At 69.6% G+C, this 228,823-nt stretch carries 208 protein-coding genes and 3 tRNA genes (2 of these 211 running past the window's edge); 100 read left to right on the top strand and 111 right to left on the bottom strand.

Annotation, left to right across the window (positions count from 1 at the left end; translation table 11 throughout):
• The 5 genes from HDA39_RS34385 to HDA39_RS34365 form a co-directional block, all read right to left on the bottom strand.
• Positions 1–157, bottom strand: the start of a protein-coding gene (locus tag HDA39_RS34385; RefSeq protein WP_184802361.1) for a type IV secretory system conjugative DNA transfer family protein. The gene continues 2,126 nt to the left of window position 1, outside the view; 157 of the gene's 2,283 nt are visible here — the first part of the coding sequence; it begins with the start codon at positions 155–157; its stop codon lies off the left edge, out of view.
• Positions 157–849: a hypothetical protein gene (locus HDA39_RS34380; RefSeq protein ID WP_184802359.1), complete on the bottom strand. Its 693-nt coding sequence runs from the start codon at positions 847–849 to the stop codon at positions 157–159. The genes HDA39_RS34385 and HDA39_RS34380 overlap by 1 nt, the downstream gene beginning before the upstream one ends.
• Complete coding sequence (locus HDA39_RS34375; RefSeq protein ID WP_184802357.1) at positions 846–1,361, bottom strand: Pycsar system effector family protein; 516 nt, start codon at positions 1,359–1,361, stop codon at positions 846–848. The genes HDA39_RS34380 and HDA39_RS34375 overlap by 4 nt, the downstream gene beginning before the upstream one ends.
• Positions 1,358–1,759 carry a hypothetical protein gene (locus tag HDA39_RS34370; protein WP_184802355.1) on the bottom strand — a complete coding sequence of 134 codons (402 nt, stop codon included), beginning with the start codon at positions 1,757–1,759 and terminating at the stop codon, positions 1,358–1,360. Before HDA39_RS34370 ends, HDA39_RS34375 begins: the two co-directional genes overlap by 4 nt.
• A gap of 119 nt (positions 1,760–1,878) precedes the next feature.
• Positions 1,879–2,112: a helix-turn-helix domain-containing protein gene (locus HDA39_RS34365; protein ID WP_184802353.1), complete on the bottom strand. Its 234-nt coding sequence runs from the start codon at positions 2,110–2,112 to the stop codon at positions 1,879–1,881.
• A 115-nt stretch (positions 2,113–2,227) separates the two neighbouring features.
• Here HDA39_RS34365 and HDA39_RS34360 point away from each other — a divergent pair, with 115 nt between their 5' ends.
• From HDA39_RS34360 to HDA39_RS34345, 4 genes are all read left to right on the top strand, one after another.
• Positions 2,228–2,557: a GntR family transcriptional regulator gene (locus HDA39_RS34360; RefSeq protein ID WP_184802351.1), complete on the top strand. Its 330-nt coding sequence runs from the start codon at positions 2,228–2,230 to the stop codon at positions 2,555–2,557.
• Positions 2,558–2,673: 116 nt separating this feature from the next.
• On the top strand, positions 2,674–3,900 hold the full coding sequence (locus HDA39_RS34355) for a helix-turn-helix domain-containing protein (RefSeq protein ID WP_184802349.1): 1,227 nt from the start codon (positions 2,674–2,676) through the stop codon (positions 3,898–3,900).
• Positions 3,897–4,454 carry a flavoprotein gene (locus HDA39_RS34350; protein WP_184802348.1) on the top strand — a complete coding sequence of 186 codons (558 nt, stop codon included), beginning with the start codon at positions 3,897–3,899 and terminating at the stop codon, positions 4,452–4,454. The genes HDA39_RS34355 and HDA39_RS34350 overlap by 4 nt, the downstream gene beginning before the upstream one ends.
• Positions 4,455–4,709: 255 nt before the next feature.
• On the top strand, positions 4,710–5,417 hold the full coding sequence (locus tag HDA39_RS34345) for a hypothetical protein (protein ID WP_184802346.1): 708 nt from the start codon (positions 4,710–4,712) through the stop codon (positions 5,415–5,417).
• Positions 5,418–5,626: 209 nt separating this feature from the next.
• Here the strand turns inward: HDA39_RS34345 and HDA39_RS34340 are convergent, their stop codons facing one another.
• The 3 genes from HDA39_RS34340 to HDA39_RS34330 form a co-directional block, all read right to left on the bottom strand.
• A complete protein-coding gene (locus HDA39_RS34340) occupies positions 5,627–6,151 on the bottom strand; it encodes a hypothetical protein (protein WP_184807061.1) in 525 nt (174 codons plus the stop codon).
• A 704-nt stretch (positions 6,152–6,855) separates the two neighbouring features.
• Positions 6,856–7,254: a cupin domain-containing protein gene (locus HDA39_RS34335; protein WP_184802344.1), complete on the bottom strand. Its 399-nt coding sequence runs from the start codon at positions 7,252–7,254 to the stop codon at positions 6,856–6,858.
• Positions 7,255–7,333: 79 nt separating this feature from the next.
• The gene (locus HDA39_RS34330) at positions 7,334–8,077 is read right to left on the bottom strand and encodes an SDR family oxidoreductase (RefSeq protein WP_184802342.1); all 744 of its coding nucleotides are present in this window, start codon (positions 8,075–8,077) and stop codon (positions 7,334–7,336) included.
• Between the two features lie 111 nt (positions 8,078–8,188).
• Between HDA39_RS34330 and HDA39_RS34325 the strand changes: the two genes are divergently transcribed.
• The 5 genes from HDA39_RS34325 (at position 8,189) to HDA39_RS34305 (ending at position 12,061) form a co-directional block, all read left to right on the top strand.
• Positions 8,189–8,785, top strand: coding sequence for a TetR family transcriptional regulator (locus HDA39_RS34325; protein ID WP_184802340.1), 597 nt, complete (start codon positions 8,189–8,191; stop codon positions 8,783–8,785).
• Between the two features lie 99 nt (positions 8,786–8,884).
• Entirely contained in the window at positions 8,885–9,043 is a 159-nt protein-coding gene (locus HDA39_RS34320; RefSeq protein WP_184802338.1) for a hypothetical protein, read from the top strand.
• A gap of 28 nt (positions 9,044–9,071) precedes the next feature.
• A complete protein-coding gene (locus tag HDA39_RS43935; RefSeq protein ID WP_184802336.1) occupies positions 9,072–10,100 on the top strand; it encodes an ArsR family transcriptional regulator in 1,029 nt (342 codons plus the stop codon).
• A 111-nt stretch (positions 10,101–10,211) separates the two neighbouring features.
• Positions 10,212–11,408 (top strand): histidine kinase, encoded by a 1,197-nt coding sequence (locus HDA39_RS34310; protein WP_184802334.1) that lies wholly within the window; start codon positions 10,212–10,214, stop codon positions 11,406–11,408.
• Entirely contained in the window at positions 11,405–12,061 is a 657-nt protein-coding gene (locus HDA39_RS34305) for a response regulator transcription factor (RefSeq protein WP_184802332.1), read from the top strand. The genes HDA39_RS34310 and HDA39_RS34305 overlap by 4 nt, the downstream gene beginning before the upstream one ends.
• Here HDA39_RS34305 and HDA39_RS34300 read toward each other — a convergent pair.
• On the bottom strand, positions 12,058–13,209 hold the full coding sequence (locus HDA39_RS34300) for an FAD-dependent monooxygenase (RefSeq protein ID WP_184802330.1): 1,152 nt from the start codon (positions 13,207–13,209) through the stop codon (positions 12,058–12,060). The two genes, HDA39_RS34305 and HDA39_RS34300, sit on opposite strands and share 4 nt — an antisense overlap.
• Positions 13,206–14,588, bottom strand: coding sequence for an MFS transporter (locus tag HDA39_RS34295; protein WP_184802328.1), 1,383 nt, complete (start codon positions 14,586–14,588; stop codon positions 13,206–13,208). Before HDA39_RS34295 ends, HDA39_RS34300 begins: the two co-directional genes overlap by 4 nt.
• A gap of 375 nt (positions 14,589–14,963) precedes the next feature.
• On the opposite strand from HDA39_RS34295, the gene abc-f reads away from it, so the two are divergent.
• Genes abc-f through HDA39_RS34275 form a run of 4 tightly spaced genes read left to right on the top strand, consistent with a single transcriptional unit; the run spans position 14,964 to position 19,234 of the window.
• Complete coding sequence (gene abc-f, locus HDA39_RS34290; protein WP_184802326.1) at positions 14,964–16,586, top strand: ribosomal protection-like ABC-F family protein; 1,623 nt, start codon at positions 14,964–14,966, stop codon at positions 16,584–16,586.
• A gap of 40 nt (positions 16,587–16,626) precedes the next feature.
• Positions 16,627–17,460 (top strand): hypothetical protein, encoded by an 834-nt coding sequence (locus HDA39_RS34285; RefSeq protein WP_184802324.1) that lies wholly within the window; start codon positions 16,627–16,629, stop codon positions 17,458–17,460.
• Positions 17,461–17,474: 14 nt separating this feature from the next.
• Positions 17,475–18,386, top strand: a complete 912-nt coding sequence (locus HDA39_RS34280; protein WP_337926017.1) for an ABC transporter ATP-binding protein — start codon at positions 17,475–17,477, stop codon at positions 18,384–18,386.
• Positions 18,383–19,234 carry an ABC transporter permease gene (locus HDA39_RS34275; protein WP_184802322.1) on the top strand — a complete coding sequence of 284 codons (852 nt, stop codon included), beginning with the start codon at positions 18,383–18,385 and terminating at the stop codon, positions 19,232–19,234. Before HDA39_RS34280 ends, HDA39_RS34275 begins: the two co-directional genes overlap by 4 nt.
• 39 nt (positions 19,235–19,273) lie before the next feature.
• Here HDA39_RS34275 and HDA39_RS34270 read toward each other — a convergent pair whose 3' ends face one another.
• Complete coding sequence (locus tag HDA39_RS34270) at positions 19,274–21,112, bottom strand: ricin-type beta-trefoil lectin domain protein (RefSeq protein ID WP_184802320.1); 1,839 nt, start codon at positions 21,110–21,112, stop codon at positions 19,274–19,276.
• 152 nt (positions 21,113–21,264) lie between these two features.
• Here HDA39_RS34270 and HDA39_RS34265 point away from each other — a divergent pair, with 152 nt between their 5' ends.
• Positions 21,265–22,308: a LacI family DNA-binding transcriptional regulator gene (locus HDA39_RS34265; RefSeq protein WP_238356216.1), complete on the top strand. Its 1,044-nt coding sequence runs from the start codon at positions 21,265–21,267 to the stop codon at positions 22,306–22,308.
• Between the two features lie 59 nt (positions 22,309–22,367).
• Positions 22,368–22,904: a DinB family protein gene (locus HDA39_RS34260; protein WP_184802318.1), complete on the top strand. Its 537-nt coding sequence runs from the start codon at positions 22,368–22,370 to the stop codon at positions 22,902–22,904.
• Here HDA39_RS34260 and HDA39_RS34255 read toward each other — a convergent pair.
• Positions 22,871–23,269: a VOC family protein gene (locus HDA39_RS34255; RefSeq protein WP_184802316.1), complete on the bottom strand. Its 399-nt coding sequence runs from the start codon at positions 23,267–23,269 to the stop codon at positions 22,871–22,873. The two genes, HDA39_RS34260 and HDA39_RS34255, sit on opposite strands and share 34 nt — an antisense overlap.
• Positions 23,270–23,742: 473 nt before the next feature.
• Here HDA39_RS34255 and HDA39_RS34250 point away from each other — a divergent pair, with 473 nt between their 5' ends.
• The 3 genes from HDA39_RS34250 to HDA39_RS34240 are packed head-to-tail and all read left to right on the top strand — an operon-like array spanning position 23,743 to position 26,611.
• Entirely contained in the window at positions 23,743–24,837 is a 1,095-nt protein-coding gene (locus tag HDA39_RS34250) for a ThiF family adenylyltransferase (protein WP_184802314.1), read from the top strand.
• A complete protein-coding gene (locus HDA39_RS34245) occupies positions 24,834–26,048 on the top strand; it encodes a PqqD family protein (protein ID WP_184802312.1) in 1,215 nt (404 codons plus the stop codon). Before HDA39_RS34250 ends, HDA39_RS34245 begins: the two co-directional genes overlap by 4 nt.
• Entirely contained in the window at positions 26,045–26,611 is a 567-nt protein-coding gene (locus HDA39_RS34240; protein WP_184802310.1) for a DUF3105 domain-containing protein, read from the top strand. The genes HDA39_RS34245 and HDA39_RS34240 overlap by 4 nt, the downstream gene beginning before the upstream one ends.
• Here the strand turns inward: HDA39_RS34240 and HDA39_RS34235 are convergent.
• From HDA39_RS34235 to HDA39_RS34225, 3 genes are read right to left on the bottom strand one after another with little or no spacing between them, the layout of a single operon-like run.
• Positions 26,601–26,852, bottom strand: a complete 252-nt coding sequence (locus tag HDA39_RS34235; RefSeq protein WP_202893206.1) for a VOC family protein — start codon at positions 26,850–26,852, stop codon at positions 26,601–26,603. The two genes, HDA39_RS34240 and HDA39_RS34235, sit on opposite strands and share 11 nt — an antisense overlap.
• A gap of 17 nt (positions 26,853–26,869) precedes the next feature.
• Positions 26,870–27,565: an SDR family oxidoreductase gene (locus HDA39_RS34230; RefSeq protein WP_184802308.1), complete on the bottom strand. Its 696-nt coding sequence runs from the start codon at positions 27,563–27,565 to the stop codon at positions 26,870–26,872.
• 1 nt (position 27,566) lies between these two features.
• Positions 27,567–28,406 carry a DUF427 domain-containing protein gene (locus HDA39_RS34225; protein WP_184802306.1) on the bottom strand — a complete coding sequence of 280 codons (840 nt, stop codon included), beginning with the start codon at positions 28,404–28,406 and terminating at the stop codon, positions 27,567–27,569.
• A 55-nt stretch (positions 28,407–28,461) separates the two neighbouring features.
• Here HDA39_RS34225 and HDA39_RS34220 point away from each other — a divergent pair, with 55 nt between their 5' ends.
• The 4 genes from HDA39_RS34220 to HDA39_RS34205 are packed head-to-tail and all read left to right on the top strand — an operon-like array spanning position 28,462 to position 32,057.
• Positions 28,462–29,049: a CGNR zinc finger domain-containing protein gene (locus tag HDA39_RS34220; protein WP_202893205.1), complete on the top strand. Its 588-nt coding sequence runs from the start codon at positions 28,462–28,464 to the stop codon at positions 29,047–29,049.
• The gene (locus HDA39_RS34215; protein ID WP_337926016.1) at positions 29,046–29,876 is read left to right on the top strand and encodes a pyridoxamine 5'-phosphate oxidase family protein; all 831 of its coding nucleotides are present in this window, start codon (positions 29,046–29,048) and stop codon (positions 29,874–29,876) included. Before HDA39_RS34220 ends, HDA39_RS34215 begins: the two co-directional genes overlap by 4 nt.
• Positions 29,876–31,540 carry an MOSC and FAD-binding oxidoreductase domain-containing protein gene (locus HDA39_RS34210; protein WP_184802302.1) on the top strand — a complete coding sequence of 555 codons (1,665 nt, stop codon included), beginning with the start codon at positions 29,876–29,878 and terminating at the stop codon, positions 31,538–31,540. Before HDA39_RS34215 ends, HDA39_RS34210 begins: the two co-directional genes overlap by 1 nt.
• A 7-nt stretch (positions 31,541–31,547) precedes the next feature.
• Positions 31,548–32,057: a tetratricopeptide repeat protein gene (locus tag HDA39_RS34205; RefSeq protein WP_238357177.1), complete on the top strand. Its 510-nt coding sequence runs from the start codon at positions 31,548–31,550 to the stop codon at positions 32,055–32,057.
• Here the strand turns inward: HDA39_RS34205 and HDA39_RS34200 are convergent.
• From HDA39_RS34200 to nhaA, 3 genes are all read right to left on the bottom strand, one after another.
• Positions 32,049–32,633 (bottom strand): dihydrofolate reductase family protein, encoded by a 585-nt coding sequence (locus HDA39_RS34200; RefSeq protein ID WP_184802299.1) that lies wholly within the window; start codon positions 32,631–32,633, stop codon positions 32,049–32,051. The genes HDA39_RS34205 and HDA39_RS34200 overlap by 9 nt on opposite strands.
• A 51-nt stretch (positions 32,634–32,684) precedes the next feature.
• The gene (locus tag HDA39_RS34195) at positions 32,685–33,140 is read right to left on the bottom strand and encodes a rhodanese-like domain-containing protein (protein WP_184802297.1); all 456 of its coding nucleotides are present in this window, start codon (positions 33,138–33,140) and stop codon (positions 32,685–32,687) included.
• Between the two features lie 78 nt (positions 33,141–33,218).
• The gene (gene nhaA, locus HDA39_RS34190) at positions 33,219–35,114 is read right to left on the bottom strand and encodes a Na+/H+ antiporter NhaA (protein ID WP_184802295.1); all 1,896 of its coding nucleotides are present in this window, start codon (positions 35,112–35,114) and stop codon (positions 33,219–33,221) included.
• A 135-nt stretch (positions 35,115–35,249) separates the two neighbouring features.
• Between nhaA and HDA39_RS34185 the strand changes: the two genes are divergently transcribed.
• Positions 35,250–35,720 carry a nuclear transport factor 2 family protein gene (locus HDA39_RS34185; RefSeq protein ID WP_184802292.1) on the top strand — a complete coding sequence of 157 codons (471 nt, stop codon included), beginning with the start codon at positions 35,250–35,252 and terminating at the stop codon, positions 35,718–35,720.
• A 25-nt stretch (positions 35,721–35,745) separates the two neighbouring features.
• On the opposite strand, the gene HDA39_RS34180 is transcribed toward HDA39_RS34185, so the two are convergent.
• Positions 35,746–36,960, bottom strand: coding sequence for an FAD-dependent oxidoreductase (locus HDA39_RS34180; RefSeq protein ID WP_184802290.1), 1,215 nt, complete (start codon positions 36,958–36,960; stop codon positions 35,746–35,748).
• A 32-nt stretch (positions 36,961–36,992) separates the two neighbouring features.
• On the opposite strand from HDA39_RS34180, the gene HDA39_RS34175 reads away from it, so the two are divergent.
• The 4 genes from HDA39_RS34175 to HDA39_RS41965 all read left to right on the top strand — a co-directional run bounded on the left by HDA39_RS34175 (position 36,993) and on the right by HDA39_RS41965 (position 40,682).
• Positions 36,993–37,835 carry a WYL domain-containing protein gene (locus HDA39_RS34175; RefSeq protein WP_202893204.1) on the top strand — a complete coding sequence of 281 codons (843 nt, stop codon included), beginning with the start codon at positions 36,993–36,995 and terminating at the stop codon, positions 37,833–37,835.
• A gap of 141 nt (positions 37,836–37,976) precedes the next feature.
• Positions 37,977–38,681, top strand: coding sequence for a GAF and ANTAR domain-containing protein (locus HDA39_RS34170; RefSeq protein ID WP_184802288.1), 705 nt, complete (start codon positions 37,977–37,979; stop codon positions 38,679–38,681).
• Between the two features lie 225 nt (positions 38,682–38,906).
• The gene (locus HDA39_RS34165) at positions 38,907–39,998 is read left to right on the top strand and encodes an ROK family transcriptional regulator (protein ID WP_238356215.1); all 1,092 of its coding nucleotides are present in this window, start codon (positions 38,907–38,909) and stop codon (positions 39,996–39,998) included.
• A 42-nt stretch (positions 39,999–40,040) separates the two neighbouring features.
• Positions 40,041–40,682 carry a GNAT family N-acetyltransferase gene (locus HDA39_RS41965; protein ID WP_202893203.1) on the top strand — a complete coding sequence of 214 codons (642 nt, stop codon included), beginning with the start codon at positions 40,041–40,043 and terminating at the stop codon, positions 40,680–40,682.
• Here the strand turns inward: HDA39_RS41965 and HDA39_RS43930 are convergent.
• Positions 40,669–41,214, bottom strand: a complete 546-nt coding sequence (locus tag HDA39_RS43930) for a CGNR zinc finger domain-containing protein (protein WP_184802285.1) — start codon at positions 41,212–41,214, stop codon at positions 40,669–40,671. The genes HDA39_RS41965 and HDA39_RS43930 overlap by 14 nt on opposite strands.
• A 183-nt stretch (positions 41,215–41,397) precedes the next feature.
• Here HDA39_RS43930 and alr point away from each other — a divergent pair, with 183 nt between their 5' ends.
• The 12 genes from alr to HDA39_RS34100 all read left to right on the top strand — a co-directional run bounded on the left by alr (position 41,398) and on the right by HDA39_RS34100 (position 54,029).
• The gene (gene alr, locus HDA39_RS34150) at positions 41,398–42,519 is read left to right on the top strand and encodes an alanine racemase (protein WP_184802283.1); all 1,122 of its coding nucleotides are present in this window, start codon (positions 41,398–41,400) and stop codon (positions 42,517–42,519) included.
• The gene (locus HDA39_RS41960; RefSeq protein WP_202893202.1) at positions 42,516–43,493 is read left to right on the top strand and encodes a D-alanine--D-alanine ligase; all 978 of its coding nucleotides are present in this window, start codon (positions 42,516–42,518) and stop codon (positions 43,491–43,493) included. Before alr ends, HDA39_RS41960 begins: the two co-directional genes overlap by 4 nt.
• The gene (locus HDA39_RS41955; RefSeq protein ID WP_337926015.1) at positions 43,474–44,100 is read left to right on the top strand and encodes a M15 family metallopeptidase; all 627 of its coding nucleotides are present in this window, start codon (positions 43,474–43,476) and stop codon (positions 44,098–44,100) included. Before HDA39_RS41960 ends, HDA39_RS41955 begins: the two co-directional genes overlap by 20 nt.
• Positions 44,101–44,171: 71 nt before the next feature.
• Positions 44,172–44,831, top strand: a complete 660-nt coding sequence (locus tag HDA39_RS34140) for a metal-dependent transcriptional regulator (protein ID WP_184802281.1) — start codon at positions 44,172–44,174, stop codon at positions 44,829–44,831.
• Complete coding sequence (locus HDA39_RS34135; protein ID WP_184802279.1) at positions 44,828–45,862, top strand: multicopper oxidase domain-containing protein; 1,035 nt, start codon at positions 44,828–44,830, stop codon at positions 45,860–45,862. Before HDA39_RS34140 ends, HDA39_RS34135 begins: the two co-directional genes overlap by 4 nt.
• Positions 45,859–47,043 (top strand): ZIP family metal transporter, encoded by a 1,185-nt coding sequence (locus tag HDA39_RS34130; protein WP_184802277.1) that lies wholly within the window; start codon positions 45,859–45,861, stop codon positions 47,041–47,043. Before HDA39_RS34135 ends, HDA39_RS34130 begins: the two co-directional genes overlap by 4 nt.
• Positions 47,044–47,141: 98 nt before the next feature.
• Positions 47,142–47,636, top strand: a complete 495-nt coding sequence (locus HDA39_RS34125; RefSeq protein ID WP_238356214.1) for an NADH-quinone oxidoreductase subunit NuoE family protein — start codon at positions 47,142–47,144, stop codon at positions 47,634–47,636.
• Complete coding sequence (locus tag HDA39_RS34120; RefSeq protein ID WP_184802275.1) at positions 47,633–49,168, top strand: formate dehydrogenase beta subunit; 1,536 nt, start codon at positions 47,633–47,635, stop codon at positions 49,166–49,168. Before HDA39_RS34125 ends, HDA39_RS34120 begins: the two co-directional genes overlap by 4 nt.
• Entirely contained in the window at positions 49,165–51,975 is a 2,811-nt protein-coding gene (gene fdhF / locus HDA39_RS34115) for a formate dehydrogenase subunit alpha (RefSeq protein ID WP_184802273.1), read from the top strand. Before HDA39_RS34120 ends, fdhF begins: the two co-directional genes overlap by 4 nt.
• Entirely contained in the window at positions 51,975–52,196 is a 222-nt protein-coding gene (locus tag HDA39_RS34110) for a formate dehydrogenase subunit delta (protein ID WP_184802271.1), read from the top strand. The genes fdhF and HDA39_RS34110 overlap by 1 nt, the downstream gene beginning before the upstream one ends.
• Positions 52,196–53,392, top strand: a complete 1,197-nt coding sequence (locus tag HDA39_RS34105) for a molybdopterin-binding protein (RefSeq protein WP_184802269.1) — start codon at positions 52,196–52,198, stop codon at positions 53,390–53,392. Before HDA39_RS34110 ends, HDA39_RS34105 begins: the two co-directional genes overlap by 1 nt.
• A gap of 199 nt (positions 53,393–53,591) precedes the next feature.
• Positions 53,592–54,029 (top strand): MerR family transcriptional regulator, encoded by a 438-nt coding sequence (locus HDA39_RS34100; protein ID WP_184802267.1) that lies wholly within the window; start codon positions 53,592–53,594, stop codon positions 54,027–54,029.
• A 44-nt stretch (positions 54,030–54,073) separates the two neighbouring features.
• On the opposite strand, the gene HDA39_RS34095 is transcribed toward HDA39_RS34100, so the two are convergent.
• Positions 54,074–55,111 carry an aminotransferase class V-fold PLP-dependent enzyme gene (locus HDA39_RS34095; protein WP_184802265.1) on the bottom strand — a complete coding sequence of 346 codons (1,038 nt, stop codon included), beginning with the start codon at positions 55,109–55,111 and terminating at the stop codon, positions 54,074–54,076.
• A 107-nt stretch (positions 55,112–55,218) separates the two neighbouring features.
• Here HDA39_RS34095 and HDA39_RS34090 point away from each other — a divergent pair, with 107 nt between their 5' ends.
• Complete coding sequence (locus HDA39_RS34090) at positions 55,219–56,268, top strand: aldo/keto reductase (RefSeq protein ID WP_184802263.1); 1,050 nt, start codon at positions 55,219–55,221, stop codon at positions 56,266–56,268.
• Positions 56,269–56,275: 7 nt separating this feature from the next.
• On the opposite strand, the gene HDA39_RS34085 is transcribed toward HDA39_RS34090, so the two are convergent.
• Positions 56,276–56,716: a MarR family winged helix-turn-helix transcriptional regulator gene (locus tag HDA39_RS34085; RefSeq protein WP_184802261.1), complete on the bottom strand. Its 441-nt coding sequence runs from the start codon at positions 56,714–56,716 to the stop codon at positions 56,276–56,278.
• Positions 56,717–56,776: 60 nt separating this feature from the next.
• Between HDA39_RS34085 and HDA39_RS34080 the strand changes: the two genes are divergently transcribed.
• From HDA39_RS34080 to arfA, 8 genes are all read left to right on the top strand, one after another.
• On the top strand, positions 56,777–57,172 hold the full coding sequence (locus HDA39_RS34080) for a VOC family protein (RefSeq protein WP_184802259.1): 396 nt from the start codon (positions 56,777–56,779) through the stop codon (positions 57,170–57,172).
• 94 nt (positions 57,173–57,266) lie between these two features.
• A complete protein-coding gene (locus HDA39_RS34075) occupies positions 57,267–57,533 on the top strand; it encodes a hypothetical protein (RefSeq protein ID WP_184802257.1) in 267 nt (88 codons plus the stop codon).
• A gap of 74 nt (positions 57,534–57,607) precedes the next feature.
• Positions 57,608–58,603, top strand: a complete 996-nt coding sequence (locus HDA39_RS34070; RefSeq protein WP_184806811.1) for a LacI family DNA-binding transcriptional regulator — start codon at positions 57,608–57,610, stop codon at positions 58,601–58,603.
• Between the two features lie 554 nt (positions 58,604–59,157).
• Complete coding sequence (locus tag HDA39_RS34065) at positions 59,158–60,450, top strand: extracellular solute-binding protein (RefSeq protein WP_202893201.1); 1,293 nt, start codon at positions 59,158–59,160, stop codon at positions 60,448–60,450.
• A gap of 12 nt (positions 60,451–60,462) precedes the next feature.
• Complete coding sequence (locus HDA39_RS34060; RefSeq protein WP_184802255.1) at positions 60,463–61,404, top strand: carbohydrate ABC transporter permease; 942 nt, start codon at positions 60,463–60,465, stop codon at positions 61,402–61,404.
• The gene (locus HDA39_RS34055; protein ID WP_184802254.1) at positions 61,401–62,225 is read left to right on the top strand and encodes a carbohydrate ABC transporter permease; all 825 of its coding nucleotides are present in this window, start codon (positions 61,401–61,403) and stop codon (positions 62,223–62,225) included. Before HDA39_RS34060 ends, HDA39_RS34055 begins: the two co-directional genes overlap by 4 nt.
• Positions 62,222–63,235, top strand: a complete 1,014-nt coding sequence (locus tag HDA39_RS34050; protein ID WP_184802252.1) for an arabinan endo-1,5-alpha-L-arabinosidase — start codon at positions 62,222–62,224, stop codon at positions 63,233–63,235. The genes HDA39_RS34055 and HDA39_RS34050 overlap by 4 nt, the downstream gene beginning before the upstream one ends.
• A gap of 47 nt (positions 63,236–63,282) precedes the next feature.
• Entirely contained in the window at positions 63,283–64,782 is a 1,500-nt protein-coding gene (gene arfA / locus HDA39_RS34045; protein ID WP_184802250.1) for an arabinosylfuranosidase ArfA, read from the top strand.
• A gap of 20 nt (positions 64,783–64,802) precedes the next feature.
• Here arfA and HDA39_RS34040 read toward each other — a convergent pair whose 3' ends face one another.
• The 4 genes from HDA39_RS34040 to HDA39_RS34025 form a co-directional block, all read right to left on the bottom strand.
• Entirely contained in the window at positions 64,803–65,183 is a 381-nt protein-coding gene (locus HDA39_RS34040) for a hypothetical protein (RefSeq protein WP_184802248.1), read from the bottom strand.
• A gap of 35 nt (positions 65,184–65,218) precedes the next feature.
• The gene (locus HDA39_RS34035) at positions 65,219–65,791 is read right to left on the bottom strand and encodes a hypothetical protein (protein ID WP_184802246.1); all 573 of its coding nucleotides are present in this window, start codon (positions 65,789–65,791) and stop codon (positions 65,219–65,221) included.
• A gap of 233 nt (positions 65,792–66,024) precedes the next feature.
• Complete coding sequence (locus HDA39_RS34030; RefSeq protein ID WP_184802244.1) at positions 66,025–66,483, bottom strand: GNAT family N-acetyltransferase; 459 nt, start codon at positions 66,481–66,483, stop codon at positions 66,025–66,027.
• A gap of 25 nt (positions 66,484–66,508) precedes the next feature.
• On the bottom strand, positions 66,509–67,225 hold the full coding sequence (locus tag HDA39_RS34025) for an SIP domain-containing protein (RefSeq protein ID WP_184802242.1): 717 nt from the start codon (positions 67,223–67,225) through the stop codon (positions 66,509–66,511).
• A gap of 78 nt (positions 67,226–67,303) precedes the next feature.
• Here HDA39_RS34025 and HDA39_RS34020 point away from each other — a divergent pair, with 78 nt between their 5' ends.
• Positions 67,304–69,346: a penicillin acylase family protein gene (locus tag HDA39_RS34020; protein WP_202893200.1), complete on the top strand. Its 2,043-nt coding sequence runs from the start codon at positions 67,304–67,306 to the stop codon at positions 69,344–69,346.
• On the opposite strand, the gene HDA39_RS34015 is transcribed toward HDA39_RS34020, so the two are convergent.
• Positions 69,328–69,885, bottom strand: coding sequence for a hypothetical protein (locus HDA39_RS34015; RefSeq protein WP_238356213.1), 558 nt, complete (start codon positions 69,883–69,885; stop codon positions 69,328–69,330). The genes HDA39_RS34020 and HDA39_RS34015 overlap by 19 nt on opposite strands.
• Before the next feature lie 88 nt (positions 69,886–69,973).
• On the opposite strand from HDA39_RS34015, the gene HDA39_RS34010 reads away from it, so the two are divergent.
• The gene (locus HDA39_RS34010; protein WP_184802237.1) at positions 69,974–70,750 is read left to right on the top strand and encodes a hypothetical protein; all 777 of its coding nucleotides are present in this window, start codon (positions 69,974–69,976) and stop codon (positions 70,748–70,750) included.
• Here the strand turns inward: HDA39_RS34010 and HDA39_RS34005 are convergent.
• From HDA39_RS34005 to HDA39_RS33995, 3 genes are read right to left on the bottom strand one after another with little or no spacing between them, the layout of a single operon-like run.
• Positions 70,744–91,950 carry a WXG100-like domain-containing protein gene (locus HDA39_RS34005; protein ID WP_184802235.1) on the bottom strand — a complete coding sequence of 7,069 codons (21,207 nt, stop codon included), beginning with the start codon at positions 91,948–91,950 and terminating at the stop codon, positions 70,744–70,746. The two genes, HDA39_RS34010 and HDA39_RS34005, sit on opposite strands and share 7 nt — an antisense overlap.
• A gap of 37 nt (positions 91,951–91,987) precedes the next feature.
• Complete coding sequence (locus HDA39_RS34000) at positions 91,988–92,341, bottom strand: hypothetical protein (RefSeq protein WP_184802233.1); 354 nt, start codon at positions 92,339–92,341, stop codon at positions 91,988–91,990.
• Positions 92,338–92,724 (bottom strand): YbaB/EbfC family nucleoid-associated protein, encoded by a 387-nt coding sequence (locus HDA39_RS33995; protein WP_184802231.1) that lies wholly within the window; start codon positions 92,722–92,724, stop codon positions 92,338–92,340. Before HDA39_RS33995 ends, HDA39_RS34000 begins: the two co-directional genes overlap by 4 nt.
• A 119-nt stretch (positions 92,725–92,843) precedes the next feature.
• Here HDA39_RS33995 and mycP point away from each other — a divergent pair, with 119 nt between their 5' ends.
• Positions 92,844–94,130, top strand: coding sequence for a type VII secretion-associated serine protease mycosin (gene mycP, locus HDA39_RS33990; protein ID WP_337926013.1), 1,287 nt, complete (start codon positions 92,844–92,846; stop codon positions 94,128–94,130).
• 141 nt (positions 94,131–94,271) lie between these two features.
• Here the strand turns inward: mycP and HDA39_RS33985 are convergent, their stop codons facing one another.
• Together HDA39_RS33985 and HDA39_RS33980 are read right to left on the bottom strand one after the other, a co-directional pair.
• Positions 94,272–94,568 carry a hypothetical protein gene (locus tag HDA39_RS33985; RefSeq protein WP_184802229.1) on the bottom strand — a complete coding sequence of 99 codons (297 nt, stop codon included), beginning with the start codon at positions 94,566–94,568 and terminating at the stop codon, positions 94,272–94,274.
• A gap of 32 nt (positions 94,569–94,600) precedes the next feature.
• Entirely contained in the window at positions 94,601–94,912 is a 312-nt protein-coding gene (locus tag HDA39_RS33980) for a hypothetical protein (protein ID WP_184802227.1), read from the bottom strand.
• Positions 94,913–95,066: 154 nt separating this feature from the next.
• On the opposite strand from HDA39_RS33980, the gene eccCa reads away from it, so the two are divergent.
• The 3 genes from eccCa to HDA39_RS33965 are packed head-to-tail and all read left to right on the top strand — an operon-like array spanning position 95,067 to position 101,271.
• On the top strand, positions 95,067–99,032 hold the full coding sequence (gene eccCa, locus HDA39_RS33975) for a type VII secretion protein EccCa (protein WP_184802225.1): 3,966 nt from the start codon (positions 95,067–95,069) through the stop codon (positions 99,030–99,032).
• Between the two features lie 55 nt (positions 99,033–99,087).
• Positions 99,088–99,459 (top strand): hypothetical protein, encoded by a 372-nt coding sequence (locus HDA39_RS33970; protein WP_184802223.1) that lies wholly within the window; start codon positions 99,088–99,090, stop codon positions 99,457–99,459.
• A gap of 9 nt (positions 99,460–99,468) precedes the next feature.
• Entirely contained in the window at positions 99,469–101,271 is a 1,803-nt protein-coding gene (locus HDA39_RS33965; RefSeq protein ID WP_184802221.1) for a hypothetical protein, read from the top strand.
• Between the two features lie 69 nt (positions 101,272–101,340).
• On the opposite strand, the gene eccB is transcribed toward HDA39_RS33965, so the two are convergent.
• Complete coding sequence (gene eccB / locus HDA39_RS33960; protein WP_184802219.1) at positions 101,341–102,765, bottom strand: type VII secretion protein EccB; 1,425 nt, start codon at positions 102,763–102,765, stop codon at positions 101,341–101,343.
• Between the two features lies 1 nt (position 102,766).
• A complete protein-coding gene (gene eccD / locus HDA39_RS33955) occupies positions 102,767–104,149 on the bottom strand; it encodes a type VII secretion integral membrane protein EccD (protein WP_184802217.1) in 1,383 nt (460 codons plus the stop codon).
• 154 nt (positions 104,150–104,303) lie between these two features.
• Here eccD and HDA39_RS33950 point away from each other — a divergent pair, with 154 nt between their 5' ends.
• Genes HDA39_RS33950 through HDA39_RS33940 form a run of 3 tightly spaced genes read left to right on the top strand, consistent with a single transcriptional unit; the run spans position 104,304 to position 106,856 of the window.
• Positions 104,304–104,918, top strand: coding sequence for a hypothetical protein (locus HDA39_RS33950; protein ID WP_184802215.1), 615 nt, complete (start codon positions 104,304–104,306; stop codon positions 104,916–104,918).
• The gene (locus HDA39_RS33945; protein ID WP_184802213.1) at positions 104,918–105,481 is read left to right on the top strand and encodes a hypothetical protein; all 564 of its coding nucleotides are present in this window, start codon (positions 104,918–104,920) and stop codon (positions 105,479–105,481) included. Before HDA39_RS33950 ends, HDA39_RS33945 begins: the two co-directional genes overlap by 1 nt.
• A 13-nt stretch (positions 105,482–105,494) precedes the next feature.
• Complete coding sequence (locus HDA39_RS33940) at positions 105,495–106,856, top strand: serine/threonine protein kinase (protein ID WP_184802211.1); 1,362 nt, start codon at positions 105,495–105,497, stop codon at positions 106,854–106,856.
• Here HDA39_RS33940 and HDA39_RS33935 read toward each other — a convergent pair.
• The 7 genes from HDA39_RS33935 to HDA39_RS33905 all read right to left on the bottom strand — a co-directional run bounded on the left by HDA39_RS33935 (position 106,810) and on the right by HDA39_RS33905 (position 117,754).
• Positions 106,810–108,972: a transglutaminaseTgpA domain-containing protein gene (locus tag HDA39_RS33935; RefSeq protein ID WP_202893199.1), complete on the bottom strand. Its 2,163-nt coding sequence runs from the start codon at positions 108,970–108,972 to the stop codon at positions 106,810–106,812. The two genes, HDA39_RS33940 and HDA39_RS33935, sit on opposite strands and share 47 nt — an antisense overlap.
• Positions 108,969–110,078, bottom strand: coding sequence for a DUF58 domain-containing protein (locus HDA39_RS33930; RefSeq protein ID WP_337926012.1), 1,110 nt, complete (start codon positions 110,076–110,078; stop codon positions 108,969–108,971). The genes HDA39_RS33935 and HDA39_RS33930 overlap by 4 nt, the downstream gene beginning before the upstream one ends.
• 26 nt (positions 110,079–110,104) lie before the next feature.
• Positions 110,105–112,351: a fibronectin type III domain-containing protein gene (locus HDA39_RS33925; RefSeq protein WP_184802207.1), complete on the bottom strand. Its 2,247-nt coding sequence runs from the start codon at positions 112,349–112,351 to the stop codon at positions 110,105–110,107.
• Positions 112,352–112,396: 45 nt separating this feature from the next.
• Positions 112,397–113,359: an AAA family ATPase gene (locus tag HDA39_RS33920; protein ID WP_184802205.1), complete on the bottom strand. Its 963-nt coding sequence runs from the start codon at positions 113,357–113,359 to the stop codon at positions 112,397–112,399.
• Positions 113,359–115,692: a fibronectin type III domain-containing protein gene (locus HDA39_RS43925; protein WP_184802203.1), complete on the bottom strand. Its 2,334-nt coding sequence runs from the start codon at positions 115,690–115,692 to the stop codon at positions 113,359–113,361. The genes HDA39_RS33920 and HDA39_RS43925 overlap by 1 nt, the downstream gene beginning before the upstream one ends.
• A gap of 131 nt (positions 115,693–115,823) precedes the next feature.
• Positions 115,824–117,083 (bottom strand): sensor histidine kinase, encoded by a 1,260-nt coding sequence (locus HDA39_RS33910; RefSeq protein WP_184802200.1) that lies wholly within the window; start codon positions 117,081–117,083, stop codon positions 115,824–115,826.
• Entirely contained in the window at positions 117,083–117,754 is a 672-nt protein-coding gene (locus HDA39_RS33905; protein WP_184802198.1) for a winged helix-turn-helix domain-containing protein, read from the bottom strand. Before HDA39_RS33905 ends, HDA39_RS33910 begins: the two co-directional genes overlap by 1 nt.
• 53 nt (positions 117,755–117,807) lie before the next feature.
• On the opposite strand from HDA39_RS33905, the gene HDA39_RS33900 reads away from it, so the two are divergent.
• The 4 genes from HDA39_RS33900 to HDA39_RS33885 are packed head-to-tail and all read left to right on the top strand — an operon-like array spanning position 117,808 to position 123,057.
• Positions 117,808–119,475: an AfsR/SARP family transcriptional regulator gene (locus HDA39_RS33900; RefSeq protein WP_184802196.1), complete on the top strand. Its 1,668-nt coding sequence runs from the start codon at positions 117,808–117,810 to the stop codon at positions 119,473–119,475.
• A complete protein-coding gene (locus HDA39_RS33895) occupies positions 119,472–120,746 on the top strand; it encodes a hypothetical protein (RefSeq protein WP_184802193.1) in 1,275 nt (424 codons plus the stop codon). The genes HDA39_RS33900 and HDA39_RS33895 overlap by 4 nt, the downstream gene beginning before the upstream one ends.
• Positions 120,743–121,390, top strand: a complete 648-nt coding sequence (locus HDA39_RS33890; RefSeq protein ID WP_184802191.1) for a helix-turn-helix transcriptional regulator — start codon at positions 120,743–120,745, stop codon at positions 121,388–121,390. Before HDA39_RS33895 ends, HDA39_RS33890 begins: the two co-directional genes overlap by 4 nt.
• The gene (locus tag HDA39_RS33885) at positions 121,390–123,057 is read left to right on the top strand and encodes a right-handed parallel beta-helix repeat-containing protein (RefSeq protein WP_184802189.1); all 1,668 of its coding nucleotides are present in this window, start codon (positions 121,390–121,392) and stop codon (positions 123,055–123,057) included. Before HDA39_RS33890 ends, HDA39_RS33885 begins: the two co-directional genes overlap by 1 nt.
• A 33-nt stretch (positions 123,058–123,090) precedes the next feature.
• Here the strand turns inward: HDA39_RS33885 and HDA39_RS33880 are convergent, their stop codons facing one another.
• The 8 genes from HDA39_RS33880 to HDA39_RS33845 form a co-directional block, all read right to left on the bottom strand.
• On the bottom strand, positions 123,091–123,279 hold the full coding sequence (locus HDA39_RS33880) for a hypothetical protein (RefSeq protein ID WP_184802187.1): 189 nt from the start codon (positions 123,277–123,279) through the stop codon (positions 123,091–123,093).
• Positions 123,280–123,404: 125 nt separating this feature from the next.
• A complete protein-coding gene (treZ, locus tag HDA39_RS33875; RefSeq protein ID WP_184802185.1) occupies positions 123,405–125,123 on the bottom strand; it encodes a malto-oligosyltrehalose trehalohydrolase in 1,719 nt (572 codons plus the stop codon).
• 4 nt (positions 125,124–125,127) lie between these two features.
• Entirely contained in the window at positions 125,128–127,545 is a 2,418-nt protein-coding gene (treY, locus tag HDA39_RS33870) for a malto-oligosyltrehalose synthase (protein ID WP_184802183.1), read from the bottom strand.
• On the bottom strand, positions 127,542–129,659 hold the full coding sequence (gene glgX / locus HDA39_RS33865) for a glycogen debranching protein GlgX (protein ID WP_184802181.1): 2,118 nt from the start codon (positions 129,657–129,659) through the stop codon (positions 127,542–127,544). The genes treY and glgX overlap by 4 nt, the downstream gene beginning before the upstream one ends.
• Positions 129,660–129,718: 59 nt before the next feature.
• On the bottom strand, positions 129,719–131,728 hold the full coding sequence (locus tag HDA39_RS33860) for a glycoside hydrolase domain-containing protein (RefSeq protein WP_184802179.1): 2,010 nt from the start codon (positions 131,726–131,728) through the stop codon (positions 129,719–129,721).
• A gap of 91 nt (positions 131,729–131,819) precedes the next feature.
• Complete coding sequence (locus tag HDA39_RS33855; protein WP_184802177.1) at positions 131,820–133,493, bottom strand: alpha-amylase family glycosyl hydrolase; 1,674 nt, start codon at positions 133,491–133,493, stop codon at positions 131,820–131,822.
• A complete protein-coding gene (locus tag HDA39_RS33850; protein ID WP_184802175.1) occupies positions 133,490–134,458 on the bottom strand; it encodes a TIGR03885 family FMN-dependent LLM class oxidoreductase in 969 nt (322 codons plus the stop codon). The genes HDA39_RS33855 and HDA39_RS33850 overlap by 4 nt, the downstream gene beginning before the upstream one ends.
• Before the next feature lie 47 nt (positions 134,459–134,505).
• A complete protein-coding gene (locus HDA39_RS33845; RefSeq protein ID WP_184802173.1) occupies positions 134,506–135,222 on the bottom strand; it encodes a GAF and ANTAR domain-containing protein in 717 nt (238 codons plus the stop codon).
• 185 nt (positions 135,223–135,407) lie between these two features.
• Between HDA39_RS33845 and HDA39_RS33840 the strand changes: the two genes are divergently transcribed.
• Complete coding sequence (locus HDA39_RS33840; protein WP_184802171.1) at positions 135,408–136,211, top strand: S1 family peptidase; 804 nt, start codon at positions 135,408–135,410, stop codon at positions 136,209–136,211.
• Positions 136,212–136,255: 44 nt separating this feature from the next.
• Here the strand turns inward: HDA39_RS33840 and aceB are convergent, their stop codons facing one another.
• Genes aceB through HDA39_RS33810 form a run of 6 tightly spaced genes read right to left on the bottom strand, consistent with a single transcriptional unit; the run spans position 136,256 to position 144,401 of the window.
• A complete protein-coding gene (aceB, locus tag HDA39_RS33835; protein ID WP_184802169.1) occupies positions 136,256–137,827 on the bottom strand; it encodes a malate synthase A in 1,572 nt (523 codons plus the stop codon).
• A gap of 10 nt (positions 137,828–137,837) precedes the next feature.
• Positions 137,838–139,895, bottom strand: a complete 2,058-nt coding sequence (locus tag HDA39_RS33830; RefSeq protein ID WP_184802167.1) for an alpha-amylase family protein — start codon at positions 139,893–139,895, stop codon at positions 137,838–137,840.
• Positions 139,892–141,358, bottom strand: a complete 1,467-nt coding sequence (locus HDA39_RS33825) for an alpha-amylase family protein (RefSeq protein ID WP_184802165.1) — start codon at positions 141,356–141,358, stop codon at positions 139,892–139,894. Before HDA39_RS33825 ends, HDA39_RS33830 begins: the two co-directional genes overlap by 4 nt.
• Entirely contained in the window at positions 141,355–142,170 is an 816-nt protein-coding gene (locus tag HDA39_RS33820) for a carbohydrate ABC transporter permease (protein WP_184802163.1), read from the bottom strand. Before HDA39_RS33820 ends, HDA39_RS33825 begins: the two co-directional genes overlap by 4 nt.
• Complete coding sequence (locus tag HDA39_RS33815; protein WP_184802161.1) at positions 142,167–143,096, bottom strand: carbohydrate ABC transporter permease; 930 nt, start codon at positions 143,094–143,096, stop codon at positions 142,167–142,169. Before HDA39_RS33815 ends, HDA39_RS33820 begins: the two co-directional genes overlap by 4 nt.
• A 6-nt stretch (positions 143,097–143,102) precedes the next feature.
• Positions 143,103–144,401: an extracellular solute-binding protein gene (locus tag HDA39_RS33810; protein ID WP_184802159.1), complete on the bottom strand. Its 1,299-nt coding sequence runs from the start codon at positions 144,399–144,401 to the stop codon at positions 143,103–143,105.
• Between the two features lie 130 nt (positions 144,402–144,531).
• On the opposite strand from HDA39_RS33810, the gene HDA39_RS33805 reads away from it, so the two are divergent.
• Entirely contained in the window at positions 144,532–145,539 is a 1,008-nt protein-coding gene (locus HDA39_RS33805) for a substrate-binding domain-containing protein (protein WP_184802157.1), read from the top strand.
• Here the strand turns inward: HDA39_RS33805 and HDA39_RS33800 are convergent.
• Both HDA39_RS33800 and HDA39_RS33795 read right to left on the bottom strand, forming a co-directional pair.
• Positions 145,536–146,396 (bottom strand): TIGR03619 family F420-dependent LLM class oxidoreductase, encoded by an 861-nt coding sequence (locus HDA39_RS33800; RefSeq protein ID WP_184802155.1) that lies wholly within the window; start codon positions 146,394–146,396, stop codon positions 145,536–145,538. The two genes, HDA39_RS33805 and HDA39_RS33800, sit on opposite strands and share 4 nt — an antisense overlap.
• The gene (locus tag HDA39_RS33795) at positions 146,393–146,956 is read right to left on the bottom strand and encodes a TetR family transcriptional regulator C-terminal domain-containing protein (protein ID WP_184802152.1); all 564 of its coding nucleotides are present in this window, start codon (positions 146,954–146,956) and stop codon (positions 146,393–146,395) included. Before HDA39_RS33795 ends, HDA39_RS33800 begins: the two co-directional genes overlap by 4 nt.
• 70 nt (positions 146,957–147,026) lie before the next feature.
• Here HDA39_RS33795 and HDA39_RS33790 point away from each other — a divergent pair, with 70 nt between their 5' ends.
• Entirely contained in the window at positions 147,027–148,070 is a 1,044-nt protein-coding gene (locus HDA39_RS33790; RefSeq protein ID WP_184802150.1) for a glycosyltransferase family 2 protein, read from the top strand.
• The gene (locus tag HDA39_RS33785; protein WP_184806804.1) at positions 148,054–149,262 is read left to right on the top strand and encodes a hypothetical protein; all 1,209 of its coding nucleotides are present in this window, start codon (positions 148,054–148,056) and stop codon (positions 149,260–149,262) included. Before HDA39_RS33790 ends, HDA39_RS33785 begins: the two co-directional genes overlap by 17 nt.
• On the opposite strand, the gene HDA39_RS33780 is transcribed toward HDA39_RS33785, so the two are convergent.
• Positions 149,231–149,809, bottom strand: coding sequence for a TIGR03086 family metal-binding protein (locus HDA39_RS33780; RefSeq protein WP_184802148.1), 579 nt, complete (start codon positions 149,807–149,809; stop codon positions 149,231–149,233). The genes HDA39_RS33785 and HDA39_RS33780 overlap by 32 nt on opposite strands.
• A 530-nt stretch (positions 149,810–150,339) precedes the next feature.
• Between HDA39_RS33780 and HDA39_RS33775 the strand changes: the two genes are divergently transcribed.
• The 3 genes from HDA39_RS33775 (at position 150,340) to HDA39_RS33765 (ending at position 154,331) form a co-directional block, all read left to right on the top strand.
• Complete coding sequence (locus HDA39_RS33775; protein ID WP_184802146.1) at positions 150,340–151,305, top strand: aldo/keto reductase; 966 nt, start codon at positions 150,340–150,342, stop codon at positions 151,303–151,305.
• Between the two features lie 9 nt (positions 151,306–151,314).
• On the top strand, positions 151,315–151,656 hold the full coding sequence (locus HDA39_RS33770; protein ID WP_184802145.1) for a YciI family protein: 342 nt from the start codon (positions 151,315–151,317) through the stop codon (positions 151,654–151,656).
• Between the two features lie 1,250 nt (positions 151,657–152,906).
• Positions 152,907–154,331 carry a glycerophosphodiester phosphodiesterase family protein gene (locus tag HDA39_RS33765; RefSeq protein ID WP_184802143.1) on the top strand — a complete coding sequence of 475 codons (1,425 nt, stop codon included), beginning with the start codon at positions 152,907–152,909 and terminating at the stop codon, positions 154,329–154,331.
• On the opposite strand, the gene HDA39_RS33760 is transcribed toward HDA39_RS33765, so the two are convergent.
• From HDA39_RS33760 to HDA39_RS33710, 11 genes are all read right to left on the bottom strand, one after another.
• Positions 154,315–154,602, bottom strand: coding sequence for a hypothetical protein (locus HDA39_RS33760; protein WP_184802141.1), 288 nt, complete (start codon positions 154,600–154,602; stop codon positions 154,315–154,317). The two genes, HDA39_RS33765 and HDA39_RS33760, sit on opposite strands and share 17 nt — an antisense overlap.
• Positions 154,603–154,612: 10 nt before the next feature.
• Positions 154,613–155,758: a VWA domain-containing protein gene (locus tag HDA39_RS33755; RefSeq protein WP_184802139.1), complete on the bottom strand. Its 1,146-nt coding sequence runs from the start codon at positions 155,756–155,758 to the stop codon at positions 154,613–154,615.
• A complete protein-coding gene (locus HDA39_RS33750) occupies positions 155,758–157,926 on the bottom strand; it encodes a DUF5682 family protein (RefSeq protein WP_184802137.1) in 2,169 nt (722 codons plus the stop codon). Before HDA39_RS33750 ends, HDA39_RS33755 begins: the two co-directional genes overlap by 1 nt.
• The gene (locus HDA39_RS33745) at positions 157,926–159,008 is read right to left on the bottom strand and encodes an ATP-binding protein (RefSeq protein WP_184802136.1); all 1,083 of its coding nucleotides are present in this window, start codon (positions 159,006–159,008) and stop codon (positions 157,926–157,928) included. Before HDA39_RS33745 ends, HDA39_RS33750 begins: the two co-directional genes overlap by 1 nt.
• Positions 159,005–160,396: a DUF5691 domain-containing protein gene (locus HDA39_RS33740; RefSeq protein WP_184802134.1), complete on the bottom strand. Its 1,392-nt coding sequence runs from the start codon at positions 160,394–160,396 to the stop codon at positions 159,005–159,007. The genes HDA39_RS33745 and HDA39_RS33740 overlap by 4 nt, the downstream gene beginning before the upstream one ends.
• Before the next feature lie 28 nt (positions 160,397–160,424).
• On the bottom strand, positions 160,425–161,732 hold the full coding sequence (locus HDA39_RS33735) for an SWIM zinc finger family protein (RefSeq protein ID WP_184802132.1): 1,308 nt from the start codon (positions 161,730–161,732) through the stop codon (positions 160,425–160,427).
• A 58-nt stretch (positions 161,733–161,790) separates the two neighbouring features.
• The gene (locus tag HDA39_RS41950; protein WP_238356211.1) at positions 161,791–164,280 is read right to left on the bottom strand and encodes an MDR family MFS transporter; all 2,490 of its coding nucleotides are present in this window, start codon (positions 164,278–164,280) and stop codon (positions 161,791–161,793) included.
• A 272-nt stretch (positions 164,281–164,552) separates the two neighbouring features.
• The gene (locus HDA39_RS33725; protein ID WP_184802130.1) at positions 164,553–164,759 is read right to left on the bottom strand and encodes a DUF3072 domain-containing protein; all 207 of its coding nucleotides are present in this window, start codon (positions 164,757–164,759) and stop codon (positions 164,553–164,555) included.
• A gap of 226 nt (positions 164,760–164,985) precedes the next feature.
• On the bottom strand, positions 164,986–165,879 hold the full coding sequence (locus HDA39_RS33720; protein ID WP_184802128.1) for an SDR family oxidoreductase: 894 nt from the start codon (positions 165,877–165,879) through the stop codon (positions 164,986–164,988).
• 36 nt (positions 165,880–165,915) lie between these two features.
• Positions 165,916–166,656: an SDR family oxidoreductase gene (locus tag HDA39_RS33715; protein ID WP_184802126.1), complete on the bottom strand. Its 741-nt coding sequence runs from the start codon at positions 166,654–166,656 to the stop codon at positions 165,916–165,918.
• 111 nt (positions 166,657–166,767) lie between these two features.
• Positions 166,768–167,703, bottom strand: coding sequence for a LysR substrate-binding domain-containing protein (locus tag HDA39_RS33710; RefSeq protein ID WP_184802124.1), 936 nt, complete (start codon positions 167,701–167,703; stop codon positions 166,768–166,770).
• 58 nt (positions 167,704–167,761) lie between these two features.
• Between HDA39_RS33710 and HDA39_RS33705 the strand changes: the two genes are divergently transcribed.
• A complete protein-coding gene (locus HDA39_RS33705; protein WP_184802123.1) occupies positions 167,762–168,844 on the top strand; it encodes a serine hydrolase domain-containing protein in 1,083 nt (360 codons plus the stop codon).
• On the opposite strand, the gene HDA39_RS33700 is transcribed toward HDA39_RS33705, so the two are convergent.
• Together HDA39_RS33700 and HDA39_RS33695 are read right to left on the bottom strand one after the other, a co-directional pair.
• Positions 168,845–169,018 (bottom strand): hypothetical protein, encoded by a 174-nt coding sequence (locus tag HDA39_RS33700; RefSeq protein WP_238356210.1) that lies wholly within the window; start codon positions 169,016–169,018, stop codon positions 168,845–168,847.
• Between the two features lie 272 nt (positions 169,019–169,290).
• Entirely contained in the window at positions 169,291–169,662 is a 372-nt protein-coding gene (locus HDA39_RS33695; protein ID WP_184802121.1) for a glyoxalase superfamily protein, read from the bottom strand.
• 133 nt (positions 169,663–169,795) lie between these two features.
• Between HDA39_RS33695 and HDA39_RS33690 the strand changes: the two genes are divergently transcribed.
• From HDA39_RS33690 to HDA39_RS33680, 3 genes are read left to right on the top strand one after another with little or no spacing between them, the layout of a single operon-like run.
• A complete protein-coding gene (locus HDA39_RS33690) occupies positions 169,796–170,239 on the top strand; it encodes a phage holin family protein (protein WP_184802120.1) in 444 nt (147 codons plus the stop codon).
• Positions 170,236–170,679 carry a DUF3618 domain-containing protein gene (locus HDA39_RS33685; protein WP_184802119.1) on the top strand — a complete coding sequence of 148 codons (444 nt, stop codon included), beginning with the start codon at positions 170,236–170,238 and terminating at the stop codon, positions 170,677–170,679. The genes HDA39_RS33690 and HDA39_RS33685 overlap by 4 nt, the downstream gene beginning before the upstream one ends.
• Positions 170,676–170,951, top strand: a complete 276-nt coding sequence (locus HDA39_RS33680) for a DUF4235 domain-containing protein (protein ID WP_184802118.1) — start codon at positions 170,676–170,678, stop codon at positions 170,949–170,951. Before HDA39_RS33685 ends, HDA39_RS33680 begins: the two co-directional genes overlap by 4 nt.
• Positions 170,952–171,140: 189 nt before the next feature.
• Here HDA39_RS33680 and HDA39_RS33675 read toward each other — a convergent pair whose 3' ends face one another.
• Entirely contained in the window at positions 171,141–171,881 is a 741-nt protein-coding gene (locus HDA39_RS33675; RefSeq protein WP_184802117.1) for a class I SAM-dependent methyltransferase, read from the bottom strand.
• A 92-nt stretch (positions 171,882–171,973) separates the two neighbouring features.
• Between HDA39_RS33675 and HDA39_RS33670 the strand changes: the two genes are divergently transcribed.
• The 3 genes from HDA39_RS33670 to HDA39_RS33660 all read left to right on the top strand — a co-directional run bounded on the left by HDA39_RS33670 (position 171,974) and on the right by HDA39_RS33660 (position 174,413).
• Positions 171,974–172,846, top strand: coding sequence for a LysR family transcriptional regulator (locus tag HDA39_RS33670; RefSeq protein WP_184802116.1), 873 nt, complete (start codon positions 171,974–171,976; stop codon positions 172,844–172,846).
• A gap of 155 nt (positions 172,847–173,001) precedes the next feature.
• On the top strand, positions 173,002–173,826 hold the full coding sequence (locus tag HDA39_RS33665) for a SigB/SigF/SigG family RNA polymerase sigma factor (RefSeq protein ID WP_184802115.1): 825 nt from the start codon (positions 173,002–173,004) through the stop codon (positions 173,824–173,826).
• Between the two features lie 77 nt (positions 173,827–173,903).
• The gene (locus tag HDA39_RS33660; protein WP_184802113.1) at positions 173,904–174,413 is read left to right on the top strand and encodes a DNA polymerase ligase N-terminal domain-containing protein; all 510 of its coding nucleotides are present in this window, start codon (positions 173,904–173,906) and stop codon (positions 174,411–174,413) included.
• Here the strand turns inward: HDA39_RS33660 and HDA39_RS33655 are convergent, their stop codons facing one another.
• Complete coding sequence (locus tag HDA39_RS33655) at positions 174,414–175,058, bottom strand: nitroreductase family protein (RefSeq protein WP_337926011.1); 645 nt, start codon at positions 175,056–175,058, stop codon at positions 174,414–174,416.
• A 38-nt stretch (positions 175,059–175,096) separates the two neighbouring features.
• On the opposite strand from HDA39_RS33655, the gene HDA39_RS33650 reads away from it, so the two are divergent.
• Positions 175,097–175,717, top strand: a complete 621-nt coding sequence (locus HDA39_RS33650; RefSeq protein ID WP_184802111.1) for an L-threonylcarbamoyladenylate synthase — start codon at positions 175,097–175,099, stop codon at positions 175,715–175,717.
• 3 nt (positions 175,718–175,720) lie between these two features.
• On the opposite strand, the gene HDA39_RS43510 is transcribed toward HDA39_RS33650, so the two are convergent.
• From HDA39_RS43510 to HDA39_RS33640, 3 genes are all read right to left on the bottom strand, one after another.
• The gene (locus HDA39_RS43510; RefSeq protein WP_273482641.1) at positions 175,721–175,846 is read right to left on the bottom strand and encodes a hypothetical protein; all 126 of its coding nucleotides are present in this window, start codon (positions 175,844–175,846) and stop codon (positions 175,721–175,723) included.
• A gap of 90 nt (positions 175,847–175,936) precedes the next feature.
• Positions 175,937–176,566, bottom strand: coding sequence for a class F sortase (locus HDA39_RS33645; RefSeq protein ID WP_238356209.1), 630 nt, complete (start codon positions 176,564–176,566; stop codon positions 175,937–175,939).
• 8 nt (positions 176,567–176,574) lie between these two features.
• On the bottom strand, positions 176,575–177,360 hold the full coding sequence (locus HDA39_RS33640; RefSeq protein WP_337926010.1) for a DUF4397 domain-containing protein: 786 nt from the start codon (positions 177,358–177,360) through the stop codon (positions 176,575–176,577).
• A gap of 243 nt (positions 177,361–177,603) precedes the next feature.
• On the opposite strand from HDA39_RS33640, the gene HDA39_RS33635 reads away from it, so the two are divergent.
• Entirely contained in the window at positions 177,604–178,314 is a 711-nt protein-coding gene (locus tag HDA39_RS33635) for a hypothetical protein (protein WP_184802107.1), read from the top strand.
• Positions 178,315–178,337: 23 nt separating this feature from the next.
• Positions 178,338–179,837, top strand: coding sequence for an MFS transporter (locus HDA39_RS33630; protein WP_184802105.1), 1,500 nt, complete (start codon positions 178,338–178,340; stop codon positions 179,835–179,837).
• On the opposite strand, the gene HDA39_RS33625 is transcribed toward HDA39_RS33630, so the two are convergent.
• Positions 179,824–181,821, bottom strand: a complete 1,998-nt coding sequence (locus HDA39_RS33625) for a neutral/alkaline ceramidase (RefSeq protein ID WP_184802103.1) — start codon at positions 181,819–181,821, stop codon at positions 179,824–179,826. The two genes, HDA39_RS33630 and HDA39_RS33625, sit on opposite strands and share 14 nt — an antisense overlap.
• 114 nt (positions 181,822–181,935) lie before the next feature.
• Here HDA39_RS33625 and HDA39_RS33620 point away from each other — a divergent pair, with 114 nt between their 5' ends.
• On the top strand, positions 181,936–182,751 hold the full coding sequence (locus HDA39_RS33620; protein WP_184802101.1) for a CPBP family glutamic-type intramembrane protease: 816 nt from the start codon (positions 181,936–181,938) through the stop codon (positions 182,749–182,751).
• Here HDA39_RS33620 and HDA39_RS33615 read toward each other — a convergent pair.
• From HDA39_RS33615 to HDA39_RS42740, 3 genes are read right to left on the bottom strand one after another with little or no spacing between them, the layout of a single operon-like run.
• Complete coding sequence (locus tag HDA39_RS33615; protein WP_184802099.1) at positions 182,693–183,427, bottom strand: DNA alkylation repair protein; 735 nt, start codon at positions 183,425–183,427, stop codon at positions 182,693–182,695. The two genes, HDA39_RS33620 and HDA39_RS33615, sit on opposite strands and share 59 nt — an antisense overlap.
• Positions 183,427–184,167 carry an SDR family oxidoreductase gene (locus HDA39_RS33610; protein ID WP_184802098.1) on the bottom strand — a complete coding sequence of 247 codons (741 nt, stop codon included), beginning with the start codon at positions 184,165–184,167 and terminating at the stop codon, positions 183,427–183,429. The genes HDA39_RS33615 and HDA39_RS33610 overlap by 1 nt, the downstream gene beginning before the upstream one ends.
• Positions 184,167–184,805 (bottom strand): DUF305 domain-containing protein, encoded by a 639-nt coding sequence (locus HDA39_RS42740; RefSeq protein ID WP_184802096.1) that lies wholly within the window; start codon positions 184,803–184,805, stop codon positions 184,167–184,169. Before HDA39_RS42740 ends, HDA39_RS33610 begins: the two co-directional genes overlap by 1 nt.
• Positions 184,806–184,900: 95 nt before the next feature.
• Between HDA39_RS42740 and HDA39_RS33600 the strand changes: the two genes are divergently transcribed.
• The 7 genes from HDA39_RS33600 to HDA39_RS33570 all read left to right on the top strand — a co-directional run bounded on the left by HDA39_RS33600 (position 184,901) and on the right by HDA39_RS33570 (position 192,435).
• Complete coding sequence (locus HDA39_RS33600) at positions 184,901–186,274, top strand: LVIVD repeat-containing protein (protein WP_184802094.1); 1,374 nt, start codon at positions 184,901–184,903, stop codon at positions 186,272–186,274.
• A 143-nt stretch (positions 186,275–186,417) separates the two neighbouring features.
• The gene (locus HDA39_RS33595; protein WP_184802092.1) at positions 186,418–186,807 is read left to right on the top strand and encodes an anti-sigma factor antagonist; all 390 of its coding nucleotides are present in this window, start codon (positions 186,418–186,420) and stop codon (positions 186,805–186,807) included.
• Between the two features lie 58 nt (positions 186,808–186,865).
• The gene (locus HDA39_RS33590) at positions 186,866–187,870 is read left to right on the top strand and encodes a chemotaxis protein CheB (protein WP_184802090.1); all 1,005 of its coding nucleotides are present in this window, start codon (positions 186,866–186,868) and stop codon (positions 187,868–187,870) included.
• Positions 187,857–188,657, top strand: coding sequence for an ATP-binding protein (locus HDA39_RS33585; protein WP_184802089.1), 801 nt, complete (start codon positions 187,857–187,859; stop codon positions 188,655–188,657). The genes HDA39_RS33590 and HDA39_RS33585 overlap by 14 nt, the downstream gene beginning before the upstream one ends.
• Before the next feature lie 9 nt (positions 188,658–188,666).
• The gene (locus tag HDA39_RS33580) at positions 188,667–190,508 is read left to right on the top strand and encodes a CheR family methyltransferase (RefSeq protein WP_184802087.1); all 1,842 of its coding nucleotides are present in this window, start codon (positions 188,667–188,669) and stop codon (positions 190,506–190,508) included.
• Between the two features lie 48 nt (positions 190,509–190,556).
• A complete protein-coding gene (locus HDA39_RS33575; RefSeq protein WP_337926009.1) occupies positions 190,557–191,558 on the top strand; it encodes a LacI family DNA-binding transcriptional regulator in 1,002 nt (333 codons plus the stop codon).
• Between the two features lie 145 nt (positions 191,559–191,703).
• The gene (locus HDA39_RS33570; protein WP_184802083.1) at positions 191,704–192,435 is read left to right on the top strand and encodes a polyprenol monophosphomannose synthase; all 732 of its coding nucleotides are present in this window, start codon (positions 191,704–191,706) and stop codon (positions 192,433–192,435) included.
• Positions 192,436–192,489: 54 nt separating this feature from the next.
• On the opposite strand, the gene HDA39_RS33565 is transcribed toward HDA39_RS33570, so the two are convergent.
• A complete protein-coding gene (locus tag HDA39_RS33565) occupies positions 192,490–192,831 on the bottom strand; it encodes a metallopeptidase family protein (RefSeq protein ID WP_202894334.1) in 342 nt (113 codons plus the stop codon).
• A 181-nt stretch (positions 192,832–193,012) separates the two neighbouring features.
• Between HDA39_RS33565 and HDA39_RS33560 the strand changes: the two genes are divergently transcribed.
• The 4 genes from HDA39_RS33560 (at position 193,013) to HDA39_RS33545 (ending at position 194,767) form a co-directional block, all read left to right on the top strand.
• A complete protein-coding gene (locus HDA39_RS33560; RefSeq protein WP_184802081.1) occupies positions 193,013–194,236 on the top strand; it encodes a neutral zinc metallopeptidase in 1,224 nt (407 codons plus the stop codon).
• A gap of 202 nt (positions 194,237–194,438) precedes the next feature.
• A tRNA-Glu gene (locus tag HDA39_RS33555) sits at positions 194,439–194,511 on the top strand.
• A gap of 59 nt (positions 194,512–194,570) precedes the next feature.
• Positions 194,571–194,647: transfer RNA gene (locus tag HDA39_RS33550), tRNA-Asp, on the top strand.
• A 47-nt stretch (positions 194,648–194,694) separates the two neighbouring features.
• Positions 194,695–194,767 (top strand) — tRNA-Phe (locus tag HDA39_RS33545).
• A 78-nt stretch (positions 194,768–194,845) separates the two neighbouring features.
• On the opposite strand, the gene HDA39_RS33540 is transcribed toward HDA39_RS33545, so the two are convergent.
• From HDA39_RS33540 to HDA39_RS33430, 23 genes are all read right to left on the bottom strand, one after another.
• Positions 194,846–196,081 carry a site-specific integrase gene (locus tag HDA39_RS33540; protein WP_337926008.1) on the bottom strand — a complete coding sequence of 412 codons (1,236 nt, stop codon included), beginning with the start codon at positions 196,079–196,081 and terminating at the stop codon, positions 194,846–194,848.
• Positions 196,078–196,284 carry a helix-turn-helix domain-containing protein gene (locus tag HDA39_RS33535; protein ID WP_184802080.1) on the bottom strand — a complete coding sequence of 69 codons (207 nt, stop codon included), beginning with the start codon at positions 196,282–196,284 and terminating at the stop codon, positions 196,078–196,080. The genes HDA39_RS33540 and HDA39_RS33535 overlap by 4 nt, the downstream gene beginning before the upstream one ends.
• A 146-nt stretch (positions 196,285–196,430) precedes the next feature.
• The gene (locus HDA39_RS33530) at positions 196,431–197,435 is read right to left on the bottom strand and encodes an AAA family ATPase (protein ID WP_202893198.1); all 1,005 of its coding nucleotides are present in this window, start codon (positions 197,433–197,435) and stop codon (positions 196,431–196,433) included.
• On the bottom strand, positions 197,432–198,331 hold the full coding sequence (locus HDA39_RS33525) for a DNA adenine methylase (protein WP_184802078.1): 900 nt from the start codon (positions 198,329–198,331) through the stop codon (positions 197,432–197,434). Before HDA39_RS33525 ends, HDA39_RS33530 begins: the two co-directional genes overlap by 4 nt.
• A complete protein-coding gene (locus HDA39_RS33520) occupies positions 198,274–199,176 on the bottom strand; it encodes an adenine nucleotide alpha hydrolase family protein (protein WP_184802075.1) in 903 nt (300 codons plus the stop codon). The genes HDA39_RS33525 and HDA39_RS33520 overlap by 58 nt, the downstream gene beginning before the upstream one ends.
• Entirely contained in the window at positions 199,176–199,964 is a 789-nt protein-coding gene (locus HDA39_RS33515) for a deazapurine DNA modification protein DpdA family protein (protein ID WP_184802073.1), read from the bottom strand. The genes HDA39_RS33520 and HDA39_RS33515 overlap by 1 nt, the downstream gene beginning before the upstream one ends.
• On the bottom strand, positions 199,964–200,869 hold the full coding sequence (locus HDA39_RS33510) for a bifunctional DNA primase/polymerase (RefSeq protein WP_184802070.1): 906 nt from the start codon (positions 200,867–200,869) through the stop codon (positions 199,964–199,966). Before HDA39_RS33510 ends, HDA39_RS33515 begins: the two co-directional genes overlap by 1 nt.
• Before the next feature lie 91 nt (positions 200,870–200,960).
• Entirely contained in the window at positions 200,961–201,455 is a 495-nt protein-coding gene (locus tag HDA39_RS33505; RefSeq protein ID WP_184802068.1) for a single-stranded DNA-binding protein, read from the bottom strand.
• Between the two features lie 5 nt (positions 201,456–201,460).
• Positions 201,461–201,811, bottom strand: coding sequence for a hypothetical protein (locus HDA39_RS33500; RefSeq protein WP_238356207.1), 351 nt, complete (start codon positions 201,809–201,811; stop codon positions 201,461–201,463).
• Positions 201,808–201,975, bottom strand: a complete 168-nt coding sequence (locus HDA39_RS33495; protein ID WP_184802066.1) for a hypothetical protein — start codon at positions 201,973–201,975, stop codon at positions 201,808–201,810. Before HDA39_RS33495 ends, HDA39_RS33500 begins: the two co-directional genes overlap by 4 nt.
• Before the next feature lie 26 nt (positions 201,976–202,001).
• Positions 202,002–202,274 (bottom strand): hypothetical protein, encoded by a 273-nt coding sequence (locus tag HDA39_RS33490; RefSeq protein WP_202893197.1) that lies wholly within the window; start codon positions 202,272–202,274, stop codon positions 202,002–202,004.
• On the bottom strand, positions 202,271–203,407 hold the full coding sequence (locus tag HDA39_RS33485) for a hypothetical protein (RefSeq protein WP_184802064.1): 1,137 nt from the start codon (positions 203,405–203,407) through the stop codon (positions 202,271–202,273). Before HDA39_RS33485 ends, HDA39_RS33490 begins: the two co-directional genes overlap by 4 nt.
• 284 nt (positions 203,408–203,691) lie before the next feature.
• On the bottom strand, positions 203,692–206,004 hold the full coding sequence (locus tag HDA39_RS33480) for a P-loop NTPase family protein (RefSeq protein WP_184802062.1): 2,313 nt from the start codon (positions 206,002–206,004) through the stop codon (positions 203,692–203,694).
• Positions 206,004–207,008, bottom strand: coding sequence for a hypothetical protein (locus tag HDA39_RS42735; protein ID WP_337926006.1), 1,005 nt, complete (start codon positions 207,006–207,008; stop codon positions 206,004–206,006). The genes HDA39_RS33480 and HDA39_RS42735 overlap by 1 nt, the downstream gene beginning before the upstream one ends.
• Positions 207,005–207,439 carry a hypothetical protein gene (locus tag HDA39_RS33470; RefSeq protein WP_184802060.1) on the bottom strand — a complete coding sequence of 145 codons (435 nt, stop codon included), beginning with the start codon at positions 207,437–207,439 and terminating at the stop codon, positions 207,005–207,007. The genes HDA39_RS42735 and HDA39_RS33470 overlap by 4 nt, the downstream gene beginning before the upstream one ends.
• Positions 207,439–207,678, bottom strand: a complete 240-nt coding sequence (locus tag HDA39_RS33465; RefSeq protein ID WP_184802058.1) for a hypothetical protein — start codon at positions 207,676–207,678, stop codon at positions 207,439–207,441. The genes HDA39_RS33470 and HDA39_RS33465 overlap by 1 nt, the downstream gene beginning before the upstream one ends.
• A 24-nt stretch (positions 207,679–207,702) precedes the next feature.
• Positions 207,703–207,885, bottom strand: a complete 183-nt coding sequence (locus tag HDA39_RS33460; RefSeq protein ID WP_184802056.1) for a hypothetical protein — start codon at positions 207,883–207,885, stop codon at positions 207,703–207,705.
• A 26-nt stretch (positions 207,886–207,911) separates the two neighbouring features.
• Positions 207,912–208,385 carry a hypothetical protein gene (locus tag HDA39_RS33455; RefSeq protein WP_184802054.1) on the bottom strand — a complete coding sequence of 158 codons (474 nt, stop codon included), beginning with the start codon at positions 208,383–208,385 and terminating at the stop codon, positions 207,912–207,914.
• On the bottom strand, positions 208,382–208,735 hold the full coding sequence (locus HDA39_RS33450; RefSeq protein ID WP_184802053.1) for a hypothetical protein: 354 nt from the start codon (positions 208,733–208,735) through the stop codon (positions 208,382–208,384). The genes HDA39_RS33455 and HDA39_RS33450 overlap by 4 nt, the downstream gene beginning before the upstream one ends.
• Positions 208,732–209,019 (bottom strand): hypothetical protein, encoded by a 288-nt coding sequence (locus HDA39_RS33445; protein WP_184802051.1) that lies wholly within the window; start codon positions 209,017–209,019, stop codon positions 208,732–208,734. Before HDA39_RS33445 ends, HDA39_RS33450 begins: the two co-directional genes overlap by 4 nt.
• Positions 209,016–209,378 carry a hypothetical protein gene (locus HDA39_RS33440; protein WP_184802049.1) on the bottom strand — a complete coding sequence of 121 codons (363 nt, stop codon included), beginning with the start codon at positions 209,376–209,378 and terminating at the stop codon, positions 209,016–209,018. Before HDA39_RS33440 ends, HDA39_RS33445 begins: the two co-directional genes overlap by 4 nt.
• On the bottom strand, positions 209,378–209,758 hold the full coding sequence (locus HDA39_RS33435; RefSeq protein ID WP_184802047.1) for a hypothetical protein: 381 nt from the start codon (positions 209,756–209,758) through the stop codon (positions 209,378–209,380). The genes HDA39_RS33440 and HDA39_RS33435 overlap by 1 nt, the downstream gene beginning before the upstream one ends.
• Positions 209,755–209,976 (bottom strand): hypothetical protein, encoded by a 222-nt coding sequence (locus HDA39_RS33430; protein ID WP_184802045.1) that lies wholly within the window; start codon positions 209,974–209,976, stop codon positions 209,755–209,757. The genes HDA39_RS33435 and HDA39_RS33430 overlap by 4 nt, the downstream gene beginning before the upstream one ends.
• A 132-nt stretch (positions 209,977–210,108) precedes the next feature.
• Between HDA39_RS33430 and HDA39_RS33425 the strand changes: the two genes are divergently transcribed.
• Positions 210,109–210,459, top strand: a complete 351-nt coding sequence (locus HDA39_RS33425; RefSeq protein ID WP_184802043.1) for a GntR family transcriptional regulator — start codon at positions 210,109–210,111, stop codon at positions 210,457–210,459.
• A gap of 47 nt (positions 210,460–210,506) precedes the next feature.
• Positions 210,507–212,063, top strand: coding sequence for a hypothetical protein (locus HDA39_RS33420; protein WP_184802041.1), 1,557 nt, complete (start codon positions 210,507–210,509; stop codon positions 212,061–212,063).
• A gap of 1,834 nt (positions 212,064–213,897) precedes the next feature.
• On the opposite strand, the gene HDA39_RS33415 is transcribed toward HDA39_RS33420, so the two are convergent.
• Together HDA39_RS33415 and HDA39_RS33410 are read right to left on the bottom strand one after the other, a co-directional pair.
• Positions 213,898–214,545, bottom strand: coding sequence for a response regulator (locus HDA39_RS33415; protein ID WP_184802039.1), 648 nt, complete (start codon positions 214,543–214,545; stop codon positions 213,898–213,900).
• Positions 214,546–214,570: 25 nt separating this feature from the next.
• A complete protein-coding gene (locus tag HDA39_RS33410; RefSeq protein ID WP_184802037.1) occupies positions 214,571–215,704 on the bottom strand; it encodes a sensor histidine kinase in 1,134 nt (377 codons plus the stop codon).
• 155 nt (positions 215,705–215,859) lie between these two features.
• On the opposite strand from HDA39_RS33410, the gene HDA39_RS33405 reads away from it, so the two are divergent.
• Entirely contained in the window at positions 215,860–217,983 is a 2,124-nt protein-coding gene (locus tag HDA39_RS33405; RefSeq protein ID WP_184802035.1) for an MMPL family transporter, read from the top strand.
• A gap of 79 nt (positions 217,984–218,062) precedes the next feature.
• Here HDA39_RS33405 and HDA39_RS33400 read toward each other — a convergent pair whose 3' ends face one another.
• Entirely contained in the window at positions 218,063–219,511 is a 1,449-nt protein-coding gene (locus HDA39_RS33400) for a hypothetical protein (RefSeq protein WP_184802033.1), read from the bottom strand.
• A 131-nt stretch (positions 219,512–219,642) separates the two neighbouring features.
• Here HDA39_RS33400 and HDA39_RS42730 point away from each other — a divergent pair, with 131 nt between their 5' ends.
• Complete coding sequence (locus HDA39_RS42730; RefSeq protein WP_202893195.1) at positions 219,643–220,761, top strand: esterase-like activity of phytase family protein; 1,119 nt, start codon at positions 219,643–219,645, stop codon at positions 220,759–220,761.
• The gene (locus HDA39_RS43505) at positions 220,643–221,278 is read left to right on the top strand and encodes an esterase-like activity of phytase family protein (RefSeq protein WP_337926005.1); all 636 of its coding nucleotides are present in this window, start codon (positions 220,643–220,645) and stop codon (positions 221,276–221,278) included. The genes HDA39_RS42730 and HDA39_RS43505 overlap by 119 nt, the downstream gene beginning before the upstream one ends.
• A 42-nt stretch (positions 221,279–221,320) precedes the next feature.
• Here the strand turns inward: HDA39_RS43505 and HDA39_RS33390 are convergent, their stop codons facing one another.
• Complete coding sequence (locus tag HDA39_RS33390; RefSeq protein WP_184802031.1) at positions 221,321–221,629, bottom strand: hypothetical protein; 309 nt, start codon at positions 221,627–221,629, stop codon at positions 221,321–221,323.
• A gap of 484 nt (positions 221,630–222,113) precedes the next feature.
• On the opposite strand from HDA39_RS33390, the gene HDA39_RS33385 reads away from it, so the two are divergent.
• From HDA39_RS33385 to HDA39_RS33370, 4 genes are all read left to right on the top strand, one after another.
• Entirely contained in the window at positions 222,114–223,211 is a 1,098-nt protein-coding gene (locus HDA39_RS33385) for a hypothetical protein (RefSeq protein ID WP_184802029.1), read from the top strand.
• An 89-nt stretch (positions 223,212–223,300) separates the two neighbouring features.
• Positions 223,301–223,807: a GNAT family N-acetyltransferase gene (locus HDA39_RS33380; RefSeq protein ID WP_184802027.1), complete on the top strand. Its 507-nt coding sequence runs from the start codon at positions 223,301–223,303 to the stop codon at positions 223,805–223,807.
• 230 nt (positions 223,808–224,037) lie between these two features.
• Entirely contained in the window at positions 224,038–225,003 is a 966-nt protein-coding gene (locus HDA39_RS33375; RefSeq protein WP_184802025.1) for an XRE family transcriptional regulator, read from the top strand.
• On the top strand, positions 225,000–226,211 hold the full coding sequence (locus tag HDA39_RS33370) for a hypothetical protein (RefSeq protein WP_184802023.1): 1,212 nt from the start codon (positions 225,000–225,002) through the stop codon (positions 226,209–226,211). Before HDA39_RS33375 ends, HDA39_RS33370 begins: the two co-directional genes overlap by 4 nt.
• Here the strand turns inward: HDA39_RS33370 and HDA39_RS33365 are convergent.
• A complete protein-coding gene (locus HDA39_RS33365; protein WP_184802021.1) occupies positions 226,127–226,627 on the bottom strand; it encodes a GNAT family N-acetyltransferase in 501 nt (166 codons plus the stop codon). The two genes, HDA39_RS33370 and HDA39_RS33365, sit on opposite strands and share 85 nt — an antisense overlap.
• Positions 226,628–226,912: 285 nt before the next feature.
• On the bottom strand, positions 226,913–227,071 hold the full coding sequence (locus tag HDA39_RS33360; RefSeq protein WP_184802019.1) for a hypothetical protein: 159 nt from the start codon (positions 227,069–227,071) through the stop codon (positions 226,913–226,915).
• Between the two features lie 256 nt (positions 227,072–227,327).
• Here HDA39_RS33360 and HDA39_RS33355 point away from each other — a divergent pair, with 256 nt between their 5' ends.
• On the top strand, positions 227,328–228,221 hold the full coding sequence (locus HDA39_RS33355; protein ID WP_184802017.1) for a hypothetical protein: 894 nt from the start codon (positions 227,328–227,330) through the stop codon (positions 228,219–228,221).
• Positions 228,222–228,277: 56 nt separating this feature from the next.
• On the opposite strand, the gene HDA39_RS33350 is transcribed toward HDA39_RS33355, so the two are convergent.
• Positions 228,278–228,823 carry the 3' portion of a carbon-nitrogen hydrolase family protein gene (locus HDA39_RS33350; RefSeq protein WP_184802015.1) on the bottom strand. The gene runs 312 nt beyond the window's last position, so 546 of the gene's 858 nt are visible here — the last part of the coding sequence; the start codon falls outside the window, past its right edge; its stop codon occupies positions 228,278–228,280.

The raw sequence follows: 228,823 nt of genomic DNA, 5'->3' as shown, positions 1-228,823 counted from the left end.
CGACCGCGCCGGTCACCGCAGCCCAGTAACCGACCTCGGTCAGGCCCGGCCAGCGGTCCCACCACACCGCCGCGACGCCACCGGCCAGCAGGCCGGCCATCGCGGTCGCGAACCGCGGCACGATCGCACCCTCGGTCCTCGTCGGTCGCCGCATCATCACTGCACCTCCTGGGTTTCGTCGTCGTTGGTGGTGGTTGCTGTCGGCAACGCCGCGAGCGGGGACCTGCGGCCCGGCGCGGTGGCGCGTACCGCGGCCCAGTCGATGCCTGCGTCGGCCAGCAGCGCGTCCAGGTCAACGACCCGGAACAGCGCGACCAAAGGCGCGGCGGACCGGCTGCGGCGATACGACCCGTACACGCGGCGAACCGCGCCCACCCGGCCCGCGCGGACCAGGTGGCCGAAGTCCGAGCGCCGGATCCGCAGGTGCTCGGCTGCCTCGTCCGCGGTCACACAGCGCCCGGCCGCGGCCGCGTCATCGAGCACCGCCCGGTCGCTGAACCGCTCGACCTCGCCGCCGTCGAACAGCGGGTTGGCCCGGTAGAAGTTCACGACCGGCAACACACCGCGCCGGGCCAGTTCGAACACCGCGTCAGGGGTCACCTCGCAGCCGAACCGCTCGGCCAGCACCCGCGCCGCCCGCGCCGCTCCCATGTCCGGCAGCGAACCGACCTCGGCGCCGAGCTGGCCGGCGCGTGCCGCGAACGTCTCGACCAAACCGGCCGACCAGCGGCTACCCAGATCCGGAGCCGGAATCAGCCCGTGCCGGACCGCGCGGGCGACCTGAAAGTCCCACCAGCCCAAGTGCCGCGCCAGCTGCACCGGCCCGAACGAGCCCCGCCGCGCCGTCATCGCGCACCACCGATGAGAACACCGGCCACCGCGAACACGACACCCAGCACCGCCGCGACGAACGACAGCCGCAGCCACTGGTGCTTGGTCCACGCGATGTCAGCCAGCCGCTTGGCCTGGTGCACCACAGCCACCAGCGGGTCAGCGACCTTCTCGTGCGGGTACGCCTGCGCGATGTGGTTGTCAACGAGCTGCTCGACCGAGCGGACCCGGACCGCGCCGAAGTACAGGAACTCCCCCGGCACCAACTTGTCGGCCGGACGGTGCAGCCGCGGCACCACGACCAGCAGCGCCGAAGCCAACGCCACGGCCAGCGCGACCAGCGCCAGGCCGAACAGCACCCGTGCGGCCAGCGGCGAACCACCCGACTGCGACACCAGCGTCAGCACCACCGCCGCGAGCGCCGTCTCGACGGCCGCCACAAACCCGGCCTTCGTGTCCGCCCGGTCAACAGCCGACTGGGCCGAGTCGTGCATCCGCCACGCCAGCTCCATCACCGTGAACCCGTTCATCGCGACTCACCCGCCGCAACACCCTCGGCCGGCTGCACGTTCCCGCGGTACGACATGTGCGCGGCGAACGCCGCGTCCGCCTCCTGGGTCACTGCCATCGCCGTCACCCGGACCGAACCAAAGTTCTTCATCGCCGCGTAGTGGCCACGCGACACGTTCATGTCCGCGACCACACCCAGCGCCTCGGCGACAAGGTCAACCGTGACGGCCTCGTCCTCAAACGACTCCGCGTTCGGGTAGACCCCGGCCGTCACGAACGGCAGGGGAAGCTCCGGGTGGTCGGCCACGAACGCGGCCAGCTCGAACAGCCCCCGGATCAGCTCAGCGCGCTCGCGCGGAACCTCCAACATCCCGAACCGAGGCACCCACTCCGTGCCGTCCTGAACTGCGTCAGTCATGCTGTAGACCTCTCGAACTCGTACCTGAGTGATGGGAGAACCGGCCCTGTTCTGGTTGGCGCCTGTGCGGGGCCGGTCCTGTGTTTCCTTGGCGCCCGGACGCTGCCGGGCCGGACTGATCACGGCGCGTTTCCGCAGAAGTCCGCCGCCGAGACGACCCGGCCCGTGCTCAGGGCCGCGTCGGTCATGCGGTCCAGCACCTTGGCCGGGATAAACAGCCGCCGGCCGATGCGCACCGCCGGAAACTGCCCAGCGGCGATCACCCGGTAGAGCGTCATCTCGGCGATCCCGAGTCGATCGGCCATCTCTGCCACGTTCAGCCAGTCCCGCTGGACCTCTTGGGTCTCGTTCATTCGTGCTCTCCTTCGTTAGTTAACTAGTCTTGACTAGACTAGACTAGTCTGCAAATCCTCGCAATGGTTCGGGGTAGTCATGGCTAGCTGAGCTAGACCGGACTACCGTTCAGTTATGAAGTTGGACGACAACTCCCCCGCGGCCACCTACGTCAAGGTTGCTGACGCAATCCGAGAGGCGATCGCCACAGGAGAACTTGAGCCTGGGCAACAGCTTCCGGCCGGCCCGAAGCTGGCGAAGGACTTCGGCGTAGCCGTCATGACGGTGCGGCGTGCGATCGAAGGCCTGCGCGCTGAGGGAGTACTCAAATCGACGCACGGCGTCGGCGTCTTCGTCGCCGCCGGCACCACCGATGAAAGCGAGGTCGACGGCCTGCGACGCGAGGTAGCGGAACTCAGGTCCCGCGTGGAGCATCTTGAAGCGCTCGTCACGCAAGCCGAGTGACCGGCAGCAGATCGAGTGGCTATTGGTTCCATGCGAACTAGTGGATACCCGGGTCAACAACTCGACCCGGACAAACTGTCCGGGTCCTCTCGCGCGCACTGAGTATCGTTGTAGCCATGCGAGGCGCTAGCGATCATCTGAGCATCGGTGAGCGGGTAGCTTTCTACCGTGCCCGACGCGGACTGACGCAGGCTGTGCTCGCGAACCTCGTCGGCCGCTCCGAGGACTGGCTCAGCAAGATTGAGCGTGGCGAGCGGGAGGTCCGTCGACTCGATGTCCTGACCGAACTCGCCGCTGCGCTTCGGGTCGAGCTCGCGGATCTGCTCGGCCAGCCGGTCCTCCTTGAGGATGATCACGAGCACGACGACGTACCGGCAATTCGTGACGCGCTGATGGCTCCGGCCCGCCTGTCGCGCGTGCTGTTCGGAGTTGAGGACGACGGCGCAAGACTGCCAGATGTCCGGCAGGTGTGGCGCCTCACTGAGGGCGCCTGGGATCACTACCAAAGGGGCGACGTCGGCCGAACGGTCCAGTTGCTTCCGCGACTGATCCAGGCAGCGCAGTCGATCGAGACACGTTCAGCCGATGGCCTCGACGGCTGGGCAGTCTCCTCGAGAATCCATCACTTGGCAACGACGACGCTGACCAAGATCGGCGAGTCTGACCTGTCCTGGATTGCCGCCGAACGCGCCATGAAAGCAGCGGACCAGGCGGACGATCCATTGGTCCTCGCGTCCGCAGCTCGTGCCGGCACCCACGCGTTGCTCGCGGTTGGTCGGTACGACGATGCGATACAGCTCGGTCAGACTGCGCGGGACTGGCTGTCGCGACAGCTCCGCCAACTGGATCCGGCAGCGCTGAGCGTCCAGGGGATGCTCGACCTGCGCATGGCGACCGCGGCGTCTCGGCGGAACGATCGAGCAACTACTACGCAACTCCTCGCGAGCGCGAGAGCCGCAGCGGAGCAGCTGGGCGTCGATGCGAACCACTGGCAGACGTCATTCGGACCTACGAATGTCGCTCTGCACGAGCTGTCCGCCGCGCTCGACCTCGGCGACATCAGCTACGTCACAGAGCATGGTCCACAGATCGATTCGTCGCCGCTACCAACCGTGCGCCAGGTCGCTCACCAGATCGACCTAGCCCGAGCGTTCAGCTACGCCGGCCAGGACGCTAACGCGGTCAGCTCGCTACTGACTGCGGAGAGAAAGTCACCACAGCTGATACACCACAACCCCGTGGTTCGCGAGATCGTTCGAACCATCCACCGCCGCACGCCGGCCTCGAACCATCGCCACTCCCCCGTCCGCGAGCTTGCCGAACGCTGCCGGGCGATTCAGTGAGCAGCCCGACGCTGGGCCTGGTCTGCGCTGCTGCGGGCGGTATCGAGCAGGTCCGCGAACGACTAATCGAGCCGATGCTCGCAGACGGCTGGAGCATCGCGGTCACGCTGACCCCCACCGCGGCAACGTGGCTTGCCGCAACAGACGAGATCGCGAAGATTGAAGCCGCTACCGGTTTCCCGGTCCGAAGCACTCCCCGCCTGCCCGACGAAGCGAGCCCGCACCCGACAGTCGACTGCTACGCCGCGGTTCCCGCAACAGCGAATCTGGTAGCGAAGCTCGCTCTCGGGATCGCCGACAACCAGGCACTTACTCAGCTCTGCGAGGCCATCGGTGGACGTCGTCCGCCAGTAATAGTGTTTCCCCGCGTAAACGCCGCCCATGCCGCGCAGCCCGCTTGGGATCACCACCTCGATGCACTCAGGAGCTCGGGCGTCGGCCTTGTCTACGGCGAGCAAGTTTGGCCTCTACACAGCCCACGCAGCGCACCTGGCAAAGAATTGCCTTGGGCAGCGATCCGCGAGGCTATCGAGTCCTCCATCGCCTGGCGCTAAGCGCGTGGCGTCGAAGGATGTAGATTTTCAGCAACTTGGAATGCCGCGCTGTCTCGTCAAGAGCGCAGCGAAGGCGGTCCATGGGGACCCATCTTTCGGGCCCCACAGCGGCCTGGAACCAGCCTTGGTCCGCGCCTGTCCACCCGGCCGTTAGCACAACTGCTCCCATGATCAGCTCAGTCGCCAGGGCTACGGCCACCTTGGTCCGGCCTGAATTCAAATGAATTGGCCGTCGTGAAGCCCTAACCTCGTGACGTGACCACCGACGATCCCGACGGCCCGCCCGTCGTCACAAGACAGCTCCAACTGGAGCTGGAGGGTATCGATCCGCTCACCGACGAGCAACGTGTTGAAGCATGGCTACGCGAGCAGGGCACGTGGTCCGCCGACGCACGAGCTGCCGCTCTGTATTTGCGGGACCGTCGCAGCCGGCGAACACGTGCGACTCGATGGGAACAGCTGCAGGCCATTCAGGCTCCATTTGAGAGTGAGTGGGGCTGGCTCACACCTGGAGGTGAGGAGTGTATTTGGCTCTACCATGAGGCGGAGAGGAGCTACGTCGACGGCCTTCATTTGGCCTCGCTGCTATGCGCTCACGCAGCCTGCGAACGAGTTCTCGCCGGCTGCCTGCTTTCCTATGAACAGGAACTGCCCAAAGGGTGGAGGTTCTGGGGCCTCGGGCCACTGGTCAAAGAAGCATTCCTGCGCAAGTTGATTGACTCGCCACTCCGCGACAGCCTTGCAGAGATCAACGAAATCAGAAAAGTCTCCGCGCACTTCAAGCCGCCGCTGGAAGCCAACTCAGTCTCCTCACGCGCGTACCATCACATGCAGGCCACGCCTGACCTCAACGCCGAGGAGGCAATAGACCAGGTCGCTCAGGGCGACGCGCTGATGGCCTTCAGAGCTGCCACCGAGCTAATGCGTGGCGATCAAGGGTTTGCGCGGGTGCGCCTCTACTAGGCAGTGAACCCCGCTCACCACACCTGCCCGTCTTCCTGATAGCCGCCTCCCCAGGGCAGGGCGTCGTGGGGTCAAGAGTCGGCTTGCCGATCCCAGAGGAACGCCGCAGGCGCTCTTGATGCACGGCGGTCTGACCGGACGATCGAGCGGCCAGGGAACGAGGCCAATCCGCCAGCCTGGACCTCGCCTCTCGGCAGGATCTGGCCGAGTCAGCCCTTGGGGCGGGCGTGCTTGCAGAGTTCGCGCTGGCTGTATCCGCCCGGCACTCCGCGTCCGGCTGCGGACCAGAACAGGCGCGCTTCTCCCAGGTGACCGCCGAGCGTATGCCACGCCAGTCCGGGACGCTCGTCGCGCAGCGCCGACAGACCGGCGCTGGCGATGCCCATTCGCTGATAGCGCGGGATTGTGTAGGGCTCTTCAACCCAGCCGAGTCCACATCGGCCGCACACTCGATAGTCGACGGCAAACACGAACTCGCCCTCACGGGTCGCAGGATCCGCCAGGTTGGCTGCACGCTGACGCCAGCCGGTTCGGACGGTGATGGTGTCCTGCCACGGAGTGGGCAGTCGAGGGATCTCGGGCCAGCCCGAATGCCGTCCGAGCCGGCCACGGCTGATCCAATGCAGAAGGTCACGTACCGGATGGCGCCCGGACACGCGGCCGACGTCGGCCTTCGAGGACAAGAGCTGCCGTACGGCCTCCCCGTCAGGGGCGCTCTCAGATGTCGGCTCCATCCCTCAAAGCTAGCCGTCGTCAAGGACATTTAGGAGCTACGCCAGGCCTGCACCACGTTGGGTCGCCAAGGGCGCCGTGGGATCAATCGTGGTGCGAAGTGGAGTCAAACCAGGTCGATTGGTGGGGGTCAGAGCCGTTCTAGACGCGGCTTCCGACGCCTGGCGGGGCTGGTTGATAAGCGGTCATTGCCCCTTTTAATCCGCGGGTTGTCGGTTCGAGTCCGACGGGGCCTACCAGCACCGCCCAGGTTAAAAGGACACCGCCTTCGGCGGCGGCAGTACAACCGGCGCCTTCGGCGCGGGCGCCTACTGCGGTCTTGCGATGAGCACCGCTGGCGGCGCGCGGGTCGGCTTACTGAAGCCTCCGTAGTCTGTCGCAACTGCACCGATCGGCTTCCTAGTGGCGTCAATCAGCTGCTCGACAGGCACTTCGCCGAGGTCGACCCGGAGTACAACACCACGACGGATACCTCGGCTACGCAACAGAAGCACATCCTCCCCCTCTTGGGAGAGCAGAAGGTCGTGTCGCTTGACGCTGGCGTCATGGACTCGTTCTATGCCGAGCTGCAGCGCGAGCGACCAATCGCGAGCTGATGACTCAGCTCACCATGCGGTAGCGGCGTCGAAGGTCGTGGCAGCTGCTCGTCGTCGCTTGCCGGTCTCGAAGTGGGCTGATCACAAGGGAGGCTTTGAGAAGTGGTGGTTCATGCGGGGCCGCGACCATATTCGTCGTCGCTCACGGTCTCCCAGAATTCGACGGACCTGCCGTCCTCTTCCTGGACAGCGACACAGGTCATCTCTTCGTGAGGGGTAGCGCCTTCCCAGTGGCGCTGTCCGGGTGCGAACCAGATGAAGTCGCCCGCGTGGACCTCGGCGATGTCTTCGCCCTCGGCTTGGACCCATCCGGTGCCGTCGGTAACGACGATGGTCTGACCGAGTGGGTTGACCTTCCACGGGGTGCGCGCGCCGGGGTGGAACGTCACGCTGGCGCCGGCGAGACGGCTGGGTGCTGCTCGTCGGAAGTATCCGCCGATGCCGACGGTGCCGACAAAGGTGCTCTCTGGTGGCCGGCTCGTCGAAGATCCTTTGCGGTAAAGCTTCATGGTTGCTCCATTCGGTGGTGGTGGAGAGCTACCTGTGCGTGCATCTCGGTCGTGCCTGCCATTGATGAACCAACGCCGGTCAGAGCTGGGATTCGCCTCCGTCCACGACGAGTTCGGCGCCGGTGGTGAAGGTGGCGTCGAACGCCAGGAACGCGACTGCCTTGGCGATCTCGTCCGGCCGGCCCAATCGCAGCATGGGGTTGCTCGCGGTCATTTGCGCGCGGGCCAGGTCAGCGGCGTCCGCGGTCATCGACCGCTCCAGGACGCCGGTATCGATCGAGCCAGGACTGATCGCATTGACGCGGATCTTCCGCGGCAGCAGCTCTCGGGCAAAGCTACGAGTCATCGAGCGCAGTGCCGCCTTGGCGGCTGCGTAGGCACTGAGCGCGGGAGCACCCAAGACGTTCGTCACCGACGTCGTGAGCACCACCGCGCCGCCCTCGCGCAGCAGAGGGGCGAGCTTCTGAACGGTGAAGTACGGCCCTTTGGCATTCATGGTGAACAACTCGTCGTAGAGCGCCTCCGGCATCGATTCGAACGCCTCGAACCGGGCGACGCCGGCGTTGACGAACAGAGCGTCGATCACGCCGAAATCGGCCTGGACGCGCTCGGCCAACTCGCCGATGGCCGGAAGCGAGGTCGCGTCGCTGACCATCGTCAGCACCCGTCCACCCAGTTGGTGACGGGCGGCATCAAGAGTGGCTTCGGTGCGACCGGTGATCAGAACCCGTGCGCCCCGGTCGACCAGCAGTTGCGCGGTGGCCAATCCCATCCCGCTACTGCCGCCGGTGATCACGACGCTTTTTCCGCTGTACATGTTCATGGTGGTTTCGCTTCCCCGTTCGTCGCGAACGTCCCAGCATCAAGCTAGGTTGTTTCAGAGACTGAAGCTATCATGTTATTGCAGTGACTGAAACAACGAGGATGTGATCATGTGCCACGAAGCGGCTTGGCGGCGCGACAGCGACTCCTGCAGGCAGCCCTGGACCTCTTTCAGGAGCATGGCTTCGACCGGACGACGACAGCTCAGATCGCCCGGCGCGCCGGAGTCACTGAGCGGACGTTCTTCCATCACTTCCCCGACAAACGCGAGGTGCTCTTCGGAGGACAGGAGCATCTGCGTGACCTTCTTCGCTCGGCGGTACGGGACGCGCCTGGTGAACTGTCTCCACTTGATGTCCTACTGAAAGCCTTCCAGTCCCTTCACGAAGTGATGGAAGACAGTCGCTCCTACCTGCAACAGCGACAGCAGCTCATTGCCGCCACACCTGCCCTGCGCGAGCGCGAAGTAGCGAAACTCGCCTACCTCGCAGATGAGTTGACCGAAGCCCTGCAAGAGCATGCGATCCCCCACCAGCCGGCGGCGCTGGCAGGCCACACCGCCGCAGCAGCCTTCAACATCGCCGCTTCCGCCTGGCTCGCCGATCCGACCGAACCACTGAACGCGCGACTGGCGAGCGCGTTCGAGGACCTCCGATTCATCTGCACAGAACAGAGATCAAAGGACAGTGAGCGGCCGGCGAATCGGTGACGCCGTCGTACCCGACAATCGCCCGCAACTCCCGGCCGCCCACGCCACGAATCAACGTCGGCCAAGGCCAGTACCTGGCCAATCCTTGTCGGCGGCACCGTGCGCGGGACGTGGACGCTGGATTCCGCGACGGTCACGGTCGCGCTCTTCGAGCGGCTGTTCCGTACGGCGTACGACGCGGTCAGGGCCGAGGCGCAGCACCGCCTGCTGGACTTCGCTGCCCCCGAGCTGGACGATCATGAGGTGGTCATGACTTGACTCATGGTGCGACCGCTGGGGGACTGTGGTGCAGATCAGCCTGGAGATCGACGACCTGACGAATGTCCGGTTGGTGCCGCCCGGGCCCGTGCTCGAGACGGTGTGGGCCGGGCGGACGTTGCGGCCGCATGCGCCGTACGACGCGCAGCGGTGGCAGGTGCAGTGGCGGCAGGGAGTCGCGCCGCGGGTCGCGCGGAACGGGCCGGTGCGGCGGTTGCTCGAGGTCGTGTCGCCGCGGTACGAGATCGTGGATCTGTGTCTGCCGTCGGTCGGGGCCGGGGATCTCGACGACGGGCTGGAGCGCCTCAAGCAGCTCGGGCCGGCGTACTACCGGCTCGAGCTGGGGATGAACGCCGCTGTCAGGCATCTGCCGCGGCACGTGCCGCGGTGGACCGAACGGCTGGCGGAGAAGGATCCGCGGCCGCGCGACGAACTCGTCGACGGCGTACGCCGGTTGCACGAGCTCGGGCTGCGGGACGGCGCTGCCGCGGCGGGTGCGGACGCCGCGCAACGGTTCATCGCGGATCGCACGAAGGACCTGGCCGCCGGTGGACTCAGCCGGATGCTCGACAACCTGCATCCCTGGATCCGTTGGCACGCGCCCGTCCTCACCATCGACGTCCCCGGCGATCCGCCGGTCCACGCGCCGCGGCCCGCGGGCGGGCGCGGGCTCGTCCTCGCGCCGTCGATCTTCGCCACCGGGGTGCAGTACTACTTCGACGGGGCGCAGCGGCTGCCGAGTCTGCTGGTGTTCCCGATCGATCCCTGGACGCCGTACGACCGGCCCGCGCGCCCGAAGCTGGACCAGTTGCTCGGCCGCAAGCGGGCCGCGATGCTCATCGTGCTCGCGAGCGCGGACATGTGTACGTCGGACCTCGCGCGCAGCTGCGGAATCTCCGCGAGCGCGGCCAGCGAGCACGCCCGGGTACTGCGCGAGGCCGGCCTCGTCACCACCGACCGCAGCCGGCGGGCGATGCACAGCATCACCCCCGCCGGCACGACCCTGCTCGGCGACAACGCCCACGCCCAGCTGCCCACTCAGGCCTCAGGCGCCTAAGGCGTGCCTCCAGTTCCTCGCCGTAGCGGGCAGGTGCCGCACCAAGTCCCGCGCACCGTCGGAGCCACGCCCTAGCCCACCACCCCACACGACGCCCGTAGTCTGAGCTGTGTGCTGCTGACCGGGGAGAGCGAGCATCGGCGTACCGCTCTGACCTGGCGGGACGGCATAGTCACGGCGACCGGCTTCGTGCTTTGCCTGCTGGGTGGCGTAGTGCGGGTCGACAACTCGGTCGCGTGGCCGCCGGTGACTGCTTACCTCATCGCCCTGCTGTCCTGCGCCGGATTGCCAATGCGGCATCAAAGGCCGCTCGCCGTCCTCGTCGTCACGACCGTGGGCGGGCTGTTGGTGCCGCCGTTAGGGCTTCTGCTCAACCCGCTCATCGTGGCGCCCGCAGTGATTGCCGCCTACGCCTACTCGCTCGCCACCCTGAGCGAACGGCGCGCCGCGGGTGTGGTGTCGCTGGCCTCCGCGGCCCTACTTGTTGCCTCCACGCCCTTGTCCGGCGGCATTTCGTGGCAGGACGCGAGCCGGATGGGAGCCGTCGCCGCGTTCCCGCTGGTGGCCGGCGTACTGGGTCGGTCGGTGCGGAACCGGCGGGCCTACCTGGCGGCTGTGGAGGAGCGGGCCCAGCGGGCCGAGGAGAGTCGGGACAGTGAAGCGCGGCAGCGCGTCGCCGAGGAGCGGGTGCGGATCGCGCGGGAGCTGCACGACCTCGTGGCGCATCAGATCACCCTCGCCAACGCGCAGGCCACGGTCGCCGATCACCTGTTCGACACCCGGCCGGAGCAGACGCGCAAGAGTCTGAAGGAGCTGGTCGAGACCACCAATCACGCTCTCGACGAGCTGCGGGCGACGGTCGGGCTGTTGCGTCAGACCGGTGACACGGCCGCGGCCGTCGAGCCGGCGCCGGGCTTGTCGCGGCTGCCGGCCTTGCTCGATTCCTTCCGTACGGCGGGTCTCGAGGTGTCGGTGCAGCACGAGGGCACGGCCAGGTCGTTGCCACCGGGCCTCGACCTCACGGCGTACCGCATAGTCCAGGAGGCCCTGACCAACGTGACGAAGCACGCCGGTGCCGCGAGCGCCCAGGTGCTCTTTGCCTGGCAGGGCGATCGCGTGACGATCACCGTCGCCGACAACGGATCACCCCGTACGACGCCCGCCCGCGAACCCGGCTACGGTCTGATCGGCATGCGGGAGCGCGCCACCGCGGTCGGCGGACGCCTCTCCGCGGGCGAGCGGCCGGAAGGCGGCTTCCTCGTCACCGCCGATCTCCCCCTCCCGTCCGCCAAGGAGCCCAAGCCATGACGCTCCGAGTCCTGCTCGCCGACGACCAGGCCCTGCTGCGCGACGCGTTCCGGATCCTGCTCGACAGCGCCGACGACATCGCCGTGGTCGGTGAGGCCGCCGACGGCCGCGAGGCGGTCCGCCTCACCCGGGAACTACGCCCGGACGTGGTGATCATGGACATCCGGATGCCGGAGCTGGACGGCCTCGCGGCCACGGCGGAGATCTGCGCGGACCCTGACCTGAGCGCCAGCCGCATCCTCGTCCTCACCACCTACGAGACCGACGAGTACGTCGCCCAAGCGCTGCGCGCGGGAGCCGGTGGCTTCATCGGCAAGGGCATCGGCGCCGAGGACCTGCTGGACGCCGTACGGACGATCGCCGCCGGCGACACGCTGCTGTCCCCCGCCGCGACCCGCTCCCTGGTCGCCAATTTCCTGGCCACGCCGGACGACGCCCCGCCGCAGCTCCCCGAACTCGACGTCCTCACCCCGCGCGAACGCGAGATGGTCGGCCTGGTCGCGACCGGCCTGTCCAACCAGGAGATCGCCGAGCGGACGTTCCTCAGCCCGTTCACCGTCCGCGCCCACGTACAGCGGGCGATGACGAAGCTGGAGGCCCGCGACCGCGCCCAGCTCGTCGTCATCGCCTACCAGACAGGCCTGGTCCCCTAAGGCAGCGTCAGAGCCGAGTGAGCCGGACGCGGCGGCGGGGGCGGCAGAGTGACCAGGTCGCGCAGCATCGCGTTGCGCCGTTCCAGAGCAGGCACCGTCGTCGGGAACAGCGTCGCCGCACCGCTGTCGACCAGTGCCTGGTTCGCGTCCACGAACCCCCGAAGACCGCGCTCGTACGCCGCAAACGCCGCGCCGTGATCCTGTTGCGTAGCCAGAGCATGAGCGAGCACATACGCCCCCACCAACGCGAGGCTCGAGCCCTGCCCGGTCAGGAACGACGGCGCATACGCCGCGTCGCCGACGAGCGCGACCCGGCCGCTCGACCAGCGCGGCATGCGGATCTGACCGGCCGTATCGACGAACAGGTCGTCCGCGTCGCGCAGCGCGTCGACCATGGCAGGCACCTCCCATCCCGCGTCGGCGAAGGCCTTCGCGACCAGGTCCCGCAGCGCCTCGGGACCGCGGATCGGCGCCTCTGGCTGGTGGAAGTTCAGGAAGGCGTGCAGCTCGTCGTCGTCCCCGACCGCGTAGAGCGCCGCGGCCCGCCCTGGCGTGTTCCACATCAGGAGTTCGTGGGAGAGCCCGAAGGTGTTCGGCATCGTGAAGATGGCGAAGGCGTAGCCGAGGTACCGGTGGAACTGCTGCTCGGGCCCGAACACCGACTCCCGCGTCCGGGAATGCATGCCGTCGGCACCTATCACGAGGTCGAACGTACGCCGATGCCCGCTGTGGAAGGCGATGTCGACCCCTTGGCCGGTCTGGTCGAGCGTGTCGATGGAGTCGCCGAACAGGAACTCCACGTCGTCGCGCACGATGGCGTAGAGCGCCGCCGCGAGATCTCCACGCCGTACTTCGAGGTCGTCGACGCTGCCGGTCACCGCGCTCGGGGTGACCGAAACGAGTTCGCTGCCGTCGGCGTCGAGGAACGTACTGCGCCGCGTGTCGAGGTGCGCGGCCCGCAGTCGCGGCAGGATGCCCATCCGCCGGACCACCTCGATCGCCGTACCGCGGATGTCGATCGGGTAGCCGCCGTCGCGAAGTGAGTCGGCCTTCTCCACCACGGTGACCGCGAACCCGGCCCGGTGCAGCCAGTACGCGAGCGCGGGCCCGGCGATGCTGGCCCCGGAGATCAGAACCTTGCGCGTCATACCCGAGTTCCCTTCTTCGTGAGACGGACGACGATCAAGGACAGGGCGGCGACGGCGCCGGCGACGACGAACCCGGTGACGTAGGCCGACTCGGTCGGTCGATCACCCCCGGCGGCGAGGATCGCGCCGCCGAGCTGGGAGCCCAGGGCTACGCCGATCACGCGCGTCACCACGAGCAGACTCGTGGCGATGCCGGTGTCCTTCGCGTCGACGGTCGTGGCCGTGCCGGCCAGCAGGGCCGTCGTACCGATGCCCGCGGCGAACGCGATCAGTACCTTCGCGACGACCAACTGCCAGGCCTCGGTGTGCCACGAGGCCAGGGCGAACATCGTGGCCGCCGTGACGACGGTGCCCACCACGATCACGGCCCGCGGACCGAACCGCCGGGCCGCGATCCCGCCGACCGAGTCGCTGAGCGCGCCGGCGATGGCGCCGGGCATCAGGAAGAGACCGATGTCGGTGGTGCTGGCGCCGAAGCCGTAGCCGTCGGCCTCGGCCGCGAACAACTGCGGGAGCATCAGGAGGACCATCCCGAGGCTGATCGTGATGACGAGGGTGAGCACGCACGCGTTCCACATCGCGGGCTTGGCCAGCATCCGCAGATCGACCATCGGCGCGACGGCCCGGCGTTCGACGAGGACCCAGCAGGTCGCGAGGGCGGCCACGACGAGCCCGATGCCGGCGATCGCGAGCGGCGGGAGGCCGGCGTTCGTCACCGTCACGAGCCCGAGCATCAGCGCGAGCAACGTGGCGCTCAGCAGTACGACGCCGGGCCAGTCGATCCTGTGGTCCGGCTGGGCCGGCGGGTCCTGCGGCATCAGCCGGGTGACGACCGCCGTCATCGCGATGATCGCGAACGTCGGCAGCGCGAACATCCAGTGCCAGGACAGGCTTTCCGCGATCGGCCCGGCCACCAGCGTTCCGACCATGCCGCCGCCCGTGAACAGCGCGACGACCAGCCCGATCGCGGCCTGGGTCTGTCCGGTCGAGAGGTGCTTGCGCACCAGGATGAACGACAGCGGCAGCGCACCGACCATCACGCCCTGCAGGACCTGGCCGAGCAGCAGCACCGGCAGGTTCGGCGCGACGCTCGCCAGCAGACCGCCGGCCGAGACGACGGTCATCAGCCAGATCAGCACCCGCCGTCCGCCGTACCGGTCGCCGAGCTTGCCCGCGATGGGAGCGACGACCGCGCCGGTGACGAGCAAGGCGTTGGCGACCAGTGCTCCTTCGGCGGGACTCACCCCCAGCTCGCGTTGCAGCAGCGGAACCGCTGGTTCGACCACCGATTGCAGGGCGCCGAGCGCGAGCGCCAAGACGCCCAGGGCACCGATCGACTGCCGCCCGATGCGCGGCGGTGCGGTGAGTAGTGTCGCCACTTGTGGATCACTCCAGAGACCGTCGGGAACGCGTGGGAATCACGCGTCTCCAAGACTTCCGCCCGGCGCCCGGCCACACATCGCCGTCCGCAACCGTTCTCCCCTGGTGCGCCCGGACCAGGGGACGACGCGTCCTGGTGCGTACGCACTACGAGGCCGGACGATAAATGGGGCGCGGCCGAGTCGCCGCGTCGGCTACCGTTTCCGGTATGCACTACTACTACTTCGTCTGATCCCTTCGGGGAGTCGCGGGCTGTCGGCTGTCTTGCCGCGCCCGGGCGGTGTTCGTGGTGCCCTCTTCGTGCGCTGAACCACGCCGCGTCGCGACTCCTCTCTCGGTGTTCATCTGTCGTTGCGACCGAGAAGTGAGATCTGATGAGAGAGACCAGCAATTTCCAAGCCGTGCTCGCCGATGTCGTCCGGGCTCCGGGTGGGCGGACGGTGCTCGACGGGATCAGCCAGTCCGTCGCGCTCGGCGAGCGGATCGGCGTGATCGGCGAGAACGGGTCCGGCAAGTCGACCCTGGTGCGGGTGCTGGCCGGCGTCGACCGGCCGGACAGCGGTCAGGTCCGGATGCAGGTGCCCGGCGGGGTCGGCTACCTGCCGCAGACTCCGGACCTGCCGCCGGGCGACACGGTTCAGGACGCGGTCGACCACGCCCTGGCCGAGCTGCGCGAGCTGGAAGCGAATATGCGGTCCGTCGAGGACGAGCTGGCGGCGACGCCTGCCGACCTCGACGACACCCTGAACCGGTACGGCGAACTGATGGAGGCCTTCGAGGCCCGCGACGGCTACGCCGCCGACGCGCGGGTCGAAGCGGCCCTGCACGGCCTGGGCCTCGCCGCCATCAATCGTGACCGCCTGCTCGGATCCCTGTCCGGCGGCGAACAGTGCCGACTCGGTCTGGCCTGCATCCTGGCCGCCTCGCCGCAACTGCTCCTACTCGACGAACCGACCAACCACCTCGACGCCTCCGCGCTCGAGTGGCTGGAGGAGCGGCTGCGCAACCACCCCGGCAGCCTCGTCGTCGTCTCCCACGACCGGGTCTTCCTCGAGCGGGTGACCACCGCGCTCTGGGAGGTCGACGCCGAGCAGCACACCGTCGTACGGCATGGGAACGGTTACGCCGGCTACCTGCAGGCGCGCCAGACCGCGCGGCTGCGGTGGGAGCAGGACTACGACGAGTGGCTGCAGGAGATGGCCCGGCAGAAGGACCTGGCCCGGAAGGCCGCAACGACACTGGCCTCGGGGCCGCGGCCCGACGCGGAGGCGGCCGGGCGGCACCAACGCAGCGTGGAGAAGCAGATCTCCGCGCGCGTGCGGCAGGCCAAGGAGCGCGTGCGCCGGCTTGAGGACAACCCGGTCCCGAAGCCGCCGGCTCCGATGCGGTTCGTGGTGAAACCCCAGGGCGGCAGCGTCAAGGGGACGCTCGCCGATCTCCACCAGGTCAAGGTCGACGGCCGCCTCGACGTGCGCAGCCTGGAGATCAAGACCGGTGATCGCCTGCACATCGTCGGCCCGAACGGCGCCGGCAAGAGCACGCTGCTGCGCGTCCTGGCCGGGGATCTCGCGCCCGACCAAGGCGACGTACGCCGACCGGCCCGGATCGGATGGCTCCCGCAACAGACGGAAATCACCAAGCCCGAAGACTCGCTGCTCAAGGCCTACGCCCGAGGTCTCCCCGGTACGCCGGACGAACACCGCGGCGCGCTCCTCGGCCTCGGTCTGTTCCGTCATCACGACCTCCACACCCCGGTCGGCAAGCTGTCGACCGGCCAGCTGCGGCGCCTCGATCTCGCCCGGTTGCTCCACCGCCCGGTCGACCTGATGCTGCTGGACGAACCGACCAACCACCTGTCCCCGGCGCTGGTCGAGGACCTGGAGAACGCGCTGTCCGCCTACCGGGGAGCGCTGATCGTCGTCTCGCACGACCGGATGCTCGCCCGCCGCTTCCAGGGCCGGACGCTGGAACTGCGGGACGGGCAGCTGGCCGCGTAGATCTATTGACATTCGATCGATAGTGAGCGATCTTCAATGCATGGAGACGCTGCCCCGGAGATTGACGACCCTTGTGACGCGGCCGGCGGCCGCCGTACTGGCTGTGGCTGTGGTGATGGCCGGAGCCGGTACGGCGGCCGCGAAGGACTGGCTGCCGATCTTCCAGACCGAGAAGGTCGCGCCGGTGAACCTGAGCGCGGCCGACCTGGTCGCACTGCCGGACCTGCGCGCGTACGGCGACGTCAAGGTGACGGGCGCGGGCGGCGTCCGCGAGGTGAAGGACGCGACTGCCGCAGGGGAGCAGTCGGGTCTGGACGTGCCGGAGGTGAGCAAGCTGCCGAGCGGGGTGACCGGCGAGCCGTCGTACCAGGTGGGCGGGAAGGTGAGCGTGACCTTCACCTACTCGGCGGCGAAAGCATCCGCGGCGCTCGGGAAGAAGTTGCCTCAGGCACCAGCTGGGCTGGACGGTCAGCCGATCCGCCTCGACGCGGGGCCGGGCGTCGGGCAGGTGTGGAAGTCGGCGAGCGGCATGCCGGCCCTGCTGGTCGGTCGCGCGGTCGCGCCGACGGCGCATTCGTCGGGGATCGACTTCGCGACTGCGCGGGACTACCTTCTGTCGTTGCCGGGGATCCCCGCCGATGTCGCGTCGAAGCTCAAGGCCTTCAGCGCGGACGGGTCGACCTTGCCGTTGCCGATCCCGGCCGACCAGGTGACCAGTTCGTCGGCGAAGGTGAACGGGCACGAGGCAACGGTTCTGACCACACGCGACAAGGCGATCGCGGCCGTCGTGTGGGTCTCCGACGGTGTGGTCACCGCGGTGGCCGGCTCGCTGTCCAAGGCTGAGGTTCTAGACGTCGCACGGAGCCTGCGCTGAGCGCCACCGTCGCCGTGGGCAACGATCTCGCGGCGCAGTGCTCCGGGTTGCGGAAGCGGTACGGCAAACGCACGGCCGTCGAAGACGTCTCGCTGGAGGTCGCGCGCGGTGAGATCGTCGGGCTGCTCGGCCCGAACGGCGCCGGCAAGACCACCGTGATCAAGATGCTGCTCGGCCTGGTCCAGCCGGATGCGGGCCAAGCGCAACTGCTCGGCCGCCCGGCTCACGAGCCGGCGGCCCGGGAACGCGTCGGCTACCTGCCGGAGCTCTTCCGCTTCCAGCCCTGGTTGAGTGCCGCCGAAGTGCTGACCCTGCACGTCAAGCTCGCGCGCGCCGACGTGTCCAAGGCCGACCAGCAGAAGTGCCTCGAACTCGTGGGCCTGGGGCAACGATCCGGTGACCGCGTCGGCGGCTTCTCCAAGGGCATGCAGCAAAGGCTCGGGCTCGCGGTCGCCCTGGTCGCCCGGCCGGAGTTCGTGATCCTCGACGAACCGACCAGCGCGCTCGACCCGCTCGGCCGCGCCGACGTCCGTGACATCGTGCTCGAACTGAAGTCGCGCGACGTCGCCGTACTGCTGAACTCGCACCTGATCGGCGAGGTCGAACGGGTCTGCGACCGCGTGGTCATCCTCGACCACGGCACCGTCGCCGCGGCAGGCTCGCTCGCCGAGCTGCTCGGCCAGCGCGAGCTGCGTCTCCACCTGACCGGCGTCACGGCCGAGGCGACGCAGAGGCTGGCCGAAACGACTGTCCTCGACCGCTCCGGCGACTGGATCACCGTCGCTCTCCCGGCCGACGACGACGCCACCGTGCCGACGCTGGTCAGCGACCTGGCGCGCCTGGGCGTCAAGATCCACGCCGTCGAACCGGGCCGCATCACCCTGGAAGAACGGCTCCTCGGCATCCTGCGCAAGGCGGACCAATGACCACAGTCCTCACGATCACCGCCCTGACCCTGCGCGAGGCCTCGCGCCGCCGGGTACTCCTTGCCCTCGGCATCCTCACGGTACTGCTGCTGGCGTTGTCCGGCTGGGGGTTCTCCCGCCTGGCCGCGGAGTCCGGCGGCAATCTCACCTCCGGCGAGGCGCGGCTGACGGCGTCGATCCTGCTCAACCTGGTGATGTTCGGCTTCAGTCTGATCGCCGCGCTGGGCACCGCGTTCCTCACCGGTCCCACGCTGGCCGGCGAGACCGAGTCCGGCATCGCGCTGACCGTTCTCGCCCGACCAGTACGGCGATCCGCCTTTCTCCTCGGCAAGTGGCTCGGACTGGTGGCCTTCGGCAGCGGTTTCGTCGTACTGGCGGGTCTGGCGCAGTGCCTCGTCGTCCTGGTCACGACCGGCTACTGGCCGCCCAACCCCGCCGGCGCGCTGGCGCTCCTCGCCGCTCAGACGACGGTCCTGCTGACGCTGGCGATGCTCCTGTCCACCGCCATCTCCCCGATGGCCTCCGGAGTAGTTGCCGTAGGCCTCTTCGGTACGACGTGGGTCGCGGGCGTGGTCGGTGGCATCGGCGCCTCGCTCGGCAACGACTCGATCGCCCGGATCGGCACGCTGTCCCGCATCTTCCTTCCCACCGACGGCCTCTGGCGCGGGGCGATGCACGCCTTCCAGGACCCGTCGGCCCTGGGCGAGTTCACCGCCGACGAGGGCGCCAACGCCTTCCCGTTCCTCGGCGCCGCTTCGCTGTCGCCGGCCTACCTCGCGTGGGTCGTGCTCTGGGTCGCGATGCTCTGGGGACTCGCCGCGCTGTCCTTCAGTCGCAAGGACCTGTAACGCGGCGGTCCCAGGTGGGGCCGCCGCGTCGTACCGGGGTCAGGCCGGGGTCGTCCAGCGTTGGTTGGCGGCGCCGGTGCAGGTCCAGAGTTGGAGGCGGGTGCCGTCGGCGCTGCTGGCGTTGCGGACGTCGAGGCATTTGCCGCTGCCGACGTTGACCAGCGTGCCGTTCGAGACCGTCCAGCGTTGGTTGGGACCGCCGAAGCAGTCCCAGAGTTGGATCGCGGTGCCGTCGGCCGTGCCGTTGCCGGTGACGTCGAGGCACTTGCCGAGGCCGCGGATCGTGCCGTCGCTGCCGACGGTCCAGCGCTGGTTGGGGCCGGAGGTGCAGGTCCACAGCTGGGGCTGGTTCCCGTTGACGGTCGAGCCGTCGGTGACATCGAGGCACTTACCGCCCAGGCCGGTGATCGCGCCGGTGCCGCCGGTGGGCGGGTTACCGCCGCCCGAGCCCGGCCAGGTGAAGGTCGCCATGGCGCCGCCCGGCAGCTGGTAGCCGAACGTCTGGCCACCGAACGACACCTGGAAGTTCTGGGTGCCGCCACTGTTGATCGCCACCAGGGCGATGGTGCCGTCGGGGTTGCGGAAGGCAACGTTCTGGATCCCGCCCTCGCCGTACCCGGTGGACTCGATCCGGACCGCGCCCGGGCGGACGAACTTGCTCAGGTGTCCCAGCACGTAGTACTCGGCGTTGTAGGCCACAGTGTTGCCGTCGACGGTCGCGACTCCCGTGCAGTTGCCGCAGCTGCCGATGACGGGTCCGTTGGCGTTGTTCAGGGCCATGTTCCAGGTGGTGACGGTGCGGGCCCAGTTCCGGGTCGCTCCGATCGCGAGGTTGATGCCCTGCCAGCGCAGCGAGTCGCGGAAGGTGGCGGCATCGTCGCTCGACTTCGTCCCGGAGCACTCGGTGAAGAAGATCTCCTTGTTCGGCTGGGCGTTGTGGACCGTGGACTGGCCCGACGGGCTGCCGCCGTAGCAGTGCCACGCCGATCCGACGACGTTGTTCCCGGCGCTGTTGTTGACCGTCTGCGCGTACGACGTGTCGTCCCAGTTGTGGTCGTACCCGAGCAGCCGCGCGTCGAGCCCGGCCGCGCGCAGCTTCGGGACCAGGTTGTTGATGATGGTGCTCTGCTGGCCCGCGCTCATCAGCATGCCGGGGTAGCCGGGCGGGGAGAACTTCGGTTCGTTCTGGACGCTCAGGTAGTCGATCGGGACACCGGCCGCCTGGTAGGCCTGGGTGAACTTGGTCAGGTAGTCGGCGTACACCCCGACCTGGTTGTCACTCAGCGAGCCGCCGATCAGGTTGTTGTTGGTCTTCATCCAGGCCGGGGCGCTCCACGGCGAGGCCATCACCGAGATCTCCGGGTTCAGCGAGAGCGCCTGCTTGACCAGCGGCAGGATGTACGACTGGTCGTGCGCGATCGAGAAGCGCGACAGGCTGGGATCGGCGGCGCCGTCGTTGTAGGTGTAGAAGCTGCGGGAGAAGTCGCTGGCACCGATCGGCTGGCGCAGGAAGCTCAGGCCGATCCCGTTGCCGCGGTCGAACAACGCGTTCATCACCTCGTTGCGCCGCGGCGAGTTGAAGATGTTCCAGGCGGCCGCGTCGGTGAACGAGGCACCGAAACCGACCATCGACTGGTACGTCGTGTTCGGGTTGACCGAGATCGTCGGGCCGCTGCCACCGCCCGATCCGAAGCTCACGTCGGCCTGGCGGCCGAGCTGGCTCGAGCGGTTGGCGGTGGTGAGCCAGACGGCGACGTTCGGCGCGGCCGAGGCGGTCTGGACCGGGACCGTCAGGCCGGCGGCCGTCACCGTGACAGCGGCGGCCAGGACGATACCGCGACGGCGTCGAGGGACTCGCGATTTCCAGGATGAAAACATGACTCTTCCTCCGGGGGCGGGCGGGTAGCCGCTGCGAGGACCCACAGCGGCCTGAGGTGTCATGGACTGCGGAACTGAAACATGCTGCAAATTCTGTTCCATCATGAAACAACAGTCGATCGATCGCGTCAACAGTCCGTTAGACTGCGCCGATGAGTGGGCCGCGGGGGCGTCAGGACGCGGCGATGGTCGACCGGCAGCCCCGAGCGACGCTGCGCGACATCGCCGCGGAGACCGGAGTGTCGATCGCCACCGTCTCGCGCGTGCTGAACGACCGCGTCAACGTCGCCCCGAGGACCAGGGATCTCGTCCTGCAGGCCGTCGCGCGACACAACGCGGCCGGCGACGAACCCGCGGAGAGCCCCGGCGCCGTCTACGTCCGCTGCCCGTACCTGCTGACCGACTACTTCGGCCTGATCGTGTCGTCGATCGCGGAGACCCTCGCGCTGCACGGACGCCGCCTGGTGCTCGACGCCGGCGAGTCCGGCCAGGACAACGACGTACTCAGCGGCCTGCCCGGCCAGGACGACGTCGACGGCGCGATCCTCATCCTTCCGCCGGAGTCGTCGCGCGACCTGGTGGCCCTGTCGCGCGCGGGCTTCCCCTTCGTCGTCGTCGATCCCCGCCAGCCACTCCCGCCGGACATCGCGGCAGTCTCCGCCGCGCACGCCTCCGGCGCACATACCGTCGTCGCCCACCTGACCGCCCTGGGCCACCGCGACATCGCCGTGATCGCCGGTCCCGAGGAGTGGCTGGCGACCGACGCCCGGATGGTCGGCCACCGGGCCGCCCTGGCCGCCGCCGAAACCCTCCTGCCGCCGGACCGGGTCCGCTACGTCCACCCCACCATCGAGGACGGCCGCCAGGCCGCCGGCGAACTGCTCGACCAGCGGCCCCGCCCGACCGCGATCGTCTGCTTCAACGACAAAGTTGCCGTAGGCACCTACCACGCCGCCCGCGACCGCGGGCTGACGATCCCCGGCGACCTGTCGGTCACCGGCTTCGACGACATCGACCTCAGCGGCGCCATCGACCCACCCCTCACCACGGTCCGCCAGCCCCTCCAGGAAATGGGCCGAATCGCCGTCACCCAACTGATGCGCGTCCTGAACGGCCACCGCCCCGAGGCCCTCCACCTCGAGCTCGCCACCCAACTGGTCGTCCGCGGCTCCACCGCGGAACCGTCAACGCGCTAGCCCCGTCCTCCGTAACAAAGCGTTTGATCGAACCGCGGCCCCGCCGGGAGACTGCTCCGATGGATTTCGACTGGAACACGGAGATTCGCAAGCAGGTCGAGACGCACTGGACCGCGCAACTGCGTCCCCGGCTGGCCGGGCTCACCGACGACGAGTACTTCTGGGAGCCGGCCCCCGACGCCTGGAACCTACGCGCCGACGGCGAGCGGTTCGTGGCCGACTTCGCCGTGCCGCCGCCTGAGCCGGCGCCCGTCACGACCATCTCCTGGCGGATCGGGCATCTGGTCGTGGTGCTGCTCGGCATGCGCGCGATGCCGCAGTTCGGCGGGGAGCCGGTCGACTTCACGACCTTCCCGTACGCCGGTACGGCGGCCGAAGCGCTCACGCAACTGGACGACGCCTACGCCGCCTGGATGGACGGCGTACGACGCCTCGGCGTCGACGGCCTGACCGAGGACACCGCGACCGAAGGCTGGCCGGTGGTCGCGATCGTGCTGCACGTCCAGCGCGAGCTGCTCCACCACGGGGCCGAGATCGCGCTCCTGCGCGACCTCTACCGGGCTCAGTCCCCGAGCTCCTCGAACAGCGTCAGCTGAATCCCGCCGGGCGTTTCGAGGCGGGCGTTCAGCGAGTTCCACGGCGTACGGGTCGGGGCCGCGATCAACGACGCGCCGGCCTCGGTCAGCGTGCGCGTGGTGCCGGTCGCGTCGGTGACCTGGAGGGCGACCCGGAACTGCCCGGCGACCCGGCGGCCGACCTCGACGCGGTCGATGTAGTCGGCGTGGTTCGGGTCGGTGATCTCCAGGGTCGCCTTGCCCGCCTCGAGGATCGTGACGCTGCCGTCCTCGGACGTGTACGCCTCTCGTTCGGCCAGGCCCAGTACGTCGCGGTAGAACCCCACCGCCTCGGCGTAGTCGGGCGCGGTGACCACCAGCCGCAGTTCCATCACTTCGTCGCTCATACCGCATTCTCACCCCGGAAAGGGCGACCGGACGCGAAATTCACCACCCCGGACCTTGCGCTGGGCAATCACCTGCGGACACCGCTCACGGACGGGAGGACCGGGTGCGCGGAACGTCCCCGATCCCTTGACAGCAAAGGATTACCCGCAAGCGGGCATTTGAACGGTCGCATTGATGCGTTCGCTTGACAACGCTGCGTGAGAACCGGGCCTTGTGCGGCAGGGAAATGCGGTGCTCTCATGACGACGGCACACCGCCACTGCCAATGGGAGGAACGCATCATGGAGAAGAAGACCGACAAGCCCGAGCCGCGCAAGATCATGGTCCGGAAGCTGGAGAAGCTCGAGACCACCGCGATGATCATCGCGGACCCGGGCTGCCGCAACGAGCTCTGCGGCTAGTTCAGCCGGCGGCGGGGCGCGGGCTCATCACCCGTGCCCCGCCGCGCCCGGTCCTGGGGAGGGGGAGGCACGTGGAACGACCGAAGATCAAGGGGATCCACAAGCCGGTCCGGCTGACGCCGACGCTGGTGAACATCGGGGGACGCCAAGTCGGCATCGGGGCCGAGATCGACGACGAGGACGGCGCCCTGTGGACGTTGCTCGGGCTGATGGACGGGACCCGTGACCGCACCGGGATCGTCGCCGAGCTGGTCGAGCGCACGACGCTGACCGCCGACGAGGCGGCCGACATGCTGGAGACGATCATCGCGGCCGGGTACGTCGAGGACGCGGCCGCGCCACCGCCGCCGGAGCTCGGCCCGGACGAGCTGGACCGCTACGACCGCGCCTTCAACTACTACGCCTGGGTCGACCTGACCCCGCGTCCTTCCCGGTACGCCGTACAGGCCCAGCTCAAGCGCAGCCGCGTCGTCGTGCTGGGCCTCGGTGGTACCGGATCCGCCGTCGCGTCGTCTCTTGTAGCGGCGGGTGTCGGATCCGTGCACTGCGTCGACTTCGACGTCGTCGAGGCCGGGAACCTCACCCGCCAACTGCTCTACACCGAGGACGATCTCGGCAGGCCGAAGGTCCCGACCGCCGTCACCCGCCTCGGCGCGATCAACGCGCACGTCGAGGTCACCGGCGAGGAGACCCGCGTCGGGAGCACCGACGACGTCGCCCGGCTGATGCGCGACCGCGACCTGCTGGTGCTCTGCGCCGACCAGCCGATGGACAAGATCCGCGACTGGACCAACGAGGCCGCGCTGCGCACCAACACCCCCTGGATGATCGCCCAGTACGCCGGTCCGATGGCCGTCGTCGGCCTCTTCGTCCCCGGCCGGACCTGCTGCCAAGCCTGCCTGCCAAGCGTCAAGGACCGTCTCGTCGACAAGCACGGCGAAGAGCCCGAAGAGCTGTTCCCGTTCCAGGGCCACGCCGTGATCGCCCCGACCGCGAACCTGACCGGCCACCTCGCCGCGCTCGACGCGATCTACCACCTCGGCGGCATCCCGCCGAGCACGCTGGGCCGGATGTTCCACCTCAGCCTGACCGACCTGACCTACCACTACGCCGTGCGCCCGACGCCCGGCGAGAAGTGCGGGACCTGCGGCTGGGTCGGCCAGTGAGCGAGGACGTGACCACGCGGCCCGCGGGGATCGCGAACGACAGCCGGCTCACGGTCGACCACCTGGTCGTCCGGCGCGAGGACGAGGACGAGTACGTCGTCGGCGATCCGGCCACCGGCACGTTCGTCGTCGTACCGGAAGTCGGCGCGCGACTCGTCGAGCTGTTCGCCCAGGGCCGGACCGTCGCCGAGGCCGGCGAGGAGGTCGAACGCGAGACCGGCGAACCGATCGACGCGCTCGACTTCGCCGAGGTGCTGCTGGACGCCGGCATCGTCACGACCGAGCCTCGGAGCTCCGCCAAGCACTGGTCCGTGTCCCGCATCCAGGCGCGGATAGTCCGCCCACTCTTCACGCCGTTCGCCTGGGTCCTGTACGCCGGGTGCCTGGTCGCCGCGCTGGTGATGTTCGTCGTCGAGCCGTCGCTGCGGCCGACGTACGAGGACACGTTCATCTTCCCCGACATCGTGCTCAGCCTGCTGGTGACCAACCTGGTCGTCGTCGTCCTGACGATCGTGCACGAGATGTGGCACGCGTTCGCCGGGGCAGCCGTCGGGGTCCCGTCGCGGCTGCGCGTCGAGCGCCGCGGGATCTTCCCCGTCCTGGAGACGGACCTCACCGGCCTGTGGGCGTTGCCGCCCGCGAAACGGTACGGGCCTTTTCTGGCGGGGATGGCGATCGACAGCGTGATCCTGTTCGCCGCCGTTGCGCCGCGGTACGCCTGGTCGCGCGGCTGGATCGACCTGCCGCCCGGCCTGATTCGGCTGCTCGCGATGGTCGTGCTCAGCCAGATCGCCAAGCTGGCGTTCCAGACGCTCGCCTACCTGCGGACCGACATGTACTTGGTGATGGCAACGGCCACGGGCTGCGGCAACCTGCACCAGGTCACGCGGCTCTCGCTGAAGAAGCTGATCCGGCGGCTCAAGCCCGAGGAGCAGGTGATCCTCAGGGACGCCAGCCCGAAGGATTTGCGCGTCGCCCGCTGGTACCGGCTGCTCTACCTGACCGGCTTCTCCTGGATGTTGTGGTTCGCGTGGCACTTCTTGTTGCCGAGCGCAAAGGTCACCTTCGGCTGGGCGTTCGGCGTACTGGTCGGTGCGCCGTTCGCGAGCCTCTACTGGTGGGAGGGCGTCGTGCTGCTGCTGTTCACCTCGGTCAACGTGTTCCTCCCGCTCTGGGTCGTCGTACGCAACCGGCGGCAGGCCGCCCGATGAAGCGCAAGTACGGCGTCGTGGTCGGCATCCTGGTCACCACGCTGTCGGTCCTCACGATGTCGAGCTTCGCGTTCGGCGTCCTGCTCGGCCAGTTCGGCGACAAGCAGGCCCTGCCGTGCAACGAGGTCCCCGGTACGCCGCAACCCTTCGAGGGCAACCGCCACATCGCCTACCAAGGCGCTCCCCACGACCCCTACAAGACCCTGCCCCCGACCTCCGGCCCGCACTCGCCGCGTGTTGTCATCCCCGGCATCTACCGTTCGCCGATCGCGCCCGAACTCCAGGTCCACATCCTCGAGCACGGCCACGTCCTGCTCCAGTACGCCGACGACGTCTCGCCCGCCGACGTCGAACGCTTGGAGTCCATCGGCCGCCGCTACCCGCGCGACGTGGTCGTTGCCCCGTACCCCGAGATCGGCCACGGCATCGCCCTCACCGGCTGGCAACGCCTGCAGCTCCTGGACTCCTTCGACCCGGCCAAGGTGGAGGCCTTCGCCACCAAGGTCCCCACCCGCTACAACCACCAGTGGCGCGACGGAGCCACTGACTGCGTCAGCGAGTAGGGCGCCACGGGAGGTGCTGGAGGGTCCAGGTGTTGCCGTCGGGGTCGGCGAAGTAGGCGAACTGGACGCCGCGGACGTCCTCGACTGGCTCAACGTCGATGCCGTTGGCAATCAACCGGTTGCGTTCGGCCTCGATGTCGGCCACGACCAGGTGGAGGCCGCGCAACGACCCGGGCTCCATGTCGAGCTTGGGGGATTCGAACTGGAGGTAGCCGGGAGTGACCGGCGGATCGGTGGGCATGGCTGTTCTCCTGAGAGCTAGACGAGGGCTTCGCCGCCGTCGACCGGGAGGGTGTGGCCGGTGACGAAGGTGTTGGTAAGGGCGAACAGGACCGCGGCGGCGATGTCGTCGGCGGTGCCGATGCGGCCCGCGGGGCTCGTGCCCTCTCGACTCGCGAACAGGGCGGCCTTCTTCTCGGTGCCGAGGCCGTCGTACGCGCCGGTGTCGATGGTGCCGGGTGAGATCGCGGTGACGCGGATCGGCGCGAGCTCGACGGCGAGCGAGCGGACGACGACGTCGACCGCGCCGTTCGTGGCGCCGACCGCGAGCATGCCGGGCATCGGCTTCTGCGCGGACTGGCCGGAGAAGAAGACGAACGACCCGTCGGCCGGCATCAGCGGTGCGAAGTGCTTGGCGAGCAGGATCGGGCCGGTCACCTTCGTGGCGAAGGACAACGCGATCGTCTCCGGCTGCAGGTCGGCGAGCGCCCCACGAGCGCGAGCCGACGCGGTCGAGACCACGTGGTCGACCGTGCCGAGCGACGCGGCCAGCGCGGCGATCGAGGACTCGTCGGTCAGATCGACCTGGGCTCGTTCGACGGAATCGATGCTGCCGTCCAACGTGCGGCCGGCGAGGATCACCTCAGCCCCTGCGGCGACCAACGCCTGAACAGTCGCAAGAGCGATGCCGCTCGGGCGGCCGATCACGAGAACTGTGCGGGTCTGAAGAGTCATCTCAGTGCTTCCCATCGGTGATGTCGCGGTCGATACCGTGCGGACGAACCTGCTGGCCGGGCTCGAGGTGCAACTGGACGCCGTCCAGGAAGACCTCGACCTTGTCGGCCTCGAACGAGACGAGATCGCGGACCCGGCCGACCTCGTCGTACGCGTCCTCGTACGACCACGCGGCGCGCTCGGCGCCCTCGATGTCGTAGTAGGAAGCCATGCCCTTGTACGGGCAGAACGTCTGTCCTTCGACCGCCTTCAGCACGCCGTCCACGATGTCCTCGCGCGCCACGTACCAGCGCGGCGCGAAGCCCGACTCGTACAGCACGACCGGACGATCCGTCGTCGCGACGACGTGGTCGCCGACGCGCACCTCCAGCCGGCGTGACGTGTTCCGGATGTCGATCCGGTGGTACTGGTCCGCCGCGTGCCCGAGGATCCGCTCGTCCTCCTCGTAGAACGCATCCATCGCCCGCCACGCGAACGCGACCCGGCCGGTCAGTTCGTCGGCGTACGCCGGGAGGTCGACGTGCTGCCACGCGGCGCGGTCGGTCGTGCCGACCGTGTACCACGTGGTCGTGCCCAGATCGCGATGCTGCGTCTGGCGCGGAGCCTCGGTCAGCACCTCGGCGTCGACGTCCGCGAGTGGGAAGTAGGCGACCGGGTAGCGGCCGGGCTCGTGCAGCAGGATCACGTTCTCGCTGTCGGCGATCCACTCACCGGCGAACTGAACGCGCATCCGGCGGCGCAGGCGTTCGGCGTACAGGAGTCGTTCGGGGAGTGGTTCGGGGGTGAGGAAGCGGCCGACCGCGCCGCCGCCGAGCGGGCCTTGTTGCCAGGACAGTCCCATCAGAAGTTCCTTCCTAATGTTGAAATTTAGAGATAAGTATTAGTACGATGGTCGCATGAACACAAGGCCTAATGTCAACGAGCTGCTGGAAGCAGGCTTCGGCATGGGTGGCGAGCGACTGGCCGCTCTGGATCTGGTCGACACGGAGATGCTCGTGCCGGACCCGGCGATCGACCTGCTGGCGCCCGACGGGCAGTTCGGCAAGTGGTGGACGATGCAGGCCGGTCGCCTTCCCGAAGGCCCGGTCCCGGACGCCGCGGCGACCCGGCGGGTCCGGGCGGCGGTGCGCGAGGTGCTCGACGCGCACCTGACCGGCCGGCAACCGCGGGCGACCGCGATCGAGGACCTGAACGCGGCGTCGGCCTCGGCGCCGCAGAGTGTTCGGCTGGGCGCGGACGGGCAGCTCGAGGTGCGCTTCCACCCGGAGTACGGCGGCAACGCCAAGCTGGCGTCGATCGCCCGCGAGACGATCGAGTTGCTGGCCGACGCCGAGCAGTTGGCCCTCCTGCGCCGCTGCGCGAACCCCGAATGCTCGATGTTGTTCCTCGCGGAGCACAAGCGCCGCCAGTGGTGCGTCGGATCGATCTGCGGCAACCGCACCCGCGTCGCGCGGCACTACGAGAAGACCAGGAAGCAGTCGTGAAGACCATCGGCTTCCACGACGGTGAACTGGCCGTCCAGCGCAAGGCCGGAGTCGAGTACGACGCGTCCCGCCTGGAAGGCATGCTGCGTCCGCCTCTGCTCGACGGCGGCGCGGCGAAGTTCCTGGCCCAGCGCGAGTTCGCCGTGATCACCGCGCGCGACACCGACGGACGCCTGTGGACCTCGCCGCTGCACGGGCCGAGAGGCTTCCTCGACGCGAGCGGTACGGCGCTGACCGTGCACGCGGCGCCGCCTGCCGGCGACCCGCTGCACCTGATGCCGGCCGACCAGTCCGCCGGGCTGATCGTGATCGAGTTCGCGATCCGCCGCCGCTTCCGCGTGAACGGCACGCTGACCGTCAGTACGGCGGACACGCTGGAGCTGACCGCCGACCAGGCCTACGGCAACTGCCCGCAGTACATCCATCCCAGGCCGTTGCCGCCAGCAACTGTTGCCCCGGCGATCCAGGTCGCGGACGGTCTGCTCGGGCGCGAGCTGATCGAGCGGTCCGACACCTTCTTCCTCGGGACGACGCACGCCGAGCGCGGCGCCGACAGCTCACACAAGGGCGGCACGGTGCACCTGGACGGCGACGAGTTGTGGTGGGCCGACCAGCCGGGCAACAACATGTTCAACAGCCTCGGCAACCTGGCGATCGACCCGACGGCGTCGCTGCTCTTCGTCGACTTCGCGACCGGGGCCTCGCTGCACCTGTCCGGGACGGCATCGATCGACTGGGACGCCCCCACCGAGACCGGTCGCGCCGTTCGCTTCGTGACGGACAGGTCGGTGCTGACCGGGTCCGTCGTGACCGCTGGAGGATCGTGATGGCAACGCTCGTCTCACTCAACGTGGGGATGCCGAAGAACGTCGAGTGGCAGGGCAAGACCGTCTGGACCGGTGTCTGGAAGTCGGCCGTCGAGGGCCCGCGGATGGTCCGCCGGCTGAACGTCGACGGCGACGGCCAGGGCGATCTCGGCGGCCACGGCGGCGAGATCCGCGCCGTACTGGCCTACCAGGTCGACTCGTACCGGCACTGGCAGGAGCACTTCGGCCGCGACGACTTCGCGTACGGCGCCTTCGGGGAGAACTTCACCGTCGACGGGCTGCCCGACCACGAGGTCTGCATCGGCGACCGGTACCGGATCGGCACGGCGGAGTTCGAGGTCACGCAGCCGCGCGTCACGTGCTACCGCGTGGGGATGCGGATGGGCGAGCCCGAGCTCCCGTCGTTGCTGGTCGGGCATCGCCGGCCGGGCTTCTACCTGCGCGTGATCACCGAGGGCATGGTCGAGGCCGGCGACGAGATCGTCCGGACACGGGTCGGCCCCGAGGCCCTGACGGTCGCGGACGTCGATGGCCTGCTGTACCTGCCGAACCGCGACGAGGAGAAGCTCCGCGCGACACTGCGGATCCCGGCGCTGAGCCCCGGCTGGCAGCAGTCCTTCCGCGAACTGGTGGACAAGACCGACGAAGCGAGCGGCGAGGCGGCTGCGGACGGTGTGGCCCGACCTGGCTGGACCGGCTTCCGCCCGCTCGAGGTCCAACAAGTAGTGCGCGAAAATCAGTCTGTCGTCTCCGTCCTGCTCAGCGGCGACAACCTCCCGCCGTACCAAGCCGGCCAGTACCTGACCGTCCGAGTCCCAGGCCCGGCCGTGCGGAGCTACTCGTTGTCCTCAGCACCCGGCGGTACGGCGTACCGCATCAGCGTGAAACGCGACGGCCTCGCCAGCAGCTACATCCACGAGCAACTGACCGCGGGAATGACGCTCGACGTGGCGGCGCCGCGCGGCGACTTCGTGCTCGAGGACGACGACGGCCCGGTTCTGCTGGTCTCCGGCGGCATCGGGATCACCCCGGTGCTGGCGATGCTGCACACCCTCGCGACTGACGGGAAGGCCCGCCCGGTCTGGTGGATCCACGTGACCCGCGACCCCGCGTTCACCAGCGAGGTCGACGGCCTGCTGGACGCGCTCCCCGAGATGCACCGGTACGTCTACACCCACGGCCGCCCGACGCCCGACGAGCTGCGCGCGCTCGGCATACCGAAGGACGCGACGGCGTACATCTGCGGTCCGGCCGCGTTCATGGACGACCTCCGCGAACTCCTCGCCGACTCGGGCATCGCGCCCGACCACATCCACACCGAGCTGTTCGGCACGCTGCCGCCGATCAACCCGGGCCTGATCGGACAGACCGTCGTACCGCCACACGCTCCCGCCGGCGAGCCAGGGACCGGCCCGCTGATCACCTTCGCCCGCAGCGGGTTGTCGGTGCCCTGGTCCGAGCAGTACGGCTCGCTGCTGGAGCTGGCCGAGGCGTGCGACGTACCGGCACGCTGGTCGTGCCGGACCGGCGTCTGCCACACCTGCGTGACCGATCTGGTCGCAGGCGACGTCGCCTACTCCCCCGACCCGCTGGAGCCGGCAGCCCCCGGCCAGGTGCTCCCGTGCTGTGCCCGACCGGCCGACGACGTGGTGATCGACCTGTAGGGGCATGATGGTTGCCGTGAGTAAAGAGCTGACGCCGGAGCTGGCGGCGACCATCGAGCAAGCGTTCGCACGGCGGAACCGGGCGAACATGGCACCGACGATCGCGTTCTTCGAGGACCTGCTGCGCGAGCACCCGAACAACCCGTACGTGCTGTACGAGGTCGGCGGGTCGTACGACACCGACGGCCAGGAGGAGCGCGCGATCGTGTACTACGAACGCGCGCTGCCCGGCCTGACCGGCGACACCTTACGCCGCTGCCTGCTGCAGTACGGCAGCACCCTGCGCAACCTCGGCCGGTTCGACGAGTCGCTGGAGGTCTTCACCAAGGCCTGCCAGGAGTTCCCGGAGTCGGACTCGCTGCGGGTCTTCAAGGCCCTCACGCTCCACGCGGCCGGCCGCAAGGACAAGGCGCTCGCCTCGCTCCTGCTGGTGATCGCCGACCGCGTCGACACCGCGGAGATCAAGCGGTACGAGGCCGCCATCCGCGGCAATGCGGACTATCTGTCCTCACACTGACCGGTAGTGCAGCCCGACCGCGCCGTGCTCGAGCGCGGTCGTCTCGGCCAGCGCCCAGCGCGACTCCGGCAGTCCTTCGCCGAACAGCCGCAGCCCCCCACCGACCATCGCCGGCACGATCGCGAACCGGAGGTCGTCGACCAGGTCGGCGGCCAGCAGCTGCTGGATGATGCTGACGCTGTTGACGATCATGATGTCGCCACCGTCCTGGGCCTTCAGCTCGCGGACCGTGCCCTCCAGGTCGTCGGAGATCCGCGAGTTGTTCCACTCCGCCTTCTCCAGCGTCCGTGAGAAGGCGATCTTCTCCACGTCGTTCAGCCACCGGCCGATGGCCCGGGTCCGTTCGTCGGTCTGCGGATCGGCGGTGATCCCGGGCCAGACACTGTGGAAGCCGACGTAGTTCGTCCGCCCGAGCAGGGCCGTGGTGGCCCCACGCCAGACCGACTCGAAGTAGGCCAGCGTCTGCGGTTTCATCGCGTGCTCGTACAGCCAGGAATCGTGCTGGGGACCGTTCGGCCCACTGGTGTACCCGTCCAGGGAGACACTCGTCCAGGCGACCACTCTGCGTTGTGTCATATTCTCTGTCATACCGGGTACGTCGGAACCACGCCAGCGTTCTCGACACGGTCAGCAGGCGCAGGCGACTCCGCGCGGTGCGACCAAGGGGTCGACCGCCTGGCGGCTGGTTCCCTGAGCGGTTTCCACCGGCAGTCCCTCGCGGGTCCAGTACTCGAAGCCGCCGAGCATCTCCTTCACCGGGTGCCCGAGCTTCGCGAACTCCAGCGCGGCCCTGGTCGCGCCGTTGCAGCCGGGCCCCCAGCAGTACGTGACGACAGGCATGCCGGCCGGTACGACGGCCGCCGCGTGGTCCTGGATCTCCCGCGTGGGCAGGTGAATCGCGCCGGGTACGTGGCCCTGGTCCCAGCTCTCCTGGCTGCGGGTGTCGATCAGCATCCAGCCGCTAACCCCGGCGCCGATGTCGGTGGCGACGTCGGAGCAGTCGGTCTCGAAGGCGAGCCGGGCGGCGAAGTGCTGGACGGCGGCCGGCGACGGCGCCGGCGGGATCTGGAGGACTGCTGACATGGTGACTCCTTCACGAGATGGAGTCACCAGCGTGGCGGACCGGCGTACGGGGTCGAAAGTGGCAGAAACGACGCCGTACTACGAATTCCTGCCATTGCGGGCGGCGACCATTGCCCGGGCGCGGGCGGTCTTGATCGCCTTGGTCAGCGTCTCGATGTCGTACGCGCCGTAGTGCCGCTGCCCGTTGATGAAGAACGTCGGGGTGCCGGACACGCCGCTCAGGTCGGCGGTCTCGACGTCCCGCGCGACCCGTCCGGCCGCGACGTGGCGCTTGACCTCGTCGTGGAGGCGGTCGTCGTCCAGGCCGAGCTGCTGGGCGTAGCTCATCAGGTCGGCCGGCTGGAGCTTGTCCTGGTTGGCCAGCAACAGGTCGTGCATCTCCCAGAACTTGCCCTGCGCCGCGGCCGCCTCGGCGACCTCGGCCGCGATCTGCGCGCGCGGATGGACGTCGGTCAGCGGCAGGTGCCGCCAGACGTAGCGCAGGTCGTTGTCCTTCACCAATTCCCGGACCACGGTCTCCGCGAGCCCGCAGTACGGGCACTCGAAGTCGCCGTACTCGACCAGCGTCACCGACGCGTCCTCCGGGCCACGGACGTGGTCGCAGTGCTGGTCGACGGCGTCGACGAGGTCGATCAGCTGCTCGGCGTCACCCAGCAGCGCGGCCGCCTTCTTCGGCGGGGAGAGCAGCTTCGCCAGCCGGAACACCGTCCAGGTCACCACCGAGGCGATCACCAGCGTGGACAGCAGGCCGACCTTCGCCTCGGCCAGCGCGTCGCCCTCGAACGCGATCGTTGCGATCAGCAACGACACGGTGAACCCGATGCCGGCGATCGTGCCGCTGCCGAGCACGCCGACCCAGCCGACCAGCGGCCTGACCCGGCCCTTGGTGAAGCGGGCCAAGGCCCACGAGCTGACCGTGACCGCGATCGGCTTGCCGAAGGTGTACCCGAAGATGATGCCGAGCGTGATCGGCGAGGTGTAGGCCTGGGCCAGGAAGTCCAGGTCGATGCTGATGCCCGCGTTGGCCAGGCCGAACAGCGGGACGATCAGGTAACTGGTCCACGGGTGGTAGAAGTGCTGGAGCCGGTCGTTCGGCGACAGCGTCGAGGTCAGCCCGAGGGTCGCGCTGCGCGCCAGCTCCGGCGTCGGCTGCTCGCGGAACAACCGGAACAGGCCGCTGGCTTGCTCCAGGTCGTCACGACCGGGCGAGTACGCCGGCGCGGTCAGCCCGATCGCGAGACCTGCGACCACCGGATCGACCCCTGAGGTCAGCAGCGCCGCCCAGGTGAGGATGCCGAGAATCACGTAGTACGACGGGTTCCGGACGCCGGCCAGCGACAGCGCGAAGATGACGCCGAAGGCAACAATTGCCGCCAGCAACGGCATCATCGCGATGTTCTCGCTGTAGACGACCGCGATCACCAGCAGCGCGATCAGGTCGTCGACCACGAAGACGGTCAGCAGGAACACCCGGACCCGGTCCGGTACGCCGCGCCCGACGAGCGCCAGCAGCCCGAGCGCGAGCGCGGTGTCGGTGGACATCGCGACACCCCAGCCGTGCGCGCCCTCACCGCCGGCGTTGAAGGCGACGAAGACCAGGACCGGCAGGAGCATCCCCGCGACGCCGGCGACGACCGGCAGCACGAACCGGCTCCGCTCGCGCAGGTCGCCGAGGTCGAACTCGCGCCGCGCCTCCAGCCCGACGACGAGGAAGAACAGCGTCATCAGCCCGCTGTTGATCCACTCGCGCAGGTCGAGGCTGAGCTCCTCCTCGCCGAGCTTCAGCGAGAAGTCGGTGTGCCAGAAGCTCGTGTACGAGTCGGGCATCAGGTTCGCCCAGAGCAGCGCGAGCACGATCGCCGCCGCGAGCACGCCGGAGCTGCCCGCCTCGGTCCGCAGGAACGACCGCATCGGCGCCGCGACCCCGCGGGTCCAGCCCGAGCGCCCGGTCAGCCGTGAGGTGAAATCGGACATCAGTCCCCCTGCCCGGGCGACCGTCGTACGGCGTTGGACTCCACGAAGGTCAGCATCGCATCCGGAACCACGGCGGGCGAACTAGGCTGTATACAGTACTCCGGAGGGTGTCCGTCGATCCGAGGAGAGTTCGCGATGACCGATCGTCCGCCACTGCCGCCGTTCACGGAGGCGACCGCGATCCAGAAGGTGCGCGCCGCCGAGAACGGCTGGAACGGCCGCGACCCGGAGGCGGTCTCGCTGGCCTACAGCGAGGACACCACCTGGCGGAACCGCGACACCTTCGTCACCGGTCGCGCCGAGGTGGTCGCGTTCCTGGCCCAGAAGTGGGAGCGCGAGCTGGACTACCGGCTGATCAAGGAGCTGTGGTCCTACACCGCGGACCGGATCGCCGTGCGGTTCGTGTACGAGTGCCGCGACGCCGCGGGCCAGTGGTACCGCTCGCACGGCAACGAGAACTGGGAGTTCGACGAGCACGGCCTGATGCGGGTCCGCAAGGCCAGCATCAACGACCAGCTGATCACCGAGGCCGACCGGCTCTTCCACTGGGACGCCCCCGGCCCACGCCCCGACGACCACCCGGGATTGACCGAGCTGGGCTTGTAGCTCTTCCCCCCGCGCGCTCCCCGCGTCAGCGGCGAAGCCTGGTCGCCGCAGCCAGCAAGGGAGTGACCGCGCTGGTCGCGGCCGCGCCGAGAGGGGTGTCGGTCGCCAAGATGAGACGAACGGTCTTCATGGCCAGGGTGAGTACTTCGGCACCGCGCTCGCGCAGACCGCTCTCGTACGCCGCGACGGCGTCGAGAAGGTTGTCGCCGGCGAGCTGCTGGACGAGGTCGGCGGCGTCCCGGATGGCCGTGCCCGCGCCCATCCCGGCGGTCGGCGGAGTGGCATGAACGGCGTCGCCCAGCGCGGTGATCCGGCCGGCCCGCCAGGGCGCCAGGTCCGCGGCCCGGGTGGAGGCGGCGTTGAACCGGAAGGCCGCCACGCTCGCCGGATCGGACCGGGCGATCACCTCCAGCGTCTGCTCCGACCAGTGGTGCTCGCGGAAGCGACCGGCCAGCGCGGTCTGCAGTTCGCGACCGCGAAGATCCCGCAGCGCAGCGGTCCGGCTGGACTCGGGGAACATGGCACCCCAGATGTACGTCGGTCCGGTGGTGACCGACATCCGCAGCTCGGGTTCGTTCAGGACGGCGAACCCGACCGGGTCTAGGTAGCCGACGTACAGCGCGGCACCGTGTGGTCCGACGCCCATCGACGACCGCAGCCCGAGCCGCTCCTGCTCGCCTGCGCTCAGGTCGGCGCGCCGGGTTCGCCCGCAGAAGCCGATGAGCCCGGCCGGCTGGTTGGTCCGCGCGCCGGCCAGCTCTTGGGCGACGACCGAGTGGGCCCCGTCAGCACCGACGATCAGGTCCGCCGAGTCCGACGTACCGTCGGCGAACCGGACCCGAACACCATCCTTGTCGAGACCGGCGACGGTGTGGCCAAGACGCAGATCGGCACCAACAGCCTCGGCCAGCAGCAGCCGCAACGTGATTCGATCGACGTCGAGACTCACGCTGTCGCGCAACTCCGGCCCGTAGCCGATCACCCGGCCGCGGCGGTCCCACAACGTGTCCCGCTCCCGCCTGCACAGCGCTGAGGCCGACGCGCGCAACCGGCGCATGACCTCGGGCCCGACCAGACCGGACAGTGCCGTCTGGGCCTGCTCGTCGAGCGTGATCTGATACCCACCCGTCGCCGCCGCGTCGGTGTCCCGGTCGTACACCACCACCTCGTGCCCGGCCCGACGCAAGCCGGCGCCCAGGGCCAGCCCACCGATTCCTCCACCCACCACAATGATTCGCATACCCCGACGGTGCCATCGCCTGTGGCCACCGAGTGGCCACTACTCCAGTCAGGCTGTCCCAAAGGGCGACACCGGACGGCGGCTACCTGCTGGGGACCGGGCACACTCTGCCGCCGCTGCTGTTCGATCACGAGCAAGCGCTGGCGGTCGCGGTCGCCCTGCAAACTGCGCCGAGTACGACGTACGGACTGCAGGACGACACCGCACGGGCGCTCGCCACCGTCACCCAGGCGATGCCGCTGACTCTGCGCGCGGCGATGGAGTCCCTGCGACTGACCCGCCTGCAGAACTACTGGGAGTTCCCCGCGCCACCGATCGACTCGGCCGCTCTCAGCGTGATCGGCACCGCCGTCCGCTTCCGCCACCTCCTGCTCGCGGAGTTCCTCCACCCGGACGGCACCCGCCCGGACTTCGCTCCGGTCCACCGCCTCGAACCGCACCACCTCGTCGTCTGGGCCGGCCGCTGGTACGTCGTCGCGTACGACCTCACCGTGAGCCGCTGGCGCGTTCACCGCATCGACCGCCTGCACCCGCGCCCCACCACCACGCCGTTCGGCCCGCGCGTTCTCCCGGGCGAAGACCTCACCGAGTTCGTCACCAGCAGCCATGACCGCGGCGACCACGCGGCTGACTGGCCCTGCACGGGGTACGCCGTACTCGCCCTGCCCGCGCAGGTCGTCGCACGCTGGGCGCCGGGCGGCTCGGTCGTCGACCACCTCGGTCCTGAGCGTTGCCGGCTGACCCTCGGCGCCTGGTCCTGGGCGGGCGTCGCCGGAATCCTCGCCACTTTCGACACCCCGCTGACCGAGGTCGAGCCCGCCGCCCTCCGCACGGCGTGCCACGACCTCGCCCAGCGCTATCTGTCCATCAGCTGACGATGCTCTGGCACCTCCGAACCCGCACGAATACTTGACGTGGAACCAGCTACCGGTTCCACGGGTTCTGCCTGCATGATGTGCACTGAGGAACACTCCAGCCTCGGGGTGCCCTGACGATGACTCATGTCTGGAGCCCGGATGGCCGAGTTCGACCCCGCCGTGCCGACGTCGGCCGACGCGTTCGCCCGGCTGGCGATCGAGCTGCACGACGCGCCCGGGGTCGAGGAGACGATCGACGCGGTCGTCCAGTTCGCGCTGCAGGCCCTGAACTGCACGTACGCCGGGATCGCGCTGCACCGGCGGGGTTCCCGGCCGGAGATCGCGGCGGTCACCGATCCGGTGGTCGCCGAGGTGTACGACCTGCAGATCGACGACGAGGACGGCCCGCTGGTCACCGCGTTGCGTGAGCACACGAACGTGCTGATCCGCGACACGACCACCGACACCCGCTGGCCCCGGTGGGCCGCCAAGGTCGCCCAGCTCGGCGTCCGCTCGGTGCTCGACGTTCCCCTCACCACCGGCGGCGGCAGCTCGGCGTCGGTCGGCGTACTGGGTCTCTACAGCCCTCGGCCCGACGCCTTCGGCCCCGACGACGAGGCGATCGCCCAGATCCTCGCCCGGCACGCCTCCATCGCCGTCGCCACCGCCCGGCACGAGGAGACGATGGCGCAGGCGGTCGACGCCCGCAAACTCGTCGGCCAGGCGATGGGCATCCTGATGGAACGCTTCGACGTCGACGGCGACCGGGCCTTCGCCATCCTCAAGCGCTACTCGCAGGACACCAACACCAAACTCCGCGACGTCGCCCAGCAGCTGATCGACACCCGCAAACTCCCCCACTAGCCAGGACGCCGGGCAGGCCGCCCGCGGTGGGGGCCCTCGCTTGGCTCGCCCGCCCGGGTGAGCGGCAGCTTGCCCCGGAACCTTCGCTTCGCTCGGCTGCTGGATGCTGGTCCGGTCGTCCGTGGTGGGGATTGCGTATTCTGCGTCGCAAGTGGAAATCGGCGGACGGGGAGTTCGGTGGCGGGTGGGTGGCAGCCGTTGGCGGGGCCGGCGCACCGGGTCGCGTTGGAGATCTTGCTGGACGGGCCGTTGTCGCGGGCGGAGTTGTCGCGGCGGGTGGGGTTGTCGCCGGGGAGTCTGACGCGGATCACCAAGCCGATGCTCGAGTCGGGGCTGCTGGTCGAGGTAGCAGGCGGGCCAACGGATCCGCGGGTGGGGCGCCCTTCGCAGCCGCTGGACATCGTGCCGTCGGCCCATCACTTCGTGGGGATCAAGCTGACCGGCGACCAGGCGGTCGGCGTACTGACGACCCTGCGGGCCGAGGTGATCGCCTCGGCCGAGCTACCGTTGCCTGATCACGGTCCGACGGCCGTCGCGGCGACGGTGGCCGAGCTGACCAAGACGCTGGCCGCGCACCGGGACGGCGAGCTGAGCGGCCTCGGGATCTCGCTCGGCGGACAGGTCGTCGGCAAGAGCAAGGTCCGTTCCGGCTCCTTCCTCAACTGGTACGACGTACCGCTCGGCCAACTGATGAGCGCGCACACCGACGTCCCCGTGGTCGTCGCCAACGACCTCACCGCGTTGACCGAGGCGACACACTGGTTCGGCGCGGGCCGCGGCGCGGCGCGGTTCAGCCTGATCACCATCGGCGCCGGCATCGGCTACGGCCTGGTCGTGCACGGCAAGATCGTCGACAGCCCGGAGTCCAGCCTCGGGCTGATCGGCCATCACCCACTGCTCCCCGACGGCCCCCGCTGCGAACGTGGCCACATCGGCTGCGCCACCACCCTGCTCACCACCGAGGCCGTCGTCACCCAGGTCGGCGAAGCACTCGGCCACGAGGTCACGTACGACGAGTGCCTGGACCTCGCGATCAAAGGCGACCCCGCCGCCCGCCACGTCGTCGACCGCGCCGGTTTCGCCCTCGGCCGCCTGGTCGCGACCGCCGCCAACTTCACCCTGCCCGACCGCGTCGTGCTCGGCGGCGAGGGCGTGCGGCTGGTCGACGTCGCCCACGACGCGCTGCTCGAAGGCCTGCACCTCGACCGGCACCCGGAGTCGGTCGATCCCCCGATCGTGCTGCTCGACGCCAGCTTCGACGAGTGGGCCCGCGGCGCCGCCGTGATCGCCATCCAGACCTTCGTCCTCGGCAGCTGAAACCCTGGCCGTAACTGACTACACCGTGATAGACAGTTACCCATGGATGATCTGCTCCGCCGCTGGCAGTACGGCTGGGGACTGTGCCGCGGCCTGCCGCCGGCCCTCGACCGCCGCATCGCGCTCGACGTCACCCTCGGCCTCCCCCATCGCGACCGCGAACTCTTCGCCCTCCCCGGTACGACGCCCGCCCCGCTGATCGCCGAGGTCCTGCACGCACCGCGCCCGACCTGGCTCACCGTCACCACGCACCAGGCCGACGAAGCAGCCACCGAACTCCGCTCCGCCGGCCTCGAACTCTTCGACGAACGCAAACTGCTGATGACGATCGACCTCCGCCAGCACCCGATGCCGACCACACAGCACCAGGTGCTGACCACGACGGAGGGGCCGCTGGAGCGGGTCTGCGTCCCCGCCTGGCGCGACAGCGCCGACGGCGAGGAAGCCGCGCGCGGCATGATGGCCGTCGTCGGCGACGACGACGCGGTGATGCACGACATCCACACCAGCCCGGCGTACCGACGCCAGGGCCTCGGCACCGTGGTGATGGGCACCCTCGCCCGACGAGCCCTCGACCGCGGCGCGAGCACCGGCCTCCTGATGGCCACCGTCGAAGGCGCCGCCCTCTACCGCCAGCTGGGATGGGTGCCTCAGGCAACGATGCTAACGGCTAAGGCTGCCTAGCGCGATGGGCGGCGACCTTCGTCCTGTTCTGGCACGCCGTCGAGCAGAACCGCTGCGTCCTGCTCCGCGTCGTGTCCAGGAACAGGGTGTCGCACCGGTCCGCCCCACACTCGCGCAACCGGGACACGCGGCTCCCGACCACCATGGCGACAGCCGTCGCGAACTCGGCCAGCCACCCGGTCGCGGCTGACACTCCCGGGCCGGCGAAGTGCAGGTGCCACAGCTCGTGGTCGTCGAGCACCATCCGGGGCACAGCACGCGTGCTCTCGAGCAACGCGTTCACGCCCTCGGCGGCGGCATCCACGTCGCCGTCGACGAGCAGCCGCAGTACGCCGTACAGGTCGCGCCCGCCGGCCGCGAAGACCGGGAGGTCGATCTCCGGGACCAAACGAGTGGTCAGCCGAAGTGAAGCCTCGACTCCGGCCGCGTCTCCCGGCGGCCGCACCCGGCCCTGGGCGAACTCGCCGCCGAAGGTGTTCGCCAGCGCGACCGCGGCGGTGAGCGAGTCGCGCAGGTGATCGGTGGCCTCCACCTGACAACCCTAGCGGCGCGATCAACGACCAAGGACCGATGACACCGGCCGAACGGCCATCCTTCTCGTCCTTTGGGATGGCTCGGTTTGGTCTGGTGTGCTACCAGGGTCGTAGTCCGGAAGGTGGCAACCTCCGACTTCGATCCGATGTGCTGCTCGTTGCCAGAAACAACAATGATCGTCATGAACCTGGTCCAGAGCCCGGCCCGTGCCTGTTTCGGTCTGGCGGAGGCGACGATCGACCTCGGCGCGGTCAAGGCGAACGTCGGTCACTACCGAAGAGAGCTGCGGTCCGGCACCGAGATCATGGCCGTCGTGAAGGCGAACGGCTTCGGCCACGGCGCCGTCCAGATCGCCAAGGCTGCCGTCGAGGCCGGCGCGACCTGGCTCGGGGTCGCCCGGGCCGACGAGGCGCTGGAGCTGCGCGCGGCCGGCCTGACCGTACCGATCCTCGCCTGGCTGTACGACGCGACCGAGCTGATGTGGTTGTCCGACGTCGATGTGAGCGTGGCGACCGTCGCCGAGCTGCAGCAGGTGGTGTCCGCGCCCAGCGTGCACCACGTACACCTCAAGCTGGACACCGGTCTGCACCGAGGAGGCAGTACGCCGGACCAGTGGATCGAGCTGACCCGCGCGGCCGCGCACTACGAGGCGCTCGGCGCGGTGAAGGTCCGGGGCGTCTGGTCGCACCTGTCACACGGGGACGAGCCCGACGCGACGCACAGCCGTCGTCAGCTCGAGCTCCTGCGCGCCGGGATCGCCCTGGCCCGGCGCGCGGGACTCGACCCGTCCGTCGTCCACCTGGCGAACTCCGCGGGGGCGCTCACGCTCGACGCCCCGGACTGCAACCTGGTCCGGATCGGCGCCGGGCTGTACGGGATCGACGAGCTGAACAGCGGTCTCCGGCCGGCCATGCGGCTCAGCACCAAGGTGGCGCAGGTTCGCCGGATCCGAGCAGGAGAAGGCGTCTCGTACAACCACGACTACGTCACGCCGACGGACACGACCATCGTTCTTGTTCCTTTGGGGTACGCCGATGGCATTCCCAGGACGGCAACCACCGCACAGGTTCTGATCCGTGGCGTGCGGATGCCGATCCGTGGGCGGATCGCGATGGACCAGTTCGTGGTCGACGCCGGGGACCTCCCGGTCGAGCCCGGGGAGCCCGTCATCGTCTTCGGCCCCGGCGACCAGGGCGAGCCGACCGCTGCCGAGTGGGCGCAGTGGGCCGGAACCATTCCGCACGAGATCTACACCGGCCTCGGGTCCCGGGTGCCGCGTCGTTACGAGGAGGCAACCCGGTGAAGGTCGCAGTGATCATGGGCGGCGCGAGCCCCGAGCACGAGGTGTCGCTGGCCAGCGGCGCGGGGGTCGCCGCGGCGGCCGCCGAGCTCGGGCACACGGTCATCGAGCTGGTGATCGAGCCCGACGGCAGCTGGCGCGACGGGCAGCACGAGGCGATCGCGCTGCTCCAGGACGCCGACGTCGCCGTACCGGCCCTGCACGGCGAAGGCGGCGAGGACGGCGTCATCCAGGGATTCCTCCAGCAACTGAAGGTCCCGTACGTCGGCAGCGGCGTCGCGGCGAGCGCGGTCGGCCTGGACAAGCACCTCACCAAAACGATCCTCAAAGCCCACGGTCTGCCCGTGAGCCCCGGCATCACGCTCAGCGGCGCCGACCTCGACGACCCCGAGGCCGCGCACCAGCAGCTGAAGGCGGCCGGGATCGACTTCCCCGTCTTCGTGAAGCCGAACAACGGTGGTTCCAGCTACGGAGTCACCCGCGTCACCGACGCGGCCGCGCTGACCGAGGCGGTCGCCGCGGCGGCCGTGGTCGACGGCGCCCAGGTCCTGGTCGAGCAGGAGATGCGCGGCCGCGAGATCGACCTGGCCGTGATGCAGTTCCCCGACGGCCGGGTCGACGCCGGGCCGGCGCTGGAGATCCACAGCGACCCGGACCAGCCGTTCTTCACGACTCTGGCCAAGTACTCCAAGTGCGCCGGCGAGCAGTTCGTCGTACCGGCTCCGCTGGACGCCGAGCTGGCCGCGACCTTGCGCCGTACGGCGATCGAGGTGTTCGAGACGCTCGGCTGCGCGGGACTCGCCCGGGTCGACTTCTTCGTCCCGGCCGGCGGCGGCCCGGTGGTGAACGAGATCAACACCTTCCCCGGTTTCACCCCCGCGTCGCAGTTCCCGCGGATGTGGGCGGCCGCCGGGATGACCTACGCCGACGTCGTGCAGAACCTGCTGGAGACCGCGCGTGCCCGTACTGCTGAGTGACGCGCGGATCACCCGGATCCCGGTGATCGAGAGCGGCGAACCGCTGGTCGACCTCTACAGCCGGGGCGTGTCCGCGCGCGACCGCGTGCTCGTCCGGGAGGGACTCGCGGACCGGCTCGCGATCGCGGACAGCTTCCTCCCGACCGGCGTCCGCCTGTACGTCGTCGAAGGCCTGCGGGAACTGACGATCCAGCAGGAGATCTACGACGGCTACCGCGCCGAGCTCGTCGAGCTCAACCCGGGGATTACCGACGCCGAGGCGCACGTGCTGGCCAGCCGGTTCGTCTCACCGGTCGAGGTCGCACCGCACGTCGCCGGTGCCGCGGTCGACCTGACGCTGGTCGGCGAGCACGGCCCGTTCGACCTGGGGACGCCGATCGACGCGACGCCCGAGCAGTCGAGCGGCGCGTGCTTCTTCGACGCGGCCAACATCAGCCGGGAGGCCCGGACCAATCGCGCGCTGCTGGCCGACGTACTGACCGCGGCGGGTCTGGTGAACTACCCGACCGAGTGGTGGCACTGGTCCTTCGGGGACCGCTACTGGGCTTTCGCCGAGCAGCGGACGCACGCGATCTACGGATCACAGTCCTGCCTGAGCCAGCTATAGACTCCAGCGTTAGCCTTGTCTAATCTCAGGGTGTGACAGCTCAACGCGAGAAGCGGCCCGATGACTGCTGCATGCCACGGACGGCGGCGGTCGAGGACTACCTGCGGGTGATCTTCAAGCTCGAAGGCCGTGGAGCCCCGGTCACGACCTCCGGCCTGGCCGCCCAGCTGGAGGTGGCACCGCCGACGGTGTCCGCGATGCTGAAGAGGCTGGAGTCCGGCGGCCTGGTGGTCCGTACGCCGGGCCACCGCGCCCGGCTGACGCGGCACGGCGAGCAGCACGCCGTCGAGGTGACCCGGCGGCACCGGCTGGTCGAAACGTTCCTGGCCCAGGTGCTCGGTCTGTCCTGGGACGAGGTGCATGCCGAGGCCGACGCCCTCGAGCACGCGATCAGCCAACGGATCGAGGACCGGATCGACGCGGTCCTCGGCCATCCGGAGCGTGATCCGCACGGTGACCCGATTCCGCCGCGGTCCGGTCCGCACGTCGAGCGGTGGAACTCTCCGCTGACCGACATCCCGCCGAACCACACGTTCCGGGTCGAGCGCGTGGCCGACGACGACAGCGAGGCGCTGCGCTTCCTGGCCGAACGAGGAATCCGGCCGGGCGTCGTCCTCGAGGTGCTGTCGCGGGAGCCCTTCGGCGGTCCGCTGTGGGTGGAGGTCGCCGGCGACCGTCATCCGCTCGGGCCGGTGCTGACCGACGCCGTGCACGGCGAGGTCGTCCGATGAGTCCCCCGTCCCGGCGCCGCTTGCTGCTCGGCGGGGCCGGCGTCGCGCTCGGCGCGATCCCGGCCCGGCGGCTGACCGAGGGTCCGGCGGCGCCGGACCACGGGGCGCACGCCGATCACGGTCAGGCGATGCCGCACGGCGGCGGAGTCAACGGCCCGGTCTTCCGTGGCGTGGTCGACCACGCCGCGAACGGGTTCGACCCCAGCGAGATCCTGCGGGACTTCGACTACGGCAAGGTGTCGGCGCTGCCCGGCGGCCAGGTCCTGCGCGAGTGGGAGATCGTCGCCTCCGACCGCGAGATCGAGGTCGCGCCCGGAGTCCGCTTCCCGGCCTGGACGTTCAACGGCCGGGTGCCCGGCCCGACCCTGCGGTGCCGGGCCGGCGACCGGCTCAAGGTCCGGTTCGTGAACGCCTCCGCCCACCCGCACACGATGCACTTCCACGGCATCCACCCGGCCGAGATGGACGGCGTGCCCGGGATCGGCCGCGGCGTGATCGAGCCCGGCGGCGACTTCGTCTACGAGTTCGACGCCGAACCGTTCGGCGTACACCTGTACCACTGCCACGTCGGGCCGCTGGCCGAGCACATCGCGCGCGGGATGTACGGGATGTTCGTCGTCGATCCGCCGCAGCCCCGGCCCAAGGCCGACGAGCTGGTGATGCTGATGCACGGCTACAACACCACCTTCGATGCCGAAGGCAACCAGCTGTACGCCGTCAACGGCATCCCGTTCCACTACATGCACACCCCCGTCCGGGTCCGTCGCGGCGAGCTGGTCCGGATCTACCTGGGCAACATGCTGGAGTACGACCCGATCAACAGCTTCCACCTGCACGCGAACTTCTTCGACTACTACCCGACCGGCACCCGGCTGGAGCCGAGCGAGTACACCGACACCGTGGTCCAGGCGCAGGGGCAGCGGGGGATCTGCGAGCTGAGGTTCCCGCACCTGGGCAAGTACATGTTCCACGCCCACAAGACCGAGTTCGCCGACCTCGGCTGGATGGGATTCTTCGAGGTGGTCGAGTGAGTACGACGCGCTCCCTCCGGCTGCCGACCTGGTTGCTGGCCTGCGCCTCCTTCGCGGGAATCGTCGTGGTGCTCGGGCTGCTCCTGCTGCTGGCCAGCCAGAGCCTGCCCGAACGCACCGGTCCACCGGCCGAGCAGCTCGCAATCGAGCGGACCGTGCTGTCGCCCAGCACCATCGAGCTGACCGTCCGCAACACCGGCGCCGATCCGGTCCGGATCGGGCAGATCTTCGTCAACGACGCGTACGTCGCCTTCACCGGAGCCACCGAACCGCTGCCCCGGTTGTCGAGCCAGACCCTGCGGATCGACTACCCGTGGCAGGAAGGCCAGCCCTACCTGGTCTCGATGCTCACCTCGACCGGCGCCGTGATCGAGCACGAGATCGGCGCGGCCGTGGAGACCCCACCGGCCGGAGGCGGCGTCCTGGCGCTGATGGCTCTGCTCGGCACGTACGTCGGCATCATTCCGGTGGTGCTCGGGATGGCGCTCCTGCCCGTTCTGCGGCGCAGCGGACCGACGGTCGTCCGGATCCTGCTCGCGCTGACCGTCGGCCTGCTCGCGTTCCTGGCCGTCGACGCCGCGCTGGAGGGGCTCGAGCTGGCCGCGGAGTCCGGTGGCGCGTTCGGCGGCTCGCTGCTCGTCTTCCTCGGCGCCGGCCTGGCGTTCCTGGCCCTCACCGCCGTCGGCGGGCTGCAGCGGCGCCGGTCCGCAGCGGCCGATCCGGACCGGCCCAACGGTGGCCGCCTGGCGCTGATGGTTGCCGTCGGCATCGGCCTGCACAACCTCGGCGAAGGCCTGGCGATCGGATCGGCGTACGCCGTGGGCGAGCTCGCGCTCGGCGCCGCACTGGTGGTGGGTTTCGCGCTGCACAACACCACCGAGGGGCTCGCCGTCGTGGCGCCGCTGGCCCAGCAACGGCCGTCGGTCGGCCGGCTGGCCGGGCTCGGGCTGGTGGCCGGCGGACCGGCGATCCTGGGCGCGGTGGTCGGCGTCGCCGTCGACAACGCGGGGATCTCCGCCCTACTGTTCGGTGTCGGCGTCGGCGCGATCGTGCAGGTGATCGTCCAGCTCGCCCCCGCGCTGCGCAACCAGGCCGGCAAGATCCTCGACCCGGCCGGCGTCGCCGGACTGACCGCCGGTGTGGTGATCATGTACGTCACCGGGCTGGTGGTCACCGCCTAGGCGGGCGGCCGTGCATACTGGATATTGATAGTCGCGGCCTATCAGGTCATAGCCAGCATTGCTTTGACCGCAGGCGTCGCGACCGGGACCGTTGGTGTATGACGATGCCAGTCACGGATTCCGTCCCCGCGCCCGATCCCGGGCGTCCGCACCGCGTCCGCGAGATCGCGACCGAGCGCCGCAGACTGCGGGGCGCGCTGATGCCGATCCTGCATGCCGTGCAGGAGGAGTTCGGCTGGGTCAGCCAGACCGACGTACCGGTGATCGCCGACGTGCTCAACCTGTCGGTCGCCGAGGTGCACGGCGTCGTCACCTTCTACCGCGACTTCCGGCGCGAGCCCGGCGGACGGACCACCGTGCGGATCTGCCAGGCCGAGGCCTGCCGGTCCGTCGGCGGTGTCGAGCTGGCCGACCACGCCAAGCGCACCACCGGGCTCGGCTTCGGTGAGACGACGTACGACGGCCGCCTGACCGTCGACGAGGTGTTCTGCCTCGGCAACTGCGCGCTCGGCCCCGCCGTACAGGTCGGTGACAAGGTCCACGGCCGGGTCACCGCGGCCCGCCTCGACGCGATCCTGGGGGAGGCACGATGACGAAGGTTTTCGTACCGCGTGACATGGCGGCGAGGTCGGTCGGTGCCGACGAGGTCGCCGAGCGGATCACCGCGGCCGCCCGGACGGCGAACGCCGAGGTCGAGATCGTCCGCAACGGTTCGCGCGGCATGCTCTGGCTGGAACCGATGATCGAGGTGGAGACCTCCGAAGGACGCGTCGGCTACGGCCCGGTCGCTCCCGAGGACATCGACGGTCTGGTGGCCGCCGGGATGCTGACGGGTGGCGCCCGGAGCGAAGGCGCGTACCTCGGACTGGTCGAGGAACTGCCGTGGATGAAGCGGCAGCAGCGGCTGACCTTCGCGCGCGTGGGCGTCGTCGACCCGCGCTCGGTCGACGACTACACCGCCGCCGAAGGCTTCGCCGGTCTGAAGAAGGCCCTGACGATGACGCCGGCCGAGATCGTCGAAGAGGTGGTCGACTCGGGTCTGCGCGGCCGTGGCGGCGCCGGGTTCCCGACCGGGATCAAGTGGCGCACGGTGCTCGGCGCCGAGTCCGGCCTCAAGTTCGTCTGCTGCAACGCCGACGAGGGCGACTCCGGCACGTTCGCCGACCGGATGCTGATCGAGGGCGACCCGTTCGTGCTGATCGAGGGCATGACGATCGCCGCGTACGCCGTGGGCGCGACCGAGGGCTACGTGTACCTGCGCTCGGAGTACCCCGACGCCGTCGAGGCGCTGAACGCGGCGATCGTGACGTGCCGCGACAACGGCTGGCTCGGCGAGAACATCCTCGGCTCGGGGCTCACCTTCGACCTGCAGGTCCGGGTCGGCGCGGGCGCGTACATCTGCGGCGAGGAGACCTCGATGCTGGAGAGCCTCGAGGGCAAGCGCGGGATGGTCCGGGCCAAGCCCCCGATCCCTGCCCTGGAAGGGCTTTTCGGCCAGCCGACCGTGGTCAACAACGTGTTGTCGCTGGCAACGATCCCGACGATCCTGGCGAACGGCGCGGCGGCGTACGCGGCGTACGGCGTCGGCCGGTCGCTCGGGACCAGCGTGTTCCAGCTCGGGGGGAACGTGGCCCGCGGCGGCGTCGTCGAGACCGCGTTCGGGATCACCCTCGGCGAGCTGGTCAACGACCTCGGCGGCGGCAGCGCCTCCGGCCGGCCGGTCCGCGCCGTCCAGGTCGGTGGGCCACTGGGGGCCTACCTCCCGGTCGGTCAGTTCGACCTGCCGATGGACTACGAGGCGTTCGCCGCCGCCGGTGCGATGGTCGGCCACGGCGGCATCGTGGTGTTCGACGAGTCGGTGGACATGGCCGCGATGGCCCGGTTCGCGTTCGAGTTCTGCGCGGAGGAGTCGTGCGGCAAGTGCACGCCCTGCCGGGTCGGCGCGGTCCGTGGCGTGGAGACCATCGACCGGATCGTCGCCGGCGACGACCGGCGCAAGAACCTCGTCGTACTGGACGACCTGTGTGACCTGATGACCGACGGTTCGCTGTGCGCGATGGGCGGACTCACTCCACTGCCGGTACGCAGTGCTGTCCGCCACTTCGGAGAGGACTTCCACGCATGACCCTGCTCAAGGAACCCGACTTCGGTACGCCGGCCCGCAAGGGCGAGGCGACCGTCGAGCTGACCGTCGACGGCATCGCCGTCACCGTCCCACCCGGTACGTCGGTGATGCGCGCCGCCAAGCAGGCCGGCGTCGACATCCCGAAGCTGTGCGCCACCGACAACCTGGAGGCGTTCGGCTCCTGCCGGCTGTGTGTCGTCGAGATCGACGGCGCCCGCGGTACGCCGGCCTCCTGCACGACGCCGGTCGGACCGGGCATGGTGGTCCGGACCCAGAACGAGAAGCTCGGCAAGCTGCGCCGCGGCGTGATGGAGCTGTACATCTCCGACCACCCACTCGACTGCCTGACCTGCTCGGCCAACGGCGACTGCGAGCTGCAGGACATGGCCGGCGTGACCGGCCTGCGTGAGGTCCGGTACGGCTCGGGTGTGGACGCCGGTGCGAACCACATGGACCTGCCGACCGACACCTCCAACCCGTACTTCGACTTCGAGGCGTCCAAGTGCATCGCGTGCTCGCGCTGCGTTCGCGCCTGTGACGAGGTGCAGGGCACGATCGCGCTGACCATCGAGGGCCGCGGTTTCGACTCCAAGGTCGCGGCCGGCGCCGGCGTCTCCTTCATGGAGTCCGACTGCGTCTCCTGCGGTGCCTGCGTGCAGGCCTGCCCGACCGCGACGCTGCAGGAGAAGTCGGTGATCGAGCTCGGCATGCCGACCCGCTCGGTGATCACCACCTGCGCGTACTGCGGGGTCGGCTGCTCGTTCAAGGCCGAGCTGCGCGGCGACGAGCTGGTCCGGATGGTCCCGTACAAGGACGGCGGCGCCAACGAGGGCCACTCCTGCGTGAAGGGCCGGTTCGCCTTCGGGTACGCCAACCATCCGGACCGGGTGATGGAGCCGATGGTCCGCGACTCGATCGAGGACGAGTGGCGCAAGGTCTCCTGGGAGGAGGCGATCGGCTTCACCGCGCGCCGGCTGCGCGAGATCCAGGCCGAGTACGGACAGGGCTCGATCGGCGGCATCACCTCGTCGCGGACCACGAACGAAGAGGTGTACGTCGTCCAGAAGATGGTCCGCGCGGTCTTCGGCAACAACAACGTCGACACCTGCGCGCGGGTCTGCCACTCGCCCACCGGGTACGGACTGAAGCAGACCTTCGGCGAGTCGGCCGGGACCCAGGACTTCAAGTCCGTCGACGACGCCGACGTGATCCTGGTGATCGGCGCGAACCCGACCGACGCCCACCCGGTGTTCGGCTCCCGGATGAAGAAGCGGCTGCGCCAGGGCGCCGAGCTGATCGTGGTCGACCCGCGCCGTACCGACCTGGTCCGCTCGCCGCACATCGAGGCCGCCCACCACCTGGCGCTCGCGCCGGGTACCAACGTCGCGATCGTGAACGCGATCGGGCACGTGGTCGTGACCGAGGGCCTGGTCGACCGCGCGTTCGTCGACGCCCGGTGCGAGGGCTTCGAGGAGTGGGAGACGTTCATCGCCGGGCCGGAGCACAGTCCGGAGGCGGTCGAGGAGATCACCGGCGTACCGGCGACCGAGGTCCGCGCCGCGGCGCGGCTGTACGCGACCGGTGGCAACGGCGCGATCTACTACGGCCTCGGCGTCACCGAGCACAGCCAGGGCTCCACGACCGTGATGGCGATGGCGAACCTGGCGATGGCGACCGGCAACATCGGCCGGTCCGGCGTCGGCGTGAACCCGCTGCGCGGCCAGAACAACGTGCAGGGCTCCTGCGACATGGGCTCGTTCCCGCACGAGCTGCCGGGCTACCGGCACGTCTCCGACGACGGCGCTCGCGACGTCTACGAGCAGCTCTGGGGTACGCCGTTGCTGAACGAGCCGGGCCTGCGGATCCCGAACATGTTCGACTCCGCGATCGACGGGTCGTTCAAGGCGCTGTTCGTGCAGGGCGAGGACATCGCGCAGTCCGACCCGAACACGGCGCACGTGTTCGCGGCGCTCGGCGCGCTCGACCTGCTCGTCGTACAGGATCTGTTCGTCAACGAGACGGCGAAGTTCGCGCACGTGCTGCTGCCGGGCACGTCGTTCCTGGAGAAGGACGGCACGTTCACCAACGCCGAGCGGCGGATCAACCGGGTCCGCCCGGTGATGGCGCCGCAGACCGGCAAGCAGGAGTGGGAGATCATCTGCGAGCTGTCGCAGGCGATGGGCTACCCGATGCACTACGACTCGTCCAGCCAGATCATGGACGAGATCGCGCTCACCACCCCGACCTTCATGGGCGTCTCGTTCGACCGGCTGGACGAGGCCGGGTCGATCCAGTGGCCGTGCAACCTCGAACACCCGGACGGTACGCCGGTGATGCACGAGGAGGAGTTCACGCGGGGCAAGGGGCGGTTCATGGAGACTATGTACGTGCCCACCACCGAGCGGTCGACGCGCAAGTACCCGCTGATCCTGACCACGGGGCGGATCCTGTCGCAGTACAACGTGGGTGCGCAGACCCGTCGTACGGCGAACGTCGTGTGGCACCCCGAGGACATCCTCGAGCTGCACCCGCACGACGCGGAGGTCCGGGGCATCTCCGACGGCGACACGGTGTCGCTGGCCAGCCGGGTCGGCCGGACCACGCTGCGCGCGAAGCTGTCGGAGCGGATCCCGGTCGGGGTCTGCTACACGACGTTCCACCACCCGGTGACGGGCGCGAACGTGATCACCACCGACAACTCCGACTGGGCGACGAACTGCCCGGAGTACAAGGTGACCGCGGTCCAGGTCGATCTGGTCGTCGAGCCGTCCACGGCTGCTCGCGAGACTGTTGCGGTGGGCCACTGATGAGCGCGACCACACTGCCGCCGCACGTCAGGCTGGCCAACGAGATCGCGCGTCAGTTCGCGCACAAGCCGGCCGACGTCGCGGCGACGTCGATCGCCACGCATATTAAGGCGGTGTGGGACCCACGGATGAAGGCAGCGCTGGTCTCGCACCTCGATGCGGGCGGTGCGGACCTGGACCCGGTCGCGGCCCTGGCTGCCCAGCAACTGAAGGCCCAGTAGTGCCGAGACCCGACCACCGGCACGCGGCGGCGGCGCTTCCCTGGGACGTCGCCCGAGACCTGGCCCACGCGGCAGCCGCCGCTTTGGTGCCGAGGTCGCTGCCGCTGTCCGCGGCCGACGGTACGACGCTCGCAACGCCCTTGGTGGCGCCCGCTGCCGTGCCCCCGGTCGACCGCTCGGCAATGGACGGCTACGCCGTCGCCGGTGAGGGCCCTTGGCAAGTACTCGGCACGATCCTGGCCGGCTCCTTGGACCTGCCGAACCTGGCTCCAGGGGAGGCCTACGCCATCGTCACCGGGGCATCCGTTCCGACCGGGACGACTGGCGTGTTGCAGGACGAACTAGCTGTTCGTACTGGAGCTGAAGTTCTGGGAAATGTTGTTCCTGGCCAGCATATTCGGCGGGCTGGTGAGGAGTGTGTTGCGGGCGAGGTCTTGCTCCCCGCCGGTGTTCGGGTCGATCCTTCGGTGCTGGGGTTGGCTGCTGCGCTCGGGCTCGATCGGCTGACGGTGATCCCTCAGCCTCGGGTGGCGGCGTTCGTCACCGGTGACGAGCTGGTCCAGCGCGGAGCCTCCGGGCCCGGTCGGGTGCGGGATGCGATCGGCCCGATGCTGCCCGGGCTGATCGAGCGTGCGGGCGCGACCTGTACGGCGGTCACGCAGCTTCCGGACTCGCGATCGGCGTTGATCGACGCACTGGCCAAGTGCGACGCCGACGTGATCCTGGTGTCGGGATCCTCGGCCTCCGGACCAGCGGATCACCTGCGAGCAGGCTTGACCGCACTAGGCGCCGAACTGGTGATCGACGGCGTCGCCTGCCGGCCCGGGCATCCGCAGGCACTGGCCCGCTTCGACGACGGGCGACTGGTGATCGGCCTGCCAGGGAACCCGTTCGCCGCGCTCACCGCGTTCCTCACCCTCGGCGTCGCCGCGCTGCACCGGATGCGCGGCCTCCCGCTCCCGACGTTGCCCGTGGCCCCTATCCCCGGCGGACTCGCCGGCCACCCGACCAGCACCCGCCTCGTCCCCGTCCGCGTCACCCCCGAAGGCGCCGTACCGGTCGGCCACGCCGGCTCCGCCATGCTCCGCGGCGCCGCCGCCGCCGACGCCCTCGCCATCATCGAACCCGGCCCCACCACCGCGATCACCGCCCGCCTCCTCTCACTGGACCCCGGCGCCACCCACTGGCCGTACTAGTGCTCCAACCGCTCCCCGCGCGACTTTGAGCACCGCTCAGCCACCCCCGCGCGACTTTGAGCATCATTCAGTCAAACATCGCGCGGTACGACGACCGGACGGTGCACAAAGTGGTGCTTTGACGAGCGAGGGCGCGCGCGGTGCCCCATCGCGGACAATTCGCCTGCCGCCGCCCCTTCGGCGCGGTTACGCTGACGGCATGAACGACGGGCTGAGCATCGGGCAGGTGGCGGAGCGGACCGGGTTGAGCGTGCACGCGCTGCGCTTCTACGAGCGCGAAGGCATCCTCGCCGAGCCGGTACGCCGGGAGTCGAACGGCCGCCGGATCTACAGCGAGGACGACGTCGACTGGCTGGAGATGTGCATCCGGTTCCGCTCGTCAGGCATGCCGCTGGACACCATCCGCCGCTACACCGACCTGGTCCGCCAGGGCCCCGGCAACGAGTCGGAGCGCCTGGCCCTCCTGCAGAGCCACCAGCAACACGTCGAGGACCAGCTCGCCGCGCTCACTGCCTGCCACGAGGCGATCACCCACAAGGTCGGGATCTACCAGCAACACCTCACCCAAGGCACCGCCGACTGCCTGTGGACCGTCCCGGTCCCCACCGAGGACTCCCCCCTCGCCGCCAACCAGTAACCGCCGCCCCCAAGTAGTCACCACCGCCAGGTCCGGCTGTCAGCTCACGCGAGCGCGTCGAGAGCCAGCCGCACGTCGGCCCGCGTCGAGTACACATGGAACGACGCCCGCAACCGACCATCCCGCACAGCCGCGCGAATGCCCGCGCGCTTGAACGCCTCATCAGCCCCCGGCACATCAGCGCTGACAATCGCAGAATCCCCCGGCGGCAACCCAAGCCCAGCCCGGAACTCGTTGGCCAGCGCGAGATTGTGCGCGTGGATCTTCTCGACCCCGATCTCCTCCAGCAACTCCAGCGCCGGCGCCGCTCCCACGAAGCAGAACCACGCCGGCGACTGGTCGAAGCGACGAGCATCAGGGGCCAACGCCATCTTCGTCCCGTAGTAGGAGCCGTGAACGTCCTCAGCGGCGTACCAGTTGGCATGCAACGGCCGGCACCGCTCCTGAAGCTCCGGCGACAGGTAACCGAACGTCGCACCCCGCGGCGCCATCAACCACTTGTAGCTGTGGGCAACCAACGCGTCCACCCCGGTGACCTCGATCGGCAACCACCCGGCCGCCTGGCTCGCGTCCAGCACCACCAGGGCGCCAATCTGCTTGCTCGCAGCAATCACCGCGGGAAGGTCGAGCACCTCACCGGTCGACGACTGGACGAGGCTGACGGCAACGACGTCGACACCCGGCGTGATCGCCGCGACCAGTTCCCCGGTCGGCACCCCGACCACCTCGACCCCGCGATCGGTATGCACCTGCCACGGGAACACGTTCGAGGTGAACTCGACCGAGTCCGTCAGCACCTTCGCGCCGTCCGGCAGCGCGCTCGCGATCGGCGAGACCGCGGCCGAGACCGTACTCCCGACGAACACGTCCGCCGCGGACGCGCCGATCAGACGGGCGAACGACTCCCGCGCCCGCGTCGTCGAGCCGTCCCACGGCTCCCAACTCGTGGCCCCGACGTGCCAGTCCGCGAGCGCCGCCTGCAACGCGTCCCAGGCGGGGCGCGGCGGCAGTCCGTACGAGGCTGTGTTCAGCCAGCCGGGCTGCGGTTCCCAGAGGTGAGCGAAGTCGGCGACATCGGTCATGCGTACTCCCATGCTCGTTGCGGACGGTCAGCCCGGGAGGTGGGTTGACCTAGAGCGCGGTCTAGATCCTAGGTTCTGGACACACCCACTGTTGAGGAGTTCGCCGTATGCGATACCGCACTCTTGGCGCGACCGGCATCGAGGTCAGCGTGCACTGCCTGGGCACGATGATGTTCGGCGCGGTCGGCAATCCCGACCACGACGACAGCGCCCGGATCATCCATGCCGCCCTGGACCAGGGCATCAACTTCGTCGACACCGCGGACATGTACTCGTCCGGTGAGTCCGAGGAGATCGTCGGCAAGGCGCTGAAGGGGCGCCGCGACGACGTCGTACTGGCGACGAAGGTGCACTTCCCGATGGGCGACGGCCCGAACCGCGGCGGCAACTCGCGGCGCTGGATCACCCACGAGGTCGAGCAGAGCCTGCGCCGGCTCGGCACCGACTGGATCGACCTGTACCAGGTCCACCGGCCGGACCACCGTACGGACATCGAGGAGACCTTGTCGGTCCTGACCGACCTGGTCCGCGCCGGCAAGATCCGCGCGTTCGGCTGCTCGACGTTTCCCGCCGAGGACATCGTCGAGGCGTACCACGTGGCCGAACGCCGCGGTCTCGGCAAGTTCCGCACCGAGCAGCCGCCGTACTCGCTGATCGCCCGCGGCATCGAACGCTCCCTGCTCCCCACCGCGCAGCGCCTCACCATGGGCGTCCTCACCTGGAGTCCGCTCGCCTCGGGGTTCCTCTCCGGCAAGATCCGCAAGAACCAGCCCGTCGACCTCTCCGTCGGCCGAGCCGCTCTCACGCCGTTCCGCTTCGATCCCACGATCCCGGGCAACGCCGCCAAGTTCGACGCGCTGGAGCAGTTGATCGAGGTCGCCGACGGTATCGGCCGCACTCTCCCCGAACTCGCCCTGGCGTTCGCCGTCACCCACCCCGCGGTCACCTCCGTCATCACCGGCCCCCGCACGATGGCCCACCTCGAAGGCACGCTGAAGGCCGCCGACCTGACCCTCGACGACAAGACCCTGGACCGGATCGACGAGATCGTCCCGCCGGGCACCGACCTCTACCCGGCCGACGGCGCCTGGCAGCCGGTAGCTCTCACCGAGCCTTCCGCCCGCCGCCGCCCCCTGCAGGACCGCTCCGCCAGCTGACCGGTCCTCATGACCTACTGACAGACCTCAGGCCCGCGTGCACCTTGGCGGCCAGTTTGAGGAGCTGGGCCCGTTCGGTCGCGGTCAGTGGCGACAGGGTCGAGTTCTCGACCTTCTGTACGACGTTCCGGGCGGTCGTGAAGGTTCGGCGGCCGAGGCCGGTCAGGGCGATGCGGTACCGGCGGCGGTCGTCCGGGTCGCGCTCGCGGGAGACCAGTTCGTCCTCGAGCAGCTCGTCCATCAGGCGGACCATGTCGCTCGGGTCGAGTCCCAGCCCGCCGGCCAGCGTGCTCTGGGCCGACGGGCCCTGGTCGGCCAGTTCGGCGAGGGCCGCGAACTGCCACAGCGTGATGCCGGGGCGGACGGCCAGACGCTCCGCGATCTCGCGCCGGCCGGCCACACCCACCTTGTGCAGCACGAACGTGGTCATCCCCAGCAGCGTCTCCATGGCAGTCCATTGTAGGGTCGAACCAATCGTTGGTACTTCCCCACTAATTCGGAGGACTTGATGGACGCGCTCTACCCCCGGTTGCTGGTCGACGACTTCGCCGCGACGGTCGAGTTCTACCGCGGCGCACTCGAGGAACTGTTCGGAATTCAACCAGTAAAGGTGATTCCGGAGGCGACGTACGCGAACTGGGACCTCGGCGGCGAGGCCGCGCTGGTGCTGTTCGGCCGGGCCGGGCTCGCCGCCGCACTCGGACTCGACGCAGAAGCTCCGCCGTCGACGAGCACGATGCTGGTGCTCAAGGTCGATGACGTGGACGCGGCGGCGCAGGTGGTCGAGAAGCACGGCGCGACGCCCGTGGCCGAAGCGCAGGATCGTCCCCAGTGGGGACCGAATCTGCGGACCGCCCATCTGCGCGCACCCGACGGCACCTTGCTGGAACTGCAGTCTTACTGAGCGTGTTTCTTCGGCCCGGCACTTTTAGCGCGCCGCCAACGGGGCACCAGAGGGAAAGACAACGTAGGACAACGGAAAGAAGAAGTTGAGTCCGATGGCACTGCCGCAGTCGATCCGCAACGCCGGGGAGCCCTGGACGACCCAGGACCTGAGCAAGCTCGAGGAACTGGCCGCCGACAACTTCCCACCCTGCGTGATCGGCCTGCGGCTCGGCCGCCCCGAGGACGCGATCGTCGATCAGGCGCTACGGATCGGTGTGCGGCTGACTCCACTCAACCGCCCGCCGTACGGCGTCCTGCCGTCGGCCGGGCGAAGGGCCTACGCCCTGGACCTCGGCAGCCCGGACGAAAAGCCGAGCTGAGTTCTCGGCGCGTGGACTACCGTGTTCGGACCAGTACCGGGCGGACGCGGAGGGGACTACCTGTGGCAGTGACCATGCGGGACGTGGCGCAGCATGCGGGAGTGTCGCCGAAGACGGTGTCGAACGTGATGAGCGGCTATCCCTTCATCCGCGACGAAACGCGGCAGCGGGTGCTCGCGTCGATCGATGCGCTCGGCTACCAACTCAACATCTCCGCCCGCAACCTCAAGTCCGGTCGTACCGGCATCATCGGGCTCGCCGTCCCGGAGCTGAGCCTGCCGTACTTCGCCGAGCTGGCCGACGCCGTGATCACCGCGGCCGAGGAGCACGGACTGACGGTGATGATCGAGCAGACCGGCGCGATCCGCGAACGCGAACTCGCCGCGCTCGCACGTCCGCGCGGGCATCTGGTCGACGGGCTGCTGTTCAGCCCGCTCGGCCTCGGGCCGGACGACGTCGAGCATCTGCACACGTCGACGCCGATGGTGCTGCTCGGCGAGCGGATCTTCCACGGTCCGGTCGACCACGTGATGATCGACAACGTCGCCGGCACCCGCGCCGCGACCGAGCACCTGCTCGAGCTGGGACGCCGGCGGATCGCCGTGATCGGTACGCATCCCGGCGAGCTGGTCGGTACGGCGGCCATCCGGTACGACGCGTTCGCGGCCACGCTGGCGGACGCCGGGGTCGAGCCGATCGAGCAGCTCGCGATGCCGGCCGGGCCGTGGCACCGCGCGACCGGGGCCGAGGCGATGGAGGCGCTGATCGCCTCGGAGGCGAGGTTCGACGCCGTACTCGCGTTGAACGACACGCTCGCGCTCGGGGCATTGCGCGCGCTGGCCAAGCACGGCGTCAGGGTTCCTGACGACGTGGCCGTCGCTGGGTTCGACGACATCGACGAGGCGCAGTACAGCACGCCGAGCCTCACGACAGTCGACCCCGGCCGCGCACAGATCGCCGCGACCGCGGTGGAGATCCTGGTCGGCCGAATGAACGGCGACGACACCGCCCACCGCGAGATCGTCGCCCAGTACGCACTACACATCCGCGAGTCAACCGCCGGGCCCTGACCCCACCCAGGCCCTGACCCCCTGGCCCCTTACCCACCCGGGCACAGACCGTCCGGGCACGGACCGTCCGGGCACGGAGCGTCCGGGCACAAACTCGCCAGCACTAACCCGCCCGCGCGCCAACCGCCCCCGGGCGCTCCACCAGCCACGAGTCCACATCCGGTCACCGACCGCCCGAGGTCTTGACGCCTCCCGCACCCCCGGGCATCATCCTCTACACCGATGTATTACATCGGTGTAAAAGCGTGCTCCACCGCCCACGGGAGGACACGAAGATGCCATCGCACGAGCCACGCCCAGCCCAGCCGGCGGGCCCACCGCTCCCGCGCACTCCGCTCCGCCCGCCCTCCCCGAACGGAGGGAAGAGGTTCGCCGACCAGGCGCAACCGGCATCCGCCTTGGCGTCGCCGGGTGAGACGGGAGCGCGAGCAGGCGCCAGCCGGTCCGAGCCCCTGTCCGCCTCGGTGTCGCCGGGTGGGACGGGAGCGCGGGCCGGTGCGCTCGAGGTGCTGGGGGTCGTCGAGGGGCGCGCTGTCGGCTGGTCGGTGCCGGGCTTGTCGACACCATCACCGCGGGTCTCTCGGCGGCACCTGCTGGTCGGCGCGCTCGGACTCGCCGGGGCGACCGCTCTCGCCGGGTGCGGGTCCTTCGGGCGTGACGCCAGGGTTCGTGAGTGGAATCTGTTCGGCGGTGGCGACGGTGCGCGGCTGCTCCAGATCCACGACAAGTTCGTTGCCGAGCACAACGATATCGCGTTCGAGGCGCACACGCTGGCCTGGGGACCGCCGTTCTACACCAAGCTCGCGATGTCCGCCGCCGGTGGCCGCGCGCCCGAGGTTGCGACCCTTCATCTGTCCCGGCTGAAGGGTTTCAGCCCGAGCACGATGCTCGACCCGATCCCCGTCGACCTGCTCGCCAAGGCCGGGATCACCGAGCAGGACTTCCTCCCCGAGACCTGGCGTAAGTGCCACGTCGACGGCCGGCTGTACGCCGTACCGCTCGATCAGCACCCGTTCGTTCTCTACTACAACACCGACATCTGCGAGAAGGCCGGACTGCTCGGTCCCGACGGCCGGATCAAGCCGGTCAAGGGCGTCGACGCGTTCTTCGAGATGCTCAGAGCGGTCAAGGACGTCACCGGCAAGTTCGCCGCCTCGGTCGAGACGACGAACCCGTGGCGGATCTGGTGGACGCTCTACGGCCAGCTCGGCGGCGCGTTCTTCGACGAGTCCGGCCAGGAGTTCGTCCTGGACGACAACAAAGCGCTCGAAGCCCTGCAGCTGATGGCGAAACTCTCCGCTGACGGCCTGACGCCGAAGTCGTCCGACTACCCCGCCCTGGTCGCCCAGTTCACCAACGGTGACGCCGGGCTGAGCTTCAACGGCGAGTGGGAGGTGACGACGTACCAGACCGCGAAACTCCCGTTCAGCATGGCGCCGTTCCCGGTCGTGTACGACGTCCCGAAGTTCGCCGGCGACGCGCACACCTTCGTGATGCCGCACCAGGCGGCCCGAAGCGACGAGGACACCGCGGCGACGGTCGAGTACATCGCCTGGATGCTGAAGAACAGCGCCGACTGGGCCGCCGGCGGCCACATCCCGGCGTACCAGCCGGTCGTCGAGAGTCGTGAGTACCTGGAGCTGAAGCCGCAGGCCGAGTACCGCTCGGTCGCGCCGGACGTGCTGTTCGACCCGGACGCGTGGTTCAGCGGTTCGGGCGCGCAGCTGCAGAACGAAGCGGGGGCCGCCTTCGCGGGGGTGTTCTCGGGCCGGACGACGCCGCGGCAGGCGCTCGACCAGTTCAAGGCCGCCACCCGGAAGCTGCTCGACACCCCGTCCCCGGTCTGACAGGAGCGCATCATGGCCGTGCAGACACCCGCCCGCCCCCGGACGAAGCCCTCAACCCACGAGCCGCCGAGGAGCGGTCCACCCTGGACCGAGCGCTGGGGCGGCCTGTTCTTCGTCGCGCCGTTCGGGCTGTTCTTCCTGTTCTTCCTGCTCTGGCCGACACTCGCCGGGCTCTGGAACAGCTTCTTCAACACCAGCCTGGCCGGAGTGAAGCAGGAGTTCCTCGGCCTGGCCAACTGGCGTGAGCTGTTCGGCGACCCGGCGGTCTGGGACTCGCTGAAGAACACGCTCGTCTTCACCGCGATGAGTACGCCGCCGCTCGTACTGATCGCCTTGGTGATGGCGCTGCTGGCCAACCGGCGCGGCGTCTTCGGCTGGTTCCTGCGGTTCGCGTACTTCGCGCCGTTCGTCCTGCCGGCCACGGTCATCACGCTGATCTGGGTGTGGATCTACCAGCCCGGCTTCGGCCTGGTGAACGGCCTGCTGACGGCCGGCGGGTTCGCCGAGATCGACTGGCTGAACGCGGAGAACCGGGCCATGCTCGCGGTGGTGATCACGACGGTCTGGTGGACCGTCGGGTTCAACTTCCTGCTCTATCTGGCCGCCCTGCAGGGCATCCCGGCGCAGGTCTACGAGGCGGCCTCGATCGACGGCGCGAACGGGCGGCAGACGCTGTTCCGGATCACGCTGCCGCTGCTCGGGCGCACCACCGGGCTGATCGTCGTGCTGCAGCTGGTGGCGTCGCTGAAGATCTTCGACCAGATCTACCTGATGACCGACGGCGGCCCGAACTACGCCACCCGGCCGATCATCCAGTACATCTACGAGAGCGGCTTCACCAGCTACCGGATCGGCTACGCCTCGGCGGTGTCGTACCTGTTCTTCGCGATCATCGTGATCGTGTCCGTGGCCCAGTTCAAGCTGTTCGGCGGCCGGAAGGAGGCGCGCCGATGAAGCGCCTCAGCTTCCCGAAGGTCGCGATCGCGGTCGGCGCCGCGCTGCTCGCCGTCCTCTGGCTGGTTCCGTTGCTGTGGGCCCTCGACACGTCACTCAAACCCGAGCAGGAGACCACCCGTACGCCGATCAGCTGGTTGCCGTCGGCGCCTACTTCCGCGGCGTACCAGAGTGTGCTCGAGCAGGGCTCGATCCTGCGCTGGTTCGTGAACAGCACGATCGTCGCGGTGCTGGTGACCGCGCTGACGCTGCTGGTGTCCGTGCTGGCGGCGTACGGGTTCTCGCGAACCACGTTCCCCGGCCGGAAGGTGATGTTCGGCGTCGTGATCGCCGGGATCCTGGTGCCGCCGCAGGTGCTGATCGTGCCACTGTTCCAGGAGATGTCGAGCCTGCGGCTGGTCGACACCTACTGGGGCATGGTGCTGCCACAGGTGGTCGCGCCGGTGATGGTGTTCGTGCTGAAGAAGTTCTTCGACGGCGTCTCCCGCGACTACGAGGACGCCGCCCGGGTGGACGGCGCGACCCGCTGGCGGATCGTCTGGGGCGTGATGGTGCCGATGTCGCGGCCGATTCTCGTTGCCGTCGGCATCTTCACCTTCATCGGGGCCTGGAACAACTTCCTCTGGCCGTTCATCGTGACCACCGACCCGTCGATGATGACGATCCCGGTCGGACTCGCCAACGTGCAGGGCTCGTACGGCCTGCGCTACGCCCAGATCATGGCCTCGGCCGTGCTCGGCGGGCTGCCGCTGCTGATCGTCTACGCGCTCTTCCAGCGGCACGTCATTCGTGGTGTCGGCGATGCGGGGGTGAAGGGATGAGACGACTGTGCGCCCTGCTGTGCGCTCTCACGCTGGCTGTCCCGGGAGCCGTTCCGGCGGCCGCCCGGACCGAGGCCGGCGCGTCCGTCGTTTCGAGCGGGTCCGACGTGCCGGTGCTGTCCGGCGACCTGCGGACCCATGATCCGGCGCTGATCAGGGACGGGTCGCAGTGGTACGTCTTCTCGACCGGGGATCCCGCCGTCGCCGGTGGCAGCGTCCAGCTCCGCCGGTCGTCCGACGGCCGGCACTGGACGAGCGCCGGGACGGTGTTCGGCGCGATCCCGGACTGGATCCGCGCGGAGGTCCCGGGCGTGGAGAACCTGTGGGCCCCCGAGGTGATCGAGCACGACGGCACCTTCTACCTCTACTACTCGGCGTCCGCCTTCGGCTCCAACCGCTCGCTGATCGCCCTGGCCACCAACACCACGCTCGACCCTGGCGATCCGGGGTACCGGTGGGTCGACCGCGGAGTCGTCCATCGCTCGGCGCCGTCCGACGACTACAACGCCATCGATCCCGGCGTGGTGGTCGACGGCAACGGAGTGCCCTGGATGGCGTTCGGTTCGTTCTGGAGCGGCATCCGGATGATCCGCCTGCAGTGGCCGTCCGGACTCGGCGTTCCCGGTCAGGGCGCACCCCTGCGGCTCGCCGACCGCCGAACGCCGCCGAACGCGGTCGAGGCGCCGTACGTCGTACGACGAGGCGGCTGGTACTACCTGTTCGTCTCGTTCGACCTGTGTTGCCGCGGCGCGGAGAGCACGTACAAGATCGCGGTCGGCCGCTCCCGCAGCGTCACCGGCCCGTATGCCGACCAGCTCGGAAAGCCGATGCTGGAAGGTGGCGGGACGATCCTGCTGTCCGGCTCCGGCACCATGGCCGGTCCGGGCGGTCAGTCGGTCAACGGCGACTGGCTGGCCCACCACTACTACGACACCCAGGCCGATGGTGACTTCCGTCTCGGCCTGCGGTCGATCCGCTGGGATTCCGACGGCTGGCCACACGTCACCTGACCGACGGCTTCCCAGACAGCGTAAACCCACGACAGGAGACGTACTTCATGACCACCGCTTCACTGGTCCTCGATCCCGCTTTCACCGTGGCCCCGGTCAACCGCCGGACGTTCGGCACGTTCGTCGAGCACATGGGCCGCTGCGTCTACACCGGCATCTACGAGCCCGGCCACGCGACCGCCGACGAGGACGGCTTCCGCAAGGACGTCCTGGAGCTCACCCGCGAGCTCGGCGTCTCCCTGGTCCGCTACCCGGGCGGCAACTTCGTCTCCGGCTACCGCTGGGAGGACGGCGTCGGGCCGCAGGCCGACCGGCCGCGCCGGCTGGAGCTGGCCTGGCACAGCATCGAGACCAACCAGTTCGGCCTGGACGAGTTCGTCCGCTGGTGCGCGAAGGCCGGGGTCGAGCCGATGATGGCGATCAACCTGGGCACGCGGGGCGTCCAGGAAGCGCTCGACCTGCAGGAGTACACCAACCACCCGGCCGGTACCGCGCTGTCGGACCTGCGCGCCGAGCACGGCGCGGCATCGCCGTACGGGATCAAGCTGTGGTGCCTGGGCAACGAGCTCGACGGGCCGTGGCAGATCGGGCACAAGACCGGCACGGAGTACGGAAGGCTCGCGAACGAGACCGCCCGGGCGCTGCGGATGGTCGAGCCCGATCTCGAGCTGGTGGCCTGCGGTTCGTCCAGCTCCGGGATGCCGACCTTCGGAACCTGGGAGCGGGAGGTCCTGCAGGAGTGCTACGAGGTGGTCGACCACATCTCGTGCCACGCGTACTACGGCGACGACAAGGACGACCCGGCGTCGTTCCTGGCCTCCGCCGTCGACATGGACCGCTTCATCGACTCGGTGGTTGCGAGCGCCGACCACGTCGGGGCCGAGCTGAAGAGCAGCAAGCGGATCGACATCTCCTTCGACGAGTGGAACGTCTGGTACGGCGAGCGGTCCCGGCGCACCGACGGCGACGGCGACGCGTGGGAGGTGGCACCGCGGCGGATCGAGGACGAGTACAACCTCACCGATGCCGTTGTCGTCGGCAACCTGCTGATCTCACTGCTGCGGCACAGCGACCGGGTCGCGGTCGCTTGCCTGGCGCAACTGGCGAACGTGATCGCCCCGATCATGACCGAGCCCGACGGCCCGGCCTGGCGCCAGCCGACCTTCCACCCGTTCGCGATCACCTCCCGGCTGGCCGCCGGTCAGGTGCTGCAGGTCAACACCACCTCGCCGACCGTGCCGACGGAGAAGTTCGGTGACGTGGCGGCGGTCGACGCGGTCGCGACGTACGACGACGGCAAGCTCGCGGTCTTCCTGGTCAACCGCTCACTCGACCAGACGATCGAGGTCACGGTCGACGTCAGCCGGACCGGTGTGACGACGGTCGAGGAGGCCCTGACGCTCGCCGACGACGACCGCCTGGCCGTCAACACCGCGGCTCAGCCGGACCGGGTGGTTCCGCAGGCCAACGACAACGTCCGACTGAACGACGGCAAGCTGACGATCAGCCTACCGCCGATCTCCTGGACAGCCCTCGCCCTGAACTAACCCACGGCGCGACAGGACGGCTAACTTGCCTTGAGTTCCTCGACGACTGAGTCGGCGATCTCGTCGGCCGAGCCTGCTGCGTGGACAACCTGAACCCCGACCTCGTCCGCCACTCCGGCGATTCCTGGGCTGACTCCCTGGGTTGTCAGCAGCACGGGGTGCACGTCGACTCCGGCATCACGACCGATCGTTGCCGCCGCGTGATCCACTTTGGCGAGCGTCGCAAAATGCACCGACCCGTCACCGAGCTTGATATTAATCACGTATTTACGCTGATTCGGCGCGGTGACGATCAGGTCATTCCCCGCCGGATTTGTGGCACTTCCAGTCTCGACCTCCCATTGAATACCTCGAAACGCGTTGACTAGCGCCGAGATCACGAGGGACAGTTCGATCGGCATGATGACACCTCTACTTCCATCGTCCACCAACTCCATCAGCCCCAGATCAACTTTCCGCCCTTGCTAGCCGTCGAAGCCAGCACCAAGGCGACCACAGCGCCGATCACACCGGTCACCGCGCCGGCGACGAAACGAAACTGCTGATCAGCCGCGAAGGTGAAGAGGCCGACCACCGTGTAGACAACGACGGCGATCCCGATACAGATCGGACTCAGGTTCTCCCGACGCTTCAGCTCCAACGAGAAACAGGTCATCCGGCCCGCGGTGAAGTAGTTTCCATTGTCGTTGAGTTTCAGCGAAACCAATTTCGGAGAGGACCTACGCAAAGCACGCGTCACGCCCTTCCAGATGGACTCGCAGACGTCGAAGACATTGCCATGGGTTGGCTCGACGTAGATCTGAAGTTCCTCATCCTGCGCAGACACGCACATCAACCGATACTGGGGAGTGGCGGTCGCATAGAGCACCGCATTCTCCCAATCGCCATCCGAAAAAAGTGCACTCTCCTTGATTGCCTCCCGATTCTCGTCACGAAACTTCGACCTGAGAAACCCCTTCAGCTCTTCGGCCCCCAGCTCCTCATGGCTTATGACAAACTCCGCGTGCATCCCCCCGCCCTTCATTTCATCGTGGGAAAAGTATGCGCACCGCATCGAGTGCCGACAAGGGCTGAGACCCAGTCGAAAAGATTTTGGTATGATAAAGAAAGATCTTTCGAGACATAAACAAAAGATCAATAAAACTGCGGAACTCAGGGCGCCGGACAGTAAATCTTCCGGCAAATCCGATCTTCAGCCGCAATAACCACACTCGCGAACCTGAATTGATCGTTTGAATTCCATCAGAGCACCCGTTCCCGGCGGAAGCGGGTGATGCTGATGCCTGGGCCGACTTCCACCAGTTCCGACTCGTGGTAGCCGCGGCCCAGGTACAGCTTGATCGCCGGGGCGTTCGCCGTACCGGTGGAGACCAGCGAGAGGCCGCGGGGCTCCAGGTCGTCGAGGGCGTCGAGCAGGGCGCTCGCGTGTCCCTGGCGGGCGTACGCCGGGTCGACGACCAGGCGGGTGATGTCGACGGTCTCGGGGTCGGGGAACTCGTAGGCGACGGCAGCGACCAGGACGTCGTCGGTGAAGCAGCCGAGCCAGTGCTCGGTCGACGTCATCAGGCCGGCCAGGTCCTCCTGCAGCGGCGGGATCCCGTCGAAGCCGATCAGGGCGGCCTCGACGGCGTACGCGCGGTGCTGGACTTCGAGCAGGCGTGGAGCTAACCCGGGGTCGGCCGGGTCGATCGGACGGATCACCCGTCCACGCTAACCCGGCAGCGTGTCAGGCGCGCCAGTACCCGAGTGCCTTCACCCGGTGCCGCGGGATCTTGAGCTCCTTCAGCAGGTACGCCGTGAGCGCGCGCGTGGTGACGGTGTCGCAGGCGACCCAGACGAACGTCTCGGCCGGGTCGTCGACCAGCGCGGGCAGGTTGGCCTTGACGTCGGCGACCAGCGCTCCGGCCGTACGCCGTACCGGTCGCACCTCGTGCACCGAGGGGTCGAGGCGCATCGGCAACTCCTCGTCGGAGTCGTGCTGGGTCTCGAACCAGATCGTCGCGGGCAGCTTCCGCGCGACGCCGAGCAGCGAGTTGATCGCGGGCAGCGAGGCCGGATCGCCGATCACCAGCAGCCGCGGCGGCAACGGCTCCGGGACGTCGAAGTCCGTGCCCTGCAAGGTCGCGTCGATGGTGTCGCCGGGCTGGGCCTTCAGCGACCAGTCGGCAGCGCAGCCGTCGTGCAGCGCGAACTCCAGGCTGAAAGTCCCTGCCTCGACGTCCGGATCGACCAGCGTGTAGGCCCGCTGGTGCGGCTTGCCGGCCTTGTCGAACCAGAGCCGGACCCACATCGTCGGGTGCGCGCCGACCGCGGCGAGCAGCCCGCCGTCGGTGCAGTGCACCCGCCGGTACCGCTCGGCGACCTGCTCGGCCCCAGTCACGGTGAACACGAAGTCCTTGCCCTTGAACAGCTTGAGGACGACGCCCTCCCAGCCATGCCTCACGCCGGCCTCCTGGTCACAATGGACAGTGCGGCCGAGAACCGATCGCACTAGTTAGTGCAGCCTAACCTAACCAAAGGGATGTGCGTGAAGGTCTACCGGGACCACTGGGGAGTGCCACACCTCCGGGCCGACGATCCGCTGTCCCTGGTCCGGTTGCAGGGCCGGAACGTGGCCACCGATCGCGCCTGGCAGATCGAGACGCAGCGCCGTAAGTCCCTCGGTACCACGGCGGCCTTCCTCGGTCCGGACGCCGTTGCCTGGGACACCTTCGCCCGCCAGGCCCGTCTGGCCGACACGGCCGAGCGGTGCTTCCGGGCGCTCGACGACGACACTCGGGCCTGGATCGGGGCGTACGTCGCCGGCGTCAACGAGGCCCTTCCGGCCGGCGCCGCGCGGGCTCCGGAGTTCGCGAAGACCGGGCTGACCCTGAAGGAGTGGGAGCCGTGGACGCCGCTCGGGATCTGGATCGCCGCGCACATCCTGTTCGCCGGCTTCCCGTCCAAGCTGTGGCGTGAGCAGGTCGCGCTGCACCTCGGCGACGACGCGATGGGGGTCTTCACCTCCGAGGGACCTCATACGTCGGGCAGCAACGGCTGGATGGTCCCGGGCGCTCTGACCGCGACCGGTACGGCGCTGATCGCGGGCGACCCGCACCGGTACGTCGAGAGCCCGGGCGTCTATCAGCAGATCCGGCTCGCCTGCCCGTCGTACGACGTGCTGGGCCTGGCCGTGCCGGGCGTCCCCGGGATCGCGCACTTCGGCCACACCGGCGATGTCGCCTGGGCGATCACCAACGCGGCCGCCGACTACCAGGACCTGTACGAGGAGCAGCTCCGGCGTACGACGGACGGCGTGGAAGCGCTCGGCCCGGACGGCTGGGAAGCCGCCACGGTGCACACCGAGTCGGTCGAGATCGCCGGACGGGACGCCATCGCGGTCGAGGTGATCGAGACGGCGCGCGGGCCGGTGGTGATCGGCGGCCCGGACTTCGCCCGCGGGGTCAGCCTGCGGTACCCGCCGCGCGTGACCGGGCGGCTCGGGTTCGAGGTGCTGCCGTTGTTGCTTCAGGCAACGGATGTGGCGGCGGTCGACGAGGCTCTCGAGGGCTGGGTCGAGCCGGTCAACGTCGTGCTCGCGGCGGACACGGCCGGCGGACTGCTGCACCGGACGGCCGGGCTCGTTCCGCGGCGGGACGCGGAGAACCAGTTGCGTGTCGTACCGGCGTGGGAGCGCAAGCACGAGTGGGACGGCTGGATTCCGATGCCTCGGGCAACGGTCGACGGGGTGGCGGTGATGGCCAACGCCCGGGACCTGGCCGCGCCGCTCGGGGTCGAGTTCGCCGCGCCGCACCGGTTCCGGCGGATCCGCGAGCTGCTCACCGCGCGGGACGGGTGGACGGTCGAGGACATGCCGACGATCCACACGGACACCTGGCTGGGGTCGGCGGGCAGCATCATCGACCCGTTGCGCGACCTGGCCGAGCTGTCGCCCGAGGCCGTCGAGCTGTGCGATCGCTTGCTGCGGTGGGACCGCCGGATGGACGCGACCAGTACGACGGCCTCCAGCTACGCGGCGATCCGGAAGGCGCTGAGCCGCCGGATCACCGCCCACCCGGCGGTCGCCGCGCTGGACGACGTCGACGCCACCGAGATGTTCCTGCCGTACCTCGATCTGCTGACGCACGTGTCGTTCGCGCTGGAGAACCTGCTCGCCAGTGACCTGGCGATCGACTTCGCCGCGTTGCTCCGGGAGTCGCTGGAGGAGGTCGCCGCGAGGACGCCGCGCGGACCGTGGGGTGATACCCACCAATTGTCACCGGTGCAGGTGATCCGCGGGCCGCTGTTCACCCGCGACGAGCCGCCGATCGATCTCGGGCTGTCCGGCGATCACCACTGCGTCTGGTCCACGTCGAGCGTGCCGGGAACGACCGACCTGACCGTGCGGGCTTCCGCCGCGCGGTACGCGTGGGATCTCCGCGACCGGACGAAGAGCGGGTGGAGCGTGCCGCTGGGCGCGTCCGGCGTACTGGGTGATCAGCACCATCACGACCAGCTACCCCTGTGGTTGCGCGGGGAGCTGGCTCCGATCGTGACGGACTGGGATCAGCTGACGCCGGAGTAGGTGTCGAGTACGACCTGCAGCCGGTCGCGGCGGAAGCGGCCGGGCTGTTCGTCGTACACCTGACGGCCGGCACCGGACCAGAACAGCTCCGGTGGCACCGCCGGCGCACCGGGCGGAACGAACTTCAGCACCTCGGCCACCGCCGCCGCCGCGAACCGCGCGGATTCGTCGGCCGCCCGCGGGTCGTCGGTCGGGACCGCCGACATCAACTGGTCGGCCAGATCCAGCCACTGGCCGGGGTCGATCAGTTCCGACGGTTCGGCGCCGCCGAAGTTCGGGGTGCCGCCCGCGTGCTCCCGCGCCGGCAGGCGGAACAGGTACTCACGCTCGGCCGCACAGCCCTGACAGGTGCCGTCGTACGCCGAAACCAGCTCACCGTCGACCTGCGCGATCCCGTGCCGCCAGTCGACCTCGACCGACCCGCACTGTCCGCACGGTGTCAGGTCGAGATAGACGTACGCCTCGTCCCGGGTCCGGGCCGGCGGAAGGACCATGATCGACTCCTCGTCTCCCTGGGCGGCAACAGTGGTCGGTCCCATTGTCGGCCCTGATCCTGCAGGTCACGGCCCGGTGACCTGAACCGGACGTGCAGCACCTGAACGGCACGAATGGCCTAGCGTTCATCTCATGTGGCAACCCGAGTTCCTGCAGGTCACCACCGTGTCGGCCCGGCAACACGGCCTGATCACCGCCGCGCAGGCCGACCGACTCGGCGTACAGCTGAGCCCTCTCGCCGGAGACGGGCTGCTCACACTGCTGGACTGGGACGTCTACCACGTGGCCGGTACGCCGCAGGATGCGACCCGTGACTACCTGCGGGCCGCCTGGCTCGCTCTCGTACCGGACCAGTTCGCCTGGGAACGCGCTCAGGACGCGGTGGTGTCGCACACCAGCGCCGCTCGGCTGCTCGGACTCTGTGCGGCCACGGCTCCGGTGATCACCTTCACCGCCGAGCAGTCCCGAGCGATGCCGCGAGCGACCCGGCTCTCGCTGGGTACGTTCGATCCCGACGAGGTGGTGGTCCTGGAGGGTTTACCGGTGACCTCAGCGCTGCGGACCGTTCTGGACCTGGTCGCAGCGGGAACCGACGCGGGCGAGCTCCGGCAGATCCTGAGCACCGCGGTCCGGACGGACCGGATCGACCTGACGGTCCTGTACCGACAGTTGGCGCCGGCCGCCGAGCGGTTCGGACTTCCAGCAGACGGGCCGTCGTTCGTCGGCGAGTTCCTGGAGGCGTTGGACGGCGAACTGTCGCCCCGAAACCAGCGAGCACTGGCCACGCTGGCGCTGCCCAGCGAGGTGGAACGAGTCACCACCGCCCTCCAAGCGGCCTTGGAGGGCGTCGACCAAGAGATTCTGGCCGGCCTGGCCGCCGAAGTGGTCTACCGGTCCCGAGCTCACTGAGCTGATCGGCCGGCGCTCCGGCGATCCAGCTCAGCCACGCTCGTCCGAAGCCGGTCGCCGTTCTGTCGCAGCTCCTCCTCGTCATCGTCGTCGTCCTCCAGATCGGTGACCCGGTTGGTGAGCACCTGCGGCGGCGCCTGGAACAGCGCCCAGGGGTCGCTCACCAGGACTCCGTTCCCGCCAGGAGACGGCACGTCCTCCCACGGCAGCCGGGGACGGCGGTGCCCACGCGCCTCGATCGCGTCGGCGAGTCCGATCAGGTCTTCGCGCAGCCGCTCGGCCTCGGCCCGAGATTCGTGGCCTGACGCATCGATGACCTCCGACCACTGCCGGACGAGCAGGCGGAACTCGTTGCGCTGCGCGGCGACGCATGCGTCCTCGCCCTGAACGCTCTGATCGGGCAACCACCGGACCGGCCTCGTGGGCTCGCGGCCGTGCTCCTGGAGGGCGTGACTGAGCTCGTGGACCCAGGCCCGTGGCAGCTGGCCAAGAGGCAGCGCCGGATCGATCGACACCACGTGCGGATCCTCCGCCGTACCGGTTCGCAACGTCGTCGCCGCAACCCAGCCGCGGCCGGGAGCGTGGCATTCCAACCGGAAGTACTGAGTTTCTTCGGACAGAGTGCTCTCGACCTGGATCAGCGCCTGCTCAGGTACGACGGTCAGGTCACCGACGAAGCCGCCGAAGTCCGTGAGGTCCACGCGGGCCAGCGCGTCGAGTGCTTCCTGCTCCGTCCACGCGCTGTCAGACCCGTCGGCGACGAACCGCGTGCCCCGGACCTCCGGCGCGTGCACCTCCTCCTCTGTCCCGGCCCGATCGGTCGCGTTCGGATCAACCACGGGATCGGCCAGAACGCGTCGACCGCCGGCTGCCTGGATCGAGACCGTACCGCCCACTGTTTCCCGGACCGCCTCGGACAAGGCGCGGGCAGCGTCGGACCAGGTGTAGGACCGCAGCAAGTCGCGCAACTGCTCCGCCGCCGCCTGACGACTCTCGTAATCGGCCCGGAGGTTCTCGATGGCATCGGCCCACAACGCCACCCGGGCGGGCTGGTCGCCGGCGAGTCCCTGGTCTCCGACCACCGCGGCCTGCCCCAGCCCGGCCGGGATCCGCTCGCTGCCGGTGAGGAACTGCGCGACGCCGCTCTCCTCGTTCACGAGCACCGGAAGGCCGTGGGCGGCGGCCTCGGTCGCGACCAGGCCGAAACCCTCGATCCTCGACGGCATCACCATCGCGTGCGCCCACCGGAAGTCGTTCAGCAGGTCGGCCTGGTCCGTGCTGTACCCCTCGACCCGGACGATGTCCGGCGCACCGAGCAGCTCGTCGGCCTCGTTCTGCCGCCACGCAACCTCGTCAGGCGTGACACCGCGGACGCGGAGCGAGACCGGTACGCCGCGGAGGTGCAGGTCGCGGACGACGGCGAGCAGGTCGTCGTACCCCTTGACCGGATCGCCGACCCGGCCGGTGAACAGCAGGTTCAGCCGCACGGCCGGATCCGGACGAGGCCCGGCGGCGTCGCCCATCGCCGTGATCCCCGGGATCAGCTCGTGGAAGCCCGCCTGCGACCCGCTGGAGGCCAGGTCCTGCCCCAGGTCGGTCAGCAGCGGCCCGACGCCGACCACCAGGTCGGCGGCACGGATCACCTCGGCCTCGTGCTCGGTGTACTCGGCGCCGCGTTGTGGATCGCCCTGCACGTCGGCGTACCGCTGGGCAGGCATGTGCAGGACGTGCACCAACCGGGCCTGCGGGTACCAGCGCTCGCGGACGTACATCGCCGCTGGGCCCGAGAACCGCGCGTGCCCGATCACCACGTCGAACGCGTCCGACTGGATCGGCGGCAGCCCGGGAACCTGGTCCGGCCAGCCGAACCGCGCCAGCTCCAGCAGGCGAACCCGGGCTGATCCCTGGCCTGGGTCCGGCCGAACGACGGTGGCCGAGCCGTGCGCCGCGTCGCCCTCGACGGTCAGCAGGGTGACCTCGGTGTCGCCCAGCTCGGACAGCGCGGTGGTCAGCTCCGCACTCGCCACCGGCAGCCCACCCAATCCGGTACTGCGTCCGCTGGCGTGCGCGACCACGAGGATGCGTTGCGGCCGGGCGCCCTCGACGACCACCGGCTGCACTCCGGTCCACTGCTTGATGTCCGGATTCCAGGTCCCGGTTGCGGGCTGGTTGCTGAGCAGCGGAGTGAGGAACGCCTCCACGATCGGCAGTGCCTCGTCCAGCGTCGACAGACCCAGCCCAGGCGTGTTCGCGGCGTGCGTCGCGAAGCCGTCGTGCCAGGCGGGATTCGGTAGGACGAACCGGCCGGGAACGACCAGCGGCTCTCCCTGGGCACGCCGGTTCGCGAACTCCTGACCGAGCATCGCCTGGACGTCGGCCGCGTCCCAGCTGAGCCGGGTGACGAGGAGGGTGAGATCGACCAGGTCCTGGACCCGGTACGGCAGGTCGCCGCTGCGGCAGACCGGCTGGCCGAGCTGCCCGATCACACAGTCCGCGCACCGGTTCAGCTCGGTGCGGTAGCCGTGGACGAAGATTCCCGCGACCTTGTGCGCCAAGGTGTCCGCGAGGGAGATCACCTGCAGGACAGGCGATTCGCCGATCGTCGGAGTCGGCATGAGGTGCGACGGGAACGGGAGGGACTCCGGCGCCGCGACCCACATCGGCCGGCCGTTGGGCGGTAGCAGGTCGACGCTGACCACCCCGACCAACTGGTCGCCGACGAAAGCCTGGTGCGTGAGGCGAACCCCGGCGCCGTCCAGCAGCCGGCTCCGGCCGTCGGGGACCGGCTCGAACCGCAGATGGTCGCCCAGGTCGGTCGCCAGCGCGGCCTGGTACCGCTCGACCATCTGCTCGGGTGAGGAGCCCGTCCTGTCGACCAGATCGATGTCACTGCTCGATCGGGCTCCGTCGAAGCGCGCCAGCAGCGTCTGACCACCCTTCAGCATCCAGCCGTCGGAACTGTGCAGGAAGATCCGTGCCAGAGCGCGCTGGAGCGCGAACTGCAGGTACTCGTGGTCCATCGCGGTACCGCGTCGTACGGCCTGTTCGCGGACCCGCTCACGCAGCGCGGCCTGGAACGCGGTGACCACCTGATGCTCGACCACCACCGGGTCGATGCGGTCGGCTCGACCTGCCCCGATCACCTGGTCGAGGACCGTGCCGATCTGCTCGACCTCGGCCGGCTCCAGGCGGAAGACGGACTGCTCGGCCACGAGTTGCCGCCGGATCGCCGGATCGCCGAGCAGGTCCCGCAGTACCCCTGTGACGGCCACAGCCCGGGTCGGCTCGCCTGCGGCAAAGGCCTCGGCCAGTCGGGCCTCGACATCCGGCGTCAGCGCATGCTGCGACCGCAGCAGAGCGTACGGGTGGGTGGTCGACGTCCCGTCCGACAACGGATCGAGGCCGAATCCGGGTTCCAGGACACCGAGCAGCGCCAGCCGTACGGCGTTCCACTTGGTCCCCACCTGTCGCTGAGTGGTTGCCTCGGTCAACAGCCAGCGAGCGGCCTGCTCGGCGTAGTACCGGCTCGTCTGCCAGTCCTCCGGTCCCCAGACGCGTACACCGTCCGAGTCCGACGGGCTGCTGCCGAGACGCTGGGCCCAGGTGGCGATCTCGCCGGTTCGCACCAATGCATCGATCCGCGCGGGGACCAGGCTGAGCATCGCGTAGTCGAAGGCGGTCTCGCCGACTCCGGTCCCGGTGTCGCTCCAGACGCCGGTGCCGAACAGCACCCGCTGCACCGTGGTCATCGGTGGCGGCAACGGGTCGGAGGACGTCTGGAACGTTCGCACTGCCCGGCCGTCGCGATCGAACACCACGTCGCCGCTCTCGTCCCGGACCACCTGGTCCCGGCCGTACAACCAGTTGTCCCAGTACAGCTGCAGCCGGCGGCCGCGGTTGCCGTCGTGCTCACGTGGCTCCAGGTAGACCGTCGGCATCCCGAGCAGAGCCGCGGTCTCCAGCGCACCGGAGAAGACACCCACCTGGACCGCGTCCCGCTCGCTGTGCAGGCGGTGGTAGAACAACGCTTGCTCGGCCAGGCTGAGAGATACACCGTCGGCCTGGTGCCGTGCCTCCCAGAACCTCACCAGGGTCGAGTTGTCGACCCCGTCGAGTACTCCTTCGGCCGCCCACGCGGCGAGCAACTCGGGCCGGCCGGCGAAGAGGTCGTCGCCGACCAGGACCAGTCGCCGTCCGGGCTGCCTGACCCGCAGCAGCTCGATGGTCTGCCGAAGGAACTCGGGCCTGGTGTCTCGCGCCGGACCGAAGGCGAAGTCCTTGAACTGCCCGATCGAGTTGCGCACCCACAGCAGCGTGTACGGCGCGGCGCCGTCCGGCTCGTTGGCCGTGAACAGCCGGTCGACGACGGCGCCGACCCTGGCCTCCCGCGACGCGCGCACGCTTTCCGGGCCACGAATCGCGGCGACCAGGGCCTTCCGGGTCCCCTCCGGATCGGTCCGGAGCCGGGACAGTGTGTGCAGCTGGGCACGCATCCACCGCGTCGTACCGTAGTTCGGATCGCCGTCGGCGTACGCCAGCCGGATCCGCTCCGGGGCGATGCCGTAGTCCTGGATCAGCAGGTTCCGCATCTTGAGCGCGTCCCGCAGGGGCTGGACCTGTAGGTCGATCAGGTCGTCGACCACAGCCTTTTCGTTGCCGTTGGCCACTGCTCTGGATCGCAGGAAGCGCCAGAGCGCCACTGCGTCGGCCTGCGGTCGGCCGACCCCGTCCGGCCGAGCGTCCACGGACGCCAGGTAGGCCTGGCGCGCCTCGTTGCGGAAGGTCGGCACCAGGTGGTCGGACAGGTACGCCAACTCGATGGTCGTCTCCGGGTCGGCGACCAGCGCCACGCTGTGGCTGTAGATCTCGCCGCTCTGGGTGGTGTAGAAGCGCAGGTTCTTGGTGTCCAGGCCCCTGACCTCGCTCGGCCGGTAGCCCGCGGTGGCCAGCAGTTCGGCGCGGACGATCGCCAGCTTCTCCTCGACCGACAGGTCGGTGCGCGCCTTCAACGCCTCGACCTGTGCCTCCAGGCTCGCGGGCCCCGTGACCAAGGTGTCCCAGTGGCGCATCATGCGGTCGGACGTGACCTGGCCGGAAGGTTCGCTCACGCCGGTCGCCTGCAGCCGAGTGCCCGGTACGGCGGATTCCTGGACCGGGACGGCCGAAAGCAGCTCACCGGCGCCGGTGGTCCAGCGTTTGGTCGCGGCGTCCCAGCTGCCCTGCGGCGCCTCGGCGGCGAGCAACGGATCCAGGAACGCGCGGGCCAGCGGGAGAGCGTCCCCGAGATTGCCGAACACCAGGCCGGGAGTCACCGCGAGGAACCGTCCGAAGTACTGGAACCAGGTCGGATTCGGTACGTCGAACCGCTCGGGCAGCGTCACCGGGGCACCGTGCTCCAGCCGGCGCGCGAGTTCTTCCCGCACAGCGGCGTGCAACCGCGCGCCGTCCCAGTCGCTGCGGAGGGCCAGCAACAGGAGATCGACAAGATCCTGCGGGCGGGCGGGGAGGGTGCCGTCCTCGGACGGGCTGATGCTCAGGAGCTTGTGCACCAGCGTTTCGGCCGGCGAAGTCACCCGCACGTCCGGCCGGTCCTCGCGGCCGGGCACGATCTGGTGCGGGAACGCGATCACCTCCGCCGGCCGGCCGGGCAGGCGATCGCTGGAGGTGGTCAGGTTGATGCCGAGGCGGAGCAGCGGTTGGTCGCCGAGTCGTACGACGTACTCCCGGCGTACGCCGTGGTCGAGGTCGGTCGTCACGGCGGGATCCAGGGTGAACACGAGGTGGTCTCCGAGCTCCTGGGCCAGCGCGCGTTCGTGATCGGCGACGGCCGTCGCATGGTCGGCACCGTCCACACGGACCAGGTCGAGGTCGGTGCTGACCCGGGCTCCGTCGAACTGGGCCAGCAGCGCTTGCCCGCCGGTCACCATCCACGCGTCGGGGCTGTCACCGAAGACCCGTGCGATGACCTGCTGCGCGACGTACTGCTGGATCTCGTGCCGCGGCGACGATCCGTCCGCCGCCGCTGCCGTCTCGGCAGCCTCTCGCAACTCGCGGAGAAACCTCTCCGGCGCGGCCGGGTCGGCAGCAGAGGCGGAGTTCTCCCAGGGAAGGATCGGACGGGAGTGGCCGTGGTGATGGATCGCGTCGGCCAGGCCGATCAGATCGAGCTCGAGGGCCTCCTTGGCTCGCGTCGCGTCCGGGTCGCCGTGGTGCGCAGCCTCGGACGCCTCGACCCATTGCCGCTGCAGGAGCAGGACCTCGTTGAGCTGCGCGATGACGCAGGCGTCCTCGGTGTGCTCACCGGGTCCGTTCAGCGTGTGGACCAGGCGGGTCCCGCTGTGCTCCTGCAGGGCGTGGCTGATCTCGTGCACCCAGGCCCGGGCCAGTTGGTCGGCCGCCAGCGTCGGGTCGATGCGCACCAGGTGTGGATTGTCGGGGGTGCCCGCGCGCAGCTCGGTCGCAGCGACTCGACCCTCGGGTACGCCGTACGGCTCGACCTTGAAGTACTGCGGATCCCTGTGCTCGGTGCTGTGTACAACCACCAGATCGTTGTCGGTGACCTGCGGATCGCTGTCGACCAAGCCGCCGAAGTCGTCGGCCTTGGTGCCGGCGACAGCCGCGGCCGCTTCGCGCGCGGTCAGGTCTCCGGCGGGCCTGCCGCCCAAGGCGAACCGGGTCCCCTCGACCGCCGGAGCGTGCACGGTCCGACCACCCGGCTCGCCGGGGTTGTGCTCGCCCCGCAACCACGCCTCGAGATCAACAACCCGCCCGCCCTCCTGGTCTGGTGCGACCTCCGGGCCAGGGGCAACGGTCTCCGGGCCGGGGGTGCTTTCCGGGGTCAGGAACTGTTCCAGTTGCCGGTAGTCGCTCTCGAACATCGTCAGGTAGGCGACACCGCGCGGTGTCTGTTCGAGCTGGGTCTCCTGGCCGGGCCGGATTTCCCCGCTGCGGCGGAGCTGCTGCTCGGCCAGCGTGACGTCGTAGGCCACCTCCACCCGGACGGTGACCACCCGTCCCTTCTCGAACCGGCTGCGTTCCCGCCGTACTCCGCGACCGTCCGTGGTCTGGTCGGCGAGCTGATCCCCCGCGGTCATTCCGCCGCTCACCTCGTTGCCGGAGTCCTCCGCCTTCGCCCCGCCGTCCACCGGCAGCACGCGGCCCGAGGTCACTGTGTGGGTGACCGTGTGCTGGCTGCGGTTGACCTCGCCGATCTCCACGTCGTCGACCGGGTTCCCGATCACCTGAGCACCGACCACCGTCGCGCCAACCTTGACCTCGACGACCCGGGACGTGTAGCCCGGCAGCGGCAACCGCAGGACGGCGAACCCGCCGTCCTGCGCCATTCGGCTGAACGACGCGTTCAGGGTGACCGTCGAGAGCATCACGTCGAGCTCGGCCCGGTGCACCCGCATCCCGGACTGCCCGAGCAGCTCCGTCAGCTGCTCCAGGATCGTGTCGGTCAACTGCTCGCTGGTGGACCCTTCCACGAAGTACGCGTCCGGTACGCCGCGCTCGTTCAGCGAACCCATCGGCTGCCCCGCGGCCGCCTCGACCCCGTCGGACTGCTGCTGCTCGGGCATCATGCGCAGCGGGATGAGCTGGGTGATCTCTCCGTCCAGCGTCGCCGGGGCGAGCGGTGTCAACGGCGACTCCGTCCGCGTGAGCGCGCGGCCGACCCACGTCCGCGACGGGGTCGCGGTGGCCTGCGGCGCCACCTCCAGGGTGAACTTCACGCCGCGCCGCACCCGGTGCTGCCCCTCGAACGTCGCCATCCGTTCCAGGCGGGTCGTCTGTTCCCCGACCGCGGTGGCACTGGAACCGGTCCGATCGGTGCCGACGCTGCCGCTCTGCCCTTCCTGTACGCCGCCGTCGAGGCCGGCCCCGAGTGACCTGCCGCTCGTGACGCCGCGGATCCGTTCGCCGTACAGGTAGCGCTGGACGATGCTGATCGTCTTCTTGGTCACGCCGAGCGAGACCACCTCGTCGGCGAAGGTCGCCCGAATGGTCAGCCTGATCTGCTGCGCGCCGAGTTGTCCAGGTTGCCCGACCGGATAGTCACGGGTGAACCCGCGCCGGCCGAGCATGTCCTCCAGCCGCCCCCACCAGCGCTTGCCCGCCAGGTCGGCCGCGAGGGCCTCGGCCAGAATCGGATCGCTCTCCGGGGTGATGCCGAGCTGTTCGGTCATCAGGGCACGGACCCGGTCGAGCAGGGTCACCTCCTGCCCCTGATCGGTCAGCGAGGCCTGCTCGACCAGGCTCGACCCGAGGTTCTCCCGGTAGTGCTCCGGGAGATCGACCTTGCTGAGCGCCTCCACGCGTTCGGCTCGGTCCAGAACCAGGTCCAGCTGCGCTTCCTTGCTCCGCGGCGTCGGCTTGCCGTGCTGCGGCTGCAGCTTCTCCAGCAACACCCGCGACGTGTGCGATGCCGACAACGACGGAGTCGGTTGACCGGCAGCCGTTGCAGCGGCCAACGCGGCCCGGTACCGCCGGACAAGTCCGGTGGCCAGCCTCCGGTCCAGCTCCAGGCTTCCGTTCAGATAGCGCTCGACGACATCCGCGACCTGGGCGAGCGGCAGCGTCAGCTCGCCGTCGACGTGGAACTGCAGGACGTCGCGCTCGGCCACCTGGAAGACGACCGTCGCGTCGGCCGGCACCGGCTTTCCGTCGGCCGTCACGGTCAGACCGGCCGTCCCCGACAGCAGGTAGTGCCGGCCGACCTCGATGCTCAGACGCTCGACACCGGCGATGGTCTGGTCGGTTCGCGAGGCCGAGGTCGTCCTGCCGGACTCACCGGACATCGTGCCGCCCCGGGCTTCGGCGTTCCCGCCGAGGTTGACCGACGTCTGCCCACCGGTGCTCCGACCGGCGGACAGGCCGTGGCTGGTCAGCGCCAGGTTGATGTCACCGGCCACCGCGTCGGTCACCCCGAGCAGGACGACGTCGCCGATCCGTCCGTTCACGGCGAGGCCACCGCGGGTCGAGACCGGCCCGGCGCCACGGACCACCACGTCGGTGCGATAGGTGCCGCGGGCCCATTCCGGATGGGCCAGCAGGTTGCGCGGATCCAGGAACGCGGCCAGGTGGTGCCGCGCCGTCGGGTCCTGGCCGGCTACTGCCTGCAGCACGCGGTTCAGGTCATGGGTGTCGAGGGCAACCAAGGTGGCGCGGTCGAGCACCTTGTCGCTGACCGGCCCGGAGATGACCTCGGCCGGAGCCACGTCGGTCGACGGCAGCAGATCGGTGTCGACCAGGATCCGTGCCGAGGTTCCCGGAGCGCCGCGATGCAGTACGACGTCCTCGCTGCCGAGCTCGACCACCTCCAGCCGGTGCGGGACCTCGAACGCCGCGACCGGCGACCGGCTCTCGACCAGCGTGACCTGGTTGAGCGTCCCGCCGGTGAACCAGCCCATCACCCGGCCGAGCGCCTGGCGCCCGTACGACACTCCCGACTTGACGGTGACATCGGCCGGACCGTCCTGGCTGTACCCGAGCGGCGACGCCCGCCAGGGCAGGGATTTCGACCAGCCGTCGGTCCGGCTCGCGCTGTCGGACCCGATGTTGAGCGTCACCATCGCTTCGTCGGTCGTGACGCCGACCGCCGACGGCGGCCCGGGGTGGAGATCGATGCGCAGGCTGAGCGTCTGGCCCGGGGTGGTGAGCGTGACCACGATGCCGTTCTGGACGGCGATGTCGTAGCCCGCTTCGAGCCGGTTGACCGACAGCTGCTCGCGCAGCTCCATCAGGTTGAGCAGCTGCGCCCGCGCCAGCTGCGGGTCGTTCGTCATCCGGGCCAGGTCCGGATCGCCCTGGTCGTTCAGCGGCGGCAGGAATCCGCGCTCGGCCAACGGACCGACCAGGTCAGCGAGCGCCTGCTCGCCACCGGTCACTCGCTGGGCGAGTCCAGGACCTGCGCCACTCACCCGGCTCCTGCCGCCGGTGAGCCACGCCGGCAACTCGAGTCGCCGGCCCGGGACATCCACCGCGGTCCGCGGTTCACCCTGCAGAAGGGGCTCGCCGTTCACCAGCACCTTGTTGCCGTCGTTGTCGTGCACGAACGCACTCTCGGCGACCGGCAGACCGTGCCGGTAGGCGTCGCTGGTGCGCAACCGCGTCAGCCCCTCGGTGCGACCGGTCACGGTGCCCTGCGACTCGCCGTCCAGGACCAGCGTCACCTTGTGCTCGAACACCATCCGGTAGCCCTGCGTGGGACCGATGTAACGCTGTACGCCGACGTGGATCCCGACGCCGCCGCCGCTCAACGACTCCGAACGACTGAGCGAACGACCACCGGTCGCCGTCGGACCGAGGTCGACGCTGGTGTCGCCGAGATCAGTCAGCTCCTGCCCGCCGTACCCGACAGTGGCGTTCACCGTCGTACTGGCCGAGAAGGCCTGCTGGCCGCTGGCGTTGCTGAAGCCGACCCGGACCCCTTCCTGCCAGTGTGCCGTGGTCGGTCGGCCGACCAGTTCGACCTCCTCGTACCGGACTTCGGTCCTGACCTGCAAGTGGCCGACCGGGCGACCGTTGGCCTGCAGGGGCTGCAGGACCGACCGCTCGGTGCTCTCCGCCAACCGCGACGGCAGATCCTGGGTGATCGCCGCCTGGATCTGCTCGCGGAGCAACGACGCCTCGTCGCCACGGCCGTTCAGATGGTCGGCGAACTCGGCCAGGACCTCGTCCGACAGGCTCTGCAATCCGTCCAGCGAGGCCAGGACGTTGTTGGGCAGGCGGCCGGACGGCTGCTTGCCGTTGGTGAACGTCGTGGTGGGCGCCAGCACGGTGTAGGCGTGCGACATCCAGGCACGCAGGCGGGAGACGTCCTTGCCCTGGCCCCGGTCGACCTCGAGGGCGGCCACGGTCCAGTCCTGATCGCCGGGCCGACGGGCTTCCAGCTGCCAGCTCGCGCGACCGGCGTACAGCAGGGACTCGCCTCGGTTGTCCTCGACCGAGCCTTCCTGGGCGTACTGCGCGCCGGTCGAGGTGACCGAGCGGCCGCGGCCGGAACTCTGCTCGCCCTTGATCGTGACCAGCTGGCCGATCGCGTTCAGCACCGATCCCTCGCCGAACAGCCGCGTCAGGGTGCCGAGGCCGAAGGAGCCACTGGCCCCGACTCTGCCGTTCTGCGTGATCCCGAACTTGCGCGACGGCTGCCCGAGCAGGCCGACCATCGTCTCCGAGGCCCGGACCGACGGGTCGAGCGTCTCGATCAGCTCGGAAACGCTCAACCGGAACCGCAGTTCCATCGGCCGGGCATGGCCGACCCGCAGGACCGCGCCGTCGCTGGTGACCGCTTGGCCGAACTCCGCGTTGAGGCGGTGCTGCAGCGCGCCGGTGGTGAACCGCTGATCGATCCGGTTGGCCGCCAGGACGGCGTTCACCCGGTCGGTCAGCGCCGACAGGTGCGGCAGCCAGTCCGTTGGCAGCAGGCTCGTCAACGCGATCAACGGCGGTGCCACCTCGGCCAGCCGTTGTTCGTACGCCGTCACCTGGTTCACCAGGTCGGATGCGGTCTGCGCGCGCAGCTCCGGGGTCATCGACCGGGCGTCGGCCAGCAACGATTGGTAGCCTTCGGCAACGGTCTCCAGCTGGAGCCGCGCCTGCTGGTACGCCGCGGCGACCTGCTCGTGCCACTGCCGTACCTCGTCGTTCTTGGCGGCGTCCGTGGCGGCTTGGTGCGCGCGTGCGAACCGGCCCGAGTCGGCAGCCTGCAAGGCCTCGGCAGCCGTCTGCTCGGCCTCGCGGGCCGATTCCGCGGCTTGGTCGGCCGCCGGCTGCTTGGCGGCGATCCGGCGGTCCAGTTCGTCGAGCTGGCGCTGGAGGTCGTGGAGCTGTTCGGTCACGTCGGCGACGAAGCCGTCGACCGGATCGGCCTGCGCCGTGTGCGAGAGCGCGGCGTTCCACGGCAGGACGGGTGGCTGGTGGCGACGCCCGATCGCCTCGACCAGCCCTTCGATGTCGTTGCGCAGTACGGCGATCTCTTCGTCCGTGGACGCCTCGGCGAGTTGACGGGTCAGCAGCCGGAACTCGTTGAACTGCGCGGCGACACAGGCGTCCTCGGTGTGGGCCGACGGCCGGCGGAGCAGACGCTGCAGCCGGGTCCGAGGAGCTGCCTGCTCCTGCAACGTGTGGCTGATCTCGTGAATCCAGGCCCGGGTGAGCTGGTCCTCGGCGAGGCTCGACGGCATCCGGACCAGGTGCGGCTTGGTGAGACTCCCGGCGCGGACCTTGGTCGCGGCGACCCGGCCATCAGGAACGTTGCTCCTGCTGACCCGGAAGTACCTCGGGCCGTCGGCGGTCTGGACGACGACCACACCGGGGGCCACCACTCCGGGCCGGCCCTGGATCAGCCCACCGAAGTCCGCCTCGGTCGCGTCTGTGGCCGCCAGTGCCGCCGTCTCCACCGAGGAGTCGTGCGACCCGTCCGGCCGTCCGTCCGCGACGAACCGCGTCCGCCGCACCTCGGGCGCGTGGACGGTCCGCCCCGACTCGGGATCGGTGCCACGGGTGGTCGGGGTGGTCGGTGCTTCGGGATCGGTAGCGCGGGTGGTCGGGGTGGTCGTCGCTTCCGGATCGGTGCCGCGGGTGGTTGGGGTGGTCGGCGCTTCGGGATCGGCAACGCGGGTGGTCGGGGTGGTGCTCGCTTCGGGATCGGTGCCGGGTGAGAGCGGTGACGGGGCGAGGCGGGCCGCTCGGTCGGCGATGCGCTCGGCGGCTCGGCGGCTGGCGCTGACGTCGAGTGGGTTGACCGGCTGAGCAGTGTCAGCTGCTGTTGCAGGAGGCAACAGTTTCTCCAGCTGGGTCCGCGCGATGGCCCGGGCCGCCTCCTGGTCGTTGCCTTCGTCAAGCACTCGGCGGGCCTCGGCACGGACCTCGTCCAGAGCGGCACGGTCAAGTACGACGTCGCGGCCGTTGGCCTGCGTCGCCCGGTAGCCACCGTCCTGCAACGGAATCGCCCCAGGCAGCAGTTCGGCCACGCTCTCGGCCACCGCCCGCGCGGCGGCCTCTTCCATCGCCGCCTGCACCGGATCCGGAGCCGCTGGTTCGACAGGCGTCGCCTCAGTGGCCGGCTCCGGTGCGCGGTGGCGACCGCCTGGCAGGTCGGACCGATCGTCCAGGCGCGAACGATCGACAGACGGTTGCACCGGTTCATCGACCCGGTGACGCCCCTCATTCTCCTGGGTCACCGTCCGCTCGGCCGACTCGTCCGCGTGGTGACGTCCAGTGGCCTCGTCCGCGTGGTGGCGTCCCGTTGGCTCCTCGGTGCGGTGACGGCCCGGGGTGCTGTCGAATCCGAGCGACGAAATCAGCTCGGCCAGGGTCGCCGGGCCATGGACCTGCGTCCCGGCCGGACCGATCACGTTCGGGTCGGCCACCCGGACGGTGAAGCGGAACGGATCGGCGTCCGGCCCCGGCCGGGCTACTCGGTCGACGGTGACTTCCACCCCGAATCCACGCTCGACCAGAGACGCCAGTCCCTGCTCCACCGTGTCGAGCGCGGCGCGATCCACCGCGGCCTCCGGCCCGAACAGCGATCGCGCGCCGCCGGCCTGCGCGTGATTGAACTCCAGCAGCCCTCGACCGGCCGACTCCGGCCGGTGGTGGCGCCCACCCTCGCCCTGGTTCGGCACGACCGGAGGAACCGACCGCAGCGGGATCACGACCTGCCCGCCGACCCGGTTCAGTCCAGGAGAAACGCTCACGGCGGGCAGTACGAAGCCGTTCGGAACACCGGCCTCCCGCCACAGTCGCGCCACTTCGGCCAGCGCCTGGTCGAAGCGTTCCTGCACCAGCGCGCGAGACTCGTCCGTGCCGTGCAGCGCCTGGTGGTCGACGGCGGCGGCCGCGGCCGTCAGTTGCGCGAGAGCCTTCAGCCGCTCCAGCAGCAACGGTTTGCCGGCCGGTTCGGCGACCAGACGTCGTACCGCCTGCTCGGCGGCGAAACGCGCCTGCTCGGTCGGCCCACCGACCACCCGCCGGCCGGCCACGGGATCGACAGTGTCGAGCCCGGGGAAGACCTTCCGTGATCCGTTGCCGTCGGCAATCGCTTCGTACAACTCGATCGCGAACCGCAGCCTGGCGCGGGCGTCGGACAGCAGGCCGCCTCCGATCCCGCGAGCATCCAACCGGTCGAGCTCCGCGGCCAGGTCGTCGATCCGCCGCAGGGCGCCGACGCGCTCCACCCTGGCATCCAGGTCGTAGCTGGACTCTGGCTGCCCGGGGGGCACGTTGTCCAGCTCCGCCCGGCGTACGGCGGCCCGGACGTGATCGGTGTAGCGCGGATCGTTCTCGGCCGGTACGTCGGCGACCGGCCGCTGTCCGGTCAGCTCGGTGACCCGCTGCGCCTTGGCCGCCAACTGCTCGGCCAGATAGCCGGTGACCGCCTGTTGCTCCAGCAGCCGCGCCCGGTCCACCGCGTGGTCGGCCAGGATCGACTCCAGCTTGGCCTGCAGGTCGATTTCCGACCGCCGGAACAGGTAGCGAGAGACCGGCGTACCGATGATCGCCCCGGCCGCACCGGCCACGGTCAGGACGACACCGAGGTCCGGGAGGTCGAAGATCAGATCGAGCCCGATCGCACTGACCGCGCCTCCGAGAGAGGCGGCCGCCACCTGGATCGCGTACGCGGTCCAGTGCGACTGCCCGCCGGGGCGGGGACCGTCCTGGCGCGCGGTCGGTGCCGGTAGCCCTCGATCCGCGGCCCGGGCGGCCAGATCCGGTGACGCTCCGGTGAACTCCTCCAGTTGCGTGGCCAGTTGCCTGAACGCGACCAGTCGAGGCGCCAGAATCTCGCCCAGCGCCGCCGCCTGGGCAGCCTCCTGCTCGGTCCGCGCCCATTGCTTGCGGGAGTCGTTGGCCGCCTCTTCGCGGTTGATGAAGTACTTGTCCCCCAGCGCACCGGTGACCGAGCCGAACAGGGCAGGGCCGACCGCGTTCAGCAGGACCTCCAGCTGCGCACTCACATGCCGGGCGAGCTCGGTGGGGTCGACGTCCACCGTCTGGTCACCACCACCGACGAACACCCGGCGGGTCGCGGCCGAGACGTTCTCGATGAGCTGCACCGCCAGGGTGATGCTGAACGGCGGAGCACCGGGGATCGTCGGGTTGACCGGGGTCAGCCCCGCCGGCGGCTGGGCCACCTCGGAGACGGCCGGCAGGTGGCCGGTGCGCACGTCCAACGCGGCCAGGATCCGGTCCAGACGGGTCCTCAGTTCGGTGATCTCGGTGATCAGCTGGTTGGCGAACAGTGCGCTGTCCGACAGCCGGATGCGTTCGGTGGCGTCCACCCGGCGGAGCCTGAACTCGAGCTTCTTCATGTCGACCAGCCGCTCGGCCAGCGACTTGGCCAGCGCCGAGGAGGCGATCACCATCGCCGTCGACAGCGCCGGTACGCCGAACAGCGTGAGCGCTCCGGCGACGGCCGCGGTCGCCAGGGTCGGCGTGGTGTAACGGATCAGGTAGTTGCCCCACTTCGTTGCTCGTGGCACCTTGACCCGCTCGGGCCGGACCGCGGCCGGGCCGTCGAGCAGTCCCTGGAGGCCCGGGTAGTCGAACTCGCGCTGGTTCCGGTCGGCGACGTACGCGGGCTTCTTGCCCGGCTGCTTCTGCGCGTCCAGGTACCGCTCGGACAGGGAACCGACCAAGGCGTTGACGATCGTCGGGACCGCGATCCCGACCCCGACCCCGACCAGAGGATTGCCCGTGAACACCGCCGCCGCGGTCCCGAGCACGACGGCCGACCAGCCCGATCCCAGGACCGCCTTGGCCAGGTAGCGCGGTCGGCTGACCCGGTCGTCGGTCAGCGACTGACCACGATCCTTCAACCGGTCGAGGATCGCGCGTTCGTCCTGGGTGAGCAGGGAACGCAGCAGCTCGGCGTTCGGCTGCCCGGTCGCGACTCCCATGGCCAGGGCGAGTTTGTGGATCTCCTCCTGGACCGCCGCTCGCCGGACACGGTCGGCCGCGGGCAGGTGCTGTTCGGTGTGTCCCCATTGGCGGAGTTCGGCGCGGTCGCCGGCGTCCGTGGGTCGCAGTACGGCGTCGATCTCGGGGTTGCTGTCCGGGCGGAACACCGGTGAACCGTCGGCCTCGCCGCGAACGATCGCCGCGGACTCGGCGAGCACTCTGGCCAGGAGCGGAGCGACTTCGTCCTGGGTCAGGCGGTCGGACAGTCGGAGCTCGACGACGGGGACTCTGCCCGGTTGTACGGCGTACTCCAGCTGTACGCCGGGGGTGAGTGGGCCGACTCGTTTGACCAGGCGGAAGGTCTCGCCGGTCTGGGTCTTGATCAGGTAGACGTCGTTGCCTTCGTGCTGTAGCGACACCAGGTCGGCGAGCAGCGGGCCCGAGTCGACGCTCTGGTTGCTTGCGAGGAGTGCGGCGAGTTCCTGCAGCAGCTTGCTGGACTGGGCACCGACCAGGAGCCAGCCGGGAACGAACCGGTCGTTGTGCTGTGGAGGGCGCTCGACGGGATCGACGCGATGCTTGCCAAGAGCATCGATCATGTCCAGGACGGACCGTGCCGGGTAGTCAGTCTTTTCGTCGGTGGCCGGGTGCGTCACGGCGACCGCGACCTCCAGGGCCTTCTGGCCGGTGGTCGCGCCGGGGATCGCGCGCAGTCGAACGGTGAGCTCGTGCCCGCTGCGGATCAGTTCCTGCAGCTGCTGCTCGAGTTGCTGGAACTGTTCGGCATCGACGGTGAGTCCCGGTGGAATCAGCTCCCGGGCACGATCGCGCGCGAAGGCCCAGTCCAGTCCGATCCGTGCGTACGGCGCGGGGGTGTCCCGGCCGATCCGCGGTGGCGCTTCGGGCGGGTGGATCTCGCGCAGCTCGAGGACCACTTCGTCCGGCTTGCCCGGTTGCCCGTAGCTCCACTCGGCCCGGTTCGGTGACTCGTTGGAGGCGACCCGTCCGATGATGGGCTCGGTGACCGGCGCGGCGGCCGCAACGTACGGCACCGCTCGAGGGGTCAGGCCAGGCTGATCAGTACTGTCCCCGCGACGATCGGTGCGGCGTCCGTCCGGTCGATCAGCAGGGTCACCGTTCTGGCCTCCTGGGGTGTTCCGGCGGAAGAGGGGAACTCCAGACCCAGGACCCGGACCGGCTGGTCCGTCCCCTCGATCCGCAGCGTCGTCCCGCTCTGGATCACGCCCGTCAGCAACCGTCCCGGGGCCAGCACCCCGCTCCTGCCCGGGAGGTCGAACGTCGTCTCGACCTCGAACCTGACCGCTGTCATGTGCCCTCAGCCTTTCCAGTGCGGGACGCTCGCTCGCGTACGCTTCGGCTTCCAGATCCTTGAGGATCTCGGAGTTCAGGTCGACACCCGCCCGGAGCTGGTCCACGTGGGTCTTCTCGTGAGCCAGTGTCGCCGCCAGCGTCACCCGATCGGTGAAACTCGCCGGACCGAGCCGGATCTGACGCCCGCCGAGCTCGGCCGGCGTACAGGCGCATGCGCCTTGGTAGTCCAGGTAGCGCAGCTCGTCCTGCTCGGTCACGATGACAACCTCGACCTCGCTGAGGTCGACCCCGGCCGCGGCCGCGACCTCGGCGATGACCTCCTGCGTCAGCGGCAGGCCGTCGTTGGACTCCAGGGCCTCCTGGTTGGTCCGCGGGGTCTCCCGCGAGAACAACTCCGGCCCCTGCGCGGGCGGAACCACCGGATCGGCGACTGCCTCGGATCCCGGGACCACCGGGCCGGAACTGTCCGAGGCGGGACCCTGCGGCGCCGGGCCGACCGACGTCGGGCCTTGCGGGGTGGGACCATCCGGTGCCGGGCTTTGCGGCGCGGCACTGTCCGAGGACGGCCCCTGCGACGCGGCACTGTCCGGAGCCGGACCCTGCGGCGCGGCACTGTCCGGAGCCGGCCCCTGCGGCGCCGGGCCGACCGACGTCGGGCCTTGCGGCGCGGGACCATCCGGGGCCGGGGCCTGTGGTGTTGGGCCCTGTGGTGTTGGGGTTGGTGGTGGGGTGGGAGATTCCGGCGTACTGGGTCCTGAGCGGGGGGTTGCTGTGATGCTCAGGTGGACGGAGTCCGTGGCTTGGCCGGGGGTCGGTAGGCGGCGGGCGGTGATGGTGACCTCGTTGCCTGCGGCAAGCTGGGCCAGCCATTCCTGTTCCAGCTTCGTGTAGCCCTCGGCGTCGATGACCACACCGGGTGGGAACAGGTGAGCCACGCCTCCCGGCCCGAACAGCCGGTGGCCGAGTGCGTTCCCGTCGGCGTCCAGCGGTACGCCCTGCTTGACCGCCCAGGCTCTGCCGGCGGCCTGCTTCTCGTCCTTCAGCCGAGGGTCGGTCTCGCGGACGACGGCGGTGACCGTGTCGACGACGCCTTCGCTGTCGACCGTACGAGTGATCTCGTTGTCGCCGACCCGGTAGTTGCCGGCCTCCTCGTACTCGTGCAGGGTGACGGAAGCCAGGTGCCCGACGTAGAACTGGCCGGTGGCGTTGACGAACGACGCGCCGCTGGACCAGACGACCTGCTCCTGCCCTGACCTGGTGTCGAGGACGGTGTAGGTGACCGTGATCCAGTCGGGGCGTGACTTGCCGGGGGCCGGAACGATCTCGACCTCGACCTCGTAGCCTTCGGCGACCCAGGCCGCCCACTCCTGCTCCAGATTCTCGTAGGCGCCCTCGTTGAACTCCCGATTCTGCGGGAACAGGTTGCGGTAGTCGTTGTTGTGGAAGAAGCGCCAACCCAGGTAGTGGCCACCGTTGTCGCCGTCGAGGCCGTAGTCGTCGACGACCTTCTTGGTCTTGCTGCGGCCCTTTTGGCCCCGGCTCCCGTCGGCGAGATCCTCCCGGATGCGCGCGGTCACCCGCTGCAGGCGGCCGTCCTCGCCGACGGCCCAGTGGGCCTCGTTCCGGCCGGCCTCGACCGACAGCGGGCCTTTGAAGCGACCAGGGCCGTCCGACTCGGCGGGCGCGAACGGAACCGACGAGTCGAACCATGGGTTGCCCTCCGGAGCCGCCTGATCGGACGTGCTGGGTGTGCCGGTCGGAGGCGTTGGCTGATCGGTCGAGGGGCTCGGTGGGCCGGTCGGGTGCTGTGTGCTGCGGGTGTGCAGGGGAGCTTTGGTGGGCGGGGTCACGGAGGGGGCCGGCGTAGGAGCGGCAGCGGCGGCTGCGGGTGCGGCCGCGGCGAGGGCTCCGGCTACGGTGGGAAGGGAGTTGTCGACCTGATCGGTGGTGGTCTGGCTCTCGCCGGCCTCGGGAGCCTGCGGTTGCGCGGGCTGATCCGTCGTGTCCAGGGGCGTGGACTCGGTCAGGTCTTGCTCCGCTGGGTTTGGTGCTGTGGAGTCCTCGTCCGTGGCTGGCCGGTCGGTGCGGTTGGAGTTTGACTGAGTGCCGGCAGGGTTCTGAGTGACGGCAGCATTTTGGGCGCTACCGGGGCTCTGGGTGCCGGCAGGGCTCTGAGTGGTGTGCGATCCGGTCGGTCCTTGGGCGGTGCCGGTGGGCGCTTGGGCGGGGGCAGCCGGTTGGCCTTGCACCGGGGCACCTTGGGGCGCGGCCGTCGCGCCGTTGGGCGAGACGGTGGTAGAGGTCGGCGCGGTGGTAGAGGTCGGCGCAGTGGTAGAGGTCGGCGCGGTGGTGGAGGTCGGCGCGGTGGTGGAGGTCGGGCCGGTGTGGGTGGTGGACGGGTCGACCGCGGAGGACGACGGTGCGTGCGACGGTCCGCCGCCGGAGCCTGCGGCGCCTAGCGGGGGGCGGGCGCCGGACTCGGAGCCGTTGGTGCCGCCAGTGGGGTCCACGCCGTTGTCGCCGGCAACGGGTTGTTGCCCAGGGCCACCATCAGACTGCTGACCGGGTGATCCCTGCCCGGGTGCTTGCTGCCCGGCGCCCGGCTGCTGGCCTCCGGTTTCCTGCCCGGGTGCTTGCTGCTCGGCGCCCGGCTGCTGGCCTCCGGTTTCCTGCCCGTCCGGCTGCTGGCCCCCCACCTGCTGCTCGACGTCGTTCGGTGACTCCTGGCCGGAGGGCGCCTGCTGCTGGCCGGCTCCTGGCTGATTCCCGCCGACGGTGGAGTTCGTGCCTGCTGATGACGGGTTGGAGGGGCTGTCGGTCCCTCCCGTCGGCGAAGGAGTACCTGCCGCCGGCTGCCCAGGCCCTCGGGCCAGCGAGCTATTGCCAGGATCGCCCTGTGGAGTGGCCGGGGTCGGACCGCCCGGACCTCCGCCGTTGCCGATCGGGACAGGGGCACCCGCTTGGCCCGCGCCGACCAGCTGGGGATTCGGCAGGGTGAAGCCGTCTCCGCGGAGCATGTTGCCCGTGGCGATACCACCGTTGACGGAGAGAACCCGTGATGAGGCGAGCACTCCCGCCAGCGGACCTTGAGTGACGAGCGCGTTGCCGTACTCGCTCCAGGTCGGCAGCCGGCCGTCGGCCAGCGCGTGGACGGTCGTTCCGGCCCAGGGTGAGGTGATGCCGTTCACCACGAAGCCGCTGCTCATCTGCTCGACGGTCCGGGTGAGCCCGGGCGGCGCACCCAACCGGTCGGTGAGCCGCCCGGCCGGGAGCGAGGCCACGCGGCCGACCGGCCGGAGCAAGGGAGCCGCACCGGCACCCAGTACGCCGGCCGCGCCGCTGAGCCACATCTGATCCCAGTTGTAGCCCTTCTGGTAGCCGCCCGCGATGCTGAGGGTGTCTCCCAGCAGGGAGATCCCCATCTCTTCGACACCCTCGGCCAGCAGTTCCCCGCCGAGCCTCAAGGCATGCGGAACCGTGGTCATCGTCGTCCGCAGGCCACCGGCGGCGGTCCGGGCGTACCCCATCAGCCGCAGCGCCAGCTGGCTGGCGAACCGGCCCATCAGCAGCCCCGCACCGGGGAAGAAGGCCAAGGCGGCGAACAGGGCCGCGTTGACGACGAGCTCGGCGATGATGGAGTTCCGCAGCGCGGCGACCTGCCCGGCGAAGGTGCGGCACAGGTTCTCCATGTCGCGGTAGGCCTGCACCATGGTCTGGTAGTCGGCCAGCTTGTCGGCGACGTTGCGGTGGTAGATCTGCCCGACGGAGTCCGGCCAGACCGCGGTCAGCGCGTTGTTGGCCGCTCCGGCCTCGGTGATCATGTCGGTCAGCGCCTGCGCGGCCGAACCCCAGTCGTCGGCCATCTGCCGTACGACGGCCTCGTCGGTCGACGGCCAGATGTTCTCGTCGAGGTACGTCCGCAACCACAGCCACAGCTCGGTGGTCGGCTCCGGGATCGCGCCCACGGCTAGGAGTCCCGCTCAGCGCGCGTCGTCACGCCGGTCAGAGATCGCCGACCGCGCGCATCCGCGCCGCGTCGCGTTGGGCGGACTGGACGTACTGGCCGACGATCTGGTTGCCCTGGGCACCGAGCCCGCCGACGGCGCCGCCGGTGGCGTCCGACGCCTGCTGAATCGGCTCCTTCGCCGGGTTGTAGGCATCGCGGAATCCCTTGCTCAGCGTGTCGAAGCCGGTGTTGGCCTCCAGTTCACCGGTCCGGATCGCGGTGCTGAGCACGGTCCAGCGATTGCCGAAGGCGGTTCCGGCCTGCTGCAGCCGGCGCATCGCCGCGCGGGCCTCCGTGGGCAGCATGTCGATGTCGCCGGCGCCACCGAAGTTGATCGGGCCTTCGCTCATGACAGTCCTCCTCGACGAGCCTTCCGCAGTTCGGCGTCCAGTGGTGCGAAGGCCAGGTCCGACGGCTCACTCAGGCCGCCGGGCAGCAGCGACGACAACTGACCGGCCGCCGTCGCCTGCGCCTCGCCGACCGCCTTGTTGATGACGTCCCGGACGGCCTCGGCCAACGCCGTGGCATCCACGGTCCGGTAGATCCTCGGGTCGAGGACGAGCTCCCGCACCTCGCCGTACAGGCCGACGGTGGCCTCGATCAGGCCGTCCGGGGACTGTGCCGTCCCCTCGGTGTCGTTGCTGATCGACCGGTACTCCCGCAACTTGCGGTCGGCTTCCTCCAGTTGGCCGAGCAATGACTGCCCGGCCGTTCGGTCGTCGCGAGACACCATGCCGCCTCCTCGGTCGCTGATCTCCGCCGACTATCCCCGGCCGAGCAGCCCGTGGACGGTGGCTGACCGCTTCCGGCCATCGGCTCCGGGTGGCTCGGGCGTTCGAGGACCATCGAAGGGTGAAGAAGAGGTGGCGCGTTCCGGTCCTGCTGATGTCGGCGATCGCCCTGTCGGCCGGCCCGGCGGTCCTGCCCGCCTCGGCGCAACCACCCCGCGGAGCCTGCAACAACCCCGAACCCGGCCGACCGGCCGAGCGACTGTTGCCCTGGGCCCAGGAAGTGCTGATGCCCCAGCGCGCTTGGCCGTTCAGCACCGGCAGCGGGGTGACCGTCGCCGTGGTGGACTCCGGAGTCGACGCCGACCACCCTCAGCTTCGCCGGTCCGGCAAGGTCCTGCGGGGTCGCGACTTCTACCTGGTCGGCTCGCTGCCCGGGAACTACGACTGTGTCTCCCACGGGACCGGAGTGGCCAGCATCATCGCGGCCGACCGGGTCCCCGGCATCGGCTTCCAGGGCGTTGCCCCCGGCGCCCGGATCCTTCCGGTCCGCGTGAGCGATCGGGAGGTCGGGCAGACCGGACAGGCCCAGCTGATCGACCCGCAGATCCTTGCCCGCGGCATTCGGTACGCCGTCGACCAGGGCGCGCGGGTGATGAACCTGTCGATGGCGGGCGACCAGGACCAGGCGCCGGTCCGGGCGGCGGTCGCGTACGCCGTCGCCAAGGACGTCGTCGTGGTCGCCGCCGTCGGCAACCGCCAGGGCAATGCGCCCGGCGTCCTGCCCTCCTACCCCGCCCAGTACCCAGGAGTGCTCGGGGTGGGTGCGATCGACAACGGCGGCGCCCGGATGTCGGCCTCGCAGTACGGTCCGTACGTCGACCTGATGGCACCGGGAGGTTCGGTGCTGACGGCCACCCGCCAGACCGGTCACGCCTACTCCGACGGCACCAGTTTCGCCGCGCCCTTCGTCGCCGGCAGCGCCGCGCTGGTGAGGGCGGCGTACCCGAAGATGACCGCGGCGCAGGTGATCCAGCGGCTCAAGGCGACCGCCACTCCGGCGCGCGGCGGCGTGGACAGCCTCCAGTACGGCGCCGGCATCGTCGATCCCTACCGCGCGGTGACCGAGGCGATGATCGGTACGGTGGCCCGCGAGCTGGCACCGATGCAGGAGGCGCCGCCGGACCACGAAGCGCTCGCCGTGGCGGCCTGGTGGCGGACGACCGGTTCCGAGGCGCGCTGGATGACCGGCCTGGCGGCCGGCGGCACGGGCGTGATCGTCGTGGTCAGCGCGCTGCTGATCGCCGGGCACCGCCGGCGCTGGACCGCCGGTCGATCGGACATCGTCCGCCGGCGGCAGGACCCGGAGGCCGAACTGCCTCCCGAGCGGCTGTTCGCTCGCGCCGACTGAGACCACCGAAGCCGAGCCGGGCCCGAGGACCAGGAGATTCCCTGTCCCGGGCCCGGCCCCCCGTTCGGCCCGCTCTCCGGCTGGTCGCACACGGAAAGGCCCCGACCGGAACATCCGGCCGAGGCCTTCGCCGTACGGGGACTACAGGCTGGCTGCGATCCCCCGGCAGGTGGCCAGCGTGCTGGCACCGTCCGCGGAGCACTGGCTCCAGGCGGTGGACTGACGCTGCGAGTGGTCCGCGGCCTCCAGGGTTCCGTTCACCTCCTGGTGGGTCACCGAGAAGTGCTGGTCCGACGCGCTGTCCATCCACTCGCTGCTGGCGAGGTTCTGCGCCGCGCGCAACTCGTCCTCGGCCATCATGGTGCGGTCCGTCGAGATGCCCCGCAGGGCCTGCGACGACATGTCCATGCCGCCGAACTGCTGGTAGATCTCCGGCATCGAGAGACTCCTTCCTGTGTGCGGTTCTCCGGTCAGGCGAGCAGCGCGCCGACGCTGTTCGCCGTCTGGACGTTGTTGGAGATGTTGTTGTCGTACTGCGAGCTGATGTTCGAGACACCGGCGGACCGGTTCTCCACCCGCGCGTGGTGCGGACGGACACCGCCCTGCCAGCCGTCACCGACCGCCGCGGCGGCGGTGTAGCCCGGTCCGCGCCACGAGCCGTTCAGGTCCATCGTGGTCGAGGCCGCCCGGGTCGCGTTACCGGTCAGGTCCTGCCCGTACGCGCCGGTCCGGCTGGCGTGCTGGGCCATGCTCTCGGTGAAACCCTGGATGAAGTCGCTCATCCCCTGCTCCTTCCTGGTGGTGGTACGTCTACGCCAACGTAGGGAGCACCGGCCCCGCCCCGGTGCCGACGGCACCTTCCTGCCACCGGGGACCGGCCTCCTACCAGGCGCGTGATGATCGGAGCGGATCGGATCGAACCGGTGGAGGTTGACGATGGCGACAGTGGTGGTCCGCCGCCCGATGCGGCGCCCGGCGCCCGAACTGCCCGGCGGCGAGTTGTTGCTGGAGGCACCACCCGAGGTCCCGGAGCCGGCCGGGCGGCAGTGGGCGCAGATGCTGATGGTGCTGCCGATGGTGGCGATGATGGGCGCGATGATGCTGATGTTCTCCGGCAGCATCGCCAGCAGCCTGCGGTACGTGATCTTCGGGTTGTTCGGCCTGGCGATGATCGGGATGATCGTGCTCTCCGTGTTCTCCCGCGGCAGCGGTGCGGGCAAGGTCGAGATGGGACAGGCCCGGCGGACCTACCTGCGCCATCTGGCCCAGCAGCGGTTGCGCCTCGGCCGCTCGGTCGGCCAGCAGCGCGAGGCCCTGCACTACCTGCATCCCGATCCGGCGTCGCTGTGGGCCGTGGCCGGCAGCTACCGGTTGTGGGAGCGCCGCCGGGACGACGCGGACTTCGGCGTCACCCGGATCGGCATCGGCAAGCAGGGACCGGCGACCACGATCGTCCCGCCGGACACCCAGCCGCTGGAACGGCTCGAGCCCTTGTCGGCCCTGGCCCTGCGCCGGTTCGTTTCGACGTACGCCGCGGTGTCGAACCTGCCGCTGGCGATCGCCGTGACCGGATTCGCGCGGATCTATCTGCCGGGTGACGAGGACCGGTCGCAGTCCATGGCGCGGGCCATGGTCGCGCAACTGGCCTGCCTGCACGCCCCGGACAACCTACGGATCGCGATCTGCACGAGCGCCGACCGCAGGGACGACTGGGACTGGGCCAAGTGGCTGCCGCACGTCCTGCACCCCGAGCGGAACGACGCACTGGGACCGATCCGGTTGATCGCTCCGTCGATCACCGCGCTCGAAGCGATGCTCGACGACCTGCTGACCAACCGCCCCCGGTTCGACCCCGACGCCGCCAGTGCCGTCAGCGGACCGCACCTGGTGGTCATCCTCGACGGTGGGGACGCGGACGGGTCCGATCATCTGCTGGTAGGCCCCGGACTGGAAGGCGTGACGGTCGTCGACCTGACCTTCCCGCCGCCGCGGGCGATCGACACCAGCGCCATCAGTCTCGATCTCGAGGCCGACGGCACCCTGCACGCGGAGACGATGGACGGCGCGGAGCGGATCGGCCAGGCCGACCCCCTGGACCTGGTCACCGCCGAGGGCCTGGCCCGGCAGCTCGCTCCGCTGCGGCTCACCGCCGGTGTGCACGGCGAGCAGCCGCTCAGCGCCGACCTCGGGCTGGCCGAGCTGCTCGAGCTCGGCGACCCGTTCGACTTCGACCCCGAGGACACCTGGCTGCCCCGGCCGAGTCGCGACCGGCTGCGGGTCCGGTTCGGTCTGCGGTCGGACGGGCAGCCGATCGAGCTGGATCTCAAGGAGTCCGCGCAGGAAGGGATGGGGCCGCACGGCCTGCTGATCGGCGCCACCGGTTCGGGCAAGAGCGAGCTGCTGCGCACGCTGGTCCTGGCGCTGGCGATCACCCACCCGCCGAGGTCGCTGAACTTCGCGCTGGTCGACTTCAAGGGCGGCGCGACCTTCACCCGGCTGGACAAGCTGCCGCACACCAGCGCGGTGATCACCAACCTGGCCGAGGAGTTGCACCTGGTCGACCGGATGGCCGACGCCATCAACGGCGAGCTGCTCCGCCGCCAGGAACTTCTACGGGCCGCAGGCAACTTCTCGTCGCTGCGTGACTACGAGAAGGCCCGGGCGGCGGGAGCGCCGCTGGAGGAGGTCCCCACGCTGCTGGTCATCTGTGACGAGTTCAGCGAGCTGCTGACCGCCAGGCCCGACTTCATCGACATGTTCGTGCAGATCGGCCGGGTGGGACGATCGCTCGGCGTACACCTGCTGCTCGCCAGCCAGCGGCTGGAGGAAGGCCGCCTGCGCGGTCTGGAGACGCATCTGTCGTTCCGGATCGGACTGCGGACCTTCTCCGACATCGACAGCCGGACGGTGCTCGGCGTGAACGACGCCTTCCACCTGCCGCGAGCACCGGGTCACGGGTTCCTCCGGGTGGGGACCGAGCAGATGGACCGCTTCCGCTCGGCGTACGTGTCCGGTGTTCACCGGCGTCCGGTGCCTGGCGCGCTGCCGTCGATGGGTGACCGGACCGTAGAACTGCTCGACTACTCCAGCGGCTACGTCGCGCCGGTCGTCGAGGAGGAGCAGGACGAGAAGCAGCCCGACCCGGACGGTGTCTTCGACGAGGCGGTCGGCGAGAGCCTGATGGACGTCTTGGTCGACCGGTTCGAGGGCAAGGGCACTCCGGCGCACCAGATCTGGCTGGCGCCGCTCGACAAGGCGCCCGCGCTCGGCACTGTCCTGCCCACCGGGCCGACGGACTTCCCCATCGGCAGGTTCCAGCCGGGCCGGCTGCAGACCGTCGCCGGCATCGTGGACCGCCCGCTCGAGCAGCGGCGTGACCCGCTGCTGCTCGACCTGTCCGCCGGCGGCGGGCACGTCGCGGTGGCCGGCTCGGTGCAGAGCGGCAAGAGCACCACCCTGGTCACCCTGATCACCGGTCTCGCCCTGACCCACTCACCGCGCGACGTCCAGTTCTACTGCCTCGACTTCGGTGGTGGCGTGCTGACCGGCGTCCGCGACCTGCCGCACGTCGGCTCGGTGGCCGGACGTCAGGACGTCAACGCCGTACGGCGGAGTGTGATCGAGGTGCTCGGCATCGTGGCCGAACGGGAGAAGACCTTCGCCCAGCTCGGCATCGACAGCATGGAGACCTACCGGGAACGCCGCCGACAGGGCGAGCTCGCCGACCATCCGTACGGCGACGTGTTCCTGGTGGTCGACGGGTGGGCGACGATCCGCAACGACTTCGAGGACCTGGAGCAGCTGCTCGCCGACATCGCGACCCGCGGGCTGGCGTACGGCGTGCACCTGATGGTGAGCGTGGCGCGCTGGTTCGACCTGCGGACCAACGTTCGCGACCTGTGCGGCACCAAGCTGGAGCTGCGGATCGGTGACCCCATCGACTCGATGGTGGACCGGCGGGCGGCCGCGCTGGTGCCGGAGCGAGCGCCGGGGCGCGGCATCATGACCGGTCGGCACCAGTTCATCACTGCCGCACCACGCCTGTCCGAGCCGCAGGGCGAGGAGCGCGTGTCGGTCGGCCTGGCCGAACTGGTCCGGACCGTGGCGGAGGCCTGGCCGGGGCAGGCGGCGCCGGAGGTCAGGCTGCTGCCGCCCGACGTACCGTACGAGGCCGGAAACGGAGCGAGCTCGCAGGAGGCCGGGCTGGCGGTCGCCGTGGCCGAGCGCAGTCTCCAGCCGGTGCTCCTCGACCCGAACGCCAACCCGACGTTCATCCTGCTCGGCGACACCGGGTCGGGCAAGACCGGCTTCCTGCGCACGCTGTGCCGGCGGATCTCGGAGACCTACACCCCTGCGGAGGCGTGTGTGCTGGTCATCGATCACCGCCGCAGCATGCTCGGGTCGGTCGAGGGCCCCAACCTGCTGGGCTACGGCACCGGCCACCAGGTCACCGAGAACCTGATCCAGCGGCTGGTCCAGATCCTGGAGGAGCGGCTGCCCGGGCCGGACATCACCCCGCAGCAACTCCGGGACCGCTCCTGGTGGCAGGGGCCGGACGTGTTCGTCCTGATCGACGACTACGACATGGTCGCCACCGGCGACGGGCATCCGTTGATGCCGTTGCTGCCCTACATCCCGCAGGCGGCCGACATCGGGTTGCGGATCTACGCGGCCCGGCGGACCGGCGGCGCGATGCGCGGCCTGTTCGAACCGGTGCTGGCCAAGATCCGCGCGGTCGGGTCGCCCGGGCTGCAGCTGTCCGGCAGCCGCGACGAGGGCATCCTGCTCGGCGGCCTGCGCGCCCAGCCGCTGCCACCCGGCCGGGGCTTCCTGGTCAACCGGCAGGGCGACAGTCAGCTCATCCAGCTGACCCATCCCCCGGCGGACGACCAGGAGCAGTGACGCCGGTTTCGCCGGCACGGTCGCCCGGCCGTGCTACTCACCCCAAGGAGATTCGATGAGCGAAGACAGAATCCATGTCAAGGACACGGCGGCCTTCAACAGATTCACGACCGGGATGGACGCCACCGCCCAGGCGTTCGGGACCAGCGTGGCCGAGGCGGGAGTCCGGTCCACGTACGAGGCGCCGGCCGGCGGGATGGCCGAAGGCGTCGCGTTCCTCGGCAAGGAGCGCCAGGCGCGGGACCAGCTCGCGCAGTTCATGACCAAGACCATGGACGGGATGGTCGGCTACCGGAAGGCGGTCGGAGCCATCGGTGAGCAGTACGACGGCACGATCAACCGTCAGGTCGGGATCATGAACCCGCTCCTCGAGGCGAACAACCAGCCGGTTCCCAACAACCCGGCGTTCGGTCCGAGCGGCGTCTGAGGAGGAGTGATGGCGGACTACCTAGCAGCAGTGAACGCGGCCCAGACCCTCGCAACCGTCAAGCCGGCCGTCCAGAAACTGATCGACACCGCCCTGGCCGAGCGCAGCCTCGCCGGACCGCTGACCACGTCGAAGGACATGTGGAACCAGGCCGGCATCGGGACCATCGACGCCATGGGCAGCATGCGCACGGTCTCCGGCGAACTGCTCGACCAGTGGCTGACCCCGGCGGACTCGGGTCTGTTCCGGTCGGCGGCCGAACGGTCGGCCACCTCACTGGCCGACGCCGCGGGCAAGATGGGCGACGGAGGTTCCACCGCGCGTCCGGGCGGAGCCCCGGCGCAGCACGGCGGTGGGGCGAACCCCAGGTCCGCCGGCGGTGTGGCCAGTCAACTGACGCCGGTGATCGAGTACATCGGCAGGGTCGCGCAACAGGCCGACACGGTCAAGCCACAGGTGGACGGCTACTTCACCGAGATCGACAGCTTCCTGAGTGCGGGCGGAGCACTCACCGCCGAGCAGGAGCAGGAAGCGGTGCGGGGCGTCCAGCAGCTGGTTGCTCCCCTCGGGCAGGACATGAACCTGCTGGCGACCATCTACACCACGACCGGCGATCAGATCGTCAACACCGCCGGCAGCATGAAGTGGGACGGACCGGGAGCCGACAACGGCCTCGGTGGTCCCGGCGGCCCGGCCGCTCCGTCTGCCGCTGGAACGCCGGCAGGGCCTGCAGGTGGTCCGGGCGGCCCGGCGGGTGGACCAGGTGGTCCTGCCGGCGGTCCTGCTGATGCACCTGCCGGTGGACCGGGCGGCCCCGCTGGCGGACCGGGCGGTCCTGCCGGCGGACCAGGTGGCCCCGCTGGTGGACCGGGCGGTCCTGCTGGTGGGCCAGGTGGCCCGGCCGGCGGACCAGGTGGTCCTGCCGGTGGACCGGGTGGTCCGGCCGGTGGTGGGCCTGGTGGCACCGAGCTGTCCAGGCTGTCGCCTGGAGGGGTACCGATGCCTCCCGGCGGCGGTCCGGGGCTCCCGACGCCGCCGCTACCGCCCAACGGTGGGCTGCCGTTGCCGCCCAACGGCGGGCTACCGCTGCCGCCCAACGGCGGGCTACCGTTGGCGCCCATCGGTTCCGGCACCAACGGTTCGGGCTCGCTGAACAACCGGCCTCCCAGGCCGCCGGCCGGCCCGCTGCCGCCGGTGGGCAAGGGCGGTCTGGGGACCATCGGCACCGGTGGTCTCGGCAGCAGCGGAATCAACGGCACCGGCGGAGGTGGCGGGCTCGGCAACCTTCGCGGCGGTGGTGGCGCCGGTGAGCTCGGGCTCGGCAAGGCCGGAGGCGACGTCCGTGGCGATCAGATGATCCCTCGGGCGGGCGAGCAGGCGGTCGCCCCCAACCAGACCGGCGCGGGCCGGGCTCCGGCAGCGCCGGGCTCACCGTTCGGTACGGCGGCAGCCGGTGCCGCGGTGGGTGCGGGCGGCGGGACGCCCCCGATGATGCCGCCGATGGCCGGCGGTGGAGCCGGTGCCGGCGGCAACAGTCGTGGTGGCAAAGCGGGGACCGGCGCGATCCGGCCGGTGAACCGCAAGCGGAAGGGCCAGGACGACGACACGCCGGGCGTGCCGGTCGGGCTGCGCGGTAAGGCGGGCCGGGAGCTGCCCGGTGCGTTCCCGATGATGCCGATGAACAACCGGCGCCGTAAGGACGAGCGCGACAAGCCGGTCGACACCATCGAACTCCTCGACGAGGAGCTGTGGAAGGTCCAGGAGGCCGAAGCGGTCGAGACCAAGAAGCGGATCGGCCGGCTGGCCACCTGAGCCGGTCCCAGGAGCACGAACAACCGGCCCGGACATCATCAGATGTCCGGGCCGGTTTCGTTCTGCGGGTCAGGCGACCGGCTGGATGGCGGCGGCCGGGTCGAGGCCGCTGCCTTGGGGGATGCGGGCGACCAGCTGGGCCGGAATGCGGATCGGTACGACGTCCTGGTAGCCCAAGGCCTCGAGCAGGGCGGGATCGGCCAGCGGATAGGCGCGGCCCAGGTCGGTGACGACCGAGACCGTGCCGGTCCGCGCCTGGTCCGAGGGCATGGCCTCGACGACCGCGGCCGCGCCGGGCTCGACCAGGATGCGATCGGCCAGTGCGGTCCCGAGTTTGCCGCGCTTGACGGTCACGGCGGCGGCGTCGCGGGCCGGCATCGCGGCGTCGATCGACACGGCCGGAACCATCTCGCCGGGCTGGTAGGTGGCGCAGACCGTTCCCTGTCCGTTGCGTGGGGCAACGAATTCGGGCCGGGACCGGGGCGCTTGTCCCGCGTCGGCGCGGGTGGACGGCGACTCGGCGCGGCTCAGCGAGAGCAGGCCGATCGCGATGGCGCTCGGCGCCTTGCCGCCGTACGCCGCGGTGACCGGCCGGTAGGCGCGCTGGATGTCGTACTGCAGCGCGGTGATCGGCCGGAGTTTGTCCTTCAGCGCCACGTAGTGCTGCTTGGCACCGCTGGCCGTCGTCACCACGAACAGTTGGCCGATCCGGGTCCCACCGCGTTCCTGGACCGCGTACGACGCCTGCCCGGTGCCCGGGATCGCGATCGGCGCGATCGGTTCCCCGTCCGGCAGGCCGGCGACGAAGGCGGACCCGACGCGGGCCCACGGCTCCGAACCGAGCGCCAGGCCGACCGTGGTGGTGTCGGACTTCTGGATCCGGTGCCGGTAGCCCTTCCAGATCAGGTACTGGTCGCGGGTCTCCATCACCTCCACCAGCATCGCGGTGTCCAGCATCGCCTGGTCCCGTGCGGGCCGGGACCCGATCATCAGCACCGACTCGCTGGTCGCCGCGCCGCTGGGGTCCAGGGCCGGCTCGGAGCACAGCGTCCAGCCCCCGGTGAGCAGCCGCTTGCGGTCCGGCAGCGCGTCCGGAGCGTCCTCGATCCCGATCAGCGGACCCCGGGGAGCCTTGGCCAGCGAGCGGCGGGAGACCCGGCGGACCTCGCCGTACTTGCCTAGGGCAAGCAAAGCGGAGGTGTAGTTGGTGACGGGATGCAGATGACCGTCGACGTAGACGAACCGGGTCCCGGTCTCCTTCTCCACGACGACCACGTCGCCCTTGGCGTAGGCCTTGCTGCCACCGGGCGACACCATGCCGTAGACCCCGGCCACCACCAGCGCGAGGACCAGGATCGCGGCACTGCCGAAGGCCGCGGCGAGCGGCCGCTTGAACGGCGGCTGCTCGGGGTCGGTCTCCCGGGTGACCAGGGCCGACACCATCCGCTGGACGGAGAACTGGTGGGACTGGAGCTGGTCCTTCCTGGTCGCCATCTCAGCCTCCCCAGCCCCGGACCACGCCGTACAGGCCGAGCACCGCCGCGGCGACCGGGACGAGCGCCAGGATCACCAGGAGCTCGGCGATCTCCGCGTAGCGGCTCAGGTACGGGCTCGGCCGGTGGTTGCTGTAGCGCAGTCCGAAGAAGATCGCCAGCACCGCCATCACCAGGACGGCGGGCATGATCACGGCGACCGGGTCGGTGAGGCGGCGGGTCAATGGGCCCAGGATCAGGCCGGCCGCGCCGATCACGCCCGGGACCAGCAACAGCAGCCGTTGTTTCACGACCGGGTACAGCCGGGTCCGCAGGAACGCCCCGGCGCTGAGCAGGCAGGCGAGGATCGTCGCGGACCGGGTGTCGGCCATCACCAGCAGCACTTCGCAGATCGACAGCACGACCATCAGGCCGACCAGCATTCCGGTCAGCAGGCCGTCGGCCCGGACCACCGCGCCGTACACCTGCTTGCGCGGCGGCAGCGGGTCGTCGCGCACCAGATCCGCGGTGGTGCGCGGCAGGATGGGCATCGGCAGCCGGCCGAGCCGTAGTGCGAGCGACCCGAGCAACGGAGAGAACCCCAGCAGTGCGGCTCCCACGATGGCGGCGACGTCAGGACCGTCCAGGCTGTCGGAGGTGCCTATCCACCCGCCGAGTACTCCCAGTACGCCGACACTGACGGCACCGACGAACAGCACCGCGCCGTCCACGACGCCGAGGTAGCAGGCCGCACCCGCGAGCATCAACGTGGCGCTGCCGGCCAGCAGCTGCGGGGCTCCGATCGCCGGCCAACCGGCCGCGCCGGCCAGCAGCAGCGCCCCACCCACTGCCGCGCAGGGCAGTCCGATGCCGCCGACCATCGCGCCGGCTCCGGAATCGCCGACCACCCGGGCCAGGACGACGGCACCGCCGACGACCAGCAGGGCGGTGATCAGCAACCAGCCCGCCGGCTCCTGCCAGGGTGACCCGAGCCGCAGGATCGCCACCATGACGATCAGCAGTGCGGTCGCCGCGCAGACCAGCCCGGCGATCCTCGTGTGCCAGGGCGACCAGACGGCGCCGAGCCGGCCGGAGCCGGAGGCGACCGCGTCGACCAGGTCGTCGTACTCGAGCTCCGGCCACTCCAGCCGGCGGGGCACCAGGTGCAGGATCTCGCCGTCACGGATCCGGTGCGAACCGAGGCTGCGGCCGAGGGTGAGCTCGGTGCCGTCGGCGCGGCGCAGCACCCAGCCGCCTCCTGGCGCCCCTTCGTCGGCGAGGTGCTCGCCGGCCTTGGACAGGACACCGGGCAGCACCTCGGCCACCGACGACTGCTCGGGCAGCGCGAGATCGAGCCGGCGTTGCGGGGTGGCGATGGTGATGCGGAGAAGTCCGGTGATGTTCATGGCAACCTTCCGTGGTCCGCTTCGCTTCCACTGCACACTGTCGGCGTACGGCGGCCGCGGCGGGCGCTGCTGACCTCTTGCGGCCACTCCCTCCGGGCAGCGGGCCCGGCTGGCTACGGTCAGTCGAACCAGCCGATGCCGGAGGAGGACGCCCGTGGAGCCGTTGCTGATGCCCGTCGGGCACGACGTAGGTGTGCTCCACGACGCCGAGGGCGGCCGGCGCCAGCAGATCCGTGCGGGGACGACCGTGGTCGAGCTGTCCGATCCCGAGTACGTCGTCTGGCTGCTGGCCCACGGCACCGGTGACGAGGACCGCCCGACCCGCTCGTCGGTCGCCGCCGCCGCCGAGCGGCTGGAGCTGAGCGCTGCCGACGCGACCGCGGTCACCGATCAGCTGGTCTCGGTCGGCCTGCTCGCCGAGGTGGACCCCGAGGCCGGGCCTGCCGTCGACTTCGCCCAGCGGCACCAACTGGTACCGCTGCTGATGGGACTCGGTCCGGACCAGGAGCAGAGCAGCCTGCAGACCATCGGCCTGCTCGGGCAGCCGATCGCCCAGGTGTCCGGTGCCGTGTACGACGTGTGGGCGTGGGCGCACCTGACACCGCACCTGTGGATCGCCTGCCAGGACGCGGCCGAGGTGGCCCGCCGGGTCGGCGTGACCGCCTCGGACGAGACCGAGGCCCGCGAGGTGCTCACCGGGATCCTCCGGTCGGTGCACGGACTGCTGTGCGTTCGCGCGGCGTACCTCGACCGGAGAGGCCTGGCCTGATGAGTACGACGATCTTCCCGGTCGGCCACTACACCGGACTGCGCGCGGCCGCGGACGGACCACCGCAGCACTCGGTCCGGATCGGCTGGCAGCAGCACCGGCTGGAGGAGGACGCGTTCGGTACGTGGGTGCTCGCCCACGGTCTGCGGGAGACCGGCAAGGACAAGTGGACCGAGGCCGACGTGCTGGGCCAGGCGGAGCAGGCCGGGATCGCCGGCGCGGCGGGCCACCTCCAGCAGCTGGCCGGTCTGGGACTGGTAGCGAGCCTGGACGACGGCGAGCAGTTCGCGCGAGGCCACCGGATGGGGATCATGTTCGTCGGTCTGGGCAACAGCCCGGAGCGGCTGGACGAGTTCGCCGTCGGTCTGCCCGGGCTGGGTACCGCGGCCGTGCTGGACGCCGGGAGCTACGAGCTGTGGCAGTGGGGATCGATCGCGCCGACCCTCTGGGATGTCTATGAGCTGCGGGCAGCGGTCCCCGGGCGGCCGGTCGACGTCCTCGGAGACCTGCGGTACCTGATCGCGAACGGCTGCGCCTACCTGGATGTCGCTGCGGCGACCTGAGGTAGGTGCGAGGATGACAGCGATGGCCGAGATCCCGCTGGAAGCGCTGGTGCCACGGGCGAACGGTCCGGTGGCCGGCGTCTTCCTGCTCGCCCCGGCCGTCGCCGGTGGCCGCACGATGGTGCTGAAGGTCTACCCGCAGCCGCTCGACCGGCGGACCTACAACGGCGTCGAGGTCGAGCAGGCGAAGCTTGCCGGCCTGCGGTCGTCGCGGTCGATCGTGCTGGTGCAGGGCCTCGACGAGCTGCCGGACGGGCGGACCGGGCTGCGGATGGAGTTCTGCCCGCAGGGCCTGCGGGAGCTGGTCGCCGCTGGGCCGCTGCCGATCGGCGACGTCGTCGTCCTGGGCCAGATCCTCGCGTCGGTGCTGGCCGAGGCGCACGACATCGGGCTGGTGCACGGCGGCGTGACGCCGAGCAACGTGCTGGAGCGGGCCAGTGGGCAGCCCGCGCTGAGCGACTTCGGGCTGGACCTGCGGCTGCGGTTCCCGCGCGACCTGACGGGCGACGCGGCGTACACAGCACCTGAGGTGCTGCGGGACGGCGAGCTGTCCGAGCAGGCGGACGTGTACGGGCTGGGTGCAACGCTCTACCTCGCGCTGGCCGGGCACTCGCCCTTCCCGACCCGTCCGGGTGAGACACCGGACGACGTCGTCCTGCGGGTACTGGGCGAGCCGGTCCCTGCTGTGTCGGGCCGCGATGTGCCGGCCGGGCTGACCACGCTGCTGAGCCGGATGATGGCCAAGGAGCCGGACGATCGGCCGACCGCGGCGGAGGCGGTCCACGAGTTCGAGGCGCTGCTGCTGACCCCGCAGGAGACCGGGGACGACGACCTGGACTTCGACGACTTCCGCGACGAGCTGGCCTCCGCACGTGTGGCGCAGACCCCGCAGGTCGCGACTGTGGCGCTGGCCAGGCCGCCGAAACCCCGACGGGAGAAGGGCTGGCGGCCCTCCAAGGGGTTGCTGATCGGTGCGGGTGTCGCGGCGTCGCTGGCCGCCGTACTGGTGGTCATGCTGCTGCCGAAGGACGCTCCGCAGAGCACGCCGCGTCCGGTGGTGACCCGACCGTCGTCAGGGCCGGCGGCGACGCCGTCGATGACTCCCGCGGTCCGGCTCGAGCTCAAACCACCCAAGGACAACGGCACCTCGGTCCAGCTCGAGTGGACCAGCTCCAAGCCACTCACCTACGCGCTGAACATCGCCGAGCAGGGTGGCAACGACGCCCAGACCACCTACCGCGGCACCGGCACGTCGATGACCGTCCGGGTGAGCCCTGGCCTGATGTACTGCTTCGAGGTCCAGGGCACCGACGGTACGGCGATCTACATCAGCGATCCGCAGCCACTGCGCGGCGCAACCTGTCGCCGCCGCTGAGCCTCCACAGACTCCGGAGCTCCAGCGCTGCCTGCAGCCTGTCCGCCAACGGCCGGGTGCGCAGCCCACGCCGTACTTCCCGTACGCCGGCCCAGGCCTCCCGGCTGACTTCCGGACCGGCCTGACCGCCGGACCACAGCGCCCGGTCGACGCTGTTCGCGACGACGGCCAGTCCGGCCGAGGCGCGCTCGTCGGTGACGTCTCCAGCCGCCAGGGCCAGGTCTCGCACGGTCATGCCCGATGTCACCGCCACGCCGTGCGCCCTTAGCCGGTCACGAGCCTCCGCCCACGCCCCGACCACGGCAGCGTTGCCCGGCCGCCGCTTGCGCCGTACTGCTCGCAGGGTCTTTAGCAGCGGTACGCCGAGCAACCAGAGCAGCAGCAGCGCAACGGACACGACGAAGATGCCGAGCACCGGTACGTCGGGCCGGTCCCAGCCGTCGTTGTCCCGGGACGACTCACTGGGCGGCGCGACTTCCGGGTCCTGGATCTCGTTGACCGGCGGCACCTCGCGGCGCGCCTGGTCCGTCACGTCGGTGTCGCTCCCCGGTACGACGGACTTGCCGGCCGCAGCCTGGCCGGACGGGTCCAGCGGCCACCAGCCGACGCCGTCCACGGCCACCTCGGGCCAGGCCAGCGCGTCGCCGTTGCGCACCGTGTACCAGCCGTCCGCGTCGGCCGTCGTGGGAGCGCGGAAGCCGACCACCAGCCGGGCCGGGATGCCGTTCGCGCGGGCCAGCGCGACGTACCCGGCGGCGAACTGCTCGCTGGTCCCCGGCTCGTCGTCGAGCAGGAACCGGCGCAGCTGCGGCCAGCTGTGCCCGGTCGGCAGCGGATCGGTCGACGCGAGCTTGTACCGCTTGCGCATGTAGCTCTCCAGCGCGAGCGCCGTCGCGAACGTCGCTCGCCGCCCGGCCAGTGCATCGGTGGCCAGGGCCGCCACCTCGTTCGGCACGGCGCCGAGGTCGCCCAGGCCACCAGGGGCGTCGGCGTCGATGCCCGAGGCCAGCAGGAGCTTGGCGTCGACCTTCGGCTTCGACCAGGTCAGCTCGTAGCGGTCCGGCACCTCGCCGGTCAGCAGCGTGCCGCCGATCGGCTCGATCTGCGGCTCGCTCGCGCCGCGGACGGACGACGGCAGCAGCTGGCCGGGCAGCCAGGGCCCACGCAGTTCCTTCACCTCGACCTCGGCCCGCTGCGGCTCCACCTGCACCCGCACCTCGGGTCCGGGCGTCAGCTCAGAGCCCAGCCGGAGGATCGGGTGGTCAGTGGTCCAGTTGGCGCCGTCGAAGTTGTCCAGTGCTACCTGACGCCACCGCCCGACCGGGCTCGGCGCCCGGTAGCGGAACACGACGGTGTCCTTGCTCCGCCGGTCGAGTCGCCCGGCCAACTCGTCCAGCGGGCTGGCCTGCCGCGTCGCGGGGGCAGCAACGCTCTGGGCCTGCTGCAGCGTGTACGGCGTTCGCTCCAACGGGTCGGCAGCGCCGACGGCCAGTGCACCGACTACGGCGACCACCGTCACAACTGCGCCGGCGATCAGCGGCGTCAGGGAACGCCGGGGTTTGCGCGAGGAATCCGGAACCAGCAGCGCGGCGATCACGACGCCGAAGGCCAGAGCGACAAGTACGGCGGTGAATCCGCTCAGCGCGATGTAGGCCTGGGCGATGCCGGCCACCGCCACACCAGGCAGCACGCCGACCAGCGGCGGCGTACGGTCAAGCAGTTCGACGACGAGCAGTGCGGCGAGCAGGACGAGCAGCGGGACGAACACCACGAGGTCAGGGTCGGGCCGGGCGGGCCAGGTCGACTCGAGGGTGAGCTGCCACGCGGTGAGCCCACGGCCGAGTGCGCGGATGGTCTCTGCGGTCGGCAGCCCTGCGAGCGTCGTACTGCGGAGCACTGTCTCGATGGTGGCGAGCAGACCGGCTACGACGACCAGCAGGGGTCGCCAGGTCAGCAGAGTCGGCCGATAGCGGCACAGCTCGGTCACTGCGTAGACGGCCAAGCAGACCACGAGAACAGGCAGCAGCAGCGACCTCAGTCCGAAGACTGGGCCGAAGCAGAGGCCTCCGACGGCGACCGCTGCCAGCGCAGCAGCCGTCCGGCGGCGGGTGCTCACCCGATCACCCCGCTCCACTGCGTCAGCGCCTCAGCCGCGTCGGCTGCGAGGATCACTCGGGCACCGTGGATCGGGGCGACGCCGTGCGCCGGGCCGAGGCCCAGCACGGTCACCGAGCCGTAGCGGACCAGCAGCGGCGCCAGGTCGCTCGCCGTACCGTGGGCGCCGGTCACCACGACGATTGCTCCGCCGCTCGACGCTCCTGTCGTCAGAGCACGCGGCAGAAGCCCCGCGCGCTCGTCGCTCTGCTGGACCATGCACAGCTCGTCCAGGAACTGCCGGGAGGCCAGTGCCCCACCAGGTGCGGCCAGGTCGGTGCCTGCCGAGGTCAGCAGCCGGCAGCGGTGGCCGGCCATCGAGGCCGCGAACAGGATCGACGCGGCTACCTCGACCGCCTCCTCGAACGTTGCCTCGGGCAAAGGTTCGGTGCGGGTGTCGAGCAGCACGGTCAGCCGGGGCTGATCCGGGTCGACGTAGTCGCGGACCATCAGCTGACCGGTCCGCGCGCTGGCCTTCCAGTGCAGGTGCCGGACCTCGTCGCCGACGACGTACGGGCGGACGTCGCGCAGGTCCGCGGAGCCACGCAGCGAGTCGTCGGCCGTGCGGCCGATGTGGTGGTGCCGCGGACGGCCGGCGACCACGGTCCGGGTCGGGTGGCGCTTCGGGTGCACCCAGAGCACAGCGGTCTCGCCGGTCGCCGTGCGGTTCCGGGCCAGGCCGAGCGGGTCGCTGCGTTCCAGGGTCAACGGACCGACCTGGATCCGCCCACGCCGCGAGGTCGGCAACTCGTACCGGTACGTCGCCTCGCTGTCCGGGCCGAGGCGCCGGATCGGCACCTGGCGACGCTCCGGCCCGGCCGAGTCGTGGGCCGCGAAGGAGGGCTGCCAACGGGGGCCGGCGTTGCGGACTCGGAGCGTGGCGAGCGCGGGGCGGCCGCGCTCGACCCGGTCGGGCGAGAGATCGCGGTGCACGGACACCTGCGGGCGGCGGACGGTGAGAATGGTTGCCGCCAGCAACGCTCCGATGCCGATGCCACCGAGGGCCCGGAAGAACGTGTAGCCGGCCAGCTCTCCCAAGCCGTAGGCCAGCAAGGAGGAAATCAGCACGGCAACACCGCGCCCGGTGAGACGCATCATCCGCTCCAGGTGATGCTGTTGGACGTGGTCGTCCTACCGTCGTAGGTCGCGGTGACGACGACCTTCGCGCCGACGTCGTCGTGGTAGAACTTGTTGACCGTGATCGTGCCGTCGGCTCTCGCAGTCAGCGGGTCACCACCATCGTGCAGGTCACCGTAGTTGGTGGTATTACCGTTGAAGAGATAGGTCGCACCAGGCTCCAGGTTGCGAGCCTCGATGTGGATGTAGTGGCAGTACTGCGGTCTGCAGTTGCCGTCCGGGTTCTCTGTGTACGCAGGGCCTTGGCTGATGACGATTGTTCCACCAGGCGCGCCTGCCGTCGCCGAGACAGTGGCCGGTGCACCAACCACTGTCCCCCGGCCGGGGACGGTGGTCACCGCGCGGACCTGGAACGTGTACCGCTTGCCGTTGGTCAGACCGGTCCAGCGGTAGCTGGTCGACGGCGTGCTCTCGGGGTCGCCGTCCAGGGTGATGCCGTAGCCGATCAGCGAACCGCCGTTCAGGTTCGGCCGTCGCCAGGTCAGCGTGATGGCTCCGGACGACCCTGCCGCGCGCAGGGCGACCGGCTGGTCGGCCGGGCCGCCTAGAGTGATGCCGGCGGCCGACACCCCCGGACCGGCGCCGACGCGGTTCCTGGCGCGGACGGTGAACGTGTAGGACTGCCCGTTGGTCAGACCTGGGACCACCACTCGTCGCGCGGACGCTGCCGCGGTCCGGCTGCCACCTGCCCACGACACGACGTACGCCGTGATCGGTGCGCCGTTGGCGGAGGCGGTGGACCAGGTGATCGTCGCCGAGCCGTCGCCTGCCGCGGCGGCGACGTTGCCGGGGGCACCTGGCCGGCCGGCCCTCACCGTCGGCTTCACCGTCGGCTTCGGCGGCGGCGGGGTCGGCTTGCGGGTCGCCGGCGGCTCCGGTGGCTCGGGCGGCTCCGGCGTCTCGGTCTTGCGGGTAGCGGGCGGCTCGACCGGCCGCCGGGTGACCGGTGGTTGCACCGGACGCCGAGTGGTCGGCTGGACCGGCGGGGGCGCCACCGGCTTCTCGATCGTCTTCTGCGGGACCACTGGCCGGACCGGCGGCAGCGTCGGCTTGTCCGGCTTCGGCTTCGGGTCATCGCCCTTGCGCTTGACCGGTCCGGAGGTCTCCACCTCGGTGACGTCACCGTTGTCGTCGACAACCAGGACGTGCTCGCCCGCCAGGCTGTCGACGTACAGGCGGGAGTCGTCGCCCCGGCTCAGACCAGGCCGCTCGCCCGGCTTCACCTTGGCCAGCTTGGACGGCGCCGGGATCGGCCGCCGCCGCTCCTGGCCACCGCGGCTGTCCAGGGTGACCAGGCTCTGGTCGGCGGAGTCCACCAGCGCCAGTGTCTCGCCCGACGAGGCGATCTGGTCGTACCGGCCCGGCTTGAGCTGCTTCACCACCGGCTCGGCGGCCGGCCGGCCGCCGGTCAGCTCGGCGGTGTCGACCAGCTGCAGCGTGTTCTTGGTGACGATGGCGATCCGTCCACCGACGTCGTTGGACGCGACGATCGAGGTCTGCCCCAGGTCGAGCGCGGCCAGCGAGACCGCACGACCGAGCCCGTCGGTGCCGACCGTCTGCATCTGCCGCGCGGTCGTGTCGACGAACACGGCCTGCTCGCCCACCAGGGTCAGCGAGCCGCTGTGCCCGGCCGGAATCCTCGCCGTACAAGCGATCCGGGCGCTGGAGACCGGGAGCTGACAGAGCTGACCAGTGCTCCAGCGGTGCAGCCAGACCGTGCCCTCCGCCGTGACGACCGGCTGGCCGACCGGACCCTCCGTCGAGACCACCATCGGGTTCTCACCGAACCGCTGCACCTGCCCGGCCTGCCGGTAGATCGCGTACGCCGAACCGGCCGCCGTCAGCGTCACCGGCCGTTCCAGGGCAGGCGCCGGGATCGGCTCGGCGACCCGCAGGTCGGACTTGCCGAACCCGATGATCGATCCGTCCGCCAGTACGTAGCCGTCCTTGTCGGTCTCGATCACCTGAGCGCCCGGCCCGGCGCCGGGCACCGGCACCTCCGCCTCGACGCTCTTCGTCCCGCCGTCGATCTTGAACACCTTGCCGAGCGTGCTGTTGTAGACCAGGTGGCCCGACTGCGTGAACCGCATCCCGCTCAGGTCCGCGCCGGCGCCGGTGACCGCGATCGTCGTGACGGCCATGCAGCCCGCGACGACAGCGGCGAGCGCCATGCGTGCTCGCACTTCCGGTCGGACCTTGCGCATGCTCTCTCCCCGTTCGGCTTGCTCGGACTACGGCGGCTCGGTCCTCTAGACCGCGCCCACGCTCGCGGTCGGGGCCGCCGTGGCGGCCAGCACCTCGTCGACGACCGAGGACGGAGGTCGCTGGCTCAGCTCCGCGTCCGGTGTGAGCACCAGGCGGTGGGCCAGCACGGGCTGCGCGACCTGCTTCACGTCGTCCGGTGTGGTGAAGGCCCGGCCGTCGGTCGCGGCGTAGGCGCGGGCCGCGCGGACCAGGGCGATGCTGCCGCGCGGGCTGGCGCCGTACCGGACGGCGGTGTGCTCGCGGGTCGCGGCGACCAGCTTCACGGCGTACGAGCTGATCGCCGGGTCGACGTGCACCGAGCGGACGGCGGCGATCGCGTTGCGCAGGGCCGGTACGTCGATCACCGGGCTGAGCGAGTCCGGGCCGATCCGGCCGGTGTCGCCGAGCACGATCCGGACCTCGGCGTCGTGGTCGGGGTAGCCGATCTCGATCCGCATCAGGAACCGGTCGAGCTGCGCCTCGGGCAGCCGGTAGGTGCCTTCCATCTCGATCGGGTTCTGGGTGCCGACCACCAGGAACGGGTCCGGGACGGCGCGGGTGACCGAGTCGACGGTGACGCGGCGCTCGGCCATCACCTCGAGCAGCGCGGACTGCGTCTTCGGCGTCCCGCGGTTGATCTCGTCGGCGACCACCACGTTGGCGAAGATGCCGCCGGGGTGGAACTCGAACGCCTCGCTGCCCTGGTGGTAGACCATCACGCCGGTGATGTCACCGGGCAGCAGGTCGGGGGTGAACTGGATCCGGTTCCAGGTGGCGTCGATGCTGCGCGCGATGCAGCGGGCCAGCGTGGTCTTGCCCAGCCCGGGCACGTCCTCGATCAGCAGGTGGCCCTCGGCGAACAACGCGGTCAGGGCCAGCCGGACGACCTCGGGCTTGCCGTGGATGACCCGTTGCAGGTTGTCCGCGACCAGCCGGTAGGCCTCACCGGGCGGAATCGTCGCACTCATCAGTTTCTCCACGTGAACTTGTTGGACGTGACCGTTTCTTCACCCGCGGCGGTCGCCACCACCCAGACCTGTTGCCCTGGGGCATCGGTGGCGAAACGGTCGTCGATGGTGATCTCGCCGTTGTCGTCGGTCCGCAGCTGCGCGCCCGGGTTGGACGGCTGCCACTGGGTGGTGAACGGCTGGAAGTCGTACAAGGTGTTGGGTTTCAGGCCCCGGCCGACCACCCGGATGAAGGCGCAGCCGGGCGCTTCGCAGGCTCGCTCGCCGCCGCCGTGGGTGGTGGCGGCACCGCGGGACGCGGTCAGGCGTGGCTGCGTACTGCTGCCGCCACCGACCACGACCGTCCGCACGGCCTGCTTGCCGAGCACGAAGTTGCCTTGGGCATTGGTCGTGGTGGCCCGGACGGTGACCCGGTACGTCGAACCACTGGTCAGTCCGGAGATCGTTGCCCTGGTCGACGTCGTGGAGTCACCCTTGGCCGTGCCGCCGCCGGTCCCGGTCGGGTTGGCCGCGATGTCGTAGCCCTGCAGGGTGTTGCCCTTCAGGTCCGGCCGTGTCCAGCTCAGGGTGAGGCTGCTGCCGGAGGTCGTGACCTGGAAGTTGCCCGGGGCATCAGGAGCTCCACCGGACGGCACCAGCCGCGCCGTACTGCTGCCCGGGCCGGTGCCGACGCGGTTGGTCGCGCGGACGGTGAACGTGTAGCCGGTGCCGTTGGTCAGGCCGGTGACGTTGCGGCTGCGAGCCGTCGGGCCGAGCCGGACGCTGCCGCCGTTCCAGGTCAGCGTGTACGACGTGACGGCGGCGCCATTGGCGGCGGCGGCCTCCCAGCTGACCTGGACCGAGCCGTTGCCCGGCCTGCCGGACACGCTGCGCGGCGCGCCGGGACGGCCCGCCTGCACGGTCGGCTTCGCGGGCGGCTTGACCGGAGTGGTGGGCTTCTCCGGCGGCGGCTTCGGCCGGTCCGTGGTGGGCGGGTCAGTGGGCTCGTCCGGCGTCTCGGGCTGGTCCGGCTTGTCGTCGCCCGGTTTGCTGGTGGGTCTACCGGTCGGACGATCAGTCGGCCGGTCCTGCGGCTTCGGGTCACCGGTCGCAGGCGGCTGGGGTGGCTTCGTCGTGGTCGGGGGCGGCTGGACCGGGCGGTCCGGCGTACTGGGCTTGGCTGTCGGCTTGGCCGGCTGCGGGGTCTTGCGCTGGTCCGGCCGGGCCGAGTTGGTGTCGACCGCGGTCACGTCTCCGGTGTCCTCGACGACCATCACCTGCTCGCCGGAGCGGCTGGCGACGTACAGGCGCGAGTCGCCGCCGCGGTACAGGCCGGTCCTGTCCTCCCGGCCGGCCTTGGAGTCCTTGGACGGCGGCGGAATCTTGCGGGCGGCCCGTTCCTCGCCGTTGCGGTCCAGCGTGACCAGGGTGTCCGTGCTCTCGTCGATCAGCGCCAGGCTGTTGCCGGACGAGACGATCCGCTCGTACTTGCCCTTGCGCAGCTGCTTGTGGACCGGCGGCGCGTCGGCCTTGCCGGTGGTCAGACCGGCCGCGTCGACCAGGTGCAGCAGGCTCTTGTGCGGGTCGACGATGGCCAGCCGGCCGGTGACGTCGTTCGGCGCGACGATCGCGTCCCGCGGCAGGTCGTCGATCGGCAGCGTCATCTTGCGGCCGAGACCGCCGTCGTCCACGGCGTACAGCTCACGGCCCGTGGTGTCCACAAACACGACCTGGTTCGCTCCGACGACAGCCAGCGAACCGGTGTGGCCGCTGGGCAGCTCAGCCGGGCAGGCCAAGCGGTCCGCCTCCAGCGGCAGCAGGCAGAGCTGGCCGCTGTCCTGGCGGTGCACCCACACTGTGCCGTCAGAGGTGACCACCGGAGGACCGAGCGGTACGCCGACCTTGGCGGTCGCCAGCTTCTCACCGAAGCGCACGATCTGGCCGCTCTGCCGGTAGACGGCGAAGGCGGCTCCGCCAGCTTCCAGCACGACGGGCAGCTCGTCGACCGGCGCGGGCAGCGGGTTCGCCACGTCGAGGCTCGACTTGCCGAACGGGTAGGTGCGGCCGCGGGACAGCACGTAGCCGTTCTGGTCGGTCTCGATCACCTGTGTCCCCGGTCCGGCGCCCGGCAGCGGGATCTCCTGGTCGACGTTCTTGGTGGCACCGTTGACGTGGAAGATCTTGCCGACCGTGGAGTTGTAGATGTACCGGCCCGGCTGGGAGAACTTCATCCCCGGCGACGCGTTGCCGGCCCCGGCGACCGCCACTCCGGTCACCGCGACACAGCCCGCCACCACCGCGGCCAGTGCGGCGCGGGACCGCCGGTTCTCGCGTGCGGAGGGCGCGGGACGCACCCGACGGGCACCTCCCGTGACCGTCCGCAACAGTTCGGTGACAGACCTCACAGCGACGAGACTAGGTCATCGCCGGTACAGCGCCCGTCCAGATTCCATCCAGGCCGGCCTATTCGACCCTGATCGAAACATCAGCGCTCGGCGACCGGGAGCCGGAACTCGAAGATCGCGCCGCCCTCGTCGCCGTTGTGCACCTTCAGGTCGCCGCCGTGCGCGAGCGCCACCCACCGGACCACGGACAGCCCGATCCCGGCTCCCGCCGAGCCACTGCCCGCCGCGAACCGCTCGAACAGGTCGTCCCCGATCGCCGGGTCGATCCCCGGGCCCTGGTCGGCCACGGTGATCCGTCCGTCCGCCACGGTGACCGTCACGATCGCCTGGTCGGCGCCCGGCGCCCGGCCGTGCCGCATCGCGTTGTCCAGAAGGTTGCCGATGGCCCGTTGCAGCAGGACCGGGTCGGCGCGCACCATCGTCGGCGCGGTGACCAGCGAGACCCTGGCGGAGTCGGAGGGGGTGTCCTCAACGACTACGGCGACCAGCTGGTCGAGCCAGACCAGCTGCATGCTCAGCTGCTCGACACCTGCCGCCAGCCGGGCCCGGACCAGCAGGCCGTCGATGATGTCGCCCATCCGGCCGGCCAGCCGTACGGTTCGGGGCAGCAGCTCGCCGCGCTGGTGGGGGTCCTGCATCGCCGTCTCGGCCAGGGCGCGGAGCGCTGCTACCGGCGTACGGAGGTCGTGGGCTGTTTCGGCGAGCAGGTTCTCCTGCTGCTCCAGAGCAGCCATGGCAGGCCGGATTGCCCGGCCGGAGACCCAGTAGCCGAGCAGGGCGGCCGCCAGGATCAGGAACGCGCAGACCAGCAGCACGGTGATCACCAGGCGCTGGTGGGCACCCAGCTCGTCCTCGGTGTCGGTCCAGGCCACCACCGCACCGGCGTACTTGCCGCTGGAGTCGCGGAAGGGCTCGACGTCCACGCGGACCTGGTGGCCACTGAGGGCCTTGCGGTCGGCGGACAGGGTCACGCCGTCGCTGACCGCCTTGGTCGCCAGCTCGTCGAGGACCTGGGGATCCATCGCCGTGCAGACCTTCTGGCTGCTGTGCTGGTCGAACCGCGTCGCGCCGCCCGGCACGATGACGAACTCCGGGCAGGTCGAGTTCAGCGGGTCGCGGTTGACCGCGGTGAAGTCGATGCCCCCGCTCTCGTTGACCAGCCGCAGCACCGGGCCGGTGACGACGTCCAGCTGGTTGCTGATGCCGGCCTCGGTGCGCTGCGAGTCGAGCCGCAGGATCAGTGGGGCCAGCACGATCAGGCCGATCGTGTTCATCACCGTGAACACGACGGTGAGCCACCAGCGCAGGCGGCGCAGGCGCTCGGCGGCGGGACCGCGCATCAGAAACCGTCCACGGGGATCAGCCGGTAGCCCTGGCCGCGGACCGCCTCGATCAGGTCCGGCGTGCGCAGCTTGCCGCGCAGCCGCCGGATGGTCGCGTCGACGACGTTCGACATCGGGTCGGCCGCGGAGTCCCAGCAGTGCTCGATCAGCTCCGAGCGGGACACCGTCCGGTCCGGCCGGGTGATCAGGTACTCGAGCACGGCGAACTCCTTGGCGGTCAGGCCGAGCAGCACACCACCCCGCCTGACCTCTCGCCGGCCGGTGTCCATCTCGACGTCGGTGTAACGCAGTACGGGTGTCCGGCCGGTCCCGGCCCGGCGGCACAGGCTGAGCACCCGCGCGGTCAGCTCGGCCACGGCGAACGGTTTGACCAGGTAGTCGTCGCCGCCGTACTCGAAGCCGTCCACCCGGTCGGCCAGCGTGTCCAGGCCGGTCAGGAACAGCACCGGGACCGCCCAGCCCTGTTCCCTGCGGTGGCGAACATAGCCGATCGAGTCCCCGTCCGGCAGCAGCCGGTCGAAGACCACGCAGTCGTAGGCGTTGACGAACAGCGCCTCGTCGGCGGCCGCGATCGTCCCGGCCAGGTCGACCGCCAGCGCCGCCGAGCGCAGCGCCGCCGGGACCGCCACCTGCAGGTCCTCGTTGTCCTCTACCACCAGTACGCGCACTCGGGACCGCCCGTGTCATCGAAATGTCATCGTCCACCCGGATCGTATGTGTCATGAACGGTCACTCAGCGCACACACCGGCCCGGATCGCCTTCCGGGTGCTGGGCCCGCTCGAGGTCGACGGCCCGGACGGAGCCCCGCTGGACGTGTCCGGCGGCAAGCCCGCGACGATGCTCACGCTGCTCCTGCTGCACCGCAACGCGTGGGTCAGCACCGACCAGCTGATCGATGCGGTGTGGGCCGGGCTGGACGCGCCCGCCTCCGCGCAGCGCAACCTGAAGACCTACGTCTGGCAGCTGCGCCGGGCCCTGCCCGACGAGCGCATCGAGAGCCGCCCGGGGGCCTACCGCGTCCGCGTGCTCCCCGGTGAGCTGGACGCGGACGTGGCCGCCGATCTCTCCGACCAGGCGCGTATCGCTCCCGCGACCAAGGCTGTCTCCCTGCTGGAGCAGGCCCTCGGCCTCTGGCGCGGCTGCCCGTACGACGGCCTGACGGGCGACGCGACCTCGGCTGTCGACCGCCTCACCGAGCTCCACCGCTCGCTGCGCGAGGACCTCGCCGACGCGTCGTTGACCCTCGGCCGCTCCACCGAGGCCATCTCGTTGCTGAAGGCCCTCACCGACGAGGACCCGCTCCGCGAGCTCGCCTGGACCCGCCTGATGACCGCCCTCCACCGGACGGGCCGCCGCCACGAGGCCCTGGCGGCGTACCGGCGGGCTCGCACCGTCCTGGTCCGCGACCTGGGCATCGAGCCGGGCGCCGAGCTGACGCGACTCCACCAACAGATCCTCACCGACCAAGAGCAGATGCCGGCAGCAAGTAGTGCACCTGTTCCGTCCGACCTTCCCGTTCGGATCTCTGGGTTCGTCGGACGAGAGCAAGAGCTGGCCGCCGTCCGGGCCGCCGTTTCGCCGGACCGCGTCTGTGTGATCTCCGTCGACGGCATGGCCGGGATCGGCAAGTCCGCCTTCGTCCTGGAGGCAGCCGCCGCCCTTCAGGACGTGGACGCTCAGATCTGGGGCACCGAGCACCCACGTGTCCTGGGCCGGCGCGTGCTGCTGGTCCTGGAGAACGTCGAGGACTCCAACCAGGTCCGCGACCTCATGCCCAACACCCCAGGGTCTGTGGTCCTCGTGACGAGCCGGCGGCGCCTGACCGGGCTCGACCGTGACCTCACCATCACCCTCGAGCCCCTGGCCGACAACGACGCCGTGCGGATCACCGACTGCGAGCAGGCCCTGCGCTGGAGCGCCGGCCACCCGGAAGCCCTTCGCCGCTTCGCCGAGCTGCTGGAAGGCCGTCCCGCGTGGACGGCGGCTCGGCTGGCCAACGGCCTGGATCGCCTGCCGGCACGGCAGCGCGCCCTCGCCGGGCTCCACGACCGGTTCGACGAGACCTACCACTCACTGGCAGAACCAGTCCGCCGGCTCTACCGCCTGCTGAGCCTGACACCTCAGTTCGACGTACGGCGGGCAGGACGGCTGCTCGGCGCCGACCAGCAGGAGGTGGAACCGATGATCGACGAGCTGATCGACCAGCACCTCGTCTCGGAGCCCGCACCGGGCCGCTTCGGCGTGCACCCGGTGGTCCGCGACCACGCGCACCGGCTGCTGCTCGCCACCGAGTCCCCCGACGACCTGCTCGCCGCAGCACAGCGCGCACGGCTCACCGGTCAGGCCGAGCTGGAGCTGGTCTCTCCTGACGACCCGAGGGTCGCATGAGGCCCCCGGCCGCGGCAGCCGCCGCCCCCGAGCAGCAGGTCGCCTACGCGCCGACCGCACCGGCTGTCCCTCAAGCAACCGCGGTCGGTACGCCGCTGGCCCGCGCCGCAGCCGTCCCGCAGCGACCCATGCCCCAGCCGGTCGCTCTGAGGACCTCACTGACAGCGCCAGTAGCAGCCCGCTCCTACCTGGTCGACCAGCCACCCGCGCCGGCACCAGTGGCCGACAAGGTCGAGCTCCCCGAGCGAGCGATCCGCGTCGGCCAGGTGGTCTGCTGGCAGATCGCCCTGCTCGCCGTCGGCGCCGCCACCACCGGCTCCCGCGCGACACTCATCCTCACCAGCGCCGCAGCGCTCACGCTGGTCCTGCTGACCGCCGTCCGCATCCGCGGGCTCTGGCTGTACCGCTGGGCCGCCGTCCTGCTCACCTTCCTGTTCCGCCGCCGCCGGATCGACCTGACCGGCGACACCGCGCTCAACCTCACGAGCGTGTTCCTCGGCCGGACCACGGTGAGCACTCTGACCATCCGCGACCAGCCGTACGGCGTACTGAGCCATCCCGGTGGGGTCCTGCTGGCTCTCCGGGTCGGTGCCGACGCGCAGCACGAACTGCTGCCGCGCCTGGCCACGCTGACCGAGTCGGTCGACGAGCAGCCGGTCGCGGTGTCGATGCAGCTCGTCCTGCACACCGGCATCAAGCAGAACCAGTCGCCGCGGGCCTGGATCGCCGTGGCCGCCCAGCGCACGTCGGCGATCGCCACGGACGAGCAGGTCAACCTGGTCCTCACCAACACCGTCCGGCGCCTGGTCCGCCGCTTCGACCGCGAGCAGGTCGAGAACATGCCGCTGGACGAGGCGGACGTGCTGGCCTCGATCGGGGCGCTGGCCCACGCCAACGCGGGCCGCGGTCAGGTCCGCGAGCGCTGGTCCACCTGGGCCGCCGGACCGGTCCTGCAGGTCGGCGTCCGCCTCACCGGCTACGCGTCCCTGCCGCAGCCGCTCGCGCAGTCCTTGATCGACACCCTGCTCGGTACGGCGACCGGTGCCGCGCAGACCCTCGCCATCACCGTCACGGCTCCGCCCGACGGTCCCGAACCCGCCCAGCACGACGCCGTACTGCGGGTGGCCGCCTCACATCCGGCCACGCTCGACTCGGCGGTCAACGTCCTCACCTCACTGGCTCGCTCCTTCGGAGTGGAGCCGGAACGCCTCGACGGGCGGCACACCACCGGTCTTGCCGCCACGCTACCTCTGGGGGTCGCTCTCTCATGACTGTCACCGTTCTGCACCGTCCCACTGCCTTCCACCAGGTCCCCGCCCAGGACGGCATCGCCGCTCTGCTCGCCGGCGCCCAGGACGAGGTGATCGCGATGAGCAACCTGTCACCGGCCGGACCGGCGTTCGGGCCGCGCGACGTCCGCCCTGGCGTGCGGTACCGGGCCATCTACCCCGACACCGCCCGCACCGCGCCGACGCTGTGCCGGCACCTCGCGGCGATGTCCGTGGCCGGTGTGGCCGTACGGACCGTGCCGCAGGTCCCGCTGAACGGGCTGGTCGTCGACGGGCGGGCCGTCGTACTGCCTGCTGACAACTCCACCGGCAGCGTCGCCGTACTGCGGCTGAGCAGCGCGGTGGCCAGTACGACGGGGCTGTTCGAGCTGGTCTGGCCCAGCGCGGTCCCGCTGACCGACAGCGACGTACCGGGTGACGTCGACCTGGACGAGCGGAACCGGGAGATGCTCCGGCTGCTCGCGCTCGGCGTCACCGACGAGGTCGCGGCCGCCCAGCTCGGCATCTCGGTGCGGACCGTCCGCCGGATGGTCTCGCAGATCATGGGCCGGCTCGGTGCGCGCAGCCGGTTCCAGGCCGGGGTGAAGGCCGCCGACCGCGGCTGGCTGCTGGACCGGGCCAGCTGATGCGCGTCCTGACCGTCGCCGCGGACCGTCCCGGCGCGTACCCGACCATCGGCTCTGCCCTGCTCGAGGCGCCCGACGGAGCCACGGTCGCGATCGCTGCCGGGACGTACGCGGAGACGCTGGAGCTGAGCGGGCGGTCCGTCACCCTGCAGGCCGAGGCCGGCGGCGCCGTCGTACTGGACGGTGCGGGTGCGGACTGGCCGACGCTGCGTGCGGTGGACGGCGAGCTGACCTTGCGCGGCCTGGACATCCGGGCCGGCGACAACCTGGCCGTCTCGGTCGAGCGGACCGCGCTCACGGTCGAGCAGTGCGAGGTGCGCAGCAAGAGCCGGCCGGCGATCAGCGTGCACGCCAGTCCGGCGTTCACCGTCGACCGGTGCACGGTCAGCGGCGCCGAGACCGGGATCGTCGTCGAGGGCGCGAGCGGCCGGATCCTCGACACGACGGTCTCCGACGTCGCCGGTGACGGGATCGTCGTTGCCTTGGGCTCCGATCCGCTGATCCGTGGCTGCACGGTCACCGGGTGCGGGGGCCGCGGGATCTACGTGTACCAGTACAGTCGGCCCGAGCTGACCGACACCGCGGTGTCGCGGACCGGGACCGACGGGATCGGTGTCGCACACGGCAGTACGGCGACGATCCGCCGGGTCACCGTCGAGGACACCCGCGGCCACGGGATCGCCTTCACCCCGGGCTGCGGCGGGACGGTCGAGGGCTGCCGGACCGAGAACACCGGACTGGCCGGGATCCACCTTCCCGAAGGCGCCACGGTCGAGGTGATCGAAAAGGCGTCCGCGCGGCCGACCGAGACCGACGGCCCGCTGGACCAGCTGCTCGGCGACCTGGACGAGATGGTCGGGCTGCCGGGCGTGAAGGCCGAGGTGCACGCGCTGGTCGACGAGATCCAGGTCAACGAGTGGCGGCGCGCGGCCGGGCTGTCGGTCGGCGCGGTCAGCCACCACCTGATCTTCGCCGGGGCTCCCGGTACCGGGAAGACGACCGTCGCACGCCTGTACGGCAAGCTGCTGAAGGCGCTCGGTGTCCTGCCGCACGGTGAGTTCACCGAAGTGTCCCGCCGCGACCTGGTCGGCCAGTACATCGGCCACACCGCGGAGAAGACCGCGACGGTCTTCGAGAAGTCCCTCGGCGGGGTGCTGTTCATCGACGAGGCCTACACGCTGTCCCGCTCGGCGGGCAGCGGCGGCGACTTCGGCCAGGAGGCGATCGACGCGCTGGTGAAGCTGATGGAGGACCACCGCGACGAGATCGCGATCATCGTGGCCGGCTACACGACCGAGATGAACGACTTCCTCGACGCCAACCCCGGCCTGGCCTCCCGGTTCTCCAAGACCATCGAGTTCGAGAACTACTCCGCTCCCGAGCTGCTGCTGATCACCGACCGGATGGTCGCGGCCGGCGACTACCTGCTCGACGCCGACGCCGCCGGCCCGCTCACGGCGTACTACGACCAGATCGCCCACACGCCGAACTTCGGCAACGCCCGCGAAGCCCGCAGGCTGGTCGAGAGCATCCGCAAGGCCCAGTCCCAACGCCTCCGGTCGCTGGGACGCATGCCGACCACCGAAGAGCTGCGCTCACTGCTGGCGGCCGACGTACTGTCCGCCGCGGGGCCGCAGAAGGTGGCTGATCCAGTTCTCCCACGGTGAAGCGCACCCGCGGGCGCGCTTCACCGGCAGAGTTCAGCTCAGGATCTTCTTCTCGTCCCGGGCCTTACGGTCGTGGCTCGCGGCGCGGCGCTCGACCGGTTGGTGCTCGGTGCGTGGTGCCGGGCAGACCGGGCCGCGGCGGATCGGTCCGCCGCCCAGTCGCCTGCTCTTCCACTGCTTCTCGTCGTAGTCGTAGTAGGTGTCGGTCCCTCCAACGCTCACAGCCGTCCTCCCTGTCACCCCCCGGTGACCCCCCTCCTGCTGCCTTCTCAACAGGTGGTGCCCATCCACAGTCCGTCACCAGACCCCTGCGACACAAGGGATTGACGAAACTGTGTTGGTCCTGGTCACACAGCCCAGACCGCCACGGAACGGCCGGAAAGCGTTACCCCGTCAGCGACCAGGTCGGTCGTACCGAACGCCATCACCTCGTACGACGGCCGCCCGTCCACCGGCACGACCTGCTCGGCCTCGGCCAGGTTCACCACCACCCGCAGCGCACCCCGGCTCACCACCAGCCAGTCCTCACCCGACACCACCGAGGCCGACCCGATCCGGTCGTCACGCAGGTCGTCGTTGCGCGCCCGCAGCGCCAGCAGGTCGCGGTACCAGGCCAGCAGCTCCCGGTGCGGCGACTGGTCCACCTCGCCCCAGTCCAGCACCGACGACCGCCAGGTCTCCGGGTCCTGCGGGTCCGGGATCTCCTCGGCGTCCCACCCGAACGCCGCGAACTCGCTGCGCCGCCCGTTCCGGACCGCGTCGGCCAGCTCCGGCTCGTCGTGGTCGGTGAAGAACCGCCACGGCGTCGACGCGCCCCACTCCTCCCCCATGAACAGCATCGGCGTGTACGGCGAAGTGATCACCAGCGCCGCACCGATCGCCAGCTGCCCCGGCGTCAACGCCGGCCGGTCGCCGAGCGCCCGGTTCCCCACTTGGTCGTGGTTGGAGGTGTACGCGAGGAACTCCGAGCCGCGGTGCCGCGCGGGATCTACCGGCCGGCCCCAGTCCTTCCCGCGGAACGACGAGTACGACCCGTCGTGCAGGAACACCTGCGTCAGCGTCTTGGCGAACACCCCGGGCTGCGCGAAGTCCTCGTAGTACCCGGCCCGCTCGCCGGTCAGCAGCGTGTGCAGCGCGTGGTGGAAGTCGTCGCTCCACTGCGCCGTCATCCCCAGCCCGCCGTCGGCCACCGCTGTCACCATGGCCGGGTCGTTCAGGTCCGACTCGGCCACCAGACCCAGCGGCCTGTGCAGCTGCGCCGAGAGCTCAGCCGTCTCCTCCGAGAGCTGGGCGAGCAGGTGTTGCGGGCTGTCGTCCTGCAGAGCGTGGACGGCGTCCAGCCGCAGCGCGTCGAGGTGGAAGTCCCGGAACCACCGCAGCGCGTTGTCGAGGATCCACCGGCGCACTTCGTGCGAGCCCTGGTCGTCCAGGTTGACCGCCGGGCCCCACGGCGTCGTGTGCTTGTCGGTGAAGTACGGCCCGAACGAGCCCAGGTAGTTCCCGGACGGTCCGAGGTGGTTGTAAACGACGTCCAGGCAGACCGCCAGCCCGACCGCGTGGCAGCGGTCGACGAACCGCTGCAGCGCCTCCGGTCCGCCGTACGGCGCGTGGACGGCGTACAGGTCGACGCCGTCGTAGCCCCAGCCGTGCTTGCCCGGGAAGGCGGCCACCGGGAGCAGCGACACGACCTGGACGCCGAGTGCGACCAGGTAGTCGAGGTGGTGAGCGGCGGCCTCCAGCGTGCCCTCGGGAGTGAAGGTCCCGAGGTGCAGCTCGTAGAATACTGCGCCGCGCACGTCCCGGCCGGCCCAGGCCGAGTCGCTCCAGCCGAAGCGGGACGCGTCGAACACCCTGCTGGGCCCGTGCACTCCCTCGGGCTGCCAGGCGCTGCGCGGGTCGGGCATCGGGTCGCTGCCGTCGACGGAGAAGGCGTAGTCGGTCCCGTGCCCGGCGTCGGGCACCTCCAGCGACCACCAGCCGTCATCGGCTCTCTTCATCTCCAAGGACTCACGCAGGACCAGCGAAACAGCAGAGGCCTCAGGTGCCCAGACAGAGAACGTGTGCATGCGGTCAGCCTCTCGCGAGCAGCGCCACCGGAAGCTCAGCCAGCAGCTCGTCGATCCGAGCCGCTCCACTACCCACCGCCCGGCCGGTCAACACGTCCTGCCAGTCGCCGGACGGCAGTACGACGGTCGAGTCGCCCCAGCCACCCAGCCGGTGCAGGGCGACCGGCAGCCGGGTCGCCAGCGTGATCACCGCGTCCCCGCGAGCAAACGCGACCGCATGCCCGTTGGACGTCGGCAGCGGCCGGTAGCTGCCCGCGAAGGCCTCCGCGTTCTGCCGGCGCAGCCGAAGCGCCCGCGACGTGACCAGCAGCTTCTCGTCCGCCAAGCCCTCCGGCGATCCACCGCCGTCCAGCCGGGCCAGCCGCTGGATGCGCTCCTGGTAGTCGACCGGGCGCCGGTTGTCCGGGTCGACCAGCGACAGGTCGACCAGCTCGCTGCCCTGATAGACATCCGGTACGCCGGGCATCGTCAGCTGGACCAGCTTCTGCCCGAGCGTCGCCGCCCGCACGTACGGCGCCTGGGCGTCAGCGAACCGGCGTACAGACTCCAGCAGCTCGGCGTCGCCCAGCACCGCGGTGGCGAAGGCCGCGACGGCCTCCTCGTACTCGCTGTCCGGTGATGTCCAGCTGGTGTGCCGCTTGCCCTCGCGGATCGCCTTCTGCAGGTAGGCCTGCAGCCGGTCCTCGGCGAGCGGCCCGTCGTCCCACGTCCCGAGCAGGGTCTGCCAGACCAGGTACTCCGTGCTGCCGTCGAGCAGGGGCCCGCGGTAGTCCTCGGACTGCATCCGCCACGACCGGACCGCCTCGACCCAAGCAGCAGGCTGCTCGGACAGCACGCCGAGCCGGGCCCGGACGTCCTCGGACCGTTTGGTGTCGTGCGTCGAGAGGGTCGTCATCGTGCGCGGCCAGTGGTCGTTCAGCCGGGCGGCGTACGCGTGGAACTCCTCCGGCGAGACCCCGAAGTGCTCCGGGTCGCCGCCGACCTCGTTCAGCGAGGTGAGCCGGAACCACCGGTAGAACGCGGTGTCCTCGACGCCCTTGGCCATCACCGGCCCACAGGTCTGCTGGAACCGCACGATCAGCTCGTGCCGCGCGTGCTCGTCGATCCGGCTCGCCGTCCCGGCCTCCCGGCCGAGCAGCAGGTCGCGGACCAGGTCGAGCGTCTCCTGCTGCTCCTCGTCCAGATTCCGCCGGGCCAGCTCGGCCACGTGCTCCAGCTCCGCGATCGCCTCGGCGGGCGCCGGCTCACCCGGTACGACGTACGCCCGGTACCGGTCGAAGTTCACCAGCAGCTCGACGACGACCTCGTGGAACGCCCGGCGGGTGTGGTCGCGCAGCCGGACGTCGTCCTGGCAGATCCGGGCCAGCAACTCGACCAGCCGGTGCACCTCGGCGTACTGGCCGTGCTTCACGATCTCCCGCTTGGCCTCCTCGACCACGGGCGCGAAGTCGGCCGGCTCACCGGTCAGGTCGGCGTGGTACGCCGCCAGCGGTGCGGCTCCCGCCGGGTCGACGAAGAGACCGCCGACCCGCAGCAGCGCGTCGTAGCCCGTCGTGCCGGCGCAGGGCCAGTCACTCGGCAGTTCCTCGTCGCCCTCGAGGATCTTCTCCACCACGACCCACGCGCCGCCGGTCCGCTCGGCCAGGCGGCGCAGGTACCCACGGGGGTCGGCCAGACCGTCCGGGTGATCGATCCGGAAGCCGTGCAGCTTGCCCTCGTGCAGCAGCGCGAACAGCAGCTCGTGCGTCGCCTCGAAGACCTCCTGCGTCTCCACCCGGACAGCGGCCAGCGTGTCGACGTCGAAGAAGCGCCGGTAGTTCAGCTCCTCGTCGGCGACCCGCCAGTGGGCCAGCCGGTACCACTGCTCGGTCACCAGCTCGGCGATCGGCAGGTGCTCGGTGCCGGGGCGCAGCGGGTACTCGTGCTCGTAGTACCGCAGGACCGGCTCGTCGCCGCTGCTGTCGACCGACAGCTCGCCGTCCGCCAGCACCTTGCCGATCCGGTTGCCGAGCACCGCCATCAGGAGCGGCTGGTTCCCCGACCCCCAGTCGACGTCGAACCACTCCGCGTACGGCGAACCCGGCCCGTCCCGCAGCACCGACCAGAGCGCCGCGTTGAGCCGGGCCGGCGTCGGTACGGCGACGTGGTTCGGGACGACATCGGCGATCGCACCCATCCGGTGGTCGGCCAGCTTGGCCGTCAGCCGGTCGAACGCGGCCCGCCCACCGGCCGGCTCCGACAGCCTGCTGTGGTCGACCACGTCGTACCCGTGCGTCGACCCCGGCGCCGCCTGCAGGATCGGCGACAGGTACGCGTGCGAGACCCCGAGGTCGCGCAGGTAGTCCACCACCGCCGCGGCGTCGTCGAACCCGAACGCCGCGTTGATCTGCAACCGGTACGTCGACAGCGGGATGGCCGTCATCCGGCCGACTGTCGGGGTCGGGTCAGCACGATCGTGCCGTGGGCCTCGATCCGGATCGTGCTGCCGGCCGGGTGGTCGATCTCCTCGCTGCGGCCGGTCGGCCGGATCGTGTCGACCACCACCGACCAGGCGTCGCCGTACTCCTTGGCGGGCAGCAGGAACTCCTGCGGCTCGTGGTCGCTGTTCAGCAGGATCAGGAACGAGTCGTCCACCACCGGCTCGCCGCGCGGGTCCGGCTCCGAGATGGCGTCACCGTTCAGGAACACGGCCACCGCGCGGGCGTCGTCCCGGCTCCAGTCGCCGTCCTGCATCTCCTGGCCCTCGGGGGTGAACCAGACCAGGTCGCCGAGGCCGTCGATGCCCTGGTCCCCGTGGAAGAAGCGCCGGCGCCGCAGGACCGGGTGCTCGTTGCGCAGCCGGACCAGGCCGCGGGTGAACTCCAGCAGGTCCTCCTGCTCCTCGTCGAGGTCCCAGTTCACCCAGGCCAGCTCGTTGTCCTGGCAGTACACGTTGTTGTTGCCGCTCTGGGTCCGGCCGAGCTCGTCGCCGTGCGCGAGCATCGGGACGCCCTGCGAGATCAGCAGCGTGGTCAGGAAGTTGCGCTGCTGCTTGGCCCGCAGGACCCGCACCTCCCGGTCGTCGCTGGGGCCCTCGGCGCCGCAGTTCCAGGAGCGGTTGTGGCTCTCGCCGTCGTTGCCGCCCTCGCCGTTGGCGTCGTTGTGCTTGTCGTTGTACGACACCAGGTCCCGCAGCGTGAACCCGTCGTGCGCGGTGACGAAGTTGATGCTGGCCAGCGGGCGGCGGCTGTCGTCCTGGTACAGGTCCGAGGAGCCGGTCAGCCGGGAGGCGAACTCGGCCAGCGTGTACCGCTCGCCGCGCCAGAAGTCGCGCACGGTGTCGCGGTACTTGCCGTTCCACTCCGTCCACAGCGGCGGGAAGTTGCCCACCTGGTAGCCGCCGTCGCCGACGTCCCACGGCTCGGCGATCAGCTTCACCTGGCTGACCACCGGGTCCTGCTGGACCAGGTCGAAGAACGCCGACAGCCGGTCCACCTCGTGGAACTGGCGGGCCAGCGTGGCCGCGAGGTCGAAGCGGAAGCCGTCGACGTGCATCTCGGTGACCCAGTAGCGCAGCGAGTCCATGATCAGCTGCAGCACGTGCGGGTGCCGCATCAGCAGGCTGTTCCCGGTACCGGTGGTGTCGTAGTAGTGCGACTTGTCCTGGTCGACCAACCGGTAGTACGCGGCGTTGTCGATGCCCTTGAACGACAGCGTCGGGCCCATCTCGTTGCCCTCGGCGGTGTGGTTGTAGACCACGTCGAGGATCACCTCGATGTCGGCCTCGTGCAGCGCCTGGACCATCGTCTTGAACTCGGTCACCTGCTGACCGCGGGTGCCGTTGGACGAGTAGGCGTTGTGCGGGGCGAAGAAGCCGATCGTGTTGTAGCCCCAGTAGTTCGACAGCCCGCGCTCCTGCAGGTGCCCGTCCTGGGCGAACTGGTGCACCGGCATCAGCTCGACCGCGGTCACCCCGAGCGCCTTGAGGTGCTCGATGATCGCCGGGTGCGCCATCCCGGCGTACGTGCCGCGGATCTCCTCCGGCAGCGCCGGGTGGGTCTTGGTCAGGCCCTTGACGTGCGCCTCGTAGATCACCGTCTCGTGGTACGCGTGGCCCGGCGGCCGGTCGTTGCCCCAGTCGAAGAACGGGTTGGTGACGACCGAGAGCATCGTGTGCTCGCGGTTGTCCATCGTGTTCAGCTCGTCGGGCTTGGCGAACCGGTAGCTGAACAGCGACTCGTCGGCGTCGACCTGTCCGTCGACGGCCTTCGCGTACGGGTCCAGCAACAGCTTCGACGGGTTGCACCGGTGGCCGGCCGACGGGTCGTACGGGCCGTGCACGCGGTAGCCGTAGCGCTGGCCCGGCTGGACCGAGGGCAGGTAGGCGTGCCACACGAACCCGTCCACCTCGGTCAGCTGGACCAGCTGCTCCGACCCGTCGTCGCCGATCAGTGCCAGGTCAACTTGTTCGGCAACCTCCGAGAACAGCGCGAAGTTCGTACCGGAGCCGTCGTACGTGGCTCCGAGGGGATAGGGACGACCAGGCCATTTCTGCACGCGACGACAGTAGCCATCCCTACCCCCAACCGAAGAACGGTGGTGTGTTTTCCTACCGCTCAGCTGACGGCGACCGCCTTGGTGCTACTCACGGTAGTCGCGTGATCCGCGTCGGCCAGCCAGACCACCCGGTAGTACGACGTACCGCGCGCGGCCGGCTTGATGCTGAACCCGTAGTTCCCGGTCGCGTTGAGTTTCGTCGTCGCCACGGTCGGCCACGCCGACCCGGTCAGCCGCTGCAGGTACACCGTCGTACCGGGGTGCTGCGGGCGCAGGTAGCCGTAGACCGGGGTGGTGGCGCCGAGCTTGATGGCCGCCGCCAGGTTGATCGTGATGGTCGGCTTGACCTCGATCGTGGCGTTGCCGCTGCGCGAGCCGAGCAGGTCCGGTGACCCGTTGTAGCCCCACGCGTACACCGTGGAGACGGTCGGCTTCTGCACCGACGACGCCTGGCCGGTGCCGTCGGAGGTGACCCGGCCGGCCTCACGCCAGGTGGCGCTGTTCTTGGCCCGCGCGTAGAGCGACAGCGGTACGCCGGTCAGGGAGGCGCCGGTGTCCTTACGGGTGGCCCGGGTGTAGAGCGTGACCGCGCCGCCGTAGCTGATCGCCGGCGCACTGGCCGCCACCGTCGCCCCGGTACCGATCAGCACGGTGCTGACGCCCGGACCGATCTTGCCGGTGCTGTCCTTGGTCCACGCGCGGAACGCGTAGCTGGTGGCGTTGGCCAGGCCGGTGGCCGTCGTGGACGCGGCGGTGCCGGTGTAGACCGCCGTACCGACGTTCGGCAGCGGCGGCGCGGCGGTGCCCCCGGCGTTGCGCCGCACGATCACCTGGTGGCCGGCCGGAACCGTCCACTTGAGTGCCGCCGTGGAGTAGGCACCGGTCGCGTCGAACCCGGTCGGCGCGGCAGGCGGCGCCGTCAGGTTGACCGCGTTGCTGTCGATCTCGATCTCGGTGCCGCCATGGGTCTCCTTGTGCGGGCCCGCGTACTGGTGCACCCGCTGCCGGTTGGTCCACATCGTCGCCGGGATGTACTTGTCGTCGGTGGTGTTGGTGACGTTGTTCCAGCGGGCGAACCACAGGTTGTCCGGCCGGGTGTACGCCGTGTTGTTGTAGGCGCCGGCCAGATCGACCCCGCCGGAGGCGGCAGCGACGTACGCACCGCCGAAGTAGCCGCGGGTGTTCAGCTCGAGCGTCCAGCCACTCAGGTAGGACAGCACCGACGCCTTGCAGGCAGCGGTGGAGGTGTAGGCCTCCACGTCGCTGTAGATCGCGCTGCGCTGGGCAAAGCCGAGCGCCTGTGCGGCGGTGACGGCGTTGGCCGCTGCTGTGCGGCCCTGGGCCCGTGCGGTCGCCGGGTCGGTCGACATCTTGCTGGCGTACGGCGCACAGGGTGCCTGCAGGCCGACGTCGATCAGCAGGAACTGCCAGCCCTTGGCGGCGTTGTTGGCCACCCAGTCCGGCGTCAGGTTCGGCTGGCCGCACGCGCGACGCTCACCACTGATGTAGACGCCGACAGCCTTGTAGCCCGACGCCGGGTACCGCCAGGCGTCCATCGCCGACTGGCTGGGCGCCGCACAGGTGTCGAACGCGAAGCCGCCCTGCAGGTTGCCCGTAGCAACCACTGACGGAGTGGCGGCGGCACGGGGCTGAGCGAGCCGGGTCGCCTTGGACGTCACCCGGCCGGTGCCGAGCACCTCCCTGGCAGCCTGGTCGCCACCGGAGCTGTAGTACGCCGTCGCGAGCACGCCCGCGTCAGTCACTGCCTCCTGGAGCTCGCCAGGGGTGGAGCGGGCAGTCCTGGTCAGCGGCTCCAGGACGAGGCCCTGGCTCCGGCCGGTCAGATGCGCCGGGCAGTCTGCCTGGGCAGTGCTCTTGCCCAGGTAGACCGCCGGGCGGTCGAAGCGGACGCAGGCTGTCGGGTCCTTGGCCAGGTCGACGACCTGCCAGTCGGCCGGGACAGTCACCTGGTAGCCGCGGTACTCCACGGTCTTGTCCCCCGCGGCCTGCGCGGGCAGGACGCCCGTCGCAAGCACCGCAAAGGGCACAACGATCTTCCACAACCTCACAAAGAACTCCTCACAGGGCAGGCGGCCGCCGTGAGTATTTCAGAGGGACCAGACCAAAAGCATGAGTATTGCTACTTGCTGCACATCACCTTCACAAGAGGTACCGATCACCCGGGTGGACGACCCGCAGCCACCGGCTCCCGTGCGGCTCCAGCTCGAGCTGGACGGTCCCGTCCTCCGCGACCTCCGTCGTACCGGGCTGGAGGAGGTCGACGGCCCGCACCCCGACTCCGGAGCCCGCGACCGCCAGGGTGACGGTGGCGGAGTCGGAGGCGAAGTTGTGGGCGGTGACGACGCAACCACCCTCGTACTCCGAGCGGTGCGCCAGCACGGTCGCCGACTCGTGCTCCAGCACCGTGCAGTCGCCCCAGGACAGCTCCGGCGTCTCCCGGTAGCGCTGGATCAGCAACTTGATCCAGTTGAGCAGGGAGTCCGGGTCGCGGCGCTGGGCGACGACGTTGACGTGCTCCGGGGACAGGTCACCGGTGACGACCTGCCCGGCCAGGTCCGCCGCGTCGGCGGTGGAGAAGCCTCCGTTGACCGAGTCGGTCCACTGCATCGGAGTCCGTACGGCGTTGCGGCCCTCCATGGCCAGGTTCTCGCCCATGCCGATCTCCTCGCCGTAGAACAGCACCGGCGTACCGGGCAGCGAGAAGAGCAGGCTGTAGACCATCCGGAGCCGCGCCGGGTCGTTGTCCAGCATCGGAGGCAGCCGCCGGCGCAGTCCGCGGTCGTAGAGCTGCATGTCCTTGTCCGGACCGAACGCGGCGAACACCTCGGCCCGCTCGTCGTCGGTCAGCTTGTCCAGCGTCAGCTCGTCGTGGTTGCGCACGAACGTGCCCCACTGCGCCTCCTCCGGCGGAGCAGGCCGCTCCCGCAGGGCCTTGACCAGCTCGGCGGGGTCCTGCCGGGCCAACGACAGGTACATCTTCTGCATCCCGATGAAGTCGAAACACATGGTCAACTCGTCGCCGTCCTCGTCCCCGAAGAACTCGCGGGTCTCCTTGTACGGCAGGTTGACCTCGCCGAGCAGCACCGCCTGACCGCTGCGCCGGTTCATGAACGCCCGCAGGTCCCGCAGGTAGTCGTGCGGGTCCGCCAGGCTGTCGGGGTCCGCCGCACCCAAGGTGTCGAGCAGGAACGGTACGGCGTCCACCCGGAACCCGGAGATCCCCAGCTGCAGCCAGAAACCGATCACCCGGATGATCTCCTCCCGCACCTCCGGGTTGGTGATGTCCAGGTCGGGCTGGTGCTTGTAGAACTGGTGCAGGTAGTACTGACCGGCCTGCTCGTCGTACTGCCACAGGCTGGTCTCCTGGTCGGGGAAGACGATGCCCTCGGTCGCGTCCTCCGGCGGCTGGTCCCGCCAGACGTACCAGTCCCGGTACGGCGACTCACGGGACGCGCGAGCGCTCTGGAACCACGGGTGCTGGTCGGAGGTGTGGTTGACGACCAGGTCGGCGATCACCCGCATGCCACGGTCCTGCGCCAGGGTGATCAGCTCGACCAGGTCACCGTGCGTACCGAGCCGCGGGTCGACGTCGTAGAAGTCGGTGATGTCGTAGCCGTCGTCGCGGTCCGGCGTCGGGTAGAACGGCATCAGCCACAGACAGGTGACGCCCAGCTCGGCCAGGTGGTCGATCCGCTGCGACAGGCCGCGGATGTCACCGCGGCCGTCGCCGTCGGTGTCGAAGTAGGTCTCGATGTCCAGGCAGTAGACGACGGCGTTCTTCCACCAGCTGTCGGCGGTCTCGGTCAGCCTCACGGGCGGGTCACCTCCAGCTGCGGCAGCACCTTCGCGCCGAACGTGTCGACGAACTCCGACTGCTCCTGGCCGACGTGGTGCAGGTAGATCGCGTCGAAGCCCAGTTCGGCGTACTGGTTGAGCCACTCCGCGTGGCGGCCCGGGTCGGACGAGACGTGCACGGTCTTGTGCATCGCCTCCGGCGGTACGTGCTCGGCGGCCAGGTCGAACGACTCGGCGGTGTCGGTGTCCCAGCAGAACGGCGGCGGGAACACGTTGGACCGCCACTGGTCGTGGGCGATCGCCAGTGCCTCCTCGTCGGTGGCCGCGTAGCTCAGATGCACCTGCAGGCAGACCTTCCCGCGTCCACCGGCGTCCTTGTACGCCGCGATCAGGCGGCGCAGGGTGTCGTGTTCTGCGTTGACGGTGATGAGGCCGTCGGCCCAGCCGGCGCACCACTTCGCCGTACGTTCTGAAACTGCTGCACCGAGCAGTGCGGGGACTTCGGTCGGGAGGGTCCAGAGCCGGGCCCGGTCGACGGTGACCAGGCCGTCCCGGCTCACCTCGTCGCCCCGCAGCAGCCGACGGATCACGTCGACCGCCTGCTCGAGCCGCTCGGTCCGCTCCTCCTTGCGAGGCCAGCGCTCACCGGTGATGTGCTCGTTGCTGGCCTCGCCGGTGCCCAGCGCGGCCCAGAACCGGTCGGGATACATGGAAGCGAGGGTGCCGATCGCCTGGGCGATGATCGCCGGGTGGTACCGCTGGCCGGGCGCGTTGACCACGCCGAAGGTCAGGTCGGTCGCCTGCAACGCGGCGCCCAGCCAGGACCAGGCGAACCCGGACTCGTTCTGCCGGAGACTCCAAGGACTGAAGTGGTCCGAGCACATCGCCGCGGTGAAGCCGGCTTGCTCTGCCCGCACCACCGCTTGCAGCAGGTCGGCGGGCGGGACCTGTTCGTGCGAGGCGTGAAAGCCGTAGACAGTCATACGTCCCCGTGCCCGCAGTGCACGCCCGCCACACCCGGCGGACCGGTCTACTTCGCTTTGTGGTTGACCGACTCGACCAGGGACACCGCGACCTGGCGGAGTTTCAGGTTGCCGGACTGGGAGAGCCGGACCAGGAAAGCGAACGACCGATCGGCGTCCAGGGAGTAGCGCTCCATCACGATGCCGACGGCCTGGCCGATGACGTTGCGGGTCTCCAGGGCCTCGGACATCGTCGCGTCCTGCTTGGCCCACCCCATCGCCAGCGCGACCTGGCCGGCGAACAGGCTGCCGAGGTGCAGGGAGTCCTGGTCGATGCCGTACGGCGCGGTGGAGTACAGGTTGAGCGCGCCGCGCGCGTGCGGGTCGGCGCGGAACTGGAACGCGAGATGCGCGCCGAGGCCGAGTGCTGCCGCTTTCGGCCCGAAGGCCGGCCAGCGGGAGTCGGTGGCCAGGTCGCCGACCATCACCGCCGGCTCGCCCAGCGCGGCGTCCACACAGGGGCCTTCGCGCAGCTCGTACTGCAGCTCGTCCGCGCGGGTCGCCAGCGGACCGGTCGGCGCGATCGTCTCGATCCGGCCGTCCTTGTGGGTCAGCGAGATGCTCACCTCGACGATCCCGGGCACGGCGTCGGCCGCGCTCTGGGTGATCAGGTGGAGCGTCCTGCCCAGGTCCATCGGAGCCTGCATCGACTCGGCGACGTCCGCCATCGCGTCCGCGACCTGCTGCAACGGCGCAGGATCCGCCTGCAGCGGCACTGCCTCCATCACCGGCCTCCTCCCACGCGGCGCCGAACCCCCCAGCTGTCGGCCTCCCCGCCAGTGTGCCGTACGACGGAAGACTTGGCTGCGCCCGGCGAGTGAGGGTCCGGAGGCCGTCCGGGAAGGACAAGTCACCGACCGCCCCGGTCGCCTAACGCAATCGGGCGTGCACACAGAGTACGTTCGTCCTCATGTTGAAGCGAGCCGCGGCGATTGCCGGCGTACTGGTCCTCACCATCTCGGGGGTCGCGACCGCTGCGACCCACCAGCCCGGGCAGGACCGGACGGACCGAAGTCTGATCGTCGGCGGCACGCTCGCGGCGCTGTCGGAGGCGCCGTGGGCGATCGCGCTGACCAGCACGCGGTCCTCCGACAGCAGCGGCCGCTGGTGCGGCGGCGCGCTGGTCCGGCCGAACAAGGTGCTGACCGCGGCCCACTGCATGACCAAGCCGATCGGGACCTACACCGCCGTCCAGGGCCGCGCCGAGCTGCTCGACACGCGCGGCGGCCGCACCTCCGGGATCAGCAACGTGTGGATCCACCCCGGGTACGACACCAAGCTCAACCGCAACGACTTCGCCGTCCTGACGCTCAGCACGCCGATCACCGGCGTCCCGCTGATCGCCCTGGAGACCAATCCGAAGGCCGACCGCAAGGGCGCCGTCCCGACCGTCTTCGGCTGGGGCGACACCCAGAACACCGGCCCCTCCGACACCTTCCACAAGCTCGCCGTGCCCGACCTCGGCGACGCCACCTGCCTCGGCAACCCCGAGTACGTCGGCAACGGCTACGCCGCCGCGAACAACATCTGTGCCGGCTACCTGAACGGCGGCCGCGACGCCTGCCAGGGCGACTCCGGCGGCCCGCTGGTCCTCAACGGCCGCCTGCTCGGCACTGTCTCCTGGGGCAAGGGCTGCGCCGAGAAGGGCTACCCCGGCGTCTACGCCGAGATCGCCCCGGCCGCGAAGGCGCTCAAGGCCCAGTTCACTCAGTAGAGCCCTGGGTCCGCGGATGGGCGGACCCAGGGCAGGACGCCCGCCTACGGCATCCGCTCGTAGGCGGGCAGGGTGAGGAAGTCGGCGTAGTCGTCGGCGATCGCGACCTCGAGGAAGGTTTCGCGGGCGTCGGCGTACGCCGTGGGGTCGTCGCCCAGCTTGGCGATCTCCTCGTCGGCGAACCGCGTCACCAGGTCGGCCGTGACCGTCGCGCCGGTGTCGAGCACGACGGCATTCTGCCGCCACTGCCAGATCTGCGAGCGCGAGATCTCGGCCGTGGCGGCGTCCTCCATCAGGTTGAAGATGCCGACCGCGCCGGTGCCCTTCAGCCAGGCCGCCAGGTACTGGACGGCGACGCTGATGTTGTTGCGCAGGCCCGCCTCGGTGACCTCGCCGGGAGTCGCGGCGACGTCGAGCAACTGGTCCGCGGTCACGGTGACGTCGGAGCGAAGCTTGCCGAGCTGGTTCGGCGCCGCGCCGAGGACCTGGTCGAAGACCGCGCGGCAGGTGTCGACCATGCCGGGGTGCGCGACCCACGAGCCGTCGAAGCCGTCGCCGGCCTCGCGCGTCTTGTCGGCCTCGACCTTGGCGAACGCCTGCTCGTTGACCGCCGGGTCCTTGCTCGGGATGAACGCCGCCATCCCACCGATCGCGTGCGCTCCACGCTGGTGGCACGTCCGGACCAGGAGCTCGGTGTACGCCCGCATGAACGGCACCGTCATCGTCACGCTGTTGCGGTCCGGCAGCTGGAAGTCGGCGCCACGGGTCCGGTAGGTCTTGATCACGCTGAACATGAAGTCCCAGCGGCCCGCGTTCAGCCCGGCCGAGTGCTCGCGCAGCTCGTACAGAATCTCCTCCATCTCGAACGCCGCCGGGTACGTCTCGATCAGCACCGTGGCCCGGATCGTGCCGCGCGGGATGCCGAGGAACTCCTGTGCCAGCACGAACGCGTCGTTCCACAGCCGCGCCTCGAGGTGCGACTCCAGCTTCGGCAGGTAGAAGTACGGCCCCTGGCCGCGGTCGAGCTGGAGCTGCCCGCACGCGGTCAGGTAGAGCGCGAAGTCGACCAGCGCGCCCGACGTCCGCTCGCCGTCGACCAGCAGGTGCTTCTCCGGCAGGTGCCAGCCGCGCGGCCGGACCACGATCGTCGCGAGCTCGTCGTCCGGCTTCAGCGCGTACGACTTGCCGGCGTCGCTGGTGAAGTCGATGGTGCGGGTGATCGCGTCGAGCAGGTTGAGCTGCCCGCCGATCACGTTCTCCCACAGCGGGGTGTTCGCGTCCTCGTGGTCGGCCAGCCAGACCTTCGCGCCGGAGTTCAGCGCGTTGATCGTCATCTTCTGGTCGGTCGGCCCGGTGATCTCCACCCGCCGGTCGACCAGGCCCGGCGCCGGCTCGGCCACCCGCCAGTCCGGATCGTCCCGTACGGCGGCAGTCTCGGCCAGGAAGCCGAGCGACCCACCGGCCGCGATCTCCTCGACCCGCGTCCGGCGCCGCTCCAGCAGCTCCAGCCGCCGCGGGTTCAGCGCGCGGTGCAGCTGCTCGATCAGCGCGAGCGCCCGCTCGCTCAGGATCTCGTCGTACCGCTCGTGCATCGGTCCCGTGACCTCGACTGCCACCAGCACTCCTCTACTCGACGACCAAGACTTCGTGATCCGTGATGCGTTCCACCTCGACCGTAATCCAGCCGCCCTCCTCGGTCACCGCGACCTCCCCACCACCGACCAGGAACGACGCCCGGCTCCCGCTCGCCCGGACCGACACGGTGAACGGCCCGCTCGGCGTGAACTCCTCCAACCGTCCCCGCCACGCGCCGCCCTGGTCGAGGTTGACCAGGTGCACGACGGTCCGCTCGCCCTGCCGGTAGACCTGGCAGTCCAGCACGCCCGCGCCCTCCACCGTCAACGGAAGCTCCCCGGCGAACCGCCGGACCAGATTCGCCAGCAACCGCCCGTGGTCCGGGTGGTGGTAGCGGGCATAGAGCCGATCCAGATCAGCCGCCAGGTACGCCGTCCGCTCGCCCAGCACCAGCGCCGGTACGTCGGTCGTCGGCTCCGCCATCCACGACTTCTCCGGCGGGTAGATCGGGAACGGCGGCACCAGCGTCAACGCGCCCTCGCCCCGCACGACCTCCAAAGAGCCACCGAACGGGAGCAAGTCGGTCCCGTCGAACCCGTCGGCCACCGAACGATCCTCGATCCGCAGGTAGCTGTGGCTGTCGTAGGTCTCCCAGCTCCCCGACGACCCACCGACCCGCCGCTCCCCGCTGTGCCGTACGCCGAGCAGCTCACCGAGCGCGAAGTCGTCGCGCCGGTCTCCCCACTCGTCGTAGAGACTCGACTCCCCGGTCACGATCAGCCGGCCGCCACCCTCAACGAACCTCACCAACTCAGCACACTGCTGATCCGTCAGCACCCCCAGATTGGGGACGATCAGCACCTCAAAAGAACTTCTGATTTCAGAGGTAGGCAAGTAGGGGATGCGGGCCCGTACCAAAGCATCCACCCACCCGCGGTACGGCAACTGACTCACCGTCTCCGGATCGTCCTTGCCGTGGAAGTCCACACTGCGCTGACTCCACAACAACCCCACGGTCGCCACCGGTTCCCGACCCACCAAGTACTGCTCATTCGAGGCATGCCAACCGAACAACGACTCCGCCGTGTCGTACTGCCGCCGGTCCTCATGCACCGACCCGATGTGGTGCCACCACGGCTGGATCCCACCCGCAAACCCTTCCACCGCCCACATCCGGGCCTCCGGCGCCGGCTTGCTCCCGAGCCGGAACGTCGGCGTCCCCGCGTCGTACATCGCCGTGCTCTCCGGAATCAACGTGTCCCACCCGAGCAACCCGTGCAGCCGCTTCCCGGTATCGGCATTGGCCTGGAACCCCGACTCGTCGTGCCGCCACTGCGAGTCGAGGAAGAAGATCGGCGCCCGCGAGCAGATCGCCACGTCGTCCCGCAACCGCTTGCTCTGAGCAACGACCTCACCCCCGTTCATCCCGATCCACAGACAATCCGGCCCGCCGAACCGCTGCGTCACCTCGTTGTTGAGATCCCACACCGCCAGCCGCCGGTCGTAGCTCCACCGGATCCACCGCCGGTACGCCGTGTCCTCCCAGTCCACAGCTCTCGGGAGGTCCAGCCCCACCAGCTCCTTGAACGAACCAGAGCAGTTGGCGCAGTAGCAGATGTGCTCCCGATCGAGCCCGCTCCAACTGTTGTCCGTGATCCCGTCCGGCGCCGTCCGCTCGATGATCTCCTCGAGCACGCCGGTCAGGAAGTCCCGGTAGTACGGCCCGGTCACGCACGCGACGTACAGCTCGCCCGCCCGATAAGGCTCACCCGACGCATCCACAGCGAACCAGTCCGGATGCGCGTCGTACAGCGGCTGGTGCGCCCGGTTGGAGTCCATCCGGGCCAGCACGGTCAAGCCCTCTTCCCGTGCAGCAGCCGCGATCTCGCCGTACAGGTCGCGCTCGCCGAGGAACTCCGCCCGGTGATGCAGCGGGAACCTGCTCGGGTAGTACGCGACGATGCCGCCCGCGTTGACGATGACACCCTGCACCCTGGTCCGGCGCCACTGGCCGCGCCACCAGTCCGCGTCGTACCGGGCCGGGTCCTTCTCGGTCAGGTTCGTCTGGGCCCAGCGCAGCGTGCGCCGGTACCAGGGTGCGCCGGTCATCCGGCCAGGCTCTTCAGCGCGTCACCGGAGCCGGACAGGTTGTCCAGCACCATCTCGGAGTACTTCCGGCTCAGCACGACACCTTCGGCACCCCCCGCGAAGGCAGCCAGTACGGCGTCCCGCACGCTGTCGCGCGTGCACTGGGTCAGGTCGCCCTCGTTGTCGTCCCAGTTGATCTTGGTGCCGAGATCGCGCGGCGACTCCAGCCCGCGCTGCTTGGCCACCCCGACCGGGATGTCGATGTCGATGCCCGGGTAGATCAGGCTCTGCCCGCCGACGCCGGCGACGGCCCGCTCGGTCTCGCGCCGTACGTAGTCCGCGGTGAAGCCGGCCTGCGGCAGCTTGTCGTACGAGCCCTCGTCGAGCTGCAGCAGCTTCATCATCAACGGGTAGACGTCCTCGGGATCCGCGTCGGCGAACAGCGCGCCGCAGATGCTCTTCACCCAGGTGAAGAACCGCGGCCCGGCGCAGTTGTTGTAGATCACCACCTTGATGAAGTCGGAGAACTTCGCCATCTCGGCGTAGTCCTGGTCCGCCCGGTAGAACGGGCTGAACGAGATGTTGTGGTAGACGTGCCACCCCACCTGGACGGCGGGCGACAACGCCTTCGCGACCCCGTAGATGTCGCGGTACAGCTGGCGCTGGCTCTCGGTCCACAACGTCTGCCAGGCCAGCACTTCCGGGAAGTTCAGCAGGATCCGCCAGAACGTGACGAACGCGCCGTCGGCCGGCCGCTCACCGGCGCCGACCCGCTGGTTCCACTCGACCAGCTCGCGGTAGCCGCGCATCGCCCGGTCCACGTCGATCCCGCGCTCACGCCCGAACTGGCGGCAGTGCGGGCAGAAGCAGCCGACCTCGGCCACGTCGACCGTGCCCTGCATCAGCATGTTCAGCGGACCGGGCCGCTCCGAGCACCACGCGAGGCCGTCGAGCTCGTAGCTCTGCAGGTAGTCCTCGACGAAGCTCAGGTGCCAGTTGCGGTAGTCCGGGTTGTTGAAGCACGGCCGGCGGCCGGGCCGTCCCCACGCGTCGACCTCGAGCACCTTCACGAAGTTCGGGTACGTGCGCAACTGCTTGGCGCCGCCGCTCTCCTCCATCCAGGCGAAGGACTTCATGCCGCGCTCGCGGGCCTTCGGGATCACCTCGCCGAGCAGGTCGAGGTCAGGATGCTCGGGAGCCTGCCCGGCCGAACCGAGCACGGTGTTGCCGTAGTACTGCGGGTGCGTGGTCGCGTAGTTGCCGCCGACCCACCCCAGGTCGTACTCCTGGCCACCGTGGTCCGGGATCGGGTGCCCGGGAATCTGCCGGCCCCCGGTGCCCCGGGTCCAGGTCGGCGTGGCCAGGAAGAGCGCGTTGACCGCGCCCCGGTCGGCCAGGATGTCCAGTGTCTGGTCGACGCCTTCGTCGACGAACGAAACCGCTCCGATCTGCATGGCTACGAGCCGGTCCGGCACGTCGCTCACCCCTTCATTCCTGTCATCGTGATGCCTTGGATGAAATAGCGCTGCGCGAAAAGGAAGACGGCGATCACCGGTACGACGGAGACCGTCGCACCGCACATCAGCAGACTGATCTGGGTGAAGTACTCGCCCTGGAACTGGGCCAGCGCCACCGGCAGGGTCTGCAGGTTCTCGGAGTTGATGTAGATCAACGGCCCGAACAGGTCGTTCCACGACTCGAGGAAGGTGAACACCCCGATCGCGGCCAGGGCCGGTTTGGTCTGCGGCAGCATGATCCGCCAGTAGATGCCGAAGGTGGAGGCGCCGTCGATCTTGCCGGCGTCCTCCAGCTCCTTCGGCACCGTGAGGAAGGACTGCCGCATCAGGAAGGTCGCGAAGACCGGCGTGAGCACCTTCGGCACCCACAGCGGGTACTGGGTGTCCACCCACCCGATGTGCCGGAACACGATGTACTGCGGGATCAGGTACGCGATCCCCGGGATGATCGAAGTGGCCAGCAGCACGATGAACGCGAAGTCCCGCCCGGCGAACCTCAAGCGGGCGAAGGCGTAGCCCGCCATCGACGCGACGATCAGGATGCCGACCACGTTCAGCCCGGCCAGCTTCACGCTGTTCCACAGGAAGACCGGGATCAGCTCGAAGATCTGCCGGTAGTTGTCCCACTGCGCGTCCTTGGGCAGGAACTGCGGCGGCACCGACAGCACCTGCGCCTCCGGCCGCAACGACGCGCTGATCATCCACACCAGCGGCGCCAGGAAGGCCGCCGCGAACAGCGTCATCACGACGTACTGCGAGGTCTTGGTGGCGATTCTCATGTGTAGAACACCCACCTCTTCTGCAACCGCCACTGCAGGAACGTGACGGCGGCGATCACCGCGAACAGGATCCAGGCCATCGCCGAGGCGTAACCGACCTTCCCGAAGCCGAACGCGTTCTGGTAGATGTTGAAGATGTAGACGCTGGTGGAGTGTCCCGGCCCGCCCTTGGTCATCACGTAGATCAGCCCGAAGACCTGGAACGACGTGATGAACTGGGTGATCAGCAGGAACAGGAAGTGTGGCGTGAGCAGCGGCAACGTGATGTAGCGCAACCGCGCCCACGCCCCGGCGCCGTCGATCCGGGCCGACTCGAAGTACTCCTCGGGCAGCCCCTGCAGGCCGGCCAGCAGGATGATCATCGGATAGCCGATGCCCTGCCAGACGCTCACCAGGATCACCGCCGGCATCGCCCAGCTCGAGCTCGACAGCCACTGCGGCCCGGAGATCCCGACCTGGCCGAGCATCCCGTTGATCACGCCGTTGTCGGGCTGGAAGAACCAGAACCAGACGAACCCGATCGCGACCACGTTCGTCACGTACGGCGCGAAGTACGCCGTCCGGAAGAACGCGACGCCCTTGATCGGCCGCGAGCAGAGCAGCGCCAGCACCAGCCCGACCCCGATCGTCAGCGGGATGCTGGCCAGCGTGAAGTAGATCGTGTTCTTGAACGTCTGCACGAACAACGGGTCGTTGCCGAACAGGTCCCGGAAGTTCTGCAGCCCGACGAACTTCGGCGCCGAGATGCCGTTCCAGCTGGTCAGCGACGCGCCCATCGAGACCAGGATCGGGAAGAACTGGAACACCACCACGCCGACCACGATCGGGCTGATGAACAGCCAGCCGACCAGGTTCTGCCGGCGGCGTTCCCGGCGAGCTCCCGCGACCGCGACCGGGCGGCCGCGCGTGAGGGATAACGTTGCCATTGGCAATCAGCCCTTCAGTGCGGTCTCCACTTGCGGCGTGATCTGCTGGAGCACCTCGGCGACCGGCTTCTCGCAGTTGTAGGCCTGGTCGAGCGCGGGCCGGTACAGCTCCCGGGCGCCGAGCGTGTTCTTGGTCTGGTTGGTCGCGGTCAGGTGCTTGGACGCCTCACCGAACAGCCCGATGTGCTCGGGCATCTTGCCCTTCGGCGCGAGCCCGGCCGCCGCCTTGTTGTTGATCGGCGTGAACGAACCGCCCTCGAGCAGGATCCGGCCGCCGTCCTCACTGGCCAGGTACTTCAGCAGGGCCCAGGCCTGGTCGGGGTTCTTGGCCGTCTTGGGGATGCAGAAGACGATCACACTGGACTCGGTCTTCTGCTGCAGGTCGGCCGGTGGCGGCGCGACGTCCCAGGTGAAGTCCTTGATCGTGCTGCGCAGGTAGGGCACCGTCCCGAAGGTCGCGTAGAGCATCGCCAGTTTGCCCTGCGCGAACATCTGCGTCTCGGCGTTGTCCTGCTGCAGCGACGACCACGGCGGCTGCACCTTGTCCTTGCAGGTCAGGTCGGTGGCCCACTGCAAGGCCTCGATCTCCTGGGTCCCGGACAGCGTGAACTTCGTGCCGTCGGTGGAGAAGATCCCGGTCTCGCTGCCGTGGTTGACCGTGAACGTCTGCTCGTACCCGGTGTCCAGGTAGATCAGTCCGCCGTACCGCTGGCCGGGGACGGTGAGCTTCTTGGCCCGGTCGACGAAGTCGTCCCAGTGCCAGCCCTCCGCACTCCACGTCGTCGGCGGCAGCGGTACGCCGGCCTGTTTGAACAGGTCGACGTTGTAGAAGATCAGCCGTGGCTCGTAGCCGACCACCCACGCGGTGTGCGAGCCGTCCGGCTGCTTGGGGAACTCGTACACCTCCTTGGCGAAGTGCGCGGTGTCGAGCCCGTCCTTCTCGATGTACGGGCGCAGGTCCAGCAGCGCGCCCTGCTCGGAGAAGCCGCGGACGAAGTCGTCGTTGATCCGCATGATGTCCGGCGGTGCTCCACCGGCCAGCAGCGTGCGCATCTTGGTGTCGTACTCCTGGGTGACCGCGGGCTGCACCGTGACGGTCGCGCCCGAAGCCTTCTCGTGGGCCCGGATCGCCTGTTCCAACGGCGTGCCCTTGACCTGCTGCCAGTTGAGGAAGGTGAGGCCCTTGCCGCCACCGCCCGCGTCGTTGCTGTTGCCACCGCAGCCGGCCAGCACACCGCCGGCCGCGATTCCGCCCAGCCCCGCCAGGAACCGGCGGCGGCTGAGGTTGGAGGGGATTGTCTGCACCGGAATCTCCCATCCATGAAGGATGAATACGTATACACTGAATACGTATACAGAGCGATCTGGTGTCGGTCAACGGTGAAGGACCACACTCTTCAGTAGGGTTCGGGTCCGACCACGAGGGGAGGCCACGGTGAGTCGACCACCAACCAGCAGGGATCTGGCGCGTCTGGCAGGGGTGTCCCAGGCGACGGTGTCCCGGGTGCTGACCAACAATCCGAAGGTCAATCCGGAGACCAGAGCCCGCGTGCTCCAGGTGCTCAAGGAAGCGAACTACACGCCGAACGCGCTCGCCCGCGCGATGAAGACCGGGCGTACCGACACCATCGGGGTCTTCATGACCCGCGTGACCAGCCCGTTCCACGCCGAACTGCTGGACGAGATCGGCCGCGTGCTCAGCTCGGTCGGGCTGCACATGATCCTGTGGAACATCGAGCACGACCCGGAGGAGTCGGTCAGCCGCGTGCTGCAGCAGCGGCTGGTCGACGGATTCCTGCTGACCTCCGCGACGTACGACTCGACGCTGCACACGATGGCCCTCGAGTCCGGTACGCCGACCGTCCTGCTGCACCGCGGGATCGACGGCCTGGACTGCGACCAGGTCGTCGGCGACAACTGGCAGGGCGCGTACGACGCCGGCCGGTACCTCGCCGAGGCCGGGCACACCGAGATCGGGCTGGTCCGGCTGGAGCACACCGGGAACACGTCACGCGACCGCGAGAACGGCTTCCGGGCCGCGCTCGACGAGGCCGGCGTGAAGATCAAGGCCCGCAACATCGTCACCGTCGGCGTCCCGCACGCCGACGGCCACGCGGCCGCGCAGAAGCTGCTCTCGCAGAAGAAGCCGCCGACCGCGATCTACACGATGACCGACCTGCTCGCCTTCGGCATCCTGGACGGCGCCCGCGCGCTCGGCGTCACGGTCCCCGACGACGTGTGGGTGATCGGCTACGACAACACCGACCTGGCCGCCTGGGAGTCCTTCGACCTGACCTCGGTCGCCCAGCCGATCCACGCCATCGTCGAAACCGGCGTCGACCTGCTCCGCCAACGCATCGTCGACCCCGACCGCCCGACCGAGATCGTCACGCTGCCGTGCCCGCTGGTGGTGAGAGGCTCGACGGCGAACACACCTGCCTAGCTCTGCAACGACGGCAGGACATCCTGAAGAACCTTCGCGTGGTCCTCCGGGTTCTTCAGACCCATCCCCATGGTGTTCACGCTCAGGTGAGTTGCACCGATTTCCCGCCAGGCTTGGGCGAAGGCCGGCCACTCCGCCTCCGGCACGCGGCCGAGCGTCAGGCGGGCCTCGAAGCCGATCGCCGCCGGGTCGCGGCCGGCCTCCACGGCGTACTGGCGAACGCGCTCGACGGCAGCGCGGGCCTCCTCGTCGGGATTGCTCTGCGGCATCCAGCCGTCACCGATCTCGCCCGTACGACGCAACACCGCCTCCGCGGTGCCGCCGAACCAGATCGGGATCTGACGAGCGGGCAGCGGGTTGAGACCGGCCTCCTCGACCTGGTGGTACTTGCCGTCGTACGAGATGACCGGGTCGGCCCAGAGCTTGCGCAGCAGGTCGACCTGCTCCTCGAGCTTGGCGCCGCGCTGTTTGAAGGGGACGCCGAGCGCGTCATACTCGACCTGGTTCCAGCCGATGCCGACGCCGAGCCGGAGCCGGCCGCCGCTGAGCACATCGACCTCGGCCGCTTGCTTCGCCACCAGAGCGGTCTGGCGCTGCGGCAGGATCACGACGCCCGTCACCAGCTCCAGCTCAGTGGTGACCGCCGCGAGATACCCGAACAGCACGAAAACCTCATGAAACAAGGACTTGTCGGTATAACCGCTCCAGCCCGGACGGTTCGCCGGGTCCGCGCCGAGCACGTGGTCGTAGGCCAGCGCGTGCGTGTAGCCGGCCTGCTCGACGGTCTCGGCCCAGGACCGGACCACCGCCGGGTCACTGCCGATCTCGAGCTGGGGAAAGACGGCACCGATCCTCACAGAGCGACTCCTTGCAGTAGTTGGACCATTCCTTGCACCGCTTGGTCGAACGGCTCGTCGTCGTTCGCTGCCCGGGCCAGCACGTACCCACCTTGCAGTACGGCGGCGACGGTCGCCGCCGTCGCCACCGGATCCAGAGTGGCCGGGAACTCTCCGGTTTGCTTGCCCTCGGCAAGGATCTCGGCGAGCCGTTCGCGGATCCGCCGGAAGGTGACCTCGACCGGCGCCCGGAGCGCGGGGTCGGCCATCACGTCCGGGTCGGCGGTGAGCCGGCCGATCCGGCAGCCCTTGAGCACCTCCCGGTCGCGCTGCAGGTAGCGCGCGATCCGCTCGACCGCCGTACCGGGCCCGGACAGCTGCTCCTCGGCGGCCGCGCTCAGCTCGGTCGCCGACCGCTCGATCGCCGCCTTCGCGAGTTCGGCCTTGCCGGTGAAGTGGTGGTACATGCTGCCCTGGCCGGCGTCGGCCGCGGCCTGGATCGCCTTCGGGCTGGTCCCGACGTAGCCCCGCTCCCAGAGCAGCTGCTGCGTACTCCGGATCAACCGTTCGACTGTCTCCACCTTGCTCACTGTACCCAGGGGTACAGGGGCGAATGGCTTGGCGTTCGACGGACCGATAGTCTCGGTCGCCATGAGCACCTCCGTCGCGATCGCCGTGATCACTTTCCGGCGGCCTGAGCAGCTGTTGGACCTGCTGGACAGCCTGCAGGCCCAGGAGCTGCCCGCGGACAGCGACTTCGCCGTACGGATCGTCGTGGTGGACAACGACGCGGCCGGATCGGCCGCGGAAGTGATTGTCGCGTCAACGGGCCCGTACGCCGTCGAGTCCGCGATCGAGCCGGAGCCGGGGATCCCGTTCGCGCGGGAGAAGTCGGTGCAACTGTGCTGGGACGACGACGCGCTGATCTTCGTCGACGACGACGAGGTCGCGCCGGAAGGCTGGCTGGCCACGCTGCTCGGCGCCTGGAAGAGCACCGGCGCGGACGTGGTGACCGGGCCGATCCAGGGCATCCTGCCGCCGGACGCCCCGGCCTGGAACCGGTACAGCGACGTGCACGATTCCACCGGCAAGCACAAGACCGGTGACGTGCTGAACAAGGCGTACACGAACAACACGCTGGTCGCCCAGAAGGTGTACCACCAGGTCACGCCGGCCTTCCACCCGGCGTTCCGGTTCACCGGGTCGAGCGACCTGCACTTCTTCCTGCGCGTGCACCAGGCCGGGTTCCGGATCGTCTGGTGCGAAGAAGCGCGGATCACCGAGGACGTGCCCGCGTCCCGGACGACGCTGCGCTGGCTGGTCCGGCGCGCGTTCCGCTCCGGCAGCGGCGACAGCATCTCCCGGGTGCTGATCCGGCCCGGGGTGGCCAGCACCGGCAAGGCGCTGGCCTATGCTCTGGCGCGCATCGGATCGGCCTTCGGCTACGGCCTGGCCGGTCTGGTGCTGGTACGCAAGACCTATCTGCTGAAGGCCGTTCGCCGGTTCTTCTCGGGCATCGGCAGCCTCGCGGGCATAGTTGGGATCAACCATGACGAGTACCGGGAACGGCACCACACCGACGGTGGCGACGCTGTGCCACGCGATCTGGCAGCTGGAGAGGGAGCTGGATCTGCTGAGCTGGCGGATCCAGGGCGCCCACCCGTGGCCGATCATCCGGATGCGCGTCTTCCATGAGCTGACCAAACGCGGCGGGATCCACGGCGAGCCGCACCCAGTACGCCGTACGCGCTCGGACAAGGCGCGCCTCGTCGGCAAGCACGTCGCCGGTGTGGTCGGGAAGAACCCGTTCCTCGCCTCCGGCGCGTACGACGCGCTGGTGGTGCCGCACCCGCGCAAGCCCGCGGGGATCGAGATCTACACCGACAAGCTGCGCACCGAGCTCGGCTCGTCGGCGCTGGTGCTGGACTCCGGGATCAACGGGACCCCGCTGGCCGGCAGCCGCAACCTGGACTTCTTCACCTCGGCCGCGGGCGCGGTCCGCAGCCGCTCGATCGACGCGCGGACCACGACGATCGCGAACGCGCTCGAGGCGCTGACCGGCGTCAAGGTCCCGATCGGCGCGCTGGTCGCGCGGGAGATCCCGAAGCACCTGCGGCTGCGGACGCTGTACCGCGCGCTGCTGCGGCGGCACCGGATCAAGACCGTGTACTCCGTGGTGCCGTACTTCCACCAGCACATCACCGGCGCGGCCCGCGACCTCGGCGTACCGGTGATCGAGCTGCAGCACGGCGCGATCAGCCCCTTCCATCTCGGCTACAGCTACCCCGGCAGCCCGGTGGTCGCGGACCAGCCGGACGAGCTGTGGTGCTTCGGCTCGTACTGGGAGACCGTCGCCGAACTGCCTGCCGGGATGTCGACGGCCGTGATCGGGGCGCCGTTCCTGCCGGCGGCCGATGCTTCGCTGAAGATCGACGACCAGGTGCTGTTCCTGTCCCAGGGGACGATCGGGCCGGCGCTGCTGGACTTCGCGGTCGAGTTCTCGGCGGCGCGGCCGGAGCTGGACGTGGTGTTCCGGCTGCACCCGAGCGAGCACCTGACGGACTACGCCGTACCGTCCGGGAGTCGCGTGAGACTGTCCGCGGGGTCGGCGGAGTCGACGGTCGAGCTGCAGCGGGCGGCGGCCTACCAGGTGGGTGTGTCGACGACGGCGTTGTTCGAGGGGATGGCGCTGGGTTGTCGTACTGCGGTGGCCGAGTTGCCGGGGCACGAGTACCTGCAGCCCGTTGTGGATCTTGGTGACGCGCTGCTGGCTCCGGATGCGGCGACGCTGGCCGCGCGGCTCGAGGACGCGCCGGTGTGCGCGGACAGTTCGGTGTACTACGCGGCGGACCAGCTCAGCGCCGTACTGAAGGATCCCTCCCGATGAAGCCGAGCAGGCGGTCCTGGAGCGGAGCGTCTTGCGGGACCTCGATCTCGGGGCCGAACACCTCCACGTCGGGACCGAACGCGCCGGGCGTGCGGTAGAGCGTCATCATCTCGGCCGGGACCGACGTCGTACTGCGCCAGAGCCGCTCGACGTCCTCCGGATCGATCGCCTCGTCCTGCCCGGTCGCCCGGGCCAGGTCCCAACCGTGCAGCACCAGGTCGTCGCTGACCACCTGATCGATCTGCGCCTCGGCCGTCATCCTCCCCGCGGGTGTGTCGACCTCCTGCGCCGCGAGCTCGGGGTTGTCGAGCACCTCCTCGACCGCCGCCCGAGCCTGCCGGAACGTCTGCAACGGATCGTCCCCCTCGAACGACCGCCCCACCGGCCCGAGCATGTACCCGTGCATCGCGATGACATGGTCCACCACGTCCCGCGCCGACCACTTCACACACGGCGACTGGTTGCCCCAGTCCCCCACCCGCACCGCCGCAACCTTCGCCTCGAAAGCTCCCGCCCGCCGCCGATACCGCTCCCCGATGTCTCCCATCGGGCCACCTAACCACCTCACCCCCCGAAACTGAACCGCTTGAGCAACCAGCGGTTCCACCCCGCCGAGGGTCATCGACCACCAGCCCCCGACAGATGCGCGGCACCCACAAGCCGCACCCCCACCCACCTCCCAAGTACCAGCCCCCGACAGATGCGCGCACAGACAAGCTGTACCCCCGCCCACCTCCCAAGTACCAGCGCCCGATCGGTGGCCGGCACTTGAAGCAACCCCGCCGGGCACAGCCCTCCGACAGATGCTCCGCACACACAAGCCCCACCCCCACCCACCTCCCAAGTACCAGCCCCCGACCGATGGCCGGCACTTGAAGCAACCCCGCCGGGCACAGCCCTCCGACAGATGCTCCGCACACACAAGCCCCACCCCCACCCACCTCCCAAGTACCAGCCCCCGTTCGGTGGCCGGCACTTGAAGCAACCTCGGGGGAACATTCGGCTCTCGCACCCCTCCCTCCCTCGACCCGCCTACGGGTCGGGAAGTTGTCGGTGGGAGTTCGTAGGCTCCTCGGCATGCGTTCGGTGGAGTTGGGGCGGAGTGGACTGCAGGTCAGCGAGCTGGGGTTGGGGCTTGCGTCGTTGGCGGGGATGTTCGCGGTGGTGCCTGAGGGGGAGGCGGTGGCGACCATCGACCGGGCCTGGGAACTGGGGATCCGGTTCTTCGACACAGCGCCCGTCTACGGATACGGACTCTCTGAGCAGCGCGCCGGGATGGCTCTGCGCGGCCGCCCCCGCGACCAGTACGTGCTGTGTACGAAAGTCGGGCGCCTGCTCGAGCCCGGCGGCCAGGACCTCCAGGAGATCTGGGCCGAACCACCCCCGGGCATCGGCCCGCGCCTGGACTACTCGTACGCCGCGGTGATGCGCTCGTTCGAGGAGAGCCTGCGGCGCATCGGCATCGACCGGATCGACCTCCTGCACATCCACGACCCCGAGCTCGACTTCCGCACCGCCTCGACCGAAGCACTCCGCGCGCTGGTCGAGCTCCGCGACCGCGGCACCATCCGCGCGCTCTCGCTCGGCATCAACCACGCCGACGTCGCCGCCCGCTTCCTCCGCGAGGCGACCACCACGCCCGACTGCGTCCTCATCGCCGGCCGCTACAGCCTGCTCGACCACTCCGCCGCCGACGAACTCCTCCCGCTCGCCCACCAGCTCGGCGTCTCGATCATCGGCGCCGGCGTCTTCCAAGGCGGTCCGCTCGCGGCCGCGCGCCCGTCGGTCGGCTACCCACCGCTCCCACCCGAGGCCGCCGCCCGCCTCGACCAGCTCCGCACGATCAGCGACCAGTACGCCGTACACCTGCCGGCCGCCGCCCTCCAGTTCCCGCTCACCCACCCCGCGATCCCGACGGTCGTCGTCGGCGCCCGCACGCCGCAGGAGATCACCGAGGTCGCCGCGTACCTCGGCCACAGCATCCCCCCGGCGTACTGGCGCGCCCTGGAACAAGCGGGCCTGATCCCGCTACGGTCGGCCTGAGGAGGTGCCATGCGATTCGCGCTGATGCACAAGACCAACCCCGCGCTGGAGGCCGGCCAGGCTCCCGACCCGGACATCCTGATCCGCGCCGACGCGGTCCTCGAGGAGATGCGCCAGGCCGGCGTCCTGCTCACCGCCGAGGGCCTCCTCCCCAGCAAGCACGGCGCCCGCATCACCTTCCCCGACGGCCCACCCCGCGTCCTCGACGGCCCCTTCACCGAAACGAAGGAACTAGTCGCCGGCCTCTCGATCATCCGCGTCGCCTCCCGCGACGAGGCGATCCAATGGGCACTCCGCTTCGCCGAAGTCGACCCCGGCACCGAAATCGACATCCTCCAACTCGCCGACTGACAGCCCGTACGCCGGCCGCCCGTACGCCGGGTGCCCGCCCATGCGGCCAACTCCAGCAAGAAAGCCGGCACGACGGCGCCAGGCCGGCACCCGGCCACCGCGGCCGGCACCAGCAAAAAGCAGCCGGTACGACGGCGCCAAGGCGCCGCCCCTCGGCCGTCCCGGACACCAGATGGTCCACCCGCGGCACATCCCGGTCCTGGCGGCACCCTCGACGTACACCCCGCCGCGCGCGCCGAGGTGCCGACCCTCGGCGGTCGCCAACCCTCCGCTTTCCTTCCCTCCGGCCGCCGCGACCTCAACCCCCACCAACCTCCCCGGCCGCATCCGCACCCACCCCAACCACCGCGGGCAGCACCAGCAAGCCAGCCCGTACCGCGGCGCCGAGGCCGGGCACCCAGCCGCCACGGCCAGCACCAACAAGCCAGCCGGTACGACGGCGCCGAGGCGCCGTCCCTCGGCGGCCGCCAACCCTCCGCTCTCCTTCCCTCCGGCCGCCGCGACCTCAACCCCCACCAACCTCCCCGGCCGCATCCGCACCCACCCGACCACCGCGGCCGGCACCAGCAAGCCAGCCGGTACGGCGACGCGAGGCGCCGAGGCGCCGGCCTTTGGCGATCGTCAGCAGCCGGATCCGGCCGGTCGCCACGCCTTCGGCTCGGGCGGTAGTGCAGAGGAGAAACCGAATGGTTCCTGGCCGCCACCGGCACTCCCCTTCCTTCCCTCCGGCCGCCGCGACCTCAGCCCCACCAACCTCCCCGGCCGCATACGCACCCACCCCAACCACCGCGGGCAGCACCAACAAGCCAGCCCGTACAGCGGCGCCGAGGCCGGGCGCCCAGCCACCGCGGCCGGCACCAGCAATGCAGCCGATACGGCGGCGCCGTGGCGCCGGGCCTCGGCGGTCGGCAACCCTCCGCCTTCCTTCCCTCCGGCCGCCGCGACCTCAGCCTCCACCAACCTCCCCGGCCGCATACCTACCCACCTCGACCACCGCGGCCGGCACCAGCAAGACAGCCGATACGGCGGCGCCGTGGCGCCGGGCCTCGGCGGTCGGCAACCCTCCGCCTTCCTTCCCTCCGGCCGCCGCGACCTCAGCCCCACCAACCTCCCCGGCCGCATACGCACCCACCCCGACCACCGCGTCGTCGTACTGGAGCCACCAGATGAGCCGACCAGGTGGTCCGCCCGCGGCGACAGTTCGTCCCGCGTTCCCGGGGGCGCTACTCGGCAGTGCTTGAGTGCGCCGCATGCGCGCGCACTGGAAGACCATAGCCACCGTCCTCACCACCGCCGCGGCTGTCGCCGCCTCCGCCCTCGCCGTCCCCTGGCTCTCCACCCGCGACGACCAACCAGCCGGCCGGCCCACTGGGATCGCCGAGATCCGGGAGCAGTACCTGGATCCGCGCGGACCGGTGATGGTCGTCGCGCACCGCGGGTACTGGCGGGGCGCGCCGGAGAACTCGCTGGCGGCAGTCGAGCTGGCGATTCGCAAAGGCGCCGAGGTGGTCGAGATCGACGTGCAGCGGACGGCCGACGGGGAACTCGTACTGATGCACGACACGACCGTCGACCGCACCACTGACGGCCGCGGCGCGGTGTCCTCGTTGACGCTCGCGCAGGTCCGCGCGCTCAAGCTGCGCACCGGGCTCGGGGGCGCGCAGGCTCCCGTGACCGAGCACCAGGTGCCGACGCTCGCGGAGGCGCTGCGGGTGGTGAAGGGCCGCGCGCTGATCAACCTCGACAAGGGGTGGGCGTTCCGCGACCAGGAGTACGACCTGCTGACCGCGACCGGCACGCTCGACCACGCGATCTTCAAGTCGTCGGCGCCGGTCGCCGAGGTCGAGCAGTTCCTCGCCCGCGACCCGCGGATCCTCTACAGCCACGTCGTCGACGACGCGAACGCGAGCAGCCTCGGCGCGTTCGCCCGCCGGCTTCCGTCGTACGAGCTGGTGTTCGACCGGCTGACCGACGCGCAGATCCAGCCGGCCGCCGTGGCCGCGGTCGCGAAGGCGAGCCGGATCTGGATCAACACGATGTGGTACGGACTGGCCGCCGGGTCCACCGACGAGAAGTCGCTGATCGACCCGAAACTCGGCTGGGCGGCCGTCGTCGACCGGCACCAGGGCGACATGATCCAGACCGACGACCAGGAGCAACTCATCTCCTGGCTGCACTCCGGCGACCGCAACCACGACCGCAAGACCTGGCCCGAGCTCCCGCGCGACACCGTCCGCGTCCAGGCCGAGGACTACTCGACCGACGGCAAGGGCGTCGGTTACTCCGACCAGGACGACGAGAACCGCGGCGGCGCGATCGCCCGCCCGTACGAGGGCGTCGACGTCTGCGACCAGGCCGGCGCGGTCGCGGTCTGCTGGATCCGGGGCGGCGAGTGGATCAAGTACGCCGTCGACGTACCGCGCACCGGCACCTACGCGATCGCCGCCCGGGTCTCCTCGCCGTACCACCCGGCCGGCCGGATCACCGTTGCCCTCGACAACAAAGAGAGCGCGCCGGCCGATCTCGTCACGACCACCTCGCACAACGCGTTCACGCTCCAGCCGGTGACGACGCAACGCCTCACCAAGGGCCGCCACGAGCTGGTCGTCCGGGTCGACGCCACGGCGTACCAGAACTTCAACCTCGACTACCTGCAGCTCACGCGAAAGGGCTGAGCACACCCTCCTCGGCGACGACCAGCGAGTCGATCGCGGCGAAGAAGGCGGCGATCCCGGGCAGGTTCGGGCCCTTCGCGCTGCTCGCGGCGTAGTCCTCGCTGGTCTCCCACTCGACGATGTCGAGCCACTCGTCGTTCGCGAGCTGCACGAGGCGCGCGGACCGGAAGCCCTTCCGGTCCGCCGCGAAGTCGGCGAGCATCGCCGGGCGGGCGGCCAGCAGGTCGTCACGCCGGGCCGCCTTGAAGCGGGTCAGTTCCACAGCAGTCATGGGAAGCAGTTTAGAGATTCGTGGAAGCCCACTGGTCGAGGTCCTCCTTCCTGATGGCCGCGGCCATCAGGTCGGGAAAGAGATCCGGGGTGCAGGCGAACGTGGGAATCCCCAGGTCGGCGAACGCGGCGGCGTTGTCGGCGTCGTACGACGGAGCGCCGGAGTCGGCCAGCGCGAGGAGAGCGACCACCTGCACACCGGACTCGACCAGCGACCGTGCCCGCCGCATCAGCTCCTCGCGGTTGCCGCCCTCGTACAGGTCACTGATCAGCACGACCACGGTCTCGGCCGGCCGCGCGACGAGCGTCTCGCAGTACGCGAGCGCCCGGTTGATGTCCGTCCCGCCACCCAGCTGCGTCCCGAACAGCACGTCGACCGGATCCTCGAGCTGGTCGGTCAGATCCACGACGGCGGTGTCGAAGACGACCAAACTGGTCCGCAGCGACCGCAACGACCCCAGGACGGCGCCGAACACGCTCGCGTAGACGACCGACTCGGCCATCGAGCCGGACTGGTCGATCGCCAGCACGATGTCGCGCTGGACGCTGTGGTTGCGCCGCGCGTACCCGACCAGCCGGTCCGGGACGATCGTGCCCAGCGCGGGCGAGAAGTGCTTGAGGTTGAGCCGGATCGTCCGGTCCCAGTCGATGTCGGCGTGCCGCGGCCGGCCGGTCCTCCCGGCCCGGTCGAGCGCTCCGGTGACGGCCGCCCGGGTCCGCTCGGCGAGCCGCTTCTCCAGGTCGGCCACCACTCGGCCGACGACCTCGCGCGCGGTCTGCTTGGTCTCCTCGGGCATCACCTCGTTCAGCGCGAGCAGCGTGCTGACCAGGTGGACGTCGGGCTCGACCGCGTTCAGCAGCTCGGGTTCCATCAGCATCCGGGTGATCCCGAGCCGCTCGACCGCGTCGCGTTGCATCACCTGGACGACCGACGAAGGGAAGTACCCGCGGATGTCGCCCAGCCACCGGGCCACCCGGGGCGCCGACGACCCGAGCCCGGACGATCGCTTGGTCCCCGGCTCACCGCGCTCCGCGTCGTACAGGGCCGCCAGCGCCGCATCGACGGACTGGTCCGCCTTCGACAACGAGGTCCCCGTCTCCGGGTCCGCCTCGCTGCCGAGGACCATCCGCCACCGGCGCAGCCGTTCGTCGTCCATCACACCCCCAGCAATCGCGCCACGGTCGGCAGCACCGACGCGGCCAGCTCGGCGTCCAGATCGTCGTCCACGGCAACGACTTGTACGGCGCCGCCCAGCGCCTGCGCGCGCTCGCCGATCGACCGCCGTTCCGGCTTCGCGAACGTCCCGAATGTCCTGCGCAGCAAGGGCAGAACCTCCAGGAACGCCTCGTCCGGAATCCCCGACAACCACCCGTCCACCAGCCCGAGCAACCGCTCGTCGTGCACCAGCAGCAATCCACCGCCGACGAGGAAGCCCTCGACGTACCCAGCAGCTTCGCCGGTGGGCGTTCCCGGCGACAGCGCCCGTCCCAACCGCAGCGCGACCTCGCCCGACTCCACCCGCGACGTGTCGAGCATCAAGCGCGTCAACCGACCACCGATCAACGGCGGCACCGACGCCCGGTCACTCAAACCCTCCAGCGTCCGCAGCCAGAGCTCGCGCGACTCCTCCGAAAGCAACGCCGTCGCATCCTGTACGCCGTCGATCAGCTCCAGCACCGACGCCGCAGCATCCGGATCCAACCCGTGCACTGTCCGCCCCAGGCCGGCGCACACCCGAGCCACCATCCGCTCGGCGACGGCGCCCAGCCCGGCCGTGTCACTTCCCCGTACGTCGCCGTAGCGCGCCGACCGGGCCAAGGCGGGCAACGCGGCCATCAGGTGCCCGACATCCGCGTCCTTCGCCGCACGGGTGTCGACTCCCGCCAGCAAGGCGGGCAGCGCCTCGGCGAGATCCGCCAGCAACGAGCGCTCGAGCGCCGCCGTCACCTCGGCCAGCGTGGACGACTCCGACGCGGCCGCGAGCATGACGGTCGTCGCCGCCCCGACCACCGTCGTACCGTGGGCTCCCGCCGCGACCAGGTCGACCTCGAGCCCCGGATCCCACGCCAGCTTCCACATCTCCCGAAACGTGCCCTGCGCCCGCCGGTCGTCCGAGGTCGGCAACCCCCAGGAGATCCCGAGAATCCGCAACCGGTGCAGCAGATGCGATTTGTCCCGATCGTTCTCCTTGCGCAGATCCAGGTCGATCACCCGCTCGGCCGGGTCCCGCTTGAGCCGCAGCCGCCGAGCCTGCGCCGCGAGATCCGCTGCCACCGGCGCCTGCGGCGTATCGCCCGGCACGGTCCCGAGCAGTTCCCCGACGACCGCTTCCCGCGTCACCAGATCCAGCAGTACGTCGTTCCCGCCACACAGTACGGCGCGCGTCGCCTCGGTCATCTCGCTCAGCCCGGCCAGCGGCCGTTCCCTCAACGCAGCAAGGGTTTCCGCCAGCCGGACCGCCTCGATCACATGCGCGCTCGACACCGGCAAGTCCTCGTCGCGCAGCACCCGGGCGACCTTGGTCAGCCAGCGCGTGGTGATCTGGTCGGGCGCTGTGAACAGGTGGTGGTACCAGCCCGGCGACGTCACGCCGGCGCCATACCCGCTCGCGTTGGCCAGCCGGCTGTGCGTCCACGGCACCCAGGTGCAGGCCACTTTGCGTTTCGGAAGACCCTTCAGGATCCGCGCGTCATGAGTTGCCGGAGGCAACGGCAAGCTCAACGCCGGCACGTGCCACGCACCACAGACCACGGCGATCCGTTCGAAGCCCTCCTTGATCGCCTTGCGCATCGTCTGCCGCATGTACGCCTCGCGCTGCGCCTCCCGGCCGGTCGCCTGCTCGTCGTGGCGCAGCTCGCCCATCGCCTCCGCGATCACCGTGAACGGCTCGGCGCCGTCGCGGCGGTGCTCGATCACGTCGTCCCACCAGCGTTCGGGATCGTCGTACCCACCGGCCGCGGCCAGCGTCGCCAGCGGGTCGATCGACGACCCGCGCTCGCGCTCCGACGACCCGAACATCAGCGCGGCCGGCAGATCGCAGAACCGCACCGGTACGCCGCCGGCCAGCGCGAACCGGATCGCCTGCCACTCCGGGCTGAACACCGCGAACGGCCAGAACGCGGCGCGCGTCGAGTCGTCGACGGCGTACGCCAGGAGCGCGACCGGCGGCACCATCTCCGGGTCTGCGGCCAGCTCGACCACCTTGTCGGCCTCGGGCGGACCCTCGATCAGCACGAGGTCCGGCTGCAGGTCGGCCAGGGCAGCCACCAGCGCCCGGGCCGACCCCGGTCCGTGGTGCCTGATGCCGAACAGGTGGACAGACATCAGCTCAGGTCCCGGCACGCCCGGTAGAAGTCCGACCAGCCGTCGCGCTCGCGGACGACGGTCTCCAGGTACTCCGCCCAGACCACGCGGTCGGCCGAGGGGTCCTTCACCACCGCGCCGAGGATGCCGCCGGCGACGTCGTACGAGCGCAGGACGCCGTCGCCGAAGTGAGCGGCCAACGCGAGACCACCGGTGACCACGCTGATCGCCTCGGCCGTGGAGAGCGTCCCCGACGGGGACTTGACCGCGGTCCGGCCGTCCTCGGTCCGGCCCGAGCGCAGCTCGCGGAACACCGTGACGACGCGGCGGATCTCGTCCAGCGCGCTGTCCTGCGGCGGCAGCTCGAGCGAGGCGCCGAGCTGCGCGACCCGGCGGGAAACGATCTCGACCTCGTCGTCGGCGGAGTCCGGCAGCGGCAGGACGACGGTGTTGAACCGGCGCCGCAACGCGCTCGACAGTTCGTTCACGCCCTTGTCCCGGTCGTTCGCGGTGGCGATCACGTTGAAGCCCTTGCGGGCCTGGATCTCGCCGGCCAGCTCGGGGATCGGCAGCGACTTCTCCGACAGGATCGTGATCAGCGCGTCCTGGACGTCGGACGGCATCCGGGTCAGCTCCTCGATCCGGGCGATCTTCGCCTCGGCCATCGCGCGCTGCACCGGGCTCGGGACCAGCGCGGCCTCGCTCGGGCCCTGGGCGATCAGCTGCGCGTAGTTCCAGCCGTAGCGGATCGCCTCCTCCGCCGTACCGGCCGTGCCCTGGACGAGCAGCGTCGAGTCACCACAGATCGCCGCGGCCAGGTGCTCGCTGACCCACGTCTTCGCCGTACCCGGTACGCCGAGCAGCAGCAGCGCCCGGTCGGTCGCGAGCGTGGCGACGGCGACCTCGATCAGGCGGCGCGGGCCGACGTACTTGGGCGTGATCTCGGTGTCGCCGGCCTGCCCGCCGAGCAGGTAGGTGACCACGGCCGCCGGCGACAGCTGCCAGGCCGGCGGACGCACCCGGTCGTCCGTCGCCACCAGCGCAGCCAGCTCGTCGGCGTACTCGTCCTCGGCGTGCGGCCGCATCACTGCTGTGCTGGTCATGACAACTCCTCGTACATCTCACGACGGAAAATCAGGGTCTCGACGAGCCGCAACCGCCAGGTGTCTTCCTCGCCGGTCGGCTCGCGGGTGATCGGATGGTTCAGGACCTCAGGCGGTACGGCGCGCGCCGCGGTGCTGGCCAGGCGTGCCCAGCTGCGGTGGGTACCGGCCTTGGCGAGCAGGTCGAGCACCAGTACGGCGACCGGCTCCGGCCACGGGACCGGCAGGCCGCCGACCAGCTCGGACAGGTCGATGGTGGTCCGCAGGTGCTCGATCGCCTGGGGTAGCTCGGCTTCCGGGAGGACGCGCAGCAGCTCGCCGGTCCGGCCGTCGGTCGCGGCGTTGCTCAGCAGGAGGGCACGGGCCCAGTCGGCGTTCTGGTCGCGGACTGCCGCTTCGGCCCAGGCTGTTTGGAGCACCTCGGCGGCTACGCCTTCCACTGGTAGCTGCAGGGTGGCCGGGTTTGGCAGAGGAGCCGCGGCGACCAACTGCTTCAGCCAACCGGCCCGGCGACCGAGGCCGGGGTGCGCTTGTGGGTCGATGCCGTCGCGCTCCATCGCTTTGGTGACGCGCTCCGGCAGCGTCACTGCCAGCACGCCCTGCGACTCGATCAAGTACGCCGCCACGCGCTCAGCCATCCGCGCGCCGTACTGCGAGCCTGCGATCCGTGCCAGCAGCTCGGCCGCCAGGCGCCGGACCTCCTTGGCCCGGTCGTCGAGTGCCTGCTCCAGGAACTCCTCGTCGGCCTTGCTCACCTTGACCTTGAGCACCCCGAGAGACTCCAACCGGGTGGCCGCTGTCTCCGTCGGCCAGACCTCGCGCAGCGCCTCCAACGCAGCCGCTGGATCCTTCGCACGCAACCGCCTGAACCACGCTCTCCGCTGGAGCGCGTTGCCGTGAGTCCACAACTGCGGGTCATCGCTGACCGCCTCGTGCAGGAACCGCCACTCCGGATTCAGCTCAGCCAGCCAGGCCGCCCGGCGCCCCGCGGCGGCGATCACCAGCGGCCGGTACTCCGCGCGGCTCTTCGCGTAGTCGGCCAACGCGGGCAGGTGCTCGGGTGGGATCCCCCAACCCTTGGCGTCCGCGATCCGCAACCACTCGCCCAGCGCTGCCGACTGGAATCCCGTCAGCATGGCCGCCAACCGCCGAATCGCGTTGGATCGTGGCAACGGGCGGTCCTCGCCTCGAGCTTCGGTCAGGGGCTCGATCCCCTGCAGGGGAAGGCGTCCCGCGCGTTTGTAGAGCGTCGCCAACGCGGCCGCATCCAGCAGCCCGGCGTCATCGGACAGCTGTTGCTGGATCGCCGGAGGCAGGCCCTCAAACCCCGGCGGCCGCCGATCGGTCCCCAGCAAAGCGGAGGACACCAGGCCGTCCCAGCCCCTCATCTCCCCATCTCCATCCGTCGGACGGCTCTCACACCATCACCGGCCGGTCGGCGTCCCAGGCCGTCATCGGGCGGAAGCCGGCGCGGTTCCACTCGCCGGCGACCGTCACGGGTGCGCCTGCTGAGACGGCCAAAAGCTTCCACGGATCGAAGGTCGGGAGGACCTCCAGCGCGCCGTCGGCATCCACCAGCGCCCACGTCGAACCGTTGCGGGCCGGGCGGACATCCTGGAGGACCAGCGGCCAGCGCTCGTTCCACGGGTCTGCGGTCAGCGACTCCACGTACGCGGCGAGAGCCTGGTGGGTGGACAGGCCTGACGGCTTGGTGCCGGGGAGGCGGGGGGCGGTCTGGGTGAGCAGGGCGCGAAGAGGGAGGGCGCCTGGATAGAAGGACAAGACGGCGGGGACGACCTCACCGGGGCGGGCGGGGAGCGGGTCCAGGCGGCGACCTGCGGGGGCGAAGGCGAGGATGAGGGCGAGGCGGCCAGTCGTTGCCCCGCGCAACCAAAGTCGTCGTACGGTCAACCGGTCGTCGGGCTCCACCACGCGCCCGAGCACCAGCCAGTCGTCCTCGACCTTCTCCCCCTCGGCCTGCACCCGCGCCGTCTCGACCGTCCAGCCGATCCGCGTCTGCACGGTCTCCGCCATCGACGGCGGTAGCTCCGCCAGCCGCCCGTGCGCCGACACCGTCAGGTGGATCAGCGCCAGCTCCTCCAACAGCTCGCCCGGCCACCCGTGCCCGCGCCCGACCACCCCAGCGGCACGCCGTACGGCGCCTGCAACCCCCGGAGCCTGCGCGTCGACCATCCGAGCAGCCAGCCGACTCAGCTCCTCGTACCCCCGCTGCTCGAAGCCGCTGAGCCCCCGCCGTACCTGGTCGTCCAGCCAGCTCTCCAGCTCGGCCATACCCGCCGACACCCGGTCAGCCCGTCGCGACGCGCGCGCCTGAGCCGCCAGCGGGTCGGCGACCTCGCCAGGCTTCTTCTCGGCCCGCTCGGCCGCCTTCTCCGCGCGGCTGCTCCGCTCGGCCAGCCACTTGTCGACCCACTCCGGCTCCTCTGTCGCAGGCAGCCCGCCAGCCGCCCAGAGCAGCATCAACCCCAGCGAGTGCTTGCACGGGAACTTCCGGCTCGGACAGGTGCACTTGAACGCCGGACCGCTCAGGTCAACGGATGTCTGGTACGGCGACTTGCCGCTGCCCTGGCAGTACCCCCACAGCGCGCCCTCCGAGCTACCGGCCTCGGACCACTTCGCCACCCGAGCCTGCGCCTGCCCGGCCTTGGCGGACGCAGGATCAGACGCCAGCGCGAGCACCTGCTCCACATCCCAAGGCCCCACAACACTCCCCGCTCTCGCCTACGTCTCCAACGAGAGCATGCCACCCACCAACGACACCTCAGCCAAAGGCCTCCTGCTCGGACTCGTACCGACTCGGATACCCGTTCTCAGCCCGCTGCCCGTTGAACGGACTGGTGGGCGGGGTGGTGGGCGCGATCGCCGCCGAGGCGACCGGCTGCGCCGGCGCCGGCGCGGTCGCCGGGGCCGGAGCGGTCGCCGACACCGGAACCTGCACCGGGGTGATCGGCTGCGCGGGGGCGGTCGGCGAGGCCGGAGCGGTCGCCTGCACCGGAGCGAACGTCGGTACCGGGGCTTTCGGCTGCGCCGCCTGAGCGACAGGCGAAGCGGTCGGCGCCGTCGCCGAGGCCGACGTTGTCGCTGGGGGCTGGGCGAGCGGCGGGGCGGTTGGCGCGGGCGGTGGGGGTGGGGTGTCCGACAGGCCGTCGCGGACTGCGCTCAGTAGCTGCTGCTCGACTGCTTGCAGGCCGGCGATCCGTTGGCGGATCGCTTGCTCCTCGGTCCGCGCGGCCGACAGGAGCTCGTCGGCCTCGGTCTTTGCCGTCTCGCGCAGGTGGTCAGCGGTCCGCTGGCTCGCGCTGAGGACGCTCAGCTCGTACCGGCGCAGCTCGTCCACCCACGCGCCGTCCTGCGGCTGCCCGTTCAGGACCGGTGCCATCGGGTGCTCGCTGTCGACGGTCGGCAGCGTCCGCTCCAGGTCGGCGATCTGCTGGTCGACCCGCGTGAACAGGTCGGCCACGTTCGTCCGCATCTGGCGGATCACGGTCGCCGCCGCGGCGACCCGCTCGTTGGCCTCCCGCTCCCGCTCGAGCGCGGTCCGCTCGGCCGAGGTGATCACCCCGAGCGCCACCAGCGCGTCCCGCTCCGCGTCGTCAGCCGGCTCCGGGACCACACCTGTCGATGCCGCACCCGGCGCCGCCGCAGCCGCCAGGTCAGCACCCGCACCGGCCCCCGCGTCCGCGCCTTCACCATCCCCGGTCATCGCAACAGTCCGCCGCAGCGGTACCTCGCGGATAAACAGCACTGCCAACAAACTGACCACCCCAGCCGCCGCCGCGATCAGGAAGATTCGTCCGGTCGCGTCGCCGTACGCATGTCGCACCACCTCCGCCAACTGCGGGGGCAGCGAGCCCACATCGAGCACACTCGTCCCAGAGCCATCCTGCAGCGCTCGGCCAGCAGCAGCGCCGTCCGGGCCGAGTGAACGCAGGTTGCTCGCGATCAGTTCGGTCACCCGGCTCGCAAGCACCGCGCCCAGGACCGAGACGCCGACCGCGCCGCCGAGGCTGCGGAAGAACGTGACGGACGCACTGGCCGCGCCGACCTGGCTGACGTCGACCGTGTTCTGTACGGCGAGCACCAGGTTCTGCATCAGCATCCCCATGCCGATGCCCATCGCACCCATCCCCACCGCCAGGTACCAGTACGCCGTCGTGTGGTCGATCGTCCCGAGCACCCCCAGACCACCGATCAGCAGCAGCCCGCCGAGTACGAGGTACCGCTTCCACTTCCCGTACCGCGTGATCATCTGCCCCGCGCCGACCGACCCGAAGAACGAGCCGAGCATCATCGGGATCGTCAGCAGCCCGGACTCGGTCGCGCTGTAGCCGCGCGCGATCTGGAAGTACTGGCCGAGGAACACCGCGCTGCCGAACATCGCGAGCCCGACCGCCAGGCTGGCCACGATCGCGAGGGCGGTGGTCCGCTCCCGGACGACGGACAGCGGGACGAGCGGCTCCTTCGCGCGGGTCTCGACGATCACCGCGAGGAGCGCGAGCACCGCCGTACCGCCGAGGTAGTACGCCGTCTCGCGCGACCACCACGGGAAGTGCGAGCCGGCGAACGAGACCCAGACCAGCGGCAGGCTGGCCGCGCCGCTGATCAGGATCGCGCCGAGGTAGTCCATCCGCACCTTGCGCTTGACCAGCGGGAGGTGCAGGTACCGCTGCAGCACGATCAGGCTGATCACCGCGAGCGGTACGCAGACGTAGAAGCACCAGCGCCAGCCGAGCCAGCTGGTGTCGACGATGACGCCGCCGAGCAGCGGCCCGCTCACCGTGGCGACGGCGACGACGGCCCCCATGTAGCCGGAGTACCGGCCGCGGTCGCGCGGCGGGATCGCGGCGCCGATGATCGCCTGCGCCAGCGCCATCAGGCCGCCCATCGCGAGCCCCTGCAGGACCCGGGCGCCGATCAGGAACGGCACGTTGTGCGCCATCCCGGCCAGCGCCGAGCCGACCACGAACAGCACGATCGCGAGCTGGACGAGCAGCTTCTTGCTCATCAGGTCGGACAGCTTGCCCCAGACCGGCGTCGAGACCGTGGTCGCCAGCAGGCTCGCGGTGATCACCCAGGTGTACTGCGTCTGGCTGCCCTCGAGGTCCGCGATGATCGTCGGCAGCGCGTTGCTGACGATCGTCGAGCTGAGCATCGCGGTGAACAGCGCCGCCAGCAGCCCGACCAGGATCTCGAGGATCTCCCGGTGCGTCAGCTCGGAATCGGCGGCGGGCTTGGCCTCGGTGACAGACATCGGGGTGGATCCGTCCTCACGCAGTCGTTCGGCCGGAGCAGCCGGTCGGGCTGCTCCGGGGCGGAGTACGGCCTCCAGGTCCTCACCCAGGCCTATTTGGTTGCAGTAGGAAACTGTAAGGCAGCTGAGCGTGACAGTGCATGCCGGGTCAGCCACCGGACTGTTCGGCCTGTTCCACGCGTCGGGACCGACGTAACATCCGTTGGCTGTTGAGCGATCAACAGCGGGAAGCTTCGGCGGTGCTGTCAGGGCCCGCCGAAGCTTTCTTCCAGCTAGCTGCCGGCCCCGCGCCCGGTCCGGGCCTGCAACTCGTCGATCAGCTTCGAGGCGTCCGCCTTGCTCAGCCCGTCCGGGACCTGTTCACCGGCCTCCTGCGCGAGCGTGTGCAGGTAGGACTCCTGCGGCCCGGTCATCGGCTCGTCCCCGGTCGTCCAGTCCTCCGGCTCCTTGTCCGGCACGGGATGCACGTCCTGGCTCATCGAATCCTCCTCCGTAGCGTTCTTCGAACACCAGCTCGAATAGCAGGCCTGTACCCCAGCCGTCACGTCCTACACCGAGTAGCCGTACGGCGTTGGCGGTGGTCCTGGGACGCCACCCCTCAGCTACGGCCGCTTGGTCCAAAGCAGCGATCTGACCGGCGACAGCCTCTCGTTCATCCGGCGGGCCAGGACCTGGGCGCGGAAGTCGGACAGGAACGGGCAGGGGTCACGCACTGGTCGGGTGCAGCAGGTCGTCCAGGCCGACGCGGCGCAGGAACTCCGAGCGGACCCGGTCGGCGACCGCGTTGACCACGACGGAGCCGTCGTCGGAGGGGTCGATGTGGACCCGGAACGGCCGGTGGCCCTTCGCGGTGTCGACCACGGTGACGATCGCCTTGGCGACCTCCGCGACGTCCGCCCACTCCGGCTCCAGCTCGCGCAGCTTCTGGCTGACCAGGTCCATCAGCCCGGCGTACCTCGTCTCGTACGCCGCGACGATGTCGATGTCGGCCGGCGTCCCGCTGTGCGCGAAGTGGTTGGTGCCATGGGTGAACGAGCCCGGTACGACGATGGTCGACTCGATCCCGAACCGGGCGACCTCCAGCGCGTAGCTGGCCGCCAGCGCGTCCATGCCCGCCTTCGCAGCGAAGTACGGCGCCAGGTACGGCGGAGTCCCGCCGCGGGTGCTGGAGCTGCCGACCCAGAGCAGCAGACCGTCCTGCTGCTCCCGCAGCTGCGGCAGGGCCGCGCGGTTGAGGCGCTGGGCACCGATCACATTGGTGTCGTACAGACCGGCCAGTTGCTCGGGAGTGAAGGCCTCGGCCGGACCGGTGACCATGTGCCCGGCGTTGTGGACCACGACGTCGAGCTTGCCCTGTTCGGCGAGCACGACCTGGACAGCCTGCCGGGCCGACTCGTCGGAGCTGACGTCCAGCTCGACCGTGCGGAGATCGACGGTGTTGTCCTTGGAGTACTGCGCGGCGGCGGCCCCAGCCGTTGCGTTGCGGCCGGCGACGTCGCGCATTCCGGCGTACACGATGTGGCCGGCGTCGGCCAGAGCGCGGGCGGCGAGGGCGCCGAAACCGCTCGAGGCACCACTGATGAGGATGGTTTTGGACATGGCTGTAGTCCCTTCTGTGCGCGTGGAGGCACCGAGTCAGGCCGCGGATCCACCGTTGGCGTAGATGGTCTGGCCGTTGATCCAGCGACCGGGACCGGCCAGGAAGGCGACCAGTTCCGCGAGGTCCTCGGGCTGTCCTAGGCGCTCGAGCGGCGGCTCGGCGGCGATCCGGTCGATCAGCTCCTGCGGCTTGCCGTCGAGGAACAGCGAGGTCGCGGTCGGGCCGGGGGCGACCGCGTTCACGGTGATGTCACGGCCGCGCAGCTCGCGGGCCAGGATCAGGCTGATCGCGTTGACGGCGCCCTTGGTGGCGGCGTACGCCGAGTAGCCGGGCCGGGCCAGCAGGGTCAGCGAGCTGGAGAAGTTGATGATCGCGCCGCCGTTGCGCAGCCGGCGCGCGGCCTGCTGGTCGACGACGAAGGTGCCGCGGACGTTGACCTTCAGGTGCTCGTCGAGCACGGCCAGGTCGAGGTCCGCCAGCGGCGACAGCTTCATGATGCCGGCCGCGTGCACCACCACGTCGATGCCGCCGAACTCCTTCTCCGCGGCGTCGAACAGGGCGCTGACCGACTGCTCGTCGGACACGTCGGCCTGGACGGCGATCGCCCGGCCACCGGCCAGCTCGACCTCCCTCACGGCTTCCTCGGCCTCGGCCCGGCCACCGCCGTACACGACCACCACGTCGAAGTGGTCCTTGCCCAGGCGGGCCGCGGTCTCGCGGCCGATCCCCCGCGATCCGCCGGTCACGATCGCCACCCGGCTGGTGTTCTCGGTCATCGTCCTGCTCCTTCGAAGTTCTTGGCCTGGTCTTTCGTGGCACCGTCTGCTGACACCAAAAGCTTCGCGCGCCGGATGCATCAAGTCCAACGACTCAACTCGATGAGTGGATCAGTTCTGTTGATCCAGCAGATCGGCGCCGGGCGTCGTACCGGGTGGGAGGTGCAGGTGGGTGACGACCAGCCCGAGCAGCGCCCGGAGCGCGACCGACGGTTTCCGCTTGCGCAGGGTCGCCAGGTAGAGCGACCACTGGAAGTCCTGGCCCTTGACCGGCACCGCGCGGATCGTCTCCTCGTCGGCGATCGCGTAGCCGGGCAGAATGCCCAGACCGACGCCGTGCCGGACGAACTGCACGCCGTTGTCGATGCCCAGCGCCTCGACCACCACCCGCCGCCCGATCCCGGCCGCGTCGAAGATCTGGTCGATCAGCGTCCGGGTGCCGAAGCCGGGCGGGAAGTCCACGAACGCCTCGTCGGCCAGGTCCGCCAGCTCCACCGAACGCCGCCGGGCCAGCCGGTGCCCGGTCGGTACGGCGAGCACCTGCGGCACCTGGAGCAACTCCCAGGCGGTCAGCTCCCGCGGCACACTGCCCGCACCGACGCCCAGAAAGCCGACCTCGATGTCACCGTTGCGCAGCCCGGCGATCACCCCGGCCGATCCTTCGGGCTCCACGCGGAGCTGCAGCTCGACGTTCTGGTGGCGGCGCCGGAACTCGCCCGCCGCGGCCGGCAGGTCGATCAGCCCGAGCCCCGGCAGCAGCCCGACCCGGACCGTGCCACGCATCCCGGCCCCGAGCTCGTCGACGACGTCCCGGGCGCCCTGGACCGCGTCCATCACCGCCAGCGCCTCCGGCAGCAACGCCGTACCGGCCTCGGTCAGAACGACGCGCTGCGCCGACCGCTCGAACAACGTCACCTTCAGGTCGCGCTCCAGCGAGGCGATCGCCGCGCTCACCGCACTCTGTACGACGTGCAGCCGCCGCGCCGCGAGCGTGAAACTCCGCTCGTGCGCCACCGCCACGAAGTACTCCAGCTGCCGAAGCTCCACGCCCAGAGTCTGGCAGCATCCGTGTCGAGAAGGCCGTGACGACTCCGACGGGACGGGTATGAGCAGCTCTCTGCAGCAGACGGTCCAGCGCGCGATCGACGAACTCGTCGCATCCGGCGCGGAGACGGGCCTGCAGGTCGCGGTCCACCGGTACGGCGAACCGGTGGTGGACGCGGTCGCCGGGTTCGCGGACACCGGCCGGCCGATGACCCCGGACACCCCGATCTACAGCGCGTCCACCGGCAAGGGCGTCACCGCGACCCTCGCGAACGTGCTCGTCGCGCGGGGAGTGCTCCGGTACGACGAGCCGATCGCCGAGCTGTGGCCCGAGTTCGCCGCGCACGGGAAGGGCCGGGCGACGCTGCGGCACGTGCTGACGCACTCGGTCGGCGTACCGGCGATTCCGGCGTCGACCACGCTGACGGACCTGACCGACTGGGCGGGGATGACGGCGGCGATCGCGGACAGCGTGCCGTGGTGGGAGCCGGGCACGAAGACGGCGTACCACGCGCAGACGTTCGGTTTCCTGGTCGGCGAGCTCGTACGCCGGGCGACCGGCCGGCCACTCGCGCAGGTGCTGCGGGACGAGCTGACCGGACCGCTCGGAGTCGGCGACGAGGTGTACTTCGGGGTGCCCGCGGACGCGCTCGACCGGGTGGCACGGCTGGACGAACCGGACGGAGTCGACGAGTTCCTGGCTGACCCCGACGAACAGTTGGCGCCGGCGGCGGTGACTCCGCGGGCGGCCTCGATGAACCGCGCCGACGTCCTGGGTGCTGATGTTCCGTCGGCGGCGACCGCTTCGGCGCGCGGGATCGCGACGGTGTACTCCGCACTGCTGGACACCGAACTGATCCCCGCCGAGGTGCGGCGGCAGATCGTCGGCCCGGCGTTCAGCGGGGTCGACGAGGTGTACGGGAATCCCGCGGTCTGGGCGCTGGGCTACGCCTACGGCCGGCTGGGCGCGGCGGCCGAGCAGGCGGCGACGACGTTCGGCATGCCGGGGATGGGTGGCAGCGCCGCCTGGCTGGACCACCGCAGCGGCGTCGCGTTCGCGCTCACCAAGAATCGCTTCGACCCGCGCCAAGCGACAGCGGCGACCGACCTCGGCCAGCTGGTGGCCGCCTGGTCGGGAGCGTAGTTACGGCGTACGGATCTGGTCCTGGTTGACCCAGACGAGGTGGCCGTGGTGGCTGATCAGGATCTCGGGAGCACCGGTGGCCGCCGTACGGCGGGACAGCGCCTCGCCGGCGATCCAGCGGCCGCCGATCCGGACGTGCACGGACTCGGGCCGGGTGGGAGTGACAACAGGCATGGGACCTGACTTCTGAACAGGGGCGGAGACCGGTAGATGACGTCTGGTGGAACGAGGGTGGCGCTGCAGGTCGGGCATGTTCGTCCTCGGGAGGGACCGCAGTCGTCGGCGCTAGGTCACACCGGCTGGCTGCTCAACCAAAGGCCACCCTACAACCGCACCGGGAACCATCCCTAGCGATCATCCGAACTGGTCTTTAAAACAAGGATCTGTAGGAACTCCGGCGAACAATCGGCAGCCGATCACCGGCCGCCGATTGTTTTGGCCAGAAACTATCCCCAGACCGGCAGCTGCTGCAGCGCCCAGGTGTTGCCGTCCGGATCGGCGAAGAACACGAACTTCCCCCACGGGAAGTCCTGGACCTCGCTGACCTCGACGCCCCGCCCGGCCAGTTCGTCCCGGGCGGCCGCCGCGTCGGCGACGACGAGCTGCAGCCCGCGCACCGAGCCCGGCTCGGCCTGGCCCATTCCGGTGCCCAAGGCAATGGAACAGGCCGACCCCGGCGGGGTCAGCTGGACGAAGCGCACCTCGTCGCTGACCTGGTGGTCGTGGTCGGCGACGAAGCCGACCTGCTCGGTGTAGAAGGTCTTCGCCCGGTCCACGTCGCTGACCGGCACCGACACGAGCTCGAGTTTCCAGTCCATCGTGCTTCCCCTCCTCGAAAGTGGTCCCTGACCGGGCAACTTACCGGCCGTGGCGGTCAGCGCCCGGCCGCTTCTGGTTGCCGACCACGGCCTTGGGTACCGGGTCGTCAAGCCGAGATCACGGAGGGCAACCATGACGACGCAGACCCCGGCCGTCCACCCGGACGGTCAACGGACCGGACAGGACGAGCACGTGGGCGCTCTGGTCGCTCAGCTGACCAGCGACGTGAGTCATCTGGTCCGCGACGAGTTGCAGCTGGCCAAGGCCGAGCTCAAGGACAAGGGCAAGGAGGCCGGACTCGGCGTCGGGCTGTTCGGCGGCGCGGGCGCGTTCGCCTTCTACGGTCTGGGCGCGCTGATCGCGACCGCGATCATCGGGCTCTCGTACGCCGTACCGGCCTGGCTCGCGGCGCTGATCGTGACGCTGGTGCTGTTCGCGATCGCCGGTGTCGCCGCCCTGCTGGGCAAGCGGCACGTCAGCCACGCGACGCCGCCGCTGCCGGAGAAGGCCGTTCACGGCGTGCACGACGATCTCGAAGCACTGAAGGGCCACCAGCCGGAAGGGAAGAACGCATGACCACCACGACGCGCCAGACGAAGCCGCGGAAGACCGCCGCCGCCCGGCCCGACGACCTGAGCGAGGTCGAAGCACTCCGGGCCGACCTGGAGATGACTCGCCAGCACTTGGCCGACACCGTGCAGGAGCTGAGTCGCCAGCTGAACGTCCCGCGCCGGATCAAGGACTCCGCGACCAGCGCCGGGCACCGCGCCGTACAGGCTGCCGGGAACGCCAGCCAGCGTGCGAAGGCAACTGCGGGCGACATGGGCGAACGCGCCAAGGCGACCGCGGGCGGCATGGGCGAGCGCGCGAAGCACCTGCCCGAGCAGGCGAAGAACCTTCCGGCCAAGGCGAAGCAGGCTCCGGAGCTCGGCCGCAAGCACCCGAAGGCCGCAGCCGCCGTCGGTGGCGCCGTAGCCCTGGGAGTCGGCGCCTGGATCGTGGGAAGAAGCCGGTGACCACCAAAGCCGTCAAGCTGGCGTACCGCCCGTTCGGCCTGGTCTCCGGCATCGCCGGCGGTCTCGTCGCCGGTGCCATCTTCAAGCAGGTCTGGAAGCGCGTGGCCGACGAGGACGACGCCCCCGACGCCCTGCAGTCGGAGTACCCCTGGCGTCAGCTCCTGCTCGCCGCCGCTCTCCAGGGCGCCCTCTACGCCGTGGTCAAAGCAGTCATCGACCGAGGAGGCGCCAAGGCCTTCGAGCGCTGGACCGGCGAGTGGCCCGGCGACTGATCCAGCTCCGCGAACAGACTGTGGCCCCGCTCGGATGCGAGCGGGGCCACCGTCATTTGTTGCCGGAAGATGAATAGAACAATGCTTTCTGGGCACCAGAAGAGAGCAAGTACTGGTTGCCCAGAGCCCCGGCGTTGAGCAGACAGCGCCGGGGCCGCCACCTCGGTTCGGCGGTCGACCGGTACGACGTCAGGCGCGAACGGCGACGATCAGTGCGTCGTTCCCTCGCCGCCAGACCGCACCGGCCCGTTCGAAGCCGGTCCGCCGGAGCAGGTCGACGTGCCAGCCCTCGCGCTCGAGCAGGTCGCCGTCCCAGTGCGCGAACACCTTCTCCCGCTCCGCCCAGAGCCCCGCGTACGACGGATCGCCGTACGCGCGCTCGTACCACCCGTCGCAGTCCTCCGCATCCGCGAAGGTGGTCCGCAGATGCTCCGCGTGCAACCGGTCCGCCACCGCCCGCAGTACGGGCTCGGCGATCGGCACGTGGTCCGCGTTGGCAAACACCCCGCCCGACCGCAGCACCCGCGCGACCCCGCCGTACACCCCGGCGAGCGCGTCCGGCGGGAACCAGTGCATCGCCGTCGCGGTCACCACCGCGTCGAAACCGGTCGGCAACCCGCGATCCCAGTCCGGTGCGGCCAACTGCCGCTCGACCACCGTCACCCGCTCATCCTGAGCAAACGCATCCCGGGCCAGGTCGAGCAGTACCGGATCGATGTCGACCGCGACCACCTCGGTTTCCGGGAAGCGGTCCAGCACCCGTCGCGTCAGCGACCCCGGCCCGCAGCAGAGGTCGAGGACGCGGCGGGGAGGACCCGCCAGCGCCTCGGCGTACTCGAGGATCATCCGGAACCGAAGCTCACGATCCGGTGCGTGCCCCGCCTGCTGCCGCTCCCAACTGCTCCGCAGTTCCTCACGCTGTGTTGTCATGAGGTTCACGTTCTGCCCTCTAGGCCCTCGACGTCCAAGACGCAAGAGCACTAACGTCACAGCTTCTGGTTATCCCTGCAGGTGAGGAATACATGGACGTCGATCTACGGCTGGTGCGCTACTTCCTGGTGATGGCAGAGGAACTGCACTTCACCGCCGCGGCCCGCCGGTTGTACGTGTCCCAGCCGGCGCTCAGCAATCAGATCCGCCGGCTCGAGAACCAACTAGGAGCGCAGCTGTTCGAGCGGTCCCCGCGCGGTGTCACGCTGACCGCCGCCGGCGACGCTTTCCTGCCCCACGCCCAGAGCGCGCTCGCCGCGATCCGGTCGGGCGTCACGGAGGCCACCGCCGCCGCGGGACGCGACCAGGTCCTGCGGATCGACGTACTGCAGACCGATCTCGTCACGCCCCGCGCGGTTCTGGCCCGGCTGCGCGAACGTCTCCCGTCACTGCGCCTCGAGGTCAGCAGCCGCGGCAGCCGCGAGCAGGAGCAGCGACTGCTCAGCGGCGATCTGGATCTCGCGCTCTGCGGCTCGACGGCTCATCTCGCCGACGGCCTGGTCCAACGGGTGATGCGCCGCGAAGCGCTCGGCATCGCGTTACCGACCGACCACCCGCTCAGCGACGCCGACGCGGTCGCCGTGCGCGAACTGGCCGACGAGGTGCACTACCTTCCGCGCGACGACTTCGCCCCGGAGTGGAACGACTTCGTGCTCGGCTGCTTCCGTACGGCGGGCTTCCAGCCACGCCGCCATCCGGCCAGTACCGACGGGACCAGCTCGGCGCTCGAACTCGTCAAGGCCGGCGAGTGCGTCGCGCTCGGACTGCTCTCGACCCCGGCGCCCGCCGGGGTGGTGGTGAAGCCGCTGGCGGCCGGCGTACCGCCGTACACGTGGACCCTGCGGTGGCGCGACTCCGCGCATCCGCCGACGGCCGCGCTAGGCGTTCTGCGGTCGCTCGACTGAGCGTGTTGCGCCCGTGTCTCGATCCAACGGCTTCGTGTGAGTTCGAGGTCGGATGCATAACTTCGGGATTCATGGGGTAGGAATGACTCACACAGATATTGACCGCGGTCCAGACATGTGCCGCGCCGTGACTCAACGTCGCGAGGTCAAGAATCATGGTTACCGTACTTGCACGCACCACCGTCGACGAGCTGCCGGGCACCGATCCGAAGCAGCGCCGAGATCTGGCCACCAGGGAACTTCTCACCCGCCGGGCCGCAACCACCGACGAGACACTCCAGCGGTCGTTGCTGGAGGAAGCCATCGAGCTGAACCTGGGCATCGCCCACAGCATCGCGAGCCGGTTCCGCGGTCGCGGTGTCGAGGCCGACGACCTGGACCAGGTCGCCTACCTGGGACTGCTGAAGGCGGCTCGTAGCTACCGTCCCGACACGGGGACGCCGTTCCTCGCGTACGCCGTACCGACCATTCGCGGCGAGGTGAAGCGCTACTTCCGCGACTGCTCGTGGACCGTGCGGATCCCCCGCCGGCTGCAGGAGCTGCAGGGGTCGATCGCGAGCGTTCGCCCGCAACTCGTCCAGGACCTGCAGCGCGATCCGACCCTGGAGGAGCTGGCCGAGGCGGTCGGCACCGACGTGGCCGAGATCGAGGCCGCGATCGCCGCCGACGGCTGCTTCTCGGTGCTGTCGCTGGACCGCCCGGTCGACGGCGAGTCGACCGCGAACCTGGCCGACACCATCGCCGACGACGAGGACACCTCGTTCGAGCGCACCGAGGCGGTCGCCGTTCTCGAACCGGTGCTGAACGAGCTCGCCCCGCGTGAGCGCAAGATCCTCGAGCTGCGCTTCATCGAGGGCCACACCCAGGCCGACATCGGCGCCGAGATCGGCGTCAGCCAGATGCAGGTCTCCCGCCTGCTGCGCGGCATTCTCGACAAGCTGCGCGACCAGATCGAGCCGCCGGCCGTCTCGGCCGCCTGAGTACTACTGCTGGGATCCCTCCCCGCGGTGGCCCGCCGTAGAATCGTTCGCGGCGGGCCACACGCGGAGGAGCCTTGATGTCATCGTTGCCTGAGGCACCTGTTTTCGTGGTGCAGCTGCACGATGCGCGGCGCCGCCACTACGACGTACGGCTCGAGGTGGACGGCGTCCTGAAGTCCTGGGCCGTGCCGCTCGGGCCGTCGCTCGACCCGGTCGTGAAGCGGCTGGCGGTCTTCACCACCGACCACGACCTCGAGTACGCGACGTACGAGGGCGTGCACGCCGAGGCCAAGTACGGCAGCGGCGCGGTGATCGTCTGGGACGCCGGCGTCTACACGAACCTCACCCGCGACAAGCAGCGCCGGCTGGTCGAGCCCGGCGCGGCGATCGAGCGCGGGCACCTGAAGTTCCGGCTGAACGGCGTGAAACTCCAAGGAACCTGGGCTTTCACCCGCACGGACCGCGACTGGCTGATGGTGAAGGTCCGCGACGACTCCGCCGACCCGTCACTCGACCTGACCACCACCGAGCCCCGCTCGATCCTCAGCGGCCTCACCATCGAGGAGATGGCCGCTACAGCGCCGTGATCACCAGCTGTCGACGTGGAGGACCTCGTCGAGCGGCTGGCGCGCGGCGGGCTTGAAGTCCGTGCCGATCGTGTACGCCGTGGGGATCAGCACCGTCTGGCGGACGTCCTCGGGAAGCCCGAGCAGCTCCGACACCTCGTCCTCGTACTGCATGTGCAGCGTCGTCCACGCCGTCCCCAGCCCGCGCGCCCGCGCCGCGAGCATGTAGCTCCACGCCGACGGGAGGATCGAACCCCACAGCCCTGCCTGGTTTCCAGCCGGGAGACTCTTCGCCGTCAGGCACGGGATCACCAGCACCGGCACCTGGCCCATCCGCTCGCCCAGGTACGCCACGCTCGACCCGACGCGCTTCTGCACCGGCGCGCGGTCCGGGTCGTCGGCGTACAGGCGTCCGGCCGCACCGGACGACTCCAGGTACTCCGCGACCGCGCGCCGGTAGTACTCACCGATCTGGGCCCGCTTGTCGGCATCGGTGATCACCAGCCAGTGCCACGTCTGCCGGTTGCTGCCCGAGGGCGCCTGCAGCGCGATCTCGATGCACTCGCGGATCAGTTCCATCGGCACCGGCTTGTCCAGGTCCAGCCGCTTGCGCACGGTCCTGGTCGTGGTGAGCAGTTCGTCGGGGGTCAGATCGAGTGTGGTCACCCAGTCAGTTTGTCAGCCGGAGCGCTAGGGTCAGGCCTATGGCGAGGTATTTCGATGTGCATCCGGAGAATCCGCAGAAGCGGGCCATCGGGCAGGTGGTCGACCTGGTGCGCGGCGGTGGGTTGATCGCGTACCCGACGGACTCGTGCTTCGCGCTCGGGTGCGCGCTGGGCAACAAGGACGGGATCGACCGGATCAAGACGATCCGGCAGCTGGACGACCGGCACCACTTCACGCTGGTCTGCCAGGACTTCTCGCAGCTGGGCCAGTTCGTGCACATCAGCAACGCGGTCTTCCGCTCGATCAAGGCGGCCACCCCCGGCAGCTACACGTTCATCCTGCCGGCCACGAAGGAAGTCCCGCGGCGCCTGCTGCACCCGAAGAAGAAGACCGTCGGTGTCCGCATCCCCGACCACGTCGTCGCCCAGGCCCTCGTCGCCGAGCTCGGCGAGCCGCTGCTGTCCAGCACCCTGCTCCTGCCCGACCAGGAGGAGCCGATGACCCAGGGCTGGGAGATCAAGGAAGAGCTCGACAACCAGGTCGACGCGGTCATCGACTCCGGCGAGGCCGGCACCGAACCCACCACGGTGATCGACTTCTCCGAGGACTTCCCCGAGATCGTCCGCATCGGCGCCGGGGACCCCACGCCGTTCGAGTAGGTCCTACAGGTGCGAGGTGATCACGGAGATCGCCAGCGCCAGGCACGCCAGTACGAAGACCAGCAGCCAGCGGGCCCGGCGAGCACTGCGCTCGTCTCCGGGGGCCGGGGGTGCGGTCGGACTTGTCATGTCAACATCATCCACCGGGCCGGAGCGGAGCTGAACACCGGCTCCCCGACTTCAGGGACCACTCCGGGGCGCGGTCAGTGAACTACCTGACTACTTGGCCATCCCCACCGGAACAGCCGTGACCAGCAGGTTCGACTCGTAGCCGCCCCGCGCCGCGTCGTACGCGCCGGTGCACGTGATCAGCGACAGCCGGTGCTCGCCCATTTGATCGAAGGCCCCGCTCCGCGTCGCCAGCGCGTCCTTCGGCACCGACACCACCGAGCTCACCCGGTACGACGCACTGTGCCCGTTTCCGTGCAGCACCACGGTCTCCCCGACCTTGATCCGCAGCAAGCGCGCGAAGTACCCGAGCCCTTCGGTCGCCGAGTCGACGTGCCCGGCCAGTACGACGGCCCCGAACGGATCGCCGGCCTCGGCCCCGCCGTCCCACCACCCGACCCGTCGGACTTCGTCCGGGACCACGAGCCGCCCGCCGACCGTGCTGGCCCGCAGGACAGCGGCCTTCGCGCCCCCCGGCAGCACCACCTCGGCCGGGACGAACCGGATCCGCTGGCTGGCGGCCGGCGTACCGACCCTTGCCGGAGGCACCGATCCGGTCGGCTCGGCGGGCGGCGGCCCCGTGACCGTACCGCCGCCCGCACCGGGACTCGGGACCGCTCCGTCCGACGGTGCGGCGCACCCCTCCAGGGCCACACACAGGATCAGCAGCAGTCCGAGCAAGAACCTCCTCAGCGACGGACCGCCTTCCGGACCGTCACCAGCAAGGCGCACCCGGCCAGCAGCGCCAGCGCGACCAACGGCAGGGACGACGGCTGTTGCTGCATCAGGGCCGCCGCCTGACCACCGGTCCCGGTGTCGACCACGCCGGGCTTGCCCGATCCGCTCTTCGGCAGCCAGACCGTCCCGATCGCCACGTTCATCGTCTTCGAGTTCGGTTCCCCGACGGCGAAGACCCGGGTCAGGTAGCCGGCCTTCACGGTCAGCTCCGCCGGCCCCAGAATGACCGGTCCGGAAGCCCCGGCGGGAACGATCTCGACGGTGTACGTTCCGGCCGGAACGACTACGTCGAGTGATTCTCCGTTCGCCACGTTGGCAAACAGCACCTTCCCGTTCACCCGAATGTCAGCCGGCCCGACCGCGGCCGTGTGCGCGACCCGCAGCGCGGCCTTGTCCTTCGGTACGGCGCTCAGCTTGTTCGGGTAACTGGTGATGACCGGAGTACCGGTCGGCGCGGCCGGCCGGTGGATCACCACGTCCTGATTACTCCCGGCACCGACCGCGACCTGACGGTCGACCAGCGTCTTTCCGTCCGCCACCGCAGTGATCCGGCGCTGCCCGGCCGGGACCGAGAACGGCCCGACCACCTTGGCCGCGGCGACCCCACGCGCCACGACCTTGCCGTCCACCTGGACGTCGACGGACTGCCCGGGGACCCCCTGGACGACGTACAGCATGCCGGCCGGTGCCGCCTCGGCCTGGGTGGCGAGCACCGCCGGGACCGCGGCGACGAGCACCGCGACCGCCAGGGAAACGACCCTCCGACAATGCGGACCGGAAATTCTCGAAATACGTCCGGCCACATTTTCAGGCGTCATGGCAACTGTTCGAAATTGCCTGAACACTTTCCGCTCCCGCATTACCTGCCCCCTCGAAAATTAACCCCTGGGAATGCCGACAAAGCCAATTCCGGCGTATCGTATGCGGAAGTCGATCCGGCCACCAGAGGAAGTGGCCGGGTCCCTTGGGGGCTATCCATCATGTCCGGACGTAGAAAGCTGACCACCGCCCTGCTGATCGTGGGGCTGCTCACAACGACCGCGTGCTCGGCCGAGCTGGCGGGGCCGACTCCACCCAGTCCCGGCCAGCTGCCGGCGGGTGGCGGGGCGGCGCAGGTCCAACCACCACCGGCCAGCGAAGGCCCTGGCCTCACCGCGCCAGGGATCCGGCTCACCGGCGTACCGCGGGGTGACGGCAGTTTCGACGTGACCGAACAGGTCATGTTCCGCACCCCGACCAGCACGATCCAGCTGCAACTGCCGAAGTCGGGTGAGCGGTTGCAGGGTCTGATGGCCCGCACCAAGCCCGAGGTGATCAGTCTGCAGGTCGTGGCCGACGGTGATCTCGTCACAGTGCGCGACACCCAGGTCAAGGCGGCGCGGGACCTGCAACTGGACTCGCCGGCCACCGAGCTGAAGCTGACGTATCGGCTGAGCGGTTCGTCCGCGCGGAGCCTGCCGTCGCGCGCCGGGCGAGCCCTGGCCGCGATCAGCCCGCTCACCGCCGCCACAGACGGCACGCTGCCCACGAACCTCGCCGTGTCGGGCGGTGGCCTGCTGAACGCGATCTGCCCGCTGCTGAAGGAGACGCGGTGCGCCGTGGGTGAGCCGCCGGAGCTGGGGATCCAGCAGGGTCTGCCGGCCGACCGGGCGCTCGCCGTACTGCAGCTGGATCTGCCGATGCAGCCCTGACCGGTCAGCCCTACCCTGTCGGTATGGTCGACGCGCAGGCTGGTTCACCCGATCGGATCGCCTTCGGTACGGCGCGCGCCCGCTGGGTGCTGGCGGCCACGGCCCTCGGTTCAGGGATGGCCTTCCTGGACGGCACGGTGGTCAACGTCGCCCTGCCGGCCATGGGCGAGGACCTGAACGCCGGCATCTCCGGTCTGCAGTGGATCGTCAACGGCTACATGCTGATGCTGGCTTCACTGATCTTGCTGAGCGGTTCGCTCGGCGACCGGCTCGGACGGCGCCGCCTGTTCGTGGTCGGAGTGGTCTGGTTCGCCGTGGCCTCGGCCGTCTGCGCCGCCGCGCCGAACCTCGAGGTGATGATCGCCGGCCGTGTCCTGCAAGGCATCGGCGGCGCACTGCTGACCCCGGGCAGCCTGGCGATCCTGCAGACCAGCTTCCAGCCCAGCGACCGCGCCAAGGCGGTCGGCGCGTGGTCAGGTCTCACGTCGGTCGCCGCGGCGATCGGTCCGTTCGTCGGCGGCGGTCTGGTCGACAGCGGCTCGTGGCGGCTGATCTTCCTGCTCAATCTGCCGATCGCCGCACTCACCGTGGCGGTCACCCTGCGACACATCCCGGAGAGCCGCGACGAGACCACGGCCGGCAAGCTCGACGGCGCTGGTGGTCTGCTGGCCACGCTCGGCCTCGCCGGACTGACCTACGGCCTGATCAGCGCGGGCGACCGAGGCTTCGGCGACGCGATGGTGCTGACGGCCTTGGCCATCGGCGTGGTGAGCCTGGCGGCCTTCGTCGAGGTCGAGCGCCGCAGCTCGCACCCGATGCTCCCACCCGGCATCTTCGCCAACGTCCGCTTCACCGGCGCCAATCTGGTCACCGTCGTCGTGTACGGCGCACTCGGCACCGCCACGTTCCTGCTCGTCGTCTACCTGCAGACCGTGCTCCAGTACGACGCACTGACGGCCGGCGCCGCGCTACTCCCGATGACCCTGCTGATGCTGACCCTCTCCGGGTACGCCGGCAGCCTGTCCGAGCGGATCGGCGCGCGGATCCCGATGACCGTCGGCCCGGTGTTCATGGCCGGCGGGTTCCTGCTGATGCGCCGGATCGAGCCGGGCGTCGAGTACGTCACCGCCGTACTGCCGGGCGTCGTCGTCCTCGGGATCGGCCTGGTCTGCACGGTCGCTCCGCTGACCGCGACCGTGCTCAACTCGGTCGAGGACCACCACGCGGGGATCGCGTCCGGCGTCAACAACGCCGTCGCCCGGTCCGCCCAGCTGATGGCGGTCGCGGCGATCCCGCTGGCGGCGGGGATCACCGGCGACTCCTACCGGGACCCGATGTCGTTCAAGAACAGCTTCATGACCGCGATGGTGATCTCGGCCGTGCTGGCCGTGGCGGGCGCCGTCCTGGCCTGGGTGACGCTCGGCGATCGCACGTCCCGCCGTACGACGCCGGAAGCGGTGACGACCCACCGGCACTGCGCGCTGCAGTCGCCACCGCTGTCGAACAGCCCTACCCGACGGTGAACGTCCGGGACGTGCCGGTGAACGGCGTGATCGTGCCGGTCAGCGCCTTCGCGTCGCCGTGGTGGACGATCCGGTAGGTGCCCGGGGCACCGGCCTTCCAGGTGATCGTCGCCTTGGAGTCCGCGATGCCGCCGCGGGTCCAGCGGTAGGTGGTGTCCCAGTCGCTGTCGTCGGCGACTCGTTGCCACTGGCCACCATTCAGCTTCTGCACCTCCAGGAAGGTCCCGTTGCGGTGCAGGTTGTTCTTAGGATGCCCGGTGACGAAGGTGACCGTGACGGTTTGGTTCACCTGGTACGCCGGCTTGGCGTCAGTGAGCACCTGACCGAACGACTTGAACAGCGGCGGCGTGTCGAGGACGGCGCCGGTCTGGAGGTTCAGCTCGGCGGTGATCGGCCTCGGCGGCCTCGCGCCCAGCGCGACAGGCTGATTCTCCTTGAGCGCCGTGGCGAGCTTCGCGAACTCCTGCTGGTACGCCGGGAGCGTGTACTTGCCGAACAGCGTCGAGCCACCCTCGTACTGCTGCAGCTGGTACTCCTCCGGCGTGGTCACGTACTGGCTGTAGGCGTTGGCGTAACCCTGCACGAGCACGTTCTCGAGCGGGACACCGAGTTCCTGGGCGACCGTCCTCCTGAGCCGGAGGCCGGACACGATCGTCACCTCACCGGGGACGGCGATCAGATGCAGCTGGCCGAGCTTGACGAGCTGGATCGGCACGACGTCCGGCGTCGCTTGCAACTGGCCGGTCGGAACCGCGGGCGCCTTCGGTGACTGGCAGCTGATCAGCCACGGCGGGACGTCGACGTTGAACGGCTTGAGCAGCTCGAAGAACGGATTCGTGACGCCCTCGGGAATGATCGGGATGCCGGGACCGTCCTCGACGCTGCCGGCCAGAGTGGAGACACCGACGACGCCCGGGCAGGTGCGGTGCGGCTGACCGTCCGGCGTGTAGCGCGGGTCGACCTGAACAGCCGACATGTCGACAAATCGCATCCGGGCGTCGATGCTCCCGGCAATGGTTGCCCGCGGCCCGTTGTACGCCTGCTGGGCCGCCGACTGCTGCCGCCGGCCGATGATCTGCTCGTTGGTCAGCGGATCCTCGGTCGGGCCGGAGCCGGGGCGGAGGTTGAGGTTGGGCGACATGTCGCCGGCGTTGGTGTTGGGGAACGCGGCAACGAACCCTGTGCTGTCGTCATCGAGGTAACGGACACCTTTCAGATCGTGCTCCCAGCGGTAGGCGGCGTAGCCCTTGTTGTCCGGGGAGATCAGCGTGTTCTCGTTGGTGATCGAGGTCGGGTGGGTCGCGAACCAGTTGATCGCGCCGATCTCCCGCGCGCCCTGCTGGAACCTGAGCACGGTCACCGCGGGGTCGATCGCCTGCGGGAAGGCCGCTCTGTCGGCTGCCGGGTTCTGGTCGAAGGCCGTGCGCGAGCGGTTGACGCTCGCATCGGTCAGCTCGCTGCGACCGAGGCTGACGGTGCCCGGCCGCAGGTTGTCGTGCGCTTCGACGACCGCTTCGACTATCCCGTCCACGGTCGCGTCGAAGGCCTGCTTCTGGAAACCGAGGATCGAGAGGTTGTACGCGAGGTTGTGCGACTGGCCACCGGGTCCGGAGTGCGTGTGAGTTGCCGATAGCAACAAGTTGCGTTCGCCGTACAGGTCGCCGTACCGCTGCTGCAGCTTGGCCAGCACGGCGTCCCGCTGGGCCTGGAAGATCATCCCGAGATCGGCGTTGACGTAGGCCACTCTTTGCCGGCTCGCCTGATCGACGGCGATGAACGCCCGAGCGCGGAGCCGCTGATGGATCCCGGTCGTGTTCTGCCCGAACTTCGAGTACCCCATCATGCCGTTCTCGGCCGCCGGCCCGGTGACGTCGGAGATCCCGCTCCCCACCAGGTACGGCTCCGCCGCCTGGGCCGGCTGGCTGACCACCAGACCCGCGGCCATGACCGCACCCACCACCACCAGACTCCGCCACCGGGCCATCGGCACTCCCCTCAAAGCTGAGCAACCTTCACCTTTGCCCCGGAGAGTAGGCGATCCCTCGCTCCCTGTGAACCCCTTGGCGTTTTGACACACTCGTGCTGTACGTTCGTACACATGACCTGGATCCGCGCGGCCTACGGCGCCGTGGCCATGGCCTTCGCCCTGGCCGTAGCCACTCTCGTCCCCAACAGCTGGCTCGCCGCCCTCGCCTGCACCCTGATCGCCGTCGCCCTCATCCGCCCGTGGCGCGACCCTCGCCGCCTGACGCTGGCCGGCAACCCCGTCCGCCCGTTCCTGATCGGCGTCGCCGTCACCACCGCCAGCGCCACACTGACCTTCGGCTTGGCCACCCTCGCCGGCTGGCTCACCTGGGGTCCCATCAACCCTCGCCAGGTCGCCACGTTCCTCATCACCAACGCCGTCATCGCCGTACTCTTGGAGGCCTTCCCCGAAGAACTGACCCTCCGAGGCCACACCTACAGCACTCTCCGCACGACCCAACGCCCCTGGCAGGCAGCCGTCATCACCACGGCCTTCTTCCTGGTGACCCCCGCGCTGTCCTCGGTCATCGAGTCCGCCCTGATCCTGGGCGCCCACAAACCCTGGCTGGCCCCACCCGGCGAAGACCCCATCTCCTACCTGGTCCTCCTCGCCGTCTTCGGCTTCACCCTCATCGCCGCCCGCACCGCCACCAACTCCCTCTGGACAGCGATCGGCACCCACCTGACCTTCCTCACCGTCAACCGCCTCACCCTGTACGGCGAAGACCGCTCCGCAGGCTGGTCGATGCACCTGGAGTCCCCCGACGCCATCCTGCTGATCCCGTTGTATTTGCTCTTGGCAACTATCGCGTTCCGGGTGATCCGGCGGCTCACAGGCTCCGGTAGTGCTTGCGGGTCTCGGGTGGGAAGTGCTCGAGCGCGTAGCTGAGCATCGTGCGGGGCATTCTCGCGGCGTACTGGTCGAGGAAGGCGAGCAGTTCGTCGGGAGACACGCGTTTGCCGGCTTCGCGGAGCATCCAGCCCGACGCCTTGTGGATCAGGTCTTCGGGGTCGTCGAGGACCTGCGGGGCGAGCGCGTAGATGTCGGTGCTGTCGCCGGCGCGGATGAAGCGATGCGTCGCGACCAACGCGATCCGGCGGTCCCAGATCAGGGGTGAGCGGATCAGGGTGTGCAGGATGTCGCCGGGGCGGTCGAGCAGGTGGCCGCCGACGATCTCGGCGGCGCTGCAGTCGACCAGGTCCCAGTTGTTGATGTGCTCGGTGTTGCGCAGGTAGAGGTCGAAGATCGCGGCGACCTCCGCCGGGTCCGCGGTCCGGGGTTTCAGCGCGCGGTCGGCGCGGTCGGCGAGCAGGCAGAGGACGGCGAGGCGGTGCTCGTGGACGGGGCTCTGGAGCGCCTCTTCGAGCTCCGGCAGCGGCAGGTCCGCGCGCCCGTAGGGCTTGACGATGCCGCGCAGGGTGGAGAGTTTGACGCCGATCATCAGGTCGCCCTCGCCGTAGCCGCCGGGCTTGACCTGGAAGTAGCGGGACAGGATCGCCGCCGTTCCGGCGTCGGCGGCCGCGTCGATGTCCGCCAGCAGGCCGGCGACGGTCAGGGGCGGCATCAGATCAGCAGGCCGCCGGTGGCACCCAGGTTCTGGCCGGTGAGCCAGCGCGCGTCGGGGCCGGCCAGGAACGCGACGACGTCGGCGACGTCGGCCGGCTCGCCGATCCGGCCGAGCGCGGCCCCCGCGGCCGCGCGCTCGACGGCCTCCGGCGGGTTCCCGCGGAACATGTCGGTGTCGGTCGCGCCGGGCGAGACCACGTTGACGGTGATCCCGCGGCCGCCGAGCTCGCGCGCCGCGACCTTGGTGACCTGCTCGAGCGCGCCCTTGCTGGCGGCGTACAGGGAGATCCGGGGGCCGGGGAGCTTGGTGTTCAGTGTCGACAGCGCGATGATCCGGCCGTTGTCGCGCAGCACCTCGCCGGCGTGCTTGATCGCGAAGTACGGGCCCTTGAGATTGACCGCGAACATCTCGTCGAAGTCGCCGGGCGTGACCTCGGCCATCGGCTTGGCCATCGCCCGTCCCGCGTTGCAGACCAGGATGTCCAGCCCGCCGAGCGGCTCGGCCGCGGCCTCGAAGACGGCCGGCAGCGCATCGAGATCAGCCTGGTCGGCCTGGACGGCGTACGCCTGGCCGCCGGCCTCCTTGACCGCGGCGACCACCTCGTCGGCGGCCTGCCCGGACGACGCGTAGGTGAAGGTGACCGCGGCCCCGTCGGCGGCCAGCCGGCGCACGATCGCGGCGCCGATCCCGCGCGATCCACCCGTGACCAGCGCGGCCTTGCCGTCCAGGACTCCCATCACAACTCCTTCTGCAGCCGGCGCATCGTCGAGATCTCCTTGGTCTGGGTGACGCTGACGTCCTGCGCGAGCTCACCGATCCGCAGGTCGGCGCCCTTCTCGATCGCCGTACCGCTCATCGTCACCGCGCCCTCATGATGCTTGATCATCAAGGTCAGGAAGGCGACGTCGAAGGCCTTGCCGGTGGAGTTCAGCAGCTTGGCCAGCTCGGCCGGCGTGGCCATCCCGGGCATGCCGCTGTGGTCGGAGTGCTCGACGTGCTCCAGCTCGGGCGCCTTCCCGCCGCGCTCGGTGAGCAGCTGCCGCATCGCCTCGATCTCCGGCTTCTGGCCGACCCGGATCCGGTCGGCCAGGGCCTTGACCTGCGGGTTCGCCGCGGCCGTCCGGGCCTTGTCGGCCATCACCAGGGCCTGGCTGTGGTGGATCATCATGTCGCTCAGGAACGTCAGGTCGTCGGGATCGGGCGTGGCCGGCGACGACGGGAGTGTGGCAAGCGTTCGATTCGGACCGCCCGGGGTCCCGGGCACGATGACAGGGACCGTCGAGGTCGGCGCCGGAGCGGCCTCGGGCGGGGCCGAGCTGCACCCCACCAGGGCGAACCCCAGTACGGCGACCAGTGGCGGGGCGAAGTTCCTCACAGCACCTCACTCTTCGTGGCAAATCGCTTCCCCACAGTGTGTATCACGCTTACCCTGAGGCAATCGATCGATTCACGAACAGAAGGGACACCGGCATGCGCCGCCCACGCACGCTCGCCCGTCTCACCTTGGCCACAGCCCTGATCGCCGGCCTGACCGGCCTGGCCGGCGGCGCCTCCGCGGAGGTGCCCGCGCCACCGGAGACCGGCGCGACCAAGAGCGACAACATCACGCACCTGGCCAGCGCCCCGATGACCGGCCCGCTGGCCGGCGGCGTGAACACCGACATCGCGTTCGCCGGCAAGACGGCGTACGTCGGCAACTACTCGGGGTTCGCCATCTACGACATCGCGAACCCGGCCAAGCCGACGCTGGTCAGCCAGGTCTCGTGCCCGGGCAGCCAGAACGACATCAGCGTCTACGACGGCCTGCTGTTCCTGAGCACCGACTCGTCCCGCAGCGACGACTCCTGCCAGAGCGTCGCGCAGTCGCCGACGATCAAGGAGTCGTGGGAGGGGATCAAGATCTTCGACGTGAAGGATCCCCGCAACCCGCGCTACGTCGCGGCCGTGGAGACCAAGTGCGGCTCGCACACCCACACGCTGGTCCCGGACAAGCTGAAGCGCTCGGTCTACGTCTACAACTCGTCGTACTTCCCGAACGCGACGTACCCGGACTGCCAGCCGCCGAACGACCGGATCGACATCGTCAAGGTCCCGCTGCGGCACCCCGAGCAGGCCGCCGTGGTGGCCTCGCCGGTGCTGTTCCCCGACGGCGGGTTCCCGGGCAGCGAGACCGGCTACGAGACCAGCGGCTGCCACGACATCACCGCGTTCCCGGCCAAGAACATCGCGGCCGCCGCGTGCATGGGTGACGGCGTACTGCTGGACATCTCGCGGCCGGAGCGGCCGAAGGTGATCGACCGGGTCCAGGACGCGACGAACTTCTCCTTCTGGCACGGCGCCACCTTCAACGGTGACGGCAGCAAGGTCGTGTTCATGGACGAGCTCGGCGGTGGTGGCGGCGCGGAGTGCAACACCGAGGTCGGGCCGAACAAGGGCGCCACCGCGATCTTCGACATCAAGCACCGCAAGCTGAAGTTCCGCAGCTACTACAAGATCGACCGGCACCAGGCCGCGAACGAGAACTGTGTCTCGCACAACGGCTCGCTGATCCCGGTCAAGGGCCGCGACATCATGGTCCAGGCCTGGTACCAGGGCGGCTTCTCGGTCTGGGACTTCACCGACTCCGCGCACCCGAAGGAGATCGGCTACTTCGACCGCCCGCCGCGCGAGCCGGCGTCGTTCGGTGGCTACTGGTCGGTCTACTACTACAACGGCGCGATCTACGGCACCGAGTCGGTGACCGCGTTCGACGTCTTCAAGATCAAGGACCGGCGCACCGACTCCGCCGAACGGGTGAAGCTGAAGGAGCTGAACGTCCAGACCCAGCCCGCCTTCTGGCGCTGAGCACTTTCATCACGCTCCGGGGTCACTGCCGGTACAACCATTGTGACCCCGGAGCTTTCCGGCATACGGTGACACCCAGGGCTGTCACCCACCACGCCAGGACCGACCGGCGTTTCGCGGGGCTGCCCGGGGGAGAGACCGCCGTGAGCCAGCCCGATTCCCAGGACGGCGAGATGATCAGGACCACGTTCGACGCAGTCACCGAGGAGCTTCGCCCCGGTGTCGTGCTGGTCAAGCTGTCCGGTGAGATCGACATCGCCACCACCGACTTCGCCTCGGAGTCGATCCGGGCGGCGATCGCGCCACCGGCGCGCAGTGTGCTGATCGACGTCTCCGCGGTGACGTTCTGCAGCTCGGCCGGGCTGGGCAACCTGGTCGAGGCCCGCCGGCTGGCGAGCCAGTACGGCATCGAACTGGCACTGGTCGGCGTCGGACGGCCGGTCGACCGGCCGCTGACGATTACCGGTCTGGGCCAGGAGTTCCGGATCTTCGCCTCCGTCGAGGACGCCCAACGCCAAGGTGGCGACGGGTGATGACTGCGCTGGGATGCACGGGCCGCCTGGGGATGAACAGGGCGGCCGGCCACCCACGATGAATCCGCCGGGCACGGTCCGGGACCTGGTGGTCATCGGCGCCTCAGCCGGGGGCGTCGAGGCGTTGCGCAGCCTGGTCTCCGGCCTGCCCGCCGAGCTGCCCGCCGCGGTGCTCGTCGTCCTCCACCTGCCCGCAGGCAGCAGCAGCGTGCTCGGCTCGATCCTCGACGAGGCCGGCCAGCTCCCGGCCGGGGCGGCTCAGCACGGGACGCCGATCACCTCCGGGCATGTGTACGTCGCGCCGCCCGATCACCACCTGCTGGTCGAAGGTGACTGCACCGTCCTGTCCGACGGCCCGACCGAGAGCGGTCACCGGCCGGCCGTCAACGCCCTGTTCCGGTCCGCCGCACTCGCCCGTGGCCCGCTCGTCGCCGGGGTGGTGCTGTCCGGCGTACTGGACGACGGCGCTGCCGGTCTGGCCGCCATCAGGTCAGCCGGCGGTCTGGCGATCGTGCAGGACCCCGACGACGCGGCGTACCGAGGCATGCCGGCCAGCGCCCTGGCCACGGCCGGTGCCGACCACGTGCTGTCCGCTGCCGCGATCGGGGAGCAGCTGGCCGGGCTCCTCGCCGTACCGGTTGAGCTGGCGGTGTCGGACGGACCTGGCGCGATGCTGCGGTACCAGGAGGCACTCGGATCGTTGCCCGAGTCGGTGACTCAGGCCGCCGGGCTGGTCTGTCCGGACTGCGGCCGGCCGCTGTCCGCACCGGCCGGAGGTCACGAGGGATTCCGCTGTCAGACTGGGCACGCCTGGAGTGCGGACGCTCTTCTTGCCACAGCGGACCATCGGATGCAGGCTGCACTGTGGATTGCGCTGCGGACCCTCGACGAGAAGACCGCCCTGGCCCGGCAGCTGGAGGACACGGCTCGAGGCCGGGGCTACGAGGACCGTGCTCAGCGATACGTGGCCTCGGGCCAGGAGACGGACGCGGCCGCTCGGTTGATCCGGGCCCGACTGACCTCGGGTGGTCCCGAGGCGACGAAGGACGGTGACGACGGATGAACAGGCCGAGCGCCTTGCTGATTGGAAACACACCGTCGGCGAGGCGGCGGTGATCCGGCCGACCGGCGTACTGGACGTGGCGACCGGTCCGCAGCTGCGGGCATACCTGCTGAAGGCCGTGGCCGACCAGCCGTCCGCGGTCGTCGTACTGCTCAAGGACCTCTTACCGGCCCGGACGGTCACGCTCAGCCTGTTCGCGGCGGTGGCCCGGCAGGCCGCCGACTGGTCGGGCACACCGCTGATCCTGGTAGTCGGCGACGACCACACTCGCGAGTTCCAGCAGCAAGCGCGGACGATCGCCCGTTTCCTTCCGGTGTACGGCAACCTGTCCACCGCGCTCGCCTCGATCGGCCGGCCGCCGGTCCGGCAGCTGACAAGGTTACGGCTGGCCAACGACCCTCACAGCGGTGGCGTCGCCCGCCGGTTCGTCGCCGCGACCTGCGAGCTGTGGCACTGCGAGGAGGTGGTCGAGGACGCGGTAGCAATCGTGTCCGAGCTGGTCGGCAACGTAGTCCGGCACGCCGGCACCGACGCCGAGCTGCGGCTCGAGCTGCGGCGTGAGGTGCTGACCGTCGCGGTCACCGATTACAGCCCGCTGTACCCGGTCCCCCGGCCACCGAGCACCACCAGGGAGAACGGTCTCGGGCTCGGCATCGTCACGGTGCTGGCGACTGCCTGGGGCGCGACCCCGACCTCGACCGGAGGCAAGGTGGTCTGGGCCACACTGCGGCTGCGTGGACCCGACGCGAAGGCGGCGATCAACAATCGCTGGCGAAACGGGCAGTAGCGTGACCAAGTGACGAATGAGCCAACCGAGCCCGACGACGCCTTCGAGGATCTGCTCGCCTACCTGCGCGAGTCCCGCGGTTTCGACTTCGGCGGCTACAAGCGCAGCAGTCTGTTGCGCCGGATCCAGCACCGGATGAGCCAGGTCGGGATCACCAGCCACCAAGCATACCTCGACCTACTGCAGGTCGACCCGCAGGAGTTCACGGCGCTGTTCAACACGATCCTGATCAACGTCACCAGCTTCTTCCGCGACACCGACGCCTGGGACCGGCTGCGGACCGAGGTGGTACCGGCCCTGCTCGCCGAGCGCAGCCCGGGCGACCCGCTGCGGATCTGGAGCACCGGCTGCTCGACCGGCCAGGAGCCGTACTCGCTGGCCATGCTGCTCGCCGACGAGCTCGGGATCGACAACTACCTCAAGCAGGTGAAGATCTACGCCACCGACGTCGACGACGAGGCGCTCGCCCAGGCGCGGCAGGCGTCGTACGGCGACAGCGATCTGGCTGGCGTCCCGGATGAGCAGCGGGCGGCGTACTTCGAGCAGCGCGGCGACCGGCTCGTGTTCCGTCCCGACCTGCGCCGGACGGTGATCTTCGGCCGCAACGACCTGGTCCAGGACGCGCCGATCTCCCGGGTCGACCTGCTGCTGTGCCGCAACACGCTGATGTACTTCAACGCCGAGACCCAGCAGCGGGTGCTGAACCGTTTCCACTTCGCGCTGGTCCCTCGGGGCGTGCTGTTCCTGGGCCGGGCCGAGATGCTGCTCGGGCGGAGCCGCCTGTTCGAGCCGGTCGACCTGAAACAACGGATCTTCCGTCGGCTGGCCCACCGGTCGACGCCGATCGGGCGCACCGGGTCCGAACCGGCCGAGCCGAGCGGCCTGCCCGACCGGCTCCACGAGCAGGCCTTCGCGGCCAGCCCGATCGCCCAGCTGGTGGTCGGTGTCGACGACAACCTGGTGCTGCTGAGCGACCAGGCCGCGACGCTGTTCGGCCTGTCCCGGCGGGATCTGGGCCGACCGATCCGCGAGCTGGAGGTGTCGTACCAGCCGCTGTCGCTGCGCAGCCATCTCGACCAGGTCGTGGCCGAGCGCAAGCCGATCAGGATCTCCGAGGTCGAGTACAACCGGCCGGGCGGGGTCGCGCACTGGTTCGAGGTGCACCTGAACCCGGTGGTGGACGGCACCGAACTGCTCGGGATCTCGGTGGTGTTCCACGACGTCAGCACCACGCGTGCGCTCCGGCTGGAGGTCGACCGGGTCAACCGCCAACTGGAGACCACGAACGCCGAGCTGCAGTCGACGAACGAGGAGCTCGAGACCACCAACGAGGAACTGCAGTCGACGGTGGAGGAACTGGAGACCACGAACGAGGAGCTCCAGTCCACCAACGAAGAGCTCGAGACGATGAACGAGGAACTGCAGTCGACCAACGACGAGCTGCAGATCATCAACGAGGCGGTCCGCGAGCGCAGTACCGAGCTGAACGACGTGAACGACTTCCTCGAGGCGGTGATGACCGCGTTCACGTCCGGAGTGATCGTCGTCGACACCGAACTGCAGGTCCTGGCCTGGAACGCGGCTGCCCAAGAGCTGTGGGGCGTACGCCGGGACGAGGCCGAAGGTCGGCACCTGCTCAACCTGGACGTCGGGCTGCCGTCGGAGGTGCTCCGGCCGCTGCTGAGGTCAGCGCTCGCACCCGCTGGCACACCGCGCGAGGCACGCATCGACTCGGTCAACCGGCGCGGCCGGTCGATCACCGTCCGCCTGCTCTGCAGCGCCCTGCTGGGCCCCGACGGCGGTCAGCGCGGCGTACTGCTGGTGATGGAGACCGTAGCTCCGGGCAACTGAAGACCCTAGACTCCGCGCATGAATCCACGGGGGCAAGCGCAAGGACCAGTGAAACGGCCAACGGTGCAGGACGTCGCGCGGGAGGCGGGCGTCTCGCCGTCGACGGTGTCGAGGGCCTTGCACACCAGGGGATACGCCTCTCCCGAGGTCCGCGAACGCGTCCAGGCCGCCGCGAACCGGATCGGCTACGTGCTCGACCACAACGCGCGCAACCTGCGCAGCCGGACGTCGACGTCGATCGGCGTCCTGATCTCCGACCTGCGCAATCCCTTCTACGCCGACCTCGCGGCCGGGATCGAGGAGGAGCTGCGCGCGGCCGAGTACCAGATGGTGCTGGTGAACGACAACGGCGACCCGGCCGAGGAGATGCGCGCTGCCGAAACGCTGCTGGCGATGCGGGTCCCGGGCGTGATCGTGACGCCCGTGACCGCGGCCTGCCCGCGCATCCTGCAGGACAACGGCGTCCACGTGGTCTGCGCCGATCGCGAGCTCGGCCGGTCCGGGAGCGACGTCGTCCTGAGCGACAACAAGGCCGGTGCCCGCGAGCTGACCGAGCACCTGATCGGCTTGGGACACACGCGGATCGGGTTCCTGATCGACGAGACGAAGTGGTCGACCGGCGCCGGCCGGCTGGCGGGCTTTCGCGCCGCCCACGCCGATCACGGGCTCGAGGTCGACGAGCAGCTGATCGCCTACACCAGCTTCGACGCGGTCGCGGCGCAGGAGACCACCCGGGAACTGCTGGATTCGCTGGACATGACGGCGATCGTCGCGGCGAACAACGTGCTGGCCCAGGGCGCGCTGGCCGAGATCAAGCGGCGACGGTGGAAGATCCCGCGACGGATCAGCCTGGCGGCGTACGACGATGTGCCGTGGATGTCACTGGTCGCACCGGCGCTCACCACGGTCGACCAGCACACCGTCGAGCTGGGGCGGAACTGCGCACGGTTGCTGCTGGCCCGGATCCGCGGGGAACTGCCGGCCCGGCGCCGGATCGTGCGGGTCGCGCCGCGGCTGATCGTCCGCGGATCGACCGGTCCGGCGGCCTGATCGGGGACCCCGCGCGGGTGGCTTGGCGGGATCAGGCAGACTTTGCTGGTGGTGGTTCCGACATCCACTGCCAGGAACGTCACCTTCAGGGCCCTAGACCGGTTGATGCGATAGCGTCCTGATCCCCGAAGCTAGGAATTTGTCCATGGGCGAGAGCTCCTCCAAGATCATCGTCGTCGTCCCGACCTACAACGAGCGGGAGAACCTGCCGGAGCTGGCGCAGCTGCTGGCGGACCTCGACCTGCCCGGGTTGCAGATGCTGGTCGTCGACGACAACTCCCCCGACGGCACCGGCGACGTCGCCGACGAGCTGGCCAAGGCCGCGCCGGAGCGGGTCGGCGTCCTGCACCGGACCGCCAAGGACGGGCTGGGCCGCGCGTACATCGCCGGCATCACCCGCGCGCTCGACGAGAACGCCGAGATCGTGATCCAGATGGACGCGGACCTGTCCCACCCGGCGTCGGTGCTGCCGACGATGGTGGAGACGCTGCGGACCACGGACGCGGGCCTGGTGATCGGGTCCCGGTACGTGCCCGGCGGATCGGCCGCGGCCGAGTGGGCCTGGCACCGCCGGCTGCTGTCGGCCTGGGCGAACTTCTACGTGAACACGATCCTGCGGCTGCACGTCAAGGACGCCACCGCCGGGTTCAAGGCGTGGAAGGCCGACACCCTGCGGGCGATCGACGTCGGCTCGATCCAGAGCAACGGGTACTCGTTCCAGGTCGAGATGAACACCCGCGCGGTCCGCCGCGGCTTCCGGATCGCCGAGGTGCCGATCCGGTTCGAGGAGCGCACGCACGGCGCGTCGAAGATGAGCCTGAAGGTGCAGCTCGAGTCGGCGCTGATGCCGTGGAAGCTGCTGTTCAAGCGCTCCTGACTTTCTTGGGGGCTGCCGGTACGTCGTACGGCGTACCGGCTTGTGTGCTGCGCTCTATCCGTAGCCGAGCTCGTGCAGGCGCGCGTCGTCGATGCCGAAGTGGTGCGCGATCTCGTGCACGACGGTGATGTTCACCTCGTCGACCACGTCCTCGACGGTCTCGCACATCGCCAGCGTCGGGTTGCGGTAGATGGTGATCCGGTCCGGCAGCACCCCGCCGTACCAGTTGCCCCGCTCGGTCAGCGGGATGCCCTCGTAGATCCCGAGCAGGCCCGGGTCGCTCGGCGGCGCGTCGTCCTCGACGAAGATCGCGACGTTGTCGATCAGGCCGGCCAGCTCGGGCGGCACCTCGTCCAGCGCCTCGGCGACCAGCACCTCGAAATCCGTCCGGCTCATCTCGATCACGGACCCAGCGTAGTGAGGGGTGCCACACGGCGTCGTTCGTCGTGGGGAGCGACAGGTTTCTGCCATGCCGGATTCCGCCAGCTCGACGCCTCGTAACCGGCGTTACGACCTGCGGATACTGACGGCCATCGGTCGCGTCCCGGCGGCCGAGCCAGTCCCCTGGAGATCCGGTATGAGAAAGCGTTTCCTGACCTCGGCGGTGGCTACGGCCGCCGTCCTGGGCGGCTTCACCGCCGTACCCGCCCTTGCTGCTCCTGCTCCTGCCCCTGCCTTCAGCGGGCTGTCCTCGCCGATCGCGGTGGAGCTCGCCGAGAAGCTGCCCGAGATGCGCAAGGCCGCGGCCGCCGTACAGGCTCGGCTCGGCGTGCACGAGAACCCGCTGCGCGAGCGCATCCTCGACGCGATCGACCCGACCGACTACGAGTGCTCGACGGCCACCCCGCCCGTCGTCGCCGCTGTCACGGCCGACTTCGCGAATCTGACTCCCGACCAGGCGCTCGCGTCGGTGTACGTGCTGCTGTTCGACCTGGTGATGCAGGACGCGGTCTACTTCCCGCAGCCGGGCGGCAAGTTCACGTACGGCGCGAAGGGGACGTACACGAAGAAGGCGACCGACACCTTCGGCGGGCTGCGCAAGTTCTGGGACATCAAGTCGAAGGACATCCAGCTCGTGCCCGCGCACGGCCGGATGCTGCTCGACACCGCGCGGGTGACCCGGGTGTTCACCACGCTCTACGGCCAGCCGCTCGACCTGTCGCAGAACACCGCGAACTTCATCAAGACCCAGATCACCAGCACCCCGCTGCTGAAGAACGGCGACCACCCGGCGTACACGTTCAACGCGTACGCGTTCTCCGCCGAGGGCCGGCCGGTGCCCGGCGTCGGGAACGTCGGCGACAAGATCGTGCTGGGCGACGGCGTACTCGACGGGTTCGGGCTGGTCGGGCTCGGTGACGTGACGACGCAGGCGATCCTGGCGCACGAGTTCGGGCACCACATCCAGTACGAGGACGGGCTGTTCGGCACGACCCTGCCGGCGCCGGAGGCGACCCGTCGTACGGAGTTGATGGCGGACTCGTTCAGCGCGTACTTCCTGACCCACGTCCGCGGCGAGCGGATGAACTGGAAGCGCGTCCAGCTGTTCACCGCGATGTTCGCCCAGATCGGCGACTGCGGCTTCGACGCACCCGGGCACCACGGGACACCCAACCAGCGTGTGAAGGCCGCGCTGTGGGGCTACGGCGTCGCCCAGACGGTCTGGCCGCGCTCGCTGGTGCTGCCGTCACGGGTGTTCGCGTGGCTCTTCGAGAAGCACCTGCCGAAGCTCGTCGCACCGGACGCCACTGACACAGCCGTCCTGAACGCCGCCAAGCAAGCCGCAACCACGGTCAGCTGACCCACCCTCTCCCCTCCCTCTCCGGCCAGTCCCCGCCGGAGCCCAGGTTCGGCCCGCCGGCACCCCCGCCCGGTCCCTGCACCCGTCCCCCCGGGCACCTCCCCGGCGGGCCGAACCCCTTGGCAACAACTCGTTTTGGACCTTCGCCAAGACTCCTCTATGCTTACGGCTGTCCCTGGAGCTTCGGCTCCCGCGGGTCCGAGTCCCCATCGTCTAGTGGCCTAGGACGCTGCCCTTTCAAGGCGGTAACGCGGGTTCGAATCCCGTTGGGGATACGGTCGAAAGGCCGATTAATTGAACAGCTTGAAGATGGTGTACCATCGTCGAGCATCCTGGCCCAGTAGCGCAGTTGGTTAGCGTGCCGCCCTGTCACGGCGGAGGTCGCGGGTTCGAGTCCCGTCTGGGTCGCCAGGAGAAGGCGGCGGATGTCCAAACATCCGCCGCCGCCTTTTCTCCCCGGTCAGGTAGCTCAGCTGGTAGAGCGTCCGCCTGAAAAGCGGAAGGTCGGCGGTTCGAGACCGCCCCTGACCACACTTATTTGAGCGTGGATTGACCTCAAGGACAGCCCGAACTACCGACCAACTGCAGCAATAGCTGTAGCAGTGTCCCTCAGTTCAGGTGCTCGCCAAGCTTCCCCAGTGCCTGGCGCATCTCCTCCAGCGATGTGTGCGCGTAGATCGTCATCGTGACGTCCAGGTTCGCGTGACCGACGATTGCCTGGACGATGTGCGGCGGCACACCGAGTCCGAGCAGCAGCGTCACGCAACTGTGTCGTAGGTCGTGCAGCCGGACATCATCGAGGCCGGCGGCGACCCTAAGCGGGTACCAGTTGCGGCGCAGGTTGTCCGGCTCGATCGGCGTACCGATCTCGGTGGTGAACACGTAGCCGGTCTCGACCCACCTTTCTCCGGCCGACTTACGCTCCCGTCCCTGACACTCCCGGTGTTCGCGGAGGTCATCAACACACAGGTCAATCAGCGGCACGGTCCGCCGGGATCGACGGGTCTTCGGGGTGACGGCTCGAAGCTCACCATCCACCCGCTGCAAGGTCTGCCGGACCTCTAGGAACTTGTCGTCCAGGTCGATGTCTTCCCACCGCAGCCCGAGCAGCTCCCCCCGGCGCAGACCTAGGTAAAGCGCCAACGTGTACAGGGCTTTCAGCCGGTTGTTCTCGGTCGCGACACGGAGCTTTCGGGCCTGGTCGACGTTCAGCCCCCGGTTCACCTCGTACGTCGCGCCCCGTACCTGCACGAGCTTGGCGACGTTGCGCTGGACAAGTTCCTCACGCACCGCAGCCTGTAGAGCGTTACGCAGCACCGAGTGGATCTGCTCGATCAGCCGGTCCGATGGCACCTTGTGGCAGCACCTGCCGAGCGCGCAGCACTTCGCCTTCGGCCCCCGGCGTTTGTCGTAACCGTGCAGGCAGCACAGGCAGGTGTTGGCGACGCGCTTCATGAACATGCGGGTGTCGGCCCCGTTGAGCTTGTGGAGCTTCTTGCGACCCAGCACCGGGATGATGTGGACCCGTGCCACGACCTCGTAGCCCTGGTGGGTTTTCGGCTTGCGAGACGGCTTCACGACGTACTCCAGCCAGTGGTGCAAGAACGCCTCCATCGTCCAGTTGGTGGCTTCGGCCGGGATGCCCTGATCGGACTTGGATTGAAGGTTACGGAGCTTTGTGGTGACGATGGCTTCCGTCTTGCCGGTGATGACCTTGCGCCGGCGGGTGCCGTCCGGCATCAGCACGTAGGCGGCACCGACCCACAGGTTGTCGCTGGAGCGCTGGTACACCGAGCCTTGGCCGTTCGCTCTGCGGGTGCGCTTCTTGCGCGGGTTGGTGGTCACGCCGCGGTCTCCTCTTCGAGCAGGGTGATGGCTTCTTCGAGTGCCGAGACACGTACGAGTCGGCGGGCGCCGATTTTGACGGTCCTCAGCTTGTTGGTCCGGATCAGGTCGTAGAGCGTCGAGCGGTGGATACCGAGCCGCTGTGCGGCTTCGTCGGTGGTGATCAGCAGGCGCTCAATCTCGGACGGGGGCTGGTTCGTCATCGGGGTGTTCCTCCGGGTGACTAGCTGGCTGTCGGGGTGCTTGGCCGGGACAGCCGGGACAGGTGCTGGGATGGGGTGTCCCGGCTCGATCGGGGTAAATGCGCAGTTCAGAGCGTTGTCGGGACAGCCGGGACAGCCGGGACAGGTCACGGCGGGGCACCTGTCTCGTGGTCGGGTGGTGCGGCGTAGCGGCCGTCTGCGACGCGGACCAGGTGGCCGCGGTTCTCCATCCGTCCGCAGGTCTTGCGGGTGTTGCCGATGTCCAGGCCGGTGGCGTCGGAGATCTCTTTGGGGCTGGCGCCTTGGTGTGCTCGGACGTAGCGCAGGATGGTTGCGCTGGTCTCGTGGACGGTGTGGTCGAGTGCGGGCCCGTCGAGCAGGGTCCACGCCTGGGTTGTGGGGTCTTGGTGGAGTGCGCGTTTGGTCTCTTCGACGTCGCGCCCAGTGGTGGCCAAGGTGCCGTCTGCTTCGTAGCGTTCGCGTCGCAGAACGTGGACGGTGTCGGCGGCGCCGGCGATGCCGTTGGTGCCGGACAGTTCTTCAAGGAAGTCTTCGGAGCCCATCTTGCGGATGTGGTGCACCAGGACCACGGCAACTTCGTAGCGGTCAGCAATGGTTTTGGCGAGTCCGGTGGCGCGGTAGTCGTCGGCGTAGGCGTTCGATCCGGCGACTTGGCCGCGTACTTTGGCGAACACGTCGATGACGACCATGCGGGCATCGGTGAAGTAGTCCAGCCACCCGGCGATGTCGTCGCTGCCACCGGCTCCCAGCGCCGGGCAGTCGGTGGCCAGGTGCAGCCCGGATGGTGCGGGTGCTCCGTCGAGGACGGTGCGGATGCGGCGTTGGAGTCGTCGCGGGTTGTCTTCCAGGGCGAGGTAGAGCACGGGGCCTGCGTCGCACTGGAGCGACCCGAGCGCCAGACCACCAGCTGCGACGGACAGCGCCCAGCACAACGCGAGCCAGGACTTGCCGACTTTCGGCGCCCCCGCGAGCACCGAGAGTCCTTCGGGCACGATGCCGGGGATCGCCCATGCCGGTTCGGGAAACTCGGTTTCGAGTAGCCGATCGGCGGTCCAGGCGTCGGCGAACGGGTGCAGCATCCGCACGTTATCCTCGCCGCGATAGCCGGGATGGGTGGGGTTGGCAGTCACGCCGATTCCTCCCAGAGGGTGAGTTGGGTACCGAGTGGCCGGTTGGACCACAGGGCCTCGGTGCGGGTGCCGCGGCGGTTGGCTTGGCCGGTGAACGCGGCCAGGTCGAGGCGGTGCCAGCCGTCGTAGAGGTCGTCGTAGAGGGTGCTGGGGTAGCCGGATAGAACCACCGCGGCGCGGCAGCCGCGCAGCGCTTCGGCCAGGTCGCGGTGTTCGGTGTCGGCGCTCATCTCGACGGCGTACTGTCGCGATGAGCGGGTGGTGCCGAGGTAGGGAGGGTCGGCGTAGATGCACACGCCCGCGTGGCGTCCGTAGTCGGCGATCACCTCGAGCGCTGGCCGCGATTCCAGACTGACCTTGCGCAGGCGGTCCAGCGCCGGCGTCATCCGTTCGACGTAGGCGGCCAGGTAATCCGGCATCGATACCGGCGAGCGTCCGGCCGGATTCTGGAAGTGCCGCCATCCGGTCCGCCGGCGGGTGCCACCGCGGCCCTGGGTGAGCTGCACCCACACCCGCCGCGCAACTTCCAGCTCCTCCAGGTCGGCACCGTCTTGGCCGGTGAGGGTGTAGGCGGCCAGGTGCTCAGCGCGGCTGTGCGGGGTCAGGTAGCAGACCCGAGCCAGTTCCTCGCCTCGGTCGCGCAGCACTCGCCAGAACGTCATCAGCGCTCCGTCGAGGTCGTTCACGGTCTCGAACCGCACGGGCGGCTTGGCAAGCAGCACGGCCAGCGACCCAGCGAACGGCTCCACGTAGTGCTGATGGGCAGGCAGCAGGTCCACCAACTGCGCGGCCTTGGTCGTCTTTCCGCCGTAGTAGGCGAACGGTGGTGGTGTCGTCGTCACGCGGCGGCCCTCCCCTGCGTCGGCGTACCGGACCGGCAGCCGTAGGGGCTGCATCCGTCCGGGTCGCCTTCTTCGGCGAGCACGTCGAACAGGTCCACCTGGTCGTCACGTCGTTCGGCGCGGGTGATCCGGTCGATTGGCGCCTGGTCCAGGGGCACTCGTGATGCGTGCAGGTATGCCGTGCCGCGCAGGCTGGAGCCGCGGGCGCCGCCGTTGCGGATCGCGGCGTCGAAGGCGACGGCGTCGACCCACTCGCCGGGGTGGTTGTCGCGCAGGTCGCGCCAGGCCCGGTTGCCGTGGAATGGGCAGCCGATACAGGCCGACTTGACGGTGTCGCCCCACCCGCGCGCGGCGAGCCAGCGTTGGCAGTCTTTGCGGGACATCCCCAAGTCCAGCAGGGGATAGCGGTTGGTCAGGTACTTCACGCGCCGGCGGTCGGAGACGCGACCGATTTCGTCGGTGGAGAATCCGATCCACTGCTCGCACACCCGGCCAGCTGGCACCCGGCGAAAGGCCGGCGGGTTGGCTCCGAGCAGTTCGCGAACCTTGCGGGTGATCGGTGCGAGCTTGTACTCACTCGTGCACTGACGCCGGCCGATTCCGTTGCTGCCATCGGGGTTACGAATGAAGTACGGGACAGAGGCGTAGCGGTGGGCGGGGTCGGTGGCGGCGGCGCGCAGGTTGCCCTTGCTGACCCGGTGCAACTCGATCCCCGCAGCCCTGGCCACGTCAGCGAGCCGGTCAAGTTGGGCATAGACGGCGGCCGGTTCCCATCCGGTGTCGGCGAAGATCGCCACGTCCGGCCGGGGCAGGACGCCTTCGGCGGCAAGCAACAGCAGTGTCGTGGATTGCACGCCGGCACCCAGTGACAGCGCGGTCAGGGTGGGAGCGATGGCCATCAGGCGGCCTCTCGATCGAAGAGGGACAGGGGTTCGTGGGTGGGGATGGAGGCGATCACGTTGTCGCGCCAGGCGAACGCGTACCGGGCGCAGTTCGCGCAGGTGGCATGGGTGCAGCCGGGCAGCGGCTTTTCGTAGCGCGCCGCGATCGACCAGGCCATCGAGTCGGCGGACGCGAGGCGCTGGCCGTAGCGGCGCAAACCGAGAATCTTGATGCCAAACCCGTGGAGGCGGCCGACACCGACCGAGTGGAGAGCGTCCACGATGTCGGCGGCTTCACCGGTTGCCTGCCGGCGGCAGACCGACCCGAGCCCGACCACTCGCGCGGTCGCGAGATCCACACCGGCCGCGGCGTACAGATCCACGCATCGCAGGTAGTCGTCCACCCGCCAGCCCTGCACCACCGGCACGAACGGCAGATCAGGCGCCAGCGCGCGCAAGGTGAGGTAGTTGTGCACGGTTCGCCGCTGATGTTCGCCGATCGACAGCCCGGTCTTCGCGGTGATCCACGGCTCGCACATCCAGTCCTGCGGTGCCGCCCACACCAGCTGGCCAATCTCATCGCGGTAGCGACGAACCGCCGCCACGTACGCAACCGGAGACGGGCCGTGGTCCCAACTGCCATGCGTGTCCAGTTCGGTGAAACCCCCAGAGTCCAACGCCCAACGGCTGGCCGCCCGCGGGAGGCGTCGATACCGACGCAATCGCCTGTCAGACACGAACAGCGGCACCGGCGACCACGCCAGCCAGCCCGGCTCATGTGTGCCGAGGAAGAACTCCACGCCCATCAGGCAGCCACCTTCCGGGGCCGGTTCGCTCCGGCGCGCAGGCCGGACGTGATGGTCTTGTGGGCTTGGGTTTCGCTGTAGGCGCCGTGACCGATCGGGGTGGCGGCGGCGTCCATCAGGGCGGCTCGTACGTCGTCGGCGCTCACCGCGCCGCCAGCGGCCAGCTGACCGAGGTTCTGGGCGGCGATGAACAGCGCCTTGTTCCGGCCGCCCTCCCCGGCGCCGACGACGTGGGCGCATTCGGTGTCGATCGCGCGGCGTACGTAGGCCGCGGCGCGTCCGGCGTGGTCGAGGCTGCGCAGCTGCACCGGCCCGGACCGTGCCGGGGTCGGTGCGGTCGGGGTGAGGCGGGTGGCCAGCCAGGGCGGCAGCGGTCCGGGCTGGGTGTCGTGGACCAGGCCGTAGTGGTTGCCGCCGACAACCGAACCGGCCGCGACGACGTATCCGCCGCCGGAGCGGGTGTCGATCAGCCAGCCGAGTCCGGTGGACCAGCCACCCTCTGTACAGCGCAGCCCGCCCGGTGAGGTGAAGTAGAGGTGGAAGCCGCCGCGTCCGGTCTGGACGGTGAAGGTGCCGGACGGGAACGGCTGCCCGGCGGCGTCGCACAGGTCGGCGAGCACGTCGCAGCCGTCGGTGATCCCCGGCCGTGCCCATGCGGGCGGCGGTGTCTGTCCGGGCTTGGGCTTGTCCAGGTCGATGACGACCAGGCCGGCCGGGCCGCACGCGATCGCTACCCCGTGACCGCGGTGGCCGGGGTGGGACCAGTAGCGCTCGATCCGGTCGGTGTCGGTGGTGGCGTTGGTCTCCCAGTCGCTCATCGCGGGGACCTTCGAGCCGGGGCACAGCGGGAACACCGGCCAGTCACGCCGGGCGGCGTCGAGGGCGGCGGACAGGTTCGCGGTCACGGTTCCTCCAGTCGATGCAGAGTTGGGGGTGGTGGTGTCCGGCGGCCGGGCCGGTCCAGGTGCGCGCGGCCCGGCCACCGGGCTCAGGGGGTCAGAACGGCGGTTCGTCCGCGCCGGGTCCGGCCCACGGGTCGCCGCCGCCCGCGGCCGCGCCGGCGGTGGCCGGTTCGCGGTTGGCGCCTGCCCACGGGTCGTCGGGGTTGCCGCTGGTCTTGGCCGCCCTGGTGGCCTTGGTGACCTTGGCGGTGGCGAAGGTCAGCGACGGGCCGATCTCGTCAACCTCCAGGTCGATCGAGGACCGCTTGTCGCCTTCGGGGGTCTCCCAGTTCGACTGCCGCAACCGCCCGGTCGCGATGACCCGCTGGCCGCGCTGGAGCGATGCGGCGACGTTCTCGGCGACGTGGCGCCAGGCGGTGGCCCGCAGGAACAGGGTGTCGCCGTCCACGTACTCGCCGGACTGCTTGTCGTAGCGGCGCGGGGTCGAGGCGATCGAGAACCGGGCCAGCGCGGCACCGGCCGGGGTGAAGCGCAGTTCGGGGTCGTCGGTCAGGTTGCCGACGATCGTGGTGACGGTTTCGTTGCTCATGACAATCAGTTCCTCTGGTCCGTGTGGCCTGGGGTGAGGTAGTAAATGGGTTTGCCGGTGCGGTGGGCGTGGTCGATCTCGCGGTGGGTCGATTCGCCGATGTAGCCGTTGGGGTTGACGACGTACACCCAGCTGGCCAGGTCGATCTTGGCCAGGTGCAGGGCGTCCAGGCGCTGCTTGTCGTCGTCGGTGATGGGGTCGCCGGAGTGGGCGAACACTCCAGGGGCGAGCACGATGTTTCCGGTCAGGGTGAGTTCTCGGTTCGCGGTGGCGATCTGGTCACGGAAGCGGGTGGACCCGCAGATGGTGACCACCTCCGGCGGGGCGCCCATTCCGGGCAGATCGGTCGTGGTCATCGGTGCCACCAGCGCACCCTGCCGGCGGCCTTCTCGAACCGGCGGCGGGCCTTGACCGCGTCGCGGGTTTCGTTGTTGTCGGAGTAGCGATTCAGGTCTGCCAGCGCGGCGTCGTGCTCCTCGCGCGGGGTGAGTTTCTTCTTGCGGGTCTTGGTGTTCGCCACGGTCGTGGTCCTCTCGGGGGTGGGGGTCAGATGGCGTTGCGTTTGGCGCGTTCGGCGTTGTTCCAGATCCGGCGACCGATCCGCAGCCGCCGGCCTTTGCCGTTGCAGCGGGGGCAGTCGCGCCACGACTTGCCGTTGGGGGCGTGCAGCCTGCCCAGTCCTTTGCAGCGCCCGCAGGCGCGGAACGGCCAGATCCGGCAGGTGAGCAGGTAACCGCCGCCGAACACCGCCACGGCGACGACCAGCACCAGCACGCCGCCCGCGGTGATGAGTGCCACCAGCACGGTCAAGCTGCTCACCGGCGGTCCTGGCCGTCGCTGTCGTGGCTGGCGCGGCGAGCGGCCTGGTCGGCGTGGTAGGCGTCCATCTCGGCTTTGACGGCGGCTGCGTCGCCGGTGAGCCAGCCCGACTGGTCGCGGTCGTGGCGGCACCAGCCGATCGAGCGGTGCAGCCGCATCGGCGAGCACCGGTACAGCTGGACCAGCCGGTGACGGTGCCCAGCGCCACCGGCACGCGGCAGCGCGATCCAGGCCAGCATCGGCGCGGCCTGGTGCGCTGTGTGAGTGGTGTCGGCGCCGGCGATCCGGGCCGGTTCACCAAGGATCAGGTCGGCGTGGTCGGGGTTGGTGATGCGCAGCGCGATCCGGGTCGAGATCCGGGCACGCAGCGCGCCCGGGATCGTGGCGAGGTCGCGTGCGGTGACGGCCAGGACCAGGTGGATGCCGAGGCTGTCGCCGATCCCGGCGAGCCAGAACAGCTGTTCGGCGATCGCAGGCCCGTGCTGTTCGTGGGTGAGCCACCAGGCCACGTTCGCGATGATGACGACGTGGCGGTGCAGGTCCGAGGCTTCGGTGTCGGTGCGGGCCGGATCGATCCCGGCGGCGTGCAGCATTTCCAGCGGTACACCGGCCAGATCTTCCAGCCGGTTCACGATCAAGTCGTGGCCGGCGGCGTCCAGGTCGTTGTTCAGGTCCCGCAGGTGGTCGTCGCGGCGCTGCATCTCGGTCCGCAGCGCTAGCAGGTCGGCCAGTGCCTGTTCGGCGGCGGTGTCGTCGGACAGGCCGTCGGCGATGCCGTAGGCGCGGGTGACGAACCGGTGCGCGACGGTCCGCAGCACGACCCACTCGCCGCTGTCGTCGTAGACGTGCAGCCGCGCGGCCGGGAATTTCGCCGCCCAGACGGCGAACGTGCGGACCGTGGAGGACACACCGGTCTTGCGGTCACCGCTGATCAGCACACCACCCAGCCCCAACGACACCGTCTCGCCGGTGTAGGTGAGGCCAACCGGCAGCGCGGTCGCCGTGAACGGCTGGGCCAGCGCCGGCAGTTCCAGCGGCGACCGGAAGAAGCCTCCTGGCAACGGCGACGGTTGCACAGCGTGATGGTGCGGGCGGTGAATGAGGGCTCGGAGGGTGGTGGCGAGAGTGCGCATGAGCGGGCTCCTGTGGCCCTGTGCGGGCCGTTCGGGGGTCGGGTTAGCACTAGCGGCTGTTCGGGGGGTCAAGGGCGCTCCTGGAGGCTGTTTCGGCCGTTTTTGGCATGGCTTCGCTGACCCGTTAGACCTGGTGTCTTCGCAGGTCACGGGTTACTTTCGGTAGCTAGCGCGGGTGCTAGGTCTAGCGGGGCCAGGTGCTAGGCATTCTGGCGATTCGCTGGCCCCGCTAGGGCCGGTGCGGCGCCAGCCACGGACTGCAGTTGTCGGGGGTTCGGCAGGGCTCAGCCGGTGGCCTCACCACCCTCCGAATCGTCACGCTTCGTGTTCGTGTTGGTGGCGCGGGCCTTGGTCAGGTCGGCGCGCTTGATCCCGCGCCGGTTGGCGTTCTTGCCGTCCGTTCCGGCGGCCCACACCTGGTCGGTCTTGAGCTTGAGCGGCTTGAGCGCGTTGGCCAGGCCGGTGGCATCCCAGCCCTTGTAGACATCCGCGCGCAGTTCTTCGAGCCGGTCACAGATGACCTCGGAATGCACCTGCTCCTCACCGGGCGCCATCACGGCGGCGATGTCGTCCAGCAGCGAGAACTGCGGACCGGCCTTCACGTCCGGGGTCTCGCCGGCGGCGTGGCCGGTGATCGTCCCGGCGGCCTCGCGCAAAGCCCTTGCCCGCTTGACGATCTGCTCTGCCTGCGGGCCGTCGATGTAGTACGACCGGACCGTCTGGTGGGCGTCGGCGTGACCCTTCAGGATGCCGATGCCCTTGTCCTTCAGGGAAAACTCGGTCGCGCGCAGCCCGTTCTTGTAGCTGGACGTGCCCAGGACCATGTCGTTCTCGGTCTGGCCCATCACCCGCAGGCACAGCCGGATCCCGGCATTGGCGCTGACCCCGGTCGGCAGCGAGTCGCTGTCGGGACGCTGGGTGGCCAGGACCAACATGATGCCCAGGGCCGGACCGCGCTTGATGATCGCCAGGCACAGTTCCTCGGCCTCGCCACCGTGGGTCTTGTCGGAGAACAACTCCTGGCACTCATCGATCGCGACCACGATCGGGTACAGCCCCCAGGACCGCTTCGCCGCGATCTCCGGGGTGACCTTGTTCTCCTTGCGCAGGTCCACCGGGAGCCGCTTGAGCGCGTGCGCGCGCGTCTCCAGTTCCGCGTGGACCTCGCGCAGTCCCGCCATGGTCGCGTTCAGGGCGGGATCGTCACCGGGACCGGAGTGGAACCGGTGCGCGACCTGCTCCAGGCTGTCCAGGTCACCGGTGCCCTTGAGTTCGTAGACGTACATCTCCACGGTCGGGTCAAGCGCGGCCGCGAGCAGAACCACCCGCAGCGCGAACGTCTTCCCGAACCGGGGCATCGCACCGATCAGCATGTTGCCGAACATCAGCAGCAGCGTGACCATCCGGCCGCGCTGGTCGGTCGCGAACGCGAACGCCTCGAACATCGAGACCTTGCCCTTGGTGGCCAACGGCCACGGCGTCGCGGGCGACTTGGCCATGTCCTTGTCGCCCACCCACAGCACCAGGCGGCCCTCGTGCTGGTCCGGGTCCGGCTCCGGCCACACACAACCCAGCGGCCGGCGCAGCGCGGACGCGAGTCCCTTGCGCTTGTCCATGATGTCGTTCGCGGTCACGCCGTACGGCAGGTCGATGTCGGCCCGCCAGCCCGGCCCGTCACGGTGGATCGGGTTCGGGAACGTGATCCCCCGCCCGGACTTGACCGCGTTGTTGATCAGCGAGTTGTTCAGTGACCCCAACGCACGGATGACCATGTCGCTGGTGAGTTCCGGGACCTTCCCCGTTACCACGGCGCGACCGATCAGCGGCTTGTCCTCGGTCCCGCCCCGGACCCCGAGCCAGGACGCGGCACCGATCGCGAGCAGGACCGCGACCGGGACCGGAGCGGCGAACACCACCACCGCGAGTCCCGCCAGGACCGGGACCGCCACAGCACCCGAGATCGCCAGTCGCGCCTTCTGCCGATCGGCGGTCTTCTGCGCCAGCTTCATGTGCTCCAGCGCGTCGGCCTTGCGGACCGCCTCCAGGCGCAACGGGCGAGTCTCGGCATCACTGACCCAGCGGGTGTAGTCACGCATCACCCGGACCCCGCCACGCGGCACCCGCACCGCGACCCGGCCCGCGTACAACGGCGTGCGGGCAGCGTGGAACTTCGCCTTGTGCTTGACCATGTCGCCCGCCCACACCACCGCGGCCTTGCGGGTCGTCGCGTCGGTCAGCCACAGCGGCAGCACCTCGCGCCGCTCATCGGTGCGATCCCACGGGAACAGGCCCGGAACCGACCCCGGCACCGGATCCACCCGCAGCACCGCCGCGACCGGCTCACCGTCATCGCTGTCGGGGTCCAGGTCGTAGTCGGCCGGCGCGGCCGACTCGGCCGCCGGGACCTCGCGAGCGATCACGTCCTGCACACGCGGAGCGGCCTGGCTGTCCTGGTTCTCGTTGTCCTGGTCGTCGGTGACGGGGTCGCGGTGCAGCGGGACCACCTCGCCCATCGCCTGCCCCGCGTCGTCGCGGTCATCGGCCTGGTCGCCGCTGTGGTCGTTGTCGTCGTGGTTGTTGCGGCCGATGAAGCGCATCAGGCGGCCTCTCCTTCGATCCGGTCCGTGCTGTCGGTTTCGGGGATGTCGATCGCGTCGGGGGTGTCGGTCGGTGCGGCCGGTGTGATGTCGGCCGCCGGCGCATGGGAATACGGGGCTTCGTACCGCCAGGCCTTGGCCCACCGGCGCCCCAGGGACGCATCGACACCGGCGACCCGGGCCAGCTCCGCGCCGCTGGGCTCACGACCCGCCGCGGTCTCGACAACCCAGTGCGCCTGCGCCTTGTCCTTGCCTGTCGTCTTGCCGCCCCGCTTGGCCGCCGGACGGCGAGCCGGGGCCTTGCGGGCGGGCCGCTTCGGCGTCTCCGGCGTTGCGGTGCCAGCGTCGGCGGTCGCGGTGGCCGCGGAGTCGGACTCGAGTGCAGGGGGCAGTGTGGCGGCGGCCAGCTCGGTGAGCGGCTGCGCTGTGGGATTGGCGTCGGCCGCGGTGCGCTCGGCACGCAGGACGGCTTCGGTGAGCCGCTCGCGCAGTACCGGCGCGGTCTCGGCAGCGCAGAACACCAGCAGCGGCGGGACGGAGTGCAGCACGATCCCGGCCACGTCGCGGTCGATGAACGAGTGCCAGGTGTTCATCACGTACGTCGCGGCGAACGCGAACCGCTTGGTCCGCGTCAGCCAGCCGGTGGCGTCGCTGACCTGGTACCGCGCGGTGATCTGCTCGGCACGAAGGACCGCGATCAGCACCAGCGACACCATCGGGTCCAGCAGCCACGCCGCGATCCACGGCAGCGACCAGGTGACCGCGCCGGCGGCGGCGAACGCCTGCACGTTGACCATCGTGAACGCCAGACCCAGCACGATCCCGACCCACATCAACACGTCCACCTGCGTACGGATCGACTCCACCCGCAGCGCGATCACGTCAGGATGCGTGGACAACGCCCGCACCTGCGACGCCTGCGCAGCGGATTCGCGCAGCCTGTCCACCCCGGACCCGGAGCCGGACGACTTCGCGTTGCCGGGGGCAACCAGTGCCGTGCTCACTGGTCCTCCTCGTCGTCCCAGATCTTGGCGCGCAGCCCGACGCTGATGGTCAGGTGCGGTGCGCCGGGGGCGGGCAGCTTCGTACTCGCGACCAGCTCGGTCGTGTATTCGGCCGTGTGCTGGCGCCACTCGATGCCGAGCGCGTCGGTCCAGGCCATGAACCTGGCGCGGACCTGGTCGGCGGACAGGACCAAGGTGGTGATCTCGCCGTACACCGAGAACTCGCTCACGTACCAGTCCAGCCCGGGCAGATCGTCCTTCGCGGCCCGCTGAAGCAGCTGCTCCAGCAGCCGCGTCGAGCGCAGCAACCGGGTCAGGGTCTCGGTGTTGGATCGGGTGTAGGTGCGGGGCGGGTCCGTGGTCAGCGTGACCTCACGGTCCCAGCGGCTCGGACGGGGATTCCAGATCGTCTTGGTGGACTTGGTGGTCATCAGGCAGCGTCCTTGAAGTCGGTGCGGTCACAGGTCTGGTTGGCGCCGTCGCGGGCCGGGAGGATCGCCATCACCGGCACCGGGGCGCAGGACTCGCAGATCGCGAACACCACGCCGGCCACGTCCATCCGCCGCCGGGTCCGCCGGACCGTGCACGCCTCGCAGCGCCGCTCGGTGCCCTCGGCAACCCGCAGCACCAGGTCTCGCGGTGCGGTGGTGTTGTAGCGGTTGCGGTTCATCAGCGGTCTCCAGGTTCGGGGTGGTCAGCGGGTGCGCTGGTCGAAGCGGCCGTGCGCCTTCTCCCAGGCGCCGTTGCGGTGGCCCTGGCGGGCCAGGCACGACGGGCAGGGCTTGCGGCCCTTGAAGCCGTTGCCGACCACGCCTTTGCCCTTGCAGCGCTTGCATCCGGCGACGTTGTTCGGGTCGGTCTTGGTTCCGAAAAACATGGGTTTCTCCTTTGGCTCGTTGAGGTTCAGGCCGCGTCGGCGGTCGTGGCGCCGGTGGCCCAGTCGTCTTTGAGGTTGGTCGCGGGCCGCTCGTGGCGGACCTCGCTGGGGTGCTTGACGAACCGGCCCGCGACGATCCCGACCACCGGCGGCTTCGTGGCCAGGAACGCCGTGCAGCGCTCGAACACCGGGCACGCGGTCCGGCACAGCTGCGCGGCGCGGAACACGTCTTCGCGCGTCACCCGGCCGATCGTCGTGTCGGCGTCCCAGGTGGCCGGGTCGGTCAGGCACGGCACCGTCACGCCGTCGTCGTAGGCGGCCCGGATCCCCGCGTGCAGGTTCTGCTCAGCCCGCGCCTGGTCGCGGGTGTAGGCCGGTCCCGGCAGGCCGGCGTCGTCCAGCGAACCGAACTCGTGCCGCACGGCGGCCTTGGTCGTCTCGTCATCGAACAGCGATGCGATCGGTACGCCGGTCGCCCAGGTGTAGGGAGTGGTCGTCATGCGGCTTCGCCTCCGGTCAGGTCGAACAGATCCAGATGGTCAGTGGAATCGGCGGTGGCCTGCTCGGCGGCCTTGGTCGCGGCCCGCTTGACCGCGGTCTGGCACCCCGCGCACAGCGCCACCAGGTCCGCGCCGGTGACCGCCTCGCGCAGCGACACCGTCGGGTCGGCCGGAACCACCGCCAGGCAGTGAGCCGAACCGTGCGCGATCCCGCAACGGCCGGCGGTCTTGGCGTGGGTCTTGCCGCACTGGCCGGTGCACTCACACACCCACCCCGCAGCAGCCATCACCGCCTGCCACGTCGCGGCACCGACCAGCGGCGGCCGGAACGGATCGAACGCGCCGCTCATGCCGCGCCACCACCCGGACGAACGAACGCCAGCACCCGTGCACCGGCGGCGATGACCTTCGTGGCGCGGTACGCGGCCAGGTCGATCACCGGCGCGAGCACCGTGACCGGAGCGGGGTGGTTGATGGCCATGTGACCGGCGGCGGCGTTCTGCGCCGCCTCCCAGCTGGTCTCGCGGCTCGTGCACGGCCACACCGCCGGCGAACACAAACACGTCCACTCCCAGCAGCCCGCCGCAGCCTTGCGGACCCGGCACGGCCGGTCGATCCGCAGCCCAATCATCACGACGTCACCGCCTGACGGCCGGTGCCCTTGATCAGCACCGCCGTGGACAGCAGCGCAGATAAGAACCCGCCGATCCCGACCGCCAAACCGACATGGTCGACGTGGGCCGCAACCGACATCGGGACACCGGCAGCGACCGCCAGCGCGGGCAGGTACGGCGCCAGCGGCTCGCCGTCCTCGGCAGCCCACACGAACTGCCACGCCGTCTCGGCGACCTGCAAGGCGGCGATCAGCAGCACCAGGATCCGCAGTACCGACGAGCGTTCTCCCAGGTCGATCCCGGCGACCAGTGCCAGCGCGGCGCCGGCGGTCAGCGCGAACAACACCACGAGCCCTCTCGCGGCCACACGGGCGCCCATCACGCCGCCTTCCGGTCGTCACGAACGACCCGGCACTCCGGGGTGGTCAACACGACCGGAGCCAGCGAGATCCGCGCCGCCCGGCCCTGCCGCACGACCTGCTCGACGGCCTCGCGCAGCACCGGCGTCATGTCGTCCTGCGTCCAGCGCATCCCGTCCCACCGGTCAGCGACCTCGTCCCGGACCAACAGCACCGGGCCGGGCGTCGAACCGAACCGCTCCAAACGGCGCTGCGACTCCAGCCACGCCGCCACGTCCAGGCGGTACCGGCGAGCACCAAACGCGCCCATACGGACCTCCCAGCCACGCTCGCGGTGCGAAGCGTCCGACGCGGCGTACAGCGCGTCGACCACGCGGCCCCAAGCCGCCCGGGCGCTCACCGGCCACCACCGTTGAACAGCGCGGCACCGAGCTTGCCGATCGTCGTCCGCGTCCCGTTGGTGAAGTCCTGCGACGGCTCCGACAACAGACCACCACTGTTCGCGATCGTCACGCCCAACATCAACGCGATCACCGCGACCAGACCGGTCGTGAAGTTCTTCCAACACATCAAGACCAGCGCCGACAACAGCACCAGGCCGAAGATCGCCAGCTCCATCTCCGCTCTCCATCCTCTCCAGACGTGATCTTTACTGACTGAGTCAGTACTCAAAATACTGACTGACTCAGTACTCTCTGTCAACCCATGCGCGGGGTGGGACTTATCTAGCTATCTCGCTACGCTTGGACCATGACCGCCGAGACCAGCGCCAAGTACGACCGGGTGGCCAGCGCCCTGCGGGCCGAGATTCGGGATGGCAAGCACAGCGTCGGAGCACCTCTCCCGCCCATTGCCGAGCTGACCGAACGTTTCGGGATTTCCCACATGACCGCGAAGCAGGCACTGAAGGTCCTGCGCGATGAAGGTTTGATCGCGACGGGACGGGGAGCACCTGCCAAGGTCGTCTCCCCGAAAGGGCAGCCGTCCGTTCAAGATCAACTGAATGATCTTGCGGACCGACTTGCCGCGGTCGAGCGCCGTACTGCGAGCCTCGAATCTCATGTGTCTAAGACAACCGGCGTGGGTCGAGAATCCCCATGACCTGGGCATGCATCGGCAGTGCACCAGCAACGCAACAGGGAGTCGACATGCGGGTGATTGGCACTTGGACGGGCGCGCAAGCTACGGCGCTACAGCACGCACTCCGCCTAACTAATGAGGCCTTTGCGGAGCATCTCGGCGTCGCTGTTCGCACCATCGCCAACTGGCACGCCCGTCCTGCGATGGTGCCGGTTCCAGTGCTGCAACAGGCACTCGATACGGCGCACCGCCAAGCTGACAATGACCAGCAAGCACGATTTGCCCAGTCGTTCGAGGGAGACCGGATCGTTGCCGGGCCGGTGGCCGATCCCGGAGCGCTGGACCACATCGGCCGAGACCTCCATCACGCGATCGACTGGCTAGACGAGTCTGCCGGGCTGCCCGACGGCACGACGGAAGCCTCTGTCCTGTCTCGACTTGGACACCTTGATCAACGAACGATCCGCAGGCTCGATCGCGAGCGCAGCAAGGTAGGTCGGGCGACACTTTCCGATGCCACCGCAGCCCTGTACCAACCAGGGATCGAGAGCGGCACCCACCTCTACCGCGCGGAGACAGGCCTCGGGTGCATCACCACCACGATGCTCGTCCGCGACAGTTGGCTTGGCCAGCCAGTTTCATTGGGTGCCGGGAATGATCGGTTCGAGCTGGACCGATCTCCCGCGGAGCCGATCCGACTTGACGCCTTGGCGCAGGTCGCAGCAGCTAACCGCATGGCGGAGATTGTGGCGACGGGCTCGCGGTTCTTTGATGCCCACCTGTACGCGCTCACAGGCGCAAGATTCGACCATGCTGGAGTCTCTGGATCGTTCAGGCTTGGACGGTTTCGCGACTACGCGCTCACCACTGACCTGATCGCGACAGAGCTGGTCGAGGCCGTAGCCACGGGTCAAGCCGACTGGGACCACTTGCCGCTGCGCTCGCGGTATCTCCCCGACGCCGGCCACGCGTTGGATCTGGCGACCCGGGCGCCTGCCGGCGGCGTCCTGTCACTGTTCGCCGCGGCGCGTCCAGCGAGCCGTAGCGGTCGCCCCGCTGACTATGTGCTGCTAGTGCAGGAGCGCTCCGGCCAGGTCGTCAACGGCAACGGTCAGCTCGCCGTTATCCCAAAGGCGTTCCATCAGCCGCTCGTCAACTTCACGGATGACGCGCACCTGTCGATGACACTCCAGCGGGAGCTTGAGGAGGAACTGTTCGGCCGAGACGATCTCGAACTCGGGGGTCAAGGCGTTGCGGACCCGATCCACCCGAGCCGAATGTCGGAGCCGATGCGCTGGCTGATTGATCGGCCGGAACCGGAGACCTGGCGGATGGAGTGCACCGGGCTTGGCGTCAACATCCTGACCGGAAACTACGAGTTCGCCGCCCTGACGGCCATCCATGATGAACACTGGTGGGACAAATTCGGCGGCCAGGTGATGGCCAACTGGGAGGCCAACCATGTACAGCAGTACTCCACTCGCGACACCTCGGCACTCAGCCACCTGATCCACGATCAACGTTGGGGCAACGAAGGACTGTTCGCTCTGATCCGCGGCCTCCTCCGCCTGTCGCAGCTCGGAGGCGAACGCGTCGCCATCCCCCAAATCTCAGAGGAGACCTGATGCCCGCAGAGTGGCATACCGGCAACGCCAACGACGAAGGCGACCAGCACCGCGGATGGATGCTCGGACATTTCATCGAGCCGTCCGACTCACTCCGAGCCACTGGAGATCTGGAGGTGAAGTGGGGCGTCCACCCGGCTGGCCAGACTCGACCGGAGTGGACAGCCGGCGAGAAGAGGACCACGCTGCTAATCCTCGTCAGTGGCACTTTCCGGCTCGATCTGCCCGGTGAGAGCGTGACACTTCAACGCCAGGGTGACTACGCAGTCTGGGGACCAGGGACCGATCATTCCTGGCACGCGGTGGCGGATGCGGTCGTAGTCACCGTGCGGTGGCCGTCACTCGCATGAAAGCCGGGCACTGGCTGGAGGCCCGTTAGAGGTCGGAAGCGCTTGAGTCTTCTTCATCGATCGGTCGGCCGCCTACACCTGGCCGTGGCCGTCCCTCATGCCATTCAATGATGCGGGTGGGCTTCCAAACGTGAGTCCGCCCGAACGTCTCGTCAGGTGCAGGCATCTGGCCACGCTGGCGATACGAACTGATCGTGCCTACTCGAAGGCCGAGGAAGGCGGCTACGTCACTTGTTGTCCACCAGTCGGCCTGCGGATCAGGTTTTGAGTCAGTCACTCGATCATTCTGTCGGACGCCGACCTACGCCGACGAGCGTGTCGAACTCGTCACCACCGTGTCGAGCTGCAATCGGGAGAATGACGCTTGCTGCCCCCGCGCGGTGTCTGTCCCCTGTCCCGGCTGTCCCGGCTGTCCCGGCAACACTCTGACCTGGGGTTTTACCCCTGGCGAGCCGGGACACCTCCCGACCCGGGCTGTCCCGGCTGTCCCGGCTTGCCTCTCAGGGATGCGCACGACCTGACCGCTGATCCCCCTGTCCCGGGTGCCCATCCCGCCGTAACTCCCCGCAAGGCCGAACACCCGAATCCCCCTATGTTCTAGCCTCCTGCAACCTGGGGCAGTGAGGGGCTGGAACATAGGGGGATTCGGGTGTTCGGTGTAGCTGTCGCTGTAGCAACATCGGCCTCTAGCGACCATCCCTCAGGCCCTCGCAGCACCCGGAGCGGCAGTCACGATCGTGCTCTGTGCTGCGGTCTCGCGACCTGAAAAGCGGAAGGTCGGCGGTTCGAGACCGCCCCTGACCACATCAACCCTCTCCGGCTTCCGGGGAGGGATTTTTCTTTCCCACGCGAGCTACGCAGCCGCCTTCCGTCGCTACGCTCCTCCAGGCGGCCGCTGCGCTCGGCTCCCGCCCACCCTCCGGCTTGGCGCCGGCGGTTTGCTGCCTGCTTGGCGCAGGCGTTGCCCGGCTAGCGCCGGCGTTTGGCGGGCTGACACCCGCGGTGCGCGCTATCGCGCGGCGACCATTCTGTGGCTGGCGTAGGCGCCTAACTATCCGTGGTCACTTCTGGCTACCGCCGATGTGTTCGACAACTCTCACCAGGCCGCGGACCTGGTCGTGCTCAACGGGTCGGCACCTGCAGATCGCTCCGCGCCAAGTCGCCCGGCTCTGCGCTCAACTTGAATCTCCTCGCCTGTAAGTGGTTCCAGGTTGTCGACGCATAGGCAGCACCTGCGGCAGGCACGCGCGATAAGCGCGGAGCGGGCGACAAGCCCGCGTACCCGGCGCCAGCCGGAAGGTCCGGCGATAAGCCGGTACTCCGGCGCTAGCCGGATTTGCCTGCGCAAGCAGGCCGCAGGCCGGCGTTAAGCCGGCAGACTCCGCCGGCGATAAGCCGGAGGGTGGGCGGGAGCGGGCGTAGCGGGCGCCTGGAGGAGCGTAGCGACGGAAGGCGGCTGCGGAGACCGCGTGGGATGAAGGCTCTTAGCGGGGGATGCGGTTGGTTTCGTAGGTCCAGATGGCTAGTTCTACTCGGTTTCGGGCGCCGATTTTGAGCATCAGGCTGGTGAGGTGGGTTTTGACGGTGCTGAGGCTGATGTGGAGGTCGGCGGCTATTTCGGCGTTGGTTCGGCCGGCGGCTGCGGCTAGGAGGACTTCCTCTTCGCGGGTGGTGAGGGGGTCCAGGGGTTGGGGTGGGGTTGTGGGGGCGGCGAAGGCGGCTAGGAGGCGGGCGGTGATTTTGGGGGCTATCAGGGCGTCGCCGTTGGCTGCTGCTTGGAGGGCCTGGACCAGGAGGTCGGGGCCGGCGTCTTTGAGGAGGAAGCCTCGGGCTCCTGCTTTCAGGGCTCCGTAGACGTACTCGTCCAGGTCGAACGTGGTGATCACGACGATCGGGATCGGGTCTTGGACGCCGGGGCCGGCTAGTTCTCGGGTGACGGCTATGCCGTCGAGGCCGGGCATTCTGATGTCGAGGAGGCAGACGTCGGGGCGTTGGCGGCGGGCGAGCTCGACGGCTTCGAGGCCGTCGGCGGCTTGGGCGATGACCTCGATGCCGGGTTGGGCGTCGAGGATCATCGCGAGGCCGGTTCGGACGAGGTCTTGGTCGTCGGCGACGAGGACTCGGATGGTCATCGGGCGGCCGTCGTGCGGGCGCGGCTCATTGGCGGGCCGCCGTACGGGGAAGGACCGCTGTGACGGTCCAGCCGCGGTGCGGGTCGGGGCCGGCAGCCAGCGTGCCGCCCAGCAGCAAAGCGCGTTCGGTCATGCCGGGGAGGCCGTAGCCGGAGGGGTTCATCGTGGTCGGCTCTCCGTCGTCGTGGATGGTCAGGCGCACAGTCTCGCCGTACGACGTGAGGTCGACCTCGATGCGGGTCGCGTGTCGTGCGTGCCGGGTGGCGTTGGTGATCGACTCCTGCGCGATGCGGTAGATCGCGGCGCCGACGGCTGGGCCGAGGTCGTCCAAGGCGCCCGACATCGTGAGCTCGACGCGCGGCTGAGCGTCGGCCAAGACCTGCAGGTCGGCGAGGCCCGGTTGGGGCGCGAGTGCGGCGGTGCCGTCGTCGCGCAGTACGCCGACCATCGTGCGCAGCTCGGCGAGCGTTCGGGCGCCCTCCGACTCGATCACGGCGAGTGCTTCGACGGCTGCCTCCGGACGACCAGCCGCGACGGCCTGGCCGGCCTGGGCGCGGATGACGATGGCCGAGACGTGGTGGGCGACCGTGTCGTGCAGCTCGCGGGCCAGCTGTTCGCGTTCGCGGAGCCGGACTTGGTCGCGCTCGCGGAGCCGGGCGGTCCCCCGGTAACGGACCGCGGCGGCGAGGGTCGCCGGGAACAGCAGGAAGATGCTGCCGAAGATCGCTTCGGCGTACCCGGTGAAGTCGCTCACGATGCCCAGCACCATCGCGACCAGGATGACCGCGAATCCGATTAGGATGTCGCGGCCGGATCCCCAGCGGGCCAAGGCGTACGGCAGCAGGATGATGCAGATCATCGTGTAGAGACCGAACGGCGTGCGATCGCCGATCAGCGCCACGATGTCGACCACGATCACCGTGCCGAACACGGCGCAGACCACCGCCAACGGATGCGTACGACGCCAAAGCATCGCGCAGGCGGTGACCAGGGCGACGGCCACTCCGACCGGCCGCCACACGAGGTCCGAACGGAACACACCCTCGAGAACCGCCGCGATCAGCAGCCCGGCGACCAGTGCCCAATCCCGCCACACCCGCTGAGGCGGTTGTGGCGCGCGCGGCTCGGCCAGCAGCGACCGGAGAGCGGTTCTCACCATGCACACAGCGTAATGACTCCGGGCGCCGCGCGGATCGGCTCAAAGTACGGGACGCGACCCGGCCGATCGGCCGAGGAAAGTCCGGCTCATCGCCCGAGGTGCGGCCGGCCCGCCGGTCACAGGCTTGAGACCAACTCTGGCTGAAGGGATCCATGATGACGTCGAACCTGTACAGGCTGGGCCGGTACGCCGCCCGCCGGCCCTGGGTGGTGATCGGTGCGTGGCTGGTCGTCGCCGCGCTCGTGGTCGCGGCCTCGGGTGCCTTCGGCAAGAAGCTCGAGGAGTCGTTCGGCGCGCCCGGCGTCGACTCGCAGTACGCGACCGATCTGCTGTCGGCCGCGGGAACGGACCAGGCCGGGCTGACCGCGCAGGTCGTCGTCACGCCGTACGACGAACAAGCGACCCTCGCCGGCGCCGAGCAGCAGGCGGCGCTGACGAAGCTCCGCGCGACTGCCGCCGCGTTGCCGCACGTGCTGTCGGCAAGCGATCCCGTGATCTCGCCCGACGGTCGGGTCGGCCTCGTCCGGATTCAGTACCCGGTGCTCGACGAGCTCGAACCGAGCGATCTCGAGCAGCTCAAGACCCTGATCGCCGTGCAGTCCCCGCTCCGGGTCGAGCTGGGCGGCGACCTGTTCTACGCGTTCGAGGAAGCGCAGCCCGGTCTCGCCGAGGCGTTCGGCTTGATCGCCGCGATGGTCGTCCTGCTGGTCGCGTTCGGATCGATCATCGCGATGGGGCTGCCGATCGGGATGGCCCTGTTCGGCCTCGCGCTGGCGATCAGCTCGCTGTCGCTGGTCACCTACCTCGTCGAGCTGCCCAGCTGGGCACCCGTTCTCGGCAGCATGATCGGGCTCGGCGTCGGCATCGACTACGCACTCGTCATCGTCACCCGGCATCGCGAGTTCCTCGCCCGCGGGGTGCCCGTCGACGAAGCGGTCGGGCAGGCGGTCGCGACGGCCGGGCGGGCGGTGGTCTTCGCGGGCGGCACCGTGGTGATCGCGATTCTGGGGCTGGTCGTGGCCGGCGTACCGTTCATGACCGCGGGCGGGATCGCGATCTCGCTGATCGTGCTGACGATGGTGCTCGCCTCGCTGACGCTGCTGCCCGCATTCCTGGGGCTCGCCGGGCACCGGATCAACAGCCTTCGAGTACGACGGGTTCGCAGCTCCCCCGGTTCGGGCTGGCAGCGATGGGCCGGGCACGTGTCGAGGCACGCCGTCGCGTACGCCGTGAGCGCGACCGTCGTGCTGCTCGCACTGGCCGCGCCTGTGCTCGCGCTCCGGGTCGGTACGCCGGACGACGGCGCGCTGCCCGTCCAGCGGACCGAGCGCCGGGCCTACGACCTGGTCGCGGCGGGCTTCGGTGCCGGGAGCAACGGTCCGCTGGTGATCGCGGTCGACGTGTCGCGTGATCCGGGCGTCGTCCAGGCGCTGCACGACGCCGTACGGGCTGATCGCGGGATCGCGTCGGTCGCGCCGCCGGAGGTGAACACGGCGGCGGGCGTCGCGACGCTGATCGCCGTACCGACAACCGGGCCGCAGGACGACGCCACGATGACGACCGTCGAGCGGCTGCGTGGGGAGGTGTTTCCGTCGGTGCTGCGGGACAGTCCGGCGAAGGCTCATGTCGGTGGTCAGACGGCGACGCTGGCCGATGTCGGTGCCAAGGTCAACGATCGGTTGCCGTGGTTCGTCGGTGCGGTGATCCTGCTGTCCGTCGTACTGCTCAGTGTGCTGTTCCGGTCGATCGTCGTACCGTTCAAGGCCGCGCTGATGAACCTGCTCAGCATCGGCGCGTCGTTCGGCGTGATGGTGATGGTCTTCCAGTGGGGCTGGGCCGCGGACCTGATCGGGCTGGAGTCGACGATTCCGATCCTGCCGTTCATCCCGATGTTCATGTTCGCGGTGGTGTTCGGGCTCTCGATGGACTACGAGGTCTTCCTGCTCTCGCGGATCCGCGAGGAGTACGTCCGGACCGGCGACAACACCGCGTCGACGATCCACGGCATCGCGACCACCGGGCGGGTGATCACGTCGGCGGCGCTGATCATGATCGCGGTGTTCGTCAGCTTCTCGCTGGCTGATGACCCGACCGCGAAGATGTTCGGGCTCGGCTTGGCGACGGCGGTGCTGGTCGATGCGACGATCGTGCGGCTGGTTCTCGTACCGGCGTTGATGAAGCTGCTGGGGGATGCGAACTGGTGGATGCCTGCCTGGGCTGTGTCGAAATCGGAGTCCGGTGTTCAGCGCAGGGGCGAGCAGGTCCCCACCTCGAGCTGATCGAGAGCCGGACGTACGACGGGCGGATTCAGAATCTGGTCTACCCGGCCGACACTGCACGGCTGAGAACGGAGCGCGCTCAGGAGAGAAGCTCGCGAAGGCCTGCTGCCACAGCGATCGATAGAAGTTGGTGGCGTCGAAGGCGTGAGGTTTTCAGGAGCTCGGCGAGGCGCTGCTTCTGGGAAGCGGTGGGCTGGAAGTACATCGGTGCTACTGGTTGGGCTCCGAGGACGGACAGGTGCGGGTCTGGATCGTGGTGGAGTTCCAGATCCGCGATGACTGCGTCCCAGCCGCCCAGGCTGCGGTGGATCCACCAGCCGCGCCGGCGGAGGGTGGGATCCTCGGCGGCCTTCAGTACTGCGAGGTCCTGCAGGGACCATAGTCGGGGGTTGCGGATGAGGACCTCGCTCGCGAGGCGGGCGACCCGCGAGTTGGTCGCGGCCGTCAGCTCGAACAGCGTTGGGATGTCGTCAGCGGTGGCGTTGGTTTTGAGCAGGACGAGGCCGACCTTGCGCAGGGCGAGTTCGTGGCTGTGCACGAGGGTGAGGATCTCGTCGCGTGCAACGGAACGGTTGACCTCGACGAGTCCGACGTACGCGCGAGCACGGACGGCCGGGGTCACGTCGGAGCGCGTGATCGCGGCGTACGTCGTGGCCGGATCGCGGCCCAGCTCCTCCCATCGGCGACGCGCCCACAAGCGCACGAGGACGGAGCGGTCCACGAGGAGTCGTTCGACATCGGCCGGGTCGAGCTCGGACGCTGTCAGGCGGACCAGAGCGAGTACGCGGCTGTCGGCGGCGCGTCCGCGCAGGAGCAGTTGCGTGACCAGTTCCGGCGAAGCGTCGTCGACGACGATGCGGTTCAGCAGCCGGCGTACGATCTGGTCTTTCTCGCGCGGAAGGATCTCGGCCACCTCAGCGAGCGGCAGCAGTCCGGCATCCCGGCTGTCCTGGTACGCCGATCGACGCAGGTCGCGGTCGGACGACTCTCGCAGGCGAGCCCACACTTCCGGCTCCCCGTGGATCGCCACCAGCGAACGCAGGTACTCCGGCAGGAGGCCGGCGCCGCGGCCGCGCTTCGCGATCCGGTGCAGCAACGGCACGATCCGGTCGGCCTGGTCGAGCCCGGTTCGGCGACGTACTTCGGCCGCCGCCAGCTCGCGGATCACCGAGACGTGGTCGGTGGCTCGTACCGTCAACGCGCGATCGCCGCTGGGATCTCCTGACGTGATCAGCGCTCGTACGGCGCGCTCGCGAACGAATCCGCTCGAATGCATGGTCGCGACCACCGCGACGACCGGGTGCGGCTGTTCCAGGACCGGCGCGGTCCACTGATCCGGCACTCCCAGCGGCGGCCCGTCGTACCGGAACCGGCGGGCGTAGTAGTCGATGCGCAGCATCTCTCGCGCGGACGCGGCGTCGAGCCAGGACGCGCTCTGGTCCAGGCCGGCCCGATCGCGCAGCCGAGCGGCCTCAGCGGCCTCTTTGAGACGGCGGCGGATCTCCACCGGATTCAGCATGTCGCTCATCTTCGCCGATCAAGCGACGAGACGTCCGGGAATTTCTGTCGTGGGGACTCGCAGTGGTGACGTCAGGGCCGGATGCCGAGGATTCACGAAGCGGTGGTGGAGAGTTCATCGGGGCGAGGAAGTTCGGGGGTATGGACTTTGGACTGGTGATGCGTGGGTGGGGTCGAGTTGGAGTCGCGGCCGGCGTCGGGATCGCCCTGGTGGGTGCGGGGGCGGCGGTCAGTCAGGCCGGTGGGTGGTGGCCGAGGGCGCCGCATGTGTTTCGGGTGGTGGGTGATTCCTTTTCGGGGCACAGCAAGGTGAGTGGGGACGTACTGCGGAATGACTCCGGGGCGACGGCTGTGGTGCGGCATTCGTCACCGGCTCACGGGACGGTGACTTTGGGGGCGGATGGGGGGTTCGTTTACACGCCGAAGCCTGGGTTCAAGGGGACGGACAGTTTTACGTACACGGCGACTGACGCCGTACAGGTGTTCAGGAATAGCGAGGCCGGCGGGGGTGCTTTGGCGCCGTTAGCGAAGGTTGCGGGGCCGGGTGGGAGTACTACGGAGATTTCTGGTGAGGGATTCGGGTCGGCGTTGGCCGCGGTGCCCGGTCGGGCTGGGTACTTCTACGGGCTGACCGATCGGGGGCCGAACGCTGATGCCCCGGATGGGAACAAGTCGGAGATGCTGCTCGACTTTCAGCCGCAGATTGGGAAGTTCAAGCTGGTTGACGGGCGGGCCGAACTGGTCTCGAAGGTTTTGCTGAAGGGGCCTCGGAGTCTGGGCGGGGTGAAGTACAGCGGGCGGCCGCCGCACGACACGAGTGAAGTGATCGACGATGTCGACGCGACGAATGCCAATGGCGGTACGCCGGTTCCGGTGGCCCGGGATGCCTACGGCTACGACTCCGAGGGTTTGGTGGCGTTGCGGGACGGGACGTTCTGGGTTTCGGACGAGTACGGGCCGTACGTGACGCATTTCGATGCCGACGGGTACGAGATCGGGCGGCTGACGCCGTACCGGAACAGCGTGGACAACGCGGCGCACAAGATCGTCGGGTATCTGCCGGCCGAACTCGCGAATCGCGTGAAGAACAAGGGGATGGAAGGGCTGACGGTCACGCCGGACGGCTCGGGATCTTGGGAGCGTGAAGGCGGCTTCGGTGGCGCCGGTGCGGATTGTCGCGATCGATCTGCGGACTTATCGGGCGAAGCAGTACCTGTACCTGTTGGACAACCCGGCGACTACTGGTGCGGCGATCAGTGAGATCACGGCTTTGTCGAACACGCGCTTCTTGCTGGACGAGCGGGACGGTGCCTTCGAGCCGTTCGCGCAGAAGAGCCTGAACGAGATCGACATCGAGGGCGCTACTGATGTCAGCGGGCTGACTGTGGGTGGGAAGTCGCCGGAGGCTCTGGTTGGTGCTTCGGCGACCAACGCCGCGCTGGCGACGCTGACCGCTGCTGGTGTGCAGGTGGCCTTGAAGCAGCCTTTGGTGAATGTCGGTGCGCTGGTGAGTCAACTCGACACGACCGGCAAGTTCTTCGGGCACGACAAGGTGGAGGGCGTTGCGACGACGGATGGCGGGCGAACGCTTTATGTGTCGAACGACAACGACTTCGGGATTGACACGATCGTCGTCGACCCTGACGGGAAATGGACCGTTCACCAGAAGGTGCTGCCGCCGACCGGGCAGACGGACAACGGGGAGATCTTGAAGATCGACACCTCGAAGCTGCCGGCGGTTGTGAAGACGGTGACGGTGACGATCCGCGTTCGCTGATCGGTGTCGGGCCCGCCCACTCTGCGTGGGCGGGCCCTTTGGTCAGGGCCGGAGCTTGCCGAAAACCACTCGGGCCAGCAGAGCGACCAGAACGAATGCGATTAGTCCGGCCAGAGCGACGACCGACACGACGCAGGCCGCGTTGGTGGCCAGGGTCAGCTTGGTCGTCGTCTTCGTGAAGCCTTCGGTCAGCAGAGCGAGACCGGCGAGCATCAGGAAGGCAGCGGCCGCGCAAGCCAAAACGATGACGTGGTGACCGCCGAGCGTTGTCGTGGCCGTGAGCCGCGACGATTGATCGAGCCACGGCCCGAAGGTGTACATCCAGATGACAGCCATCAGGTCAGCTGCCATCAGGGTCCACATGCTGACAGCGGAGTGAGAGGGGCTGGGCGTGGGCCTGCGTTGCAACATGGTCACCACCTCCGAACTTCCACGGAGACAGACGAGAGGACCTTCGAACGCCGGTGGACCAGCGTCGGTACGGCCTTGGACGGTGGCGTCATCTACCGCGAACCACTGCCCTCACTCTGGAGTCAGTGGCTTCTATTCAATTACAGTAGACCTGGGTGTACTTTGCTGCAATACAGATCGTCCGCTTGAACTCAATCGTGACCTGCCGCTACGGTAGGCAGATCAGCATTCACGGAACGTGCCAGTTGCGCCTGCTCGAGAGCTGAACCGGCGCAACGCGCCAGGGTTCTGGCCCTACAGGTGTCTTCGGGTGTAGACAGGTATACGTCCGCCGGACGCGCCTGCACGAAGAGTCGACAACTATCCTGGAGTGATCTTGGCCGCTTCACCAGAGGCCGCACGACTAGCCACGAGGCTTCGCGGCTTGCGTGCTTCGTACGGAGCGAAGCTGACTCAGGCGGATCTGGCGCGCGCCCTCAGCGAGGAGTCCTCGGCGGCCGTCGCCACCATCAGTTCGTGGGAGTCGAAGACCAACCCCAAGCTACCGCCGGTGGAACGACTGCACTCCTACGCCCTGTTCTTCGCACGCACTCCCGGAGCTGACGCTCCCCGTCTTCCCCGCGAGCAGGATCTGACGACTGAAGAACGTGAGCGTTTCGAAGCTCTGTATCAAGAGCTCGTGGGGCTTCGCGACGCGGTGCACGGCGTGGCCGACGGCTCGATCCTGTCCTTCAAGGATGGTCCGGTCACGATCATCTGCCCGGAGGTTCCGGTCCCCAACCGCTCCTCGCTGGCCAAGGAAGAGAATCCCAACTACACGCGGACCTACCGCTACGCGGACCTCGACGCGCTGATCGAACTATGGGGACAGATCCGTTCCGCCAACCCGGACCTGCAGGTGACCCGCCGGCTGGCAGCAGAGGTCGTTCCGCGCGAGATGAAGGGCCATCTGGTCGTGCTCGGCGGCATCGGCTGGAACCAGGTCGCCGACCGGCTACAGCAGCAACTGGGGGATCTCCCGATCCAGCAGGTGGAGGTCCCGGACCTGAAGAACGGCGAAATCTTCAGATTGAGGGGTGCCGACGGTCGTGACTTCCGGCCGGTGTGGAAGGAACTCGAGAACACCAGCGTAGAAGCCGTGGGCACGAAGAAGATTGCGGAAGACCAGACCGAAGACGCTTGGCGCGGCGGCAAACCTCGTGTACTCGTCGAAGACGTCGCGTTCCTCGCGCGGCTGCGTAATCCGTACTCGCCCCACGGCAGTCTCACCATCTGCAGCGGCGTCTACAGCCGAGGGGTCCTGGGAGCGGTCCTTGCTCTGACGGACGGGGACGTCCGCGAACGCAACGAGGCCTTCATCGCCAACCGCTTCCCGAACGGATCGTTCGCGATGCTCATGCGGGTCCCGGTGGTGAACGGTGAGATCGCTGCGCCTGACTTGGATATCTCGGATACCCGTCTCTACGAATGGTCACCGAGCGACGACATCACAGACTCCGCCTCAGACAGCGGAGCAGTCTGACAATTAACAACCTCGACGCGTTCTGAGCGTGCGCTGAAACTGAGAACACCTTTTCCGACGCACGAGGGCGCCCTACAGAAAGGCTTTTGGTGCAGGATCTCGAAGGGCTCACTCGGTCGCGGCCGGATGTCGTCAGCTTGGATACGGACAAGTGGCAGACGCTCAGGGACTTACGGTTGAAAGCGCTGGGCGAGTCCCCTGAATCATTCCTCGGCGATCTCCGGGCCGAGCGAGCGTACGACGAGAAGCACTGGCGCCAAGAGCTTGCTCACAACGTATGGATTGTGGCCACACTCGAGACGAGGCACATCGGTTTGGCAAAGCTCAACCTTCAAACGGACGACGGCATGCACCTCGAAGCATTGTGGGTCGATCCGAACGAGCGCCGGCGAGGTGTCGGCACACAGTTGGTCTCAGCACTCGAAGTCATCGCAGCGAGGAGGGGCACGCGACAGTTGAAGCTCTGGATTTTCACCGAGAACGAATTGGCGCGGCAGTTCTATCGCCACATTGAATATGGAGAGACCACGGTGGTGCAACCCATCAAAACAAACAATCGTGTGCGACATGAGGCCGAGTACCAGAGACACCTATAGTCGAAGATCCCGGACCGCTTTCCACTGATGCTGTCTATTTGATCTTGTATAACCGCGGGCTACTCTGGTCATCCTGAGCGAGCGCTCGACGTCGAAGACAACCGGGAGCGATCTTGGCCCCTACGCCTGAGGCCGTACGACTTGCCACGAGGCTTCGCGGCCTTCGTACGACGCATGAGCCGAAACTGACTCAGGCGGACCTGGCGCACGCCCTGAGCCAGGAGTCCTCGGTGGCCGTCGCGACGATCAGTTCCTGGGAGTCACGGCGGGATCCCAAGCTGCCGCCGGCTGAGCGACTGCACTCCTACGCGCTGTTCTTCTGCTCGGACCGATCGACCACTACCCCGGCATACCTCGTGCCCGAGGACGAACTGACCTCGGATGAGCGAGGTCGATTCCAGGACCTCCACGAGGAGCTCGTCGCACTGCGCGAGGCGGTCCATGGACCGAGCAGTGCCCGCGAATCCTCGAGCAGCGAGCTCTCGACGTGGACCTTCGACAGCGATCCGATCACGATCATCTGCCCCGAGGCACCGCTGGCCGAGCGGCCTCCGATGGCGAACGAGAAGAACCCGAACTACACACGAATGTTCCGGTACGCCGATCTGGACGCCCTGATCGAGCTGTGGGGGCACATTCGCGCATGCAACCCCACCGCGAACGTCGTGCATCGGTTGCCTTCGGAGGTTGTGGCGGACGATCTGTCCGGCCATTTGGTGGTGCTGGGGGGCGTCGGCTGGAACCGGGTCATGAAGCGGATCCTCAAGACTCTGCGCGAGATGCCGGTGTCCCAGGTCGAGGTCGACGATCTGAAAACCGGCGAGATCTTCCGAACCAGCGGGGCTGATCGGCGCGAGTACCGGCCGGTGTGGGACGACGCGTCGGACAGCGGCCGCGAACTGATCGAAGACGTCGCGCTGCTGGCCAGGGTGCGGAATCCTTACAATCACAGCCAAACTCTCACCGTCTGCAACGGCATTCACAGTCGTGGCGTCGTCGGTGCGGTGCTAGCGCTTACCGACATCGCCCTCCGGGAGCGTAACGAAGCCTTCCTGGCCAACCGTTTCCCCGGTGGCGAGTTCGCGTTGCTGCTGCGGGTGCCGGTCCTGAACGGCGACGCACTCTCACCCGATCTCGAGACCGACTCGAACCGGCTCTACGAGTGGTCTCCGACCGACAAGGCGTCCCCCGCATGAGCAACGGCACCAAACATGTGGCGTCGCACGCCTCACTTCTGCGCGATGTGTCGGCCTGTGCTCCGTCGCCGACGAACAGCAGGTTGGATGCGATCGTCGTACCGGCGTCCCGGCCGAATCTGCAACGGCTGATCGACCTGTCCGCGATGTTGTCGGTGCCGCTGGTCGTGTTGTGTAGCCGGCATGCGAAAGCGGAAAGAGTGGCGGAAAGAGTCGAGGCCAGCCTCGGGGCGCGGGCACTCGTCGTCGACATACTCGACGGGTATCAACTGCCCGGGCATCACCCTGAGACTTCCCGCGACGACTTCCGCGAGCTCAGTGCCGATCGTTCCAGCGACCTAAGCGTGAAACGCAACCTCGGCCTGGTCCTGGCCCGGCTGCAGGGCTGGAAGAAGATCCTCTTTGTCGACGACGACATCCATCAGCTCAGTCCACGCGACATCTCGCGCTTCTCCGGTTCTCTGGATCGTCATCCCGTCGCGGCGATGGCCAGCGTCGCCTACCCGGACAACTCGGTCGTGTGTCACGCACGACGGCTCGCGGGGCTTCGGCAGGACGTGTTCGTGAGCGGCGCTGTGCTGGGTGTGAACACGCAGCATCCGGCCGTGTCGTTCTTTCCCGATGTCTACAACGAGGACTGGTTCTTCTTCGCGCAGCAGGCCGCCTCGCGCTCCCTCCCTATGATCGGGAAAGCGCAGCAGGACGAGTACGACCCCTTCGCGGACTCCGGCCGAGCTGCCCGCGAGGAGTTCGGTGACCTGCTCGCCGAAGGCCTCTACGCGTTGTTCAGCGAAACGCCTGGGTGGGATCAACTCAAGGTCGCGGCCGGCAAGCGCCACTGGCGACTCTTCAAAGAAGGCCGGTACGCCATGATCGCGGAGACCTCCCGTCGCTTGTCGGCGGTGGAGGACAGAACGGGGGCAGACCTGTCTTCGGCCCACAAGTCGCTGCTCAGGGCCACGGAACAGCTGGAGCTGATCTCACCTGACCTCTGCGTCGATTTCGTTCACAGCTGGCAGGTCGACAAGGAGAGCTGGCAGGCGATCATGCCAACGCACGGATCTGTCCTCGGCGAACGCGAGGCGATGAACGAACTCGGGCTGACGAACTGGATTTCCTGTGGTTACGGCAATGGCCCGCGGTCGGTGGGGCCGGGGATGAGCTTCAGTCGTTCTTCTGATCGCTCGAAGGAACCGGCCAACGTCTGACGCTCGCCGGTGGTCGCGAAGCCCAGGTGTTCGTAGACGCCGCGCGCCAGATCGCTGCCGTCGAGGACCCAGACGTACCAGTCGCGGACGGCCGGCTCCCGCTCGACAAGTTGCCGGAGCATCGCTCGGAGTACGCCCTTCTCGCGGTGGTCGGGATCGACCCACACCGACTCGATGTGACGTACGTACGGCGGTTGCTCGGGGTCCTGCACCGAACATGCCATCCCTACAGCCTGCCTGCCGATGCGGGCGACCACCCAGGCATTCCGTGTGCAGCGTTCGCGCCAGTAGGCCTCGTCGCCGGCCCTTCCGGCGTCTGCCTTCGAGAGAAAGGCGTCCGGGGACTCCTCGAGAGCGCGCAGCCGGAGGTCCTGCAGGAGTTTCCAGTCGTCGTCGGTCAGCACTTCGACGTCCAAGATCTCCCCTCTCTCGGCGCAGCGGTCCCAGTCTTGGCCATCCGGAACAGACCGGCAATCGCGCGCTGAGTGTCGCCAAGAAGTCACCTTCGGTGGCGGGAGCAGGATGCGGTTCCGGAGCGGTTTCGTGGGTCTTGTGCTAAGCAATGTGATCTCGCAGTGGTGGGGTCCAGTAGAGCCACGGGCCGGTGCATGGGGTGAAGCCTGTGGATCGGTAGAAGTCGGCTACTGAGTTGTTCAGGGCGGAGACGAAGACGACCTTGGCGCCTGCGGATTCCAGCCAGGTCAAGGCTTGGGCCAGGAGGGTTGTGCCGATTCCGTTGCTCGGCTGAGCTCGGTGACGGCCAGTTCTTCCAGTACGCCGTACGGGGCGTGGCCGTAGTTGGTGAAGGTGGCGACTGCTAAGCCGACGACTTCGGTGTGGTGGCTGGCAACGAAGGTCACGGGTGTGCACCAGGTTTTGCGGGCTTGTGGGCGTTCTGGCAGGCTGCGAAGTTCGTTGGAGCGGCGCTGGACATTGGCGGTGAGTGTGGCCGGCTGGAGACGTGGATGGTGGCGGTTGAGGTCCCGGAGGGAGGATGTCCGGGGTGCTGATGAGGGCGGGTGGTCTTCGCTTCGGCATGCGTACGGGGCTGCGGTCGACACGCCGGCGCATTTGCGGGCGTTGACCGCTGGGAGTCCTCACGCACAGGGCGAGGCGTTGTTTCACCTGGATACGGCTGTGCTGCACCAGGGCAACCTCTACTCGGCGACGGCTCCGGCGGCGGTTGTTGTCGGTCAGTTGCTGGGGGACGGTCAGGTCAGCGCTGAAGCACGTGAGGAGCTCATCGAGTTTCTCGGGAACGTTGCCCGTGCCACCGGGGAAGCGGAGAGGTCCGGGTACACCGGCGACTTGCTGGCGCCGCTTCAGGACGCCCTGCGTACGACGTACCCGTTGCTCCTTTCCTTCCTCGACGACGCCGATCCTGCCGTGCGTGACGCTGCTGTCATGGCGGTGGTCGGGTACGTCGAGACGCAGACGCTTGCGGATCAGCGCCCAGCCATCGGCGATCTGCTGATCGGCTGGACCGGTACGCGGTCGGAGGATCGGGCGGTGTGGGTTCGTCTGCTCGGCGAGTTGGGCGGCGACCCCCGGCCGTTCCTCAGCGACACCGACGCGAAGGTGCGGGTTTGCGCCGCGCTCGCTCCGGCCCTTCTGCAGGACGACTCGGCGACGGACATCATCGTCTCCGCCTTGGCTGAGATGGCACCTGCTCCCGTTGTTTATCCGGAGCTGTACGGAATCGCGACGCTGATCGAGGCGGCGCTCGAGCGGGTCGACATCGAGCGCATTGCGGGTCCCGGCGTGACCATCGTGCGTGGCGCGAACAGGATGGGGTTCGGGACGACCTGGGGACCGCTGTTGCTGGCGGCCTTCCGCGTCCCTTACGCACCCACCAGCGGGTTGTCGGCGGTGCAGCGAGACATTCTCGGCGCGCTTGTTGCCAATGCCGGGATCTGGGACTACAGCATGGGCAACTCGGCGATGGTGTTTCGCCAAGCGGGGCTGCCGTTCCAGCGGGAGGCTTGTGCGCGGATCGCCAGTACGAGCTAGCCCTAGGCCGGCGGCGCCGGTCCGGGGTTTGGAGCACCCCGGACCGGCGTACGGGGTTAGGAGGTCACTCGGGTGCGGGCGGCTTGGCGCCAGGCTCGGGATGCGGCGTCGAGGGTGTTGTTCTTGTGGAGGTCGTAGGTGGTGAGGGCGGGGGTGGCGTCCAGGGGGCACTGGGTGGCCCATTGGCCGGAGGAGTTGAGGATGCCGGCTGCGGTTTCGGGGAGGTTGGGGTTGGTGGAGACGGCGAGGCTTAGCCAGTAGTGGTTGATGGCGGCGTTGGCGGGGGCTACTGCGGCTACGGCGTCTTGGCCTTGGCCGAGGCCGGTGGTGGCGTAGGAGAGGAGGACCGCGTCGACGTCTTGGCGGACGTAGTCGATGAAGATTTCGGGGATGTGGGCGTCCATGCCTACCGCGAGGCCGAAGCGGTAGCCGTCGAGTTCGAAGGTGACGGGTTGGGTGCCGGGGGCGTACATGTAGTTGAGCTTGGTGGTGGAGAGGGTGCGTTCGTCGTACCGGGTGACCAACCGGCCCTGGTCGTCGAAGACGTAGAGGGAGTTGTGGGGGCGGGCGTCGGGTTGCTGGTGGAGGGATGCGATTGCGGT

The sequence above is a fragment of the Kribbella italica genome, from assembly GCF_014205135.1.
Lineage (GTDB): Bacteria > Actinomycetota > Actinomycetes > Propionibacteriales > Kribbellaceae > Kribbella > Kribbella italica.
The sequence above is the reverse complement of the archived record's forward strand: the minus strand, read 5'-3'. Positions and strand labels throughout refer to the sequence as shown.

What these genes read in the sequence shown, in the direction of transcription:
- HDA39_RS33420 (WP_184802041.1), top strand. Translation starts at nt 210,507, where the DNA reads ATGCGGGTGATTGGCACTTGGACGGGCGCGCAAGCTACGGCGCTACAG.
- arfA (WP_184802250.1), top strand. Translation starts at nt 63,283, where the DNA reads ATGACCACCGCTTCACTGGTCCTCGATCCCGCTTTCACCGTGGCCCCG.
- treY (WP_184802183.1), bottom strand. Translation starts at nt 127,545, where the DNA reads ATGACGGCCATCCCGCTGTCGACGTACCGGTTGCAGATCAACGCGGCG.
- HDA39_RS34180 (WP_184802290.1), bottom strand. Translation starts at nt 36,960, where the DNA reads ATGCGAATCATTGTGGTGGGTGGAGGAATCGGTGGGCTGGCCCTGGGC.
- HDA39_RS43510 (WP_273482641.1), bottom strand. Translation starts at nt 175,846, where the DNA reads ATGACAAGTCCGACCGCACCCCCGGCCCCCGGAGACGAGCGCAGTGCT.
- HDA39_RS33565 (WP_202894334.1), bottom strand. Translation starts at nt 192,831, where the DNA reads ATGAGCCGGACGGATTTCGAGGTGCTGGTCGCCGAGGCGCTGGACGAG.
- eccCa (WP_184802225.1), top strand. Translation starts at nt 95,067, where the DNA reads ATGGCGACAGTGGTGGTCCGCCGCCCGATGCGGCGCCCGGCGCCCGAA.
- HDA39_RS33425 (WP_184802043.1), top strand. Translation starts at nt 210,109, where the DNA reads ATGACCGCCGAGACCAGCGCCAAGTACGACCGGGTGGCCAGCGCCCTG.
- HDA39_RS33755 (WP_184802139.1), bottom strand. Translation starts at nt 155,758, where the DNA reads ATGGACGACGAACGGCTGCGCCGGTGGCGGATGGTCCTCGGCAGCGAG.
- HDA39_RS34000 (WP_184802233.1), bottom strand. Translation starts at nt 92,341, where the DNA reads ATGAGCGAAGGCCCGATCAACTTCGGTGGCGCCGGCGACATCGACATG.
- HDA39_RS33685 (WP_184802119.1), top strand. Translation starts at nt 170,236, where the DNA reads ATGACCACCACGACGCGCCAGACGAAGCCGCGGAAGACCGCCGCCGCC.
- HDA39_RS33600 (WP_184802094.1), top strand. Translation starts at nt 184,901, where the DNA reads ATGCGCCGCCCACGCACGCTCGCCCGTCTCACCTTGGCCACAGCCCTG.
- HDA39_RS34270 (WP_184802320.1), bottom strand. Translation starts at nt 21,112, where the DNA reads ATGTTTTCATCCTGGAAATCGCGAGTCCCTCGACGCCGTCGCGGTATC.
- HDA39_RS33900 (WP_184802196.1), top strand. Translation starts at nt 117,808, where the DNA reads ATGAACGGTCACTCAGCGCACACACCGGCCCGGATCGCCTTCCGGGTG.
- eccB (WP_184802219.1), bottom strand. Translation starts at nt 102,765, where the DNA reads ATGGCGACCAGGAAGGACCAGCTCCAGTCCCACCAGTTCTCCGTCCAG.
- HDA39_RS34370 (WP_184802355.1), bottom strand. Translation starts at nt 1,759, where the DNA reads ATGACTGACGCAGTTCAGGACGGCACGGAGTGGGTGCCTCGGTTCGGG.
- HDA39_RS33695 (WP_184802121.1), bottom strand. Translation starts at nt 169,662, where the DNA reads ATGGACTGGAAACTCGAGCTCGTGTCGGTGCCGGTCAGCGACGTGGAC.
- HDA39_RS33850 (WP_184802175.1), bottom strand. Translation starts at nt 134,458, where the DNA reads ATGACTGTCTACGGCTTTCACGCCTCGCACGAACAGGTCCCGCCCGCC.
- HDA39_RS34110 (WP_184802271.1), top strand. Translation starts at nt 51,975, where the DNA reads ATGAGCGCGACCACACTGCCGCCGCACGTCAGGCTGGCCAACGAGATC.
- HDA39_RS33405 (WP_184802035.1), top strand. Translation starts at nt 215,860, where the DNA reads ATGACGTCGAACCTGTACAGGCTGGGCCGGTACGCCGCCCGCCGGCCC.
- HDA39_RS33940 (WP_184802211.1), top strand. Translation starts at nt 105,495, where the DNA reads ATGACAGCGATGGCCGAGATCCCGCTGGAAGCGCTGGTGCCACGGGCG.
- HDA39_RS33440 (WP_184802049.1), bottom strand. Translation starts at nt 209,378, where the DNA reads ATGGGCGCCCGTGTGGCCGCGAGAGGGCTCGTGGTGTTGTTCGCGCTG.
- HDA39_RS34210 (WP_184802302.1), top strand. Translation starts at nt 29,876, where the DNA reads ATGGCAACGCTCGTCTCACTCAACGTGGGGATGCCGAAGAACGTCGAG.
- HDA39_RS33830 (WP_184802167.1), bottom strand. Translation starts at nt 139,895, where the DNA reads ATGACCGGCGCACCCTGGTACCGGCGCACGCTGCGCTGGGCCCAGACG.
- HDA39_RS33520 (WP_184802075.1), bottom strand. Translation starts at nt 199,176, where the DNA reads ATGGCCATCGCTCCCACCCTGACCGCGCTGTCACTGGGTGCCGGCGTG.
- HDA39_RS34075 (WP_184802257.1), top strand. Translation starts at nt 57,267, where the DNA reads ATGGCACTGCCGCAGTCGATCCGCAACGCCGGGGAGCCCTGGACGACC.
- HDA39_RS34225 (WP_184802306.1), bottom strand. Translation starts at nt 28,406, where the DNA reads ATGGGACTGTCCTGGCAACAAGGCCCGCTCGGCGGCGGCGCGGTCGGC.
- HDA39_RS34360 (WP_184802351.1), top strand. Translation starts at nt 2,228, where the DNA reads ATGAAGTTGGACGACAACTCCCCCGCGGCCACCTACGTCAAGGTTGCT.
- HDA39_RS42730 (WP_202893195.1), top strand. Translation starts at nt 219,643, where the DNA reads ATGGACTTTGGACTGGTGATGCGTGGGTGGGGTCGAGTTGGAGTCGCG.
- HDA39_RS34050 (WP_184802252.1), top strand. Translation starts at nt 62,222, where the DNA reads ATGAGACGACTGTGCGCCCTGCTGTGCGCTCTCACGCTGGCTGTCCCG.
- HDA39_RS33620 (WP_184802101.1), top strand. Translation starts at nt 181,936, where the DNA reads ATGACCTGGATCCGCGCGGCCTACGGCGCCGTGGCCATGGCCTTCGCC.
- HDA39_RS34140 (WP_184802281.1), top strand. Translation starts at nt 44,172, where the DNA reads ATGCCACGGACGGCGGCGGTCGAGGACTACCTGCGGGTGATCTTCAAG.
- HDA39_RS41965 (WP_202893203.1), top strand. Translation starts at nt 40,041, where the DNA reads ATGGATGATCTGCTCCGCCGCTGGCAGTACGGCTGGGGACTGTGCCGC.
- HDA39_RS33660 (WP_184802113.1), top strand. Translation starts at nt 173,904, where the DNA reads ATGTCATCGTTGCCTGAGGCACCTGTTTTCGTGGTGCAGCTGCACGAT.
- HDA39_RS33485 (WP_184802064.1), bottom strand. Translation starts at nt 203,407, where the DNA reads ATGCGCACTCTCGCCACCACCCTCCGAGCCCTCATTCACCGCCCGCAC.
- HDA39_RS33720 (WP_184802128.1), bottom strand. Translation starts at nt 165,879, where the DNA reads ATGTCCAAAACCATCCTCATCAGTGGTGCCTCGAGCGGTTTCGGCGCC.
- HDA39_RS33995 (WP_184802231.1), bottom strand. Translation starts at nt 92,724, where the DNA reads ATGGTGTCTCGCGACGACCGAACGGCCGGGCAGTCATTGCTCGGCCAA.
- HDA39_RS33535 (WP_184802080.1), bottom strand. Translation starts at nt 196,284, where the DNA reads ATGACGAACCAGCCCCCGTCCGAGATTGAGCGCCTGCTGATCACCACC.
- HDA39_RS33470 (WP_184802060.1), bottom strand. Translation starts at nt 207,439, where the DNA reads ATGACCACCAAGTCCACCAAGACGATCTGGAATCCCCGTCCGAGCCGC.
- HDA39_RS33780 (WP_184802148.1), bottom strand. Translation starts at nt 149,809, where the DNA reads ATGGGAGACATCGGGGAGCGGTATCGGCGGCGGGCGGGAGCTTTCGAG.
- HDA39_RS34375 (WP_184802357.1), bottom strand. Translation starts at nt 1,361, where the DNA reads ATGAACGGGTTCACGGTGATGGAGCTGGCGTGGCGGATGCACGACTCG.
- treZ (WP_184802185.1), bottom strand. Translation starts at nt 125,123, where the DNA reads ATGCACACGTTCTCTGTCTGGGCACCTGAGGCCTCTGCTGTTTCGCTG.
- HDA39_RS34170 (WP_184802288.1), top strand. Translation starts at nt 37,977, where the DNA reads ATGGCCGAGTTCGACCCCGCCGTGCCGACGTCGGCCGACGCGTTCGCC.
- HDA39_RS34080 (WP_184802259.1), top strand. Translation starts at nt 56,777, where the DNA reads ATGGACGCGCTCTACCCCCGGTTGCTGGTCGACGACTTCGCCGCGACG.
- eccD (WP_184802217.1), bottom strand. Translation starts at nt 104,149, where the DNA reads ATGAACATCACCGGACTTCTCCGCATCACCATCGCCACCCCGCAACGC.
- HDA39_RS34090 (WP_184802263.1), top strand. Translation starts at nt 55,219, where the DNA reads ATGCGATACCGCACTCTTGGCGCGACCGGCATCGAGGTCAGCGTGCAC.
- HDA39_RS33455 (WP_184802054.1), bottom strand. Translation starts at nt 208,385, where the DNA reads ATGACGACCACTCCCTACACCTGGGCGACCGGCGTACCGATCGCATCG.
- HDA39_RS34185 (WP_184802292.1), top strand. Translation starts at nt 35,250, where the DNA reads ATGACCGATCGTCCGCCACTGCCGCCGTTCACGGAGGCGACCGCGATC.
- HDA39_RS34275 (WP_184802322.1), top strand. Translation starts at nt 18,383, where the DNA reads ATGACCACAGTCCTCACGATCACCGCCCTGACCCTGCGCGAGGCCTCG.
- HDA39_RS34335 (WP_184802344.1), bottom strand. Translation starts at nt 7,254, where the DNA reads ATGAAGCTTTACCGCAAAGGATCTTCGACGAGCCGGCCACCAGAGAGC.
- HDA39_RS33570 (WP_184802083.1), top strand. Translation starts at nt 191,704, where the DNA reads ATGGGCGAGAGCTCCTCCAAGATCATCGTCGTCGTCCCGACCTACAAC.
- HDA39_RS34205 (WP_238357177.1), top strand. Translation starts at nt 31,548, where the DNA reads ATGGTTGCCGTGAGTAAAGAGCTGACGCCGGAGCTGGCGGCGACCATC.
- HDA39_RS33610 (WP_184802098.1), bottom strand. Translation starts at nt 184,167, where the DNA reads ATGGGAGTCCTGGACGGCAAGGCCGCGCTGGTCACGGGTGGATCGCGC.
- HDA39_RS33715 (WP_184802126.1), bottom strand. Translation starts at nt 166,656, where the DNA reads ATGACCGAGAACACCAGCCGGGTGGCGATCGTGACCGGCGGATCGCGG.
- HDA39_RS33775 (WP_184802146.1), top strand. Translation starts at nt 150,340, where the DNA reads ATGCGTTCGGTGGAGTTGGGGCGGAGTGGACTGCAGGTCAGCGAGCTG.
- HDA39_RS33970 (WP_184802223.1), top strand. Translation starts at nt 99,088, where the DNA reads ATGAGCGAAGACAGAATCCATGTCAAGGACACGGCGGCCTTCAACAGA.
- HDA39_RS33480 (WP_184802062.1), bottom strand. Translation starts at nt 206,004, where the DNA reads ATGCGCTTCATCGGCCGCAACAACCACGACGACAACGACCACAGCGGC.
- nhaA (WP_184802295.1), bottom strand. Translation starts at nt 35,114, where the DNA reads ATGTCCGATTTCACCTCACGGCTGACCGGGCGCTCGGGCTGGACCCGC.
- HDA39_RS33675 (WP_184802117.1), bottom strand. Translation starts at nt 171,881, where the DNA reads ATGACAACACAGCGTGAGGAACTGCGGAGCAGTTGGGAGCGGCAGCAG.
- HDA39_RS33925 (WP_184802207.1), bottom strand. Translation starts at nt 112,351, where the DNA reads ATGCGCAAGGTCCGACCGGAAGTGCGAGCACGCATGGCGCTCGCCGCT.
- HDA39_RS34330 (WP_184802342.1), bottom strand. Translation starts at nt 8,077, where the DNA reads ATGAACATGTACAGCGGAAAAAGCGTCGTGATCACCGGCGGCAGTAGC.
- HDA39_RS34380 (WP_184802359.1), bottom strand. Translation starts at nt 849, where the DNA reads ATGACGGCGCGGCGGGGCTCGTTCGGGCCGGTGCAGCTGGCGCGGCAC.
- HDA39_RS33390 (WP_184802031.1), bottom strand. Translation starts at nt 221,629, where the DNA reads ATGGCAGCTGACCTGATGGCTGTCATCTGGATGTACACCTTCGGGCCG.
- HDA39_RS34055 (WP_184802254.1), top strand. Translation starts at nt 61,401, where the DNA reads ATGAAGCGCCTCAGCTTCCCGAAGGTCGCGATCGCGGTCGGCGCCGCG.
- HDA39_RS33760 (WP_184802141.1), bottom strand. Translation starts at nt 154,602, where the DNA reads ATGACTGCTGTGGAACTGACCCGCTTCAAGGCGGCCCGGCGTGACGAC.
- HDA39_RS33885 (WP_184802189.1), top strand. Translation starts at nt 121,390, where the DNA reads ATGCGCGTCCTGACCGTCGCCGCGGACCGTCCCGGCGCGTACCCGACC.
- HDA39_RS33370 (WP_184802023.1), top strand. Translation starts at nt 225,000, where the DNA reads ATGAGCAACGGCACCAAACATGTGGCGTCGCACGCCTCACTTCTGCGC.
- HDA39_RS34300 (WP_184802330.1), bottom strand. Translation starts at nt 13,209, where the DNA reads ATGACGCGCAAGGTTCTGATCTCCGGGGCCAGCATCGCCGGGCCCGCG.
- HDA39_RS33415 (WP_184802039.1), bottom strand. Translation starts at nt 214,545, where the DNA reads ATGACCATCCGAGTCCTCGTCGCCGACGACCAAGACCTCGTCCGAACC.
- HDA39_RS33630 (WP_184802105.1), top strand. Translation starts at nt 178,338, where the DNA reads ATGGTCGACGCGCAGGCTGGTTCACCCGATCGGATCGCCTTCGGTACG.
- HDA39_RS33465 (WP_184802058.1), bottom strand. Translation starts at nt 207,678, where the DNA reads ATGAACCGCAACCGCTACAACACCACCGCACCGCGAGACCTGGTGCTG.
- HDA39_RS34265 (WP_238356216.1), top strand. Translation starts at nt 21,265, where the DNA reads ATGAGTGGGCCGCGGGGGCGTCAGGACGCGGCGATGGTCGACCGGCAG.
- HDA39_RS33560 (WP_184802081.1), top strand. Translation starts at nt 193,013, where the DNA reads ATGAGAAAGCGTTTCCTGACCTCGGCGGTGGCTACGGCCGCCGTCCTG.
- HDA39_RS34070 (WP_184806811.1), top strand. Translation starts at nt 57,608, where the DNA reads ATGCGGGACGTGGCGCAGCATGCGGGAGTGTCGCCGAAGACGGTGTCG.
- HDA39_RS33500 (WP_238356207.1), bottom strand. Translation starts at nt 201,811, where the DNA reads ATGACCACGACCGATCTGCCCGGAATGGGCGCCCCGCCGGAGGTGGTC.
- HDA39_RS33895 (WP_184802193.1), top strand. Translation starts at nt 119,472, where the DNA reads ATGAGGCCCCCGGCCGCGGCAGCCGCCGCCCCCGAGCAGCAGGTCGCC.
- HDA39_RS33785 (WP_184806804.1), top strand. Translation starts at nt 148,054, where the DNA reads ATGCGCGTCTTCCATGAGCTGACCAAACGCGGCGGGATCCACGGCGAG.
- HDA39_RS34040 (WP_184802248.1), bottom strand. Translation starts at nt 65,183, where the DNA reads ATGCCGATCGAACTGTCCCTCGTGATCTCGGCGCTAGTCAACGCGTTT.
- HDA39_RS34285 (WP_184802324.1), top strand. Translation starts at nt 16,627, where the DNA reads ATGGAGACGCTGCCCCGGAGATTGACGACCCTTGTGACGCGGCCGGCG.
- HDA39_RS33505 (WP_184802068.1), bottom strand. Translation starts at nt 201,455, where the DNA reads ATGAGCAACGAAACCGTCACCACGATCGTCGGCAACCTGACCGACGAC.
- HDA39_RS33670 (WP_184802116.1), top strand. Translation starts at nt 171,974, where the DNA reads ATGGACGTCGATCTACGGCTGGTGCGCTACTTCCTGGTGATGGCAGAG.
- HDA39_RS34120 (WP_184802275.1), top strand. Translation starts at nt 47,633, where the DNA reads ATGACGAAGGTTTTCGTACCGCGTGACATGGCGGCGAGGTCGGTCGGT.
- HDA39_RS33690 (WP_184802120.1), top strand. Translation starts at nt 169,796, where the DNA reads ATGACGACGCAGACCCCGGCCGTCCACCCGGACGGTCAACGGACCGGA.
- HDA39_RS33590 (WP_184802090.1), top strand. Translation starts at nt 186,866, where the DNA reads ATGAATCCGCCGGGCACGGTCCGGGACCTGGTGGTCATCGGCGCCTCA.
- HDA39_RS33410 (WP_184802037.1), bottom strand. Translation starts at nt 215,704, where the DNA reads ATGGTGAGAACCGCTCTCCGGTCGCTGCTGGCCGAGCCGCGCGCGCCA.
- HDA39_RS33745 (WP_184802136.1), bottom strand. Translation starts at nt 159,008, where the DNA reads ATGACCAGCACAGCAGTGATGCGGCCGCACGCCGAGGACGAGTACGCC.
- HDA39_RS33515 (WP_184802073.1), bottom strand. Translation starts at nt 199,964, where the DNA reads ATGGGCGTGGAGTTCTTCCTCGGCACACATGAGCCGGGCTGGCTGGCG.
- HDA39_RS33845 (WP_184802173.1), bottom strand. Translation starts at nt 135,222, where the DNA reads ATGGAGGCAGTGCCGCTGCAGGCGGATCCTGCGCCGTTGCAGCAGGTC.
- HDA39_RS34015 (WP_238356213.1), bottom strand. Translation starts at nt 69,885, where the DNA reads ATGGGACCGACCACTGTTGCCGCCCAGGGAGACGAGGAGTCGATCATG.
- HDA39_RS34010 (WP_184802237.1), top strand. Translation starts at nt 69,974, where the DNA reads ATGTGGCAACCCGAGTTCCTGCAGGTCACCACCGTGTCGGCCCGGCAA.
- HDA39_RS34020 (WP_202893200.1), top strand. Translation starts at nt 67,304, where the DNA reads ATGTGCGTGAAGGTCTACCGGGACCACTGGGGAGTGCCACACCTCCGG.
- HDA39_RS34095 (WP_184802265.1), bottom strand. Translation starts at nt 55,111, where the DNA reads ATGACCGATGTCGCCGACTTCGCTCACCTCTGGGAACCGCAGCCCGGC.
- HDA39_RS33430 (WP_184802045.1), bottom strand. Translation starts at nt 209,976, where the DNA reads ATGGAGCTGGCGATCTTCGGCCTGGTGCTGTTGTCGGCGCTGGTCTTG.
- alr (WP_184802283.1), top strand. Translation starts at nt 41,398, where the DNA reads ATGAACCTGGTCCAGAGCCCGGCCCGTGCCTGTTTCGGTCTGGCGGAG.
- HDA39_RS34235 (WP_202893206.1), bottom strand. Translation starts at nt 26,852, where the DNA reads ATGCCCACCGATCCGCCGGTCACTCCCGGCTACCTCCAGTTCGAATCC.
- HDA39_RS33665 (WP_184802115.1), top strand. Translation starts at nt 173,002, where the DNA reads ATGGTTACCGTACTTGCACGCACCACCGTCGACGAGCTGCCGGGCACC.
- HDA39_RS33635 (WP_184802107.1), top strand. Translation starts at nt 177,604, where the DNA reads ATGTCCGGACGTAGAAAGCTGACCACCGCCCTGCTGATCGTGGGGCTG.
- HDA39_RS33615 (WP_184802099.1), bottom strand. Translation starts at nt 183,427, where the DNA reads ATGCCGCCCCTGACCGTCGCCGGCCTGCTGGCGGACATCGACGCGGCC.
- HDA39_RS34230 (WP_184802308.1), bottom strand. Translation starts at nt 27,565, where the DNA reads ATGACTCTTCAGACCCGCACAGTTCTCGTGATCGGCCGCCCGAGCGGC.
- HDA39_RS34340 (WP_184807061.1), bottom strand. Translation starts at nt 6,151, where the DNA reads ATGGAGCCGACATCTGAGAGCGCCCCTGACGGGGAGGCCGTACGGCAG.
- HDA39_RS34085 (WP_184802261.1), bottom strand. Translation starts at nt 56,716, where the DNA reads ATGGAGACGCTGCTGGGGATGACCACGTTCGTGCTGCACAAGGTGGGT.
- HDA39_RS34200 (WP_184802299.1), bottom strand. Translation starts at nt 32,633, where the DNA reads ATGACACAACGCAGAGTGGTCGCCTGGACGAGTGTCTCCCTGGACGGG.
- HDA39_RS33965 (WP_184802221.1), top strand. Translation starts at nt 99,469, where the DNA reads ATGGCGGACTACCTAGCAGCAGTGAACGCGGCCCAGACCCTCGCAACC.
- HDA39_RS41950 (WP_238356211.1), bottom strand. Translation starts at nt 164,280, where the DNA reads ATGTCTGTCACCGAGGCCAAGCCCGCCGCCGATTCCGAGCTGACGCAC.
- HDA39_RS33400 (WP_184802033.1), bottom strand. Translation starts at nt 219,511, where the DNA reads ATGAGCGACATGCTGAATCCGGTGGAGATCCGCCGCCGTCTCAAAGAG.
- HDA39_RS33740 (WP_184802134.1), bottom strand. Translation starts at nt 160,396, where the DNA reads ATGAGGGGCTGGGACGGCCTGGTGTCCTCCGCTTTGCTGGGGACCGAT.
- fdhF (WP_184802273.1), top strand. Translation starts at nt 49,165, where the DNA reads ATGACCCTGCTCAAGGAACCCGACTTCGGTACGCCGGCCCGCAAGGGC.
- HDA39_RS34035 (WP_184802246.1), bottom strand. Translation starts at nt 65,791, where the DNA reads ATGCACGCGGAGTTTGTCATAAGCCATGAGGAGCTGGGGGCCGAAGAG.
- HDA39_RS34260 (WP_184802318.1), top strand. Translation starts at nt 22,368, where the DNA reads ATGGATTTCGACTGGAACACGGAGATTCGCAAGCAGGTCGAGACGCAC.
- HDA39_RS34220 (WP_202893205.1), top strand. Translation starts at nt 28,462, where the DNA reads ATGAACACAAGGCCTAATGTCAACGAGCTGCTGGAAGCAGGCTTCGGC.
- HDA39_RS33910 (WP_184802200.1), bottom strand. Translation starts at nt 117,083, where the DNA reads ATGCGCGGTCCCGCCGCCGAGCGCCTGCGCCGCCTGCGCTGGTGGCTC.
- HDA39_RS33820 (WP_184802163.1), bottom strand. Translation starts at nt 142,170, where the DNA reads ATGAGAATCGCCACCAAGACCTCGCAGTACGTCGTGATGACGCTGTTC.
- HDA39_RS34100 (WP_184802267.1), top strand. Translation starts at nt 53,592, where the DNA reads ATGAACGACGGGCTGAGCATCGGGCAGGTGGCGGAGCGGACCGGGTTG.
- abc-f (WP_184802326.1), top strand. Translation starts at nt 14,964, where the DNA reads ATGAGAGAGACCAGCAATTTCCAAGCCGTGCTCGCCGATGTCGTCCGG.
- HDA39_RS33725 (WP_184802130.1), bottom strand. Translation starts at nt 164,759, where the DNA reads ATGAGCCAGGACGTGCATCCCGTGCCGGACAAGGAGCCGGAGGACTGG.
- HDA39_RS33765 (WP_184802143.1), top strand. Translation starts at nt 152,907, where the DNA reads ATGCGCGCGCACTGGAAGACCATAGCCACCGTCCTCACCACCGCCGCG.
- HDA39_RS33945 (WP_184802213.1), top strand. Translation starts at nt 104,918, where the DNA reads ATGAGTACGACGATCTTCCCGGTCGGCCACTACACCGGACTGCGCGCG.
- HDA39_RS34305 (WP_184802332.1), top strand. Translation starts at nt 11,405, where the DNA reads ATGACGCTCCGAGTCCTGCTCGCCGACGACCAGGCCCTGCTGCGCGAC.
- HDA39_RS33625 (WP_184802103.1), bottom strand. Translation starts at nt 181,821, where the DNA reads ATGGCCCGGTGGCGGAGTCTGGTGGTGGTGGGTGCGGTCATGGCCGCG.
- HDA39_RS33840 (WP_184802171.1), top strand. Translation starts at nt 135,408, where the DNA reads ATGTTGAAGCGAGCCGCGGCGATTGCCGGCGTACTGGTCCTCACCATC.
- HDA39_RS34060 (WP_184802255.1), top strand. Translation starts at nt 60,463, where the DNA reads ATGGCCGTGCAGACACCCGCCCGCCCCCGGACGAAGCCCTCAACCCAC.
- HDA39_RS33815 (WP_184802161.1), bottom strand. Translation starts at nt 143,096, where the DNA reads ATGGCAACGTTATCCCTCACGCGCGGCCGCCCGGTCGCGGTCGCGGGA.
- HDA39_RS34240 (WP_184802310.1), top strand. Translation starts at nt 26,045, where the DNA reads ATGAAGCGCAAGTACGGCGTCGTGGTCGGCATCCTGGTCACCACGCTG.
- HDA39_RS33700 (WP_238356210.1), bottom strand. Translation starts at nt 169,018, where the DNA reads ATGCCTGTTGTCACTCCCACCCGGCCCGAGTCCGTGCACGTCCGGATC.
- HDA39_RS34125 (WP_238356214.1), top strand. Translation starts at nt 47,142, where the DNA reads ATGACGATGCCAGTCACGGATTCCGTCCCCGCGCCCGATCCCGGGCGT.
- HDA39_RS33770 (WP_184802145.1), top strand. Translation starts at nt 151,315, where the DNA reads ATGCGATTCGCGCTGATGCACAAGACCAACCCCGCGCTGGAGGCCGGC.
- HDA39_RS34355 (WP_184802349.1), top strand. Translation starts at nt 2,674, where the DNA reads ATGCGAGGCGCTAGCGATCATCTGAGCATCGGTGAGCGGGTAGCTTTC.
- HDA39_RS33525 (WP_184802078.1), bottom strand. Translation starts at nt 198,331, where the DNA reads ATGCAGCCCCTACGGCTGCCGGTCCGGTACGCCGACGCAGGGGAGGGC.
- HDA39_RS34135 (WP_184802279.1), top strand. Translation starts at nt 44,828, where the DNA reads ATGAGTCCCCCGTCCCGGCGCCGCTTGCTGCTCGGCGGGGCCGGCGTC.
- HDA39_RS34195 (WP_184802297.1), bottom strand. Translation starts at nt 33,140, where the DNA reads ATGTCAGCAGTCCTCCAGATCCCGCCGGCGCCGTCGCCGGCCGCCGTC.
- HDA39_RS34365 (WP_184802353.1), bottom strand. Translation starts at nt 2,112, where the DNA reads ATGAACGAGACCCAAGAGGTCCAGCGGGACTGGCTGAACGTGGCAGAG.
- HDA39_RS33790 (WP_184802150.1), top strand. Translation starts at nt 147,027, where the DNA reads ATGAGCACCTCCGTCGCGATCGCCGTGATCACTTTCCGGCGGCCTGAG.
- HDA39_RS33750 (WP_184802137.1), bottom strand. Translation starts at nt 157,926, where the DNA reads ATGTCTGTCCACCTGTTCGGCATCAGGCACCACGGACCGGGGTCGGCC.
- HDA39_RS33985 (WP_184802229.1), bottom strand. Translation starts at nt 94,568, where the DNA reads ATGCCGGAGATCTACCAGCAGTTCGGCGGCATGGACATGTCGTCGCAG.
- HDA39_RS33890 (WP_184802191.1), top strand. Translation starts at nt 120,743, where the DNA reads ATGACTGTCACCGTTCTGCACCGTCCCACTGCCTTCCACCAGGTCCCC.
- HDA39_RS33920 (WP_184802205.1), bottom strand. Translation starts at nt 113,359, where the DNA reads ATGAGTGCGACGATTCCGCCCGGTGAGGCCTACCGGCTGGTCGCGGAC.
- HDA39_RS33460 (WP_184802056.1), bottom strand. Translation starts at nt 207,885, where the DNA reads ATGTTTTTCGGAACCAAGACCGACCCGAACAACGTCGCCGGATGCAAG.
- HDA39_RS33650 (WP_184802111.1), top strand. Translation starts at nt 175,097, where the DNA reads ATGGCGAGGTATTTCGATGTGCATCCGGAGAATCCGCAGAAGCGGGCC.
- HDA39_RS33450 (WP_184802053.1), bottom strand. Translation starts at nt 208,735, where the DNA reads ATGAGCGGCGCGTTCGATCCGTTCCGGCCGCCGCTGGTCGGTGCCGCG.
- HDA39_RS34255 (WP_184802316.1), bottom strand. Translation starts at nt 23,269, where the DNA reads ATGAGCGACGAAGTGATGGAACTGCGGCTGGTGGTCACCGCGCCCGAC.
- HDA39_RS33705 (WP_184802123.1), top strand. Translation starts at nt 167,762, where the DNA reads ATGAGCAGCTCTCTGCAGCAGACGGTCCAGCGCGCGATCGACGAACTC.
- HDA39_RS33980 (WP_184802227.1), bottom strand. Translation starts at nt 94,912, where the DNA reads ATGAGCGACTTCATCCAGGGTTTCACCGAGAGCATGGCCCAGCACGCC.